158 protein-coding genes are annotated in these 230,686 nt (G+C 59.4%); 98 read left to right on the forward strand and 60 right to left on the reverse strand.

Annotated elements, in window-relative coordinates; translation table 11 throughout:
* From ETAA8_RS34245 to ETAA8_RS00020, 4 genes are all read left to right on the forward strand, one after another.
* Positions 1–1,170: a helix-turn-helix domain-containing protein gene (locus tag ETAA8_RS34245; protein WP_202921446.1), complete on the forward strand. Its 1,170-nt coding sequence runs from the start codon at positions 1–3 to the stop codon at positions 1,168–1,170.
* A 458-nt stretch (positions 1,171–1,628) separates the two neighbouring features.
* Positions 1,629–2,747, forward strand: a complete 1,119-nt coding sequence (gene dnaN, locus ETAA8_RS00010; protein WP_145083030.1) for a DNA polymerase III subunit beta — start codon at positions 1,629–1,631, stop codon at positions 2,745–2,747.
* Between the two features lie 47 nt (positions 2,748–2,794).
* The gene (locus tag ETAA8_RS00015; protein WP_145083031.1) at positions 2,795–3,169 is read left to right on the forward strand and encodes a DUF721 domain-containing protein; all 375 of its coding nucleotides are present in this window, start codon (positions 2,795–2,797) and stop codon (positions 3,167–3,169) included.
* 44 nt (positions 3,170–3,213) lie between these two features.
* Positions 3,214–5,688 carry a DNA gyrase subunit B gene (locus ETAA8_RS00020; RefSeq protein WP_145083033.1) on the forward strand — a complete coding sequence of 825 codons (2,475 nt, stop codon included), beginning with the start codon at positions 3,214–3,216 and terminating at the stop codon, positions 5,686–5,688.
* A 400-nt stretch (positions 5,689–6,088) separates the two neighbouring features.
* On the opposite strand, the gene ETAA8_RS00025 is transcribed toward ETAA8_RS00020, so the two are convergent.
* From ETAA8_RS00025 to ETAA8_RS00095, 16 genes are all read right to left on the reverse strand, one after another.
* A complete protein-coding gene (locus ETAA8_RS00025; RefSeq protein WP_145083035.1) occupies positions 6,089–7,216 on the reverse strand; it encodes a hypothetical protein in 1,128 nt (375 codons plus the stop codon).
* Positions 7,217–7,260: 44 nt separating this feature from the next.
* Positions 7,261–7,455 (reverse strand): hypothetical protein, encoded by a 195-nt coding sequence (locus ETAA8_RS00030; RefSeq protein ID WP_145083037.1) that lies wholly within the window; start codon positions 7,453–7,455, stop codon positions 7,261–7,263.
* Between the two features lie 103 nt (positions 7,456–7,558).
* Positions 7,559–7,813 (reverse strand): hypothetical protein, encoded by a 255-nt coding sequence (locus ETAA8_RS00035; protein WP_145083039.1) that lies wholly within the window; start codon positions 7,811–7,813, stop codon positions 7,559–7,561.
* The gene (locus tag ETAA8_RS00040; protein ID WP_145083040.1) at positions 7,813–8,778 is read right to left on the reverse strand and encodes a hypothetical protein; all 966 of its coding nucleotides are present in this window, start codon (positions 8,776–8,778) and stop codon (positions 7,813–7,815) included. The genes ETAA8_RS00035 and ETAA8_RS00040 overlap by 1 nt, the downstream gene beginning before the upstream one ends.
* Positions 8,711–9,016 carry a hypothetical protein gene (locus ETAA8_RS00045; protein ID WP_145083043.1) on the reverse strand — a complete coding sequence of 102 codons (306 nt, stop codon included), beginning with the start codon at positions 9,014–9,016 and terminating at the stop codon, positions 8,711–8,713. The genes ETAA8_RS00040 and ETAA8_RS00045 overlap by 68 nt, the downstream gene beginning before the upstream one ends.
* Before the next feature lie 15 nt (positions 9,017–9,031).
* Positions 9,032–10,528 carry an AAA family ATPase gene (locus ETAA8_RS00050; RefSeq protein ID WP_145083046.1) on the reverse strand — a complete coding sequence of 499 codons (1,497 nt, stop codon included), beginning with the start codon at positions 10,526–10,528 and terminating at the stop codon, positions 9,032–9,034.
* 60 nt (positions 10,529–10,588) lie between these two features.
* Complete coding sequence (locus tag ETAA8_RS00055; protein WP_145083049.1) at positions 10,589–10,852, reverse strand: hypothetical protein; 264 nt, start codon at positions 10,850–10,852, stop codon at positions 10,589–10,591.
* A 4-nt stretch (positions 10,853–10,856) separates the two neighbouring features.
* Entirely contained in the window at positions 10,857–11,069 is a 213-nt protein-coding gene (locus ETAA8_RS00060; RefSeq protein WP_145083052.1) for a DUF2997 domain-containing protein, read from the reverse strand.
* Positions 11,066–11,434: a DUF1257 domain-containing protein gene (locus ETAA8_RS00065; protein ID WP_145083055.1), complete on the reverse strand. Its 369-nt coding sequence runs from the start codon at positions 11,432–11,434 to the stop codon at positions 11,066–11,068. Before ETAA8_RS00065 ends, ETAA8_RS00060 begins: the two co-directional genes overlap by 4 nt.
* Entirely contained in the window at positions 11,419–11,970 is a 552-nt protein-coding gene (locus ETAA8_RS00070) for a hypothetical protein (protein ID WP_145083058.1), read from the reverse strand. Before ETAA8_RS00070 ends, ETAA8_RS00065 begins: the two co-directional genes overlap by 16 nt.
* Positions 11,912–12,106, reverse strand: coding sequence for a hypothetical protein (locus tag ETAA8_RS34250; RefSeq protein WP_202921447.1), 195 nt, complete (start codon positions 12,104–12,106; stop codon positions 11,912–11,914). The genes ETAA8_RS00070 and ETAA8_RS34250 overlap by 59 nt, the downstream gene beginning before the upstream one ends.
* Before the next feature lie 41 nt (positions 12,107–12,147).
* Entirely contained in the window at positions 12,148–14,067 is a 1,920-nt protein-coding gene (locus tag ETAA8_RS00075; protein ID WP_145083061.1) for a helix-turn-helix domain-containing protein, read from the reverse strand.
* Positions 14,068–15,126 (reverse strand): TniB family NTP-binding protein, encoded by a 1,059-nt coding sequence (locus ETAA8_RS00080; RefSeq protein WP_145083064.1) that lies wholly within the window; start codon positions 15,124–15,126, stop codon positions 14,068–14,070.
* A 31-nt stretch (positions 15,127–15,157) separates the two neighbouring features.
* Positions 15,158–17,167 carry a Mu transposase C-terminal domain-containing protein gene (locus ETAA8_RS00085; RefSeq protein ID WP_145083067.1) on the reverse strand — a complete coding sequence of 670 codons (2,010 nt, stop codon included), beginning with the start codon at positions 17,165–17,167 and terminating at the stop codon, positions 15,158–15,160.
* Positions 17,062–17,766: a TnsA endonuclease N-terminal domain-containing protein gene (locus ETAA8_RS00090; RefSeq protein ID WP_261343594.1), complete on the reverse strand. Its 705-nt coding sequence runs from the start codon at positions 17,764–17,766 to the stop codon at positions 17,062–17,064. Before ETAA8_RS00090 ends, ETAA8_RS00085 begins: the two co-directional genes overlap by 106 nt.
* A 136-nt stretch (positions 17,767–17,902) precedes the next feature.
* Complete coding sequence (locus ETAA8_RS00095) at positions 17,903–18,709, reverse strand: Ku protein (protein WP_145083073.1); 807 nt, start codon at positions 18,707–18,709, stop codon at positions 17,903–17,905.
* 449 nt (positions 18,710–19,158) lie between these two features.
* Between ETAA8_RS00095 and ETAA8_RS00100 the strand changes: the two genes are divergently transcribed.
* From ETAA8_RS00100 to ETAA8_RS00115, 4 genes are all read left to right on the forward strand, one after another.
* Positions 19,159–20,196, forward strand: coding sequence for a sialate O-acetylesterase (locus ETAA8_RS00100; protein ID WP_202921449.1), 1,038 nt, complete (start codon positions 19,159–19,161; stop codon positions 20,194–20,196).
* 36 nt (positions 20,197–20,232) lie between these two features.
* Positions 20,233–20,925 carry an SGNH/GDSL hydrolase family protein gene (locus ETAA8_RS00105; protein ID WP_145083079.1) on the forward strand — a complete coding sequence of 231 codons (693 nt, stop codon included), beginning with the start codon at positions 20,233–20,235 and terminating at the stop codon, positions 20,923–20,925.
* 303 nt (positions 20,926–21,228) lie between these two features.
* Positions 21,229–23,799, forward strand: coding sequence for a DUF1592 domain-containing protein (locus tag ETAA8_RS00110; RefSeq protein WP_202921450.1), 2,571 nt, complete (start codon positions 21,229–21,231; stop codon positions 23,797–23,799).
* Positions 23,800–23,849: 50 nt separating this feature from the next.
* Complete coding sequence (locus tag ETAA8_RS00115; RefSeq protein ID WP_145083085.1) at positions 23,850–25,163, forward strand: DUF1552 domain-containing protein; 1,314 nt, start codon at positions 23,850–23,852, stop codon at positions 25,161–25,163.
* Positions 25,164–25,596: 433 nt separating this feature from the next.
* Here ETAA8_RS00115 and ETAA8_RS35750 read toward each other — a convergent pair whose 3' ends face one another.
* From ETAA8_RS35750 to ETAA8_RS00245, 26 genes are all read right to left on the reverse strand, one after another.
* Positions 25,597–25,893, reverse strand: coding sequence for an integrase core domain-containing protein (locus ETAA8_RS35750; RefSeq protein WP_145083088.1), 297 nt, complete (start codon positions 25,891–25,893; stop codon positions 25,597–25,599).
* Between the two features lie 415 nt (positions 25,894–26,308).
* Complete coding sequence (locus ETAA8_RS00125; protein WP_202921451.1) at positions 26,309–27,553, reverse strand: DUF2130 domain-containing protein; 1,245 nt, start codon at positions 27,551–27,553, stop codon at positions 26,309–26,311.
* Positions 27,554–27,749: 196 nt separating this feature from the next.
* Complete coding sequence (locus tag ETAA8_RS00130) at positions 27,750–28,634, reverse strand: hypothetical protein (RefSeq protein ID WP_145083094.1); 885 nt, start codon at positions 28,632–28,634, stop codon at positions 27,750–27,752.
* 518 nt (positions 28,635–29,152) lie between these two features.
* Positions 29,153–29,416, reverse strand: coding sequence for a hypothetical protein (locus ETAA8_RS00135; protein WP_145083097.1), 264 nt, complete (start codon positions 29,414–29,416; stop codon positions 29,153–29,155).
* Positions 29,413–30,765, reverse strand: coding sequence for a hypothetical protein (locus tag ETAA8_RS00140; protein ID WP_145083100.1), 1,353 nt, complete (start codon positions 30,763–30,765; stop codon positions 29,413–29,415). The genes ETAA8_RS00135 and ETAA8_RS00140 overlap by 4 nt, the downstream gene beginning before the upstream one ends.
* A gap of 232 nt (positions 30,766–30,997) precedes the next feature.
* Positions 30,998–32,749 (reverse strand): DUF6807 domain-containing protein, encoded by a 1,752-nt coding sequence (locus ETAA8_RS00145; RefSeq protein ID WP_145083103.1) that lies wholly within the window; start codon positions 32,747–32,749, stop codon positions 30,998–31,000.
* A gap of 152 nt (positions 32,750–32,901) precedes the next feature.
* Positions 32,902–33,765, reverse strand: a complete 864-nt coding sequence (locus tag ETAA8_RS00150; RefSeq protein WP_202921452.1) for a M15 family metallopeptidase — start codon at positions 33,763–33,765, stop codon at positions 32,902–32,904.
* A 49-nt stretch (positions 33,766–33,814) separates the two neighbouring features.
* Complete coding sequence (locus ETAA8_RS00155) at positions 33,815–35,005, reverse strand: hypothetical protein (protein WP_202921453.1); 1,191 nt, start codon at positions 35,003–35,005, stop codon at positions 33,815–33,817.
* A 231-nt stretch (positions 35,006–35,236) separates the two neighbouring features.
* Complete coding sequence (locus ETAA8_RS00160; RefSeq protein WP_145083113.1) at positions 35,237–37,039, reverse strand: CocE/NonD family hydrolase; 1,803 nt, start codon at positions 37,037–37,039, stop codon at positions 35,237–35,239.
* A gap of 180 nt (positions 37,040–37,219) precedes the next feature.
* Entirely contained in the window at positions 37,220–38,527 is a 1,308-nt protein-coding gene (locus ETAA8_RS00165) for a hypothetical protein (RefSeq protein WP_145083116.1), read from the reverse strand.
* A 220-nt stretch (positions 38,528–38,747) separates the two neighbouring features.
* On the reverse strand, positions 38,748–39,443 hold the full coding sequence (locus tag ETAA8_RS00170) for an SGNH/GDSL hydrolase family protein (RefSeq protein ID WP_145083119.1): 696 nt from the start codon (positions 39,441–39,443) through the stop codon (positions 38,748–38,750).
* Positions 39,444–39,471: 28 nt separating this feature from the next.
* Entirely contained in the window at positions 39,472–40,650 is a 1,179-nt protein-coding gene (locus tag ETAA8_RS00175; RefSeq protein ID WP_145083122.1) for a sialidase family protein, read from the reverse strand.
* 17 nt (positions 40,651–40,667) lie between these two features.
* Positions 40,668–41,552, reverse strand: coding sequence for a sugar phosphate isomerase/epimerase family protein (locus tag ETAA8_RS00180; RefSeq protein ID WP_202921454.1), 885 nt, complete (start codon positions 41,550–41,552; stop codon positions 40,668–40,670).
* Positions 41,553–41,559: 7 nt separating this feature from the next.
* A complete protein-coding gene (locus ETAA8_RS00185) occupies positions 41,560–45,237 on the reverse strand; it encodes a DUF4838 domain-containing protein (protein ID WP_202921455.1) in 3,678 nt (1,225 codons plus the stop codon).
* Between the two features lie 312 nt (positions 45,238–45,549).
* The gene (locus ETAA8_RS00190) at positions 45,550–46,245 is read right to left on the reverse strand and encodes a beta-propeller fold lactonase family protein (protein WP_202921456.1); all 696 of its coding nucleotides are present in this window, start codon (positions 46,243–46,245) and stop codon (positions 45,550–45,552) included.
* Between the two features lie 194 nt (positions 46,246–46,439).
* Positions 46,440–46,751, reverse strand: coding sequence for a putative quinol monooxygenase (locus ETAA8_RS00195; protein WP_145083134.1), 312 nt, complete (start codon positions 46,749–46,751; stop codon positions 46,440–46,442).
* A gap of 61 nt (positions 46,752–46,812) precedes the next feature.
* Positions 46,813–48,039: a 3-keto-disaccharide hydrolase gene (locus tag ETAA8_RS00200; protein WP_202921457.1), complete on the reverse strand. Its 1,227-nt coding sequence runs from the start codon at positions 48,037–48,039 to the stop codon at positions 46,813–46,815.
* A gap of 130 nt (positions 48,040–48,169) precedes the next feature.
* On the reverse strand, positions 48,170–49,501 hold the full coding sequence (locus ETAA8_RS00205) for a DUF1552 domain-containing protein (protein WP_145083136.1): 1,332 nt from the start codon (positions 49,499–49,501) through the stop codon (positions 48,170–48,172).
* Positions 49,502–49,578: 77 nt separating this feature from the next.
* Entirely contained in the window at positions 49,579–53,721 is a 4,143-nt protein-coding gene (locus ETAA8_RS00210) for a DUF1592 domain-containing protein (RefSeq protein WP_145083139.1), read from the reverse strand.
* A gap of 35 nt (positions 53,722–53,756) precedes the next feature.
* The gene (locus ETAA8_RS00215; protein WP_238397640.1) at positions 53,757–55,058 is read right to left on the reverse strand and encodes a DUF1552 domain-containing protein; all 1,302 of its coding nucleotides are present in this window, start codon (positions 55,056–55,058) and stop codon (positions 53,757–53,759) included.
* Between the two features lie 140 nt (positions 55,059–55,198).
* Positions 55,199–59,107: a DUF1592 domain-containing protein gene (locus ETAA8_RS00220; protein WP_145083142.1), complete on the reverse strand. Its 3,909-nt coding sequence runs from the start codon at positions 59,105–59,107 to the stop codon at positions 55,199–55,201.
* Positions 59,108–59,168: 61 nt separating this feature from the next.
* A complete protein-coding gene (locus ETAA8_RS00225; protein WP_238397641.1) occupies positions 59,169–60,212 on the reverse strand; it encodes a hypothetical protein in 1,044 nt (347 codons plus the stop codon).
* Positions 60,213–60,471: 259 nt separating this feature from the next.
* A complete protein-coding gene (locus ETAA8_RS00230) occupies positions 60,472–61,827 on the reverse strand; it encodes a hypothetical protein (protein ID WP_202921460.1) in 1,356 nt (451 codons plus the stop codon).
* A complete protein-coding gene (locus tag ETAA8_RS00235) occupies positions 61,824–63,182 on the reverse strand; it encodes a DUF1552 domain-containing protein (protein WP_145083146.1) in 1,359 nt (452 codons plus the stop codon). Before ETAA8_RS00235 ends, ETAA8_RS00230 begins: the two co-directional genes overlap by 4 nt.
* A 30-nt stretch (positions 63,183–63,212) precedes the next feature.
* The gene (locus ETAA8_RS00240) at positions 63,213–65,642 is read right to left on the reverse strand and encodes a DUF1592 domain-containing protein (RefSeq protein WP_145083149.1); all 2,430 of its coding nucleotides are present in this window, start codon (positions 65,640–65,642) and stop codon (positions 63,213–63,215) included.
* Positions 65,643–65,727: 85 nt separating this feature from the next.
* On the reverse strand, positions 65,728–66,402 hold the full coding sequence (locus ETAA8_RS00245; RefSeq protein WP_145083151.1) for a FadR/GntR family transcriptional regulator: 675 nt from the start codon (positions 66,400–66,402) through the stop codon (positions 65,728–65,730).
* 112 nt (positions 66,403–66,514) lie between these two features.
* Here ETAA8_RS00245 and ETAA8_RS00250 point away from each other — a divergent pair, with 112 nt between their 5' ends.
* The 9 genes from ETAA8_RS00250 to ETAA8_RS00290 all read left to right on the forward strand — a co-directional run bounded on the left by ETAA8_RS00250 (position 66,515) and on the right by ETAA8_RS00290 (position 77,624).
* On the forward strand, positions 66,515–67,480 hold the full coding sequence (locus ETAA8_RS00250; RefSeq protein ID WP_145083154.1) for a C-terminal binding protein: 966 nt from the start codon (positions 66,515–66,517) through the stop codon (positions 67,478–67,480).
* Positions 67,477–68,400, forward strand: coding sequence for an NAD-dependent epimerase/dehydratase family protein (locus ETAA8_RS00255; RefSeq protein ID WP_202921461.1), 924 nt, complete (start codon positions 67,477–67,479; stop codon positions 68,398–68,400). The genes ETAA8_RS00250 and ETAA8_RS00255 overlap by 4 nt, the downstream gene beginning before the upstream one ends.
* Positions 68,397–69,464 carry an Ldh family oxidoreductase gene (locus tag ETAA8_RS00260; protein ID WP_145083161.1) on the forward strand — a complete coding sequence of 356 codons (1,068 nt, stop codon included), beginning with the start codon at positions 68,397–68,399 and terminating at the stop codon, positions 69,462–69,464. The genes ETAA8_RS00255 and ETAA8_RS00260 overlap by 4 nt, the downstream gene beginning before the upstream one ends.
* A 15-nt stretch (positions 69,465–69,479) precedes the next feature.
* A complete protein-coding gene (locus tag ETAA8_RS00265) occupies positions 69,480–70,292 on the forward strand; it encodes a fumarylacetoacetate hydrolase family protein (RefSeq protein ID WP_145083164.1) in 813 nt (270 codons plus the stop codon).
* Positions 70,289–72,007 carry a cyclase family protein gene (locus ETAA8_RS00270; RefSeq protein ID WP_145083167.1) on the forward strand — a complete coding sequence of 573 codons (1,719 nt, stop codon included), beginning with the start codon at positions 70,289–70,291 and terminating at the stop codon, positions 72,005–72,007. Before ETAA8_RS00265 ends, ETAA8_RS00270 begins: the two co-directional genes overlap by 4 nt.
* A gap of 70 nt (positions 72,008–72,077) precedes the next feature.
* Positions 72,078–73,370, forward strand: a complete 1,293-nt coding sequence (locus ETAA8_RS00275) for an MFS transporter (protein WP_145083169.1) — start codon at positions 72,078–72,080, stop codon at positions 73,368–73,370.
* Positions 73,360–74,193, forward strand: a complete 834-nt coding sequence (locus tag ETAA8_RS00280; RefSeq protein WP_145083172.1) for an SDR family NAD(P)-dependent oxidoreductase — start codon at positions 73,360–73,362, stop codon at positions 74,191–74,193. Before ETAA8_RS00275 ends, ETAA8_RS00280 begins: the two co-directional genes overlap by 11 nt.
* 6 nt (positions 74,194–74,199) lie before the next feature.
* Positions 74,200–76,200, forward strand: coding sequence for an alpha-ketoacid dehydrogenase subunit alpha/beta (locus ETAA8_RS00285; protein WP_145083175.1), 2,001 nt, complete (start codon positions 74,200–74,202; stop codon positions 76,198–76,200).
* Positions 76,201–76,202: 2 nt separating this feature from the next.
* A complete protein-coding gene (locus tag ETAA8_RS00290) occupies positions 76,203–77,624 on the forward strand; it encodes a dihydrolipoamide acetyltransferase family protein (protein WP_145083178.1) in 1,422 nt (473 codons plus the stop codon).
* Between the two features lie 370 nt (positions 77,625–77,994).
* On the opposite strand, the gene ETAA8_RS00295 is transcribed toward ETAA8_RS00290, so the two are convergent.
* Both ETAA8_RS00295 and ETAA8_RS00300 read right to left on the reverse strand, forming a co-directional pair.
* A complete protein-coding gene (locus ETAA8_RS00295; RefSeq protein WP_202921462.1) occupies positions 77,995–78,402 on the reverse strand; it encodes a hypothetical protein in 408 nt (135 codons plus the stop codon).
* The gene (locus ETAA8_RS00300; RefSeq protein ID WP_145083181.1) at positions 78,399–78,785 is read right to left on the reverse strand and encodes a hypothetical protein; all 387 of its coding nucleotides are present in this window, start codon (positions 78,783–78,785) and stop codon (positions 78,399–78,401) included. The genes ETAA8_RS00295 and ETAA8_RS00300 overlap by 4 nt, the downstream gene beginning before the upstream one ends.
* A 77-nt stretch (positions 78,786–78,862) precedes the next feature.
* Between ETAA8_RS00300 and ETAA8_RS00305 the strand changes: the two genes are divergently transcribed.
* From ETAA8_RS00305 to ETAA8_RS00350, 10 genes are all read left to right on the forward strand, one after another.
* Positions 78,863–79,171 carry a hypothetical protein gene (locus ETAA8_RS00305; protein ID WP_145083184.1) on the forward strand — a complete coding sequence of 103 codons (309 nt, stop codon included), beginning with the start codon at positions 78,863–78,865 and terminating at the stop codon, positions 79,169–79,171.
* Positions 79,172–79,261: 90 nt separating this feature from the next.
* Entirely contained in the window at positions 79,262–79,957 is a 696-nt protein-coding gene (locus tag ETAA8_RS00310) for a FadR/GntR family transcriptional regulator (protein WP_145083187.1), read from the forward strand.
* 16 nt (positions 79,958–79,973) lie between these two features.
* Positions 79,974–82,541, forward strand: a complete 2,568-nt coding sequence (locus tag ETAA8_RS00315; protein WP_145083190.1) for a PSD1 and planctomycete cytochrome C domain-containing protein — start codon at positions 79,974–79,976, stop codon at positions 82,539–82,541.
* A 14-nt stretch (positions 82,542–82,555) separates the two neighbouring features.
* Positions 82,556–85,141, forward strand: coding sequence for a DUF1592 domain-containing protein (locus ETAA8_RS00320; protein ID WP_145083193.1), 2,586 nt, complete (start codon positions 82,556–82,558; stop codon positions 85,139–85,141).
* A gap of 47 nt (positions 85,142–85,188) precedes the next feature.
* Complete coding sequence (locus ETAA8_RS00325) at positions 85,189–86,502, forward strand: DUF1552 domain-containing protein (protein ID WP_145083196.1); 1,314 nt, start codon at positions 85,189–85,191, stop codon at positions 86,500–86,502.
* Positions 86,503–86,568: 66 nt separating this feature from the next.
* Positions 86,569–87,966, forward strand: coding sequence for a DUF1501 domain-containing protein (locus ETAA8_RS00330; RefSeq protein WP_145083199.1), 1,398 nt, complete (start codon positions 86,569–86,571; stop codon positions 87,964–87,966).
* On the forward strand, positions 87,963–90,521 hold the full coding sequence (locus ETAA8_RS00335; RefSeq protein ID WP_145083202.1) for a DUF1592 domain-containing protein: 2,559 nt from the start codon (positions 87,963–87,965) through the stop codon (positions 90,519–90,521). The genes ETAA8_RS00330 and ETAA8_RS00335 overlap by 4 nt, the downstream gene beginning before the upstream one ends.
* Positions 90,514–91,803, forward strand: a complete 1,290-nt coding sequence (locus tag ETAA8_RS00340; protein ID WP_238397643.1) for a DUF1552 domain-containing protein — start codon at positions 90,514–90,516, stop codon at positions 91,801–91,803. Before ETAA8_RS00335 ends, ETAA8_RS00340 begins: the two co-directional genes overlap by 8 nt.
* On the forward strand, positions 91,800–93,524 hold the full coding sequence (locus tag ETAA8_RS00345) for a CocE/NonD family hydrolase (protein WP_238397644.1): 1,725 nt from the start codon (positions 91,800–91,802) through the stop codon (positions 93,522–93,524). Before ETAA8_RS00340 ends, ETAA8_RS00345 begins: the two co-directional genes overlap by 4 nt.
* Positions 93,525–93,536: 12 nt before the next feature.
* A complete protein-coding gene (locus ETAA8_RS00350; protein ID WP_145083211.1) occupies positions 93,537–94,532 on the forward strand; it encodes a C-terminal binding protein in 996 nt (331 codons plus the stop codon).
* A gap of 123 nt (positions 94,533–94,655) precedes the next feature.
* Here ETAA8_RS00350 and ETAA8_RS00355 read toward each other — a convergent pair whose 3' ends face one another.
* The gene (locus tag ETAA8_RS00355) at positions 94,656–95,432 is read right to left on the reverse strand and encodes an SDR family NAD(P)-dependent oxidoreductase (protein ID WP_145083214.1); all 777 of its coding nucleotides are present in this window, start codon (positions 95,430–95,432) and stop codon (positions 94,656–94,658) included.
* 254 nt (positions 95,433–95,686) lie between these two features.
* On the opposite strand from ETAA8_RS00355, the gene ETAA8_RS34260 reads away from it, so the two are divergent.
* From ETAA8_RS34260 to ETAA8_RS00475, 25 genes are all read left to right on the forward strand, one after another.
* Positions 95,687–95,896, forward strand: a complete 210-nt coding sequence (locus ETAA8_RS34260; RefSeq protein WP_202921464.1) for a hypothetical protein — start codon at positions 95,687–95,689, stop codon at positions 95,894–95,896.
* 228 nt (positions 95,897–96,124) lie between these two features.
* Complete coding sequence (locus ETAA8_RS00360; protein ID WP_202921465.1) at positions 96,125–96,622, forward strand: sigma-70 family RNA polymerase sigma factor; 498 nt, start codon at positions 96,125–96,127, stop codon at positions 96,620–96,622.
* Positions 96,619–98,214 carry a LamG-like jellyroll fold domain-containing protein gene (locus tag ETAA8_RS00365; protein ID WP_145083220.1) on the forward strand — a complete coding sequence of 532 codons (1,596 nt, stop codon included), beginning with the start codon at positions 96,619–96,621 and terminating at the stop codon, positions 98,212–98,214. The genes ETAA8_RS00360 and ETAA8_RS00365 overlap by 4 nt, the downstream gene beginning before the upstream one ends.
* Positions 98,215–98,266: 52 nt before the next feature.
* Complete coding sequence (locus ETAA8_RS00370; protein WP_145083223.1) at positions 98,267–99,649, forward strand: DUF1501 domain-containing protein; 1,383 nt, start codon at positions 98,267–98,269, stop codon at positions 99,647–99,649.
* Positions 99,650–99,671: 22 nt separating this feature from the next.
* On the forward strand, positions 99,672–101,951 hold the full coding sequence (locus ETAA8_RS00375; protein WP_145083226.1) for a DUF1588 domain-containing protein: 2,280 nt from the start codon (positions 99,672–99,674) through the stop codon (positions 101,949–101,951).
* Positions 101,952–101,963: 12 nt separating this feature from the next.
* Positions 101,964–103,319 (forward strand): DUF1552 domain-containing protein, encoded by a 1,356-nt coding sequence (locus ETAA8_RS00380; RefSeq protein WP_145083230.1) that lies wholly within the window; start codon positions 101,964–101,966, stop codon positions 103,317–103,319.
* A gap of 11 nt (positions 103,320–103,330) precedes the next feature.
* On the forward strand, positions 103,331–104,158 hold the full coding sequence (locus ETAA8_RS00385; RefSeq protein WP_145083233.1) for a hypothetical protein: 828 nt from the start codon (positions 103,331–103,333) through the stop codon (positions 104,156–104,158).
* Positions 104,159–104,201: 43 nt separating this feature from the next.
* On the forward strand, positions 104,202–104,765 hold the full coding sequence (locus ETAA8_RS00390) for a thermonuclease family protein (protein WP_202921466.1): 564 nt from the start codon (positions 104,202–104,204) through the stop codon (positions 104,763–104,765).
* 61 nt (positions 104,766–104,826) lie between these two features.
* Positions 104,827–106,212 carry a DUF1552 domain-containing protein gene (locus ETAA8_RS00395; protein ID WP_202921467.1) on the forward strand — a complete coding sequence of 462 codons (1,386 nt, stop codon included), beginning with the start codon at positions 104,827–104,829 and terminating at the stop codon, positions 106,210–106,212.
* Positions 106,209–107,867 (forward strand): DUF1549 and DUF1553 domain-containing protein, encoded by a 1,659-nt coding sequence (locus ETAA8_RS00400; RefSeq protein WP_145083242.1) that lies wholly within the window; start codon positions 106,209–106,211, stop codon positions 107,865–107,867. The genes ETAA8_RS00395 and ETAA8_RS00400 overlap by 4 nt, the downstream gene beginning before the upstream one ends.
* Positions 107,868–107,886: 19 nt before the next feature.
* Positions 107,887–109,176, forward strand: coding sequence for a DUF1501 domain-containing protein (locus tag ETAA8_RS00405; protein ID WP_238397646.1), 1,290 nt, complete (start codon positions 107,887–107,889; stop codon positions 109,174–109,176).
* A gap of 50 nt (positions 109,177–109,226) precedes the next feature.
* Positions 109,227–110,342: a WD40 repeat domain-containing protein gene (locus tag ETAA8_RS00410; protein WP_145083245.1), complete on the forward strand. Its 1,116-nt coding sequence runs from the start codon at positions 109,227–109,229 to the stop codon at positions 110,340–110,342.
* Positions 110,343–110,364: 22 nt separating this feature from the next.
* Positions 110,365–114,105, forward strand: coding sequence for a DUF1588 domain-containing protein (locus tag ETAA8_RS00415; RefSeq protein WP_145083248.1), 3,741 nt, complete (start codon positions 110,365–110,367; stop codon positions 114,103–114,105).
* Between the two features lie 152 nt (positions 114,106–114,257).
* Positions 114,258–115,469, forward strand: coding sequence for a DUF1501 domain-containing protein (locus tag ETAA8_RS00420; protein WP_202921468.1), 1,212 nt, complete (start codon positions 114,258–114,260; stop codon positions 115,467–115,469).
* 89 nt (positions 115,470–115,558) lie between these two features.
* On the forward strand, positions 115,559–117,010 hold the full coding sequence (locus ETAA8_RS00425) for a DUF1501 domain-containing protein (RefSeq protein ID WP_145083254.1): 1,452 nt from the start codon (positions 115,559–115,561) through the stop codon (positions 117,008–117,010).
* Between the two features lie 52 nt (positions 117,011–117,062).
* Positions 117,063–119,561 carry a DUF1588 domain-containing protein gene (locus ETAA8_RS00430; RefSeq protein WP_202921469.1) on the forward strand — a complete coding sequence of 833 codons (2,499 nt, stop codon included), beginning with the start codon at positions 117,063–117,065 and terminating at the stop codon, positions 119,559–119,561.
* 28 nt (positions 119,562–119,589) lie between these two features.
* On the forward strand, positions 119,590–120,990 hold the full coding sequence (locus tag ETAA8_RS00435; RefSeq protein ID WP_202921470.1) for a DUF1552 domain-containing protein: 1,401 nt from the start codon (positions 119,590–119,592) through the stop codon (positions 120,988–120,990).
* 119 nt (positions 120,991–121,109) lie between these two features.
* On the forward strand, positions 121,110–122,507 hold the full coding sequence (locus ETAA8_RS00440) for a DUF1552 domain-containing protein (protein ID WP_202921471.1): 1,398 nt from the start codon (positions 121,110–121,112) through the stop codon (positions 122,505–122,507).
* 41 nt (positions 122,508–122,548) lie between these two features.
* Positions 122,549–123,787 (forward strand): Gfo/Idh/MocA family oxidoreductase, encoded by a 1,239-nt coding sequence (locus ETAA8_RS00445; RefSeq protein ID WP_145083266.1) that lies wholly within the window; start codon positions 122,549–122,551, stop codon positions 123,785–123,787.
* Positions 123,788–123,893: 106 nt separating this feature from the next.
* Positions 123,894–124,697, forward strand: a complete 804-nt coding sequence (locus tag ETAA8_RS00450; RefSeq protein WP_238397647.1) for a HEAT repeat domain-containing protein — start codon at positions 123,894–123,896, stop codon at positions 124,695–124,697.
* A 199-nt stretch (positions 124,698–124,896) separates the two neighbouring features.
* A complete protein-coding gene (locus ETAA8_RS00455; RefSeq protein WP_145083272.1) occupies positions 124,897–126,714 on the forward strand; it encodes a formylglycine-generating enzyme family protein in 1,818 nt (605 codons plus the stop codon).
* Between the two features lie 27 nt (positions 126,715–126,741).
* On the forward strand, positions 126,742–128,202 hold the full coding sequence (locus tag ETAA8_RS00460) for an alpha/beta hydrolase (RefSeq protein ID WP_145083275.1): 1,461 nt from the start codon (positions 126,742–126,744) through the stop codon (positions 128,200–128,202).
* A gap of 28 nt (positions 128,203–128,230) precedes the next feature.
* Positions 128,231–129,427, forward strand: coding sequence for a hypothetical protein (locus ETAA8_RS00465; RefSeq protein ID WP_145083277.1), 1,197 nt, complete (start codon positions 128,231–128,233; stop codon positions 129,425–129,427).
* 135 nt (positions 129,428–129,562) lie between these two features.
* Entirely contained in the window at positions 129,563–130,618 is a 1,056-nt protein-coding gene (locus ETAA8_RS00470; RefSeq protein WP_202921472.1) for a formylglycine-generating enzyme family protein, read from the forward strand.
* A gap of 50 nt (positions 130,619–130,668) precedes the next feature.
* Entirely contained in the window at positions 130,669–130,857 is a 189-nt protein-coding gene (locus ETAA8_RS00475) for a hypothetical protein (RefSeq protein WP_145083283.1), read from the forward strand.
* 107 nt (positions 130,858–130,964) lie between these two features.
* Here ETAA8_RS00475 and ETAA8_RS00480 read toward each other — a convergent pair whose 3' ends face one another.
* Complete coding sequence (locus ETAA8_RS00480; protein ID WP_145083286.1) at positions 130,965–131,729, reverse strand: GntR family transcriptional regulator; 765 nt, start codon at positions 131,727–131,729, stop codon at positions 130,965–130,967.
* 188 nt (positions 131,730–131,917) lie between these two features.
* Here ETAA8_RS00480 and ETAA8_RS00485 point away from each other — a divergent pair, with 188 nt between their 5' ends.
* From ETAA8_RS00485 to ETAA8_RS00615, 27 genes are all read left to right on the forward strand, one after another.
* Positions 131,918–132,886: a hypothetical protein gene (locus tag ETAA8_RS00485; protein WP_145083289.1), complete on the forward strand. Its 969-nt coding sequence runs from the start codon at positions 131,918–131,920 to the stop codon at positions 132,884–132,886.
* Between the two features lie 15 nt (positions 132,887–132,901).
* Positions 132,902–135,562, forward strand: a complete 2,661-nt coding sequence (locus tag ETAA8_RS00490; protein ID WP_145083293.1) for a DUF1592 domain-containing protein — start codon at positions 132,902–132,904, stop codon at positions 135,560–135,562.
* A 5-nt stretch (positions 135,563–135,567) separates the two neighbouring features.
* Complete coding sequence (locus ETAA8_RS00495) at positions 135,568–136,932, forward strand: DUF1552 domain-containing protein (protein ID WP_145083296.1); 1,365 nt, start codon at positions 135,568–135,570, stop codon at positions 136,930–136,932.
* Positions 136,929–139,436 carry a DUF1592 domain-containing protein gene (locus ETAA8_RS00500; protein ID WP_145083299.1) on the forward strand — a complete coding sequence of 836 codons (2,508 nt, stop codon included), beginning with the start codon at positions 136,929–136,931 and terminating at the stop codon, positions 139,434–139,436. Before ETAA8_RS00495 ends, ETAA8_RS00500 begins: the two co-directional genes overlap by 4 nt.
* 19 nt (positions 139,437–139,455) lie before the next feature.
* A complete protein-coding gene (locus ETAA8_RS00505) occupies positions 139,456–140,709 on the forward strand; it encodes a DUF1552 domain-containing protein (RefSeq protein ID WP_145083302.1) in 1,254 nt (417 codons plus the stop codon).
* Positions 140,710–140,757: 48 nt separating this feature from the next.
* Positions 140,758–141,888, forward strand: coding sequence for a beta propeller repeat protein (locus ETAA8_RS00510; protein WP_145083305.1), 1,131 nt, complete (start codon positions 140,758–140,760; stop codon positions 141,886–141,888).
* An 81-nt stretch (positions 141,889–141,969) separates the two neighbouring features.
* Entirely contained in the window at positions 141,970–143,580 is a 1,611-nt protein-coding gene (locus tag ETAA8_RS00515) for an arylsulfatase (protein ID WP_145083308.1), read from the forward strand.
* Between the two features lie 809 nt (positions 143,581–144,389).
* The gene (locus ETAA8_RS00520; RefSeq protein ID WP_238397648.1) at positions 144,390–145,472 is read left to right on the forward strand and encodes a sugar phosphate isomerase/epimerase family protein; all 1,083 of its coding nucleotides are present in this window, start codon (positions 144,390–144,392) and stop codon (positions 145,470–145,472) included.
* A complete protein-coding gene (locus ETAA8_RS00525; RefSeq protein WP_145083311.1) occupies positions 145,469–146,884 on the forward strand; it encodes a Gfo/Idh/MocA family protein in 1,416 nt (471 codons plus the stop codon). Before ETAA8_RS00520 ends, ETAA8_RS00525 begins: the two co-directional genes overlap by 4 nt.
* 344 nt (positions 146,885–147,228) lie before the next feature.
* Complete coding sequence (locus ETAA8_RS35755) at positions 147,229–147,762, forward strand: sigma-70 family RNA polymerase sigma factor (protein ID WP_145083314.1); 534 nt, start codon at positions 147,229–147,231, stop codon at positions 147,760–147,762.
* Positions 147,759–149,564, forward strand: a complete 1,806-nt coding sequence (locus ETAA8_RS00535) for a FecR domain-containing protein (RefSeq protein WP_145083317.1) — start codon at positions 147,759–147,761, stop codon at positions 149,562–149,564. Before ETAA8_RS35755 ends, ETAA8_RS00535 begins: the two co-directional genes overlap by 4 nt.
* The gene (locus ETAA8_RS00540) at positions 149,561–150,880 is read left to right on the forward strand and encodes a DUF1501 domain-containing protein (RefSeq protein ID WP_145083320.1); all 1,320 of its coding nucleotides are present in this window, start codon (positions 149,561–149,563) and stop codon (positions 150,878–150,880) included. Before ETAA8_RS00535 ends, ETAA8_RS00540 begins: the two co-directional genes overlap by 4 nt.
* A 16-nt stretch (positions 150,881–150,896) precedes the next feature.
* Complete coding sequence (locus tag ETAA8_RS00545) at positions 150,897–151,943, forward strand: WD40 repeat domain-containing protein (RefSeq protein WP_145083323.1); 1,047 nt, start codon at positions 150,897–150,899, stop codon at positions 151,941–151,943.
* A 53-nt stretch (positions 151,944–151,996) separates the two neighbouring features.
* Positions 151,997–153,661 (forward strand): DUF1549 domain-containing protein, encoded by a 1,665-nt coding sequence (locus ETAA8_RS00550; protein ID WP_145083326.1) that lies wholly within the window; start codon positions 151,997–151,999, stop codon positions 153,659–153,661.
* A gap of 14 nt (positions 153,662–153,675) precedes the next feature.
* Positions 153,676–155,292 (forward strand): SUMF1/EgtB/PvdO family nonheme iron enzyme, encoded by a 1,617-nt coding sequence (locus ETAA8_RS00555; RefSeq protein ID WP_145083329.1) that lies wholly within the window; start codon positions 153,676–153,678, stop codon positions 155,290–155,292.
* Positions 155,293–155,295: 3 nt separating this feature from the next.
* On the forward strand, positions 155,296–157,413 hold the full coding sequence (locus tag ETAA8_RS00560) for a DUF1588 domain-containing protein (RefSeq protein WP_145083332.1): 2,118 nt from the start codon (positions 155,296–155,298) through the stop codon (positions 157,411–157,413).
* Positions 157,414–157,637: 224 nt separating this feature from the next.
* A complete protein-coding gene (locus ETAA8_RS00565) occupies positions 157,638–158,900 on the forward strand; it encodes a DUF1552 domain-containing protein (protein WP_238397650.1) in 1,263 nt (420 codons plus the stop codon).
* Positions 158,901–158,999: 99 nt separating this feature from the next.
* The gene (locus ETAA8_RS00570) at positions 159,000–160,472 is read left to right on the forward strand and encodes a DUF1501 domain-containing protein (RefSeq protein ID WP_202921473.1); all 1,473 of its coding nucleotides are present in this window, start codon (positions 159,000–159,002) and stop codon (positions 160,470–160,472) included.
* 102 nt (positions 160,473–160,574) lie between these two features.
* Positions 160,575–162,422, forward strand: coding sequence for a PQQ-binding-like beta-propeller repeat protein (locus ETAA8_RS00575; protein ID WP_202921474.1), 1,848 nt, complete (start codon positions 160,575–160,577; stop codon positions 162,420–162,422).
* A gap of 12 nt (positions 162,423–162,434) precedes the next feature.
* Positions 162,435–165,011 (forward strand): DUF1592 domain-containing protein, encoded by a 2,577-nt coding sequence (locus ETAA8_RS00580; RefSeq protein WP_145083344.1) that lies wholly within the window; start codon positions 162,435–162,437, stop codon positions 165,009–165,011.
* Between the two features lie 14 nt (positions 165,012–165,025).
* A complete protein-coding gene (locus tag ETAA8_RS00585; RefSeq protein WP_145083347.1) occupies positions 165,026–166,345 on the forward strand; it encodes a DUF1552 domain-containing protein in 1,320 nt (439 codons plus the stop codon).
* A gap of 108 nt (positions 166,346–166,453) precedes the next feature.
* Complete coding sequence (locus tag ETAA8_RS00590) at positions 166,454–167,395, forward strand: hypothetical protein (RefSeq protein ID WP_145083350.1); 942 nt, start codon at positions 166,454–166,456, stop codon at positions 167,393–167,395.
* Positions 167,396–167,467: 72 nt separating this feature from the next.
* Positions 167,468–170,191 (forward strand): PSD1 and planctomycete cytochrome C domain-containing protein, encoded by a 2,724-nt coding sequence (locus ETAA8_RS00595; protein WP_145083353.1) that lies wholly within the window; start codon positions 167,468–167,470, stop codon positions 170,189–170,191.
* A 64-nt stretch (positions 170,192–170,255) separates the two neighbouring features.
* The gene (locus ETAA8_RS00600) at positions 170,256–171,647 is read left to right on the forward strand and encodes a DUF1501 domain-containing protein (protein WP_145083356.1); all 1,392 of its coding nucleotides are present in this window, start codon (positions 170,256–170,258) and stop codon (positions 171,645–171,647) included.
* Positions 171,648–172,000: 353 nt separating this feature from the next.
* Positions 172,001–174,448 (forward strand): DUF1592 domain-containing protein, encoded by a 2,448-nt coding sequence (locus tag ETAA8_RS00605; RefSeq protein ID WP_202921475.1) that lies wholly within the window; start codon positions 172,001–172,003, stop codon positions 174,446–174,448.
* Positions 174,445–175,779 (forward strand): DUF1552 domain-containing protein, encoded by a 1,335-nt coding sequence (locus ETAA8_RS00610; protein WP_145083362.1) that lies wholly within the window; start codon positions 174,445–174,447, stop codon positions 175,777–175,779. The genes ETAA8_RS00605 and ETAA8_RS00610 overlap by 4 nt, the downstream gene beginning before the upstream one ends.
* 95 nt (positions 175,780–175,874) lie before the next feature.
* On the forward strand, positions 175,875–176,810 hold the full coding sequence (locus ETAA8_RS00615) for a WD40 repeat domain-containing protein (RefSeq protein ID WP_202921476.1): 936 nt from the start codon (positions 175,875–175,877) through the stop codon (positions 176,808–176,810).
* Between the two features lie 321 nt (positions 176,811–177,131).
* Here ETAA8_RS00615 and ETAA8_RS35760 read toward each other — a convergent pair whose 3' ends face one another.
* Complete coding sequence (locus ETAA8_RS35760) at positions 177,132–177,482, reverse strand: hypothetical protein (protein ID WP_145083368.1); 351 nt, start codon at positions 177,480–177,482, stop codon at positions 177,132–177,134.
* A gap of 74 nt (positions 177,483–177,556) precedes the next feature.
* On the reverse strand, positions 177,557–177,772 hold the full coding sequence (locus ETAA8_RS00625; protein ID WP_145083371.1) for a hypothetical protein: 216 nt from the start codon (positions 177,770–177,772) through the stop codon (positions 177,557–177,559).
* Positions 177,773–178,086: 314 nt separating this feature from the next.
* Between ETAA8_RS00625 and ETAA8_RS00630 the strand changes: the two genes are divergently transcribed.
* The 9 genes from ETAA8_RS00630 to ETAA8_RS00665 all read left to right on the forward strand — a co-directional run bounded on the left by ETAA8_RS00630 (position 178,087) and on the right by ETAA8_RS00665 (position 185,988).
* The gene (locus ETAA8_RS00630; RefSeq protein WP_145083374.1) at positions 178,087–179,145 is read left to right on the forward strand and encodes a hypothetical protein; all 1,059 of its coding nucleotides are present in this window, start codon (positions 178,087–178,089) and stop codon (positions 179,143–179,145) included.
* A gap of 82 nt (positions 179,146–179,227) precedes the next feature.
* A complete protein-coding gene (locus ETAA8_RS00635) occupies positions 179,228–179,995 on the forward strand; it encodes a hypothetical protein (protein WP_145083377.1) in 768 nt (255 codons plus the stop codon).
* 234 nt (positions 179,996–180,229) lie between these two features.
* Entirely contained in the window at positions 180,230–181,522 is a 1,293-nt protein-coding gene (locus ETAA8_RS00640) for a hypothetical protein (protein ID WP_145083380.1), read from the forward strand.
* Positions 181,523–181,886: 364 nt separating this feature from the next.
* Positions 181,887–182,294, forward strand: a complete 408-nt coding sequence (locus ETAA8_RS00645) for a hypothetical protein (RefSeq protein WP_145083383.1) — start codon at positions 181,887–181,889, stop codon at positions 182,292–182,294.
* Between the two features lie 166 nt (positions 182,295–182,460).
* The gene (locus tag ETAA8_RS34265) at positions 182,461–182,622 is read left to right on the forward strand and encodes an AbrB/MazE/SpoVT family DNA-binding domain-containing protein (protein WP_202921477.1); all 162 of its coding nucleotides are present in this window, start codon (positions 182,461–182,463) and stop codon (positions 182,620–182,622) included.
* Positions 182,623–182,794: 172 nt separating this feature from the next.
* Positions 182,795–183,097, forward strand: coding sequence for a hypothetical protein (locus ETAA8_RS00650; protein ID WP_145083386.1), 303 nt, complete (start codon positions 182,795–182,797; stop codon positions 183,095–183,097).
* Between the two features lie 83 nt (positions 183,098–183,180).
* Positions 183,181–183,459: a type II toxin-antitoxin system death-on-curing family toxin gene (locus ETAA8_RS00655; protein WP_261343655.1), complete on the forward strand. Its 279-nt coding sequence runs from the start codon at positions 183,181–183,183 to the stop codon at positions 183,457–183,459.
* Positions 183,460–183,598: 139 nt separating this feature from the next.
* The gene (locus tag ETAA8_RS00660; RefSeq protein WP_145083389.1) at positions 183,599–184,486 is read left to right on the forward strand and encodes a 3-keto-disaccharide hydrolase; all 888 of its coding nucleotides are present in this window, start codon (positions 183,599–183,601) and stop codon (positions 184,484–184,486) included.
* A 65-nt stretch (positions 184,487–184,551) separates the two neighbouring features.
* The gene (locus tag ETAA8_RS00665) at positions 184,552–185,988 is read left to right on the forward strand and encodes a Gfo/Idh/MocA family protein (RefSeq protein ID WP_145083392.1); all 1,437 of its coding nucleotides are present in this window, start codon (positions 184,552–184,554) and stop codon (positions 185,986–185,988) included.
* A 69-nt stretch (positions 185,989–186,057) separates the two neighbouring features.
* On the opposite strand, the gene ETAA8_RS00670 is transcribed toward ETAA8_RS00665, so the two are convergent.
* Positions 186,058–187,035, reverse strand: a complete 978-nt coding sequence (locus ETAA8_RS00670; protein ID WP_145083395.1) for a 3-keto-disaccharide hydrolase — start codon at positions 187,033–187,035, stop codon at positions 186,058–186,060.
* A gap of 249 nt (positions 187,036–187,284) precedes the next feature.
* On the opposite strand from ETAA8_RS00670, the gene ETAA8_RS00675 reads away from it, so the two are divergent.
* A complete protein-coding gene (locus ETAA8_RS00675; protein WP_145083399.1) occupies positions 187,285–191,607 on the forward strand; it encodes a PA14 domain-containing protein in 4,323 nt (1,440 codons plus the stop codon).
* A gap of 52 nt (positions 191,608–191,659) precedes the next feature.
* Here the strand turns inward: ETAA8_RS00675 and ETAA8_RS00680 are convergent, their stop codons facing one another.
* The 3 genes from ETAA8_RS00680 to ETAA8_RS34270 all read right to left on the reverse strand — a co-directional run bounded on the left by ETAA8_RS00680 (position 191,660) and on the right by ETAA8_RS34270 (position 195,938).
* On the reverse strand, positions 191,660–192,748 hold the full coding sequence (locus tag ETAA8_RS00680; protein WP_145083402.1) for a hypothetical protein: 1,089 nt from the start codon (positions 192,746–192,748) through the stop codon (positions 191,660–191,662).
* A 683-nt stretch (positions 192,749–193,431) separates the two neighbouring features.
* The gene (locus ETAA8_RS35145; RefSeq protein ID WP_238397651.1) at positions 193,432–194,652 is read right to left on the reverse strand and encodes a peptidylprolyl isomerase; all 1,221 of its coding nucleotides are present in this window, start codon (positions 194,650–194,652) and stop codon (positions 193,432–193,434) included.
* A gap of 98 nt (positions 194,653–194,750) precedes the next feature.
* On the reverse strand, positions 194,751–195,938 hold the full coding sequence (locus ETAA8_RS34270; protein WP_238397652.1) for a peptidylprolyl isomerase: 1,188 nt from the start codon (positions 195,936–195,938) through the stop codon (positions 194,751–194,753).
* A gap of 408 nt (positions 195,939–196,346) precedes the next feature.
* On the opposite strand from ETAA8_RS34270, the gene nagB reads away from it, so the two are divergent.
* Complete coding sequence (gene nagB / locus ETAA8_RS00695; protein ID WP_145083405.1) at positions 196,347–198,242, forward strand: glucosamine-6-phosphate deaminase; 1,896 nt, start codon at positions 196,347–196,349, stop codon at positions 198,240–198,242.
* Positions 198,243–198,258: 16 nt separating this feature from the next.
* Here the strand turns inward: nagB and ETAA8_RS00700 are convergent, their stop codons facing one another.
* Complete coding sequence (locus ETAA8_RS00700; RefSeq protein WP_145083408.1) at positions 198,259–199,047, reverse strand: DUF2306 domain-containing protein; 789 nt, start codon at positions 199,045–199,047, stop codon at positions 198,259–198,261.
* Between the two features lie 74 nt (positions 199,048–199,121).
* Between ETAA8_RS00700 and ETAA8_RS00705 the strand changes: the two genes are divergently transcribed.
* Positions 199,122–200,471 (forward strand): MFS transporter, encoded by a 1,350-nt coding sequence (locus ETAA8_RS00705; RefSeq protein ID WP_145083411.1) that lies wholly within the window; start codon positions 199,122–199,124, stop codon positions 200,469–200,471.
* A 143-nt stretch (positions 200,472–200,614) separates the two neighbouring features.
* Here the strand turns inward: ETAA8_RS00705 and ETAA8_RS00710 are convergent, their stop codons facing one another.
* From ETAA8_RS00710 to ETAA8_RS00720, 3 genes are all read right to left on the reverse strand, one after another.
* Complete coding sequence (locus ETAA8_RS00710) at positions 200,615–200,986, reverse strand: response regulator (RefSeq protein ID WP_145083414.1); 372 nt, start codon at positions 200,984–200,986, stop codon at positions 200,615–200,617.
* A gap of 275 nt (positions 200,987–201,261) precedes the next feature.
* Positions 201,262–203,631, reverse strand: a complete 2,370-nt coding sequence (locus ETAA8_RS00715; RefSeq protein WP_145083417.1) for an outer membrane protein assembly factor BamB family protein — start codon at positions 203,629–203,631, stop codon at positions 201,262–201,264.
* 216 nt (positions 203,632–203,847) lie between these two features.
* The gene (locus ETAA8_RS00720; protein WP_145083421.1) at positions 203,848–206,112 is read right to left on the reverse strand and encodes a PQQ-binding-like beta-propeller repeat protein; all 2,265 of its coding nucleotides are present in this window, start codon (positions 206,110–206,112) and stop codon (positions 203,848–203,850) included.
* 633 nt (positions 206,113–206,745) lie between these two features.
* Between ETAA8_RS00720 and ETAA8_RS00725 the strand changes: the two genes are divergently transcribed.
* Both ETAA8_RS00725 and lysA read left to right on the forward strand, forming a co-directional pair.
* Positions 206,746–206,970 (forward strand): hypothetical protein, encoded by a 225-nt coding sequence (locus ETAA8_RS00725; RefSeq protein WP_145083424.1) that lies wholly within the window; start codon positions 206,746–206,748, stop codon positions 206,968–206,970.
* A 562-nt stretch (positions 206,971–207,532) separates the two neighbouring features.
* The gene (gene lysA / locus ETAA8_RS00730) at positions 207,533–208,804 is read left to right on the forward strand and encodes a diaminopimelate decarboxylase (protein WP_145083427.1); all 1,272 of its coding nucleotides are present in this window, start codon (positions 207,533–207,535) and stop codon (positions 208,802–208,804) included.
* 55 nt (positions 208,805–208,859) lie between these two features.
* On the opposite strand, the gene ETAA8_RS00735 is transcribed toward lysA, so the two are convergent.
* Positions 208,860–214,211, reverse strand: a complete 5,352-nt coding sequence (locus tag ETAA8_RS00735) for an SUMF1/EgtB/PvdO family nonheme iron enzyme (RefSeq protein ID WP_145083430.1) — start codon at positions 214,209–214,211, stop codon at positions 208,860–208,862.
* A gap of 53 nt (positions 214,212–214,264) precedes the next feature.
* Complete coding sequence (locus tag ETAA8_RS00740; RefSeq protein WP_145083433.1) at positions 214,265–214,906, reverse strand: ECF-type sigma factor; 642 nt, start codon at positions 214,904–214,906, stop codon at positions 214,265–214,267.
* A gap of 255 nt (positions 214,907–215,161) precedes the next feature.
* Between ETAA8_RS00740 and ETAA8_RS00745 the strand changes: the two genes are divergently transcribed.
* Both ETAA8_RS00745 and ETAA8_RS00750 read left to right on the forward strand, forming a co-directional pair.
* Complete coding sequence (locus tag ETAA8_RS00745) at positions 215,162–219,145, forward strand: hypothetical protein (RefSeq protein ID WP_145083438.1); 3,984 nt, start codon at positions 215,162–215,164, stop codon at positions 219,143–219,145.
* Positions 219,146–219,666: 521 nt separating this feature from the next.
* On the forward strand, positions 219,667–220,455 hold the full coding sequence (locus tag ETAA8_RS00750; protein ID WP_145083441.1) for an RNA polymerase sigma factor: 789 nt from the start codon (positions 219,667–219,669) through the stop codon (positions 220,453–220,455).
* A gap of 16 nt (positions 220,456–220,471) precedes the next feature.
* On the opposite strand, the gene ETAA8_RS00755 is transcribed toward ETAA8_RS00750, so the two are convergent.
* Both ETAA8_RS00755 and ETAA8_RS00760 read right to left on the reverse strand, forming a co-directional pair.
* On the reverse strand, positions 220,472–223,405 hold the full coding sequence (locus ETAA8_RS00755; protein WP_202921479.1) for a serine/threonine-protein kinase: 2,934 nt from the start codon (positions 223,403–223,405) through the stop codon (positions 220,472–220,474).
* Positions 223,406–223,442: 37 nt separating this feature from the next.
* Positions 223,443–225,488, reverse strand: coding sequence for a caspase family protein (locus ETAA8_RS00760; RefSeq protein WP_145083447.1), 2,046 nt, complete (start codon positions 225,486–225,488; stop codon positions 223,443–223,445).
* Positions 225,489–225,784: 296 nt separating this feature from the next.
* Between ETAA8_RS00760 and ETAA8_RS00765 the strand changes: the two genes are divergently transcribed.
* The 3 genes from ETAA8_RS00765 (at position 225,785) to ETAA8_RS00775 (ending at position 230,663) form a co-directional block, all read left to right on the forward strand.
* On the forward strand, positions 225,785–227,335 hold the full coding sequence (locus ETAA8_RS00765; RefSeq protein ID WP_145083450.1) for a DUF4384 domain-containing protein: 1,551 nt from the start codon (positions 225,785–225,787) through the stop codon (positions 227,333–227,335).
* 45 nt (positions 227,336–227,380) lie between these two features.
* The gene (locus tag ETAA8_RS00770; RefSeq protein ID WP_145083453.1) at positions 227,381–228,778 is read left to right on the forward strand and encodes a DUF4384 domain-containing protein; all 1,398 of its coding nucleotides are present in this window, start codon (positions 227,381–227,383) and stop codon (positions 228,776–228,778) included.
* A 502-nt stretch (positions 228,779–229,280) separates the two neighbouring features.
* Positions 229,281–230,663 carry a calcium-binding protein gene (locus ETAA8_RS00775; protein ID WP_145083456.1) on the forward strand — a complete coding sequence of 461 codons (1,383 nt, stop codon included), beginning with the start codon at positions 229,281–229,283 and terminating at the stop codon, positions 230,661–230,663.
* Positions 230,664–230,686: the final 23 nt, after the last annotated feature.

Here is a 230,686-nt window from a genome sequence, read left to right on the forward strand (position 1 = left end):
TTGAGCCCCTCTGCGGCTGCTTTTTTCGGGCCGTTTTTGGCCTGCACGGACGGTTTGGTGATCAGCGGCACTTTCACTCTCGCCTCGCAATCGGCTACTGGAACAGCATCTTCAGCTGCTGGTACCGCCTCGCGCGCTCGTGCGAGTGGGACGGCTGCCGAACCGCTGTTATTTGGTCCCGAGAACGGGATTGTTCGCCGGCTAGAAACGCTCGTTCACGAACCGCAGCCCGCGTTCAATCCGCTGGTGTTTTGCGGCAGCAGTGGCACCGGCAAGACGAGCCTGGCAATGCTGCTCGTCGACCTGCGGGCTCAGCATCTGCAAACGACGAACGTTTTTCGCACGACAGGTGCCGACTTTGCCCGGGCTGCCAGTCATGCGCTCGAAACCGATTCAGTGGCCGAATATCGCAGTCGGATGGGCCGGGCCGATATTGTGCTGATTGACGAACTGCAACGCCTGGCCAATCGGGCTGCACCATTGGAAGAATTGCAGAATCGGCTGGACGGATGGTTGCGGCGTGGTTCGCTCGTGGTGGTCACGATGAAGACCTTGCCCGTCGAAACAGCTGGTCTTTCGCCCGGCGTGATCAGTCGCCTCTCGGCCGGCTTGTGTGTGCCACTGTTGCCTCCCGAACAGGCCACCCGCGCCGCACTGCTCGCTCATTATGCAGAACGTGAACAGCTGACGTTATCGACCGATGCCCGCGAACGTTTGGTGCAACGGACCAACTCCACGCCCGCGTTTTTGACTGCGGCTTCGCTCCGGCATGCACTCTTGCAGCTGGCTCATCTCTCGTCGACGAACAAGCGACCGATTGATGAAGCGCTGGTCGACGAACTGCTGGCCGATCATCTGCCTGACGAGAAAGCTACCTTGCGTCAGATTGTGACGACCGTGGCCAAGCACTTTGAGATCTCGCTCAGTGCCCTCAAGGGCGATTGCCGTCAGCGGAACCTGGTGATGGCTCGCGGCGTAGTGGTGCACCTGGCTCGGCAACTTACTTCGGCCAGCTTCGCCACAATTGGCGAACTGCTCGGCAAACGCGATCACACGACCATCCTCCATTCAGCCCGCAAAATCGTCGAACTCATCGACCTCGATCCTGAACTTCGTCAGCACGTCGAACATCTGCGGCAGCAATTGACCGCGACCGAGGTGCATCGATGAACTTCGTAGTTCAAGCTAGCTGCACGATTTTTCCTCCTGAGCCGGAAACGTTAGCGCCCAGAGTTCGTTCTGTTCTCGCTGGGCGAAATCTCCGGGCGCTGACGTTTCTGGCTCATGCATTGCAAAACCTGTCGATGGTTGTCGACAGCTGTGGTCGCGCTTGTTGCGCTGGGATAACACAATTTTTGTCATCGGCAACTCATCGACAGGCTCGAGCAGCTACCCACAATTGGCCGACAGTCGAGCGACGGGTTTTCAACGGCATGCTTTGGTTGCCTTTAGCGGCTCAAGTCGCGGCTGAGTCTGTTGTTACACATGTAGGCAGTCAAGTTATCGACTGCCGCGCGGCTCGCTTTTCTACTACTACCAGATACTTAAATCTTTAAATACAAGAACCAAGAAACCAGACATGGTCAGCAGTGAAGCTGCTTCGACCGGAGACGTTGAAAGGACAGCCAGTGAAGATTCGTTGTAACCGCGAGAAGTTACTCAGCTCGTTTCAAACCGCAGCTTTGTTTGCTCCTGCTCGCAGCCCGAAGGAAATTCTGCAGAACGTCAAGCTCGATGTGGATGCCGCGGGAGTGACCTTCTCGGCGACCGACATGGAAGTAGGCGTGCGGGTGGCAGTCGAAGGTGTGGAAGTGGAAACTCCTGGGAGCATCGTGTTGCCGGTCGGTCACGTCGGCGCGCTCTTGCGAGAGAATAGCGACGAGTTTCTGGCGATAGAATCGACCTCGCGCGGGACGATCGTCCGCGGTGAACGGAGCGAGTTCAAACTTCCGAGCAACGATCCGGAAGAGTTTCCGGAAGTTGCTAAGTTTACGGAAGAGAAATATCACGTCATCGCGGCACCATTGTTCCGCCAGATCATCTCGCGCACTGAGTTCGCAACCGATCTGGAAAGCAGCCGGTATGCGTTGGGCGGCGTGCTGGTCGAACTCGACGAGAATAAAATCATCGCCGTGGGGACTGACGGTCGCCGGTTGTCGCGCATGGAAGGCCCAGCGTCTTCGGTCGGTGGTCATAAGACCGGTGATACGATGACGATCATCCGGACGCAGTCGATGCGGCTCTTCAATCGCTCGGTGCAAGACTCCGATGGCGAAGTCCACCTGGCAGCCCGTGGCAACGATGTGCTGCTGCGTACACCGCGCGCGACGTTCTATTCGCGGCTGGTTGAAGGGCGCTTTCCACGCTGGCGCGATGTGTTTCCTAATCGTCGCGACATGCAGCGGATTCCGCTCACGGTCGGTCCGTTGCACGCCTGCTTGCGTCAGGCCGCGGTGGTGACCAACAACGATAGCCGCGGCATCGACTTCAGCTTTCAGCCCGGCACGCTCACGCTGTTATCGTCAACGGCGGATATCGGCCAGGCTCAAGTCGAACTGCCGATCGCTTACGACGGACCGCCAATCGTCGTCACGCTCGATCACCGTTTTGTCTCCGACTTTTTGAAGGTTTTGAGTCCCGAAACGAACATCACGCTCGAGATCGAAAACAGCGAGACCGCTGCGGTCTTCCTGGCTGACGACGACCGTTACGGGTATGTCGTGATGCCCCTCTCGCGCGATCGCTAAAGAATCAATCTGTGCCCGTTCTGACACGCGCATTCATGGATGAATGAATGAAAAAACCAACCGAAGAAGAACGTTATCTGCAGGACGACTACAAGCGGCGGCGGGTCCCTGTTGCCGCTGCGAAAAAGATGGGGGATGTCGTCGGGCAACTCCTCGTCAAGCGCGGCTATGCCAACGTGCAGCAAGCTGCTTCGCTCGATGCCGTTTGGAATCAAGCTGTCGGTGAGCGATTCAGTTCGCAAACCAAAGCAGGGCAGGTGAAGCGGGGTGTCCTGGAGGTGTTCGTCGGCAACTCGGCGATTCTGCAAGAGTTGACGTTCGTCAAAGCCAAGCTGGTGAAGTCGCTCGCTCAAGCCGCCGCGACCAGCCAGATGCAAGAGAAGATTCGTGATATCAAGTTCCGTGTAGGTCCAGTGAAGTAGTCAGTAATCACCGCTTCGGCGGTTTGGGAAGTGCAACAAATACCATGTCTGAAGCCAATCAAGATCCGAATCCCGCTGGAAAAGACGATTACGATTCCGAGTCGATTCAGCACTTGTCCGACGTCGATCACGTGCGCCTACGGCCCGGAATGTACGTCGGCAATATCGATGAGCAAGGGCTGCATCATCTGGTTTATGAGCTCGTCGATAATTCCATCGACGAAGTAATGGCCGGTCATGCCAAGAACGTCCTCGTCACGATTCGCAACGACGGTTCTTGCAGCGTCGAGGATGACGGCCGCGGTATTCCCGTCGATCGTCATGAAGAAGAATCGGTCAAGCAGGGCCGGGAAGTCACCGCGCTCGAAGTGGTAATGACGAACCTGAAGGCGGGCGGCAAGTTCGATAAAAAGAGCTATAAGACTTCGGGTGGGTTGCACGGCATCGGCATCAAGGCGGTGAACTTTCTCTCGCAATGGTGCGAGGTGCAGGTCTTTCGCAACGGCCACATGTATCAGCAGGAGTTTGAGCGAGGCGTGCCGCAGGGCGAAGCTCGCCGCATGGGTGCGACCAGCAAGCGTGGCACCAAGGTGAGCTTCAAGCCGGACGGTACGATCTTCACCACCACCAAGTTCCAGTTCGACAAGTTGCAGAAGCGCCTGCGAGATTTGGCGTTCCTCAACAACGGCGTGCGCATCAAGTTTCATGACGAGCGGAATGGTCAGACCGAAGAGTTCCATTACGAGCGGGGCATTGTCGAATACGTCGAGTACTTGAATCGCGCCACCGAGGCCATTCACAACGAACCGGTGTATGTCAGCGGCGAAAGCGAAGGCGTGCAGTTCGAAATTGCCCTGCAGTACGTCAACGAGTACACCGAAAACCTGCATGCTTACGTCAACAACATTCACACTCCGGACGGTGGCACGCACGTGGTCGGTTTCCGGACAGCACTCACCAGGACGTTGAATGCGTACGGCAAAAAAGAAGACATGTTCAAGGATGTCACCGTCAGCGGCGAAGATTTTCGCGAAGGGTTGACGGTCGTGATTGCGGTGCGCGTGCCGCATCCGCAGTTTCAATCGCAAACCAAGAACCGCCTGCTCAATGCCGAAGTCGAAGGGATCATCAATGCGTCGTTCGGCGAGTATTTCAGCAAGTTTCTAGAAGAGAACCCGAAGGTCGCCAAAACGATTCTGAAGAAGGCGACCCTCGCTGCGGAAGCGCGCGAAGCAGCTCGTAAGGCGAAAGAAGCGATCCGCGTCCGCAAGAATGCGCTCTCGGGCGGCGGCTTGCCGGGCAAGTTGCGCGACTGCCTCAGTAAGAAGATGGAAGAGTGCGAGTTGTACTTGGTCGAAGGTGATTCGGCCGGTGGCTCGGCCGAAGGTGGCCGCCTGCGAGATTTCCAGGCGATCTTGCCGCTGCGAGGTAAGATCATCAACGCATACAAATCGCGTGAAGACAAAGTGCTTGCCAACGAAGAAGTGCAGAGCATGATTCAGGCCATCGGGGCTGGCATCGGCATGGAGCAGGATCTGTCTCGCCGGCGGTACAACAAGGTCATCATCATGACCGATGCCGACGTCGATGGCTCGCACATTCGCACGTTGCTCCTCTGCTTCTTCTACCGCCAGATGTATCAACTCATTACCGGCGGCCACGTCTACGTTGCCCAGCCTCCGCTCTTCCGCGTGAAGAGCAAGAAGGACACGTACTACGTTCAGACCGAAGAAGAGATGAAGTCCCAACTGCTCAACAAGGGGCTCTCGGACTGCGAACTCGACCTTCGCGATGGCAAGATCATCAGCGGGGCCGACATGACCAAGCTCTGCACCACGCTGGCCGACATGGACGAAGCCATCATCGCGCTCGAACGTCGCGGCATCAGCTTGCGGGCGCATGCCCAGCGGAAAGACTCCGAAGGGCGGTTACCCTACTATCACGTTTTTCTTGGCGTCCACGACAAGTGGTTCGTCAGCGCGAGTGAACTCGATCAGTTCAAATCGGAACAAGAGAAAGTCGCCGGCAAGGAACTGGCTGTCGATGAATCGGCTGTTGTCGAAGCTGGCAACGGCAAACCCAGTTCGCAGTTGCACATCACCGAGTTGCACGAAGTGCGCACGATCAACTCGGGGCTCGCAGAACTCAAACGGGCTTTTGGCTTCGAGATCGACGTGCTTATTCCGCAAGAGCGAACAGGCAGCGACGAAGCCCGCTACGTACTCAGGCGAGGCGATCATGAGACGGACCTGCAAGACTTACGCACGCTAGTTGGTGCGGTGCGAGACCTGGGCCAAAAGGGGCTCACGGTCACGCGGTTTAAGGGTCTGGGCGAAATGAACGCGGAAGAACTCCGCGAGACCACGCTTGATCCTGCCAACCGCACGCTGCTCAAAGTCAGCATGCGTGACGCTGGTTCGGCCGACGACATGTTCCGCGTCCTCATGGGCGAGAAGGTCGAACCCCGCCGTGAGTTCATCGAACGCCACGCGCTGGAAGTGCGAAACCTGGACGTGTAAGATTACAGAATGGTGTCGGACATAAAGTTTGTCAAAACGGACACAAAGTTTGTCACGTTGAGACATAAAGTTTGTCAAGGAAATCATCTGGCGCTCGGCTCGCGCCGTTGATTCACGCCAATTTCCCGACCTCACTCGCCGTAAGTCTCTGATAGCTAAAGAAAAATCAACCCTCCCCGCGCCCGGGACACCGGGCGCGGGGAGGAGTTTCTTATCTTGCTTCGGCGGTTCGAATGATCAGCGGCGGCGTCGCGAGCGACCGACGTGGTAGCCTTTGACGCTCCCGATGTGCTTGCCTTTGGTGTAACACCAGACGCCGAGCCAGCCGAGAATACCCAGTACGATCAGAGTATCCATGGGAAATGTGGTCTCCTGTAAGTGAAAGTTGGGGATCCCGCGTTCAGGCGGCTGCGCGGGTCAGCGCCGGATCGGCTGGAACGGGCGGGACGATGGCGCTCGCCGCCAGCGGCATCCAGATATAGGAACGCTGTTCGTCACGGGCATGGAGAACCGCATTACGCCCGAACAGGTGGAGTTCACCGAGCCCGAGTTTACCGACCCGCTCCAGATAACGACGATTCACGGCCACGCGGAGCGGTTCGCCCTGAGGCTGATGCCCGGTGAGCGTCACTTCGACCGGTGTTGCGAAGCGAGGCGATCGGGCCCGAACGGCAAAATGCCCGTTGAGATCGATGGTCACCGGCGAATCTTGCTCGTCGTCGCTCGGCAACAACGTTAACGAACGCACCAAGCGCCGGCCGTCGGCGGGCGAGATCCGGCAACTGGCGACCGATCGTAGGACGGGCGGAATAATGTCGTCGACGCGCGGGAAGCGCCCTTCGGACTCGACCTTGATCTGCACCGTCCAATTCCCGGCTCTCAGCGTGAACCAGCCGTCGTGCAATCCCACGGCGACGTGGTCGGCGGCGAGTAACTCGCTCGCCTGAAAGACGTGGTGGCGGCCGATCAAGAGGTCGTCTTCGAACGGGAACTCAAATCCGCGCTGCAGCAGCAACTGCCGCCCGTCGGTTGCGGCAATCTCACCTCGCTTGCCGCGGATCTGTATACAGCCCAGCGCGTAGCGCAAGGACGTCGCATCCGTGGTCTCCGCGGCATCTCGCAAGGCGGTCATCAGGCGCGGCGGATTTTTTGTCAGTTGCTCGGGCAGTGACGGGAAATCCGTCGACTTCGGCAAAGGCCGTTGTTCGACGACGAGCAATTGCTGAACGCCGTCGTCGTCCCATCGCGCGATGAGCGCATTGGATTCGGCGGGGGTAAGTTGGACGAGGTCGGTGCGACTCCCGGCGCAATCGTCGAAGAAGCTCAGCGGCACGGCCAGTTCGGCCGGCGCAAAGCGTCCGGCTTCTTCGTAAGCCACGGCGATGCGGGCGTTGCGGGCGGTGAAGCGAAAGGTGCGGGGCGTGGCGACGATCGCCACCGAGGGAGAAGTCTCCCTCGGCGACGGTCGCAACGCGCGGCGAAACACGGCTCGTACGCGACGAGCCAAGCGGCGCGAGAAGGTAATCAAGCAGACTCTCCTGGGGTAATTGAGGATCGGTCACCTGCGGCCGTTCAGGCTGCCCGTTCGGCCGGGCGTTGCTCGAAGAACGAGGTGCAACGCTCGGCGTCGAGCCGATCCCAGTCGACGACGAGCGGTTCTCGTTCGACCGGGACGGGGGTCAGCAGTACGAAACCGCGACGAGCGATCTCGCGAATCGATTCGCCGGTCGCACGGGCGACGGCTCGGTTCAGTTCAGCCTGGGTCATGGCATTTCTTTCCGTTGGGGAAGACAAAGCGCAACAAAAAAGGCCCCCGCACCGCGCGGAGGCCTGACAACAGACATTCAAAAGTTCGTTCAGCGTTCGATCGTTACTTCGACGGCTCCGACCGAATCAACCAGTACTCCTGCAACCAGGCAACTTCGGCTTCGAGGGCCTCACTCCGTTTGACGAACGGTCCGAGTCGGGGACCGTCGACCGGCCCGAGATCGACGAGCCAATTGCCCGCTGTATCCGGTTCAACGTACGATCCGCGGCGGATCACGGTCGGTCCCAGACTGCGGAGGTCGACCGTTTCGGCATAGATGAAGCGGAGGTCGCCGTCGGCGGTCACGACAAGTTGCATCAGGCGGCCTCCTGCAAAGCCGGGGCGCGACGCACGATATTGCGCCGCGGCCGATCGACGAGCAGCGTATCGAGCGAGGTTCGTAAGTCGGCCAACTCGCCGGCGACCGTTTGCCGGAGGATGCGATTCTCGCGCAAGGCTTGCGGCTGGAGTCCTTGGACGATTTGCTGGGCCTGCGAGACCAGTTCATCCAACTGCTCGTTGGAACGGACGTTGAGATTGCGAAACCGGGCAAAGAACTCGACCAGGTTGGTCACGGCCGAATCGCGAAAGACTTTCGGCTTGCCGTCCGTCACGCCGCTGAGACGGTCGTTTAAGTGGACGATGAGCTGGCTCAATTCGTCGCAAAACGCCTGCTCGGTCAATTGCAGTGCTTCATCGAATCGTGCGGCCACCCGACGGCATTCTTGCTCGTAGAGTTCCGGATTGACTTGCTGCAAGTAACTCGGCGGCTCGACCGAGGGATAATCCCAGTCGACGGCGAACAGGTTTCGTAGCGACGGCGGATAGTCTTGGGCGTTGAATAAGCGACCGAGTCGAGTGCGGGCGGCGGACTGCAGTTCGGCGTAATGCCGATCGAGTTGTTCGACCGCTTCCTCCAGTTCGTCGCGCAGTTCACTCAGACGCCGGTTGAAGGCGTCGATCTGATCGAGGCGGATCAAGCGCACGCCCGGTTCGGGATAAGGGAGCGTCATTCCCTTCCAATACTGAATGATCCGGCCCCGGACGCCGGTCACGGCGCGAAAGGCCGGATGCTTGGTATCGAGCAGTTTCTTGCTGGCGGCCAGGAACTGACCGCTGGCGTCAAAGGGATCGGCGGCCTCGGACTTTTGTTCCGGGGTCAGCGTCTTGTGGGTTCCCAAACCGCTGAGGCTAACGCGGACCGCAGCCATCGAGTTACGCAGGCGGGCGGCGGGATCGACGGTGCGCCGCGCGGCGGGACGATCCTGAGTCGTCGAGATCATGAGGTTTCTCCGGAGAATGAGGAGGAGGGTCGGGTGGAATGACCGTGACCGATTGCGGCACCAGGCCGTGGTCGGCCAGCAGTAAACTCAATTGGTCACAGACGTCGGCGCCGTCCCACGACTTGTCGGGATTCCAGACTTTTTGGTTCCGGTCAGCGAAGTCGAGATACAGCGCCTGCTGCAGCGAGTTAACGATCGCCGCGAGTTCGGCCGGCGACAGTTCGGTAGCGAGTCGCATCGAGCTACTCCATAACTAGTTGCGGGACGGATCGCGTGTGACGCGGCGCGCGGTCTTGCCGACTTTCGGCGTGGCCCGTTGGTAGACTCCGCTGTGCGTCGCATCAAGACAGCGTCCGGCAGCCCAGTTGCGCAAACGCTCAACCGATTCGGCGGCCGTTACGGCCACGGGGACGATGTTCTTGGCCGATTCGACGAGCGGCAGATCCAACAGCGCGGCCAAACGGCAACAGGCGCGAATCTCCGCGCCGGTCCAGGATTCGTCAGTCGGCAGTCGCTGCTCGGGATCGAGCGCAAAGAGTTGCCGATAGAGGTTCCAGATCGCTTGCTTCTCGACGGCGCTCGGCAGGTCCAGGAAGTACACCGCGTCGAACCGTTCACTTCGTGAGAACTCCGGCGGCAGTTTCGAGATGTCGTTGCAGGTGGCGATCACGAACACGTCGCTGGTGTGGTCGTTGAGCCAGGTTAAGAAGGTCGAGAAGAGTCGGGCCGATACGCCGCTGTCGGTTTGGCCCGAACTCGCGACTCCGCTCAGGCCTTTTTCCACTTCATCCAGAAAGAGAACGCAGGGAGCCATGGCATCGGCGATTTGCAGCGCCTGGCGAATGTTGCTCTCGGTCTGTCCGACGATGCCACCCATGAGCGTGCCGACGTCGAGCGTCAGCGTGGGACGGCCGGTTTCATTGCCGAGCGCTTTGGCCAACGCCGATTTACCGGTACCGGGAATGCCCAAGAGCAGAATCCCGCGCGGCCGGACGTTGGCCGGACGCATGCCGGGGCGCAACGCCCGCCGGCAGAAGGCTTTGATCGCCTCCAGTCCGCCGAGTTGCTCGAACGTTTCGCCGCCCCGATGGAGTTGCAGCAGGCCGCTCTGCTTGAGCAGGCTGCTCTTGATCTGCCACAACGCATCGGGCAGCAATCGACCGTGCCGCACGAGCGAAAGACTATAGGCCGCTTCCGCCTCATAACGGGTCAAGCCGCCTGCCGCATCGAGGAGCGCATCGAGTTGGGGACCGGTGGGCATTTCGCTTGGTTCGGTTGCCACGCCACGGGCCAGTTCGTGAAGTTGCTCACGACTCGGCAACTCGTGTTCCACCACGAGGATGAGTTTTTCCAGTTCCACCGGGATCTGTACGACCGGCGACAAGATGATCACGAACGTCCGGGACTGTTTACCGGCGATCAACTGCTGAACGAGCGTTTGCACGATCTCGGCACTGTTGAGAAACCGGTGAAAGTTCTTCAGCACGAGCACCGCCGTCGTTTCGGGTGCGGCCAGCGCAGGTAACGCCCGGAGGGCCGCCAAGGGATCTTGCCCGGCGGAAGTGCCGGTCGTCGCTTCGGTGCCAGTGAGCTGGAGGCCGCTACTGACATCCCACTGGGCGAGTCGCCAGCCTTGCTCGCGACAGAGACGGGCGATCTCGGCCAGGGCATCTTCATGTTCGTGCGACTGCAACCAGAGGCCGGTGAAGCAGGCGTCGATCAGTTCGCGCAGACGTTGAGTTAAGGTCATGCCAAAAGTTCCTGAGGGTTGTATGGATCGTTTGAAAAGTTGAAGTCACCACGCAGTCGCTCACCACGCAGCCTGTTCAGCCGTATTGATGGCCGCGGCGACTTGTGTTCCCTGCAGCGCGTCGAGCGCTTGCACGGCGAGCGGTGCGACATAAGCGAGTTGTGGGCGACGATCGTCCGCGGGGACGTGCACGATGGATGGATGCTCGGCATCCGCCGGCTCGACGTCCCAGTCGACGAGCAGGACTTCGATCTCGGGGTCCGAACAAAAGACTTCCTGCACGAGGCCGCCGTAAACGTTGATCACCAGTTGCAACGAGGGCATTGGCTCACACTCCTTCCTGCCGTTCGAGGACGGCGGTCGTTGGTGTAGCTTCGTAGAAGGCCGAAGTGCGCTGTTCGCTGAGCCGCGCCCCGAGCGCCTGCTCGAGAAAGCGACTCGCTTCCTGACAGGCGGCACCGGTAAAACCGTGCGTCACGACGGTCGTGGCCCCGGTCGGGCTGACGATGATTTCAATCGTCTTAAATCCGGGTGACGTCATGCGGCACCTCCGACTTGCAGCGTGAGCTTGACGGCGCCGTCTGGGAGCGGCTGCTCGATGACGTGGTGGCCCTGCTTTCTCGCTTCGAGCCGGGTTTTTTCAATTGAGTAGGCTTGGAGGAAACGGTCGAGTTCGACCGGTTCGCCCCAAGCCCCTTGGTAGTTGTCGTAAGCGAGTTGCCCGGTTTCGGTCTGACAGACGAGCGGATAGCGCCAACGGCGTAGCGGCACGAGCCAGCCGGTGGCTTCGCTCGAAAACAAGCGGGCCGTCCCATGCACGGGATCCGCCAAATTCAAACGACCGCAGGCCAACCGGATCGCCGCCGGATCACGGACTTCGGTTTTGATCGTCACGATGTGCGACACTGAACGTCTCCTGAGGGGTTGGTGGTGAGAGAAGCGGAGGACGCGACGTCGTCCGTAGCCGTGAGTGCCGCTACGGGGCCGGATACAGCCGATGGCAGTGGGGGAAACAACATCGACTCGCTGCAAAGCTCCATGAGTAACGTCTCTTCCAGTTCGACGGCCCCGTCGTCGCTCTGCGCCCGCGTAAGCAGATAACCGGTCACGCCGAGCGCGAGGATTCCCAGCAGTACGGCACTGGTTCCCTGGAGTGCAACGGCGAGCAGCGGTACCCGTTCCCGGGCCGTGGCTACCGCCTGCCGATCTTGCTCCAACACGTTGCGTTGGTTCTGAAGATCTTGTTCCAGCTCGAGAAACTGCTTTCGGCTTTCGGCGTCCGCGGCAACCAGGGCATTCGTCGTGGCGGCATTTTCTTGGGCGTGTCGTTGGATCTGCGTTACCTGTTCTTGTTGCCAAATGCGCAGTTGTTGCTCCCGGTCGTCACAGCCGACCGACAGGGTCAGGAGCAGTAGCAGAGGGAACCGGACGATGGGCGGCATAACGGGTTCTCCAAAGGTTGAGTAAGCGCGCTAGTAAACGACGCAAGGCGCGTTGCAGACGGATCTGCCGCACGAGCACCAACAGCGTCGTCACGAGCGCGATGAGTAACAGCGCAATCACGATCCAGAGTTCCATGCGAACTCCTTGTCAGAAGAGGCAAAGAAAACGACCGCAGGCTACGCAGCCGTGCGGTCGAGCAGCCGCGATAAATCGGCGCGGCGAAAGAGAGAAGCTCCGGCCGCACGGTGCGTCCGTTTACCGTAGACGGGAGCAATTCGCCCGTCGCGCTCCCAGCGAGCGAGTGTGGAGCGACTGATGCCGAGGATCCGGCAAGCTTCTTGGGCCAGGCAGTACGTCGTTCGGAAGCGGGCGACCTCCTCGTCTACGATACACCACTGCTTGGCCTGCCGCTTACCGCGGAGCAACCCGGCCCCCATCCATTTTCGTAAGACGACGTCCTTGAGGGGCTGCTCCGGAAAGAGCAACTTGGCTAGGCGGTTTAGCGTCCAGCCGGCGGTTACCGAGTGCTGAGCAGTTGCTTCTTCAGTGCATGAACGCAGGTCGGACAATTGCAGGTACACGCCCCGGAGGCTGGTCTCATTCGGCTCGCGCCGTGCCGATAACCGGCCCGCGCAAAGCAGACGAACGATACGCGCCAGATTGAGATGGCCGGCGCCGAACCGCCGCGTGGCCTCTCGCAGCGAAAGCCATTCGGAAGTGCGATCCAGTAACGGCGGCAGCTGAGCCACGGTCGCCGACAGATGTTCGACCGCTGCCGCCGGAATCCGCCAACGGCGGGCGATGCGCACGACGCCCGCCAAGACTTCCTCCTGAATCAACTCCAGCACTCGGTGTCGATCGACGCCCAAACGCTGCGCGGCCTGCGTGACCGTGAATCCCGTCGACAGCCGTCGCTGTAAATCGACGACTGCCGCGCGAGACACGAGCCCGACCGTCCGTCCTTGCTTACCCGCCGGATGCACGCGGCCCGCTAAGACCTGCTGCCGAACCAACCGGGCGAGCGTCGGCACACAGATTCCAAGTTGCCGCGCGGCGGCTGTTTGGGGGATCCACTCTCGAGCGCGAAGTTGCCGCCGCCGGCTCGCCTCGCGAAACAAGGTCGTTTTGCCGCTCAGGTGGCCGTGCGTGTAGCGCCCTAGTAAATACTGTCTCAAGGCGTCGGCTGGACCCGAGTAACCCAGGCTTTCCAGCCGTTCGGCGTCGCGCAACAGATGTCCGAACGCCCGATTGACGCCGGTCGACGTCGAACGGTGTTTGGCGATCCCTTGATAGACGTCGAGAAACTCCGCCAAGCGAGCAGGACCGACTTCCAAAAACTCCGCCGCCCCCAGCCATGCCACCGATTCGGCGGAAAGTGAACCCGGTAATTGGAACGTTTCGCGGGTCCGCTCGATCCACGACGGCGTCCGAGCGACGGCGGAGCGCAATCGATCGAGCCAAGCCAAAGCGGCCGCCGGGGATAAATCGAGCGCTGCGAACGGTTCGCCCCGCAAACAGGTTTGAATCAGCGCGGCGCTGGAGAAAGCGCCCGATCCAATCATGATCGCAGCAGTCTCGGTCAGTCGAAAACCACAACGGCAGATTTCGAGGTCAAGACGTGCCGGTCGTGCATGCCGACCACAGGCCGGACAACGGTCGAGAAGCGTCACGCCATGCTCAAGGCAGATCGGCAGCGGTCGGAATGACCAGAGCAGTCGTTCATAGGTCGTGCCTTCTCTGAGGCACTCGGGACATACCCGAGGATGAGCCGGATCAAAAAATCGCAGCAGGGTTTTTGAATCGCACAGCGTGGCCGGCGGTGCGCCCTGTGGTTGCAGGACTAAAGATTCTGCAAATCGATGCACTGTCAGATCAGCCAACAACGAAGACGGGCGACCGAGCAGGCCCGACAAAGCGCCAAGCGGTGGACCGCGGCCCAGATGGTCGAGGTGGGACGGTAGTTCGACCTCGTCGACCAGCGACAACAATCGCACCATCGATTCATAACCCATCCCCACGACATGCCGCCGCACGAAACTGGTGAGCGATTCACCCGGCAGTGGCGACTCCCGCACCGGCAGTGAACGGAGATGCATTTAGGAACCTCCCAAGAGTTGGTTCGCGGTTAGTGATCGCTGTTTGGCCCGAGTGGCCCGCGGTGTCAGGCCGATGCCCGGGCCTCGGGCGATATCGGCCGGTTGCACTCGATCGAGCGCTCCGGCATCGAGCGGGCCGATAAACGGGTTGGCTTGCTCGGCCAAGACGCGCTGCAGGGCCAGTTTTTGCGCAAAGACGCGGGCGAGATCCGCCACTTCGATTCGTTCCTGACCCCGGCCGAGCGTCTCGGCTACTCCGCTCCGCATGAGCGTCATCAAGTAATCCGAGACGCCGCGACAGGCCAGAAACAGTCGGCCCGCCATGTCCGGCTCCGCCAGTCCCGAGGATTCGGCTAACGGCAGAACGCCGTCAAGTCGCTTGAGCATCCCGCAGAACTCTTGACGTCCGGCGGGCGTGCGCCAGTTGAAGCAGCGGAGCGTCAGGCGTTCTTTGAAGCGGCGTTCGGTATGCTCGGCCCGCAAGACATGCTCGGCTTCCGGCATCCCGCAAACTACGACCGGGATCCGCGTGTTGACGATCAACACCTTGAGCCACTGGGCCGCTTTGGTCATCACCTTGGCGCGGTCGATATCGAACAGGTGATGGAATTCGTCGAAGACGATCAGTTCGACGCCGCAGCGGTGGAGCAATTTGACAGCCCGATTGGTTAGCGTCTGCACCGTGCCGCTCGACCAAGCCGGATCGCCCAATGCGAGCAACAGATCGGCGGCAATCCCCTTGGGTCGGGCTTCCGGTTGGAGCGTGACCTTCAGTACCGGCCGCCGCAGGCCCGTTTCGGTTTCACCGCCGGGATGGAGTTTCGAATAATGGTCGACGACGCTCGTCTTGCCGACGCCTGAGGTGCCGAGCAGAGCGCCGCAGGCCGGTTCGTTCGGTTGACCAAACGAGCGATGACAACGTTCCAGAAGTCCGACCGCATCGCGAAACCGTGGGTGCAGCACGATCAACTTCTGCGCCAACGTGATCCGTTCAGCAATCGGCACGGATCGCCATCGCGCGCGATCTTCATCGGACGGCGGACCTGTGGAGGAAGTCATTTAAGGATCTCCTTGGCAGTGAGGGTGAGGGTTAGCCGGCGACATCCCAGTCGTCGACGTTGAGTTCGGCCAGGTTGATCTCGATCGTTTCCTCCGCAGTGACTTGCGGTTCCTCGGGAATCGAGGACACGGTATGATCCGCAGCTGATTCAGGAGGATTGTCCGCAGGTTGCTCGGGCCCGTTTTGATAAGCACCGGCGAAACGCGCCGCGCGCGTCCGACGTCGTCGCGAAGGTTTGGTGACGGCCGCATCGACCACATCGCGAATCGCATTACGTGCGGCTGCCAGCGACAAGAGACGATCGGGATCATCAAACCGCTCGCGTACGACCCGACGTAATACGCGCCACTGGTACTCGGTCAGACCCTGCATGGCGGCGTCGACGGCCACGGCCGGGAGATAGTGGCGGTTGACGGGATTCAACACCCAGATCGCCCCGAGATCCCAAGGGTTGTAGCGCACGGTCAATTTGTCGGCCGGTAGATTGTTGGCCGCCAGTTCGGCCCGCAGCGCGAACAGTTCATCCCCGGCGTAAAACATTCCGTTGAGCTCGATGCCCCGCACCGACAACGTTCGTTCCACCGTCTTCGACAAGAGCACCACCAAATCATCCGGCGAGGACGGCAACGCCGGAGGGAATTCGGCAACGCTTTCTTGCCACATTTCCAGCCGCGTCTTAGCGGCCGTCGGATGTTTTTCTTGCGCATAGACGTCGATCAAGTGCCGATGAATGATCTCGACCAGGGCTTCGTAAGGGAGCAGCGGACCGTCGTCCGGTTGATAATCGGCTCGTTTTTCCCAACTACGAAACGTTCGTCCGGGCAAGGCCGACAGTAATTGATCGTTGAGCGTATCGAAGAACGATTCGACGGTCCCTTTCAAATGGGGCGTCCGGGGCGGCATGAAGTCGAGCTCCAGGCCGAGTTGAAACGCCGCCTGCTCCAGATCGTTACTGGTGAAATCCGACCCCCGATCGCAGATCAGTTTTTCGGGAACGCCGTAACAGGGCCAATCGTGCACGATCTGCGGATACTTGGTGCGCAGATAGGTCTTGGGCAGGATCGCTTGTCGCAGTGCTTCCATGATCACGGCGTACGACGGCGGTTCGAAGCCGATACAGAATCCGACGATCAGGCGGCTGTAGTAATCGATCAACACGGTCAGCCAGGGTTGGCCGATCGGACCGGCTTGAGTTCCCACGACGACCTTGAGCGGCGAGTGATCGATCTCTACCCGTTCGAGAACGCGCGTCGCCAACTGTTGGCGCGTCGTCGCTTGATGCCGTTGGTCGGCGATTCGATGGCCCCAACGGGCCCGGTCGATTTCATAAGGATCGAGTTGGTTCACCCGCCGAGCGATAGTCCGAGCCAGCGAACCTTGCTTCGGCACGGGGAGCGCCTGGGCGGCGCTCGTTCGGGAATTGTGCCGCTGCAGATCTTCCAAGACCCGCCGTACGACGGCCGACATCGGCCGCCGAGCGGTGGTAAGATACACTTCTCGGATCGCCCGATCGACCAGTTCGCGCAGCAATGGAAATCGTCGCAGCCATCCCTGACTGCGGGATTTTCCGCGGCCGCCGCAATTTCGAAAGCGGGCCGATAAATTCAGCCGATCATAGCCCGCCCGCTTCCAGCGGGTGAACCACCGCCGCAAAGTCCTCGCCGAGCAACACTTGCCTGCGGTCGTCAATTCGGCTTGTCGAGCTAAAAAATCACTTTCGGTTGGCGGCCGATCGAGTTTTGTGAGCGGCTCGATTGCCAGCCAGCGGTCAGCCACTTTCTTGAATTCAGCATGCGCGATCACGACCATCGTTGCCGGTCGGTCGGTTGATGCGGCGGTCTCCGACTCCGGCGTGTTGGGGACGAAACGCAACCGGCCCCGTGCGTACTGGTCCAATAATTCTTGTTCCGAGAACGAGCGTTCGAGGCGATACTTCAAGTCTTCGGCAATGAATTCGTGGGGGCCGAGTTGGCGGACGATCCGGAAGGACCGACCGTCGAGGAGCCACTCGGTACCCACACCGAGTCGAATGGATCCCATGCAATGGTTCCTCCGGGGTAAAGAAGCGTGGCGTCCGTGATCGGTGCGCCACGCGGATCGATGTCGAGTTGCCCCGTAGCCGCCAAGTGCAGGAGCCAGGTTTTTGCGATGGCGATCGGGGCATGTGCAGAGAGCTTCTGCGCCATGTCCAGCCAACGTCGGGGTTGCCCGGCGACAAGTTCTTGAATGTGGCGAGCCATTTCCACAGATACCGATACGCACCGAAACCGATTCAGTAATCGGACATTGTTCAGGAGCGGTCCCACTCTTAATTCGCGCTCGGTGACGACATGAAACGTCCAGCCTTGTCGCTCGGCAAACTGCCGGGCGACGGACAGCTTCCGCTGGACGTCGGGTCGAGCCAGCTTGGCGGAGGGTTTGACTTCGATGAGGTGTTGCGCACCGCTGTGGAACTGGACCAAGAAGTCCGGCACGATGTACGAAGCGCGCCGTGGGAGCGGAGGTTTACGGAGCGGCGGTCCGGCGAGTAGCTCGATGCCGCCGACGTCGTCCCAGGCGTACCAAATGGTCAAAGGCTGTTCTTCAAGGCTACGAACTACCGGCGAGGCGACGAGGATCTGGGCAGCGGCAGCCTCCAATTGCCCCTGACAGCGAATTGAGCGACCTTGTTTGGCAAAGGGGACGAGAACAAAGGTGCCGGGAGTCCGTTTACGAAAGCGAAACGTGGAGAGTCCGTCGCCCGAACGAGGGTTAGTGATGTGAGTTTCTCCTGGGTTAAGCGGCCCGTGCAGTCAGGGTGGGATTCGGCTTCTTGCGGGATTTCGCCGTAGTGGTCGCAGTACTCACTGCGCGGGCCGCAATCTTCGCGCGTACCAACTCGGTCAGCCGCGGCTCGTAGTCGTCTTGATACTCGTCCCAGGCAAAACTCTTACGCAGCAGCAGGGTTTCTTTCTCGAGCTGACGCAGACGCTGTGGATCTACCGGCGTTCGATCGAAGGCGGGGCAAGCGCGCCTGGCTTGCGGCCACTGCAAGACGAACGCAGTGAGCACGTCTTGCACGACATGCAACCCGATCAACTGGCTTCGATCATGGAGCACCGCTCGGCCGACGCCCCACAGATTGTGCTTCGCCAACAACGAACAGACGACGCCGTATTCGGGCGCCGCAGCCGCGTGTGCCGGAATGAGAAACAAAGTCCGGCCGCTCGTTAGTGAGAGGTCAAAGCCGGGCGACGTCAGCAGGTGTTCGATACGAAGCTGATCATCGTCTTGCGGCTTGAGCGAATCGAGGTCGGCGGGCGAGAGCACCACGTCGTCTCCCGGCGCAAACCGGAATACCTTGGCGATGTCGTCGGTGGTGACCGGGCCGTGCGTGGGGCACGTGCGCGGCTGAGCGATCGGCTGCCCGCAGTCACGGTGAATCAAATGCAAGGTGGAGTTACTCGGCGATGCAATCGCCGCATAGGCCTTGACGGGAACTGTGACCGAGCCGACGACGATCTGACCCGACCAGGAGGAGCGCGCAGAAACAGGACTGGTTGTCGAAGCACCGGGCATCGACAAACGGGGACGAGAAATCATGGGAGAACTCCATGACGAGAAGAGAGTCCGTCACGAGCGATTCGTGACGGCGCCGCAGCCATGGTCCGACTCGCGCAGAGAGGCGAGAGTTAAGCTACCGGCATCATGTATATATGACCCTTTTTTGCCGTTTATTTAGGCATTTGGTGATATCGAGCGACAGCGGATCCTGATCGACGAACCTCAGCCCGGCATCGAGCCTAGAAACGCTTTCCCGGGATGCCGGAGCGAAGAATCGAGCCCCGAGCTGATATCAAGGACGACTCTCTACTCCAGGGCAATGACCAAGCCGTTTCGCTAGGTTCGGTTCAGCATGGCAAACGTTTGCGGCGTCCGGCTGAGCATTCGCATAGAATAGTTTTTCCGATGATGCAGATTGGAAGGTTGAATTCCGTACCGATTGTTTGAGACTCTTGTCGAACGAAAGGCTGGTGATGATGCGTTGCGCAATGGTTCTTCTAATCGCGGCCACTATGGCGGCCGAGCCGCTTACCGCTGCCGACAAGCCCGTGAAGGTGTTCATTCTCGCCGGGCAATCGAACATGGAGGGGAAAGCGCCGAATACCTTGCTGGACTACCAGGCCACCGATCCAAAAACCAAGGATCAATTTGCGCATCTGAGAAAAAACGATCAGTGGATCGTGCGCGATGACGTGTTCATCAAGTTTCTCGATCGCAAAGGACCGCTGACAGTTGGTTACGGCTCTCCCGGTCGCACGGGCGCCGAGTTGGAATTCGGCACCGCAATGGGGAACCACTTCGAGGAACCGGTTCTCCTGATCAAAACCGCCTGGGGCGGACACTCGCTCTACAAACTCTTCCGCTCGCCTTCGGCCGGTTATCCCGCCGAGGAAGTGCTCCAAAAGGAACTTGACCAAGCGCAGGCAAAGATCCGGAAGAACAACGAGAAGAATAAGAAGAACGATCCGTTGCCGACGATGGAAGAAATGAAAAAGGAATATGGATCGTCGTACCGCAACATGTTGGCGGAAGTAAAAGACGTGGGGGATAGCTATGCGACGATGTTTCCCGAACTGCAGGGCAAGCCGTTGGAACTCGCGGGCTTCGTCTGGTTCCAGGGTTGGAACGACCAGTACGGGGCGGAGAACGAGTACGCCTCGAACATGAAGCATTTCATCCAAGACGTACGTATGGATCTCAACGCGCCGAAGTTGCCGTTTGTGATCGCCGCGATGGGTCAGAACGGATCGAAGCCGGCCGCCGGTGCGATGTTGACGATCCGAGATGCGCAGCTCTCCATGAACGATGTGCCGGAGTTTCGCGGTAACGTCAAAGCCTTCCGTACCGACTTGCTGGTCGATAAGGCCGCAGAGGAACTCTATCCCACGTGGCAAAAGAACTTCGAGCAGTGGAAACTGGTGGGAGGAGACCGCGCTTACCACTACCTCGGCAGCGCGATCTGGTTCAACCGGATCGGCAAAGCCATGGGTGAAGCGATGCTGGAGCTTGTCCCGCCCCGACAGTAAACAACGAATTTCCCACTGATCCCGGAATGCATACTCATGAAGCGATTCCCGTCCGTAGTTCTGCTCGCGTTATCGATCGCCTGTTCATCCGCCTTCGCGGCCAAGCCGAAAGCAAACGACGCCGTTGCGACCGATTCGACGCTTCCCAACGTACTGATCCTCGGCGATTCGATTTCGATCGGATATACGCCCGTCGTGCGCGACGCGCTGAAGAGCAAAGCGAATGTGATTCGCCCCAGCGCTAATTGTGGTGAGACGCGGATGGGGCTCGCGGGAATCGACGATTGGCTCGGCGACGGCAAGTGGGACGTCATCCACTTCAACTGGGGCCTGTGGGATTTGTGCTATCGCAATCCTGATTCGAAAACGCAGGGGAACCGCGACAAGGTAAACGGTAAGCAAGCGATTCCTCTCGCTGAGTACGAGGCGAATCTCGAACGACTCGTCGAACGCTTGAAGCAGACCGGGGCCGTGCTCGTCTGGGCCAGCACGACCGTCGTGCCCGAAGGAGAAGCGGGAAGAGTCGTCGGCGACGAGCTTAAGTACAATGCTGCGGCCGAACGAGTGATGAAAAAACACGGAGTCCGGATCGACGATCTGCACTCACTGACGAAGAGGTTCGAGCCCGAGCTATTCACGAAGCCGGGCGACGTGCACTATACGCCCGCGGGTTACGGCAAGATCGGTTCACAAGCGGCAGCGGCGATCGAGGCCGCTTTGAAGAAGTAGCTTCTGTTCGAGGCCCAACAAAGCCCTGTGTGCTAGTCCACCGATTTACGTGCAGGAAGGCCGATTTGACCTGAGTCGACCATGCCTTGGGCAGAGGAATCTGCGTAATCGTGTTCGGCCTCGGCATGAGCAATTCCCAGGAAACGCGGTTCTTCGTCTTCCTGAAAAGTTAGCCTAAACTCCCTGTTCGAGACGGGTTACGACCCAAAAGCCGACGGCACGAAGATCGGTGGACCAGCGCACCAGTCAAATGAATGGACAACGAACATGAAACTTACTCTCACACTCTTCACCGCCCTGCCGGTGGCGCTGCTGATTGGGCTGCCTGCTGCCGAATCCGCCAGCGCTGATGAGCTGCCGCTGTCTTTCATTAAGAACCATTGCTGGGAGTGCCATGACGAAACCACCAAGGAGGGCGGTTTCCGGGCGGACTTGTTGGGCAAGAATCTTGGGAACGCGGCAAGTCGCAAAGCATGGAGCCGCGTGTTGGCGCGAGTGCAAAGCGGCGAGATGCCCCCTCCCGAGGAAACTGAACGACCGGCGGAATCGGCGGTCATCGCGAGTCTCGAAGCACTGAAGGCGGCGTTTCATGAGGAAACCCAGGCTCGGCACGTTGAAGCAGGCCGCGTTCGCGTACGCCGTCTCAATCGACTCGAGTACGAAAACACCGTCCGCGATCTGCTCGGCATCGACACGTCGCTGCGGGATCTTTTGCCGGAGGACGATCTGCGAGACGGCTTCAGCAATCAAACGGCCGCATTGAGCATCTCGCCGGTTCACATCCAGCAATACATGGCGGCAGCGGATCGCGCGTTAGAGGCGGCGAGTGTCCGACAGTCCCGGCCTGAAACCAAGACACACCGTTTTGCCTTCAATCACGAGGTGGAAAAGCCCTGGTCCGCCTATCCCCACAACCGGCTTCAGTGCAATCTGCACGGAGAAGACTTGCACTTCTTTCTCGACACGCACATCGAAGTGCCGGTGGCATTGCGGCAGTTCGAAGCGGTGACCCGCGAGGCACCGGGCAGGTATCGCATCCGCATTATGACCGAATCACGCGACACGACCGACGGCGAGGATCTCATCTACAGCGTCTGGGTCGCCGCCGGCGGCAAGCGAAAGGAGCTGATCGGCCACTTCGACGCGCTCCATCGCAAAGAAAGCGTCATTGAGCTGACGCGATCCTTTGATCGCGGAGAAACGATCATCATCGCACCCTATCGCATGGCCAAAGTGCGGATCGACGCAGGTTACAGTGTCTATGCGCCCGACAAGGCAGAGAAGATTCCCAAGGGCTGGCATTTTCTCAACAATCCCAATCCACCCATCGCCACCGTGGGACCTGCCATCGTGGTGAAGCCCGTGGAGATCACCGGCCCACTCATCGAGACTTGGCCGCCATCGGGTCACCAGTTGCTTTATGGCGACGTGGCGGAGTTGGTCCCGGCTGCGGAGATCGCGAAAACAGCGCGGGTGCCGGATTCAATCCTCCGTCCGGTGCGGGCGTATCGGCCGCTAACGGACCCGCTGACCGTCCGACTGCCTGCCGACAAAACGGAAGAGGCCATGCGTGAGGCGCTCACCCAATTCATCAGCCGTGCCTTTCGCCGTCCTGCAACGGCCGAAGAAGTCGAGCTTTATCGAGCGATGGCGCGTGATCGCCTTGCGAAGGGCGAATGCCTCGAAGTCGCGCTCAATGCCGCACACCGTGCCGTGCTCTGCTCGCCGGAGTTTCTCTTCCTCGTCGAGAAGGGGCCGAAGTTGAACAGCCACGAGCTGGCGGCGCGCCTCTCCTATTTCCTGTGGCGAACCACTCCCGACGACGGACTGCGGAAGCTGGCCGACAAGGGCGAACTGACCAAGCCCGCAGTCCTGCGCCAGGAAACGGCGCGCATGATCGCCTCGCCGCGATTCAGCGTCTTCGTACGCGATTTTCTCTCGCAATGGCTGAACCTGCGCGAGATCGACGCGACCACGCCGGACCGCGATCTGTTCCCCGAGTACTTCGAGAACATCCACGACGGCCGACAGGACGTGCTGCTGCATGATTCGCTCGTCGGTGAAACGCGCGCCTTTTTCGGCGATCTGGTGGAACGCGATCTCGGGGTCACGACGCTCGTTTCCGCACCCCACGCCTATCTCAATCAACGCCTGGCCGAGCACTACGATTTGCCGCCAGTGGCGGGTGCTGGATTACGCCGGGTCGATTTGCCCGCCGATTGTGTGCGCGGCGGATTGCTCACACAAGCGAGCATCCTGAAGGTCACTGCCAATGGTGCCAATACCTCGCCTGTGCTGCGCGGCGTCTGGCTGCTGGAGCGCATCGTCGGCACGCCCGCGCCGCCTCCGCCGCCAAATGCCGGCTCGATCGAGCCCGACACGCGCGGCTCGACCACCATCCGCGAGCAGCTTGCCAAGCACCAGTCCGTCAAAACCTGTGCCGGTTGCCATCAGAAGATCGATCCGCCGGGTTTTGTGCTGGAAGCCTTTGATCCCATCGGCCGCTATCGCGATTACTACCGCACCACCGAGACTGGCCAGAAAATTGAGATCAAGGATGCCCGTGCCTTTTTCGGTGGCAACTACGGCCATGTGAAATACCTCAAAGGTGCCACGGTGGACACCAAGAGTCGCCTTCCTGGAGGCGTTGAAATCGCCGATGTCCGCGCCTACAAAGCCGCCCTTGCCGCCCGGCCCGAACTCCTCGCCCGCAGCCTTGCCCGCAAGCTCGTCACCTTCGCCACCGGTGTCAGTGTCGAGGTTGGCGACGAACTGGTCGTCGATACCATTTTGGAAAAATCCCAAGCGTCCGATTTCGGCCTGCGCACTCTGATTCATGAAGTCGTGCAGAGCGAACTGTTTATTCGGAAATAGCACGGTTACACAAACGTCTATATCTACCTTTCATCAAGCAACGCACTTATATGAAACCCATTCCTCGCCGCCTCTTCCTGAAAAACGCAGGCATCGCGATCGGCTTACCGCTACTGGACTCCATGCTGCCAACGGGATGTCTTGGTGCCGCACCGGCCGCTTCGCCACGTCGCATCGTCTGTATCGGAGTTCCGTTCGGCTTCGATCCCACCGCGTTCGTGCCGGTCGCCGCCGGTCGAGACTATGTCTTGCCGTCGCACCTTGCTCATCTGGCCGCCTATCGCGACGACTTCACGGTGATCAGCGGCTTGAGCCATCCGAACACCGGTGGGGGCGGGCACAAAGCCGAGGCCGTCATGCTCACTGGCGCGCCGTATCCCGACTACTCGCACAATCTGAAAAACACCATCTCGGTGGACCAGGCATTTGCCGCCAAGCTTCGCGGTGAGACACGCTACGAGAGCTTCGCTCTGACCACGCAGGGCCAGTCGCTTTCCGTCACCGCCAATGGCGTCTCCATTCCCGCCATTGGATCGCCCTCAGCGGTTTTCAAGAAGCTCTTCCTCGCCGCCACGCCCGCCGAGATGGACGCCGAACTGCGCCGCATCGACGAAGGCCGCAGCATGCTCGATTTCGTCAGCGACCGCGCGAAGAATCTGAATCGCCAGATCAGCGGCGCCGATCGTCAGCGGGTCGACGAATACTTTGAATCAGTTCGCGACGTGGAACGCCAACTGAAAATGACGCGCGAGTGGGTGAATCGCCCCAAGCCTCCAGCGATCGGCGGCGAGCCGAAAGACATCGGCGACAACCAGCAGCAGCAGGCGAAGTTCCGGTTGATGATCGACATGATCCATCTGGCGCTTGTCACCGATTCCACTCGAGCTATCAGCCTCATGACCTTCGGCATGCATCACGATCTGTCTCATCACGGTAAAGAGCCGAAAAAGCTCGCCGCCTGCCGCCAGGTCGAGGTTGAACTGATGCTGGCCTTCGGCGGCCTGCTCGGCAAGCTCAAGAACGCGAAGGAAGGTGGATCAACGCTGCTTGATTCCACCATGGTGATGATGACCAGCAACCTGCGAGACGGAAACACGCACTGGACTTACAACCTTCCTGTGATCCTCGCGGGCGGCGGCTTCCGACACGGCCAGCACCTCGCCTTCAACCGTTCTTATCTGGACGAGGTGAGTCAGGAACTCAAGCCAGCACCGGAAACGAAGATCAAATCCGAAAAGAAGATCCCGTTGATGGGCCAGGATCAGCAACCGCTTTGCAATCTTTACACGTCCATGTTGCAAAGAGGCGGCGTGGAGATCGAGCGTTTCAGTTCCGCCACCGGCTCCCTCAATGGGCTCGTGTGACGGACGGATTATTGATCGTCAGCAAATGAAGTGTCAGGACGACCAACGGGAGTCCGTAAATACCGGTTCCGCGTTGCTCCGCCGTGCTGACAACCCGTAAGGTCAAAATACTCGGCCGACGTGCAACGACCAAGTAGAATGGCACTTAGTTCGAGTTTCGCGGTTTTAGGCGGCGAGAGAAGCGACGCGTAGTAAGGTTTTTCTGAGTTTTCGACTACCCGGTCCGGTGCGCTGATCCACCAACTTTTCGCTTGACGCCTGTTCAACGGTTTTGCGGTGGATTCCGGGAAAACGGCGGCGTTTCCGTGGCGTTCGGCTGAGCGAACACCGTGGTTCTTTGGAAATTGAATGCCGTGTGCGGCTGGAACTGCTGCTCCGCGCGCAGTCGGAGCGTCGTCCCGCTGAGTCATCGCGTTGGCGCGGCGAACGCCGGTCACGCGGCGCGACGGAGCTTCACGATCGGCAAGTGCTTTCGTTCCGCATGAAACGCGACCTGCAAGTCGACCTTTCCGCCCGGCCGTCCCTTGACCAAGGACGACGGCTTGGCGCACGGCGCGCCTCTGGGCCAGTTCGACCGCGGCTCGAATCGGAGCCGACGGTTCTCCGGAAAACAGCGGTGGTAAACCTCGTTCGGCGTGCAGCCTTGCAAGGTCGTATGCGGCCGATGTTCGTTGTACCAATCGAAGAACGAAGTGAGTTCTCGGCGAAACTCCTGTCGTCGCCCCGGCATGATCGTCGACCAACCGAGGAGATAGGTCTTATTCGTTGCCGGCGGCGGCTTTGGCGGCGGAGTTGTTAGCGTCGGCGGCGGCTGTAGATCTGCGGAAGCTGAAGAAGCATCCGCGCGGCGTGAATAAGCCGCTGCTGATGCTTCGCACTGCTACGCTTCGGCAGCGGCGTGAATAAGCCGCTGCCGAAGCGTAGCAGTGCGAAGCATCAGCCGCACGTTTCCACGGACCGCGTGTTAGCCGACGCAAAGCGGAAAAAGCAACTTGCGGCCGGCAAGACGAAATCTCGCGCGACGTGGTGACCTACAGAGGGCTGGTGACCGTGGTGCAAATGATCTCATCGCCTGTCCGAATCCCAATCGCGAAAAAACCGCTGTAGATCGACTCGTACCTTCGCTTACGCATCCGAGCTGCGATCTAAACTTCCCGTTGATCTTCAATCAGCATCGTCTCCAGCCCTGCAATCTTGGGCAGTGAAGCGCCGATGATGCCTTGCAAATCGCCATATAAGCTGGTCGTATTCATAATCGCCCGCTCTAGCTGCTTTTCACGCTTCGACCATTGCTTCTTGAAAGCGCGTTTTTCGCTCTCCAAATCGGTTTGCATCGTGGCGAACGCTTCCGCAATTCCACCAACTCGATGTGCGAACTCGCTGCTAGCGAGATAATTGTAAACGAGCTCTTGTTTTGCGTGTTGTCCTACCAACGCGACCCGAGCCTTACCCACTTCGATCAAGCCGTGACGGAGCGCCGTGGCGAGCGACTTTGCTGCCGCCCAGCCGCAGACCCAGACGCCTTCAACGGGTGCAAACCCTTGGATGCCATCGGGCAGCGTTTCCGAAACGATCACGACAACGTCGGCTCGTGATGCGCGAGCATCATCTCGTGCCTTCGCCAGCCAATCGCCGCCCCACCTTTTTGTCCGTTTTGATTCCCACAGGATGCGGCCACATGCAGTGCCGGAACCGTTGATGGCCACTTGCATGCAGTCGCCACCCAAAACACCCTTACTGACCGGCGCAATCTCGTCTGTCGGAAATGTATCCGCCAACATTCGCTCCAGGGCAAGCTCTTGGACCTCGCCTTGCAGTTGCTGCGAGCCTTGCTCGATCTTCCGCTGCATCTCACGTAGCTTGACCGTCATGTCAGCGATCGTCTTGTCTTTCTCGGCTTGCTTGAACGCATGCTCTACATCGAACTGGGCCTTGGCTTCCGTGATCAATTGCGATCGTTGAGCGTCCAACTGACGTTGTACTTCCAATTTCAACGAATCCTTTTCGGACTGCAATTGTCGCTGCATTTTTCGCAGATCCAACTCCTGCATGCGAGCCGAGTCCAGAGACGTCGACAACTCCTTGAGTCGTTCGTCGCGGTCGGCAATTTCGACAGCAACCGCATCCTCGGCGCGCTTCTTTGCCTCAGTCAGCAATACCGTTCGTTGCTGCTCGACCTGAGTGCGAATTTGCTCTGCAACTGCTTCTCGGTCTTTATCCAATTGCAGCTTTTGGCGCGCAACTTCCTCACGTTGCTTGTCGAGCTCCCGCTGACGTGTTGCAGCATGGGCGTCGAGTTCACCACGGATCTGTGATGCGACTTGAGTCCGCATCAGTTCAGTGAGTTCAATTTCGTGATTGCAGTTGGGGCATGAGAGGGTGTTGTTCAAGCGTTGTGTTCCGTTTTGGCGAGGATTCGTGTTCATGTCTGTTGATAACGGACGCTGCATAACTCTGTCCGAGAAAAACATCCGAAATCGAAAAGCCAATTCCCAAGGAACACCCGGCGATTGAGGTAGCAACCGTCTGCCCGGCGATCGCTTCGCCAACACAGTTGTCTGGCGAGTTGACCATGCCTTCGATAAATCAGTAGGCGACGATTTTTGCAGCGTCCACTAGCTGCTGGGGCGTGGGTGTGCAGGCCAGCAGCTGCTCCCACTTGCTTGCGACTGCGGCAATCTTGGGCTGTGATGCCCCAGAGTCTCTGGCGATCTTTTTTAGCAGCTCGGTCGCCGCAGGATCATTTTTGCTTCCGCCCAGAATCCGCATCATCTGATCTCGATTGCGACGGCCAGCGAGCCCAGACGATTGCAGGACGGCCGCAACCTCGATCAATCCGAATAACGTCGTCGGATTTGCCTTGACGACAGATCGAAGTGAACGCAAAGTCTCGATCAACTTCGCGTCGTCGCCGAGTGCGGAATAGACGCACGCCATGCGACGTAGAATTCCATGCGCCGGATAGGTCAAGGCGAGCTTTTTAACGAAAGCATCAAGCCCAGTTGTTCGCCAAGCGTCGGCAAAACTCTCAAACTCAACTTGATCGGACGCAACTGCGGCCATGCCACCAATTCGAGTCCAGTGCAACAAGGGAAACGGACGGGCGCTTTCGGGCACCGAGGCAATGAAACGCCCGATCGACTGGTGATCCGTACTGTCGCAGCCAATCCCTTTTGCCAAGAACTCGCGAGCCAAATCCCAGTTGCCGTCGATCGCCTCGATCTCACTGCGGAACTGATACTGCCGCTGCCGGTCACGCTCATCGGAAAATTGCTCAATCGCCTTCTCGCTCGTTTCGCGTACCTCATCCGCTGCGCGATCACCCGCGAGCAACAGAAATATCTCCGATTGAACCTGAGTTCCCAAAGCTTCGCCACATACCTTGCTGCGTACTGCTTCGGGAAAAACGCTTCCATACACTTCGCGGAATAAACCACCGAGCGTTTGGTAGTATTCTGCAACTAAGCTCATCTTTTCGCAGACGCTTTGATGATCAAAGCAATCATTCAAGTGGACCGATTGCACTACAATCGCTCGCATCAGATCTGAAGCGTACTCCCAACGACCAGAGATGTGAGGAATAAGCGAGTCGATTGATTCGAATCGTTTTCGGCCCTCGAACAAGTCGCCGCTATGATTGCATGCGGTTAGCCGGATATTCGGAACACAACCAACAACACCCGTAGGAGCGCCGTCAGCTTCTGAATACGTCTGCGTAGCTGCAATATTTCCCGCTGCAGCTGAGACACGTCCGTGTCGACGGCATCGACGGTCACAACGGGGGCGTCCGGTTTCGTCAGCCAGCCACGGGCCGTCGAACGGGGGACGCCTCGTTGAAGGGCGCAGTGGATGTCCCGCGTGGTGCGGACCAGATTCCGGAGACGGTGATCGTAACGACGTAGCGTGCGAGTTGCGGTGGCCATCACCCGATCATGATTGCCCCCACCGGCAGAGCAACCGGGCGGATGGCAATCAACGGCCCGGATCGGCTAAAATGGCGAGAACTCGCGCACAAAAGTGCTAAAGGTCGTGACACGCAGCAGGGCGTAATGTTGCTGGTCGCCGCGCCGGCGCGAAACGTCATCGAGGGCTCGGCCGAGCGTGCCTCCGAAGATAAACATAGCAGCGTCGCGACGACCAGAAGAGAAAGTGATCGAGAGGGCATGATATTTGTCCGTGAGAAAATGGTATCGCGAGTTATAGGTCGAGGTGAGAGTGTTCACGGGCTGCCCTGCGGTTTTCGGCGCTTTCATGGTTTCTTTTCGGGCGACTCGGCTTTCGTTAGCTCCTGAATCTTCTTCGCGCTCTCGACAACGATCTTCGCACCGGCATCGGCGGCAAGGAAGCTGCACTCCGTCGCGCCGTATCCTCCTTCGCGCACTGCCTGCTCGGTCGGAATATAGACGACGAACGGCGAGCCGCGACCGGAGTATGCGACACCGAGAATGAACGTGTTCGGCAGCGGCGAGAGCTGCGTGAGATCGAGCTGATGTTGGATAAACGGCTCGCCGGGGATCGCCGTCAGCGCGAGGTTCTTGTCGACGACGACGGTCAACAGTCCGACGTCGGTCGTACCGCTGCCGTTGCGATTCGGGATCGTGAGCAGGCTCTCGGCAACGTCGATCGTCGCCCGCGCGCTCTCGGGCTTCGTCTTCAAATCAGCCGAGATATTCAGAGCCCGCTTGCCGAGCGAGATGCCGGCCTGCTTGGGAATGTTGAATCGATTCTCGCCGCGCAGATTGTGCAAGTCATACGGATCGAGGTCCCCCTGTGCTCCTTGCAGATAGAGCGCCAAGCAATCGGGCCCAAGCTGCTCTTCGACGTAGTCGACCATCCCGCCGGGAAAATCTCGCGATACGGAGCCGGCACCCATCGTCGCCACCGGATGACACGCGTACTGCACCGCCAGCGCGCGCGGCTTGCCCGAGAGGTCTTCGATCCGGACGACGCCGATCGTCGGATCAATCGGACTCGTCGGCCTGCGATCAGGGTTCTCCCAGAAAGGCGATGCGAGGCCGTTCTTTACGAGCCTGCGGTTGTGTGCCATGTACGCACTTTCGAACGTTCCTTTGCCGGAGACGATTCGCGCGAGGAACATCGACTTCGTCGCTCGGCCGATCGCTTCGACCACCTTCGCTTCCGTTGCCGCGTACCACGGATCGGCCGACAGCGCCGGCCAGTCAATCACGTCGGCCGGAGCACGCGGCAGTCGGGTCCAGTCGGGCTGCGCCGGTGGTTTGATGAGCAGGCCGCGCGGGTTCATGCCGGCGTGGGTATGCGTGGCGCTGAGGATCACTTGATCGACACCGAACTTGGCCTTCGCCTCATCCACGACCTTCCGTGACGCGAACACGATCAGATCGAGCGACACGATCGCGACCGAGGTGTCGCCGTTTCGGAGTACGAGCACGCGCGCGTAGAGCGAATCGCGCGGTTCGAGCGGAATGCCTGCGATGTTCACCGCGGTGTGGGGCTCCGGCGTAATCTCGACCTTCGCCGTGCCCGCCATGAGCCGGCCGGCCGGCGGCGTAGCGCCGCGCGAGGCGTTCGTCTCGCCGGCGAGAATCAGGATCGCGATTAGGGAAACGACGAACGTTTTCATGCGGTTATTTCTTGATTGGATCGGTACTTGCGGCGGGTAAGCGGCCGCGGATCGTTTACGCGACCTGTTGCGGCTGAAGCTTGGTGCCTTCGGCGGTGTAATGCGCCGCCGTCCCAAGACTTCGTCGGATGTTTCGCGACGCGCGCGTAAAGATCGTCCATCGGAAATGCCGGACTTCGCGATGTACGGTACGGCGACAACGAGATTCGATCTTAAGATGTTCATGGCGAGTCTATTTCGCGTTTTCGAGTTCGAGGGCTTCGCGGAACTTGGCGAGTGATTCCGCTTCGTTGCCTTGAGCGGCGTACGCGTGGCCGAACATGCGCAGGATCTTCACGCGCCAGACCGGCGCCACCGTCACTCCGTCGAATTGCTTGAGAGTCTCAAGAGCTTGCTCTGGCTTCGCGCGATCGATCGCTTCGCGGGCGATGGCGAGCGTGGCGTGCAGCGGCATCCAGCCTGCGTTCTTGCCGCTGAGTTCGATCACCTTCCGATACGTGGCGACCGCCTGCGCGCCATCGCCGACGACGTTCAAATAGTTGTCCGCCAGGCCGATCCAAGCACTCAGATCTTTCGGGTCGAGCGTGAGCGCGGCCTTGTAGTCGGCCTCGGCGTGCGTCCCCTTTTTGACGACGGAATACGCGGCCGCTCGCAACCGGAGCGCCTCGCTCTTCTCGGCCGCGAACTCCGCCGGCCACGCTCTGAAATCGACGCCCGCATATCGATCGACCAGCGAGCCAGACTTGTAGCTTTGCAGCAGCGACTTCATCACCAGAACGGCCGCCTTGGGATCGGCCGTGTACGCGAGATACTGCTCGGCGACACCGCCGGAGTTCGGGTCGCCGTGGTGAAAAAAGAAGCGATGCCGCAGCGTGAGGCTGCCGCCTGCGGAAATTTCATAGTCCCCTGAGTGCGAAGCGCAGGCCGGGCAGTTCGCCCCTTTTGACGGCGCGCAGATCAGCGTCCGATGGTCGCCGTAGTTTCCTTTGAAGTGATCGGTGCCGAACCGGTTGGCCGTCATCAACCCATAGGTTCGGGCATGCCAATGAGTAGGAAAGCGAAGATTCGTCGGATGGTCGAACATCGCAATACCGACGGTCTTCCCCGAGGCGTCGGGCCCGAAGTAATCGGTCCACTCGGCGCGCTTCCCCCAAGCGTCGGCGTTCTTGTCGCCCTGGCTGTTCACGATGGAGCCGGCGAACTTGTTCCCCTTCTCGTCTTCGGCCTTCATCGTTCCGGCGACGCGTACCAAGAGGCCGCCGTCGCGCTTGTCGCCGAACTTCAACGGGCTGTCCGAGGCATGTAGCTCGGTGTCGTAGTCGAGCAACGTCTCGCCGCGCGGGAGCGGCGTAACCGCGAGGCGGACTCGTTCGCGCAGCAATCGCTTGCCGTCGCCGAGCCACTCGTTCCAAAAAATCGCTTCGCCTGTCGCTCCGGACGTGAGCCGCTCGATCTTCTCCAGCTTGATCTCGGCCGTATGGCCGGCGAGCTTCTTGCCGGGAGCCCACCAGAAGTTGAAGCCGTTCACGTCGCTGTGCGAGAAGCGGATCGAGCGGTGCCAGGGATGATCTTGCTCTTCGCCGGGCATGCCCGCCTTCATCGGGTAGTGGCGAGTGACGCTCTCGCCGTTCGGCCCGACGATCGGATAAAGAAACGGCGCAACCCAGTCCTTGGTTCGCCACTCGGTGAAGAGCTTGCCATCGACCTCAAAGCGAATCGCTTCGGCCGACTCAGTAACTTTCACTTCGGCGCGCGCAAAGTTCGACGAGAGCACGAGCGAGCAGCACGCGGCGGTGAGCAATATGCGACGAAGCGAACGTTGGAGCGGCATAACGTGTCCGTTGAAGGTTTCTACTTGCTGTTTCTCTTGGGTGGCGACGACGGCCTTTGTCAGCGCGACGCGGTAAACGGGGATCGTCATCTTCGCTTCGTCGATCCGCTGGATCTCCGCCTGCGCCTCGGCGACCTTCCCTTGCTCCAGCAAGTTCGTGGATTGCGCGATCGCTGCCGACGACGGTTTGAATTCGTTGTTCGTATCCTACACACGGGTTCGAGGTTGATGCGTTAGCATGCGATGGGTGGTTATTACATTCGTTGGATCGTTTCTTTTTAGTCGCCCAGCTTGTTATTGAAATGCTACACGACGACCACACGATCCGTGGCTCGTTGCAGTGCCGAGGCAATTTCGCGCTCGATCACCGGCAATGGATTGAGCGGGCTCAGCGGGTCATCGACCGGGGTCACTCGATTCGTGCGAGGATCCCAATGCACCGGCCCAAATCGCGCGGGAGCCGCTCGACCGCTCAGGATATTCCCCAGCGCGTCGCCTTGATTGAAATGCCAAAACTCGAAAGGAAAATGCACAAAGCCGCGCGCTTCGAGCATGGCGGTGATTTCCAGCCGATTTCGGAGCGAGTCCTCGTCGACAAACGGCGATCGCATCGGCGTTTGCTCGCTCATCTCCAGATACGGTCTCCCGCGCCACACCTCGCTGCCTTCGTCGCGTCGAAAGACCGAAACATCAATGGCTGAGCCCGACATGTGTGTGCCAATCTTCGGGATGTTCGCAATGAGCACGATCGCTCGGCGAAAAACAAATTCGGCCGACGGGATCTCGCCACCGATTTCCCAGATGCACTTTTTTAGAATGCTGTCGAACAGTTCGGGCTTGCGCACCAACGAGCCTTGCATTTCTAACGATCGATAGCCGTCCTCGATCTTCAATATCCAGCCACGTTGGTTCATGTCGCGGCCGACGTCCATCACGGCCTGAACGAGACTCTCGCGCATGAAGAACACGCGATCGAGTTCTCCGGCGATCTTCGTGTCTGAAAAGAGCATCTCGATGCCTGCTGTTTCCGCAGCGTCGCGCAGCGATGCAAAGCCTTCGCCGCACTCCGCGACCTCGAAGGGGAGAATCTGCTGCACCAGTTCGTAACCGAGTTGCATCTGTTCGGCCCAGTACGCGCGTCGCGCCACTTCGTCAGTACAAGTCGTCATGGTGTTATTGGCTTGCATTGTGTTGGTTGCGGGAGTATTGAACCGTGTGCTATTTGGATGTGGGTTTAATCGACTCAAAGATATCGGCGAGCGCTTTGTCGGCGAGTCGTCCCAATTCTTTGAGAATCAACGGCTCGGCCTCGGGAAGTAACTTGGACGATTCCGGCTCGTAGCCGCCGTACTCATGTGACTTGGCGGTGCAGATGTAACCGAGGTTGCCATTTGCGTAGCCGATCACAATGGGGATGGCCCGATCGGCAATCGCTTTCTCAATCTGGAAACCATATTCGACCATGGGTTCGCCGGGGATGGTGAGCAGCAGGTAATCGCCGATACGCATCGCCTGCATCTCACAGGCGAGTGGCTCTTTCTTGCCAGGAAGTTCAATCACGCTGCTGGCGCACTTGAGTGGATAGATCGTCTTGCGTTTGGCGAGCTCCTCACGGACGACACTGCGGTCGGCGGCGCGCACGACAGCACAACCGAGGCTGCGGCCGGTCCATTTGATGTCCGCCTCGTCGCCGCAGCGATAAGGGACCCCGGGCAGGTTGGGCCGAATGTCTCCCGCGCAGCCTTGCAGGAACAGTGTCTGTGTCTTTGGGCCGTAAACAGTTTCGACGAACGTTTGTGCCTCGCCGGGGAAATCAGCACTGATCTTGGGAAAACCCTGTGGAAATGGCGGCGTGAGCTTGTCGCCCCAGGTGAATACGCACGGATGACAGACCGCGTGCATGAGTATGCTCATCGGTTCGAGCGTCCGCCCATCATCGAAGCGGAGCACCTTCACACGATGATCGCACGGGCCATCGGGATTAAGTCGAAAGAGAGCACGTCCATCGATCACTTTGCGGCGGTTGATGTTGAAGTCAATCCGGTCCTCCCCATAGCCGATAGTCACAGGCCGCATGGTTTTAGCTGCCTCGCCAGCGGCAGCGCCGAGTTTCGCGACCATCTCGCGGCTCCAGGCTGACTCACGTGACCAGCCAGGACCGGAGTGGTTGTGCGACGTTGCGACCATAATATTCTCGCGCGGTATTTCCGTTTTCAGAGCGATCACATCGCGCAATGCGGCCACCATCTCGCCGGACGCGCTGATCAAGTCGAGCGTGACAATCGCGGCCCGGGTCTGTTCATTCGCCAACAACAGAACTCCGGCGCGAATCGGATCGCGCACGCCATTCGTCGGACGAACATGCCCGACGACAGGTGTATCAGCCGGCGGAGTGATGTCGATTTTCACGACGCTCGCACGCAGATTCGATTCGACTCGAAAGTGAGAGCTATCCTCCGCAAGCGAGTAACTCGCGAAAACGATCAAAACGCTACAGGTCCATAAAAATGTCCAATGCCAAGCGGGTTTCATTTCGAATTGTCCTATTGTTCATCGAAAAGCTGAGGTCGAGTATTCGAGATTGTCGGCGGTAAATTAACCTCCAAACCGAAGGTGAACGAAGTGGATATGTCGGGAGGTTCAACGGCGAGGAATAACGGGTAGGACGATATGCGAGGCGTGGTCTCGATCGTGATAGACCGTTTGTTTTGCGACAACCGAGTCTGTCTCTAGTCCAACATTGTCCGCGCCGGTATTGAGGTTGCGTAAGTAATACGGAAAGAAGCTGCTGGAGATTTCGATGCGGAGGCGGTGCCCCTTCGCAAAGGCATTTCCGGTCGCCCGCCAAAACTCGATCGTATATGGGTAGATAGTGTTCGGCTCAATGGTGCTAAGTCGGCTGGGGTTGTAAGCACCTTCGTTCTCGGGGTCGCGATGACGAGCACGCATCACACCTTCACAAAGGAACGCTGCTGTACCGTCTGGGTGAACGTCGATCAGGCGAATCATCCAGTCGGTATCGCGGGCACTGGTGGCCGCGAATAACTTCGCGGTGATCGGGCCAACGAGTTCCACTTCTTCTTCCAAGACGGGAGTCGTGTAAATCAGCACGTCAGATCGCGTCTCGGCCCGTCGCACGTCGCGCGGGCCGGCGATATGCCCATTGACGAAGTGCGGCGACGGCATCGGGTCGGTCGGATCATAGGTGTAACCATCCGGTGGTTCGTCGGCCGGTGCGTTGATGCTCAGAGTCCCATCGCCGCCAGAGCCATTCGCCTTGCCGGCGCTGTGCAAAAAGTACTTCGTCCACTGCGTTTCGGGGAGCGGCCAATCGCTCGCGGTGCGCCATTCGTTTCGCCCCATAATGAAGACGTGGACCGGCGGATCTTTAAGCACACCGTTGTCAATCTGCTTCAGATGATAGTCAAACCAGCGACACACATAGCCATCCCAGTCGATGACCGAACTGGCTCCGAAGTCGGCATAATCCACTTTGGGACTGAGATTGATCTGGTGATTCCAGGGACCGATGACCATGCGTGCCTGCCGTGCTTCGGGCGTGCCCCCGTGCTGTTTCATCGCCAGGTAGTTAGAGGGCGTGCCGGAGAAGTTGGCATCAAACCATCCCGAAATGCCCAGTGATGGGACTTGGACGCGGGCTGATTGCTCAGGGGTCTGATAGGCGATCGCCCGCCAGTAGTCGCCATCAGCCGTGTTCTGTCTGATCCAGGTTTCAAACCACTTTGCGTGACCAACTCCCCGATGCTTTGCCAGGTCGATGTATGGTAGGCGGCGGTAATCGACGTCGCGAGTTTCGGCAAAGCCACCATAGGCACCTTTGCCAACAACGTTCATCGTGCGATTCGCCATCAGAGCCGCCCAATCCATGGCCCAGCCCACGAGAACACCATTTTGATACGGGCCATTGAAAAACTGATCCGGAGGCGCGACTTCGGGAACAATACACTTCAACGACGGCGGTGCCTGCGTGGCTGTCCACCATTGCGTCCAGCCCAAATAGGACTGCCCGTAAGTCCCCACTCGGCCATTGCACCAAGGTTGTTTCGCGACCCATTCAACCAAGTCGTAGCCGTCGGATTTGTGCAGCGGCGAAAAGGGATCCCACTCGCCTTCGGAACCAAAGCGACCACGCACGTCCGAGTTGATTACCACATAACCGCGTTGAGCGAACCATCGTGCTCGCACCGCCATCGTCCCTTTGCCGTAAGGCGTCTGGCAAAGGATCGCAGGAAAACGCCCGTCGCCTGCGGGCCTATAGATGTCGAGCGCAATCGACATACCATCGCGCATCGAGACCTTCTGGTTGTGTAACTCCACGACCTTGTGATCCGCGGCAGAGATCCGCCCGGGATTAGGTGCCTGAGCCAACAAGCTCGCGGGCGAGAAGGTGATGAGGGTCAGCACGAACAAGAAATACTTCATCACGTTGGACCCGACTGATTGGCTTGGACTGCTGGATGGCACGAAGTTGACGATCACAAAGTTGACGATTGTTGCTGGGGATTTGCTAATGCGCTCGCCACGCTGTTGACGAGTGCAACTGCCGCTTCTCTTTCACCAGACGGGCTGTGAGGGGGCTGGACTCAATGGCCGTTTTCAGATTCACGGCTTCTCCGTTCCCGTTGGTGTGCCGTCCAGTGCCAACAATTGCTTGATTGCCGTCACCCCCGTATTCACCATCCGTTCGCCTGCGTCACCGGAGACGAAGCTGCACCGGTTCACGTCCGCCCCATAGCCGCCCTCTTTGACGGCTTGGACCGTCGGCACATAAATAAGAAAAGGCGAGCCAGCACCACAATAGGCATAACCAAGGAGAAACGTGCTGGCGAGTGGAGATTTTGCAGTCAGATCGAGTTGGTGCTGAATGAAGGGTTCCCCGGGAATGGTCACCAGCGCCAGATCGTCGTTGATCACCGCGGTCATGACACACGCCTCCGTAACCTTGTCACCGTTCCGGTGTGGCAGCTTCACCAGGTTCTCTTTCACCTTGATAGACGAACTCCTCGCGTCTTGCCGTGATTTCATGGTTCTTGCGACTCGCAGGGCACCCTTCCCGAGGGAGATTCCGGCTTGCCGCATCAAATTGAAACCATGTTCGCCATGCAGACGCATGTCGTAAGGATCCAGATCGCCTGCCGCCCCCTGAAGAAACATGGCCATGCAATCGCTGCCCAGTTTCTGCTCCACATAGTCAACCATGGCGCCGGGAAAATCCCGAGAAAGAACCCCTGACCCCATCAGCCCAACGGGATGACAGGCGTAGTGGACCAGGAACGCCCGTGGGTTGCCCGAGCGATCGTTGACCTGCATGACCCCCACCGTCGGGTCAATTGGTTTGGTCGGTAGTCGCTTCGGGTTATCCCACATATCGGTGACTTTTCCATCCGCGCCGACAAGTCGCCGGTTGTGCGCCATATACGCGCTCTCAAAAGGCCCGCGCCCGGCCACAACCTGCGCCGGAAAGAGATTTGTGCTGGCCTCACCGATCGCGGCGACGATCTTCGCCTCTGTCGCGGCATACCATGGATCCTCCGACAAACCTGGCCAATCCACGGTCACTCCGGGGTCGTCCTGGACATAGTCCCAACCCCAAGATCGTACGGCGCCGGTCGGGCACAGTCCCCTGGGTATCATCGACGTGTGTGTATGCGAGGAGCTGAGGATCACATGGTCAACCTTCCACTTTGCCTTGGCCTCTGTAATCACTTTCTTTGAAGAAAAGAGAATCAGATCCAGGGAGACGATCGCCAAGGAAGTCTCGGCGTTCTTGAGCACCAGCACCCGCGCGAAGATGGGATCATGGATGTTGGCGGGGGGCGTCTTCTTTCCACCGGCAACCGCCGGTGGATCCGGCAAGCGCCAAGACTCACCTTTAGCAGATATGAACGCCTCGTCCGGAGTAATATCCACTTTGGCAATGCCTGCCGAAAGCGAACCTGCATGATCTGCGCTGCAAACACTGCCTCCCATTCCAACAGTCATAAAAATGACAGAAATGACTGCGAGGAAATTGTTGTCGCGACCGCCGCAACGGAAAGTGTTGGAACGCGGACGGGCGTCGGGGAGTGAGGGAGTCTGGGGGGAGCATGTCATATATATGTGGAATCTTATTCAGATAGGAAGTTCGCATTTACTTCGCTGCGGGCGCAACAGGCAACAAGGGCGTGATGGCTTGCGCGACCTGTTTGGACTGAATCGCGGTTCCTTCCGCCGTGTAATGCACGCCGCCACCGTCCCATAGCTTCGTCGGATGCTTGGCTACTAGCGTGTAAAGGTCATCCACGACGATGCCTGCTTCGGCGATGGGCTCGGCGGCGACTCGGTTCTTTTCGATGACATCCGTGTCTGGTGCGTCGTCCTTTTTCTGGCAGGGCGTGGTCGTGGCCCAGATGAGTTTGGCGTTGGGTGCATGACGCTTAAGCGTGGCGATCACCACGGGCAAGCCGGTTCGCAAATCTCCGGCGCTTCCGTGCAGTCCGAAATTGAAGTGGATGACGGAGTAAGCATTCTGCCGCAGCACGAGTTTTATCTCGTCGAGCAAAGCAGGATCGTCCGCGGCCTTGGAGGAGCCGAGGACGGAGACGTATGCCTTGTCCTTGAGTGCCGTGCCGACTTCGGCCGCGTAACGAACGGTAATCGAATCGCCGATGAGCAGCACCAGCGGCAGGTCGGGGCCGTTGGCCGTCTTGGTCTTGAGCGAGATCGTCGTCCAGTTCTGCGACTCGCGCGGCTTCTTATAGTTGTACGGATCTTCGGCCCAAGCATGGGTCATGGCCGTGGCGGTAAACAACAGGGTTGCAGTGATGTTGAGCGATTTGTGGTTCATTGGTTGAGTTGCCTTGGAGTGACGTAAGTTATCGTTGGCCGGTGGCCTTGTTGATCAGTTGGCGTAGCTTCGTGGCAGGTCCTGGTTTGCCAGCAATGATGTCGGCTTCGTTGGTGGTAGCCAACAGGATTTCTCGATCTGATGAGCGGCCTCGATCATAGATAAAGTAAAGCTTGCCTTCAGAAGTCTCGACGGCGTCGGGATACGACACCTGGCTGCGATCGTCGAGCAGCATGCGGTGCGGCCAGGTTTTGCCTTCGTCGTCCGAGAGCATGGCCGTCAAATGACTGCGTTGGGCGAGCAACGATCCTTCTCGCAAGAAACCAACGTGGTTGATCATGAGGATGCGCCCGGAGCGCAGACGGCGGATGTGAAAGCGCGAGCCAGGTCCGTTGATAGCGGAGCGAACAGGCGGACTCCAGGTGCCTCCGCCGTCCTTCGAGGTAGTCTCCGCAATGCCGTCCTTGATGCGCATCGGCATCCACAGGGTGCTATCGTTGCGCTCGATGATCATGTGTTCCATGCCGCCGCCACTGGCATTGCCAATCCACTCGGCATTGCGGCCTGGAGCACCACCGATCCATGTGAAGCTCTTGCCTTCGTCGCGCGACCGCACGATTCCAGCACCGTGGGCTCGATCGTTCCAGTGAGCCACGGGCAGCAACCATGTGCCATCTCGCAGCACGGTCGGCTTGTTCAGCATGATGCCGTCAGCGATTCGCACCGGTGTTGTCCATGACGAATCGGCACGCCCAGGATGTTCGCAGATCGTGAACCACACACCCCAGCGACCATCGTGCAACTGCTTTGGCGCGTTGTTCTGACAGTAAAACAGCATCAAACGCCCATCTGGCGTGGTCCAGAAACAGGGATCAAAGGTACGCACGGTGTTGGGAGGATCGATCGCCAACACCGGCTCAGTCCATGTGGCACCGTCATCACCACTCGTGACCACGACGACGTAGTTCTCTTTCGACTCCTCGCGTCCACCCGAATACCAAGCCGCCCACAGCCGACCTGACTTGGCATCACGCTCAATGGTCGGCACACCTTGGTAAAGCCGAGCCGCCGATTGATACTCGGGACCTGGTTGGGTGTTGAGCGCTGTTACGGCGAGAGCTTCGTCTTTGATGGCTTCGTCAGCTTTTGCCGTGATCGATATCAGAAGCAACAGGGTGGCAGTGAGCGTTCGGCTGGGTGCAGTCATGTCTGGGCTTCTCAGTTTTAGGATCGCAAGTAGTTCAAGCTTCGGCGAATGCTCGCCAGGGGATCGCGCGAGAGGTCCTGCTCGACGTGGCAATACTGAACACCCGCCTCCTTCGCCGCCTCGATGATCGGGTTCACGGGAATGATGCCATCACCCAACGATGCGAACGCCTCGACGGGCAGGCTCCACCAGCCATCGATTTTCTCAGGCAACTTTACACCGCCCGTGAGATCTTTGAGATGCACCTGCGTCACGCGACCTTTCAGTGAGCGGATCAGTTTTGCCGGATCGCGTTTGCCGAGCTGAACCCAGAACGCATCGACCTCGAACAGCATGTCGGCGCTGAACTCTTCCATCAAAACGTCGTAGCCCGCCTTTCCCCCTTCCATGGGATCGAACTCGAAGGTGTGATTGTGATACGCAAGCTGGATGCCCGCCGCCTTTGCTTGAGCGGCAGCGCGGTTGCACTTTTCGGCAGCGCGCTTGTAGCCATCCAGGTTCGGCCGGTCCCTGAGTTCGATCGTGGGGATCACCAAATGCTTAATCTTCGCCGCCTGCGCTTCTTCGAGCACTTCGGCAAAGGGAGGCACGGTCTTGTCTTCGGGATGAAAGACCGAGTTCCAAGTGATATGCGTGGAATGCACATCAAGACCAATGTCCCTCGCGACCTCAATGGGCTTTCTGAAGTTGGGGAACTCATAGGACTCGACCTGCTTGTAGCCCATTTCCTTCACGGCCTTGATCGTGCCAACCACGTCGTCTTTCAACTGATGACGCAAGGTGTAAAGCTGCAAGCCGATCGTGTCGAGATACGCATTGTTGATCTGTTGCGCAAGTAGGAACTGAAATGGCGCGGCGAACAAAGACGCAGCGATGGTTTGGATGAAATTGCGCCGGTTCATGGTAGGGTTACTTTGATCCATTGGAGGAAAGTGTTTCAATCACATGCACCGGACGCCAGATGCCACCAGCTCCGGCCCGATTGTGCACGCGCACATGCAGCACGTTGGGCGATTTGGCCTGCAGTTGATTGGCCGGTACCTCGACGATGAACGGCTCATCATACAAGGCGGTGTAGGCTTTCTTCTCCGACTTCTCGGAGTGCTCGCCGATGAGCTTGCCATTGAGATAGACCCAGGCCTGCTCATCGACACCCGCGAACATGAGCTGCAACGTTTTACCTTGCGAAGCGGCGGGCATGTTGAAGGTGACTCGATACCAGCCGTCGCCCAGGAGTTTGCCAATCGCCTCCGTCTCCTCCCAGAAGGTGGGCACCTGGATGGGAAGCCAATCGGACTCCAAATTGTTCGCTGGCTTGAACCATTCGTCCTTCGTTCCCACTTCTGTCGGATCGGCGCGAAACTTCCAACCGTTCAAGGCAAGCGTCGGGCCCTTGGCGATCTGTTCTTTCCATTCGGCGGGCGTTTCAAATGTCTCCCGGTAGATCTTCTCGCGTTCGGCCTTAAGCGGATGGTTGGCTGTCGCTGTACCGTCGCTGTTGAAGGAAAGCTCGCCATTGCTGCGAGGATCTTCGATGCCAGCCGCTCCTGGAATCAACGACCAAGCACTGGTTCCAGCTGGACTGACGCGCTGGAAGTTGACGAACCAGTTCTGGTCCGACTTCACGGCTGCCGGCGGTATAGAACGCAGGGGGATGGTCATCATCACCGTCAGCCGATTGGCTTTAGCATCATGCATGGCAGCATGAGTCCATTCCGCTTTCCACAAAGGATCGAACTTGTCGTAGCCGAGGTTCATCAAGTCCTCGATCAATCCGCGGGCTGCCTGAGTGCGCGAGGCCTGTTTGAGTCCAGCACTGAACTTGAAGGTTACTCGCGAGCCTGATGCTGGCATCAGATAAGCTTCGACACGTTCTTTCTCGATCGCTTCTGCCGTTGCATCCGGTGGCACTTCGCAGTCAAAGCGGAGATAGAGACGAGTGTCGTCATACATCGCGCGGACATTTGTGGTTGTCGAGGATGAAGCGAGTAACTGAGGCGGGATCTTGTCCCACTGAGGAGCGTCCAACGTCAAGGTGTCTTTCGTTAGGCCCGCAATCATGCGCTTCGCATTGGGCAGAGGAGCGTTGCGTTTGGCGGCGGTGTCCCAGTTGAGAAACGAGCTCTTGTAAGGCTCCTGGTAGCCGTCGTGCTTAAGCTTCAGCGTATCAGCGCTATGACCGGAAGGCGGGAAAAGCGTGAAGGGCCAGCCCTTGAGCCCATTCCCCTTGGCAAAGAGTTGATCGACAGCGCTGCGTCGGGCATCGATCGCGCTCAGCAGTCGATCGAGCGAGGCGGCGTCGGGCGAGATTTGGTAGGCATTGTAAAGATGCACCGCGTTGACCACGCCTTTAAGGTACTCGAACTCAGCACGCACAAGCGCGAGGCGGGTCTGCGCCTTGGGACTAAGCTCGGCCTTCTCTGCCAGAGCCAATTGCTTTTCCATTCCTTGAATGAGCTCTACGGGATATAGGAAGGCGATGATCGACTCCGGACTGGAAAGGTGCTTATGTCCGCGACCATACATGTCTTTAAAGGCCCAACCATCCTCGCGCGTGGCCATGTAGCGGGCGTAGATTTCCAGGGAGTTGTAGAGCTGATCGTAGAACCCCATTATCGCAGGAGCCGCCTTGCCGAAGGCAGCGCTGACATACTCGATGACGAGGTCCTTCGCCGTGTGTGTGCCGGGGCCATCGAACATTCGGCCCATCGTGTAATAGGTCGGGCCCTCCAGCCCATAGGCGATGCCGCCGTTGCCGTCGCGCGCGATGGAATGGACCTGGGCCGCCATGAGTCGCTTCGCGGCGTTCTCCACATACAGAGGCGTGCGCATCGGGAAGTACCGGGGCATCATGTTCGGGCACCAGTAGTAGAGATAAGTCGAGAATCCCTGGGGCGCACCAAAGTTCCGCCAAGTGGCCAGTTCGTGATCGCGTGTGCCACTCATCGCTAGCCGCACGTTGGGAGGGAATTGGTTGAAGGTCTTGGGCAACTTCTCAGTGATCGCATAAACGACCAGGGCAACGGTGCGGTCAGGGAATGCTTTGTGAGCGCGTTCGGCGAGGTTGCGATGGAGAATCCAGACCTTCTCGCTCCAGTCGGAACCGGTGCCGTAAAGCTTGGTGCAGGCTTCGCACTCACAGCCACGAAAGCCGTCAGGCTGTCCAAGGTCCACGATTTGGAAGCCTTGCTTGAAGTGCTTTTCGAGATCTTGGTAGAGCAGTTCCTGCACTTCGGGATTGGAAATGCAGAACTGAATCTGGGCTTCACTGCCGGTCATGGTTCTCTTGCCACCGAGCAGTGCGAAACGCTCGGGATGGGCGGCGAAGTCGGCTTCGGTCGAAGGGACCGCACGGTGCCAAGTGTGCCCTCCGAAGGTGGCGTCGATCGTCGGAAAACGATTCTGCGCGAGATGATAGAAGCTGACCGTCGGGGGCCACGTGATATCGAAGTCCAGCGAGGGTGTTTTCTTCACGTCGAGATCCGGAGGCACCGCGATCCTCGATGTGGGCAGATACTCAATCGTGGGCGTGGTGAGCAGATTCACTTTGGAGACGTTGCTCAACGGGAGAAAGCCACCTTGCTCCGGGAAGAGGAAACGCGTGCCCACGTACTTCTGCAAGAAGTCCGTCACGGCCTTGGCGGAGCCGATTCGGTTAAAGCCAGGCCCCTTGGAGGTGTTCGGACCTCTACCGGGCGCGGGCTCATCGCAGCCGGCGATGATGAGGTCGCGTCCAACGGTCTTGTGGACAAAGCTCCAACCTTTGCACTCAACGCCATGACTGCGCGCGAAAGCGGTGGCGCCCAGATAGATGGCCGGTTTGGTCTTGTCACGGGCGGCTTCGGCCACAACGGTTAACTCCGCTCCATTGGCTTTGAAAGCGGTTTGGAGCAAGCGCGCCACTTGCTGCATGTCGGCTGCGATGGCGGGCGTAGGATAGCTGTCAGGCTGCACGATTTGGTAATCGCTCCGGCCCTTGTCGGCGATCACCAGCCGCGATGAGCCGAGTTTCTCCTCGATCGCCTCATTCAACGTCCGCATCTTGTCGCCCCACACGGGAGCTATTTGCACCAGATCGGAGCTGTCGTAGCGCTCCATGATCTTCCGTGCTTCCTGCGGCTTGCCTTGCTTGAGGAGAACCGAGGCTTGATTGATCGTGGCACTGATCGGCAGCCAACCTAAAGACTTGCCTGAATACGCAAAGGCTTTGTCATAAGCTGCGAGAGCGAGCGCCTCATTTGCCAAGAGACCGCGATAGAGATCGCCCAACTCGTGCCAGCGTTCACCACTTTTCGGAGTGCGCTCGACGGCAAGCTTGAGATCCTTCTCAGCACTCACTCCGTCCTTGATCGCGATGTAGGCTTTCCCACGCAGAGCAGCTGCCTCGGCGGATCTATCCGGCACATCTTTCCACGCCGCGATGTCCTCGTTCTTGAACTGCGCAATTAGTTCGCTCCACTTGCGATCCTTGGTCAGCCCACGCATCGTGGCGAGCTTAGGTTCTACCCTCGCCTCAGCATCGGGATTGCCGGCATCAGCCGTGGCAAGCATGAGCGCGGCGAGGAAAATCGTGAGCAATGGTTTCATGTAGTTGTGCATTGGATTGGAGAAGTCCGCGGTTGCGATTCAAGCCGCAAAGCAGATCATAAAAGTCGTTCAAGGCATGGCTTGCCAACGGCGGGGCGAATTCGCTAAAGGGCGAACATTGCGCATGGGCTGGATGATCAGGCGATCACAGGCTTGGTTCGTGACCGTGCTGTGTGTCATGACCTTCTGGACTTTTCTGCGCGAGTTCTCGCCATTCTAGCTCATCCGGGTGGGCGATTGCCATCTGCCAGTTTGCCATCCCGCACGGCCCAGCCGACTCCTCGCGGAGAGCCGGTTGAGGGTCCCACGCCCTCACCGCCAGGACTTGGCGTCGAGCGGTTCGAGCGGCGTGACGGCCCCTGTGGTTGCATTGAAGCCGTATTGCAGCAGCGCGAGGTTGCCCTTCACGTAGGGAACGTAGAGGAACTTGTTGTCGGGCGATGTCAGTATGCAATGGGCCTCTTTTTTCCCCTCGTCCACGGTTGCCACGGCCTTCCCCGGCACTCCGTTTTCATCCAGCCGATAGACATTGAGCCGACCGTTTCCGTAGCTCACACCCATGAGAAAAGTATGGCTACGATCGAGGCTGAGGTAGGCCGCATCGTCATTGAATGCAATCGTTTGATGTTTCACGTAGCTGCCGTTTTCCGACAAAGTGACAACAGCTCCCGGCACCTTACCCCGCTCGCCGCCGAAACTCGATATGTAGAGAAGCGGCTTTTTCGGATGTGCGGCAATGACGCCGCCGTTAATGCCCAGTTCCGGCTTTTCGGCCAGTTTCAAGTCCAGACCACGGTCGGCCTTGGGTACGGCGTCGACTACCCAAAGCGTCTGCGTCCTGCTCCCGGGCGCGTAAACACGAAAAGCTTCTTCAGCTTGAGACGAGCCAACCATCGTCACGCCAAGAAGGCAACAGATCGCAGTCGCGACGGCGAGAGAAATGTATGGCGCATTTGGCCGAGTATGGCTGTCGAAAGAAAATGACCGGAAGTAGCTTCGGGACTTCATGTTTTTTCTCATCACTGGCATTTGCGTTTGAAATTCTAGGTGGATTCCACGGTTCTCGCTTGCCGCTGTGTCTATTCAAGGCTCCACGGCGAGGTCGTCCAGACCGTGCCGATGACTTTTTTGCCATCTGCTTCGAGACCGAGTCTGCGCAGTGGGCTAAGGCGATATAAGTTTTCGGTCTTTCCGGTCCGAATTCACTCAGCCGGATCGAGCACGAGCAAATGCACGCCGCGCACGTAGTCCTTGACGTTGACACGATACGCTTGCATGTGCGGCGCGACTGAGTGCGCCTTGAGCGCGGCGACATCGGCCCACTTCTCGATGACTATAACCTTGTCGGGACCGACTTTGGCTTGATTGGATAAGTCGGTCGATGCGTCGATGGCGGGGCCATATTCGATGCAGCCTTGCTCTGCGCGAACGTCGTCGATGATTTTGCGGAACTCTGTCAGGTAAACTTCACGCGAGTTCGGCGCGAGTTCGATGGTGGCTATGACGTGGATCATTCGTCCTATTCTCGAAGGGCTGATTTATGAAATCTGGTCCATTGGGTTAATCGCGCCGACCCTATCGACGTTCCACAACCCAGATGTTGCGGTACAGCACGCGGCGTCCGAAGGCTTCGAACCAGATGGGGCCATCGGGCGTCTCTGGACCTTTGAAACCGTGTGGCGTGGGGCCGTTTACTTCCAACTTGTCCACGGTCTGGTGCCCATTCAGCTTCACCGAGATCACCGCTTTCGATGTCTTCTTCCCGTTGTCATCGAAACGGGGCGCCGTGAATTCGATGTCTAGGGTCTGCCACACCAGCGGAGGCAGACACGAGTTCGGCACCTTACTTTGATAGGTGAAAACACTGCCGCAAACACGCGGCGCACTACTTTGCTTCGCCTCTGGAAACTTTGACGACGTTTTCTTGTCGCTGACCAACTGGGGTCGATTTGGACTTGTAGCGCCCGACAGATCGAAATCGAATCCAAAACTATCGCCGATCGCCACCTCATAACGGGCGAGCATGTATATGCCCGCATCAGCTCGGCGCCACGGAATGTTTTGCGGCTCCCAGCCCGTCATGAATTCCACGTGCAACATGTAGTCTCGGAAACGACGTTTCGTCACCGCCCCCGCCATCATGTTTCCCTCGAACATCAAAGGCGAGGTCTGCCCCTCGATGTCTTTGCGTTCCTCGAACGCGTCCACGTTCGGTTTCATACCGCCGAAGAGAACGATCGCACCCGCAGGAGGCTGCAGCCCCAAGGTTTCGCTCTTACGATCCACACGTTTCAATAGCGCCTTCCGGTCACCGCGTTTCAGCGTTAGACCGTTCTCGTCAAGAACGGCGCCCCAGCCTTCGTCGTTCGGCGAACGGAACTCTGCTCGCCCTTCCGATATCGGGCCGCTTTCCAAGAGACCGTAACGGCCGCCATCCCAACCGTCTCCCGGCAATCCTCCTTCCAGGACTAGCGCATGAAACGCCTTGTCGCCCCGTGCTACCACCTGAACACCGACCGGCTTGTCTCCGTCCTGGCCGACGTATTCCCCCTGCATCTTCAGTTCGATTCCGATCGACTGCCTATCGAACAGCTTTTTCGCGGCTGCCTCGGCGGCTTTGTCTAGCGTCTGAGCCAAAGATTCTCCGGGCATTACTACGAGCAAGCACAGCATCAAACCGGTGAACAAGCTTCTCATCTTTTTCCTCGCTACATGTAACGTGCAATTGGTCTTTGAGAATCTCTTTTGCTTGTGGATTCGTGACCGAGTTGCCTCGTAACTCAGCTCGGCGTCGCGGATCATGGAAGTTTCCTGAGTTGGGTTCGCATCGGATAGTTGTGTTGGTCGGGCACGGCGAAAGTCGGCACGGGTATCCGCTTAGAATACAGCTGCGATAAGAAAGTCGTCGATTTCAGGAGGCTCTCGGCGTCAATCAGACTTCTTCCAGCCGAGTCCTAGCGTCGCCGAAGGTCTTCAGGCGGACGTTGAATTGGTCCATCATCGAGAGGAACAAGCGGCTGAGTTGGCGGTCGGATTTGCCGGTGTAGTCGAGGACTCGGCCGCCTTTCAATTGGCCCCCGGCGCCGCCTAGTAGGATGACAGGCAGTTGGTCGTTGTTGTGCAACGCTCCGGCCATCATGCTCGAACAGTGCATCAGCATCGTGTTGTCCAGGAGCGTGCGTGGGCCTTCTTGGATGGCGTCTAGCTTCCACGCCATGTAGGCGAGTTGCTCCATGAAGAACTGATTCACCTTCAACCAGTCCGTCTTGTCAGAATGCGAGAGCAGATGGTGAATCATGTAGTCGATGCCGTGGCCCGGTTGTTCGACGCTGGCCAAGTTGGGAAATCGCAACGCACTGTGATCGTTGTTGAGCTTGAGCGTCGCAACGCGCGTGGTATCGGTTTGAAAGCCCAGCACCAGGATGTCGATCATCAACCGCATGTGTTCGGCGATGTCCTGAGGAATTCCGTCGGCGGGCCGCGCCATGTTGGGTTTGTCAAGCGTCGGCCGCCAGCCTTGTAGCTCGCCGCGCTTACCGGCGTTGGCGATACGGGTCTCGATCTCACGCACGCTGTCGAGATACTCATCCAGCTTCTGCTTGTCCCCCGTGCTGATTTTTCGCCGCAGATCTTGGGCATCCGCCAGCACCGCATCGAGCACGCTCTTGTCTTCCGGTGACGATGCGTCCTTGAAGAGTCGGTCGAATGCCAGCGCGGGATAGAGTTCCAGAGGTGTGGGAGTCGTCGGGGAACTCCACGAGATGTGCGAGCTGTAAAGCATGCTGTAGTTCTTGTGAACCGACGGGTTCGATGTCTCGCAGGCCAGGACCATACTCGGGACTTTGGTGCTGCGGCCATAGGTCTGAGCGATGACCTGATCGAAGCTGGTCCCTGAGCGAATCTCGCCGCCGCTGGCGATCGGAGCGCCCGAGAGCATGTTGCCGGTCTGCGAACTGTGAATGTTCCCTTTGCGTGCTTCTTCGTGGTACAAGCCGCGCACAAAGACCAACTTCTCTCGGAAATCGGCCAGCGGCTGAAGGACCTGCCCGAGTTCCATATTGCGGCCTTCCCCTTTGGCCCACCATTCCTTCGAATGAAAGCCATTGCCGGAGAAGGTCACGCACAACCGGATCGGTGCTTGGCTGGCGACCTTGGATGAGTTAGTCTCGTCTCCCCAGACACGCAGCGACTCCATCCAGGGGAGCGCCATCGAAACGCCAAGTCCGTGCAGGAATGTTCGCCGTGAGAAGTGATGCTGGTTCATGTTTGCTCCGATGAAGGGGGATTCGTTTAACGGCTAGCCGCAGGCGACTGCGCACTGTGTGTCGTATTCACCGACGCCTACGGCTTGCCGCTAAACGAAGGTGGGTTGCTGGAAATAGAGTCTCGCCCGCGAATCTCGCGGAACTGAGGACTGCGAACAATCTGCTCGATCATCTTGCCGACATGGCCTCCCTCCGTTTTGGAGAGGTTGTCGATCAGCGGTTGGTCGGACAGTTGCGCGCTTCGCCCCAGTGAGTAGCCGAGCAGTTTGCGACTGAACTGCCGGAGGAAATCGGCTCGACGCTGGTTGGCCAGATAATCCCGCAAACCGGCCAAGCCTTCCACAGCCGTGCCGTCGAAGGTCACGGACTTCGTGTCGGCCGCCCGCGTTCGACCGATCGCATCGAAGCCTTCGAGCGCGAAACCGAAGGGGTCGATTCGTTTGTGGCAGCCTGCGCAGCGCACGTCGCTGCTGTGGCGTTCGATCAACTGGCGTTCGCTGAGTCCTTCCGGGGCCTCTTCCGGCAACGTCGGAACTCCTTTGGGCGGATTGGGAATCTTGTCGCCGAGCAGCACTTCGCTGACCCACATGCCACGCAGGATGGCACTCGTCCTTGATGCTCCGGAATGCTTCGCGAGCGTGGCCGAGAAGCCCAGTGCGCCCCCGCGGCCATACTTCTTGATACCTTCTACTCGCTGCCAATCGCTTCCTTCGAACGGGATGCCATAGTGATCAGCCAGCGGCTTGTTGAGGAACGTGTAATCCGCATCCAGCAGCAAGAGCGAGCTGCGATCATTCTGGAAGAGGTCGATATAGAAGCGAGTCACTTCTTCCTGCATCGCTTCACGGAGCGGCTTGAAGGCAGGGAAGTGGCGTTCGCTCTTCTCATCGAGCGTGGCCACATCGCGAACATGCAGGTGCTGGCACCCAAACTCCGTGGCCAGGCGGCGAATGCGATCGTCCTTCAACATGCGGCGAGCTTGGGCCGCCAGGACATCAGGATCGCGCAGCCGTCCCGCAGCGGCGACACCGCGCAACTCGTCATCGGGAACTGAAGACCACAGGAAGTAACTCAGCCGCGTCGCGAGTTCCCAGTCATTCACCGGGCCGGTTTGAGTCGCGGGCGTTTCGCTGCGATACAGGTACGCCGGAGATGTGAGGATTCGCACGAGCATCAAGCGGGGCTCGAACTTCCTCAAACCGGTGGTCTCCGACTCGGTGAGTGGCCGTCGCCAGGCTTTCTCGGCCAAGGCGAGCACGGCGGCCTTTTGAGGTTCGATGGCCGCTTTCTTCTGTTCTTTGAACTTTGCCGCAGCAGCCATGATCGGCTCGCGCAGGGGTTCCAATCGTTTATCTCCGTTGGGAGCGTTGGGGCCGTCCTGCGTCGAAAACTGCCAGATTTGCTCGTAAGCATCCACCAACGTGAGAGCGTCTTCGCTGACGAAATGCAGTTCGTCCCACAAGCGGTCCAACTCGGCGATTTGATCATCGTTGAGCATCAGTCGCCGTAGTGGTTCGTCTTCGCGATGGAACAGCGTCAGTGTCACGACCTCATCCACGGGCACGATCTTCGTGTAGCACAGCGCTGCGGGGAACAGGGCGCGGAAGTCATCAAAGGCCGTCTCGAACCGGCGACGCGCGTCGCTGCCTTCCGCCACCAAGATCGGCGCGTCAAACATCATCGGCGGTTTGCTGCTGTTCCACGCGCCGGCTTCTTTGGTTAAGGTCGCGCTCGTGGCTCGCAGGCCGGAAGCAGCAGCGAGTTTGGTGGTGTGAATCTGCATTTGCACGCTGGCTTCGCTGCCGCTGGCGGGATGCAGGCGGCCTGTGGCGACCAATTCAACGCCAGTGAGCAGCGATGCGGGGAGTCGCACTTCGATGATCGATGGGGCCTGCACGCAGAGGCTCGTTGCGGCGACCTCGCCGCCCCTGGGATGCTTGCCGAACACCGCAGGGTCGAGTCCGTAAGGCGACGCAGAGGCATCTCCGGCCTGCGCTTTCACCGAGCGCCATGCGTCGGCGAGGAGAGGACCATCGAGAGAGAGGAGTTGCTGCCTCAGAGCACGATCTGCCGGACTCGCCTTCGCTGCTGCATCGTCCTGCTGGAGCAACTGTTGCACTTGCGCGGCGACTTGCGCTCGCTCGGCTGTGTCCTTTACCTTCCTCCATTTCAAGAGCAGTGAAGCCGAGTCGACCGCAGCGGTGGGCGATGCGGCGCCACTGGCCGGCTGGCTGAGGAAGTGCCACACAGCGCTGTTGCCGTGTCGGTCAGCGTGTGGATTGCTGGCGAGAATGTCGGGGGAAACATCCTTGACGAGGTCCCACTCCAACTTGCCATCGCTGAGAGTCAGATTCACCGGCGTGTGATCGCAGGCGTGTTCGCCATTTCGCGGATCAATCACAAGTGCGACCACATCGCCCTGCATCACACTCACGCCTTGAAGCGGCCCCAGCGAAATCACGGACGAGCCCTTGCTCTCGCCGGTCGCCAGTACTTCGCGTGTCTGCCCGCGTCGCAGCTCCAATGAGTATAGGATGCCATTACCGCAGGCTGTGTCTCCGTCCTGCACGCTACCGCTGATACGCAAGGTGCCGCCGACCGGACTGCGCCATGCGATGACCGAAGCGAGTTTCGGCGAAGGATGCGTGGCGATGCTGTGCGGCTTCATCTCGCCTGGGATGCGCGCCGTGGCGTCAGATGAGTTCGCCATCACACTCAACGCGTTGTCTCCGGCCCAGCCTTTGATAAAATCGTAGTTTGCCACGCTCTGCGTCTTCTTCACGAGCAGCGGCTCCAGCTTCAATCCACCTGCGCCGCCAATGCCGAGATGAGTCAGCCAGCCGGCGAGCACCTTGGCATCTACGTTGTGCTTCTGCGCCAATGCGGCGAGATCGGGCTTGCCCTCAGCGCTCTCGGCTTCATGGGCAGCGGCGAGGCAACGCACAGCGCTCTCGCCGACGGCAGCACGATGCCGCTCCATCTGCAACAACACCGAGCGCACATCGCGCAAGAGCAGTTCGCCACGTCCGGGCGTGATGAGGCGGGCATTGTCCCAGAGGGCGACATCGGTGACATCGCCATCACCGGCATCGCTGGTAGAGAAGTATAGCGTGAGATCGCTTCCGTCCGGTGGGGGCTGCAATTTCATCCGCAACTCATGCTGGGTCGCGAGCGGTGTCACCGGTTCCAGCCAGGACTTCGGGCCACCGACCTTTCCGAGATGTCCCACATTGGAGAATCGCCACAGCGCCTTCTGCCACGGCTCAATGTCGGCTGCCGCAAGATTTCCTTCACGCCACTTCACACGCAGCGAATCGAGAACGAGCGAGGGTTTCTGCTCCTGCTTCTGCTCTTGCAGCATGGTCCACAGCAGTCCGAGGTATTTGGCGCTCAGGCCGCGCTCGCGAGCCACATCGGCGATCTTCTTCGAACCATTGGCCAGGGCGACACGCTCCTGGGTAGCGGCGGCTAGGTACTTATTGAGGGGCAGCATCCCGCCTTTGGAACTGACTTTCCCCGTGCCGCCGACTTCGACTGACTGCTCCCCAGTGTCACTGGACCGCGCGTAAAAATCGCGAATTCTCGCCAGGGTCTCGTTCGTCGCGTCGCGTGACGATGTCCCGGCAGAGAAGCGAATGCCTGTGGGGGTCAGCACCATGTGACTCGCCACATCCTTTGCGGCTTCGAGGTACTTCGACAGCAGCGCCGGCGACATGACCAGCGCCGAGCCGACGTTCGTGAAGCCTTCGCCCGCCGCGCCGTCAACCGGGAACTCGCGGGCCGGATCGAGTGACGGCACTCCGGTCAAATCGCGGAGCGAGTAGGTGTATTCGTAATTGGACAACCGGCGGAGAACGACCGGACCCGGATCGCCCGAATTGGCCAGCGCGATCTCGTTGAGCGTACTACGAACCCATCCGGCCAGGAGCCGCCTCTGTTCCGCCGAAAGCTGTTTGGCATCCTTCGGCGGCATTTCGCCCATAGCCATTTGTTCCTGAACCCGCTCCCAAACTTCAGCGTGCCGCTTGACCTGCTCCAATGATATGAATCGCTCCAGGTCAAGCTCGCCTTCCTGCTTCTCGGTGGAATGGCAAGTGACGCAATAGTCGCGCAACAGCGGCCGAATCGACTGGTCGAAAGAATCCGCAGCGAAGCCGTTCGAAGACGAAGAGGACGCTGCCAGCACCGCAATCACACACACAGCAGAAAACATTTTCATGACAGAATCTCGTTCACAAGTCATAGAGAGCCCGATCAAATGCCCGTCAACCGCTCTGTCGAATCGCCAAAGCGGTCGAGTTCCAAGCCGCCCCACTCCATCAGGCTGAGGAACAGGCTGCACATGCGCCGGTTGGGCGAATTGAGGTAGTCGAGTACGCGGCCGCCGCGGAGTTTGCCGCCTGCGCCGCCGAGCAGGACGATCGGCAACTGCTTCGCGTCATGGTTGCCGTGCAACATGCTCGAACAGTGCGCGATTGCAGTATTGTCGAGTAATGTGCGGTCCCCTTCCTTGACCTCCGACATTCGCTCGCAGAGGTAGGCCAACTGGGACATGAAGAACTGGTTGAGTGGGATGAGTTCCGGCGGCTGGGTGTGGGCCATCTGGTGATGCTGATCTTTTGCGCCGCAGTGAGTGTGGGTTTCGGCGGAGCCATCGTTGCAATACTTGAGGGTCGCGATCCGGGTGGTGTCGGTGCGAAAGGCGAGCAGCACGATGTCGTTCATCAGCTTCCAATACTCCGGAATGTCGGCGGGAATCCCGTCGGCGGGTCGCGGGCGATCGGGGGCGGCCAAAGTTGGCTTCCAGCCGTTGGCATCGCGTTGCTTGTCGGCTCGTTTGATACGACCTTCGATCTCGTGAACGCTGCCCAGGTACTCCTCAAACCTCTGACGGTCCGAGAGGGAGAGCCGCTGACGAAGCGACCGGGCGTCTTCGAGCACGGCATCAACGACGCGGCGGTCGCCACGATTGCGGTCGGTGCGGAAGAGTTGGTCGAACGCCAGCGCGGGCCGCGTCTCGGTCCAGGTTGGCGACACCGCCGTGCTCCAGGAAATGTGCGAGCTGTAGAGCAAGGGAAGCCCGTCCTGGAGTCCCGGGATCGGTCCTTCACAGCCTAGCACCAGCGAAGGGATTCGCGTGCGGTCGCCAATCCGCTGAGCCATCACTTGATCAAAACTGACGCCCGTGCGGACTTCGGCCCCCGACAACGGCGCGCCGCTGAGCATGTTCCCTGTCTGCATGCAGTGGATGGCGCCCTTGTTGGCCTGCTCGTTCCACAGGCCGCGAAGGAAGACCAGCCGCTCCTTCCACGGCTCGAGCGGTTTCAGACACGGCCCGAGTTCCATGCCCGCTCCCTCGCCCTTGGCCCACCAGTGCTGCGAGTGAAAGCCCATGCCCGTAAATGTGACCAGCGTGCGAATGGGCGGCTGATCGGCGGAGTTGGTTTTTTCGCCCGCTGCGAACGAGAGCGATTCGAGCCACGGCAGAGCCATAGATACACCGATCCCGCGCAAAAGTGTCCGTCGCGAGATGGTCGAAGCGGATGTGATGGACATGGGAGGTATCCTTTTGGTAGCGTGTTGTTTCAGTCGGAGCCAAGGGGTGTATGTTGAACGATGGGCAGATCTTTGTACGACTGACTTCCAGTCCGTCGATCGGCGCAACGGACTAGAAGTCCGTCGTACCTGTTGCCGCTTTAGGGGGGCGTGGCGGCATCGGCACTTGTCGGTCGAATGCAGCGAAACTGCTCGCTGCGAACAATGACGAGCAGGGCATCCGACCAGCGGCCGCCGCTGGTCATGGTCTTGGTCACTTCGTCTACGAGCTTGCGGTCCGACGTCATCACGGCTCGGCCCAGCGCGTAGCCCGTCAGCTTGCGGGCGAGTGTCCGCAACAGGTCCTCGCGGCGCGGTCCGGCGAAGTAGTTCCGCAGACCGACGATGTCCTCGATCTCGGTGCCGTCGCGGAGCGTTCCTTTGGTGTCGCCCGGCTTCAGCTCGCTGGCGGGCCGCAGTCGGCCGATGGCGTCGAAACGCTCCAGCGTCATGCCGTAGGGATCGATGCGGACGTGGCAACCGGCACATTTCGGGTCCGCACGATGACGCTCGGTGATCTCGCGCACGCTAAGGCCAGCGGGGGGCGTCTCTGGCAGTGGCGGCACGTCGGGCGGGACTTTGGGCAGCCGCTCGCCGAGCACTTGCACCAGCCACGCCCCACGCTTGATCGGGCTCGTACGCGCGGCCGCCGATTGCTTGGCGATCACCGCGCCGAAACCGAGAAATCCACCACGCCCGTAGGCGGAAACTTTCTCGACACGCCTCCACTCCGAACCAGTCACACCGGGAATGCCATAGTGCCTAGCAAGGACATCGTTGATAACCACCGCGTCGGCGGCGATCACGTCGGCGACCGGGCGGTCGTTCACCAACAGATCCTCGAAGAACCGCACCGGCTCCTCGGCCAACGCGTCTCGCAACATCGGAGTGAACTCGGGGAAATGCTTCAGGCTTCGGCCGTGATTGGTGACGAAGTCCCGCACACCCAGCCAACGGGCACCGAACTCTTCGGCCATGCCGCGCACGCGAACGTTCTTCAACATGCGGCGGAGTTGCTCCTCCATGACCGCAGGCTCGTGGAGTTTCGCGGCCTTCGCCCTCAGCTCGTCGTCGGGGATCGAATCCCAGAGGAGGAAGCTCAGCCGCGTCGCCAGTTCATCGCCCGAGACCGGCTGCCAGTGCGACCCCGGCGCAGGCTGTTCCACCCGATACAGAAACCACGGCGACGAGAGGACCCGGGCCAGAGCGGCACGGAACGCTGGATCATGTTTGGCACCCTGGGCACGGTCGGCGCGGTAGGACGCGAGAATCGCCTCGCGTTCGTCGTCGGCTAGCGGCCGGCGCCAGGCGCGCGCGGCGAAGGCGAGCAGTGCCTCAAGGTGCCTCGATTCCGCGGCGACCTGAGTCGCGAGAAAGGCTTTCTCCTCCCGTTTGATCTGTTCCTCGAACAGCTGGATGTAGAAGAACATGATCCGCGCGCCGTCGTTCGGCTTGCGGTAGTACTGCACGAGTCCCGCATATGCGATCGGAGTGGCGAGCGCTTGCTCGCTCACAAACTCCAGTTCGCTCCACAGTCGGTCGAGCTCAGCCCGGCCCGCCTCGTCGAGCAGGAGCCGACGCAACGGCTCGTCTTCGCGGCGGTACAAGAACACGCTCCCCTGGGCGTCTCGCGGGATAATCGGTTGAAACAGGACCGCCCGCGGAAAGAGGGCGCGAAACTCCGCAGCCGGTCGAGCCCGTTCGGCGGCCACACGCGGATGCACGATCTGCGCGGCATGCGGGTCGCCCACTTCAGCTTTGGCGACCGGCTCAGCCAATCTTCCGCCACCGCCCGTAGCAGCGATCAGGAATGCCTGAACGGCCGACGTCTCCGGGCTGGCTTCATCTAAGCTCACATCGGCGCGGAGAAACCGAGGCAGCGTCAGTGCCTTCTGCAACTCGTCTGGCAATTTTTTCAGATCGATGACGACCTCGGCGCCGGCAGCCGTGACCAGAGCGGACTTTGGCACCGGTCGCCCCTGCGGGTGCTGACCGAATTTGAGTCCGGAGGCCTGCTCAATGGCCGCGCCCAATTCGGGATGCTCCGCAAACACCAGCGGCGGACCGTCACCACCTTCCAGTCGCAGCCGGTCCCAGATCACGAAGGTGTCGGGTTGAGCTGGCAATGCGACCATGCGAAAGAGCGGCTCACGGGCGGCGCCTTGGACCCGCTCGCGAGCGACCACGCGACGCAGATCCTCCCAGGCGGGAAAGCCATTGCCGACCGCGAGGGCCGCATTCTTCCCGTAGTTGCCTTGAAACAACTGGTCCTGCATGGCCTTGATCGCCGCCAAGACCGGTGCTGGATCGGTGGTAGCCTCTCGCCACTTTTCCCGGACAAGGGCGAGCATGTCGGGAGGCAGACCGGCGTCCGGCTGACTCGTGGGCACGCTGCCCAGATCAGCCAGTGCCTGCCCCAAGTCCGGAGCCGCGACATGCGACAGCTCGAACGAGACCCCATCACCACCGCTCGGGTGAGCATCGGCGACGCGACCCGCGACCGACAACTCACCAGCAATCGGACTCGTCCAGGCGATCGCCACGGGTCGTTTCTGTCCGGGATGCACGAAGACCGATCGTGCGGGCAATGTCGTCCATACTTTAATTGGTTCCGCAGCCGAGTTCACGAAGACCGAGGGTTCGGAACCGATGCTCCACGATTTCAGTTCGGGCCGTCCCGCGCTGCTGTCGCGCCGTTCGGTGAGGAACACCGGAGTGGACGTCGTTTCCAGAAAGCTCCAACGGGCCTCGTGCTTGTCCGACCACGGGTTCCCCTTCAGTAGATTGGGCACCAGATCGGCAATGCTCCAGGTTCGCTGATCGCCAGTGGTTTCGCGGATCGTCCATTCGACGAGCGTGCTGTCGGCCCCGTGATTTTCGTTCGGAAGCACGGTAAGGAGCAGCAGTTCGCCGCGTTGAACCGAGACCTTGCGCTCGAGAAGAACTGAGCCCGCTTCCGCGACTTTCGACTCCGCGAGGACACGTTTCGACGAGGCCCAGCGAGCCTCGATTGCCTTCTTGGCCGATTGGAAAGCCATCTGCCGCCGTTGCTTCTCGGCTTCCGCCTGGGCCGTTTTCTCGTACCACTGCTTCGACTGGGCAATGACTTCCGCAGGCGAGGCCGACTTGCCGTTGAGTCCCGCCCAAAGTGCCGCCAGATATGTGGCGTTGAGCTTTTCCTCGGCGGCCACCGCAGCGATGTCGGCGGCCCCCCCACGGGTGAGCCTATCGCGGTGCTTCAAGGTCGCCGCGAGATGCGCCGGTAGCGGCGGCTCTCCATTGGGTCCGGCATAGCGAGCGTGGAAACTGCGGAGCGGCTTGAGAGCCTCCTCAGTCCAATCCGGGCGTTCGGTGGAAGGGGAAAAGCGAAAACCGCCGGGCAGTAGCACTACTCGCGCGGCAACGTCACGAGCGGTCTGGTGATAGCGTTCTACCAGCTCGGGAGTGACCGGCATCGCGTCGCCGACGTTCGCAAACCCCTCTCCGCCAACACTGTCGGTGGGGAACTCACGAGCCCGCGTTGGCCATATGTCGACGCTGGTGAGATCGCGGATCGCATTGTCGTACTCGGAGTTGCTCAGCCGTCGCAGCGTCACCGGTCCAGGATCACCAGCCCGCGCGGCCGCTTCCGCATCGAGCGCCGCCGTGATCCAGCCCAGCAGTTGGTTCCGCTCGGCCGGGGTCGGCTGCGGCGCGTCCTTCGGCGGCATGTCGCCCAGACGCAAACGCTCGGCGACATCGCTCAGCACCTTGGGCTTGGCGACGATCGCCTGAGCCGAACCGAAGCTCGTGAGATCAAGGTCGTTGTCCGTGGGCATTTTCCCATGACACTTCTCGCAGGTCTTCACGAGCAGTGGCTGAATCTGCTTGGCAAACGATTGCGCAAGGTCGTCCGCACCGTGGGCCGATGCCGCGAAGAGCGTGAGACCCGCAAAGAGCGACATGACAGAAGGGTATTTACCGAGCCGTCGTACTCGAAAATCTCCACTGGCGGTTCGCGTGAGAAACATCAGACGTGCTCCAGATCGTGCTCGATGACTTCACATTCCCAATGGAATCTTGGCGGGTGGGTTAGTACTTCGGGAAGATGTCAGGGCTGGGGAATCGCTCCTCGAGGCTTTCTCTGAGGTATTCTTCACGAGACAGGTTGACCAGGGGCCAGCTCGTGGGTCGGACACGGACGACGCGCCCGGGGCGGATGCCTTCGATGATCTGGTCTGTCTCGAAACGAATCTGAATGCCGCTGCTGCCTAAGGGGGCGTCTCCAGGAAGCCGGGTGACATCCAGGATCGCTCCGCCAGAGGCCATGTGTGCGGGGCTGTAGTCGCCGTGGGTGTGCTTCAAGGTGTTCTCGACCGAGTTCATCTGCGCGGAGCTGCCAGCCTTGAAGTCTGCGTAGAGCGAGTTGTCCATGCCGCCAAACAATGTCGCGGTCACCTTCGCTCGGCCGAACTTGCCGTACTCGACGGCATCCACCCAGGCAGGCATCCAGCGGCTGCGGATCAGCGCTTTGTGTGCCTCGGTTTGATTCTTGGTGGCTCGTTGCAGAGCGGCATCGTCCAGCCAGATGTCCGAAACGTGATACCGCAGGAACACTCCGTTGGGCGTCGGCTCCCAAGTCAGCCCGAGCAGAACCGCCTGACCGTCCAGTGACTTCTTTCCGTTTGCAGGCCAGACGCCTTCTGTGATCAGGTCGTCGAGACTGAGACATTCGCGGCCGCGCCAGAATCGCGTTGCGGCGTTGAAGGTCAGCTTTTCCACGTTGGCTTTGCCGTCGCCACCGGCTTTGGGCTCACGAGTGGCCGCGATCAGCCCTTGATTCGCTTGAACCTCAACCTCCTTCAGCTTCCAAACCATGCCTTCTCGCAGGCAGAAACTGGGCTCGTCTTCGAGGAGCATGACGTGATTCTCCGCGGGCCGGTCGGGGTTCCCTTTCTGGAGAACCGGCACGGAAGAAACCTTCGGATCGGGGGGGAGGAATGCTCGCACATGCATGACGGTGCTGAGCGGGATGTCTCGAAGATCCGCCGGCGCTCCGTGATATCGCACGATGCCGTAAGGAAGCATCGCGAACGGATGCGGAGCATTGCGGAAGAACTCGCCGGGCGTTTCCACGCGAAGACTGCCACGCCGATTCGCATGGTCCACGAACGCCAGCACGCCTCGGTAAGAGAGTGCCTTTTCTAGCGCGGGAAATTTTCCAGGCTCGGGGCGGTATGGTTGTTCTTGGTTCTTGGTTCCTGATTCTTCGCTTCGAGCGATCGCCTGAAGCATCAACGAACCGACCAGCACCATCAACGAGCAACAAATCAAGAACCTCAAACGAGGAACCAAGAACCAAGAACCAGAAGCGAAGAGTTGTCTCATGTGTGGATCAGTATTTCGGGAAGATAGCTGGAGTGGGAAAACGCTCGTCGATGCTGGCGCCGTCGAACAGGTACTCCTCTCGGGGGACTTGCATCTTGGGCCAGCTTTCGGGGCGGACACGCACGACTCGTCCGGGGCGGATTCCCTCGATGATCAACTCCGTCTCGAACTGGATTTGGATGCCGCTGCTGCCGACGGGGGCTTCTCCGCTTGCCTGAGTGACATCGACGATCTTGCCATTGGCAGCGATGTGAGAGGGACCGTAGTGGCCGGCCGTGTGCTTCAACGTGTTCTCGGCTCCGTTCATTTGGGCTCCGGCGCCTTTCTGGAAGTCGGTATAGAGGGAAGGATCCATGCCTCCGAAAAGCGTCGCGGTGACAGTGGCGCGGCCGAACTTGCCATACTCAACCGCATCCACCCAGGCCGGCATCCAGCGACTGCGGATGAAGACTTTGTGCGTCTCGGTCTGGAATAGCGCTGCGTTTTGAATGGCAGCGTCGTCCAGCCAAATATCCGAGATGTGAAATTGGGTGAAAGCACCACTCAAACCATCCCCCGGCGCGGGCTTCCAGGTGATTCCGAGTTGGACTGCCTGCCCATCAAGGGATTTCTTACCACTGACGGGCCATGCTTTTTCTGCAACCAAATCCGCGACTCGAATTCGCTCGCGTCCACGCCAAATGCGAGTGGCGGCATCGAACGTCAATTCTTCTTCTTTAGAGTCGCCCGCTTCGGCAGACCTTTGCTTGCGACTCGCGATGATCTTTCCCGCGTTGTTCTTAAGAGTCACCTCGTTGAGCTTCCAAACCTTGCCCTCGCGCAGGCAGTGACTGGGCTCGTCCTCAAGGAGTAGCACATGGTTTTCGGCGGGGGCGGTGCCGGTGCCACGATAATGCCCCACATCTTTCTCCTTGTTGTTCACCGGCAGCACCGGCACAGCGGAGGTCTTTGGGTCCGGTGGAAGGAAATCGCGGACGTGCATCACAGTGCCGAGCGGAATGTCTCGCAGATCCGCCGGCGCTCCCTGATAACGCACGACGCCATAGGGCAGCATGGCAAAAGGTTGCGGATCGTTGCGGTAGAACTTCCCTGTCCCTTCGACACGAATACTGCCACGGCGGTTGGCATGGTCCACGAAGACGAGTTCGCCCCGATAGGCGTGCGATTTTTCGAATGGGGGAAACTTCCCCGCTTCGGGGCGGAGCGGCTGGGTTTCTGGCTCTTTGTTCTTGGTTCCTCGTTCCTGGCTAAAGGCGGGCGTCGTAACGAAGGACCAACACGCAAGCACCAAGAGCGAGGAGCGAACGAAGAACGACGAGCGAGAAACGAAGTCCCAAGAACTAAGAACTAAGAATTCGCTCATAATTCGATGACCTTGTTGCTATCGCCAAAGTTGTCGGTCTCGACTCCCATGCACTGAGCCATCAAGAGCAGCAAGTTGCTCATATGAGCATTCGGATTCGCGGGGCGGCTGCAGAGCGAGTAGTGCTCGCCGGGCTTGTCGAGCTGATAGCCCTTGAAATGACCTTGATTGAGGTCGAGATGGCTGCCGTGCTTCAGGCCGAGGTCGGAACCGCCGGCGAGGACCAACGGAAGATTGGCGTTGCCGTGGCTGTGGCCGTAGGACATGCCGCTGCCGAAGAGCGCCATCGTTGTCCCCAAGAGTGGCTTACCGTTGAGGTCTTTCGTCTCGGCGAGTCGCGTGAGGAAGTAGCTGTATTGCTCGATGGCGAACGTGTCGTAGTTCGTGAGCTTCTCCATATAGCCCGCATCGCCGCCGTGATGGCTGAGTTGATGGCGCGACTCGGTGATGCCGATCTCGGGAATCGCAAACGCATCCCCTTCGCCGCCGAGACTGAACGTGGCGACGCGCGTCAGGTCGGTCTGAAACGCGAGCACAATCAAGTCATAGACGGTGCGGAAGTAGTCGCCCGCTTGCGTGTGGGGGATGTCGCGATTGGTCCGTTTGCGATCGTCGTCGGCGATGGTCGGCAGCGGAGTATCAAGCCACGCATCGGCTCGTCGCGTGCGAACTTCGGCTTCTCGAACGGAAGTCAGATATTGATCGAGCCGACCTTTATCCGCCGCTCCCATCGTTTGTTCGAGCTTCCGCACTTCCGCGAGGTTGGCATCGAGCACGCTCCCTTTGCGGCGCAGTGTTCGTCGCTGGGCCGTCTTGCCGCCTTTCGGTTCTTCAAACAGCGACGCGAAGATCTCGCTGCAGCGACGCATCGAAGGCAACCGGACGCCATCCGCCGTCCAGCCAAGCGAATCTCCCGTGAGGGCGATCTCCATCGAGGAATAGCGAGTGTGCTTCGCGGTGATCTCGGCCATCTTCTGATCGACCGAGATCGTGTTCTTATCCGAAGGCCCGAGCTTCCCGCCGGTCAGCCACACCGAAATGCAATTGTGGTGGTGACTGAGAGCACCGGGATGATGCAGCCCGCTGATCGGCGTGATCACTTCCCGGTGCTTTTCCAACGGCTTAAGCGACCGCGAAAACTGGTAATCGCGTCCCGGTGTGGTGATCTGGTAGTTGAGCGAATGCACGCCGTTCGCCAGGTAGATGAAGGCACTGCGCTTCGGCGTTGCCACCTGTTGTTCCGCCGCTCGCAATGGAACCATGCACTCCAGGAACGGGAGCGAGATGCAGGTCCCCATCGCACGCAGCGCGTGCCGGCGGTCGATCAACCAGGACTGTGAAAGAAAGTGACTCATAAGTTTTTCCTTGAAAGGGATTGGTGTGATTCAGCGTTTGCGGAGTAAGTCGGACATCGCGACGGCGCGGATGATGTCTTTGACTCGGTACTGATTTTTCTTGGCTTCGGCTTCGATCAGCTTCAGGTCGTCTTGATCGTCGACGGTCAGCACTCGGCGCAGAGCGTAGGTGCAGAGGTGCTCGATGAAGGCTCGGGCGATTTGGGCTCGGTCTTGGATTAAGAGTTGTTTGAACTGCACGGAGTCTTTGAACGAGCGGCCGTCAGGCATCACACCGGAGGCATCCACGACGGGATTTTCACCGACGCCTGTGGGAACCAACTCGCGGGTTCGCCATTGGCCAACGGCGTCGTACTGGTCGAACGCCAGTCCCAGCGGGTCGATGTTGCGATGGCACGCAGCACAACTCGCGTTCTTGGCATGTGTTTCAATTCTCTGGCGGATGGTGATCTTGGTTCCCGTGGGCGGGATCGGTTCGATCGGATCGACGTTGGCTGGCGGCGGCGGCGGGGTCTTGTTGAAGATCGCTTCGCTGAGCCACACGCCGCGATGCACCGGTCGATGGCGTGTGCCATCCGACGTCAGGCCGAGCACCGCGCCCATCGTCAGCAGTCCGCCGCGATGATCTTCGGGCTTCAGCGCGACTCGTTGAAAGCCGCCGGTCTTCGGTTCGAGCAGTCCGTAGAAATCACAGAGCCGCGCGTTCGCCATCGTCCAGTCAGAATCAATGAAGCTGTCGACGGGCATGTTCTTGGCGAACATCTCGCGGAAGAACTCGACAGGCTCAACTCGCAGGCTGGTTTCGAGCCATGCGTCGTAAGTCGGATACAGCTTCTTGTCCGGCGGGAACATCCCGAGCCGATGCAGTTGCAGCCACTGCCGCACGAAGTCATTGATGAAGCGATTCGTCTTACCGTCGGCGAGCAACCGGTCGACTTCTTTCTTCAGCCCCTCGCCTTGCAGCGCTCCACTTCGCGCTGCCGCGAACAGCCCATCGTCGGGCATCGAACTCCAGAGGAAGTACGACAGCCGCGAGGCGAGTTCCGCATCGTTGAGCCGTTCGCGCGCGACCGGGTCGCCTTCCACGAGATAGATGAAGTGCCGCGATGTCAGCACGCCCTGCATCGCGACTCGATAAGCATCGGCAGGCTTCTCACCCGCGTCGCGCTCCGAACGATAAGCCTGTAAGTAATCTGACAGCTCATCCTTCTTGACTGGTCGCCGCCAAGCTCGTTCGGCAAAGCGATGCAGGTGCTCGGCGACGACTTCGATCGTCGGGTCATCGGGCGGCAGCAGACCGTTGCGTCGCGACTTCTCGGCGTCGGTTTCGAGCGGTCCTGCCCACTCGATCCAATCGAGCAGCACGGTCGAGAAGAGTCCGTTCCCCTTGCCATCGAACATCTGCGGAGCGTTCGGGGTCAGCAGTCTCGTCTCGCTGCTGTGCGTGAAGATGTAGCTGTTGCCGTTGAGTGCGTTGCGGAAGGCGGCACCGGCGCGGCGATCGACCACATCCGTCGAGACGACGCAGAAGTCGAGCGACATTGGCATCTCCAGAAACACTTCGAACTCATGCACCTGCGGGCTGTCTTCGGGAGCCGTGATGTCAAACTCGATGAGGCCATCGACGGTCTCTTCACCAGTTCGCTTGCCGATGCTGAGGTGCGCCGTCTGGCCGCCGATCGGACGAATCCCGCTCGCCTGAATGCGGACCTTGTAAAGCCCGCTGTGCTCCGGCCCGACCTTGCCAAACCAGTTCGCCGAGAGTGCGTTGTGAACGCTGCCGGGATAGAGCAGATAACGCAGCGGTCGCTTGATGCCGAATCGGTCCAGCGTTTCTTGCTGATTCTTGCCGCCGTTGTAACGCAGCTCTGCAGCCGTCTTGCGAATCTTGCGGGCATCGCCCGAAGTCACCGGAAAGGCACGGTCCAGCACGAGCCCCGCCGCTCGGTAGTAGCGATCGACATGCGACGGCGAGAGCGACAACTCCGAGCCAATCCGCTCGAACCCGTGCCACAGCGTGTCTTCATTCAACTCGCCGGGCTTCGTCGGGTCGTACCGCACGCCGAGCAGGTCGTAGACGGTGTTCTGATACTCCTTCCGACTCAGCCGGTAATGGGCCACAGCTGGGCGTGCCGCCATCCGCGCCGCTCGCCCTTCCTTCAGCCGCGCGTCGAGACTCGTCACGAACTCGGAGATCTCCGCCTGTGTCGGCTGCGGCTCTTTCTTCGGAGGCATCTCGCCGCTATTGATCTTGTCGAGGGCCTCCGCCCAGTGATGCGTATGCGCGCCCGACTTGAAATCGCGCGACAACCGATCGAGTCGGATGTCACCCTCTTCCTTCTGTGGTCCATGACATCGAAGGCAGTGCTTCTCCAGAAAGGCTTCAAACGGCTCGGCCGCGCTGACGGCGCTGCCGAACCCAAGGCAGGCGGCAAAAATCATCAATGTTCGGACAAGCATCAGATTTGGTTCCTTGCAGCTTTAGGTGAGGCCCAGCTTCAGGGCTGTTCGGGCACTCGATATTCGATGGTGGCAATCACGTGAATCATGGCAATCGCTCCTTGTGACTCTCGATGTGCTTCCGCAACTCGGCCGTCGCAGCAGCGACATGGCCTTTCGCCAGCTCATCCACAATGCGTTGGTGACTTTCGACGCCCCTCTGCCACTCGGCCTTCTTCACGCTCTCGCGGAAGCGTTGAAAGAAAACATGCAGTAGGTCGCCGAACGCGACGAGCGGTTGCAGTCCGCTTGCGTTCAGCAACGAACGATGAAAAAGGATATCCAACTCGATCCAAGTCTTCAGATCGCGCGCCGACCGAAACTGCTCGACGAGCTCCCGCAGTCGCGCCTCAATCGCCGGGTCATCCTTCATCCGTCGCGCGACATGCGGCAGCACTCCGGTTTCCAGAATCACGCGGCTGTCAATGAGCTGCTGCGGATCGGCCTCCAGCAAGCCGGCATGAAAGCTCAAATGCTCCGTGAGCCGTTCCATGTCGATGCGTCCGACCGTCAGCCCGACGCCGGTTTTCGATTCCACGATCCCGAGAAACTCGAGCGACTTGGTGGCTTCACGCAGGCTCAGCCGACTGATGCCAAACGTCTCCGCAAGCTGAGTCTCCGTCGGCAGTCGATCACCCGGCCCAAGCTTCTGGTCGACGATGTATTGCTGAATTTGACCAGCAACCTGATCGCGGACTTTGGGGCGACGAAGCGTTTGCATGAATTTCCTCCGGTACGATTGCGAGCCGCGAGCCTGGACGATAGATTATCAGACAATCAGATGCCGTGCAAGCCTCCCCCAGACCATTTCAGCCCCGAGGAGCAAGTTCGCCATGCCGACGGTCGCCATCACCGATTACTCGTTCCCCGATCTTGAACTCGAGCGGGCGATCCTGTCCGCCGCCGGATTCGAGTTACAAAGCGGAAACGACAAGCAGACTTCCGCCCTGAAATCGATCGTCGCTGAGGCCGATGCGGTCATCACGCAGTTCGCCCCGATCAACTCGGACGTCATCGGAGCCATGCAGCGGGCGAAGGTCATCGTTCGCTACGGCATCGGTTACGACAGTGTCGATGTGCAGGCGGCGCGCGAGCGCGGCATTCCCGTCTGCAACATTCCCGACTACTGCATCGATGAAGTTGCCGACCACACGCTGGCGTTCATTCTTGGCGTCACACGGCAGGTCGTTCCCAACACGTTGCACGTGCGCGACGGCAAGTGGGGACTGGCAACGCCGCTTGATCAACTGCGAACTCTGCGCGATCAAACCGTGGGGATCGTCGGCTTCGGTCGCATCGGGCGTGAAGTCGCAGCGCGACTTGCTCCGTTCAAGAGTCGCCGGCTGGTGTTCGACGCCTTCGTTCCGACCGAAGTCGTGCGAAACGCCGGTTGCGAACCGGTGTCGCTGGATGACCTGCTCGGTCAGTCCGACATCGTGACGCTGCACTGTCCTTCGACTCCCCAGACGAAAAAGCTGCTCAACGCGACTTCCATCGCGAGGATGAAGCCCGGATCTGTGGTCATCAATTTGGCTCGGGGCGATCTCGTCGACACGGCGGCCCTCGTCGCTGCGCTGCAATCCGGACATCTGGCCGGGGCGGCGATTGATGTCTGCGACCCGGAGCCGATTCCGACCGACGGTCCCCTACGTTCGCTTCCCAATGTCATCGTCGCTTCGCACATTGCGTCCGCGAGTCCAAAGGCCGTGCGGACGTTGCGCGAAACAGCGGCCCACATCGCGGTCATGGCATTGCGAGGCGAACCGCTGCCGAACGTGGTCAATGGAGTCAAACCGTGAGTCATTCGGTTCTTGTGACGGGCGGGAGCGGCTTTATCGGCACGTGGGTGCTGCGCGAGCTGCTGGAATCGGGAGCGCGCGCCGTCGCACTCGACGTTCGCCCGGCGACGGAGCGTTGGAATCGCGTGCTTGGCGACCGGGCAAAGGACGTCATCTTTTCCGACGTGTCGCTCACCGATCGCGACGGGCTGGCCGCACTGATGAAACAACACGACGTGTCGCATGTGATTCACCTGGCGGCGCTGCTCACCCCCGATTGTCAGCAAGATCCCTTTTGCGGCTGCCAAGTGAACGTGCTCGGCAGCACGGCCGTCTTTGATGCGGCCCGTCGCGTTGGTTCTGTTCAGGCGATTGCGTTGGCCAGTTCGTACGCGGTCTACGGCGATGGCGGGGCAGACGCATCTCAGCCGCCGATGTTTTACGGCGCGTTCAAGCAGTCGGTCGATCTGATTGCGGCTCAGTATTGGAGGCATTTCGGCCTGCGTTCGCTAGCCATTCGCCCACACGTTGTCTACGGGCCCGAGCGTGAAGCGGGGCTGACCGCGGGGCCTTCGCTGGCCTGTCGCGCCGCCGTGCGGGGAGCGCAATACGAGATTGGCTACAGTGGAACGGCCGGATACGACTACGTTGAAGATGTTGCCCGGGCCTTTGTGCGCGGCGCACTGGAATGCCCTCCGGGCGCCACGATCGCGGACCTGCCGAGCGAACCGGCAACCACCCAAGAGGTCGTGCAATGGATCGAGCGTTCGGCCCCAGAGTCGCGCGGCCGGATCACTGTTTTCGGCCCCCCTATTCCTTCGAACGTCCCATCGGAACCGCGAGACATACGTCAGGTTCTGCCTGGCTGGCAGCCGACTCGGCTCGCGGAAGGCATCGCGAAGACGATTGCTTTCTATCGAAACGCAGGGGGGACGGCATGACAAATCCAGTCGAGATTGGAAAGCTCGTTCATTTCGCCCGCTCGTGTTTCCAATTCGTTGGAATGAACGAATTGAATGCGAGCGAAGCCGCCGAGGCGCTGGTCGTCACCGACGCGATGGGTGTCTTCACGCACGGAACGAAGCTGTTGGCGGGATACCTCAAAAAACTTCAAGGGGGGGGCTACAACCCGACTGCTAAACCACGCATCGAGCGCGAAGGTCCGGGCTGGGCGATCATCGACGGGCAATCGGCGCTCGGCCAGGTTGGCAGCCTGTTTGCCCTGCGCACGGCTATTCAAAAAGCGCGACAGGTCGGAATCGCCTATGTCGGCCTGAGAAACACCGGACATATCGGAGCCGCAGGATACTACGCGGCACTCGCAGCGCGCGAGGGGATGATCGCGATGGCGACAGGAAACGACATTCCGAGCGTCGCGGCTCCCGGATCTCGCACCGCGGTCCTTGGCAGCAATCCGTTAGCGTATGCGATTCCCGTGGGCGACGGCGATCCGATTCTGCTCGACATCGCGACCGCAGCCGTCGCCGGGGGGAAAGTCTACGCGGCGATTCAACGCGGCGAGCCGATTCCAAACACCTGGCTCATCGGTCCCGAGGGACAGCCCACGACCGACGGCTCGCTTTATCCGAAAGACGCCGCGCTTGCGCCAATGGCCGGGCATAAGGGGTATGGTTTAGGGCTGTGGTGCGAAATCCTCTCGGCGATTCTCCCTGGCGGAAACATCACCTGGCAGGTTGGCAGTTGGATCTTCGACGAGCCTGGACGTCCCTCCTGGCACAACGCCTCGTTCACGGTGATCGACGTGGCCGCGATGTCGCCCATGGGCGAGTTTCAACAGCGAATGCGGCGTTTGATCGATGAGTTGCACGGCGCGCCCACGGCGAACGGCGTCGAGCGCGTGTTGCTGCCAGGCGAACGGGAGTGGAATAGCTATCGTCTCGCGCAAACGCAGGGCATCACCTTGCCGCCCGACGTTCAAGAAAAACTGAAGCAGGCGTCCGAGATGACCGGCGTTGCGCTTGGAGATTTCGTCATCACTCGATAGCCGTGGATCCTCACTATGAAAATCGTTCGATACCAAACCTCGACCGGCCAGATCGCAGACGGGCGACTTCACGCCGACGGACGCACCACGCGACTTGCCGGGGAGATTCTCGGCGAGCTGACCGACACGGGCGAACCGGCAGCCGTCGCGAAGATGCTGGCTCCGCTGGAGCCGCGAGACATCATCTGCATCGGCTTGAACTATCGAAAACACGCTGCTGAGGGTAACCAGCCGATTCCGGAATGGCCCGTTGTTTTCATGAAGAACAGCGGCACGCTCCAGCATCCGGGCGACCCGATCATCCTGCCGCGACGGCTCAAGAGCGACGCCGTCGACTACGAATGCGAACTGGCCGTGGTGATCGGCAAGGAGTGTCACAACGTTTCTAAGGCTGACGCCCTGCAGTATGTGCTCGGCTACACTTGTGCCAACGACGTCAGCGCTCGCGACTGGCAGATGAAGTACGGCGGCAGCCAATGGTGCCGCGGCAAAACGTTCGCCACGTTTTGCCCCCTTGGCCCGTGCCTCGTCACCCGCGACGAGATCCCGAATCCGAACGCACTCGGGATTCGGACGATCCTGAACGGCCAGACGATGCAGGACTGGAACACCAACGACATGATCTTCGATGTGCCGACTCTCATCGAATTCCTCAGCGGCAGTACGCGACTGGCTGCGGGGACCGTGATCTTGACGGGAACGCCGCACGGAGTCGGCGGCGCTAGAAAACCTCCCGTGTTCCTGCAACCCGGAGACAGCGTGACCATCGAGATCGAAGGCATCGGCTCATTGACGAATCCGGTTATCGCAGAAGGAGAATCAGCATGAGTTCAACGTTACCCCGGCTGTCCGCATCTCACTGGAACTGGTCCGTGCTGGTCGCCGTCGTCTTCGTGTTGAGTCACGGTGTCAACGCGTGGAGTGAGGAGCCGCGATTCATTGACCATTCGCTGCTGATCGCTCCGGAGTATCCCTGTACATGGCCGAGTCACCCATTTCCTCGCTTTGCCTTGATCCATCAGCGAACGATCGGACCCGAGTCGGCCTATAACATCGATACGCTGCTGATCGACGGCAACACGGGAACGCAGCTCGATGTGCCGCCGCACTCGGTCGCCCGGCCGGACCTGAAGCGAGAGAAGTCGGGGCCGCTCGGGCTGGCTTACACGGACAAGATCGAACCGTGGCAATTCGGCGGCGAAGCCTGTGTGGTCGATGTGCGCGATCTCCTGGATCAGGCGCCTAAGGGTGTCAGCCCGTTGGTCAAGCCGGCGCACATCGAGCGGTTCGAGAAACAGCATCGACAAGTTCGCTTCGGCGACGTCGTCTTGTTTCGCAGCGGCTATTCGGACAAGTACTACCGACCGCTGCCCGAAGGTCGCCGCTTCATCGCTGAAATTCTCGATCGCAAGGCACCCGGCTATCCCGATCCCGATCCGGAATGCATGGAGCTGCTTGGGAAACGAGGTGTGCTCACGCTCGGAACCGACAGCGCCAGTATGGGACCGCTGCCGGATCTTGCTGAACCCACACACTACGCGGGGCTCAAGTACGGAATGATCTGGACGGAGGGGGCGTCGAATCTGGGAGCGTTGCCCGCAACTGGCGCGTTCTATTGTCTGCTCGGTCCGAAACATAAAGATGGCCCTTATAGCGAAGGCCGTGCCTTTTCGATTGTCGGAGGCGACCTGCCGATGCGGCTCATCAACTCGTGTCGCAACAAGCGAGCCGTCGATCTGTCGCCGACACTCGCGCCCCAACGGCCACTCACGCATCCGGGCATCGGCACCGGCGATCATCGTCAGGTCTACTTGAAGATCGACTTCCTGTACTCCGAGTATCTCGACATGTGGCATCACGGCCATCTCATGGATGCCATGACCGGAACCCATCTGGTACCTCCCAGTTTCGCCCTGCCTGCTGCGGAGCTGCCGATTCCCTACGCCCCTGAGATTCGTGGTTGGCTGCAAGAGTACGAAAAGAAATACGGCCGACGCGGGACCAGTTCGCTGACAACCGAGCAGGTACCTCTCGACTGGACTTGTGGCGAGACACGAGTCATTGACGTCCGGTCGCTAGTGGGTTCGACCCAATCGACGAACTGGCCCGCATCGCCCGAGATTACCGTTGCACACGTAGAGGCTTACGAACGAACGACAAACCCATTGCGGCCCGGTGACGTCGTCATTTTTCGTACGGGACATAATGACCGAAATCTTCTGCCGCCGATGGACAATTCCGGAATGTGGATTGATCCGCTCCGCGGCAAAACCGAAGGCTGGCCCGCTCCAGGTCCCGACGTGATCGTTTACCTCAAGGAAAAGGGCATTCGCTGCGTAGCGAGCGATGCGCCCGACCTCGGTGGCGTCGACCCACGGCGGGCGCTGATGACGTATTGGGCACTGGGCAGCCGTGAGATGGTCGGCGTCGAGTTCCTGGTGAATGTCGACAAGATTCCCGCGAAGGGCGCCTACTTTCTATTTGTCGCAGTCAAGGTCCGCGATTGTCATGGCGGCCCGGGCCGCGCCATCGTGTTGTATTAGGTCTGCCTGTGGTCGAGTCGCCGAGCGACTCAGCCACATCGGTTGGTGACGCCCGAGATCAGAGAACCTCATGAACCAAGACCTCGAACAATCGACATTGCGGAGAGTGGCCTGGAGGATAGTGCCCTTCATCTGCCTGTTGTATGTGCTGAACATACTGGATCGCGCCAACGTCGGCTTTGCGCGGCTGGCCATGCAGGATGATCTGGGACTGACGAAGGCCATGTTCGATCTTGGCTATGGAATGTTCTACGTAGGCTACATTCTGTTCGAAGTGCCCAGCAATCTGCTGATGCGCCGCTTCGGTGCGCGCAAATGGATTGCTCGGATCATGATCACCTGGGGGCTCGTCTCAGCGGCCACCATGTTCGCCCAGGACGTTTGGACTTTCTACGGGCTGCGCATCCTGCTGGGCGTCGCCGAAGCGGGCTTTTTCCCGGGAATCATTCTGTACCTCAGCGATTGGTTTCCGGATCGTCAACGAGCTCGGATGACCGCCTTCTTCATGCTGGCGATTGGTCTGTCCAACGTGCTCGGCAATCCGCTGTCGGGCTGGATCATGGACCACTTCGACGGCATGAGCGGCTTGCATGGCTGGCAATGGTTGTTCCTTCTCGAAGGACTGCCGACGGCCGTCGTGGGCATTGCCGTGCTGTTCTACCTGGACGACTCGCCGCGCAGCGCTCGTTGGCTTTCCGACACACAGCGCGACTGGCTGATGAAACATATGGCCGAGGAAGACCGAGTCCGCCGACAGCAGCATGGCCCTGACAAATGGCATGCGATGTTGCAGCCACGCGTTTGGCTCTTGATCGCCATCTATTTCACCGTCGCGGTCGGTTCCAATGCAGGCGGCGCTTATTTTCCGACGATCATTAAGGAGCAATACACGCAGACGTCGAACTTTCAGATCGGATTGCTCACCGCACTGCCGCACCTGTGTGCGATCGTCGCCATGTCACTGGTCGGCATCAGTTCGGACCGGACAGGCGAGCGCCGATGGCACCTGGCCGGCTCGGCACTGATGGCGGCGATTGGTTGGAGCCTGGTGGCGTGGGGGCCGACGCCGTTAATCGCACTGGCCGGTTTGTGCGTGGCTCAGGCCGGCATGATGAGCATGCTGCCGGTGTTTTGGACGATTCCCAGCACGTTTCTTTCTGGAACCGCAGCCGCAGGAGGAATCGCACTGATTAACTCCGTTGCTAACATCGGTGGCTTTTTCGGAGCCACCATTTTGGGACAACTGGGTCTCTGGTCGATGGCAGGTATTCTGCTGGCTGGCGGCCTGATGACGGCAGCGACGATCCGTAATCCCATGCGTGTACGAGTGCCAATTCAAGGAGAAGCTTTCAATGAACGATGACCTCTTTTCACTCGCCGGCCGAGTTGCAGTCGTCTCCGGCGCAGCACAGGGACTAGGGCAAGCCACCGCGCTCGCGCTGGCTCAGCATGGCGCCGACCTAGTACTCTTGGATCGCAATCTTGCCGGAGCGGAGGCGACGGGCGAGAGAATTCGCGCGATCGGTCGGAGAACGCTCGTCGCTGGCACGGATGTCTCCGACCCGCTCGCCATTGCAGAACTGTTTCGGCAAGTCGACACTGCATTCGGACGTATCGATTTCCTGGGAAACATCGCCGGCGACGGGCATCTTTCCAAACCCGAAGACCTGACGATCGCCGACCTTCACCGCGTCTTACAAAACCTCGTCGTCGGACGGTTCGCGATGTGCCAGGAGGCGGGAAAGAGAATGCTGGCTCAGGGGCGCGGCTCGATCATGAATATCGGCTCGCTCGCCAGCTCGACGGCGCTGGGACGCGGACATATCGCCTACAGCATGGCGATGGGCGCGGTCCTTCAGATGACCCGCGAACTCAGCACGGAATGGAGCTACCGAGGCGTTCGCGTGAACTGTGTCACTCCGGCGCAAGTGGTCAACCCGAGCCTCGAAGCCCGCATGGCCACCGATCCGACTCTAGAAGGCCGGTTCCTGAAAGGGATCCCCGCCGGACGACTCGGCCAGCCGAAAGACATCATGGGCCTCGCGGTGTTCCTGGCTTCTGACAGTTCGGAATGGATCACCGGAGCCATCATCCCCATGGACGGCGGCAACATGGCCATGAACGCGGGTGGGACACCAGGTCATGAACAGCGTACCGTCCAGTCGTTTCGCGCGGAGAGCAAGTAGGAAACTATGAACCAGAACCAGCCCCTGTCTGACGAGCAGATCCTCGCCCTCTATCGGACGATGCAGACTATCCGTCTGACCGAAGAAGAACTCGCACGCTGTCACCAGCGCGGGCTTATCCACGGTGCCTGCCATACCTATGTCGGTCAGGAAGCGATTGCGACGGGCGTTTGTGCACATCTTACCAGCAACGATTGCGTCTTCAGTACGCATCGCGGTCATGGCCATGCCTTGGCGAAAGGGATGCCGCCTCGCGAACTCATCGCCGAGTTGTTCGGCCGCGCGACCGGTTGTTCGCGCGGACGCGGCGGCAGCATGCATCTCTTCTCACCAGAGATCGGCATGATGGGAACCAGCGGCATCGTAGGCCCCTGCATTCTACAAGCCTGTGGCGGCGGATACAGTTCGAAGATCCTTAAGAACGGAACGGTTGGAGTTGCCTTCTTTGGAGATGGTGCTGTCAATAACGGTGCGTTCCATGAGGGGATCAACATGGCCAGCATCTGGAAACTGCCGGTGCTGTTCATCTGCGAGAACAATCAATACGCGACGGAAGTCCCGTTCTCCTATTCCAGCGGGATCCCCGATGTCGGACGGCGGGCAGCGAACTACGGAATCCCCGGTTTCGAGGTGGACGGCAACGATGTCGTCGAAGTGCATCGAGTGCTCGGTGAAGCGATCGACCGCGCTCGCCAGGGCGGCGGTCCGACACTGATCGAATGCAAGACCTATCGCACGCGTGCCCATGCCGAGGGAATGGGCGACTTTACTTATCGCACGCGTGAAGAGGTTGCCGACTGGAAAGAGAAATGCCCCATCGCGCGGCTGCGGACCGCGTTTCCTGATCTGGTCACCGAATTCGATCGGATCGATCAAGAGGTCGCCACGCTCGTGCAAGAGTCTCGCGACTTCGCAGAAGCAAGCCCCGCCCCCGATTCATCGACCGCGACCGACTACGTCTATTCCATTCCCCCTTTTTCTCCCCCGCCCCCGCCCCCGCCTCCGCCTGCCGATTGCCCACTGCCCTCTTCTCGCACCATTTCCTTCGTCGCCGCCACGCGTGAAGCGCTCGACCAGGCAATGGCCGCCAACCCAACCATCTTCGTGATGGGGCAAGGGATCGGCGTCCGCGGCGGCAATTTCACCACCACGCTCGGCCTGCACGCCAAGTATGGAGCGGAGCGGCTGTGCGATGTGCCGATCTGTGAACGCGGGTTCGTCGGTCTTGCGTGCGGGGCGGCCATGTCCGGGACTCGGCCCGTCGTCGACTTCATGTTCATCGACTTCATCAATGATTCGTTCGGCGAACTCGTCAACCAGATCACTAAGATGCAGTTCATGAGCAGCGGACGGCTCAAGATGCCAGTGCTGCTGCGAGGCTGCGGAGGCGTCGGTCACTCGGCGGCCACTCACCATTCGGGCATGTATCATTCGATCTATTCGCATATTCCGGGATTGCGAGTCGTGATTCCGTCGAATCCGTTTGATGCCAAGGGGCTAATGGCCCACGCATTGCGTAGCGACGATCCTGTTTTGTTTCTTGAACATCGCGAGCTGATGCAGAGTAAGGGGCCCGTCCCCGAAAACCATTATGAGATTCCGTTCGGCCAGGCTCGCGTCGCCCGTGCTGGTAGCGATGTCACGATTGTCGCGCTATCATTCATGGTGACACACGCCCTCTCCGCCGCTGAGCAACTTGCATCCGAGGGCATCTCGGTGGAAATTATCGATCCTCGCACCGTGTCGCCGTTGGACTTGGACAGCATCCTGAGGTCGGTTGCCAAGACGGGACGGCTATTGGTTGTGGACGAAGCGTTTGGTCCCTGCGGTATCGCTTCCGAGATCGCAGCACAGGTGGCCGACGCCGGCTTTAATGACCTGGACGCGCCTATTAAGCGATTACACGGAGCATTCGCGCCGACACCTTATGCCCCGTCGCTCGAAGAAGTGGTCGTGCCGAACGTCGCTCGGATAGTCCAGGCCATTCGTGATTTGTTGGAGGAATAGAGATGGCCCAGGAAATCACCATTCCGCGCCTTGGCTGGTCTATGGAGGAAGGAATCTTCGTCAAGTGGCTAAAGGCGCCCGGCGAATTCATCCGCACCGGCGAGATGGTCTTCTTGCTCGAAGGAGAAAAGGCGGCCCACGAGATTGAGTCTTTGGATTCGGGTTACCTGAGTGTGCCCGATGATGCGCCGCGCCCCGGCGCCACCGTCAAAGTCGGACAAGTGATCGGCTTTCTCCTGGCCGAAGGCGAAGCCCCGCCAGCGTCCGTGGGGAAACCGCCGGCCAGCACTTCCCCGGCCAGCAGCTTTCCCGCGTTCGCGAGGGCCACGTCTTTGTCGCTGCCCGCAGTGGCGCCGCCTTCCGTGAAGATGCCGCTCGCGCCTGCAGTGCTGGCTGCCACTGGAACAATGCCACGCGCCGCCGGTCCGGCCGCTCGAAGACTCGCCCGGCAATTGGGGATCGACCTCAACGCGGTCTTCACACCCGACCCGACAGACCGGGTCCTCTGCGAGGATATTCAACGAGCTGCCAAGACCCAGTGGCACTCCGACCAGCCCGCGGGGCCGGCACAAATCGCTACGCCGCGCGCCCGTCGTCGGGCGAGAGAACTCGGCGTGGACTGGACGCAGCTCCCTGGAACCGGACGCAACGGGCGCATTCGCGAGCGCGATGTCATTTCGCAATCGATGGCGACAGCAGGAAGCCAGACCCACTCGCCCGAACCCGCGCCGGTAACTCTTGGCAAACACACTCCTGCTTCCAAACTGCGCCGCATCCTGGCACAGCGCATACTCGCCGGAGTGACACAAGCCGCGCCGGTCACCTTGACCACCAAAGTCGATGCCGCCCCGCTCGTGGCCTATCGTGCCAACCTCAAGAACCTCGCTCCGCAAGGCCAGGCGCCCAGTTTCAACGACATCCTGATCGGGCTGGCCGCACAAACCCTGCGAGCCCTGCCGGAACTCAACGCCTGTTGGCATCGGGACGGAATCCACGCCTACGAGGCCATTCACATCGCCACCGCAGTCGACACCCCTGCGGGTTTGTTGGCCCCGGTCATTCGTCATGCGGACCAATTGAGCGTCGCGCAAATCGCCGAACAGACTCGTCAACTGATCGCGCAGGCGCGGGCCGGTCGGCTGAATCAAACGTATCTCGAAGGTGGAACGTTCACGGTGACCAACCTGGGAATGTTCGGCATCGACACGTTCACGCCGATCCTCAACCTGCCTCAAGCCGGGATTCTCGGAATCGGTCGGATTGTGGAAGAACCGGTCGTGAGAGCCGGCCGCCTGGAGATCGGACACACCCTCTCCCTCAGTCTCACATTCGATCATCGCGTCGTCGACGGCGCCCCTGCCGCCCGCTGGTTACAGCGCCTTTGCGAACACATACAAACACCCGAGAACCAACCCGGCTCTTGACCAGATGATCGGATTCATTGACACCTCCACGATGAGAGTCACGCACTCGGAAAACATCGAGCCAACAGAGAGTCGTTCCGAAGAGCGTTTGGTCCGGTGTACTATTTCACTTTCTCGAACGCCGAGTGACACGGCAGTTAGCTCTGAGGGTGAAATCCTTGGTTTTCACGGGCCGCCACTTATCCGCAAGTGGCAAAAGAGTTTGCGAAGATTGCCGTCATGGCGATGCGCTCTCGGTTTTTCCGTGTAGAGCGCTGCGGGCGAGGGTTGCTTCCGTCCCGCCGAGATTTGGCCCGCGAACTCTCGCGCTCTCGATTGAGAAACCCCTTGCTTCTTAGCAACCTGGTTGCGTTCGAGGGGCGAAGCCAACTTACCGCCAACTGGTTTCAACCTCGCCGAGTCTCTGCCGCAATGCCGCCGCTGCTTGCGCCAATCGAGTGTTCTGGCGATCGGCCGGATGTCGGCTTCCTTTTCGGCCACGCTCGTTACGCGGAAGAAACAGAATCTGTTCCTGCAGGTCGGGGGCCAAGTTGAGCAGCGACATAATTTGCGTCATGCGGGACGTGGTGATCTGGCGGAAGCGGGCCAGTTCGGATTGATCGGTCATAACGCCGTCGCGAATCAGTCGCTCGCAACGAAGCGCCAAGGCCATGAGCCGAGCGATTCGGGGAACGCGACCGACCGGTACATCGGGAGCCATACCGTCACGGAACTGTTTGCGGCCATGGTGCCTGCGGTTAATGTGAAATTCACGCGTAATGGTGAGCTGTTGGTTCATGCGATGTGCTCCTGGTGATGGGCGATTTCCTGAGTAAGCGATTGAATGCCGGTCGGCTGAAGCGTGAGTGACACCTTGCCGCGCTGACCGTCGTGGTCGACGCGAGCCACCAGCAATTCCAACACGCGGGCTTGCTCACGAGGCGCGAGGGCTTCCCAAAGTTGGTCGAACTCCGCCAGTGCGGCGGCGACCACGCTTTCATCGAGGGTTTGGTCGCGCAACGCGATCAGTTCGTTGTCGATCTCCGTCAGGCGGCGTTCGGCGGTGCGAATGTGATCCTGAAGATCGGCCAAACCGGAGACGCGATCCAGGTGATTCGTCGCTTGCAGGCGGGCGTAGTCATCGCACAGTTGCTGCTGCAAGGCGGTACGTTCGTGGTTCAATTGCTCGGTGCCACATCCGATCGGTCACAGATGCGAGTATCCACCACGATGAGCATGATCCTCGGATTGCGTGGTGTGTGGGCAAACGGATCTACCTGGGCGACGACAGCCAGATCAGCCGCTTGTTTTGGCTGCTGGCTTCACCCATTGGTCGAGCCTGCAAGCTGGCCGAGGTGCAACGAGCGGTGGATGGGTTAGAAACAACCCGCGACATGGACCCGACTGGGGAAGAATACAAGAAGGCCAGTCAACGGGTCCGCAAGGCGATTTCCAAGTTGCGGGCAGCGATCGAGGAAGGAGGGGCTGCGGACCATTTGCTCATCGTCCGCGGCGGCAATGCTAAGTACCCCGAATACACAATGGTGTTGCGGCTTGGTCGTTCCTAACGAAACTTGGAACAGCCCGAGGTTTGTTTTACGCATTGCTCCCTGCTAAGATGTCTGACATCAGGACATTCGGTAAATGGGGAAACATAGATGCAACTTGAAGCCATTGATCGGCATACCACGGCGGATTTGATCGTCGAGCGAATCGCCGGTGTGATTAAAGATCGCAAACTGGCGGCGGGAGAGCGTTTGCCGGGCGAGCATGAACTCGTGGCACAACTCAAGGTGAGTCGGCCGATTTTGCGAGAAGCGCTCGCGCGGCTGCAAAGCATGGGGCTGGTAGATATCCAGCGTGGTCGCGGAACGTTCGTCGGTAATGCGACGAGTCTCGCGAACTGCGTGCGGCTGCTGCGATCGGCAGTCACGATATCGCCTCAGGAATTGATTTCGTATGCCGAGTTGCGATCGGCGATCGAAGTCCAAGCGGCGCGTCAGGCGGCGGAGAATGCCACGGATGAAGATGTCGCCGCATTGACGGCCATTCTGAAAAAGCTCGACGACGATGACCTGCCTTACCCGGAAGCCCTGGAACTCGATTTCCAGTTTCATCGCAAATTGCTCGACATCGCCGGCAATCCGTTGATGCGGAATCTGATGGAAGTGATTTATGAATTCGTGCTAACACAGATGGCACGCACCACTCCCTCGCAGCGAGACAATCAAGTAGGACGACGACTTCACAAGGCGATTCTACGGGCGGTTCGGGAACGAAACCCCGATGCGGCCGCCGAGGCTATGCAACGGCACATGCAAGCGGTACGTGATCGCTTGTGCATGGTCATGTGATTAAGGAGAACTTGGCATGAGTATGCGAATGCTCCCGCTCATCTGCATTGGTATTTTCACTTTGATCGCCACGGTGGCTGCGGAGGATCGAGCCGTACCGACACCAGAGCAACTCACGTTCTTTGAAACGAAGATTCGTCCGGTGTTGGTAACGCATTGCTATGAATGCCATGCGGCAGGTGCGAAGATTATTCAAGGTGGATTGCGGCTCGATCATCGCGCCGGATTGCTTAAAGGAGGCGACACCGGCGCAGCGATTGTGACGGGCAAAGCAGAGCAGAGCCTGCTCATCAAGGCGATGAAATATGACGGCCTCGAAATGCCGCCGAAGAAAAAGCTGCCGGACGCGGTGATCAAAGATTTCGAAGCCTGGATTGCCATGGGAGCAGCCGATCCCCGCGAAAGCGACGATCTTCCGGCCGCCATACGCACCATTGATCTCGAAGCCGGACGAAAGTTCTGGGCGTTTCAATCGGTCACCGATCCTGTCGTGCCGAAGGTGAAGGACGAGTCCTGGCCGATCGATGCCCTCGATCGTTTTATCTTGGCTCGATTGGAGCCGGCAAACCTAGGTCCGGCCGTTGATGCCGATCGATACACATGGCTGCGGCGAGTGAGTCTCGATCTGACCGGTCTGCCACCGACGCCCGGCGAGATTGACGCCTTCATCCGCGACAATTCACCGCGTGCTTGCGAGACGGTCGTCGACCGCCTGCTGAGTTCTCGCGCCTATGGCGAGCGCTGGGCCAGGCATTGGCTCGATCTCACCGGCTATGCCGACATGATGGGAACTTCGAATAACGTCTTTGCCGAGCATGCGTGGCGCTATCGTGACTATTTGATCGAAGCGTTTCATAAGGACAAGCCATTCGATCGCTTCGTGCGCGAACAGATCGCAGGTGACTTGCTTCCCGCCGCATCACCGCCGGAACGAGCGGAGAACATTACGGCCACCGGTTTTCTCATGGTCGGCGATGTCGAGATCGTCGAGCCCGACAAAGCGAAAATGGAAGCCGATCACATCGACACACAGGTGGCCAAGATCGGCACGGCATTTCTCAGCATGACGCTCGGCTGTGTGCGTTGCCACGATCACAAGTTCGATCCCATTGCACTGCCTGATTATTACGGCATCGCGGGAATCTTACGCAGTTCGCCTTCCACGCACAAAATTCCTTTTGGTGTGTGGAGTTTGCTCAACTCAACCGACTTACCCGAGACACCTGATCAACTCGCCGCGCGGCAACAACTCGAAGCAGAACACGCGGAGAAAATCGCGGCGATGAAGGCCGAACGCGACCGACTGGAAGCTGAAAAGAAAACGATCATGGAAGAACTCGCGCTATTGGAGAAAGCCGAGAAAGAGATCAAGAAAGAAGGCGAAACGCCGCCGCCAGCGGAGCAAGTTGCAGCGCATGAAGACAAAAAGCAAACGCTCACGAAGCGGCGCGATGAACTCAATGAGCAAACACGAAAACTCGGACCGGCCGTCCAACACGCGGAGTTCTTCTCATCGAAGACGCCCCAAGCGTTCGCCATGCACGACGGCGATCAACCTGCCGACATGCCGATTTATATTCGCGGGAATCCTTATTCTCCAGGTGCTGTTGTTCCGCGTGGCGTGATACAGGTTGCTTCCTGGGATAAACTTCCCGCGATTCCATCCGGTCAAAGCGGTCGTTTGCAACTCGCCGACTGGCTCGCCGACAAACGCAATCCACTCACGCCGCGCGTCACGGTCAATCGCATCTGGCAGAAGCTGTTCGGGGAAGGACTGGTCCGTAGCGTCGATTATTTCGGCACACGCGGAGAATTGCCTTCGCACCCGGAATTGCTCGATCATCTCGCGACCCGATTCATGCAACACGGCTGGTCGCAGAAGCGTTTGATTCGTTCGATCGTGCTCAGCCGGACTTATCGCATGAGCAGTACGAACGATGCGGCGGCCATGAAAGTCGATCCCGACAATCGTTTGTTGTGGCGGATGAATCGTCAACGACTCGATGCCGAAGCGTTGCGTGATCAACTGCTGGCGGTGAGTGGTGAACTCAAGCCGAGCGCAGGCGGACCAGCCTTGGTTCTGGAAGAACCTGAGAATTGTGGTGAACTGCGGAAGTCGGGAGTGAATCCACCCAACTACTCGCATCGCAAACCGCGTGCGGGTGAAGAGTACATCCGCACGATTTACCTTCCCGTGATGCGCACCAACACCGCGACGCATGATCGCCTGCGATCGTTCTTCGACTTCGTGAATCCCGCGCAGATCGCAGGACAACGGAGTCAAACCGTCGTGCCGACCCAATCGCTGTTCCTGTTGAACAACGACCTATTCCGCAAACGCGCGAAGTCATTAGCCGATCAACTCATCGCCGAATTACCACAGCCTGAAATGCGACTGAATCAACTCTGGCTACGAGTCTTCAATCGCCCCATCACCTCCGCCGAGCGCGACGATGCCCTGGCCTTCCTCACGCAACTCGAAACAACTCTTGAAACCAAGGACGCCGCTGCGCGCGAGTCGCTCCGCTGGCAAGAACTTTGTCACACGCTGTTGGCATCGAATGAATTCCTGTTTCGAATTTAGCACGACTTATACTCATGAAACCCACCCTCACTCTGCTCACTGCCCTGCTGCTCGCAATGCGTGCCGTAGAACCCGCCGGCGCTGGTGAATTGCCGCTCGTGTTTATCAAAAAGCATTGTGTGGAGTGTCACGACAACTCGACCACCGAGGGCGGCTTCCGGGCCGATCTTCTCGGAAAGGAACTTGCCGACTCGGCGAATCACAAGGCTTGGAGTCGCGTGCTGGCGCGGGTGCAAAGCGGCGAGATGCCTCCCAAGGACGCGGCACGCCTTCCGGAAACGGAGATCGGCGCGGCGCTCACGGCGTTGAAGACTGCGTTTCATGAGGACGCGCAGATTCGTCACCGCGTAGCCGGACGTGTGCGGGTGCGTCGGCTGACACGGCTCGAGTACGAGAACACGGTTCGCGATCTGCTCGACATCGACACGCCGCTGCGCGATCTGTTGCCTGAGGATGATCTGCGCGATGGGTTCGGCAATCAGACGGAAGCGTTGAGCATCTCACCCGTTCACATTCAGCAGTACATGGCGGCGGCGGATCGAGCGATCGAAGCGGCGAGCGCGCGGCAGGCGCGGCCGGAAACGAAAACGCATCGCTTCGCTTTCAATCACGAGGCGGAAAAGCCGTGGTCCGCCTACGCCCACAATCGTCTGCAATGCAACCTACACGGCGAGGACTTGCACTTCTTCCTCGACACGCACATCGAAGTGCCCGTTGCTCTGCGACAGTTTGAAGCGGTAACACGCGAGACACCGGGGCGATATCGTATTCGCGTCGCGACGGAATCGCGCGACACGACCGACGGCGAGGATCTCATTTTCAGCGTTTGGGTCGCTGCCGGCGGAAAGCGGAAGGAACTGCTCGGGCACTTCGACGCGAAGCATCGCCAAGAGAGCGTTGTTGAGCTGACTCGTCCGTTTGAGCGCGGCGAGACGATCATCATCGCGCCTTATCGAATGGCGAAAGTGCGGATCGACTCGGGCTACAGCGTGTATTTGCCCGACAAGCCGGAGAAGATTCCGAAAGGTTGGCACTTTATCAACAACCCCAATCCGCCCATTGCCACGGTTGGTCCTGCAATCGTGGTGAAGCCCATTGAGATCACCGGACCGCTGCTGGAGAGCTGGCCGCCGGCGGGGCATCGGCTGCTTTACGGGAATGAAGCCGAGTCGGCTCCGGCTGTCGAGATCGCGAAAGCCGCGCGAGTGCCCGATGTGATTCTGCGTCCGGTGCGAGCGGGCCGAGCGCTTAAAGATCCGCTCACCGTGCGATTGCCGACAGAGAAGGCCGAAGCCGCCTTGAGCGAGGCGCTCACGCGTTTCATGAGCCGCGCCTTTCGTCGGCCCGCGACCGTCGACGAGGTCGAGTTCTATCACGCGATGGCTCGCGCGCGACTGGCGAAAGGCGAGTGTCTCGAAGTCGCGATGAATGCCGCGCATCGAGCCGTGCTCTGTTCGCCCGACTTTCTGTTTCTGGTCGAGCGCGAGCCGAAGTTAAAGAGCCATGAGTTAGCCTCGCGACTCTCATACTTTCTGTGGCGTACGGCTCCCGATGACCGGTTGCGCGTCCTCGCAGACAAGGGCGAACTCTCCAAACCCGATGTGTTGCGTAACGAAGTCGCTCGCATGCTCGCCTCGCCGCGCTTTGAGAATTTCGTTCGTGACTTTCCGGCTCATTGGCTCAACCTGCGCGAGATCGACGCAACGACGCCGGACCGCGATCTCTTTCCCGAATACTTCGAGGCCATTCACGACGGACGGCAAGACGTGCTACTACACGATTCGATCGTGGGCGAAACGCGCGCTTTCTTCCGGGATCTCGTGGAGCGTGATCTCGGAGCGGCAACGCTCGTCTCGGCGCGGCATGCGTTTCTCAATCAACGCTTGGCCGAACACTACGACCTACCGGGAGTGAAAGGTGCCGGCCTGCGTCGAGTGGACTTGCCTGAAGAGAGCGTTCGCGGCGGATTGCTCACGCAGGCGAGTATTCTCAAAGTGACCGCCAATGGAGCGAACACATCGCCGGTCCTGCGCGGCGTGTGGCTCTTGGAGCGAATCGTCGGCACGCCCGCTCCGCCTCCGCCGCCGAATGCCGGAGGCATCGAACCCGATACGCGCGGATCAACCACCATCCGCGAGCAACTCGCCAAGCACCAATCGGTGAAGAGCTGCGCCGGCTGTCATCAGAAGATCGATCCGCCCGGCTTCGTGCTTGAGGCATTCGATCCGATCGGGCGTTACCGCGACTACTACCGCACGACGGAAACCGGCCAAAAATTGCCGAACGAGCGAGTCTTCTTCGGCGGTCATTACGGCGGCGTGAAATATCTTAAAGGCCATTCGGTTGACACGCGGAGCCGGCTTCCCGACGGCACGGAGGTCGTCGATGTACGAGCCTACAAAGCCGCCCTCGCTGCGCGACCCGATATGCTCGCTCGCAACCTCGTCCGCAAGCTCGCAACCTTCGCCACCGGAGCGAGTGTGGAGGTCGGCGACGAACTAATCGTCGATACCATTCTGAAGAAAGCCGAATCGTCGCAATTCGGCCTTCGCACTCTCATTCATGAAGTCGTGCAGAGCGAACTCGTCACTCGGAAATAGCTCACGAACTCTCCCGCCAAACAGACCCGAACTCCAGGAAATCAATCGTGATATCACTTCCACGCCGTCACTTTCTGAAGAACGCAGGCATTGCCATAGGCTTGCCGTTGCTTGATTCCATGCTCCCCTCGAAAAGCTTCGGCGATGCGCCGACCTCTCCGCTGCGACGCATGGTCTGCATTGGCGTCCCCTTCGGCTTTGATCCGACGGCGTTCGTGCCTGTTGCGACAGGCAGCGATTACGTCTTGCCCTCGCACCTTACTCATCTCGAAGACTATCGCAACGACTTCACGGTGATCAGCGGTTTGAGTCATCCCAACACCGGCGGCGGCGGACACAAGGCCGAGGCCGTCATGCTCACCGGTGCGCCTTATCCCGACTATTCTTACAATCTCAAAAACACGATCTCGGTCGACCAAGCATTCGCCGCGCGATTTCGTGGTGAGACTCGCTACGAGAGCTTCGTGCTCACTACGCAAGGCCAATCGCTTTCGGTGACCTCCAACGGCGTGGCGATTCCCGCGATGGACCGCCCCTCGGCGGTATTCAAGAAACTGTTCCTCGCCGCCACTCCCGCGGAGATGGAAGCCGAACTGCACCGCATCGATGAAGGGCGCAGCATGCTCGACTTAGTCGGCGACCGGGCGAAGAACCTCAATCGTCAGCTCGGCACCGCCGACCGACAACGCGTCGAAGAGTACTTCGAATCGGTTCGCGATGTGGAACGCCAGCTCAAGATGACGCGTGAATGGGTGAATCGCCCCAAGCCCCAGGCCGTCGGCGGCGAACCGAAAGACATTAGCGACAATCAACTGCAGAAGGCGAAGTTCCAATTGATGATCGACATGATCCATCTCGCGCTGGTCACGGACTCCACCCGTGCAGTCAGCCTGATGACCTTCGGCATGCATCACGATCTGTCTCATCACGGCAAGGAGCCGAAGAAGCTCGCCGCCTGCCGGCAGGTTGAAGTGGAATTAATTCAGGCGTTCGGCGGTCTACTCGCCAAGCTTAAAAACTCCAAAGAGGGAGGCTCCACGTTGCTCGATTCCACCATGGTGTTGATGACCAGCAATCTGCGCGACGGCAATACCCATTGGACCTACAATCTGCCCGCCATTCTCGCCGGCGGCGGTTTCAAACACGGCCGGCATCTTGCCTTCAACCAGCCTTATCTCCAAGAAGTCAAGCAGGAACTCAACGCCGCGCCGGACTCGAAGTTCAACCCCGAGAAAAAGATTCCGCTCATGGGCCAGGATCAACAGCCGCTCTGTAATCTCTACACTTCGATGCTGCGAAATGGAGGCGTCGAGGTCGAGCGTTTCGGCTCCGCCACCGGTCCGCTCGAAGGGCTTGTGTAAGCGATGGCCCATCTGTTGAAACGAATGATGCGACTTCCAGAAAGCACGACAGGAACAGGTAACCACATGTCACATGCACTCCACCTCTCACGTCGACGAATGCTACAAAGTTCCGCCTGCGGGTTCGGCTCGTTGGCTCTGGCCGATATTCTTCATGCCGCTGCAATCACCAATGCGCGCATTCCGGGAATGACACCCAAAGCGAAACGCGTCATCTTTCTGTTCATGGCGGGCGGGCCTTCACAGATGGATCTGTTCGACCCCAAGGATTTCATCCGCGAGCGACATGGTCAAAAGATCGATTCGCCGTTGCGGAAGGAAGTGATTCAAGTTGGCACGGAGAAGTATCTGGCCCTCGGAGCAATGGCACCCGTCAAGCCGCGAGGTGAGTCGGGAATGATGATCTCCGATCTCATGCCGCAGCTGTCGAGTGTCGCCGATGACATCTGCCTGCTGCGCGGCATGAACGCCGACAACCCGCAACATGCCAGTGCGACGAACCAGTTTCACACCGGTGTCTTCACCGAAGTGCGGCCTTCGATGGGCGCGTGGATTAGTTATGGACTCGGAACCGAAAATCAAAACCTGCCGAGCTTCGTCAGCATTCACGCACCCGGCTTGCGAACATACACATCTGGGTTTCTCCCCGCGGAACATCAAGGCACACCGCTGACAGTGCCGCTCAACGACAAGACATTGCCGATCGAGAACCTGCGGAATGCATCGAGTAGCGAGGCCGTTCAGCGGCAACGCATCGATTTGACAAAGCGTCTGAATCAGAGGCTGATCGACGATTTGCACGGCGACGCCAACATGGAAGGGATGATCCAAAACATGGAACTCGCCTTCCGTATGCAGACCACCACGCCGCAGCTGGTCGACCTCTCGAAAGAATCGAAAGAAACACTCGAACGGTACGGAATCGGCGGCAAGGATTCCGACAAGCACGGCCGTGCTTGCCTGTTAGCTCGCAAGCTGAGCGAGTCGGGCGTCCGCTTCGTCCAGGTAACGATGGATGGCTGGGACCATCACGGCGACATTCGCGGAAACCTGCCGAGACTCTGCAATCAGACGGATCAACCGGTTGCCGGGCTGCTGAAGGACTTGAAGCAGCGAGGCTTGCTCAACGACACGCTGGTCCTCTGGAGCGGCGAATTCGGCCGCACGCCGTGGAGCCAGGATCTCAGTGGCACCGCTCCGATCGACAAGCACGGACGTGAACATCAGCCCGAGAGTTTCTGTGCCTGGATGGCCGGCGGCGGCGTGAAAGGGGGCTTCACATTCGGCGAGACCGACGAGATGGGCTATCGCGTCATCAACGGCAAGATCCACATCCACGACCTGCACGCGACGATGCTGCACCTGCTCGGCATCGACCACACTCGCCTCACCTGGAACCACGTCGGCCGTGACTTCCGCCTGACCGACGTGCATGGCTCGGTGGTGAAGGAGATCCTGGCGTGAATCGACTGGTCCTTGGCGGCGTGTTCTTCATTCCGCTTTTTGCCTGCGCTAGTGAGCCCCCTCCATCAGCTTCGTTGTTGCTCAAGCATTCGTGCTTTGGATGTCACGATAAAGAGACAACCGAAGGCGGGCTGGATCTCACGGTGTTGTCGTTTGAGCTGAGTAATCGAGCGGTGCGCGATCGTTGGGTGCGCATTCACGATCGCATTGGGAAAGGCGAGATGCCTCCCAACGCTGATGACCTGCCAAAGGACTCGCGGGCGGTGTTGGTGAAGTCGCTCAAGGTAGCGATTCATGATGCAGACCTAGCCGACATCAAGGCGCACGGTCGCGGGCCAATGCGGCGGCTGAATCGGGATGAGTACGAGCAGAACCTGCGCGATGTTCTCAAGCTGCCGCAGTTGGATATTCGGGACATGCTTCCCGAAGACCGCGAAGGGCATCGTTTCAACAAGACTTCGGAAACGCTCGACATGTCGCGCGTGCAGTTGGCCGCCTATCTCGATGCCGCCGATGCCGCGTTGCGACAAGCGATGGCCAACGGTCCCAAGCCGCCGCCGGTAACGAAGTTTCGCGCGGTCGCGACGGGCCTCTTTCCAGAACGATCCACCTTCGGCGAACGCGAGGCGATGTTCTTCACCAAGGACTACAAGGCCGTCGACGGCAAGCAACTGGATGAGTTGAAGGACGATCCGGCGGTGGAACTCGCGCTGTTTCGGTCGGCGCACTGGCCGTACTACGGCTACCCGCGCGGCTTTATCGTCAAGCTACCGGGCGAGTACCGCGTTCGCTTTTCGGCTCGTGCGGTGTTGCAGGTGAAGGGTTACGAACTCAAGCCCGCATCGCAGCCCGTGCCGATGACCTTTCGAGCCCGCAAGCCATCCGGTCCTGATGTCTCCGGCGACGTCCGCGCGACAGGTGGCATCATCGATATTCAGCCAACGGTCGCGACCTACGAGACCACGATCCGGCTGCGCGAACGCGAGACCTTCGAATACAGCCTGCTGGGGCTGCCCGTGCCTCTAGCCCGCAACGTCGACGGCGGCCCGCCGACCTATCGCTATCCGCCGTTCCCCGCAGAAGGTCAGCCGGGTGTCGCGTTTCAGTGGCTGGAAGTGGAAGGCCCGATCTCCTCCGACGAATGGCCGCCCGCGTCTCATCGCGTGCTGCTTGATGAACAGAGCGGGATAGGCTTGCCTCTTGTCAACAAACCAGGGGCAGAAGTGCCAACGGCAGACAGTCTGAACGCGGATCGTGTCGCAGCCAGTCGCCTGCTCCGACGCTTTGTGAACTTTGCGGCGCGCGAACCCGTGCCGGAAGACGCGATTCAGAAATTCGAGAGGCTGATCCAAGCACGACTCGAGTCGCGGGAGCCTTTCACCGACGCCGTGCTGGCGGGCTACAAGGCCTTCTTGTGCTCGAGCCACTTTTTATACCTGCGCGAACCCGAGCGGTCCGACGATCACTACGCCATCGCTTCGCGGTTGTCGCACTTCCTCATCAACTCGCGCCCCGATACCGAGTTGCTGGAGCTGGCTCGAACGCAGCGACTTCGCAACGCGGAAATCCTTTGCGGCGAGGCCGACCGCTTGATCGCCAGCGCCGGCTTCGAGCGGTTCATCCGCAGTTTCACCGACTACTGGCTGAGTCTCCGGCATATCCGACGCGATGAGCCCGACATCCGGCTCTATCCCGAGTACCGCTTCGACGATTATCTCGTCGAGTCGATGGAAATGGAGACGCGAGCCTTTGTCACGGCCATGATCCGCGAGAATCTGCCTTCGCGAGTGCTCGTCGATGCCGACTTCGCGTTCGTCAACGATCGACTCGCCCGGCACTACGGACTGCCGGACGCAACGAACATCACCGGCTCAGCGATGCGCAAGATCGCGCTCCCCCCGGACAGTCCGTTCGGCGGCCTGTTGACTCAGGCGGCCATCCTGAAAGTCACGGCGAACGGGACATCCACTTCACCCGTCGTTCGCGGCGCCTGGATCATGGAACGCCTGATCGGCGAGCCGCCGCCACCGCCGCCGCCCAGTGTGCCAGCCGTCGAACCCGACATCCGCGGCGCGAAGACGATTCGCGATCTACTGGCTCTGCATACGAAATCCGAGAGCTGCGCGGGATGTCACGCCAGGTTCGATCCGGTCGGTCTTGCCTTGGAGAATTTCGACATCTTCGGAGGTTGGCGGACGCGGTATCGGGGTGTCGAGCAGGGTGAACGCATTACGGGCATCGACCGCGCGGGACACGACTTCGTCTACACGCTCGCCGAACCCGTTGATGCGGCAGGGCAACTGCGGGATGGCCGCCGTTTTCAGAACATCCGCGAACTGAAAGCCATCCTCGCCTCCAACCCGCGACACCTTGCTCGCAATCTGTTGCATCAGTTCACGCTGTACGCAACCGGCACCCCCGTGCGATTCGCCGACCGCGTCGAAATCGATGCGATGCTCGATGGTTGTGCCGCCGACGGCTACCGCGTGCGCGATCTGTTGCATGCATTTGTGCAGAGCAGGATTTTCCTCGGATCGGAGCGGCCTCGTGACTGACCAGCGCCTCCATCGTCGCCGCTTTCTGCGCAGTGCGGGTGTGATGCTCGCCCTGCCGTTACTCGATTCATTGTCGCCGAAATCACTTCGAGCTGCGGAGTCGGCAAGTCCCCGACGCATGTTGCTCATCTCGAACAATCTCGGCGTGCTGCCGAAACCATTCTTTCCGCAAACAAATGGGCGCGACTACGAGGTTTCTCCATACCTCGTGCCACTGGCTGAGTTCCGCAACGACTTCACGATTTTCAGCGGCCTCTCGCATCCCGGTGTCGTTGGCGGGCACAGCACCGAGAACTGTTTCCTCACAGCGGCGCGTGGACCGACCAAGAGCGGCTTTCGCAATCAGATTTCGCTCGATCAGTTCGCCGCCGAAAAGCTCGGTCCGGTCACGCGTTTTCCCACACTTAATCTTGGTGTGAACATCGACAAGGCGAATCGCAGCCTGGCCTGGACACGCGACGGAGTGCTACTGCCAGCGGAAGACAAAGCCTCCGCTCTGTTCCAGAAGATGTTTGTGCAAGGGGATGCCGCCGCGGTTCAGACGCAACTCAAGAAGCTGGAAGAGCGCGGCAGCATCCTCGACACGTTGCTCGATGACACGAAGCAGGTCCGCGAAAGACTTGGCCGCGACGATCAATCACGGCTCGATCAGTACCTGACCTCCGTCCGCGAGATCGAACAGCGACTTTACACGGCACGCGAGTGGGAACTGCGGCCCAAGCCGACTACGACGCAATTGCCCCCAGCGGACATTCAGGATCAGAAGCTGTTCTTCGAGAAGTTCGACCTGATGCTTACAATGGCCCGGCTCGCGCTGGAGTCGGATTCCACTCGCATTGTGACGCTGATGGTCGATGCCTTCGCGACGCCATCCTTCAAACTGGGCGATAAAGAGCATTCGACGACCGGTTACCACGATCTGAGCCATCACGGACAGGCCGCAGACAAGGTGAGGCAGCTTGAAGAGGCTGACCGCCGACAGATGACGCTGTTGAAGAAGCTACTGCAAAGCCTCGCCGACAAGCGAGACGGTGACGCACGACTGCTCGACCGCACGATGGTTCTGTTCGGCAGCAACATGGGCGACTCCAACACGCACGACAACACAAACCTGCCGATCCTGCTCGCGGGCGGCGGCTTCCGGAACGGTCAGCATCTGGCCTTCAAGCGCGACAACAACACGCCCCTGTGCAACCTGTTTGTGACCATGCTGCAACGTCTGGGGGTCGAAACCGATGCCTTTGGTTCGAGCACCGGCACCCTAAACGAAATCAACACATGAGATCCTCGATGAAAGCCAACCTCGCCATTCTTATGACTCTGGTGCTCTGCAGTTCGGTGCAGGCAGAGGTCAAAACGGAAACGCTCAACGTGGTGATGCGCGACGGCGTCAAGCTCGCCACCGATGTTTATCGCGACGACGCTGTGAAGCAGGCTCCCGTCGTGCTCATTCGCACTCCTTATGATCGTACGAAACAGAAGGGAATCGCCGAGCGTTGGGTGAAGGCGGGCTATGTGTTCGTGGCTCAAGACTGTCGTGGCACGCGGGCATCAGAAGGGGTGCTGGCTCCGTACAACAACGAAGGACAGGATGGTTACGACTCGATCGAATGGCTAACACGTCAGCCGTGGTGTAATGGGCGTGTCGGTATGGTGGGCGGTTCGTATGTCGGCGCGGTACAATGGCAGGCGGCTGTCGAGAATCCACCAGGGCTGGCGGTTATCGCTCCACAAGCAACGTGGAGCAGTTTTTACAAGAACCTCTATCTGGGCGGCGCGGTGCGGTTGTCGCTCATCTCAAACTGGATTGCAGGCAACACGCCGAAGCCCGAGGGACTGAAGCCACGCGATATGAACGACGCCTTGATGCGTCTGCCTCTTAGCGATGTCGACGAGGCAATCGGCTGGCCGATGCCTTGGCTCGATGCATATCTCACCCACCCCGAGCCGAATGGTTTTTGGACGCGGCTCGATCTGACGTCACGGTTGCCCGAACTGCAACTCCCGGCGTTGCATGTCGTGGGCTACTACGACTTTTTCTCGCGCGAGTCCGTCGACAATTTCGTGATCATGCAGACTCAGGCACGAGATCCGACGACGCGGCAAAACCAGCGACTCGTGCTCGGTCCGTGGGATCATGGCACGATCGGGAAGTCACAGGTGGCGGAAGTCGACTTTGGCCCCGAGGCGGCGCTCGACATCTCCGCGATTCAGTTCGATTGGTTTGATCGTCATCTGAAGCAAGATCCTGCTGCACAGGCGAAGTCGTTCCCACCAGTGCGTTATTTCTCGATGGGAGACAATGTGTGGCGCGATGCGCAGCAGTGGCCGCCGGAAGGTGTCACCCCGACATCGTTCTTCCTACACTCCGATGGCAAAGCCAACACTCGCAAAGGAACCGGTCGGATTTCGCGGGAAGCTCCGACGAAGGAGCAACCCGCCGATACCTTCCGCGCCGATCCCGCAATTCCAGTGCCTGCTTGCCCGGTCACGGCGACGCGACCGATCAAAGCCGCCGTGTGGGGACCGGTCGATCAGTCGGCGTTGGAAGACCGCGATGACATGCTCGTCTACAGTACGACTCCTCTTACAGAGCCGCTGACGTTCGCTGGCAATCTCGAAGCGAAACTCTTCGTCAGCACCGACACGCCGGACGCCGACTGGGTCGTGAAGATCGTCGATGTTCGGCCCGACGGCGCGGCGATCAATCTCGCGACCGGCATTTTGCGCGGCCGCTATCGAAAGTCGTTGCTCAAGCCCGAACTGATGAAGCCGGGCGAGGTTTACGAAATCAGGGTCGACCTCGGACCTTGCGCCGCGACAATCGCTCAAGGCCATCAACTTCGTGTCGATGTTTGTGGCTCGCTGTTTCCGCTGTTCGATCGGAATCCGAACACAGCCGAGGGGATCTTCAGCGACAAGACAGCCATGGCCACGGAGCAATTGCATCATCGCCCCGCCGCACTATCGCGAATTATCCTTCCCATTTCTTCGACCAAGTAAGAAAGGCCGAATGTGAGCAAGCTGCCCCGAGTCGTCGTGACCGATTTGATCCCCGAACCTCTGGAGTGCGAGCGTCGCGTGCTGAATGGCCACGCGGACGTGATCGCTCTGGACATCAAACATCAAGCGGAGCTCGACGGTCAACTTGACAATGCCGACGCGGTGATGATTTATCACTATCTGCGTTTGGGCCGCGAGCAGATCGAGCGGCTCCGCCAGTGCAAGGTGATCGTGCGGCCTGGAGTCGGCTACGACAACATCGATATCGTCGCCGCTCGGGAACGCGGCATTCCCGTTTGCAACGTGCCCGATTACGGCACCGAGGAAGTCGCCGATTCAGCTTTGGGAATGGCGCTCACCTTGGCGCGCGGCACGCATTTTCTCAATAGTCGACTGCGGCGCGGCGTCGGTGCGTGGAACGTGGATCAGGCCACACCGATTCAGCGGCTGCGGGGCCGAGTGTTCGGCCTCGTCGGTTGCGGACGAATTGGAGCGGCTGCGGCATTGCGGGCTAAAGCGTTCGGGTTTGACGTGGTGATCTACGATCCGCCGCTGCGTGACGGTGTGGAAAAGACGCTCGGCGTGCGCCGCGTCGATTCACTCGAAGCACTCCTGCGTCAGAGTCACATTCTCAGCCTGCATTGTCCGCTCACGCCCCAAACGCGTAACATGATCGGCGCCGCGGAACTCGCCCTGTTGCCCGCCGGTGCGATCATCGTCAACACGGCGCGCGGAGGCGTTGTCGACACGGACGCCGTGGTCGCGTCATTAGCTAATGGGCATCTGACCGGAGCCGGAATCGACGTGCTCGAACAAGAACCGCCGCCGGAAGATTCGCCTGTGCTCCGCGCCTGGCGCGATCCGGCCCACCCGGCCCACGACCGCCTGCTGCTCAATCCGCACACCGCGTTCTATTGCGAGCAAGGTTGCGACGAATTCCGCACCAAAGGTGCGCTGGAGGTGTTGCGCGCGTTGCAAGGCCGGCCGCTGCGGAACCAGGTGAGCTAAGCGATGCCCACCTACGAGTATCACCGGGCCGAGGATTACGGGCAGAACACTTTGGCTAGGCAATAAGGCAGCCAAAGTGCCATCAGCGACGGGAGGTGTCGTCGGTTTGAACGTGCTCCCGGTTCATCGCGCCGTCCATCCCCCGTCGACGGCCAGCATACATCCCGTGGTGTAGCTCGAAGCGTTTGAGGCCAGGTACAGCGCCGCACCTTGAATCTCGTGCAACTCGCCCCAACGTCCGAGAGATGTCGAACCAAGGATAAATTGCTTGAATTGTGGATCGTCTTTCACCGGCACGTTCATCTCAGTGAGAAACGGCCCGGGCAGAATCGCATTCACCGTAATGTTGAACGGTGCCAACTCGGCAGCCAGTGCTCGAGTCATCTGTACGACCGCCCCTTTGCTCGTGCAGTACGGTGTGCGATCGGGCATGCCCACCGCTCCAAGGGCACTGGCAAGATTGATAATTCGTCCCGATTTGTTCGACTTCATGTGAGGAATGACCGCCTTGCACGTAAGCCACACGCCTTCGACGTTTACCTGCTGAACTTGGCGGAACTGATCGAGCGTTAAGGAGTCGATCGAACCGCGGATGTTGATGCCCGCATTGTTAATCAGAATGTCGATGCGGCCGAACTCTTGCGTCACTCGGTCAGCCAAAGCTTTGGTATCTGCTTCGACCGCAACGTCTGCCTGTACGCCGATCGCACGATGACCGAACTGTGTCGCCAGTTGCTCGGCAACCGCTTTTGCTTCAGCCTCGTGACGGCTGACGATCACGATCTCGGCGCCGGCCGACGCTAAGCCGGTGGCCATCGACAATCCCAATCCCTTCGAGCCGCCCGCAACGCGCCCCGACAAGTCAAATTGCTTCAAACCTATCATAATCGCAGACCCCATAAAATGTTGTAATCGAATCGCCCCAAAAAAGCCAATCGACCGTCGTATCTACTTCACAAAGCGACTGTGAGCGAGAGTCGTTACGAAGAGAGTTGCTTTCGGTGTACTATTTCACTTTCGCTAACGCAGCGTGAGACGGCAGTCAGCTCTGAGGGTGTGTTTGGTCCGAATTTCGGCGACGATGAAATCTGCCAATGTGTTACATATGCTCGCCGTGACCTCGGTGTCCGCCATAATTGGAAGGCTTGGCCGAAGTGCAACGAGCGGTTGATGGGTTAGAAACAACCCGCGACATGGACCCGACTGGGGAAGAATATGCGAAAGCGGGCCATCGTCTCCGCAAAGCCATCTCGAAATTACGGGCGGCGTTTCTGGAAGCCAAGGTCGATGATCACCTCCTCATCGTCCGTGGCGGGAATGCCAAATTCCCCGAGTACACGATGATGCTGCGGTTTCCTGGATGATGCTGCGGTTGCGGGCGGGCGATGCTGAACAACCTCGTCGCTATGCACCGAGCGGGGAGAAATCCGAAAATTTCAACGCGGGATTTGAGGAGTTTCGGCTAAATGAGGATGGGGAGTGGCCCGACTGGTTTTGAACCTGCTGCGTCTCCGTGTGCAGGGATCTGCAGAAACTCCCTACTGCGAAACGCTTTGCGACATTGAAGACTCATGACAGCATCCGCTGAATTTGTGACACAGATCACCCGCGTCCAGCGGCAGTTGCACGCGTTCATCCTGTCGATGGTCTGGAATGCGACGGAAGCGGATGACGTTTTACAGCAGACCAACTTGGTGCTGTGGGAGAAATCGGCAGAGTTTGATGCAAGTCGCCCGTTTCTTCCGTGGGCGATGCAGTTCGCTCAATGGCAGGCGCTGGCGTGGCTCAAGCAGCGCCAACGACAGCGGCTCGTGTTTGATGACGATCTTGCCAAGTTGCTTGCGGACGAGGCGGTGGCCGATGAACGGGCGTTTGAGGCTCGGCGGAACGCGCTGGCGTCATGTCTGCAGAAGCTAGGACCCGAGCAACGCGAACTGATCGCTCGGCGCTACGAACCGGAGGCATCGGTAAATGCTCTAGCCGCGGCCGGCGGAGTGACTGCCAAGGCGCTTTCGGACCGACTCAGGCGCATCCGCCACGCGTTGTTGGAGTGCATTCAGAGGACAATCGCCGAGGAGGCATTCTCATGAATTCGATCGACGCGGACCTCGAATCCCTGTTCAATCGCCTCGTGGATGGCATCGCTTCGGAAGCGGACGAGCAACAACTGAGCGAGCTGTTACGTTCCGGTCCCCAAGCGCGGCGGGCGTATCGGGAATTTATGAGTTTACATTCGGCGCTGCATTGGGATTTCGTGGCCGCGTTATCGCCGGAAGTGGCAGGCGACAATTCGCCGAAGTCGCCGCCTTCCGTTTCGCTTCCAGCGTCACGGTTTGGCTGGATGCTGGCCTTCGCGGCGGGAACGATTGTCGCCAGCGTGGTTGCTTTTTTCTGGCCGAGTACGAATGTTGATCGTGCTCCGAATGAAATCGTTGCGACACACCAACCGCGAGAAACTACGAATGCCGCCCCCGCGACCGACTCCATTGCAGCACTCATGGTAGATCAAGCGGGAGCGGAATTCGCCGCGGGGCGAGCGCCCGATGGGGTTCGCATTGGTCCGGGCGAGTACGAGTTGCTCAAGGGAATTGTACATTTGCGATTTGCGCAGGGAGCCGACGTTGTCATCGCCAGTCCGGCGCGGCTGGATGTCCGCGACGCGCAACATACTCGGCTCGTATACGGCAACGTGCGCGTCACTGCGCCGCCAACCGCGCGGGGATTCACGATTGCCACCGACGCGGCGGACTACGTGGATCTGGGAACGGAGTTTGGTCTGCGCGTCGATCCGCGTAGCGGCGCGAGCGATCTGTACGTGTTCGACGGGCAGGTGAACGTCGCGGATCCTCGGACGGGAAAGGTGTTATCTGAAGTCGTGGAGGGTGAGTCGTCGCGCTATGTGGACGGCACCGTCGGGGCGGTACCAGAAATTAACAAGGATGCGTTCCCAACTCCCGGAGCGATTGGATTTCAGCGTTGGCAGCAATACGAACGCGAGATGCGCGGGAATGATCGGCTGTTGGCGTTTTATCCGTTTCTCCGCACGGCCGATGAGAACGTGCTGGTCAATGCGCTCCACGACGATGGAAAGGCCGACGGTCAGATCGAGGGAGCTCGCTGGACGACCGGACGTTGGCCCGGCAAAGAGGCGCTACTTTTTGATCGGGACACGGACTTCGTGCAGCTCGACATTCCCGGCGAACATCAGGAGTTGACGATCGCCGCGTGGCTGAAGCTGGATCGGTTGGACTTCGTGTTCAACGCGATTCTGAACTCCGATGGATACGACCTGGGCCACGTCCACTTACAGTTGACGAGGCAGGGGCATCCGCGCGGTGGTGTGGCGGTCGCGGGTCAGTACGAGGACCGGATCGCGGGGAATCCGGTTCCTCTGGGGCTCTGGACTCATGTCGCCTCCGTTCTGTCGATGCGAACTCATTCGCATCGTGTATACGTGAATGGCGTCCTGGCTCTCGAGCGTCACTGGCAGAGCGAACAAGTCCTACGTCCCGGATCGTGCCGGCTCGGGAATTGGTTGTCGGTCGCGAATGTGGGTCCCGAGCATCGCGCGTTGCGTGGTCGGGTGGACGAGCTTGCGATCTGGAGCCGCGTCTTGTCGGTAGATGAGATCAAGAACCTCGTGGAAGTGGGACGCCCGGGAATGCTGGGGAGTGCCGAGTAACCGGACGAAGAGCTTGAATAATTGAGGAAGTGAAGTCTTAGGAGCACAGCGAATGAACTTGACACCTTGTAACGGACCATTCTCACGGCGGTCGTTTTTGCAAATGGGCGCCCTGGGGGTCGGCGGACTGGGCCTCAGCGACGTGATGCGGGCACGGGCAGCGGCGGGACAAGTGACGGCGGCTCCGGATACGTCGGTGATCTTCATCTGGCTGGCCGGTGGGCCTTCGCACCTGGAGACCTACGACATGAAGCCGGACGCCCCGGAAGAATACCGGGGGCAGTTCTCGCCGATTTCAACCAACGTGCCGGGAATGGACGTGTGCGAATTGCTACCGCTGCATGCCAAGTGCGCAGACAAGTACACGCTGATTCGCAGTATCTGCCACACGTTCAACGATCACGGCGGCGGGAGTAAGCGTGTGATGACCGGACGCATTCCCGCCACGCCCACGGAAACAGTGAACGACGCGCCGTCCGTCACGTCCATCGTCGCGAAGATGCGGGAGAAGATCGAAATCGGCTTGCCCAACTGCATTGCTGGCGCGGATGGCGGGCGAGACAGAGTGGATACCTACGCGATGGGCTCGGCGTATCTGGGACCCAAGTACGTACCGTTCATTTTTGGTGGCGACCCCAGCAGTGCGAAGTTCGAGGTCAAGAACCTGTCCATCAACGCCGAAGTCGCGGAACGGCTCGATGATCGCATGCAATTGCTCCAAGGGTTTGACCGCCTGCGTCGCGATGTCGATTCCAACAAAGTGTTCTCCTCGATGGACAGCTTTAACCAACAGGCGATCAGCCTCATGACCAGCCCGAAGGCTCGCGAGGCGTTCGACCTGTCGCGAGAACCGCAGGCGCTGCGCGATCGGTACGGCAAGCACGCGTGGGGCCAGCGGGCGTTGCTCGCGCGGCGGCTGGTCGAGGCCGGGTGCAGCTTCGTGACGATGGTCTTCGAGAACCCGAACATCAACGGTTGCTTCTACAACTGGGATACGCACGCCGTGAACCACGACCACTTCAAGGACGCGGTCAAACGCAGCCCGGTGTACGACCAGGCTGTGACGGCGCTGATCGAGGACCTGCACGAGCGGTCGCTGACAAAGAAGGTGTTGCTTGTCGTCACCGGCGAGTTCGGCCGTTCGCCACGGATCAGCAAGTCGAGCGATGGGCCGAAGGGGATGCGGTACGGCCGCGAACACTGGCCCCAAGCGATGTCGGTGCTCGTCTGCGGTGGCGGCATGCGGCACGGCCAAGTGGTCGGCGCGACGAACGACAAAGGCGAACATCCCGTCGACCGCCCGCTGACGCCGAACGATCTCTGGGCAACCGTGTACCGCCACCTCGGCATCAACCAGCACGACGCCATTCTCGACTACACCGGCCGCCCGCAGCACATCTTGCCGTTTGGAGAGCCTATTCGTGAATTGCTGTGACGCCCATGCTGCAACGCATTCGATGAAAGTCATCATCACTATCACCGTCGCTTTCGTGCTCGCGTTGCTTGTTCCTGTCTGCGCAGACGCCCAGGAGCCAACCGACGCGAAGTTCGTCGAAGTCTTTCTGCAGACTCACTGCGTCCGTTGCCACAACGCAGACAAGAACAAAGGCGAGTTGAATCTTGACGATCTTGGAACGAATCTGGCTGCGGGGCGTGCCAGTTTCGCGGCTGCGTTGGAGCGGTTGGAAGCGGGAGATATGCCGCCCAAGGACGAACCCCGGCCCGACCCGACCGCTGTCCGTCGCGTGACAAAGTGGTTGCAACAAGGACTTGACGCATTGCCGGCCGCGCCGGTTGATAAGGATAAGGCAGCAGTCCGGCCTGACGAAGGAAACCATCTTCCGCACGCCCAGTTGTTCGGCGGCAAGCCCGGCCCGAGCGTGCCGCCGCCGCCGCGACTGTGGCGGCTTTCGCCCACAGGTTATTCGGCGGGATTCCTCCGGTCCCTGCGGGTTAAAGCTGGCAACATCTCCCAACCGTTTGCGCTGCGTTCCGACCCCGGCATCAAAGACTATTCGGCTTTGTATTGGCTCGACGAGGGTAGCACCGACTTGCTTATCCGGAACGCCGAGAAAATCGTGGGCGCGATCACCAGCCACAAATTGTCTACAAACGGAGGCTCGGTTCGGGCTTCGATGGCCAGATCTGGAGGCCAGGCCCAGGCCTTCGAGGAGTTCGCTCCACTGCTGCATCCGACGGTCGCTCCGAAGAGGGAACAACTCGAAACCGCCATCCGCGTGCTCTATCGGAATGCCCTGGTGCGTGAGCCATCGGCCGATGAAACCGAGTCGCTGATTCAGCTTTACCACGAGGCTTCCAAGTCGCCCGGGGACCCGGTCTCCGCCAGCAAAACGATGCTCATGGCACCGCTCCTCTCGCCAGAGGTACTGCACCGCTTCGAGATCGGTCGCGGAGCCGAGGTGCGGCCGGGCGTTCGCATGCTTTCGCCGGACGAACTTGCCTTCGCGCTCAGTCTGGCTTTCTCGGGCGAGCGCGAGCCGAGGCTTTTCGCGGCCGCCGCGTCTGGCGGACTCAAGACGCGCGAAGACGTCGAGAAACATGTTCGACGCATCCTCGATGACCCTGAAGTTTACAAGCCGCGCATTCTCGGGTTCTTCCAGGAATACTTCGGCTACGACCGAGCCCCCGAGGTCTGCAAGGACGCCCAGCCCGACTACGTCCACAACGCCGATCAGTTGGTCCTCGATACGAACATGCTTGTGTTGAGCATCCTGGAGAAAGACCAGAACGTGCTCAAGGAACTGCTTACCACGCCCAAGTCGTTTGTGAATGGTGTCAAGATGACAAGAGATGGCGCAAGCGTGGGACTTGGGGGTGACACGAGCTTAACTAAAGTACTATCCCAGAGTATGGCCTCGAAGATTGGGTACTCCGCAACGGACAAACTGGCAACGTCCAAACGCCCGAAAGACAAGAGCAAAGATGGCGTCGAGGCCGCCTACGGGCTGAAGGAATGGCCGGCCAGTCAGCCGGTCGACCTGCCAGGCGACCGCATCGGCATCCTGATGCAACCGAGTTGGCAGGTCGCCTGGTCGTCGAACTTCTTCAATGACCCCGTGCGCCGCGGACTCTGGATTCGGGAACATCTGCTGGGCCACTCCGTGCCGCAAGTTCCGGTCGGCGTCGTCATTGTGCTGCCCGACGATCCAACACAGACTCTGCGTCAGCGAATGCAGATCACCAAAGATCAGAAGTGCTGGAGTTGTCATCAGAAGATTGATGACTTGGGATTCCCATTCGAGGCTTTCGACCACTTCGGCCGCCCTCGTGACGTCGAGAAGCTGGCCGACGACGCGGCGATTGCCAAGAACAAAGCCAACGCCAGCCGGCAGTATGTCAAAGGCGAGAAGAGGCCCGAGAAGATTCCCGAGTATCGCGAGTTGCCGTTCGACAGCACGGGAATAATCTACGCCAGCGGCGATCCGAAGCTCGATGGCCCCGTTAAGAACGCCCAGGAATTGATCCGCCGACTGGCTGAGTCAGACCGTGCGCGGCAGGTCTTCATCCGCTACGTCTTCCGCTATTTCATGGGCCGCAACGAGACGGTCGGCGACGGTGCCACACTGCAAGAGGCTGACAAGGCCTACGTCGAAAGCGGCGGCAGCTTCAAGGGACTGGTCGTGTCGCTGTTGACTTCAGAAGCATTCCTCTATCGAACCTTACCTGTCCAACCAAACAAGCAAGCCGCCAACTCCCCAGCAAAACCCGCACGCTAACAGGAGCATTCCATGAACATCATCGACCGCAGATCATTGCTCAAAGGCGTCACCCTCGGCGCCGGAGCTTTTGTCCTGCAGCCTGTGCTTCGAAGCCTTGCGGCCGAGGCCGCCGGCAAAGCAGCGCCACGGCGAATCGTCTTCTTCATTGAAGGCAACGGCATGAACCCCGACCACATCCAGCCGCTGGGACTGGAACGCCCAGAGAAGGGGAGCGACAAGCTGATCGACGATTCCCTGGCGAAGTACAAATTGCCCGATCCGATCATTGCCCTGTCTCCCTTCAAGGACCGCATGACGATCATTCAGGGACTTTCGCACAAGATCGCTTCGGGGCGCGGTCACTCGCCGGAGTATGGATCTCTGGGTTGCTACAGCGGCGCGGCCGGTCCGATCGAGCAGACGATCGACGCGGCGCTGGCAGCCAAATTGCCGAGCGTTGTGCCGCATCTTGGTTTGGCTCTGACTCCCGGTGCCGACCAGATTGTCGATTATTCCTGTTCGGTCACGTCCAAAGGAAAGCCGCTTCCGTTCCATTGCCAGCCGGAACTCGCCTTCCAGTCGCTGTTCGGCAGCGCAGCCGGCGGAGAGGCTGCCAAGATTCCGTTCCTGCGGAAGAAGCTGATGGATTACATGAGCGGGGATATTAAGCGAGTCCAGTCGCGGTTGGCTGGACCGGAGCGTGAGAGCCTCGATCGGTATCTCGAAGCCTACGAGTCCATGCTGGACCGTCAGCAAGGCATCGCCGGCATGAAGGACGCTCTGAGGGCGAACATGCCGAATACCGACAAGTTCAAAAGCACGGCCGAGACCGACCGTCTCGAAGCGCAGTGCGACATGGCCGTCAGTTCGCTGCTGTCGGGCCTGACCAATGTGGTCACGATCGCTGCCTGTACGGGGAACAAGTACATGCAGTGGAACAGCCTAGGCATGGCGCTGCGCACCAACGCCATCGGTCACGGTGGGGGCGAGAATGGAAAGACATCAGATGAACTGCTGAGAATCATTCGATCGTTCCATGCCGAGCGGATCGCCGCCTTGGCGAAGAAACTGGACGCCGTCAAAGAAGGCGACGGCACGGTGCTCGACAACACGCTGATCGTCTACATGAGCGATTACGGCGACCGGCATCACCCGTCGTACACGCAATGGCCGGTCGTTCTTATCGGCAACCTGGGGGGCCAGCTGAAAGCCAACGGACGCTACCTGGAGTATCCTCGCTATGGTGTCACAGGGCATCGAACCCTGGGCACGTTGTATCAAGGGCTGCTCCACGCGGTGGGAGACAAGCGCGAGCAGTTCAACAACGTCGATCTGGCGCTCGACAAGAACGCCACGCAGGGACCTTTGTCTGACATTTTGGCATAGAAGGATAAGTCATGATCTCCCGACAAGATCTACATCGCGCCGCCGCCCTGGCGGCCTTCGTGCTGCTTGGCGGGCACCACTCGGCTCACGCGCAGGAACCGAAGCCGATGTCGCTCACGGTCGAGCAGGCGAAGGAAATCGTTGCCGGCAAAAACGTCGAATTGCTCCAAAGCGTTACCGAACTGAGCGTGGACGTGGCGCAGGTCCTCAGTCAGTACGGCAAGGGTGATCTCCGTCTCCATCGCGTGCAGACGATCACACCGGAGGTTGCCAGGGTGTTAGCTCCCGAGAAAAAAGGAGTTACGCTCTGGCTCGGTCTGACGACCGTCACGCCGGAAGTTGCCACAGCGCTGGCCGCGCACTCCCGCGGGATGCTCGCCCTTAACGCCTTGGACAAGATATCCGTGGAAGTGGCCAGGGAACTCTCCCAGTTCCGAGGCAAGCTCACGCTCAATGGGCTTCGCACCCTTTCGCGAGAAGTCGCCATCGAACTGGCGAAGCACCGCAGTAAATTCACGCTCTTTGGCCTGACGGAGATTTCCGACGAAGCCGCCGAAGCGCTATCCCACCACCGCTCGACGATGCTTCTCAACGGACTGACGAAATTGACCTCCGTACCGTTGACTACCACGATGCTGAAATCGAACGATGGCTTTCTCAACCTGTCCAAAGTCCAGACCCTCGGCGACGAAGTGATGCAGGTATTCGCGGAATACCGCGGAACGAAACCGATTCGACTTACCGGATTAACCGAGCTTTCCGCGGCGAATGCAGTTGGCCTCCGGGCGAATGACAAAATCGTCCTCCCATCGATATTTCAACAGGCTGAACAACAGTGATCGCTCCGGAGTTTCATTCCAAACTACATAAATGAGTCAAGAAATGAATGGCCTTATCCGCCTCACCGGGAGTGTCAGTTTCCTCACGTTGGTCATCTGGGTGAATACTCTCCACGCCGCACCGTCGACGAATGTGGTCGTCGAAGTGATCGACGGGGACACAATAAAGATAAGGCATAAGGACGACGGTGGCGGTAAGGCCGGTAAGGAGGCGATTCACTGCCTCCGCGGAGCGGCGGCCCCCCGCCTCGAACAACCGTTTGGAAAGCAGGCGCGGGATCGACTCAAGGAACTCGCCGTTGCGGGAAAAGAAATTACCCATAGCGGTCCAGTAGGGCGGCCATACAAGAAGCATAGCGCGGTTCGCTTCAAAAACGAGAAGGGAAACCTCGCGGTCACGATGGTCTCGGAAGGACTCGCCTGGGTTATCGAGAGCGAACTCGAGGATAAGCATGCCAAGCCCGGCAGTTCGAAAAAGTTGATTGATGAAGCCGACGCGATGCTCAAGGCCCAGGAGGAAGCACGCAAGGCAAAGCGTGGCCTGTGGTCAGATGAGAAACCCATCGCTCCTTGGGAATGGCGAGGGCGGGAAAAGGCCGGGAAATGAATCTAACCGTCATGTCGGCGCTCGTGCTTTGGCGTCCTTCAAACGTAAAGGTAAATTGAACATGCACAATCCACTGAAAATGATCACGCCCACCCAACTTGAACGGCGGTCCGTTCTCAAGGGCATCACACTCGGGGCCGGGGCCGTCGTGTTGGAGCCGTTCCTGCAACGGCTCGCGGCCGAGCAAGCCGGGCAGGCACCGCCGAAGCGGGTCGTGTTCTTCCTGGAAAGCAACGGCCTATATCCTCGCCACGTTCAGCCCAATGGAGTGGACCCGAAATCGTCCGGGAAGCTCGTCGACCTGCCGCTCGCCGATCTGGAATTGAATGAGGCGATCGAGCCGCTGACGCCGTTCAAGAATCGCCTGGGGCTGATCCAAAAGCTCTCGCACAAGATTTCCGGCGGCGGCGATCACGGCAAAGGCTACGGCGGGCTGGGCTGCTTCCACTGGCGACGAGGGATCGCCGGCCAAACCATCGACCACGCGCTCGCCTCGGCCCAACCGAACATCATTCCGGTGCTCGGGCTGGGCGTGCCACCTTCCGCAGACGCAGCGTTCGTCAACTCGGTCTCGGCCAGTGGTCCCCGCCGGCCGACCCCCATGATCTGTCAACCGGATCTCGCCTTCCGGATGCTGTTCGGCAGCGTCGCGGAAGGGGACGCGAGGCGTCAGTTTCAGGCGCGGAACAAGCTGCTGGACTGGTGCCGTTCCGACATCAAGCGCGTCCAGAACGAGTTGCCCGCGATGGACCGCGAGAAGCTCGATGTCTACCTGGACACCTTCGAGCAGATGCGTACCCGCCAAGACCGCATCAATGACAACCGCGATCTGCTCCAGGCCAATCTGCCGGCGATCAACAAGTTCGAGACCCAACGGACGACGCAGCGGTTCGAGGCACAATGTGCGATCGCCACGGCTTCTCTCGCGTCGGGGCTCACGAATGTGGTGACGATCGATGCGGCGGGCGGCATCGGCCAGTATCACACCTGGAAGGAACTCGGCGTCACCAAGGACGGCCATGCGATCGGCCACTCGGCCGATGCACCCGACAGCGTGAAGTTCGCCATTGCGATTCGCCGCTTCCATGCAGAGCGTGTCGCCGACCTGGCCCGCCGCCTGGATGCGGTGAAAGAAGGCAACGGAACGATGCTCGACAACACGCTGATTGTCTGGATGAGCGACTCGGGCGAGGGACATCACGGCTTCTGTGGCGAATGGCCGTTGATCTTGGTCGGCGGTCTGGGAGATCGGCTGAAGACGTCCGGCCGGTTCCTGCAATTCCCCGGATATCAGGAGGACGCGAAGGAAACGGCAAACCGGACCATTCGCAACTTTTACCTCTCTCTGCTCCACGCCGTGGGTGACAAGCGCGAGCAGTTCGGCGAACTGGATTCGAAAATGCCCGCCGCCGCTCAAGCCGGCCCGCTGGCGGAGATCTTGGCATGATCCATTACACGGGCGAACAATATATGCTTCTAAAGCGAATCTTGGTCGGGTTATTCGTCGCGTTGGCAGGGCTGACCCCCGAGTCGGTGCGAGCCGAAAATATCAGTCTGCGCGACGTGATCGATCGCGAAGTCAAAGCAAGCTGGGAAAAGGAAAAACTCGCGCCGCCCGCGCGTTCGTCCGATGTCGTGTTCCTGCGGCGCATCTACCTCGATCTCATCGGCATGATCCCGAGCTACGAGGAAACGACGACGTTTCTCAACGACAGCGATCCGCAGAAACGCGAAAAACTGATCGACTTGTTGTTGGCCGATGCGCGTTACGCTCGCCAGCAGGCCCAGGTGTGGGACCTCGCCATGCTGACCCGCAATCAAAAAGTGGTCGAAGGGCAGGTTGGTTATCGCAATCGCGGCAGGTTCCGCCAGTGGCTGGCCCAGCAGTTCGAGACCAACGAACCCTACGACCGCATCGCCGCCAAAATTCTCCAGGCAGAGGAAGAAGGTTCGCAGCTCTATTTCGCCGTGTACAACGGCACGGACGAGATGGTCAACGCGGTCTCGCGATTCTTCCTCGCCACGCAAATTCAGTGTGCCAAGTGCCACAACCATCCGTACGAGTCCTGGACGCAGAAGGACTACCACGGCTTGGCCGGCTTCTTCGTCCGCACCATGTCCGTGGAAGTTCCGGGGAAGCCTGAGATCACCAATCAAAAGGGCAAACAGTACCTGGTTGGCGAGAAGACGGTCGGCGAAGCACTGTTTTCGCTCGAAGAAATCGACCCCAAAACCAAGAAGAAGCAAACGATCCCCATCAAGCCGAAGTTTCTCACCGGCGATGAGCTGACGGAACCAGAACCGCCCAAGGATTACGTCGAACCGAAACTGAAGCCGGGTGAACTGCCGCCGAAGCCGTCGTTTTCGCGGCGCGAGAAGTTCATTGAATGGATGACGGCAAAGGACAATCCATTCTTCGCGAAGGCACTGGCGAATCGCGTGTGGGCTCAGTTCATGGGACGCGGCTTCGTGCATCCGGTCGACGATTTCAACTCGTCCAACACGCCGAGCCATCCCGAGTTGCTCAGGGCGGTCGAGACCGAGTTGGTGGCCCACAAGTTCGACTTGAAGTGGCTGATTCGCGAAATCGTCAACAGCGAGTCCTATCAGGCGGCTGACGTCGGCGAGGTGACCGATGCGATGCCGAAGTTCTACGAGCGCGCCAGGATTCGTCCGCTGACCGTCGAAGAGCTGACGTCGTCGCTGCACATTGCCATGGGGCTTGGAGTCGAATCCGCCCTCAAGACCGAACCGAGCAAGGATCTGTTGCAATACCTAGGCGAACCAACCGATGGCCAGGGGAGATTCCAAGGGAGCCTGTCGGAGCATTTGTTCCTGCACAACGGCGACGTTTTCCGCGGCCTGTGCCGGCCCAACAAAGGGAACTTGTCCGAGAAGCTGGTCACAGGCACCGAGGATTGGAATGAAAAGGTCGAGCGCATGTTCCTATCCGTCCTAAGCCGGCCAGCCACAAGCGAGGAGCGCGAGCGATTCGTCCAGTACCTGAGCGTGGAGGAGAAGGACCCGAAGCTGAAGGGGCAACGCATGGAAGACGCGCTGTGGGTGTTGGTTTCAGGTTCTGAGTTTCGGTTTAATCGATAGCATCACCAAGGGGAAGTCGATGATTACAAACTTTCAAGCGGGCATGTGTAACACGGGCCACCACCTGAACCGTCGTTCGCTGATGAAGGGGCTGCTCACCACGGCTGGTGGAATGGCCGTCGCGAACTGGGGCGCGCTGACCCATTCACAATCGATCGCCGCGGAGGCGAAGCGCTCCGGCAAACGCTGCATCATGCTCTACATGGGTGGCGGCGTGAGCCAAATCGATACCTTCGACATGAAGCCGGGGCGGCCGACCGGCGGTGAGTTCCGCCCAGTCCAGACCAAGGTGCCCGGCATTCACGTCTGCGAATTCCTGCCGAACATCGCCCGCCACGCCGACAAGCTCGGCATCATTCGCAGCATGCGGACGAAAACGCCCGATCACGGCCCCGGCGGCTATTACATGCACACGGGCTATCATCCGAACGAAAAATTTCCGCATCCTGAAGTCGGCGCGATGGTCGCCAAGTACTGCGAAAACCCGGAGAGTGATCTGCCAAGCTTCGTCAAGATCGGTAGCGGTAGCGGCGTGTACGGCGCCGGGTATCTTGGTCCGCAGTACGAACCGTTCGTGGTGGCGGAAGATGGCAAGGTTCCCTCCTTCGTCAACCCGAGCTTGTCGCCAGAGATTCAGGGCCGGCGCGGTGAGTTGCTGAGCTTTATGGAACAGCGCTTTGCCGAGCAGCGTCCCGGCGAACCGTTCGCCGCTCATCGCTCGGCGGAGCTACGCACGATTCGCCTGATGCGAGCCCGCCAGACGTTCGACGTCGGCGCCGAATGGGAGAAAGCCAAGGACCGCTACGGCGACAGCAAGTTCGGTCGCGGTTGTTTCACGGCGATGAAGCTCGTCGAGGCCGGCGTATCGTTCGTGGAGGTTGGGCATGATGGGCACGACACCCACATGGACAACTTTCCAATCTCCAAGGCGCTTTATTCGACCTTGGATCCTGCCTGGGGTTCGCTGCTGGAAGATCTGACGCAGCGTGGCCTGCTACAAGACACGTTGGTCGTGTGGACAAGTGAGTTCGGCCGCACGCCGGCGATCAACGTCCGAGCCGGCCGCGATCACTTTGGCCGAGCGTGGACGGTCGTTTTGGCTGGCGGCGGCATCAAAGGGGGCCAGCACTACGGTTCCAGCGACCGCGATGGTTTCGAGGTCGCGGAGAATCCGGTCAGCGAAGCGGACTACTTGGCGACCATCTACAAGACTATGGGTGTTGACCATCGCGCCCAGCACTTCCTTGGCGCCCGCCCGATCTGGGCCACACCGGAAGGCTCCAAGCCAATTATGGAATTGATTGGGTAGTTGGAAGGCGCCACTTTCGTTGAACGCCGAGGTTCGAGAGGAGAACGATCATGAATGACTTCGCGACTTCCAAACTCCTGTTCACGCTGTCCTGGAACAGCGACGTGGTTTTCGCCGTCACGTTCATCGGCAGCGACAAAGTCGCGGCCGCCAACCGACGCGGCGACATCCTGATCTGGGACCTCCCAGCGTCCGGCGACAAGAGCCCCGATCCGGTTCGACGGCTGGTCGGACACACCAGCGCGGTCAATCGCCTTCGGCTAAGTCCCGACGGCAAGACGCTGATTTCCGCGAGCACCGATCGCACCGTGAAATTCTGGGACGCACTCCAGAGCGACGGCGAACCCGGCACGATCGTGATGAACGACGGCTACTCGTTCGTGGGCGTCACGGAGAAGGTCGACAAGCTTCCGGCTCCGCCGCCACCGATTACCGTGAAGGTCGTCGAGCAGAAGCCGATCCGTGAATTTACGGGCCATAAGGATTGGATCTGGGGGCTAGGCATTTCCGCAGACGGCAAATCGTTGGCCACCGGCGACGACTCGAAATGGGTCGTACTCTCGGACCCACAGACGGGCACCGAACAGCGCCGTTGGCAGGTGAACCAATGGATTCGCTCGCTCGACATCTCGCCCGACGGCCAGGTCGTGGTAACGGCGGAGCACTTCCCGCATACGAACAACAACTTTGTCGAGGCCGGCCTGCGCGGCTGGGACGCCCAGACGGGCAAGATGAAGTTTGATGCCAGCAAATTGCTGAAGAGTGGTGTGAACTCAGTTCGGTTCTCCGAGGACGGAAAACATCTGGCAGTCGGTGTAGGCCACATTGACCGCGACGGAGACAACGGCAAGGTGTTTCTGCTCAACCCCACGACCGGCGAGAAAGTTCGCGAACTGACTCCGTCGCATCTACGAGGGGCCACCGATTTGGCCTTCCACCCGGACGGCGAGCACCTCTTCACTTGCGGCCGCGATCGAATGGTAAAGATCTGGCGCCTCAGCGATGGCGGGCAGGTACATGAAATCAACCAATCGCTCCAGGACAAGGCTAAACAGGGCCCATTCACTCCCACGCTCCACGCGATTTCGATCTCTCCTGACGGGAAACTGTTGGCCGTTGCCGATGCCGAAAGAAAAGTTGTGATCTATTCGCTGACATCCACGTAATGACCTCCACAGAGAGTGACTCATGATCCTGCGGGCCTGTGTTTTCAGTTGGTTCTGTTTTTGTGTCTTCTGTGTTGGCTCGCTCGATGCGAATGACACGCAGCAGCTTCAACAACTCACGGTCGAAGAGTCCCAAAGGCTGACGCAAGACAAGTCGGGGCGGCTGTTGCTCGACGGACTGAAGACGCTGTCGCCCAAGGTGGCGAACGAACTGGCGAAGCACGAAGGTTGGCTGTCGCTCAACGGGCTGACGGAAATTTCGAACGAGGCCGCCGCGGCGCTCGGACAGCACAAGGGTTGTCTGCATTTGAATGGGTTGACCAAGGTTTCCGATGAGGCGTCCAAGTCGATCGCTGGCCATCGGGGCGAGTTGTCGCTCAACGGGCTGACTTCGATCTCGGACGAAGCGGCAAAGGCACTCGCCAAACACTCCGGCGGGCGGTTGATGTTGAAAGGGCTGACGACGCTTACGGGCGAAGCGGGCAAGGCGTTCGCACAGCGCAAAGGGGGCGGGCCGATGAATCAGATCACCCTCGATGGCCTGACCTCCATGACGCCCGAGGCGGCTGCGGCGCTGGCGGAAACCCATGGTCACAACTGGCGGGGAGAACTGCCCGCATTCAAATCGATTTCGGTCGAAGTGGCCCAGGCGTTGGCGAAGCGGCAAGGAGGGCTGTCGATGCCGGAGCTGACCACGCTCTCGGACGACGCAGCCAAGGCACTGCAAGGAAAACTGGGAGGCAATCTGCCGCGATTGACGTCACTCACCGTCGAGAGTGCGAAGGCGATCGCTGGACCCATCCCAGGACAATTCCATCGCACGCTCAATCTTGATGGCCTCACGTCGCTGCCCGACGAGATTGCCCTGGCCATCGGTGGCAAAGACAGCCGCGGCAACCTGTACCTTAATGGCCTTAAGTCCCTCACTCCGCTCGCGGCGAAAGCGATCTGCCAGCGCGAAGGCGATCTGTATCTCAACGGGCTGACCACGATCTCCGATGAAACGCTCAAGGCGCTGGCCGAGCATAAGGCTCCAGGCTATGCCCGGCCCATCGTTCATCTCCACGGTTTGACCAGTCTCTCCGACGACAGCGCCATGATCTTGGCGGCGTGGCCCAAGTGGAGCGGCGAACTTCCTAAGCTGCCGACGCTCTCGGAGAAGACCGCCGTGGCACTGGCAGCCTCGCGGAAATGGGATGGAAAACTGCCGGCGGTGAAGTCGATCTCGGGCGAATCGGCCCAGGCGATCGCGCAGCGAAACGGCAACCTCGCGCTCGATGGGCTGACGACGCTCACCGAAGACGTTGCGGCGGCGCTGGCGAAACACCAGGGCGGCACGCTGTCGCTCAACGGACTGAAGGAACTGTCGGACAAAGCCGCGGCAGCGTTGGCTGAGCATGAGGGGAGACTCTCGCTCCGTGGACTGACAACGCTTTCCAGCGGCGCGGCCCAGGCACTCGCCGGGTACAAGGGGGACTGGCTGATTCTGGACGGTTTGCAGACGCTCGACGACCCGGCGGCGAAGTCGCTCGCACAGCGCAAAGGAGTGGTCTCCTTGGCTGGTCTGAATACCATTTCCGCAGAGGGGACCAAGGCGCTAACCGCCAACCCCAAAGTGGTGATTCCTGCAAAGTTCCACGCGCTGGCCGTCCGCCAAGGCGTCGTCGCCGATGAAAAAGTCGTGCGGTCGTTTCTCTCGTCGCACTGTGCCGACTGCCACGATGGCGGCGAGCAGGAAGGCGAATTCGCGCTCGACAGGTTGGCGAACGACAATGTCGTTGGCCGGGTAGCATTCGCCTTGATCTTCGAGCGGCTCCGCGCAGGCGACATGCCGCCGCCGTCCGAAGCGCGACCGAAGGCCGACGATGTGGACAAGGTCGTTTCCTGGATCCAAGCAAGACTCGACTCGCCGCTCAGCACGCCGCCCGTTCCGTATGCTGTCAAGGAAAAACCGATCGACGGCAACCGGCTCCCGAACGCGATTCTCTTCGGCGGACCGCGCGGACCGAGCGTGCCGCCGCCGCCGCGACTCTGGCGGCTTTCCCCTTCGGCCTACAACAAGTGGACTGGCGAGTTCAACTCCCAGACCAACGGGCTGCAGCAGCCGTTCGGCGTGATTCAGGAGGCCGGCTTCAAGGATTTCTCCGCCCTCTACTCGCCCGATGAAGGGGCCTCCGGCCTGCTGCTCACGAATGCCGAGTTGATAGTGGCGGGCCAGACTCGCGTGCATACACTGGTGAACGTCAACGACCCGGCATTTGCGAAGGAAACCCTCTGGCCGAATGAGGCGCGGGCGAAAGCGGCCACCGCCGCCGAACAAGAGGCGCTCAAGTCGGGCGTGCGTGTGCGTCAGGGCAATGGCGTTTTCGCCCCGCTGCTGCACCCGCAGGTGAAGGCGACTCGCGAGGAATTGGAAAAGGCGATTCGGCAGCAATACCAGACCGCTGTGGCCCGCCTGCCCAGCGAGCAAGAATTGGCGAGCGTGGTCGCACTCTACGACGCCATCGCCGCCGACGGGGATTGCTCGATTGCCGGCAAGACGGCACTGATGGCCCCGCTGATGACGCCGGAGGCGATTTTGCGGTTCGAAGTCGGATTGGGGCCTGAGGTGCTTCCGGGCGTTCGCTCGCTCTCGCCGCGCGAGACGGCGATGGCGATCAGCCTGGCTTTGTCGACGAAGCGCGACCCCGGCCTGTTGTCGGCCGCCGCCGAAGGCAAGCTGACGACGCGCGAGGAGGTCGCGGCGAGCGTCCGTCGCATCCTCGACGATCCAAAACTCAGCAAGCCGCTGGTGCTTGGATTCTTCCGCGAGTACTTCGATTACTACCGTGCTCCCGAGGTCTTCAAAGACCCACTCCCCGATTACCTGGGGCGACGCGGCATCAGTCACAACCCCAAGTCCTACGTCGAAGATACCGATGTAATGGTGCTGAGCATTCTGTCTCGCGACCAAGACGTGCTGAAGGAACTTCTCACCACGCCCGAGTCGTATCGCACGCACGAGCTGTTTGGCGTGAACGGTACGCTCGACGGACTCCGCAACGGCGAGTCCCTGTTTCGCGCGTTCGGCCCGGTGGCGGTGGAACACCGCCGTCCGCAAAGTGATCGCATCGGCATCCTGATGCAGCCGAGTTGGCATGTGGCCTGGTCGACCAATTTTCATAACGACATCGTCCGCCGCGGCCGCTGGGTGCGCGAGCATCTGCTGGGAGGTCGCGTTCCCGATCTGCCGATCAACGTGGCGGCGATGGTCCCCGATGATCCGCACCGCACGCTGCGCCAGCGACAGATGGTCACGCGCGCCGGTGAGTGCTGGAAGTGCCACAACAAGATGGACGAACTCGGCCTGCCGTTCGAAGACCTCGACCACTACTCCTTGCCCCGTCGTGGTGAAGAGGTGCTCGACCTCGAAGCAATGGAACAGACCAAGGACAAGAACCAGAAGATCTACCGCGAGGCGCCGCTCGATACGACCGGCACGATCGCCTACAGCGGCGACCCCGCGATTGACGGTCCGGTCCGTGACGCGCCCGAGATGCTCCGCCGCCTCGCCGAGTCCGACCGTGTGCGACAGATCTTCATCCGCCACGTCTTCCGTTTTTTCCTTGGCCGCAACGAAACGCCCGGCGACGCCGCCAGTCTGCAAGAAGCTGAAAAAGCCTATCTCGATAACGGCGGCAGCTTCAAGGCACTGCTCGTGTCGCTGTTGTCATCCGAGTCCTTTCTATACCGAACAGTCCCTACCCAAGGAAGCCAACCATGACCGCCAAGAAAGAGAGCCACTTGTGGGACGGTTTCCACCGGCGAACGATTCTCCAAATCGGCGCCGTCGGCGTTTGTGGATTGACTTTGGCGGATTTCTTGCGAGCCGACACTCGCTCGGCGCTAGATTCTTCGTATCGCAAGCGATCGATCGTGAACGTCTGGCTGGCCGGCGGCGCGTCGCACCTGGACACGTTCGATATGAAGCCGGATGCCCCGGCGGAATTTCGTGGGGAATTCGAGTCGATCGCCACCCGGATTCCGGGCGTGCGGATTTGCGAGCATCTGCCGCGCATCGCCGAGAGACTGGACCGCATGGCCCTCATTCGCTCGCTCACCGGTATGGTCGACTCGCATGACGGCGCGATGAACGCCACGGGCTGGCCGCCGGGCAACATGAAAAACCTCGGCGGACGCCCGAACATCGGCTCCGTCGTGTCCAAACTGCAGGGGCCCACGAACGGCAATGTGCCCACGGCCGTGGCCATGATCTCCGGGTACAACCCCAGCGAGCAGGCGTATTTTCGCTCGGCCGGGTTTCTGGGCCCGGCCTTCGACTGCTACACACCGGACAGCGAAGATGGGCGGGCCAACCTGACTGCGCGTCTCATCACACAGGACCGCCTGAGTCTTTTGACGAGATTGGACACATTGCGTCGAGACTTGGATGCCCGCGGCAATATTCAAGCGATGGATGCTTACACCGAGCGGGCCGTGCAGTTCGTGACTTCCCGCGAGTTCGCGGATGCGCTCGACATTACCCGCGAACCGCCGGCCGTGCGGCAACGCTATGGCATCGGCGTCGATTACCGGAGTCGCGGTGCACCATTAGCGAAATCGAATCTTGGCCAGCAAAACGCCCGGTTTCTTATGGCTCGCCGGTTGATCGAATGCGGAGCACGCTGCGTCAATGTGACTTGGGAAGAGGGCGCTGCGCGGCGGTGGGACACTCACCAAGACAACTTCAATGCCCTGCGCAATGAACTGTTGCCCCCGTTCGACATCGGCCTCAGCGCCTTTTTCGACGATCTCGAATCCCGCGGCATGTTGGAAGATGTCCTCGTGCTGGTGTGGGGCGAGTTCGGTCGTACACCGCGAATCAACAAGGATGCTGGACGCGACCACTATGCGCCCGCCGCCTCAGCGCTCCTGTTCGGCGGCGGACTCAAGGTAGGCCAGGTGATCGGTAGCACGACCCGCAACGGCGATCTGCCAGCCGATCGACCGATCCAATTCCAGCAGATGTTCGCCACGCTTTATCGACACCTCGGTATCGATCCGGTGCAAGCCACGCTGGTGGATACAAACAACCGGCCGCAGTACCTGATTACACATACCGATTCGATCCGTGAACTGACTGGGTAAGGCCCGCGCGAAGCCGCTTTGATTTCTTCCATCACTAGGTGGGATCGACTGGACCGAACAATTGGGACGGTCGCCGAAACAAGGAAACTATGATGTTTACAATCCGGCCGAGCTACTCCGCTAACTGTTCGCGGCGTGCGTTTCTGCGCGTCGGCGCGGCCGGGTTGGGCGCGGTCGGTCTAACCCGACTCCTCCGTGGCGGCGAGCCGGCGGATAAGCCGTGGTTGCGAGACAAGTCGGTCGTGTGGCTGTGGCTTGGCGGTGGTCCGCCACAGGCCGAAACGTGGGATCCGAAGCCCGACGCGCCGGAATCCGTGCGCACGATGTTCGGGGAAATTCAGACTTCGCTCCCCGGAGTCGCTTTCGGCAGCCACCTTCCGAAGCTGGCGGAGCGAGCGAACCGGCTCGCGATCATTCGCTCGTTCCAAACGCCGTGCAAGGACCATCAGGACAACTGGGTCCGGGCGATGCTCACCGGCAGCGAGGCGAAGATGTCGCCGCCCAGCGCCGGGTCAGTGTATGCGTACCTGCGAGGCACGAACAATCCGCACACGGGCGTGCCCAGCTACATCGTGCTCGACAGCGGCAACAACCAGGAGTTTCTGCAGGAGCACTTTCTCCGCGGCAATACCCACGGCGACCTTTCTGTAGCGTATGCCCCGTTCAATCCGGCCGGCGTCATCACAAGGTCGCCGGAGCCGACCGGCCCGCGGCGGAAGCCGGACGGTGACGTCACCTTCTCGCCTCTGGTCCAGAACATGGAGCTGCGGATCCCGGCCGACCGCGCCGCGAACCGCCGCGAGCTCCTCCGCGGGCTCGATGCCGCGACTCGCAGGCTGGAATCGGACCCAATGTGCGCGGCCCACGACGCTTACACCGAGCAGGCGTACAAGGTGCTCCAGGGGAGCGTCGCGGAGGCGTTCCGGCTCGACCGCGAGGACCCGCGGACGGTGGAGCGGTACGACACGAGTCACATCACGCTGACGTGCCCGAACTTTCTCAAGCTGCCCGATTTCCCGCGGCGCCCGTCGCTGCTCGGCCGGCAAATGCTGATGGCCCGGCGGCTATGTGAGGCCGGTGCTGGGCTGGTGATGGTCGAGAATTGCGGGTGGGACTTCCACGGCGGCGACGGGCTTAATCCCAATGTGAAGGACGGGCTGGAGGGTTTCGGGCCGCAGCTCGACCACGCGGTGTCGGCGTTCCTCGACGACGTCCGCGACCGCGGCCTCAAGGACCGCATCCTGCTCGTCGTATGTGGTGAGATGGGTCGCACGCCGAAGATCAACCCAAAGGGTGGTCGCGACCACTGGCCGAGCCTTGCCCCGCTCCTCCTCGCAGGCGGTGGGTTCAAAATGGGCCAGGTCATAGGCGAATCGGACTCGCAGGCCGGTCGCCCGGTGACGACGCCCGTGACCCCCGCCGACCTGATCTCGACCGTGCTACGAACCTTGCTCGATCCGACGAAGCTGCGACTGTTCCCGAATATCCGTCCCGACCTGCTCCGGCGCGTCGAGGGAGTTCCGATTCCCGGCCTGTCCTGATATGCGATTCGGAGAGCGACCAAAGCTAACCTGCAAGAATCCGAGAAATCCCATGAACAGCGACATACCGTTCACCGAGTTGACTTCCGATCAACTCGAACGACGCTCGGTGCTCAAGGGCATCACGCTCGGTGCCGGTGGACCCCTGCTCGCCCCGCTGCTGCAGAAGATCGTCGCGGCCGCCGAGGTCAACGTCACGCCGCCAGAGCCCTGCGAGTATTTGCGATTCCTGCCGAAACTGATCCTGGCGTTTGCGCTGGCGGCATGCTGCTGCTCCCAGGGGATCGTTGCCCAGGAGGCCCCGTTCGAACCGTCCAAGGCGCCGAAGGAGAATCAGAAGGAGGCGGCCGACTCCCAGCACCTGCGCTCATTCCTCGATACCTATTGTGTTCGCTGCCACAATGCGAAGAAGCAATCGGGCAAGGTAACTCTCGATCAATGGCCTGACGTCCAGCTTTGGCAGCAGGTGTTCGCGGTGGTGGACGGGGGCGAAATGCCGCCCGAAGATGCAAAGCAGCCTCCACCAGTGGAACGCGCGGTCGCCCTCCGCTGGATGCGGCAAGTACTTAAGAGCATGGGGGTCGCACTCGACGAGAGCGCAACCGTTGCGGCAAATCGCGGGAATAGTGTCGATCACGATGCCCTGTTCGGCACGGGGGTAGGTAAGGCGGGTACTCCCGCTCCTAGTACCCGGGCTCGTCTTTGGCGACTGACTCCCAAGGCCTACGAAAACTTTCTAGACGAGAAGATACAGCAGTTCCAGCTCGACTTGCCGCTCTGTTCCCAGAAACCGAAAGAATACGGGTTCGGGATGCCACACTTGCCGCAGGGTCAATTGAAGGCGCCGTGGTCCTTCACTCCACAATGGGATTTCACCAACTATGCTCAGACCTTGCGCGTCGGCGAATCGGAAATTGAGATCCAGTTGCGCAATGCCAAAGCGATGGCCGATGCCATACTCCTGAAATTCGCAGGGAAATTGCGTAATGGCAAGCCGATCAGCCCAAGCAAGATCAAGGAAGGGGACCGGATCGCGCAACTCGACGCCATGATGAAGGCTGGCAAGGCGACGACATCTGATCAGGTCAGGTCGGCCGTCTCGGAAACCTTCAGCAAGATCCTGGGGCGGGAACCCGATGCCGATGAATTGGCTCGGTACTCTGCCGTGATCCAAAAGGAGCTGGAAGCAAACGGCACCGAAGACGCGGCGCGGCAGTTGCTGATTGCAGTGCTATGTACCCCGCGATTGGTTTATCGGGTCGAGACGACCGGAGACGGCAGGAGGATACTGGCTCCGCATGACCTCGCCCGAGCAATCGCCTTCACCCTCACCGACAGCGAACCTGACGCCACGTTGCTTCAGGCGGCCAAGGAAAACAGACTCACCACCGTGGAGCAGGTTCGTGAACAGGTCGTCCGCATTCTCGACGACAAGACCATCGAGAAACCACGACTCCTGCAGTTTTTCCGTGAATACTTCGGCCACCACGCCGCCAAGGAGGTGTTCAAGGATGAGCAAACGTTGCGACGGCTGCTTCCCAATTTCGGCGGTCGGCTCGTTCTGAATAGTGACCCGACTTTCAACGCGGAGTTCTTCGTCAACGACACCGACCAATTGATTCGGTGGGTGATAAAGGAAGATAAAGATGTCCTCCACCAGCTTCTGACCACCAACAAGATCTTTGTGCTTGCGTACAATCCGGACCTCCCCAGCCGACAATCCGATCGCAGGGCGAATCTCGTGAATGTTCCTGCCGACATGCCGATGGACGTCAAGCTGGCGGCCTATGAACGACATGCGCCGAATCTCTACGAAATCGGCGATTACGATCCCAAGACATTCACGCTCACTGGTTGGACGCCGGAACGTATCTACGACATGCCGGCCGAACATCGCATGGGGATTCTTACCCATCCCAGTTGGTTAATGGCGCAGTCGAGCAATACCGACAATCATCCCATTCACCGGGGCAAATGGATTCGCGAGAAGCTGCTCGGCCAGCGCATTCCCGACGTGCCGATCACCGTCGACGCCAAGCTCCCTGACGAACCGCACAACACGTTGCGGACGCGGATGCAGGTGACCCGGGAGGAATATTGCTGGAAGTGCCACAAGCAGATGGACCCGCTAGGTCTGCCCTTCGAGCAGTTCAACCATGTTGGCCGTTTTCGGACTACTGAAGAGGTGGTCGACAACGAAAAAACCAACGACAAGAAGAACCTCGGCAAGGACGGCAAGCCCATGGGGACGAGGTACACCACGGCGCCGCTCGATACGACGGGCGTCCTGGACGGCACCGGCGATCCCAAGCTGGACGGCGAGGTGAAGGATCCCTTCGACCTAATCCGCCGATTGGCGGCTTCGCAACGAGTGGAACAGGTCTTCGTGCGGCATGTGTTCCGGTTCTTCATGGGTCGCAACGAGACAGTCGAAGACGGACCCGTGCTGGTCGCCGCTCATCAGGCCTACCGGGACAGCGGCGGCAGCTTGAACGCTCTGCTGGCATCACTATTGACATCCGATTCGTTCCTGAGCCGAACCAAGGAGTAATACCATGACGATTAATCGTCGCACACTGTTGCAGCAGTTTTCCGTTGGCGCCGGCGGCATGCTGCTCACCCCCTTTCTCCAGAAACTGGAGGCCCAGGAACGCGGAACCTACCGGACTCCCAAACGCGTCGTATTCGTGCTGTTCGGCAATGGCTTTCCCGAATTTGGCTCGGTTCCCACGGGCGTGTCGCTCGAAGTCCAGGAGACCCAGCAGATTCCGCTCGACCAGCACGAGTTGCCGTTCGACATCGAACCGTTCAAGCCCTACAAGGATCGGTTGGCCATTCTGCACGGCCTGCGCGGCGGGCGCGTGATGCCCTATCACGGCGGCGGTTTTGGCGCCCTTTCCGGCCTCTTCAACGGGGCAGGTACAGAACGCTTTACCAAGGTCGCTGGCGAATCGATCGACGCCGCCATTGCCCGGAAGCTGCCTGGAATCTTTCCGATTCTGAATCTGGGCATTGATCCGGGATCGGCTTCGACCCAGGCGCATTACTGCTCCTCAGCCTGGGGACCGGGGCGGCCCATCGCCTCGCAGTGCCGTCCGGAACTCGCTTACCAATCGCTCTTCGGAAGCATCGGCGCTACGAAGAACGATTTTGCGTCGCGTCGGAATCTGCTCGACTTGATGTCCGGTGACATCAAAAAGCTGGAAGCAAATCTGACGGGAATAGAGCGAGAACAGCTCGATCATCACATCGCCGCGCTCGAAGCGCTGTCGAAGCGTGAATCGAATCTATCTAACAAGTTCGAAGCAGGCACGCTGGCCGAGTCGGCGCCTCAGCTCCCCTCTCCTTTTCCCGTCACCTGGAAAGACACGGTCACCGCGCAGTTTGACATTGCCGCCTCTGCTTTGGCGGTGGGTCTGACCAACGTGGTGACGATCACTTCGGAACTCTGCGCAATTCGCGGCAAATACTCCGGCATCTCCGACGTCACCACGCACCAGTTGGGCCACGACGACCCGGACAAGGAATTGAACCTGCAGGGCTTCAAGGTTCTGGCGCTGACACGACGGCACATGGCCGAACGGACAGCCGCGCTGCTCGAGAAACTGAAGAGCACACCCGAGGATTCCGGCACGATGCTCGACAATACGCTCGTCGTATTCATGAGCGACAGTGCCGAGACCCAGCACAGCGCGGCGAACAACTGGCCGTTTGTGCTGCTGGGCAATCTCGGCGGCCGCATCCGCACCAACCAGCTCGTGCTTTACCCGATGCGCGAACATAGGCTAGGCGACCAGAGACCTGGTGAAGTAATGAAAGGGTTCGGCGGCAAAGGCCTTTCGTCGAATCCAACGATCAACACGCTGTACAACACGCTCTTGCACGCCGTGGGCGACCCGCGGCCGCATTTTAATCTGATCGGCGCAGACAGAGAGAATCCTGCGCTCGCCGGACCTCTCAAGGAGTTGCTGGTCGCGTGATTTCGGTAGGCTCTCCCGTTCGGAGTAAAGGCAAGCAGTTCAGATATCAGCCAACACGGTAGAACCAGCCAAACCAAAGGCTTCCAATGAACTTGAGTCTTATGCAAGGTGAATTGAACATGCACAACCCACTGAAAATGATCACCCCCGACCAACTCGACCGCCGCTGTGTACTCAAGGGCATCACGCTCGGCGCCGGGGCGGTCGTGCTTCAGCCGTTTCTCAACGCTCTGGCGGCCGAGGCCGCAGGCGAGGCGCCGCCGCCACGGATCGTGTTCGTGATCGAGAGCAACGGGCTCTGGCCGTACCATCTCCGGCCGAAGAGCTTGGATGTGAAGAAACGGGACCAATGGCTGGAAGCTTCGCTCGCCGATCATGAGCTTCCCTCGCCGATCTCACCGCTCGCTCCTTTCAAGGACCGAATGACGATCATTCAAAACCTTTCGTGCAAACATGCCTTTCCGAATCATGGGTCCGGGTACGGCGCGCTGGGCTGTTACAACGCTCGTGCGAGCCAGGCCAACGGCGGGTTCAATGATCCTTTGGCTCAGACGGTCGATCATGCTCTGGCCGGATCGCTCCCCGGCATTATTCCAGTTGTCGGCTTGGGCGTGCATATGAATCCGGAGACCGCGTTTGCCAACACCGTGTCTGTCGTCGCCCGTAAGCGGCCGCTCCCCATCATCTGCCAGCCCGACATCGCCTTTGGTTCGCTCTTCGGCAGCGTCGCCGAGGGTAATGCAGCCAAGGTCTTCAAGTCGCGAAACAAACTGCTGGACTGGATTCAGTCCGACATCAAACGGGTTCAAAACGAGTTGCCGGCAATGGATCGCGAGAAGCTCGATATCTACCTCGACACGTTCGAGCAGATGCGCTCCCGCCAGGAAAAAGTCGCGACGATCAAGGACCGCCTCAAGGCCAACCTGCCCACGATCGATAAGTTCAACAGCAAGCTCCAGACCGATCGCTTCGAGGCGCAGTGTGTCGTAGCCGTCGCGGCGCTCGCGTCGCGTTTGACGAACGTGGCGGTCATCGATGCCTCCTGCGGCCCGCACGGCTACAAAACGTGGAAGGAACTGGGCGTGAACATCGACGAGCACGGGATCGGTCACACGCACCCGGACAGTCCCGAGCGCGACAAGAACGCCGTGCCGATCCGCCAGTTCCACGCTACGCGGGTCGCCGACCTGGCGAAGCGGCTCGCGGCCATCCCGGAAGGCAATGGCACCATGCTCGACAGCACGCTCATCATCTGGATGAGCGACTCGGCCGAGGAGCATCACGGCCAGGGTGAACAGTGGCCCCTGGTTCTCGTCGGCAACTTGGGCGGAAAGCTCAAGACCGCCGGGCGATACCTGCAGTTCCCAAAGTACGGCGAAAAGGGACACCGCACGCTGGGCAACTTCTATCTCTCCCTACTGCACGCCGTCGGCGACAAGCGCGAGAAGTTCGGCGATTCCGATCTCGCGCTCAAGGACATCGACACCGCCGGTCCGCTGATGGAGATCTTGACGTAACCGAGAAGTTAAAATCCGACACAAACCAACAGGAGAACGCCATGAAAAACCGAAAGACAAAAGCTCGGCCTGCCGTTTCGCGGCGTGATTTTCTGGCCGGTTCGGCGGCTGCGGCCGCGTTCACGATCGTGCCCCGGCACGTGCTCGGTGGTGAAGGTCAGACGCCGCCCAGCGAGCAGATCCGCGCGGGGCTAATCGGCTGTGGAGGCAGAAGCTCCGGGACGTTTAGTCTGCTTGGCAAGAATGCGGTGAAGGTGGCCGAGTGTGATGTCAAGTTCAAGGACAAGGCCGACAACAAGACGGTCTACACCGATTTTCGCCGAGTGCTCGAACGAGACGACATCGATGTGATTGCGATCGCCACGCATCCCGGCTGGCACGCGTTGATCTCGATTGCCGCCATGGAGGCCGGCAAAGACGTGCTTTGCGAGAAGCCGCTCTGCCGATTCATTTCCGAGGGCCGCGCGATTGCCGACGCGGAAAAGAGGACCGGCCGTATCTTCCAGATCGAAAGCAAGGGCGCCCCAGGAAAGTCGAAGCTCCGCAAGATTCTCTACCACGGGCTTGTGGGCAACAAGTTCGACCGCACCGCGATTGTTCGCGGCGGCTTCAAGCTCGATCAGTGGTATGGGCAGTTGGAATACGGCGTGGGTGCTGGCAAAGGTCTGGATTGGGATATGTACTGCGGGCCAGCGCCGCTGCGGCCTCTCAATGGGCATCGGGTCGGGGGTTCGCATCGTGGCTACTGGGATTATGACGGCGGCGGTTTGGGGGACATGGCGACGCATCATTTGTGGGGGCCCGCCTGTGCAACGGGACGAGACCTTTCCTGCCCGGTGGAGGTCATTCCCTATGCGCCACCGCAGCATCCCGAGGCAGCAGGCATGTGGGGCTGGTGCGAGGTGAAATTTGCGGATGGCTTCAAGATGGTTCTTGAAAGCACTGAATGGGGGAAGCCTTATGTGCAGCCCGAGAAGCCTGCGGATAGCGATGAAAAGTACCTGCTGGGCCTTCTCAGTCCCGAAGATCTTAAGAAGTTGGACACCTTGCCAGACGGCCCGGGAGGCGAGCCCGGCTTTTTGGAGGCGATCCGCACACGGAAGCAGGCCGGAGGCCACGCCGAGCGGGCACACAAGGTGACCATGATCTTCCACATAGCCAACGTGGCGTTTCGCTGCGGACGAACTGTGCGCATGGACCCTGTCACCGAGCAGATCATCGGCGACGAAGAAGCCAACCGCCTGGTCAATCAGCCGATGCGAGCTCCCTGGCGGCTGTAATCAGAGATTCCGGCTTACCATCCGACAAGAACCAAAACAGGACACATTCACCATGGCTATCACCGAACAGTTGAAAACGCTCGTCGAGCAGATGCCGAATTCAGCAATGCAGAAGAAAGAAGATCGAATCGGCAAAGACGAGATCAAGGAGTCGATCGAAAAGACGGTGGCCGCGATTGCCGCCGGGGGAAGGGAAAACGTCCTCGGTCTGATCGAGATGCTCGCGGAACCCGGCAGCATGGAGGACTGTAGACCGCACTTCGCCCTGCACTGTGTGGTCAACTATCCGCTCGTGACCCGCGACGAGAAGATGCGGAGCGAGACCTGCGAGACATTGGCCTCGCAACTGGGCAATGGCAAGCTCAGCGCCTACAACCGCAGTTACCTCTGCCAGGAATTGCAGTGGGCTGGCCGCGACGAGGCCTGTACCGCGCTCGGCAAGGCGGTTCTGGACGAGGGCACATCCGACGCCGCCGCGATGGCCCTGGTGGCCATCGGCGGCGAGCGGGCGGCGGCGCCCTTGCGCGCCGCGGCGGAAACGGCCAAGGGGAAAGTGCGGCTCAATGTCATCGACGCCCTGGCAAAGCTGGCCGACTCCAAGTCGGAGGCGGCCTTTACCGCGGCTCTCAGCGACCCCGATGAAGAAGTCCGTCTCGCCGCGGCCGCCGGACTATCGAAGGCGGGTTTGCCGACGGCGGCCAAGCCGTTGCTCACTGCGGCGGAAGCAGCCAAAGGGTGGCAGCGGATCCAGCTTACGAAGTCCTGCCTAGTACTGGCCGAGAAACTAGCTGCCGCCGGAAAGAAGCCGGAGGCCAGGCAAATCTACAAACAGCTAAAAACGACTCGGACAGCCGACAACGAACGGCATGTTCGCGAGTTTGCGGAGATTGGGCTTAAGGCAATCGCTTGAGAATCCTCGCCGATTATCCGGTCAGATGACTGCACGCGGTCGGCGACCGGCGTGAGAAGTTCGGCGAACCCGACCGCGACCTCGCGGACATCGACACCGCCGGGCCGCTGACGGAGATCTTGGCGTGACGCGATCTTTCCTAATGCACCTTCAATCACTTTCCACCGGCAGGCCAAAAGGCCTAACCAAATGAGTTCCCATGCGAACCCTATCCGTCTTGTGTTGCCAGTTTACTTCGTTGATTGTCGGTGTCTACCTCATCGCGGTCACGGCCTCGGGTGCCGAACCCGGTTCAGATCGGGGGAGCGTCCAGGAAATCAAAAATAGCGTGGGGATGAAACTCCTGTTCATCCCGCCGGGAAAGTTCTTGATGGGCTCGCCGGAAAGCGAACCCGGTCGCGAGGCTCAAGAGGTCCAGCACGAGGTGGAACTGACGAAGGGGTTTTACCTGGGAACGCATGAAGTCACATTCGGCCAGTTCAAGCAATTCGTCGCCGACACGAATTACCAGACCGAAGGCGAGCGCGACGGCAAGGGGGCCTACGGCGCCAACGAGGCGGGCAAGATCGAAGAGATGCACGCCCGGTTCACCTGGAAAACCCCTGGGTTCGAGCAGACCGACGAACATCCGGTGGTCGATGTGTCGTGGCAGGATGCCAAAGCGTTTTGTAATTGGCTGAGCGAAAAGGAGAAGAAGACCTATCGCTTGGCGACCGAAGCCGAATGGGAATATGCGTGTCGCGCCGGCACGAAGACGGCGTACGTGCATGGCGACGATCCCGAAGGCTTGGCGACCGTGGGCAACGGAGCCGACGCTACGGCGCGAGCCAAGTTTCCCGGCTGGTCCATCGGCATCCAGGGGAAGGACGGGCACCTCTTCACGGCCCCGGTGGGCCAATTCAAAGCGAACGCCTTCAGCCTGTATGACATGCACGGCAATGTGTGGGAGTGGTGCGAAGACTGGTACGTGCCGAACAGCCATCCCCAAGAAAAGCAGATCGATCCGACTGGGCCAGCGACAGGCAAAGCCAAAGTGCAACGCGGCGGCGGTTGGTCGAGCGACTCAAAGCGCCTGCGATCCGCAGCTCGCGTTGGTCGCGATCAATCGGCCTATCGCGGCTGCTACCTCGGCTTTCGCGTGGTCCTGGAGCAATCGCCGGCCGAGGCTCCCAAGGAATCGGGAACTGCTGCGGAAAAACCCGCCGGAGGGCGCGTGGCCTACATGCTGCTCGTCAACGGCGCGGTGACCGATGCCGTCGTCAAGGCCGCAAATATCGAAGGACATAGGTCCGTCGTTGCTCCTTACATCGGAACCTGGCACGACATCAAGGGCATGGAACGCATTCAGTCCGGTCGCCTCGACCGCCTCGAGCGGGGAGAGATCGACACGCTGCTGATTGGAACGTTGCACTGCTACCCTCACGCGGAGACGTGGAATAATCACGTTGGCCTGGACTCCACTCCGGCGGGCCTGGCCGCGCTCGGCGTCAAAAACAACCCGACGTTTCACATCGTTTGGCAGACGTACGTTTGGCCCGTGGGTCAGATGCCAAAGGACGGCAAGAAAACGCTCGACGTGGCCGCCATGAAGAAGCGCGCCGCGTCGGAACCGCTGAAAGAGCTGGAGAAATTGGTCGACGCCATCAACGAGAAACACGGTCGGAAAGTCGTGCTCATCTCGCCGGTCGGAGTGGCCACGATCAAGCTGGTGGAAATGGTCGCCGAAGGAAAATTCCCCGGCATCACCGATCCGGCTGACCTGTGGACCGAATTCAACATGCACTCCAACCGCCACGTGCTGGCGCTGACCGCCTACTGTAACGTCGCCACGATGTACGGCGTCTCGCCGATCGGGCTGAAGCCGGACTTCTCGCAGGTCACCTATGGCGGCGGTGGCAAAGGCCCCGGCATCCAGTCGATGGAGGGCATCACCGAAGAACAGCGGGTGATCCTGCAGAACATCGCCTGGGAGGCGGTGTCGAAATATCCGCATGCGGGATTCGCGACCACCAAGTAGGACGACTACCTGATCGGACAATCAATCATGAAGCGATTATTCAAATTTTCGTTGCTGTTCCTCGGCGGCCTGCTGATGCTGCTAGGCCGTGGAATCGAGGCCCAAGGTGACGAACCGGCGAAACCCAAGAAATGGCCGAATGCCTGGGTGCCGGAAGGCAAGCCGCTCCGGGGCATCTTGCATTTCGACGGCAGGCAAGCGGGAAACCCCAAGCCTTGGCAGCCCTTCTGCGAGCGTCACGGACTGGTGTGGTTTCCCTTCGGGCGCGATGGTGACGTCGCTGTACTGGATGAGAAATTTCGCGAGGAAGTCGCCGCAGAGTTGAATCATCCGGAACTCGTCAACGCCCCGGTGATCCGAGTGGGACTCTCGTCGAACGGCGGCTTCACGATGCTGCTTGCTCAACAGCACCCGGATCGCATGTTGGCGTGTGTGGCCCATCAGCCGTTGCCTCCCTGGGCCAAGGGAAATGAGAACTTCAACTTCAACCGGATGACCGAAACCAATTCCTCGCTCGTCGGCAAGCCACACGACATTTCGCAATCGTTTCGTGTGCCGTGCATCCAGCAAACAGGCGAAAACGATCCGGTTTGCGGCACCATCATGGCGTACGGCCTCGACCGTTACGCTCGCAGCCAGCAGGCGCCGTGGACCTATTTCTGCCTGCCCCGTGGCGGACACGGCAACGTCGTGCCGAACGAGTTGTTGATGCCGTGGCTCGACGGCGTCATCGCTCAGCGATTTCCCGCCGATGTCGATCTTTCCAAGGGACTGCCCAAGCTCAACGAAATCCGGATCGAGTACGGTTGGCTGGCCAATCCGCACACGCTGGAAATCGCTGAATACGCGAAATTCGCTGGCGATAAGTCCAAAGCCACCTGGTTGCCGAATGAAGCGAGTGCCCTGGCATGGAAGAAACTGGGCGTAGCCATGCCTTTCGAACTCCCCGAGCAATCGGTGCGGATGCCTTCCGGGTTGATCGACAAATTGGTGATCCACGATCCCAAATCGAATCGGGTCGTGCCGTCGGACTCGGTCTATTGCGAGCCGTGGAAGGTCGTCGCGAATCTGAAACCGGGGGACGTGGGTTGGAAGGTGTTTCCCAGCGCTGGCCCGGTGGCCGTGATCGGCAAGGTGCCCGAACTCGTTCGCGGCTGCGACTGGATCAAGCCCGATAACGCCTCCCTGGCCTTTGCGGGCGAGGTGCTGATGGAATTCACCGTGACCGACAAGGCAACGGTCTACGTGGCCCACGACGAGAAACTCGCGAAGAAGCCGGCTTGGTTGGCGGACTGGAAGGACACGGGAGAGTCGTTGCAGGGCGGATATCTGGGGAATGAACGCAGCTTCCGGCTCTTCGCGAAGGAATTTCCCAAAGGGGCCGCAGTCAAACTAGGCCCGAACGGCACGAGTGTCGAGAAACAAGAAAAGCCACAGTTGCTATCGTGGATCTATCTGACGATCGTAAAGCACCAGAAAATACAGTAACTACAAGTATCTGACTCGAGAATTTATCATGCTGCGACTAATCACATTCCTATCGATTGGAGTCGTTTGCGGATTCTTCGCTTGGTCGTCCAACGCCAACGCCCAGGACCCGAATCAACCGGTTGCTGCGGAAAAGCCCGCTGGCCTGCGAGTGATGAGCGGCGGACACAGTTGGTCGACTGAAAACTCCGAGCCGTTGTGCCAGGCCGCTGGTATCACCGGGCACAAGAGAATCAAGATCACAGGCATCAACAGCAACCGCATCGAGGACGTGACACCGCTGCTCGAAAAAGGCGAGATCGACGTCTACGTTTGGCAGCACAACTCGGTGGGACCAGAGTTCCCCAAATTCTTGCCGACGCTTGTGGAACTCGGCCCCAAGCACAATCCAAACTTCCGTGTTTTGATGCAGATGCCTTGGCTGACGAATGACGGACGGCAAGGCGTCAAGTCGCCCGAGGAGTATGAAACTACGGACCTCGCGGAATATCAAACCAAGATGGAAGCGTTGCGCAAACGGCAGGAAACCTATGTGGACGAAGTCAACGCCAAGGCCGGCAAGCGAATTGTCTTCCTGGTACCGCTCGGCGACGGGATGCTAGAGGTGCGGAAGATGATCGTGGCCGGAAAGTTCCCCGGCATAACAAAACAGAATTACAGAGATAAGCCGGGCGATCGCGGTTCCGTGCTTGGGGGCGATCACATGCCGCACCAGGGACTTCTTGGAATGCGACTGGGATCGTATATGCACTTCGCGGCCCTTTACCGCATGACGCCGGAAGGGCTGAAATTTCCGGGCAAGGAAGGTGACGGCCTGACCGACGAGCAGCGACCAATCTTGCAGAAACTCGCCTGGGACATTGTTTCCAAATACCCCTACGCCGGTATTGCGAAGTTCGAGGCTCCCCAGCCCTTGAAGCAGGGCGAGAAAACCGCCCCGGTTTCCGCCGCGCGCGCGACCGTCGTACCCGAAGCCTTGAAGGGTTGGAAAGAGACTCAGGATCTGCCCGCGGATACGGTGGTCACCAATTACAACGCCTACATCGAGAAGTTGCCGAAAGCCGAGCGGCCCGGCGTTTCCGATGTGAAGTACTACGTCGATGACATGGGACGCAGTGCAGTGGCGGTCCTTGTCAACGTCGGCGGCACACAATCGACGCACTTGCTCATCTACGATAAACAGAACAAGCGAACTGGCTTGACAAAGTTCAGTATGGGCAATTGAACTGCGCGTATCGAATGATAACAAAGGTGTTTGGCATGTCTCGATTCACACTATGTCCTCGCGTTTGGCCCTCTTCTGCGGATTACCCGAGAGAGTCGCCGCTCAACTCGCGCCTTCGGCACAGAAATGCTATTTATGAAGACAACCATTTTTCTGACTGCGGTGGTTACGGCCGCTTTGTTTGGTATTTCCAGCGAGTCCCAGACATGTGCTGATGGGCCCAATCCACGTCTGGCAAACACAAGAGATGCCAAGCTAGACAAGGAATTTGAGTATCTCATTTTTGATCTCGGCAAGGGAATCTACCTGAAACTCGTGAAAGTGTCAGCCAAAGGGAAGTCGTTCATCATCGGTTCTTCCAAATCAGAACAGGAAGCGGTGGTGAAGAAACATTTTGACGGCAAACGGCCGGACTGGATCGATTTTGAAGCCGACCATTCGGTCACCTTGACGGACGATTACTTCATCGGCCAGCGCGAGGTCACCCGCGGTCAGTTCCGACGTTTCGTGGAAGACGCCGGCTACACGACCGATGCCGAGCAGAGCGAAGGGGGATACGGCTGGAATGAAGAGTTGAAAAAGTTCGAGGGCCGCGACAAGAAATACAGTTGGAAGAACACCGGCGCCCCCGGGCAGTCGGAAGAACACCCGGTAACGAACGTCAGCCGAGCTGATGCGAGGAAGTTTTGCGAGTGGCTGGCGAAGAAAGCCGACGGCAAGGTTAGACTGCGCGAAGTTCGATTGCCTGGCGAAGCGGAGTGGGAGTTCGCCTGCCGGGCCGGCAGCACCGGACGTTTCTGCTTCGGTGACGACGAAGAGAAACTGGCGGAGTATGCCAACGTTGCCGACGCGACGTGGAACGAGAAGTTTCCGAATCCCAAGGCGATCAAGGCGAAAGACGGCCATGTCTTCGCGGCACCTGTGGGACAGTTCAAGCCGAACGAATTCGGCCTCTACGATATGCATGGCAATGTGTGGGAATGGTGCGAGGATTTCTTCGGCAAATACTCGGCGCTGCCGAAGGATCGCAACGGTATTCAGAAGAAGAACCAAGGGCAACTGCGTCCGGTGCTGCGTGGCGGCGCGTGGTATCTCAACCCGGGTTCCTGCCGCAGCGCGAACCGTTACATCGTGGGCGTCGGTTCGAGCCGTTACGGTGCCGCCGGCTTCCGCGTCGTTGCCGTGCCATAAGCGAGGACGCGCGACCGTTAATCGCATTCGCCAGATTGTGAGCGCCCAGAATGGCGAAGGCAAGGTTGGAGGCGGGACAGGTCGATGTCTTTACCTACACGCATTCAAACTGGCAAGTGACCGACATCACCTTCAAGTTGTTGTGGCAAGCCGGCTGGAACGTGCATGACGCTAGAGATTGGGCCTCGTTGCACTCGCAGCGTCGCTCGTTGCAACCAGTTGCACTCTGGCGGCCTTAAGAATGATAAGTACACCCAAGAACGCCAGCGTGACGCCATCCATCGGCGTGCACCGGGCCAATGAATCAGTACCGATAAAGCCGCCGAGAACTTTTTGCCACGGGGACTTATCGTAGCTTGCCTCGCGCGGGAGTCGCCGACTGAATGGGGCCCAGGCGGCTGTGAAATTCGTATTGGTCGCCGCGGTAGAGCGTGCGCTCCCACCAGAGTGGTGAGTCGTCTTCAAGATAGCCGACGGAGACGACTTCCAACGCTGGAGACTTTGCGGCGGTATGAAGGTGCTTCGCTTCGCTCGCCGACAACAGCCCAGCCCGGATCACTTCATTCGCCCCGCCGATCCTTAAGCCGTGCGTCTCGGTCCAGGTGCGATACAGCGAGCCCTCGGCCTGCGACTTGGTCAGCTTTGGGCAGTGTTGATGCACAACATAGCGATGCTCCCAAATCACGGGAATGCCGTCGGCGAGCCGTAAACGTTCCATTTCCCAGAGGAGCGCGTCACCGGTCAGCGCCAAGGCGGCTGCGATCTCCGAGTTGACTTCGGCCGCTGAAAGTTTGCCGAACGTAACCAGCTCTGTGCTCGGTTTCTTCCCGGCAGCTCGGGCCTTCTCGGTAAAGCTGACCAGCGAGCGGACGTCGTAGTCGATCACATCGCGGCGCACGAACGTGCCCAAGCCCTTGCGAAATTCGAGGAAGCCCTCGGAAACGAGGCTGGCCAGCGATTTGTTGGCGGTCGCGCGGCTGACCTGAAACTTTTCGGCGACTTCGCGTTCGGTTAGGAATTGATCACCCGAGCGATACTCCGTCGCAAGCGCGCTACGCAATCGCTGATTGAGCTGCTGATAGACCGGGCTGCGAACGAGTGACGTATCCATGCTGACGAGGCTTCTAAAAAGGGTTGACGCTGTGGCTTAGCCACTGTATCATCGTTTCGTCGAAATGGCAAGACCAGCGTTTCACCTGCAGCCAAAGCGGGAACAGCATCCTGCGGGTGATCGATGTCTGTCCGTGTGAACAATTCTGACAGGCTGAAAGCCTGATTCGCATGTCTTTGGAGCGACTCATGAACACACGTCTTTGGTTTGCATTCATCGTGATCCTAGGCGTGCAGCAGACAGCGCTGGCCTTGGAGATTCCGTTACATCCCGCCGAGGCGCGGATCGTCGAGCAGATCATCGCGGTCGAGGGGCACACGGTAGAAGTGGCCGAGATTCCCGGCTGGGCAAAAGGAGGCGTCATCAACCGTCTCAAAGAATTGGGGATCGACACTGCCAACCTGACGTCCTGGGGAGTGCGCGACACGAAGAGGAATGCGATATCGCTCAGTTGCATTTACGACTCGAACGGTCGCGTGCTGGCGCTCACCGGCAACGGTCCCTGGCTTCGAGACGAAAGTCTCCGCGCTTTGAAAGGGATGTCGGAACTGAAAATCATCCGTTTCGATCACAACGGCTTTCTGAGAAATCACCCGCTGGCCCCTCTCTACAGTGGCACCGGATTTGATGCCTTGTCGGATTCCAAACTCGTGGAGATCAAGTTGACCCTGGGCATCAACGATGCAGGCATGGAGCAAGCCGCCAAGATCAAGGGGCTCAAGTTCTTCGCCGTGGTGCATTCGCAAGTGAGCGAAGCCGGCGTGAAGTTCTTTGCAGGCCACCCATCGCTGGAATCCTTCACGGTGGCCGAGATGGGAAAGGTCTCGCAGACTGCTCTGGCATCCATCGCGAAGATGCCGAAGGTGACGCATGTCGGTTTTCAGGAAGCGTTCATTACCTATGAGGACGGATTCAAGCATCTGCTGGCGATGAAAGATCGGCTGCAAGAGTTGAACCTGTCCATGAGTGTGGTCAACGATGCCGACCTGAAACGATTGCAGGCCGATCATCCCAGTGTCAAAATTACAACGATTCCACCCGCGGAGATTGTGAAACGGCACAGCGGTGTCGCGAATAATCTCGCCCGCATCGCCACGGGCGAAGCTGCCGAAGCCCTGAAGAAGGCCATCGCGGAACACCAAGCCGACAAGAAGTAGTCGTGGAACAGACTCATGCAAGATGACTCCAACAAGTCGAAGAACACCATTTCAAGGTATGCGATGAAAGATTTCGTGCGCTGGGCCTTCTGTGCTCTGGGTTGCGCGCTGTGTTCGCAAATGTACGTGCTCGCCGCTAGCCCCGATTTCGAACGCGACGTCCTGCCGTTCCTTAAGCGGCACTGCTACACCTGCCATGATGCGAAGCAGGCGAAGGCCGGCTTCCGCATCGACCAGCTCGGCACGGATTTCCTCAGTGGCACGACTGCGGATGATTGGCACGAAGTCATCAACCAGATTAACAGTGGCGAAATGCCGCCAGAGGATGAGGCTCGACCGGATGCAAAAGCGGCCTTTGCGGTTGTCGAATGGGTGGGTGCGAAACTCAAGGAAGCCGAGAAATTAGCCCGCATGAGCGGTGGACGCATCCTGATGCGGCGGCTGAACCGGCAGGAATACGCAAACACGTTGGGTGACCTGTTCCAGCTCGATCCGCATTTTGTCGAGAAGTTGAAACGCGAACTACCTGCGGATGGCAAGGCGGAAGGCTTCGACCGCATCGGGAGTGCGTTGTTTTTCGACCAGACGCAGATGCTCGGTTATCTCGACTGGGCCGATCAGATTGCCCACGAAGCGGTGCAGAGCGCGCCGCCGCAGACGGAGACCTATGTCTATGAAGCGGAAAAGCACCTGAACCGGAACGAAAGCCCGACCGTCGAAGTGGCGCAAGCTATCGACCATAAGATTCCTCTCGGCCCCACTTTTTACGCCAAGCAGGCCACCGGCATCGAGATGTGGGCCGGCCATGGTGGCAAACCCGATGAAGACAAAACGTGGGCGATGGTGCCGCATGGACCGCGTCCGGACCTGACGAAGCTGGTCAAGCGGGATGGCTATTACCGCGTGCGCGTTCATGCCGGGGCCTCGCCCGGCGCGAGGGGCACGCCAGTGGTGATGCGCCTCACCTACGCCACCGGCACGCCGCTGGAGAGCGTCCACGATATTCCCATCCAGGGAACTCTGGAGAAGCCGGGCGTGGCGGAGTCGCTGCTGTTCTTGCGGGCCGGGCAGCCGGACCAGCAGAAGGGTTTGATGCCAACTTGGAACGGTATCAACAACCTGCGCATCAACAATCCCGAATGGAACGCACTGCACCTGCGTTGGCTCCAGTCGCAGGGTAAAATTTCAAAAGCTGTGGCCGCACGGGACGATGCCGAAGTCACGCGACTAAAGGCCGAGCGCGAGCAGGTACTCAAGGATTTGAATGCCTTCACCGGGCCGCGCTGGATTCCGCACCCGACACAGGACCCGGCCACTGCCCCCCGGCTCTTCTTGGACAAAATCGAAGTGGAAGGTCCGCTGCCAAAGGAATGGCCGCCGGCGAGCCATGTCGTGCTCGGGCTCGATGAGAAGACACCGCAGGATGAGAACGGATTGCGATTGGTGTTCGCTCGGCTGCTGCCGCGAGCGTATCGTCGCCCGGTTGAATCAAAGGAGGTCGATAAGCTCGTGAGCCTCGCCGCCGGTGCCATGCAACGCGAGAAGCTGTCCTTTCCAGATGCACTGCGGCTGGGCCTGCAAACGATGCTCTGCTCGCCGGGCTTTGTTTTCATCCAGGAGCCGCAACCGCGCGCCGCTGACCCCGCCAAGGGGACGCGCCCTTTGAATGACTTCGAACTCGCGAGCCGCCTCTCCTATTTCCTCTGGAGCAGCTTGCCGGACGAGGAGCTGCTCGCGCTCGCGGCGAAAGGCGCACTCCGGCAACCCGCAATGCAACGCGCGCAGGTCACACGCATGTTGGCCGATGCGAAGAGCCGGCGTTTCGTCGAGAACTTCGCCGGTCAGTGGCTCGATGTGGAGCAATTCGGCAGCGTGGAGCCGGCAAAGGAATACAAAGACTATGACAACGCGCTGAAACTCGCCAGCCGCGAGGAGCCGCGGGCGTTTTTTCAACAGGTGCTCACGGAGAATCTGCCGGTCGCGAACTTCCTCGACTCCGAATTCCTCGTCATCAACGAACGGCTCGCACGGCATTACGGCATTGAAGGTGTGAGCGGTGAGGCGTTTCAAAAAGTCGCGCTCACGCCGGAGCATCATCGCGGCGGCGTGCTCGGCATGGCAGGACTGCTGACCTTGCTGGCCGATGGCACCCGCACCTTGCCCGTGCGTCGTGGCGCGTGGGTCTTGGAAAAGCTGCTCAACGACCCGTCACCGCCTCCGCCGCCGAACGCGGGCGACATTCAGCCAAACACCGCTGGGAAGAACCTCAGCGTGCGCGAGCGTCTCCAATTGCACCGCAGCGAGCCGAACTGCGCGAGCTGCCATGCCAAGCTTGACTCCTATGGCCTCGCACTGGAAAACTACGACGCGGTCGGTGCCTGGCGCGAGCGGCAGAATGGCGAGGGCATCCAAGGACCGAGAGCGCCCGTCATCGACGCCAGCGGCGCGCTCAAATCCGGACGCGCGTTCCAAGATCTCTCCGGCTACAAAGCCGCCTTGATGGCCGAGCAGGACAAATTCAATCGCGCCTTTACAGAAAAACTGCTCACCTACGCGCTCGGCCGCCCCGTGGGCTATGTCGACCACGCCACCATTGAAACCATCCTGAAATCCGAGCCACGCCTGCAGTCGCTCGTGCAAGCGGTCGTCGCCTCCGAACCCTTTCAAACCAAATAACTACCATGAAAATCTTCAAACACTGCCCCATTGACCGCCGCACTTTCCTACGCGGCGCCGGCGTCGCACTCGCGCTGCCTTGGCTTGAATCTATGTCTTCGCTGTCGCGGGCGGCTTCGACGGCGGGCGGCATCACGGAGAGCGAGCGGCCGAAACGCGCCCTCTTTACCATGTGGGGCCTCGGCATGAACGGCCGCGATTTCACGCCCGCGAATACGGGCCACGATTGGAGCGTCACGCCCATCCTCAAGCCCGTGGCACACCTGCGCGATGAGTTCACTCTCATCAGTGGCCTGAAGCTCACGCACTCCGGCGGCCACGGTGGTGACCGCACCTTTTTGACGGGCACCGCCACGCATAAAGCCGACGCGAAGCTCCGCATCTCCGCCGACCAGGAACTCGCCGAAGCCATCGGCAAGGCCACCCGTTTTCCCTCGCTCGTGCTCGGCGTACATCGCGGCACCGGCTTCGGCAGCGGCACCATAGACAAGACGCTCGCCTGGACCCGTGGCGGCACGCCCATCCCGGCAGAAAACCGTCCGCACATTCTCTTCGATAAGCTCTTCCGCGCGGAAAGCCCTGACGAAGTCGCTGCCCGCAAGGTCGGCGCCGACCGCACCGGCAGCGTGCTCGACGCCGTGCGTGACGAAGCCAAGCGCCTGCAAAACCGCCTCGGCAAAGAAGACCTGGCCAAGCTCGATGAATACTTCAACTCCATCCGCGACGTGGAGCAGAGCATCGCCACCGACCTCGCGTGGCTCGATAAGCCGAAGCCCGAGGTCGCTCCGATCGACTTCGGCCAAAACGTGCAGGCGCTCGATCCCGAACTGCAAGCCAAAGGGAATTTCGATTACCGCCGCTACCAGCGCCTGATGTTCGACGTCATCACGCTCGCGCTGCAGACCGATAGCACTCGCGTCATCAACTACTATGCCCGTCGCGATCTCAACGATGGCACGCACTGTTACGCCTACAAAGGCTGTCCCTACGGTTATCATGAAATGACGCACCACGGCGAAGAGCCCGACAAGCTCAAGTGGCTGACCACTGTCGACACTTGGTACATGGAGGACTGGGCCTACTTCATCGAGAAGCTCAAGAGCGTGAAGGAAGGGGACGGCAGCCTGCTCGACCACACCATGCTCGTCTGGGGTAGCAGCGGCGGCACTGTGAACGCGCACAACAACACCGAACTGCCCACCATGCTCGTCGGCGGCCACAAGCTCGGCATCAAGCACCAAGGTCACTTGCTAAAGAAGCACGTTCGCCTCGGCAACCTCTGGCAGACCATGTTCGGCGTGATGGGCGTCGCGGTACCGAAAGATTTTCAAGGTGGCGAGGCCGACGGCGTCATCAAGGAACTCATATGAATCCGACTTGTACCGCATCGTTCTATTGCCGAGGCATGAGCTTGCTCGCGTTCGCCCTGCTGAACGTGCCATCGGTCGCTGCTGCTGATGATGCCGCCGTGGCTCCGTCTGTCACTGCATTTTTTCAGACGTACTGCATCGACTGCCATGGCCCCACGAAGCCAAAGGGCGACTTTCGCGTGGATGCGTTGAAGATTGCCGTGAACGCCGCTGACGCGGAGAACTGGCAGCTTGTGCTCGATAACCTGCAACTCGGCGAGATGCCGCCGAAGGACGCCAAGCAGCCGAAGCAAGCCGAGGTGGAGAAAGTCACAACTTGGATTCAAAACGAGCTGTCGCGTGCCGCGGCGGAACTCAAGGGGACCGGCGGCGAGGTAGTGTTGCGGCGGCTCAACCGTGTGGAATATCACAACACGATCGCTGACCTCTTCGACGTGCATGGAGACTTCACGGCGGGCTTTCCCGAGGACCTGCGCGAGCACGGCTTCGACAACAACGGCGCGGCGCTCATGCTCTCGTCGGCGCAGATGCAGGAATACATGAAGGCCGCCGACTTCATCTTGGCTCGTGCCATCGCGCCTACCACTCGCCCCGAGACGAAGAGCAAGACCTTCACGCTACATGACGGTAATCGCAAAGCGATTGATGCTGCCGCGAAGAATCTCGCGATGCGACTGGCGAAGTTCGACAGCCTGACACCGCAGGAAAAGGTTAACACACGCAAAATGGAAGAGTCGGTGAAGGCGAATCCCGATTCGTACGGCTATCGCTTCCCGGTGTGGGAGAACGGCACGCTACGACCGCCCAAACCAACGGACGGACCGCATCTCGATGCCGTGATGACCGTGCAGCAGTATTTCAGCGGAGAGCCCCAACTCGGCCTTCCCGCCGGGCGCGGCTGGTATCGAGTGAAAGCGGTCGCCTATGCGCTAAAGAACGATGGTAAGCCCGCGCGGCTTAAGTTCACCGTCGAAGAGGGTTATTCAGGCAAGCTGCCGAAAGCGGTGAGCGTCTTCGCCTTCACCGACGAGCAACCGCGCGAGGTCGAGGCCCGCTATTACATGGAGCCGGGCGACCGCGTGGTGTTCACGATCATGGATGGCGCACCGCACAGTCAGGGCCGTACAATGATTGACCAGCCGGGGCCGTTCATCGCCATCCGTTCCTTCAGCATTGAGGGACCGGTGTATGAAAGCTGGCCGCCGAAGGGGCATCGCACTTTGTTTGGCGACATCGATCCGACGCAGCCCACGCCGGAGAAAGCCGCCGCCATCGCGGCGAATCTCGCGCCGAAGCTCTTTCGCCGACCCGTGGATGATGCCTCTGTGGCGAAGTACCGAGCGCTGTATGAGAAGTTCGCGAAGACAATGACGCACGACGAAGCGCTCCGTGGCATGCTGACCACGATGCTCGTCTCACCTCGATTTCTCTATCACGAAGAACCGCCAAACGGTCCCGACGCCTACGCCATTGCATCGAGGATGTCGTACTTCCTGTGGCGCTCCACGCCGGATGACGAATTGCTGAAGGCTGCGGCGGATGGCAGCTTGCTCGATGTCACGAAACGGCGCACGCAGGCCGAACGCATGTTGGCCGATGCTCGCTCTGCCCGCTTTGTGAATGACTTCACCGGCCAATGGCTGCGAGTGCGCGAAGTGGGCGTGATGAAGGCGAACGCCGACCTCTATCCCGAATACGATGCCGAACTCGAAGCCGCCATGCGCGGCGAGACAGAGCATTTCATATCGGAGATGTTTCGAAGCGATCTGCCGCTCGCCAATCTCATCGACTCCGATTGGGCCATGCTCAATCAGCGGCTCGCGAAACATTACGGCATCGAGGGCGTGGTCGGTCCTGATTTCCGTCGCGTGAGTTTGGACAAGTCAAAGACGGTGCGCGGCGGCTTGCTCACTCATGCGAGCATTCACGCGGTCACATCCAACGGCAGCACGACTTCACCGGTGATTCGCGGCACCTGGATGCTGGAAAAATTCCTCGGCACACCTGCGTCGCCACCACCACCGGATGTGCCCGCGATCGAACCGGACATTCGCGGTGCCACCACCATCAAAGAGCAACTGGCGAAACATCGCGACATCGCCAGTTGCAATTCGTGTCACCGCAAGATCGACCCGCTCGGCTTCGCGCTGGAGAGCTTCGACGTCATCGGTGGCTGGAGGAATAACTACCGCGCCCTCGTTGAGCCGAGGCCCGGTGCTCGCGCCAAACTCTCCGACGGTCCACCCGTCGATTCTGCGGATGAATGGGCGGGCGTAGGGCGTTTCAACAGCTTCCAGGAGTTCCGCGAGTTGGTAAAGAAGCGGGAAGACCTCGTTGTACAAAACCTGACGCACCAACTCGCCACGTTCGCCCTTGGCCGTGCGCCAGGGTTTCCCGACCGCCAACCGCTGAAAGTCATCGCGACTCAAGTTCGCGAGAAGAAGAGCGGCCTGAAGTCGCTCGTGCTTGAACTCGTCTCCAGCCCCGTTTTCACCAATCCATAAGGCCAACCAAGGCACACCCATGAATACTCAACCGGCCCTCGCCTCCCGCCGCAGCTTCCTTCGCGGAGCTGGCGTCGCTCTCGGTTTGCCGTGGCTCGAATCGCTCGGCGGTATCGCCCATGCCGCGGCGGCTGGAAAAGAGCCACGCCGCCTGTTGCTGATCTGTCTGCCACTTGGCATCTACCGGGATTCGCTCATTCCGAAGCAATCCGGAGCTGGGTATGAACTGCCGGAGTATCTCGCCCCGTTGGCCGATCTCCGTGATCGATTCACCATCGTCTCCGGTCTCGAACATCCGGGCGTCAGCGGTGGTCATGCCGCCCAGCCGCGCATCTTCACCGGCGTGCCTTCGGTCGAGCGGAACCGTCGCTCGCTCGATCAGCATGTCGCCACCGCGCTCGGCCAGCACACTCGCTTTGACTCTCTCGCATTGAGTGCCGGGGCCAATGACTTTGGCTGGACCGACGGCGGTAGTATGGTTCCGGCTGAGAAAAATGTCGGCGATGCTTTCGCCAGGCTGTTTGCCGAGGACGGCGCAGCCAACAAAACCAAAGTTCTCCGCGAGATCGGTCGCGGTAAGAGCATTCTCGACCACGTGCTGGATGAAGCGCGCGAACTGCAGTCACGGCTCTCCAAACGCGACCAGGAAAAACTCGCTGAGTATTTCGAGTCCGTTCGCGCCACCGAGAAACGCCTCGTCAAGTCCGAGGAATGGATGCATCAGCCTAAGCCCAGCGTGAACTCCAAACCGCCGGCGCCCTTCGCCCCGGACGAGATCATCACCAACCTGCGCGGCGTCTGCGACCTGACCCATCTCGCCTTCAAGACTGACAGCACCCGCGTCATCACCTTTGGTTACTTCCGTCAGGACACTGTTGCTGTGCCCGGAGTAAACGTCGGCTATCACAACCTTTCTCATCATGGCCAGGACGAAGGGAACATCGCCCAACTGAAACGAGTCGAACGGGCCTTCTTCGACGAGTTGAAGACACTGCTCACGAACCTGAAGAACACGAAGGAAGGCGATGCGAGTTTGCTGGACCGCACCACCATCCTCGTCACTTCCAATCTCGGTAGCGGCAACAGCCACAGCAATAAGGACTTGCCCGTGCTGCTCGCTGGAGGCCGCTTCAAACACGGACAGCATCTATCCTTCGCGCCCGGCGCGGTGCCATTGAGCAATCTGTACGTCAGCGTGCTGAACCAGCTTGGCTTTGATGACCAATCGTTCGGCACCTCGACCGGCGCACTGAAGGGGCTGACGGTCGCGTGACGTCCAATTTGAACTCCGCCACAACCACAAGCATTCCACGACATTCCCATGAAATCACATACGCTCACGCTCGCCCTGATCCTCGTTGCTGCTACCGCCTTCGCCGCGGAAGACTCTCCCGAAGGGGCAAAGATTCGTGACTCCATTCCACTCGGCGGTGACTTCCAGCCGAGCCCGAGAGTGGGTGCGTTTGTCGTGGCGGGGCACGGAGCACGCATCATTGTGTCGAAGGATGATGGCCAGACGTGGAAGCAGGCCTTCTTCGCGGCACCGGGCGCCGACCACGGCCCGTGGGCCACGAGTTCCGTCGCCTACACCAGCGGCGTCTTCGCCGTGCCGGTGGCCTGGGGCGGGCCGACGATCTATCTGGCTTCCGATGATGTTGTGAACTGGCGGCACCTCACCAGCGGGGCAACGAAGCTGCCAGAAGGCAAAGGCGACCCGCGTTTGATGACCGGCTTCACCTGGGGGCTCGCCGGCGGCAACGGCGTCTTCGTTTCCAGCGGCTACATGACCTTCAGCGCCACGGCGGACCTGGGCAAGTCATTCACCTCCTTCGCCCTATGGGGCAAGTTCAAAGACGATCCTCGCGGCAAGTTGAACACGCATCACATCGGCACGGTGTATTGCGGCGACGCCAGCGGGCGTTTTCTCGCGCTCGGCGACAATCGCGGCGACACCGGACCCAAGTTCGGTCATCTCTTCGCCAGTGACGATCAAGGCAAGACCTGGAAATGGCTCGCGCCGAAAGGTCTCGACGCTTCGATCGGTCGCGGCAAGATGAAGTCCAACGGCAAGCTGCTCGTTATGACCGACCCGATGGCTGCGAACACGTGGACAAGCGCCGATGCCGGCGAGACGTGGGACGGCCCTCACGCCACGGGCACGCAGCGAGCCACGCTCAGCGTCGTGAACGGCGAGTTTTGGCTCTGTGGCAAGAAGTCTCGCGCCAGTGCCGATGGCAAGACCTGGCGCGATCTCCCCGCCGCCGTTCCCGAAGGCCAAGTGATTGCCAGCGATAAGGGAACGCTCATCAGCATCCACCCGCAGCGATTCAACATCCTGCGCAGCACCGACGCCGGCCAGACTTGGCAAGAGGTTCACTCCTTTGTGCCCGCCGACATCAAGGGCGGCGCACAAGGCCTGCGTGATGGCGCATTCGGCCTTGTAGCGCCATGAACGAGCCCAAAAGCCGCGTTCCCAATCAAAAAGTCTACCGATCCATCAAACGTAACTTCACCAAATGATTGGCACCGAGCGATGAACCGTCTTCAACTCTCACGTCTCACCTTGCTGTGCGGAATTGGGCTGCTGCTTGCTTGCACCAGTGCGGTAGCCGACGAGCGGCCCAACATCCTGCTCGTGATGGTCGACGACATGGGCTACTCGGACCTTGGCTGTTATGGCGGCGAGGTCCGTACGCCAACACTCGATGCGCTGGCGAATGATGGCGCGCGGTTCGCACGATTCTTCAATTGTGCGCAGTGTTGTCCGACGCGAGCGTCCCTGATGACCGGGCTTTATCCGCATCAGGCCGGCGTCGGCGACATGAACGAAGAAGGGGCGAACAACGAGTTCTGGAAACGAGTCGGCTCGCCCGCATATCTGGGATTGAAGTCGCGCGGCATTGTCACCTTGCCCGAAGTGCTGCGTGCGGCTGGCTATCAGACCTTCATGGCGGGCAAGTGGCATCTTGGGAAGGCTCCCGAGTGCTGGCCTAACTCACGAGGTTTCGAACGTAGCTTCGCGCTGATCGGCGGCGCCTGCGAGCAGTTCACGGGGTATCGGTCATGGCAGCAGAAAGGGCCAATCTCGCTCTTCGTCGAGAACGGGCAGAAGGTCGAAAAGCTGCCGAGCGACTTTTACTCGACCGACACGTTCACCGATTACGCGCTGCGATTCATCGACGCCGCTGAGCCGGGGAAGCCGTGGTTCGGATACCTGGCATTCACCGCTCCACACTGGCCGATCCAGGCGCATGAAGCCGATGTCGCCAAATACGCCGAGACTTATGCGGATGGCCCTGCTGCTACTCGGCTGCGACGTTTTGAACGGCTCAAGCAGCTCGGTCTCATGCCTGAAATCGCGCGGCTGCCGCAGTTGGATGACACGGTCACGCCCGAAGCTCAACAAGCGAAGAAGGAAACTCGCGACCGTTGGATGCGGACCTATGCGGCGATGATTGATCGAGTGGATCAGAACCTCGCGCGGATCGTGAAGAGGTTGCGCGAACGCGGGCAATTCGACAACACGCTGATCCTGTTCCTCAGCGACAACGGCTCGGACACTGTACGCGGGCCGTTGTGGGGGCAGGTGAGCAACACGCCGTTTCGTCGATTCAAAGTGTCGGTCAACGACGGCGGGATCGCCTCGCCGCTCATCGCGCATTGGCCGAACGGAATCTCGCGCGAGCAACGCGGCCGGATCATCCGCGACATCGGGCACGTCATCGACATTCACGCGACATGCCTCGACGCCGCTCGCACGCAGCAACCGCAATCGTTCCGCGATCACAACGTACTACCGCCCGAAGGACTGAGCCTGCTGCCCGCGCTCAGCGGCAATGGCTCGCTGCCTTCAGACCGAGTGCTCTGCTGGGAACGCATGGGCAACGAGGCGGTGCGACAAGGCGGTTGGAAACTCGTGCGTGCTTACGGCGCGGGGACCGAAGAAGGCAACATCACATCGACCGGCCCGCGCACCGGACAGTGGGAACTCTACGACACGTCGAACGATCCCGGTGAGACAACGAACCTTGCTGCTCAGCAGCCAGAACGAGTGCAGTCGATGACTCGATTGTTCGAGTCATGGGCCACTCGCGTCGGCGTTGTCCCGCGCGAAGAGATCGTGAAACTGATGCAGGCGAAATGAGCGTGATCCAGCGAGCAAAGGAGTACGTTAAGGACGTGCTCCACGACTCTTGTCGCCAACGTCAAACATGGCAGAAAGTCAGGATGTAATGACCAGGTTCACGAGTCACGCAGTAACCGAACCGCACCTTACAACTGCTTCCGGGGGAGTCATCACAGCCGAGTACGGAAATCCCGGCGAGGCGACCTATCGCCGAGTGATCGTCAATCTGTCGGCGGGCACAGTCACATTCTTTCGATGCCACACGCCGAGTCGATTCATGGCGACCGGTCCCGACGCAGAATGCTCCTGTCGGCTTGATGAAGTCCGAGGGATCTGTTCGACTTGGGTCCGCCCTCGCGATGTCGGTCCAGTACTCGAAGTGGTCACATCGACCGGGCGAGCTCGGCTGCCTCATTCGATGAGTGGATTCAAGACCGTCTGCGAGGTCATCGAGCAATCTGTCGCAAAGTCGGGCAGCCGACTCAGGTGGTTCGAAGCTGCGGCAGCTCAAGAGGTATTAGTTCTTATCTGTGGAGCGGCATTGGCGGCAGGCGTGATTTGGGCTTTGCCTGAAATGTCCCGCGTGGCCATTGCTGCAACTGTCGGGACGATGGTGCTAGTGCTGCTCGCCGTCTGCGGCTTGTACTGGCGGAGCAAACGCACGTGGTGGTAGGGCCGTTTCGCGACTCATCACACGAAGCGTCACAAGACAACGGCAACGGAGATGAGACGTAATTGCTTACCCTGTCACAAGTTGATCAGAACGATCGGACTCGTGCGAACTCCCGCACATGCGGCCTACTCAATCGATTTAGCGAGGTGATGTCATGAAAGTTGACAGGCTGGAAGCCTATCCCACGTTGACGAGACGCTCGGCATTGGGAGCGATCGCTGCGGCAACGATGGCCTCAGTAGGTTTTGCTACAGAGAAGCCGCAACGCACGGGGTTGGGATTAGTGGCCTATAACTGCGGGATCCGTCGCAAGTGGATGCAGCAGCGAGATTCGAAGCTCGACCTGTTCGATCCACTGACGTTTCTCAAGCACTGTCACAGCGTCGGAGCGGGTGGAATGCAGACCTCGCTGGGCGTGCTCGACGCGGCGAGTGTGAAGGCACTCAGAGATTCTGCCGATGAGCACAAGCTTTTCATCGACGGCATCGTTAATCCACCCAAAGATGAAGTCGACCTTGCCCGGTTTGAGGCCGAGATTCGCACCGCTTCGGAAGTTGGAGTGCAGGCCGTTCGCACGGTCGTGATGCCGGGGCGGCGGTACGAGCAATTCAAATCTCTGGCCGAAGTTCGCGAATCCGAAGCGACGGCGTTGAGGATGCTCGAACTCGCCGCGCCCATCGTGACGAAGCACCGCGTGAGACTGGCGATCGAGAACCACAAAGATCAGCGAATTGACGAGCGACTGGCGCTCTACAAGCATCTCAGTTGCGAGTTCATCGGCGCGACGGTTGATACCGGCAACAGCTTCGCGTTGCTCGATGATCCATATGGAGCGATCGCGGCATTGGCTCCGTACGCCTTCACGGTCCACTTCAAGGATCAAGCCCTGCGCGAGTACGAACACGGCTTCTTGCTTGCCGACATTCCGTTGGGACAAGGCAGCTTCGACATGAAGCGAATCGCCGGAATCCTCAAACGAGCGAAGCCTGACATACGCATGATGCTGGAACTCATCACCCGCGACCCGCTCAAAGTGCCGTGTCTCACCGAAAAGTTCTGGTCAACGATGCCGCAGGTCTCCGGCAACGACCTCGCGCGAACGCTCCGTTTCGTGCGCGAACATCCGGCAAAGTCGGTGCAAGAAGTCGGCTCGCTTTCACTGGAGAGGCAGGTCGATCTCGAAGACGCGAACATCGCCGCCAGTCTAAAATACGCGAGTGAGGAGTTGTCACTATGAACCTGTCGCGCCGCAAGTTTCTGATTAGCGCAAGCGTCACTACACTCTGTTCCGTTACCGCAACCGCGGAGCCAGCAAGATCGGCGAACAACATCGTGCGCGTGGGAGTCATTGGCACGGGTGTGCGAGGAAAGTATTTGATCGGGAACCTGCCGACATCGGCTCAAGTCACGGCGATCTGCGATTGCTCGCAGTCTCGAATGGCCAGCACCCTGGAGCCGCAGGGAGCGTTTTCGTCGGTGCTGCAATCGTTTCGCGACAACGCCGCGGCCAAGTGCACGACGCATCAAGACTACCGCCGGATGTTCGACCGGGAGAAGCTTGACGCGGTCATCGTCGCGACCCCCGATCACCATCACACGCTGGCCGCAATGCTGGCGTTGCAAGCGGGCCTCGATGTTTATCTCGAAAAGCCGCTGACCGTCTGCGTGCGTGAAGGCCGGTTGCTGGTTGATGCAGTCAAAAAGTCGGGCAGAGTCCTGCAAGTAGGCAGCCAGCAACGAACGATGGAAGTGAATCGCTTCGCCTGCGAGTTCATCCGCAACGGTGGCTTGGGGAAAATCACGAAAGTCGAACTGCCTTGTTATCCCGGCCCCATCAGCGACTGTAGCTTTCCGGCAGAAACAACGCCCGCTGGTTTGAACTGGGATATGTTCTGCGGGCCGACACCGGTGCGGCCGCACAATCGCCAAGTTTGGATGAAGGAAGACTTCAAAGTCGGAGATTTGCTTTGGCGCGGCTGGGATCTCTTTCGAGACTACTCCGGCCACTTGATGACAAACTGGGGCGCGCACTCGGTCGATATGGTTCAGCTCGCCCTGGGACGCGACGACTCGGGACCGGTCGAGGTGCGAACCGTCAAGCCGGAGTCCGTCCAGGCGCTTGCGAAGCTGTGGAAAGACAAGACGCCGTACAAACCCACTGGAGTCTCTGAGTCGAGTTCGCAACGATCCGGCGCGGAGCGCCAACTTACGGACGAGCGGCGCTACTGGCCCGTCGTGATGAGTTATGCCGACGGCGTTGAACTGCACTTCATTCACGGCCCGGATTTCATCCGCTTCTATGGCGAACGTGGCACTTTGAAGATGCGCCGCAACTACTTCGAAACCGATCCGCCGGCGCTCATCAAGAACGGCCCGCACGCGGACGTCGACGCGAAATGGAGAGGGGCCGGGCACGTCGCTCGACCGCATCTGGAAAACTGGCTGGCCGCGATACGTACTGAAACTTCCCTCAATGCGCCTGTAGAGGTCGGCCATCGTACGGCCACGATTTGCCACCTGGCGAACCTTGCCCGTGAACTAAATCGCCCGCTGCGTTGGAATCCGGAAACGGAGCAGTTCGTCGCCGATGCAGAGGCCAACCATCTGCTCGACCGTCCGCGCCGCAAAGGCTTCGAATTGCCTATGTGATCAGAAGGTCGTTTAATGCGACGCATGTGGTGATGGCGAAACAGCGAGCGAGCCAGCGCAACGCCAATACAGCCCAATGGATAACAACTCAGTGTCAGCGTCGAGTGCTCGGTTCGTGCAGCTGCCCCCGTTTTCGGCTAACCGTTATTTCCAGTCCCACAGCAGCCCGCCAGAGTCCTTGGTCTTGTAACGCCAAGACCTCGGACGTGCGATCTTTTCGAGCTGGTCGGCCTTGACCGGCGATTCTTCAGTAAGTCATTCTCACGGAATGACTTATATCTTGCCGAATGAGGCGGCGGAATTTTCTCTGCTAAGTTTTAGCTGCCTCGAATCAATAGCTACTGATGTCACACCATTCTCCACCCAATCAGTCACTCCATACGCTGTTTCTGCAGCATGCGGCGACAGTACGAGGCTTTGTGTTTGGGCTGGTGGCCGATCGGGCGGCGGCGGATGACGTCTTTCAGGAAGTTTTTCTGACTGTTGTTCAGCGGAGCAGCGATTTCCGTCCTGATGGGAATTTCCTCGCCTGGGTTCGTGGCATCGCACGTAACAAAGTCTTGGAATATTACCGGCGGCAACGCCTCCGAGCGTTGCCGTTTGATGACGAGTTGTTGGACTTGCTCGTCGAGGCAGTGGATGAACGGGAACCGCAATCGGAACGACGGCGCGAAGCGCTGGCGCGGTGCCTGGAACGGCTGGCGCCGAGGGCCCGTGAGATCGTCGATTTGAGATATGCAGAACAGCCTTTGAGCCCACCCGAGATCGCCGAGCGACTCGCTTGGACGACCAATGCGGTTCATGTGGCCTTGGCGCGGGCCAGGGCCTTTTTGCGCGAGTGCACACAGCAAGTACTGTTGACGACTGAGGCATCATGAGCGACGAGCGGCTGCATCATTTGATCGACAGTCTGTTGGATGGCCAGTTGGCGGAGTCTGACCAGACGGAGTTCGTCGAAGAACTTCGCAGTTCGGCAGAAGCGCGGCGAGTCTATTGGGAACTGATCGAGCAAGACTCCCTTCTGCAGGAAGTAGTGCGGGAGTCGACTGGTCGCGACCTGGCTCGTTTGGCCTCCGATGATTTGTCGATCGCGAGGTTGTCACAAACGTCGCCATCCCTGAGGGAAACGCCATCTAGGTTTAAGATCCGGTACTCGCTTACTGCTGGTGCGGTTTTACTGTCGGCAGTCATCGGTGTCGTATTTGCTGGCTCTTTCTGGTGGCAGAATTCCCTGCCGACGACACCCGCTCCCTCCCAAGGATCTGTGGCGTTGCTCCACTCGCTGACGGGCGACGTGTGGCTCTCGGATCCTCAGCAGCGAGCGGAAAAGGTGACCTCCGGCCAACAGTTCTTGGCCGGGGACAAATTGCAAGTTGGCGAAGAAGGGGAGGCTGAAGTCTTGCTCGCGGATGGATCTCGCCTGATCTTGGGCGCCGACTCCGTGTTGCAGTTTCCCTCCGCCGAAGGCGACGGCGAAAGGCGGGTACACTTGGAGCGTGGCGCCGCCGAGGTGGAAGCAGCAGTTCAATTGCCGGACGATCCCTTGATCTTGAGCACGGAGCAAGCGCGGCTCGTGGTCCTTGGCACGCGCTTCCGCTTGTATGCGGGCGACGGTGACTCGCGCGTTGAGTTGGAAGAGGGAAAGGTTCAATTCGAGCGCAGCAGCGACCGCAAATCGGTGGAAGTAACAGCGGGACAGTATGCAGTTGTTGTGGCGGAGCAGGAATCTACTTCGCCACTCATCGCCCAGCCGCTCGACGCAAACTGGCGTCTGCGGCAAACATTGCTGCGCGCAGGACGTCAGATTGCTTTCTCTCATCAAGGTTCCCGCCTAGCCACCGCCGATCACGCCCGGATTAAGGTCTGGGACGTTTCCACAGGTGAACTGCAGCACATTTTGAGGACTTCCGCCTGGAGCGATCGTCTTGCGTTTACACCCTCCGACGATGCGATCGTGGCACTGAGTGAAAGTGGCCAGGCTCTGCTTTGGAGCGTCGGCGAACCAGCCGCGATATTATCGGAGTTGAAGTGCGAGCATGGGCAGTTGCGGCGCTGCGATGTGTCACGCAGCGGCAGTTGGTTGGTGCAGTCATCGAGCGTTGACTCGGGTTATTTGCCGGTCTGGAAGATCGAGCCTGCAGGCACGATTTCACTCGTGCGGTCGCTGACGATGAAGGCAGGAAGCGTGGCCCTGGCGGAAGGCGAGGCTGGGAGCGACACTCCGCTCATTGTCGTAGCCAGTCAATGGAACGGCACGACAGTCAAATGGGACGCTTCCTCTGGCAAGGAACTCGCCCGCTACCGATTTGGATCCGAATTACACCGCACAGCCCTGTCGCTCGATGGGCGGTTGTTGGCCGGGTTTGGCAATGCCGACGGCTTGCTGCTGGTCGACACCGAAACGGGCGAAACGCGCAAGCTGTGGCCTCCGGGAAGCGTGCGCGTGAATCGCCTGCGTTTTTCCGCGGATGGACGCGCGGTATTCGCGGCTATGAACGATGGCGTAGCTCGCGCTTGGTCGACGCACGATGGCCAATCGCTTTTGGTGTTGTCAACCGGCGACTCGCATCTCCTGTCGCTCGACGTTTCCACCGATGGCGTCTGGGTGGCAACTTCCGGCGATGACGGAGCTGTCAAAATCTGGCAACGCGAATCCCCAACCGCACCGGAAACCAAATGATGGACAGGCTTTCCCCAACTTGCTGCCCCCGTAGCGAACATGCACTGTCGCGGCGGGCATTGTTGCACGGTGCGCTCGCCGGAGGCGTCGCCTTTGGTGGCTTTGGTCGCTTATTTGCGGACGATCATGCTGCGGCCGCAAAGAAGAATGAAAAACGGGTGATCCTCGTTTTCATGAGTGGCGGACCGAGTCAATTTGAAACTTGGGATCCCAAACCCGGGCAGCCGACTGGCGGGCCGCACATTTCGATTCCGACGTCGATCCCCGGAGTGCATTTTGACGAGTACATGCCGAACTTGTCGCGGCTCGCAAACCGCATGGCCACCGTTCGCAGCATGACCAGCCGCAATGGCGATCACGACCAAGGCGGCTATATCGCTCAAACCGCCTACAACCCGAGTGCCGTGGTCGTGCCCGCGCCTCATTGGCTTTCGGTCTGCGCTCATGAGAAGCCCGTGAACGAACCAGGACTGCCGTCGTATGTGATGCTCGGCCGGGACAACTTCGGCACGATGCACGTGCCAGGAGCCGGCTACCTCGGCGCAAGATACCAGGCCCTGCACTGTGCCGGGGGTGGGGCCGGTCCGCAGGATCTACCGAAAGCGAGCGAAGAGGCCATTGCGGCCTTCGCGCGACGGGAGAAGCTGCGAAGTTCCTTCAGCGAGTCCTTTGCGGCGGGTCGCGACAAGCGGTTCATCGAATCGCATGAGGGCGCGTTCGCGCAGGTTGGTAACCTGCTGCGTTCCGGCGACTTGTTCGATATCCAGCAGGAACCGCAGCGCGATTTCGACCGCTACGGCAGTAGTCAACTCGGGCGGGATTGCCTGCTCGCCCGACGGTTGGTCGAGCGCGGCGTGCCGTTTGTGCGTGTCCAACACCAAAGCGGCCTCGCGTGGGACAAGCATCGCCGCGCGTTTCAAAGCCAACGGTGGATCACCAGTGAGTTTGATACGGCGGTTGGTGCCTTGATTGACGACCTCGTCGACCGAGGTCTGTGGTCGAATACGCTGCTGGTCCTGATGGGCGAATTCGGGCGCACGCCGGAAATCTCCGGCCAGGGGCAGCCAGGACGCAACCACTGGACCAAATGCTGGTCGCTGTCCTTCGGCGGTTGCGGCCTGAAGGAGGGGCTGGTCATCGGCTCGACGAACGAAAACGGCACAGACCTCAAGGACCGACCTGTGACGATTCACGATCTGTTCTGCACGTTCTACAAGACGCTCGACATCAATCCGCACAAGGAACTGCAGTTCGAAAACCGTCCCATTCCCTTTGTGGAAGACAAACTCGGCAAGCCAATCGCGGAAGTGTTTTAGACGTCAAAGCAACGACATGTCATTTATCATGCCCGGCAAGCTCACCAAAACCGAAAAGACGTACTTCGTCGATGACGGCGCTAAACGTGGTCCGCTGACGATGTTTCGCGTGCGGTTTCATCCGACGGGAGACAAACTACTGGCGCTGTGCGTGGACCGCCGCGTCGCCTGTTGGGATTTGAACGGCGAGTTACAAGCCGTCAAAAACAAAAAGGAAAAGTGCGTTGTCGGTGAGCTTCTTTGTCCGCACGAGATTGGTTGGATTCGCGGTTTCGATATTCATCCGCGCGGCGAGTTTGTGGCGACGGGCGGGTCTGACCGTACGTTGCGGCTCTGGAAGTGGACCGATGGCCGGCCTGGCGAGAAGCCTTTGCATCAGACTGCGGCCCACGATGGCTGGGTAGAAGCGGTGGCGTTCTCGCCGGATGGCAACACCCTGGCCACAGCCGGCGCGGATCGTATCGTGAAAATCTGGAGTGCCAGAGAACTCCAACCACAGCACTCGCTGACCGGGCACACCCGATATGCGGCTGACCTGGTATTCACGCCGGACGGTCGGTTCCTCATCAGCGGCGGTGAAGATGGCAAGTTGATCGTCTGGGACACGCAATCTTGGCAAATAGTGCGAACGATTGATTTCGGCGGAGCGAACGATCAATACGGACAGATTCCTCGGCACAGCGGCGTCCATCGCCTGGCCGCTAGTCACGATAGCCGTTGGCTCGCGGCAGCCGGCGGCGAAAAGCTCGATGTGTTCGATCTCGCATCTGCGGAGCTCGTGGCCAGCGAACGGGTCAGCATGGATGTTGCCTTTCAGCCGACCGGCAATGTCCTGATCGGCGGCGAAAGCGAAGTTAAGTCCTGGTCGTATCAGGCCGAGAAGTTCGCTCCGCCTGAGAAGGACAAGAACGGCAAGCCTCAAGCCGCGAAGAGTATTCCTGGTGAATCGTTGGCGGCGATCAAACGCGGTGATTGGTCGCTCGGGATGCAATTCTCCTCCGACGGAAAGCGTCTGGCGCTGGGCAAGGCGGACGGCACTGTGGACTTATACGAACTGACCTAGGGCGGAAGCATGTGTGCAGGAATGTCGCAACGAGACTGAAGACCAAGCGAACAATGCGAAGAATCTCAAAAACACTCGGCGCAGCCATCATCGGCGGAATGTGTTGGTTCGCAAGCCTGGCCGCATCCGCCGCCAATCCCGCCAGCGGCTTGATCGATACCGAAATTCAAGCAGCCCTGTCCGCAAAAGAGCTGACCCCCGCGCCGCGGGCGGAAGACTCCGAGCTGCTGCGCCGGATTTATCTCGACGTGCTGGGACGGATCCCGACCTCCTCCGAAGCCGCACAATACCTGGCCGATTCCAGCGCTGACAAACATCATCGCCTCATCGACGCACTCCTCGCCCATGACGAGATGCCCGCCTATTGGCGCACGGTTTTCGACGAGTGGTTCAATAGCGCAGTCGGGGAACGCGACTTCGGCCGCGACGGATTCTTGGTTTACCTGGAAGAGGCAATCAAGACGAACAAGCCGTGGGACCGCCTCGCCCACGAGATGCTGGTTCCGGATTTGAAAGACGAAAAACAGCGGCCTGCTGCTTACTTCTTGGCGATCCGCGTGCGCGGGGGCGATAACGACGCCAAGGTCGACGCCCTGACTAGCGGCGTGGCCAGCGTCTTCTTTGGTGTTCAGTTGCAGTGCGCGAAATGTCACGACCATCCCTTCGTCGATCAATGGAAGCAGGACCACTACTACGGTCTGGCTGCCTTTCTGGGCCGCACCCAAGAAGCCCGAATTGAGAACACGCCGATCGTCAAGGAAAGGGCAGAGGGGGAAGTCAAGTTCGTAACGACAGCCCAAGAAGAGAAGACTGCGAGGCTCATGTTCCTGGATAGTCGCATCCTTGACGAACCCCCGCCCCCAGCAGATCGTGGCCAGTGGTACTCAAAAGCGAATGGTGGCTTGCCAGATGCGCCCTACTTCAGCCGACGCGCGACTCTGGCGGAATATGCCTTGAAGGCCGACTCACCGTTTTTCAAGCGCGCCATTGTGAACCGGATGTGGAAGCAATTGATGGGGCGAGGACTGGTCGAACCGGTCGATCAAATGCACGTAGCCAATCCAGCGTCCCACCCCGTGCTGCTCGATCATTTAGCCGATGACTTCGCAACGAGTGGCTTTGACCTGCGCCGGCTCATGGCCGAAATTCTGCACAGCGAGGCATATTTCCGCAGTAGTCGCTGGACATCCACCGCAGAGCGGCCCCGGGACAGCGACTACGCAACCGCAATCCTGAAGCCGCTCACTCCCGACCAACTCGCCGTGAGTGTTGGTCTCGCCACGGGGCACTTTGAGCAATCGCGCGCCAAGTTCGAACGTGAAAAAAAGAATCGCAAGATCGAGGAGATCACACCGGCCATTTCCCGCGCCATGTACTGGCGAGAGCGTGACGTTCAGGACTTTGCTGCTCGCTTTCGTACCGGCGGCGAGAGCTTCGAGGCCAACGCGGCTCAGGCGCTATTTTTGTCGTACAACAGCCTCATCGAAAAGCAATTGCAGCCGTCCGCAGGCAATCTCATCGATCGGCTTGCCAAACAAGCGGACAACGATGCGGCGGTGAGCGAGGCGTTCCTTACTATCTTGTCACGTGCACCTCGCGACGATGAACGCAGCCGAGCAGTCGAGTTCCTGACCAGCGGCGATTCGTCTCGACCAGCCAAGTGTAGGGATCTTGTGTGGGCGGTGATCTGCAGCAGCGAATTCCGTTTTAATCATTAGATGGCGAGTTCGGCATGGATTCTCTAAGACATGGCGCGCGGTTGACAGCGATCCTGCTTACGTTAGGGATCTCGTCACTCGTGTCCGCTCAGGACCGGACAGCGCTGGTCATCGCTAATTTCGACTATGGCGAGCATCAACTAACGCAGGTCAAAACAGATGCGGCAACGGTCGCCGAGGCGTTGCGAAAGGAAGGCTTTCGCGTGACGGTGGCCGAGAACATTTCCGGCAAGGAACTGAAAAACACCGTCGAGAAGTTTGCCCGCAGCACGGTGACTCGCGGTATGGCGATACTTTATTTTGCCGGTCTTGGCGGGCAGTATCAGACAAGCAACTCGGAAGGCGCTTTACGGAACCACCTTCAAGGTGCGGGCAAGCCGCAGGACTCCCGTAACCCGGAACGGGAGTTCATTCCCCTTCCGGATATCGTCAAGTTGCTTAGTGATCACTCTGCGTGTACCTGCAACCTAGTGATCTTGGATGCGGCAGGGACGAATCCGTTTTTTGCTGGCCGAACGAATCAGCCCTCTGGTTTGGCGGCAGTCCAAGCGACTGACCTGCCCAGCGATACTGCCGTGCTGCTGGCAGCCACGCCAAACGTAACGCTGGAGCAGCCTTCCCAGCTCGGGGCAGCATTCGCCAAGCACCTGCCGCGTGGACGCGATTCAGTCGACAAGGTGCTTACCGCGATAATTGACGAAGTGAGACAGAAGAGCGGTGAGAAGCAAGTACCAACCGCTACGAAGAGCAAGCTGGTTGCAACCGCCTCGTGGGAACTCGGGGCAAATGAACTTTTTCTGGAAACCCCGTTGGCTCGCGACGGGGAGCGTCCCGGACAACATTGGATCAACTCGGCGGGGATGGTGTTCTGTTGGTGTCCGCCGGGACAATTCTTGATGGGAAAAGCGGCGCAAGATGGTCAGGCCGACTTTGAAGACGCCAAACCGGTCGAGGTCACGCTGACGAGCGGTTTTTGGATCGGCAAATACGAGATTACGCAACTGGAAGCGGAACGACTGAAGGTCGGCGCGGGACGTTATCCGTTCCCCGGCAAGCATTATCCCTTGCATATGATTCAGCAGGGTCAGGCGTCCAAATTGATATCGGCCTTGAACGACCAGGAGCGGAAGGCGGGACGATTGCCCGATGGTTGGGAATACGCGCTGCCCACGGAAGCCGAGTGGGAATACGCCTGCCGAGCCGGAACGACAACGCGTTACGCCTTCGGCGACGATGAGAGCCAGTTGTGCCGCCATGCGAACTACGCCGACAGAAGTCTGCTGGAAAGCGATGGGGCGATGCAGTTTGCAGACGCGCGGTTCGACGACGGCTTTGCCAAAGCGCTGGCTCCCATCGGCAGCTATCAGCCGAATATGTGGGGATTGCATGACATGCATGGCAACGTCGCTGAGTGGTGCTTAGACCGGTATCTGCCGCAGTTGCCCGGCGGAGAAAATCCGCGGATCGACGAGAAGAACAAAGCGGCTGCTCCAGCCGGGATCATCCGCGGCGGCAGTTGGTGCAGTACGGCCGAGTACTGCGAATCGGCGTTTCGGAACTCAGAGTTCTCCGGCGGAAACGCAAAAGGCCGGGATTACATCGGATTCCGGCTTGTACTGAGGAAGAAGTAGAACATGAAAACAGTTGCTTGCAAAACGATGTTGCTACTTGCCCTGTCGCTGAGTTCGGTGACGGCGGTCGAACTTAAGTTCGCAACCCTGGACGAAAGTCGGGCCGAGTTCGATCGTTCCGTGAAGCCCGTTCTTGCCAAGTTCTGTGCGAAGTGCCACGGATCCGATGTTGAGGAGAAAGATCTCAACCTCCAAACCCTGGCGACGGACATGAAAGGATCGACGAGCGCCGCGCGATGGGCCGTCGTGTTGTCGCAATTGTCATTGGGCAAGATGCCGCCCAAAGGGGAAGCACAGCCGACGAGCGAAAGCGTCAAGGCGATCGTCGACTGGGTTCAAGCTGAGATGAAACGATCCGGAAAGCATGTCGCAATGCGGGTGGAAGTGCAAAATGGAAACGAAGTGCCGCATGCTTTATTGTTTGGCGGAAAGCCCAAGTCAGGTATTGATGTGGTGACTCGGGTCCGGCCGCTCAGCCCAGATATTTACGAATCATTTGTCAAGGAAGTCGGCAAGGGGGCGAGCGCCGGACAGCCGTTTTCGCCCAATCCAGCGACCACGTTCAAGGATATGGGGGCATCGCGACTCGACGAGCCGACGACCAGCCAGTTGCTCGGCAACGCCTTGCTGATGGTCGAACAACTCACGCTGCATAAGCTCGAAGGGGGCGTGGCAAAGTCGGAACGCGGTGCGCCGAATCCGTTGGTGCGGCTGTTCGATGAGAAAAACCCAGCCACTGAAGCTGAGATCGAAACGGCGATCAAATTCATGTTCGACCATGCGCTACGCCGGTCGCCGACACCGGACGAACTGACAAGTTTTTCCACGCTCCTGCAACGCAATATCAAGGATGCCGGCCGCAAGTCGGGTGTACGTTATTCGTTGGCGGCGGTGCTGTTGCTTCCCGAAGCCGTACTCCGCTCGGAACGCGGCCAAGGAAAGCCCGACGATGCAGGGCGTGTGCGACTCGCGCCGCGTGAGATTGCGTTTGCGCTCGCGTATGCTCTGGGCGATCGCCGGCCGGAAACCTGGCTGCTGGCGGACGCCGACGCCGGCAAACTCGACACCGCCGAAGGTGTTCAGGCTGCCGTGCGCAAGATGCTTGATGATCCCAAGTTCGCCAAACCTCGCATCATGCGGTTCTTCCGCGAGTATTTTGGCTACGCCAAGGCAACGGAAGTCTTCAAGGGGGAAGATGCAGCGGAGCACTACCCGAGGGATTTAGTCGCCGACACCGATCGCCTGATCGAGTGGATTCTCGAGCAGGATCGCGATGTCTTCCGCGAGTTGCTTTCGACAAACAGGTCGTTTGTGAATTACCGCTGGGATGCAAACAAGCGGCAGGGAACGCGCGCCAACAACAATGCCGTGCATCTGGCTTATGGCCTGCCTCCCGATTGGAAATGGACCGACAAACAGCCGATCGAACTGCCGGCCATTCAGCGAGCCGGAATTCTCACGCAACCCGCTTGGCTCGTTGCCTTCTCGAAGAATGACGACAACGACGCCATCCATCGCGGCATCTGGGTTCGGGAGCGACTGCTCGGCGGTGTAGTTCCGAACATCCCCATCACAGTCGATGCCCAGCTTCCAATCGCGCCGGAACGCACGCTCCGCGACCGCATGCAGGTGACCCACGAGACGTATTGTTGGCAGTGCCACAAGTTGATCAATCGCACGGCGTATCCCTTAGAAATCTACGACCATTTCGGCCGTTTCCGGACGCAGGAGTTGGTCCACGATCTGGAAGCCACAGCCAAGAATGTTGACCCCAAAGGGAAGCCTTTGGGCATCGTTAAGAAGGGTGTGCCCGTGGATTCGTCGGGCAGTTTCGACCTGGTCGAAGGGGACATGCTCGCGGGCAATGCGACGAATGCGATCGATTTCGTCCGCAAGTTGGCCGAGTCCCGATTCGCCGAACAGGTTTTCGTGCGTCACGCTTTCCGCTATTGGATGGGTAGGAACGAAACCCCAGGCGATGCCGGATCGCTCCAGGCGGCCCATCAGGCGTACAAGGACAACGGTGGGAGCATGAAAGCGCTCCTTGCTGGATTGTTATCGAGCGATTCGTTCTTGTACCGAGTAAGGCCAAGTGAACCTATGTCGGTAGACCAGCCCTAAGCTACCTCAAACCAATCATCGTGTCAGAAAACGCCGAATTACTTTTTCCAACCTACACACGCCCAAAGCCTTCTACCTTAAGGACACAGAATATGACCATTCATCGACGTGACGCACTCAAAGGAATTTCGCTCGGCGCAGGTTCACTGGTGCTTTCTCAAGTCTTGTCCCGCCTTGAAGCCCACGCGGCTGGAACTTCGTCGCAGCCCAAGAGATTTGTCTTCGTGGTTGAGAGCAACGGTGTGCGGCCGGAGCAGATTTCGCCAGTGGGGCTAAAACGGGACTCGCGACAGGAGCGTCCGGGCGCGCCGGGTGACTACGTGGATGTGTCGCTCGCCGATCGCGAATTGCAATTCTCGCTCGAACCGCTCAAGCCATGGAAAGATAAGCTGACGATCGTCCAGGGGTTGTCGGGGCGCGTGTGCGGTGGTGGGCATTCGAACAATTTTCAAGCACTCGGAGCATTCGGCGGCGGTCGCGCTAATGGCGGCGAAAGCATGGCCGTGCTCGGCGAAACGATCGACGGCGCGCTGGCCAAAACTATCCCCGGCATCTTCCCGCACATCGGCCTGGGAATGTCGAAGCGAGTGGAAAACAACGTGATCTACAACATCTCGGCCCTGGAAAAGGACCGCCCGCTGCCGACGATGTGCAAGCCCGATCAGGCCTACGCGGCCCTGTTCGGCAGCGTCGCCAATGGAGCCGCCAAGGAGGAATTTGCGGCGAAGAACAACCTGCTCGACTTCCTCCGCCGCGACATCAAGAAGGTGCAGGGCGAGTTGGTCGGACAGGAACGCGAGCAATTCGACGCCTATCTCGAATCTTTCGAGACTCTCCGCAACCGTCAAAGCCGCCTCAACGAGATCGAGCACACGCTCCGTGAGAAAGGTCCGGCGCCGACCGACAAGTACACATCCGCGGTCGAAACGGACCGGCTGGATGCCCAGTTCGATATCGGCGCCGCGTCCCTTATCTGCGGCTTGACCAATGTGCTCACTCTTTCATCGGCCGCCGGCATCCGCGATTTCGACGTCACTTTCAAAGGCTTGGGCATCAACTTGGACAAGCACTCTATTGGCCACGGTGGCACCTATGAGGGCAAGAAGTGGGACGAACTATACAACATCATCCGCCGCTACCACATGGATCTGATCGCCGGCCTGGTCAAGAAGCTGGAGGCGGTTCCGGAAGGGGACGGCACGATGATGGACAACACAGTCATCCTCTACCTCAGTGACGGCGCCGAAGCCCATCACAGCCGCTGCTGGGAATGGCCGATGGTCATGATCGGCAATATGAACGGCAAGCTGAAGACAGGCCGCTACGTCGATTACCCAGGCTACGGCCACAAGGGGCACCGCACCACGGCCAACATGTACGTCACGTTGCTGCAACTCGCCGGCTCGCAGCGGACCAGCTTCGGCATGGCTGATCCCAACCTCAAGGATCTCGACCAGCACGGCCCGTTGGAAGAGCTACTGGTGTAGCTGCGCCGATCGGGCCGGCGATTGCCATGCGTCGTCCGCATGGCTGCTCGCCGTCGTTACCGTCACTTTGGAAGTGGTATCTGCGCAAAGGGAGCGGTCATGCTCAGCGTCGTCGAGCGATCACGGCGGGATTTTCTGCGAATCGGAACCCTCGGCATCGGCGGCGTGACGCTGGCCGATGTGCTCGGGCAGACAACTCGCGCCGGCGAAACGAAGTCGTCGTTCGTCCGTGACAAGTCGATCGTCCTTTTGTTCCTGGCGGGAGGACCCAGCCAGCACGAAACATTCGATCCGAAACCGGACGGTTTTGACAGTTTTACGAGTGTTGCAGGTCACATCCCGACCGCACTGCCGGGCGTGCGGTTCGCCTCGTACTTCCCGAAGCTCGCCGAACGGGCCGACCGGCTCACGATCGTGCGGTCGCTCGTCGCCAAGACGGCCAACCATGCCAAGGCTTCGAAAAACATGCTGACCGGCGGCATCGAGGACCCGATTAACAGCACGGAAGGGGGCGCGGTCATCAACCCCAGCATTGGCTCGCTCCTCGCTCAGGTTCGCGGGGCCAACGATCCGCGAAGCGGCATGCCGAGCTACGCATTCATTCCGCCGGTATTCAAGGCGGTCAATGGTCTCAAGATTTCGGGCGTTAACCCCGGCGTGGAATCGGCCGTTCTGGGCAGTGGTCCTGGACAACTCGGCGCGGCCTTCGCTCCGTTCAATCCGCTCGGTTCCAACGGCAAGAAAGGGGAGCCCGATGGCGGATGGGTCGAGTTGCTGAAGCCGCGACTACCGACAGACAGGCTTGATTCGCGGCGCGGCTTACTCAGCGAATTCGACCGCCTGCGGAGGCAACTGGACGGCAACTCATCGTTCCGCGATCTCGATTCGATGCAGCAACAGGCGTACGAGGTACTGCTGGGCGGAGCGATTCGCCAGGCCCTCGATCTGTCGCAGGAAGACCGGCGCGTCATCGCGGCCTATGACACCAGCCACTGTCCGATTTACGGCTGGGGGAAGGACAATCGCTGGGAGACGGAAGGACCTTCGACGGGCTTTCCTCTTGGTGAGCAGATGCTGCTGGCACGACGGCTGTGCGAAGCGGGGAGCAGGTTCGTGACCGTCGTGCATTCCAACTGGGACATGCATGGCGGCGAAGCGATCTGGGGTCTCAAGACGGGAATGGACATCTTGGCGCCGCCGGTGGACCACGCGGTCGCCGCCTTCTTGGACGACACCGCACAACGCGGCCAGTCGGATGAGATTCTACTGGTGGTCGTCGGCGAGTTTGGCCGCACGCCGAGCATCAACAAGAACGCCGGTCGCGATCACAACCCGAACGCGGGCGTGATCTTGTTCGCTGGTGGCGGCCTGAAACACGGCCAGGTGATCGGCGAAACCGACACTCGCGGCGGCCGCGTCGAATGCGATCCCGTTGGAGTCGACGACCTGACCGCAACTTTGATGCACTACCTATTCGATCTGGGCCAGCTCCGCATCAGTCGCGAAGTCTCACCGGCCTTGAAACGAATCGCGCTCGACCATGGTACGCCGATTCGAGCGTTGATATCGTGACCGGGGTCTTATGAAATGCGGGTCCAACATATGAGACGTCTAGGTCGGGTGTTCCTAATTTTGTGCTTGGCAGTGGGTGCCCGTTGGGCTCGGGGGCAAGAATTGCCCCCGCCGAAAGTGCTGGCGACTTCGGGTGAGTATCAGATCGCGACGCTGAAGCTCGAAGGAGGCGGCGAAGGGGGAACTGACCTGCCGCTGTTCCTGAGTTTCCGCAACGGCCAAGGAGCCGCGGTTTGGTTTGCCGCTTCGCAACGCAAGGACGCCCATCGCATCTGGATTGAAACGAATTCGCTGCAGCTAAGCGGCGACAAGTTGCAAGGCGACTTGAATGGCCGGTTGGTCAAGGTGTGGGCTCCAATCGCGGATACGGGAACGTTGAGCCTGACGCTCTCCGCCACCGTCGAACGCGGGCAGGTCGCCGGTACGTTCAACGGGAAGATCGGAGCGGCGAATGTCTTCGGGAAGCTGGCCGGCTCGGTGCTGACGGCCGCGCAACTGCGGGAACGGAATTCGGTCGCGCGGGAGGCGGGCTGGCCGACCTACTTCGCGGCTCCGGGCGGAGCGACGAACGCCGGTCCGTTGGCCGACGATCTGGCGAAGGCTCGGCCGCAGTGGAAGGCCGAGGAGTCGCTGCCGTGCATGTGGGGCAAGGGGCCGGAGGATCGCTATCCGCATCGCGCTTGCATGACCGGGTGTGCGGGTGGAGCATCCAGTCCCGTCATCGCCGACGGTCGCGTTTTCGTCTACTTCTACCGCCCCTCCGGGACGATCGGCGCGGCGCCGCTGCCATATGGCGCCGGCGCTCCGAAAGTCGCGTCGGAAGCGGACGTGCTCGAATTCGCGAAGAAGCACACGCCGAGCCCGCACGGTCACCGCGCGATGATCGACTGGTATCGCCCGTTCGCGGACGACATCGTGGTGGCGTTCGACGCCGCGACCGGTCAGACGCTGTGGCGCACCGAGTTGCCTGATCGGTCCGGCAACATGCAGGCTCACAAGTGGCGCGGCCTGAACCCGACGCCGACGGTCGCACATGGCAAAGTGTTCGCGCAGGGCTACGGAGGCTACGTCTATGCGCTGGACGCCGCGACCGGCAAGCTCGCCTGGGAATACGGTGCGGCCGCGACGAAGCTGATCGGCAAAGGGGGCGGGCCGAGCGGCACGGGTCCGCTGGTGTCGGGCAACGTCGTGGTCGTCGCGATCGGCGGTTCGACAATCGGGCTTGATGCGACCTCCGGCCGCGAGGTTTGGAAGTCCCCCGGCCAGCACGCGCTGCTGTGGCGCTCCGCTGGCGGCGAACAGTTGATCGTCTTCGCGGCCGACAAGCTGCCGTTCGAGAAAGTCGAGTGCCTCGAACCGGCCACCGGGAAACGCCTCTGGTCGCAGCCAATCCGATTCTTCTCCGGGATGGGGTATTCGCCGACGGGCGCGATGGCCCAGATCGCCGGCGACTTGCTGATCGGTTTCGCTCCGCCGTCCGACCCGCAAGCGAAGCCAAGCGGCGGCGTGCCTCAAGCGTGGAAGCTGTCGGCGATCGGCGCGGAAAAAGCGTGGCAAGGTGAGTTCCTGCCGAACGACGAAAACATGCCGGTGACGCTCGGCAAGGACCGGGCCTACGTGATGGGGCGCGAGGAGATTCGCGCGTACGAACTGTCTTCTGGCAAGCTGCTCGGCTCTCTGCAGGGAAAGGACGCGTTCCCCGGTCTGCACGGTCCCGGCAGCAATCCGTGGTTGGCGGTGGTCGGCAACCGGCTGTTGCTGAACCCCGAAGGCCAGCACGGCGGCCAAGCTTTTATGCTGCTCGATCTGGACCTAAAGCCGCTGAGCGCCTGGCACCCGCCGCATCCGTCGGACAGTGCCTACGCCTGCATGGCAGCCATCTCGCCAGTCGTCGACGGCCGCATCTTCGTGCGTGGTCACGACGGTCTGTATTGCTACGACCTGCGGTAGGAGCATGGGCCCATGACCAAGTCGAATAGTGTGGTGCCGATGCTCTCTTGGCTGTGTATCAGCCTGTGGCTTGCTTCCGTCCAGGCAGAGTCGCCGGCATTCGACCGCACTATCCAGCCGTTGCTGGCGAAGCACTGCGTCGAATGTCACGGGGCGGAAAAGCCGAAGGCCGACATCCGGCTCGACGGGCCGGTTCCGAACTTGGTCGATGCCAAGACGCGGGAGCGGTGGGAAAAGGTCTACGCGATGCTCGTCCGCGGCGAGATGCCGCCGAGCGAAAAGCCGAAACTCACCACGGACGAGTTGGAAACGCTGACAAAGTGGATTCGCCAAGAGGTCGAACGCGGCGTGCTCGCCGATCGCGGCGGCGCGGGGCGGACTACCATGCGGCGGCTGACGCGAGTCGAATACGCGCGGCTGCTCCAGGATGTGCTCGGGTTGCATTTCGCCAACGTGCCACTCCAACTGCATGAGAAGCTGCCGAACGACCCGCAGAATCCGACGCCCGTTAACGACGGCGATCTGCTCACGTTTCAAAGCCTGCATTTGAAGACGTACGTCGAACTGGCCGAGCGGGCCGTCACGGCGACGCTCGCCACGGAGGAGCGACCGCGGCCGTTTGAATATCGGATCGAGGCTCGGGGACTCACCCCGTCGACCATTTACGCGACCCACCGGGGATTCCTCAGCAAGTTCCCGCCGCTGGACAACAACAAGACGCGGCTCGCGCCAGTTACGATCGGTTCGGCCGATTGCACGCCGGACGGCGCGGTGCGGCTGCCGCCGATCTTTCGCGTCGACAACTATCTGGGGCGCGACAAGATCAACGTCGGCTCGTGGTATATCTCGCTGCCGTACTTCGAGCCGCATGGCGTGCTGCACCTCCGCATTCGGGCCGGCGCGGTGTTTCCTTCGGGCGAAGGAGCCCCGATCCTCCGCGTGTCGCTTTACAACAACGTCGACAACGAACGGTTCGGCAAGCAGGTCGCGTCGTTCCCGGTCACGAACCCGGCCGACTCGCTGCGCGATTTCGACGTGGAGATTCCGTTCGACCTGATCGACTTTCCCTACGTGTTGTTTCAGCGTTCGAAGCACGTTTCGGTGCGGATCACGAACGACTACATGCCGATCGCAGACCGCGGCCCGCCTCCGTCCGGCGAAAAGGGAAAGCCCGCGCCGCCGTGGCCGTGGGACGAGCCGCAGCTTGTCATCGACCACGTCGAAGTCACGGGGTCGGGAGCCGGCGACTGGCCTCCGCGTCGGCATCGCGAGTTGCTCGCGGCCGGCGATGGCATAGAAAACGAACGAGATCGCGCGGGGGCGATTCTGGCGAGCGTGGCGGCGAAAGCGTGGCGGCGGCGAGTGGAAAAGGACGAACTCGCGCCGTTCGTTGCGCTCTACGAGAAACGTCGTATCGCCGGCGACAATCGCGATGCGGCGCTGCAGCAACCGCTGACGGCTGTGCTCACATCGCCGTTTGCGCTCTACGCCGTCGAACGCAAGTCCGAGCAGATCACGCCGCTCAGCGGGATCGAGCTGGCGAATCGGCTGTCGTTGTTCCTCTGGGGAACCGGGCCGGATCGCGAGTTGCTGGAACTAGCTAACGACAGTCGAGGTACGCTTCGCGATAAACAAATCCTCGCCGCGCAGGTCGAACGAATGCTCAACGACCCGCGCAGCCATGTGTTCACCGAGGACTTCGTCCGACGCTTGCTCTCGCTGGATCGTGTCGAAACCGATCCAATCGAATTCAACCTCGTCCAGAAAACATTCCACAGCCACCAAGTAGCCGCACTCCGCGAAGAACGACTGAAAAACGATCTTGCGCTCGAGCCAGTTCGGTTCTTCGAGCACCTATTGAAGGAAAACCGCTCGCTCTACGAGCTGATTGGCAGCGAGCAGCTTGTCGTGAATGACCGGCTAGCCCGCTACTACGGCATCGACGAGCCGGCTGGCGCCGACTTCCGCCCGGTCGCCGCGCCGCCCGATCGCTGCGCGGGCTGGCTGACGATGGCGGGCGTACTGGCCGCCGCGTCGCGGGGAAACAAGGAGTCGACGATCCTCCGCGGCGTCTATCTGCTCGACCGCATCCTGGGCGAATCATCCGGCACGCCGCCGGGCAACGTCGAACCGCTCGAAGTTCAAGCCAAGGCCGACGCGAAGCGCCGCCAATTAACGATACGCGAACAGGTGAAGCTGCACACGTCCCTCAACACCTGTCAGCTTTGCCATCGCAAGATCGACCCGCTCGGTTTCGTCTGGACGGACTTCGATTACCTCGGCCAGAAGATCGTGCCCAAGCCCGATAAGCCCTTGGACCTGAATTGCTCCGGCACATTTCCCGACGGTCGCTCGTTCGCGAATCTCGACGAATTCGCGTCACTGCTGCGCGGCAAATCAACGACCGATCGCTACCAGTTCGGCGAAGTGCTGATCCGCAGCCTCACCCGTTACGCCCTCGGCCGGCAATTGACGTTGCATGACGACCCACTGATCGCCGACCTTGTTGCCGCCGCTCGTCGTGACGGCTGGCGGTTACGGAATGTGATTATTTCGATTGTGCTCAGTAAGTCTTTTAACCAGGGATAACAAAGGCACCACCCATGCTCAGTCGCCGTAATCTCCTCAAAGCTGCCGGAGTCTGCCTGCCGCTGCCGTGGCTCGAATCGTTCGCCGCCGAAAAGGCGGCCAATGCGCCACCCGGTCGCGCCGTGTTTTTCATGGTACCCAGCGGCGTGAATATGTGGCGCTGGCATCCGAAAGACTTCGGTCGCGATTACACGCTGAGCAGCACGCTGGACGCGCTCGGACCGTTTCGCGATGAACTGACGATCTTCTCCGGCCTGGAGCACGCCAAGGGCGCCGGCGGCGGGCACTACGAAGTCGGCGTCTGGCTGACCGGCAACGAGAAGTACAAGAGCAAAGATGGCCCGGTCGAACCGAACACGATTTCCATCGACCAACACGTCGCTCGCGCCATTGGCGGGCGGGCGCGAATTCAAAGCCTCGTGCTGAGTGCTCCCGGCGGCACGGTAACTACGTCGTTCGATGCGAAGGGAGCCCCCGTCAGCGCCGAGAATAACCTGCGGCGATTGTTTGGAGAATTGTTTGGTTCCCCCGATGTTCTCGCGCGGCTCGAACGCCGGTCGAGCGTCCTCGATCTCGTCGGCCAGCAGGCGAAGGGGCTCGCGAAGCAGCTCGGCAAGAACGATCGCGAGCGGTTCGACGACTACCTGCAAAGCGTCCGCGACGTCGAGAGCCGGCTGCAGGCCGACCGCGGCTACTTTGCGTCGCGTCCGCTGCCGATCTCCGAGAGCGAATTGAAACTCGACGTCGATCCGCAAATGCAACGGCAGGATTATTTCGATTCGATGCTCTCGCTGGTCGCGTTGGCGCTGCAGAGCGACCAGTCGCGGATCGTCTCGCTGTTGGCGTGCGGTTCCGGTCACGAATTCTTCGGCAAGTGGCCCGAGTTCGGCAACGACCTGCATCACCGCGCTTCGCACGCCACGAACTTCGACACGGAAGAGCAGAAGCCGAAGGATTACTCCTTCCTGGAAAGCGTCGACAAGTGGTTCATCGCTCGGCTCGCCCGGTTCCTGCAACGGCTGTCGGAGACTAAGGAAGGGGACTCGACGCTACTCGCCAACACGATGGTCCTCTACGGCGGCGGCATGAGTTGGACGCACAATCCGTCGAACCTGCCGATGCTGCTCGCCGGCGGCAGCCACCTGGGCATCAAGCACGGCAGCCACTTGCGGTTCAACCCGCACAAGGACGCGACGGGCAAGACGGACAAGTCGATCAAGCCGGCCGAGACGACCGTGTGCGACGTGCTGCGGACTATGTCCGAGCGTCTGGGCGTTTCGGCGGAGGGCTTCGGCGACAGCCGGCGGGTAGTGAGCGAGCTGTTGCTCGGATGACGAGCCGCCAAGCAATCCGCTCGTCGAACCGCCAGCATCGGATGCGTTACTCAAACCGAATTCCCCCTGAGAGCGGAAGATCACGGTTCAAACGAAAAAGAAAGTCACATGACAAAGACACTTTGGATAATCACTCTGTTTCTCGTCTTCGTGTTTGCCGACCTGGCCAGCGCCCAGTCCCTGCCGCCACTGAAATCGGGCGAAGAGCTGAAGCCGCTTGAAGGGAAGTGGCATGTGTTGCTTGCGCAGCGGAACCACAAAAATCTGGCTGAGCGCGAACCGACGATGCACGGCTCCAAGGTGACGATTGGCGCGAAGGAGTTGGAATGGGGACCGAATCCCGACGGCAAGCCATGGTTGGTCGCCGAGTGCAAGCTCGCGCCGCTGCCCGAGGCCGACGCGAAGAAGACGCCGCGCGATCCCAACGAACTGCTGTGCGTCACAACCGGCAGTGAAAGCCCCAATGACGGTGTCGAGCGATTCGCACGCTGGAAGCAGACCGATTACGGCGTCGTGTTTTTCTGTATCCACATCGCCGACCAGAACTGGCCCACCCCGAATCATAAGAACGGCTATCACGGCTGGGGAGCGGGGACGATGCTGCTGGTTCTCACACGCGACGCCGTCCCGCTGCATCAGCCCGCAGACCCGGCCAAGGACGCAAAGCGGATGCCCGACAAGTGGCAACTGCTGACGGAACTCGACGATTCGCAGGCGAATCGCACGGCACCGGGCGGCCTCGTGGAAATCAACGCCGACCGCGTGTTGAAGATCGACGGTCGCGGCAAGCCACAGATGTCTGGTCCGTATCAATTGCGAGCCGCTGCCGGGCAGCCCGGGCGAATGGACATCACGTTGAGCGAACACGGCATGTCGTTCGGTCGCTGCCCGAGCCTCTATAGCTTCTGCGGCGACGACTTGCTGTTCATCGTCTATCCTGAGAGCGGCTGGAAGCGGGACCTCCCCGAAGCCGATCGCCAGCCACCATCCGCGCTGCAATCGGATGGCGACCGTAACATGTGGATATTGCGAAGATCGTCAAGTAAGTAGGGATGTGTTGGACACTTGCCGTAGCAGATGTGAATTCTCATTGCCGCGTGACGAAACTTGACGGACCTACCCATGGCCATACGAATCATCCGCTCATTCTTGTTCGCGTCGATAATCTGCATCGGGCATGTGCCATTATTTGCCGCCGAACCGGCTGCGGCAGACGTCGAGTTCTTTGAGCAGCGCATTCGTCCGGTGTTGGTCGAACATTGTTACTCGTGTCATTCGACGGACGCCAAGCAGCAGAAGAAATTGAAGGGGGGGCTGTTGCTCGACACGCGCGACGGCAGCCGTACCGGGGGTGAAACGGGCCCCGCCGTGGTGCCGAACGACGTCGGTCGCAGCCTGCTGGTTGCGGCGCTGCGGCATCAAGGTGGCCTGGAAATGCCGCCTTCGGGAAAGTTGCCGGACACGGTGATCGCGGATTTTGTGAAGTGGATCGAATTGGGCGCCGCCGATCCCCGCGACAGCTCAACCGCGAAATCCGCCGCGATCAACTGGGAAGCCGCCAAACGTCACTGGGCGTTTCAACCGCCGCAGCGACATGCTGCGCCGGCTGTGAAAAATAAGGCCTGGCCGAAAACAGAGATCGACTATTTCGTGCTCGCGGCGCTCGAAGCGAAGGGGCTGCGCCCGACGCCTCCCGCCGCGAAACGAACCTGGTTGCGGCGAGTGACGTTCGACTTGATCGGCCTGCCACCTACTGCCGAGGAACGGAGCGATTTCGAGCACGACAACTCGCCACAGGCGACGGCGAAAGCGATCGATCGGCTGCTCGCATCGCCGCATTACGGCGAACGCTGGGCGCGGCACTGGCTCGACGTTGCGCGTTACGCGGACGACAAAGCGCTCGCCTTCGTGAACCCTTGGCCGCATTCGTATCGATATCGTGATTGGGTCGTCCGCGCGTTGGCGGAGGATCTGCCGTACGATGAATTCCTGCGGTTGCAATTGGCGGGCGATCTGCTCCCCGGTCCTGTGGACGATTACACGCGGCGGCTCGCCGGTCTGGGCTTCCAAGGATTGGGGGCCGTTTATCACAAAGGCAATGTGGGCGAGCAGGTGAAAGCGGACGAGATCGACGACCGAGTCGACACGCTCACTCGCGGGTTGCTCGGTCTGACCGTCGCTTGTGCTCGCTGCCACGATCACAAGTACGACCCCATCCCGACGCGCGATTACTATTCGCTTGCCTCCGCGTACAACGGCGCCGGCTGGGACGAAGTGCAACTCGCCTCGCACGACGACATCGCGCGCTATCAATCGTGGGACAAAGCGGCGAAAGAAAAGCAAGCACAACTGAACCAGTGGTTGGAAGCTCGTGGCCGCGACATTGGCCGCGTCGCATTGAAAGACGCGGAACGGCTGCTGTTGGTGGCGTGGCAAATGCGAATCCTGCAGCTCCACAAAGTTTCGTTCGACGAAACGAAACTCGCCGACCAAGAACAGTTGCCGCCGTTGTTCTTAAGCCGCTGCCGCAAGTTTGTCGAAACGATCAGTAGCGGCAAACCACCCGCGCCGTTCGCGGAATGGGCAGGCGTGATCGCCGAGGAGTCGAAGCAGCCTATGATCGAGGGAACCAACGCGTTCATCTCCGATCGTCTGCGCGAAGCCACCGCCAAACTAGTTCGCGAAATCAACGAGGCGCTGGCGGTTCGCGACAAATCAGAAAAGCTCAACACGGCTCAAGACGCACTGCTGAAAGCCAGTTGGCTCGACGGCAAGGCGCCGTTTGCGGTGAGCGCGAAGGAGGCGGCCGATTTGCTTTCGCCGGAACAGAAGCAGGACCACGTTTCCCAGCAAGCGGCGATCGCCGCCCACGCGAAGCTCGCGCCGCCGCAGCCTCCCCGAGCGCATGGCGTGACCGGCGGCGGCGGACCGATGAAAGTTTTCATTCGCGGCAATGTGCTGCGGCCCGGCGACGTGGCTCCGCCCGGCTTCTTGCAAATCCTCAGTTCCGCCTCGGACACGCCCCGTTCGCCGGAAAAATTCACGCGGCTCGATTTGGCGCACGCGATCGCTTCCCGTGACAACCCACTGACAGCACGCGTGATCGTCAACCGGGTGTGGCAGCAACATTTCGGCCGTGGGCTCGTCGCCACTCCCAGCAACTTCGGACATCTCGGCGAACGGCCAACGCACCCTGAACTGCTCGATACGCTGGCCGTGCACTTCATGGACGCGGGTTGGTCGTTGAAGTGGTTGCACCGCGAGATTCTCAATTCCTCGACATACCAACTGGCGGCCGATTACGACGGCCAATCCGCCGCCGTCGATCCGGACAACCGCTGGCTGTGGCGCTTCTCGCCGCGGCGATTGGAGATCGAAGGTTGGCGCGACGCCGTGTTGGCAACTTCCGGGCGGCTCGACCGGACGCTCGACGGGCCTTCGACGAGCCTCGCCGAACCGGCTCATGTGCGCCGCACGTTGTATGGCAAGATCAGCCGCTTGGAACCGGACAAGCTGCTAGTGGCGTTCGACTTTCCGGACGCGAATGTGTCGAGCGAACAGCGGCACACCACCATCGTTCCGCAGCAGCAGTTGTTTGTGTTGAACAGCGAGTTCATGGCGACCAGCGCCCGCGAATTCGCAGCCCGGATCGAACGCTCCAGCCCGGACGAGGCGAGTCGCATTGCGTGGAGTTACCGCGAAGCGTTTGGCCGATCCCCCACAGCGGATGAAGCTGCGGCAGCGCTGACGTTTGTCCGCTCGACCTTGGCTGATGATAAACAGAGCGCTTGGCAACAATTGGCCCACGCCTTGTTAGCGGCGAATGAGTTCACTTGGATTGAATGACTGTTTTCATGTGGTGACCTGCGCGGCGACGCTGCCGCTCGTCCAACCCTACACGGAGCTTCCAATGTTTTTCACGCGACGCGAAGCCTTGCAACGCATGGGAACGGGCCTTGGCGTCCTCGGACTCGCTGGCCTGTGCGGTGACCGTGAATCGATTGCGGCCAATCCGCTGACGCTCAAGCAGCCGCATTTTCGGCCGCGAGCGAAACACATCATTCACCTCTACATGAACGGCGGCCCGTCGCAGGTGGACACGTTCGATCCCAAGCCCGCGCTCACGACTCATGCGGGCCAGCGACCGGCGAGCACCGCCGAATTGAAAACGGAGAACGGCACCGGCGGGTTGCGACCGTCGCCCTTCAAATTTCCGAAACGTGGCCAATCCGGTTTGGAGATTAGCGAATTGTACGCCGAAACCGGCCGCTTCGCCGACGATCTCTGTGTTATCCGTTCGATGTACACTGATATTCCCAACCACGAACCGTCCATGTTCATGATGAATAGCGGCCATGTGCAGGCGATTCGCCCGTCATATGGTTCGTGGCTGCTATATGGCTTGGGCACGGAGAATGAAAGCCTCCCCGGCTACGTAGTGCTCAGCCCCGGTCTGCCGGTGAACGGCGCGGCGAATTGGAGCAATCGGTTTTTGCCCGGCGTGTATCAAGGTTGCCATCTGAATTTGCCGGTCGACTTTCGTCCGCAGCAAGTGCTGCCGCATTTGGAAAATGGCCAGCTCTCGGCCACTTCGCAACGACGTCAACTCGACTTCATCCAACAAATGAACGCCCAACATCGCACCACACGCGAGAAGGAAGACCCGCTCGACGCCCGCATCGCTTCGTTTGAACTCGCGTTTCGGATGCAGGCCGCTGCGCCGGAAGCATTCGCGTGGCGGACGGAACCCGAGTCCGTGCAAAGACTCTATCACGGTACGGACGGAAAGATGAACGGTTTCGGCGCAAGCTGCCTGCTGGCCCGGCGGCTGGTCGAACGCGGAGTACGAGTCGTGCAAATTTACTCCGGCGCGGGGCAACCGTGGGATACGCATGGCAACAACGACGGCCAGCACAAGCAGTTGGCCGCGGCGTCTGATCGTTCGATCGCTGGGCTGCTGGCCGATCTGAAACAGCGCGGCCTGCTAGAAGAAACGCTGGTTCTGTGGGGCGGCGAATTCGGCCGCACTCCGGCGTCGCAAGGCAATGACGGCCGCGATCACAACCATTGGGGTTTTTCCGTGTGGCTCGCCGGCGGGGGCGTGCGCGGCGGCTTGGCTTACGGCGCGACCGACGAGTTCGGTTTCAAGGCGGTGGAAAAACGAGTTCACCCCCACGACCTGCACGCCACCATGCTGCACCTCATGGGCCTCGATCACGAACGTCTCACCTACCGCTACGGCGGCCGCGATTTCCGTTTGACTGATGTTTCGGGGACGGTGATCCAAGAGATTTTGGCCTGAACGAAACTGCGTCCCATTCATCGAAACTATAAGGGTGAGGCGAGAATACTGACTTGAGACATGTCAAAACCCGCAGGGTCACGCACTTATTCAAGCTAGGGAGCCTGTTTCTTCATAAGCCTGAAGCGCGAGCGAAGGAACCACGTCCATTCCTTCGCTTGCGCTTCAGGCTTGTAAAAAGCCCAGACCGCAAATTGAACAATTGCGCAGCCCTGTCAAAACCCGTCCCAAAGTTGAAACACGTAACGTGTTGTACGAAAATGAATGAGATTGCATTCAATTTAGGCTCGCCCTCAAGGTGGCCCACTTTCCTAGCGTGTATTCTAATCCTGGGGTCTGCCGCGAACCAAGCCATGGCGGATCCACAAGACGTCCGGCAGCTGCTGAGCAAGAATTGTGTGGGCTGCCATGGCGACAAGGAACAAAACGCCCAGGTTCGCCTCGATCGGGTCGCAGGATTCGATGAGGAGAGCCAGCCATTGTGGACGAAGGTTTACGAAGCGCTGATCAGCGGCGAGATGCCGCCAAAAGGTGAACCGCAGCCGACCGCGGCAGAGCGGCAGCAGATCTTGAAGTGGATCAGCGACCAGACAGCACAGCAAATCGCGATTACGGGCGGAACGCAGCGGCGGCTGAATCGCCGGGAGTTTTCGGCCGCACTGCAAGACCTTACTGGACTGCCGATTGACTTTGCCGCAGGACTGCCAGAGGACGCCAAAGTTGATGGCTTCGATACCGGCGCGGTCGCGCTGCAAGATGCAGCCGATTCGGTCGCCCAGTTGCTCGAAGTAACGCAGCGGGCAGTCGAGAGCATCCGCTTTCTGGAGCCGGCCCGCGACCGCAAAATCAACCTGGATTTCCGCGAATTGGAATTCACCGATTTTTACAAGTTCATCGAATCAAACTGGAAGGACCACGGAATCTTCACCCGATCCAAAGGGTTGCCGAGCAAGAAGGGAATCGGGCTGTATCTGCCGACGCAGTGGACGGGCGATAATGGCAATTCATTTCTCGCCTTGCCGGCACCGCCGGACAAGCGCGCGGCGCTCAAGATGACGCTCCGCGTGAAAACGCGGCGGCCAATGCCTGGGCTGCCCATTCCAATCCTGTGGGTCAAGGTCGGCGGCAACTACATCGATTATCGTCCCATCGGCGAGGAGCCGCAAACGCTGACGTATGCCGTGCGCATGGAAGATTGTTTGATCGAAGGTGACGCGATCAAAATCATGCTGCAGTCTTTCGTCGAAGTTCCCTATGCAGTCGACGGGTTCCCGAATGACGACTCCAGCAAGCCGGAGGACAATATCCCAGGCGGAATCGGTGTCTACCGCCCCAAGTTTGATCGCAAGGTACTGCGCGCACCTGATGAGCAGCCCGTGCCTTCCATTGTGATCGAGTCGATCGAAGTCGATTACGATCACCTCGCCGCGTGGCCTCCCGCTGCCTGGCAGGCAGAAATCGGCGACCTCAAAGATGACGAGGCGATTGCAGGAAAGCTGCTTCGTCTCTGGATCGAGCGCGCTTGGCGCCGGCCGGCGACCGACGAGGAACAAGTGAAGTTCTTCGCGCTCTACCGGCAGATTCGCAAAGAAGAGCTTTCGTTTGACGAGGCATTGCGGGCAGCTTTCCAAGCGGTGCTGATGGGCGGGCCGTTCCGCTATCTGGCTTCCCCGTCTGACAAAGACTCGCTCGTCGCTCAGCACGCGATCGCTGCGCGGCTGAGCTTCATGCTCGTTGGCGCCCCTCCAGACCAAGAATTACGAAAACTAGCTACTGCTGGCAAACTCCGTGACCCGCAAGTGCTTGACGCGCAAGTCGACCGCCTGCTGGGCGACCCGCGCAGCGACGCCTTTTTCCGTCCGTTTGTGACGCAATGGCTCAATCTCAACCAGCCGATCACTCAGACGATGACTCATTTCAGGAAACAGGATTTCCGATTCGGACGGCACCTGAAAGATTCGATGAGAGAGGAAACCATTCAATATGTCGCGCAACTTTTCAGGGACAACCGCCCGGCGAAAGAGTTGATTTCCAGTGACTGGACGATGATGAACGATATCCTGGCGGTTCATTACGGTCACCCTGGTATCGAGGGTGGCACGTTGCGGAAGGTTGCGGTGCGACCTCGTGAGGACGATCCGCGTGGGGGCGGCGTGCTGGGCCACGCCGGAATTCAGTCGATGCTCTGTTGGATGGGAGACAACTGGGTGATATACCGGGGATCATGGACCTTGAACCACATCCTGGATGATCCACCACCTCCGCCTCCGCTGGAAGTTCCCGAACTGCTGCCGTTCGACAAGGGGAACCAGGGCAAGAGTTTTCGGGAGTTGCTCATCCAGCACCAGGCGGACAGCAAATGCTCGGTTTGCCACAAGAAGATGGACCCGCTAGGTTTCGCCTTCCAAAATTTCGACCTGAGCGGTCGTTGGCGAAATGTCGAACACGAACGCTATCACCGTGCCGAATTGGATGGCAAAATCGAATGGCGCGGTGAAGGCAAGACCCGGCCCGTCGATGCTGTGGGAACCTTGCCCCGCGGAGAAGAATTTACCAGCTTCGAGGAGTGCAAGGAATTACTCGCCAGGCACTACCGCGACGATATCGTCCGGGGATTGCTCAAGAAGCTCACGCTCTACGGAACCGGGCGCATGCCGCATGCCCTTGATCTCATCACGATTCGGGAAATCATGAACGAGCATGCAGGCACAAGCTACGCGATGCGCGACTTGCTTAAGTCCTTGATTCGCTCTCAAGTGTTTCTGGAAAGTACCTCCAACCCCACAGGTCCTTTGCAATGAACGCCAAAGCTAACTCGATTTCCCGTCGTACGATTCTGCGAGGCTTGGGCGCCAGCATTGCGATCCCTTGGCTGGAGATCATGTCTGGCAAGACGCTTGCCGCCGCTCGAGGAAAATCCGATCCTGGGCGGCTCGCCTGCTTTTATGTTCCCGGCTGCATCAACCACTACAACTGGTTCCCCGTAGATACAGGCTTCCAGTATGCCATTTCGCCGACGCATGAGCCGCTCGCTCGCCATCGCGAGCGGTTCAGCGTGCTGACCAGCCTATCTCACATCGAAGGGCGGATCAGCGGCCATCCTCACCCGTACAATTTTCTCACCGGGCACAACATCAACATCACGCCCGGCGTACTGAGCAATTCCGTGTCGATGGATCAGGTGGCGGCGAAGTACATCGGACCAACTTACCTGCCGTCGCTGGTGCTGTCGTGGACTTCAGGCGTGGGCGCGGCGACGCTCTCGCGCAATGCTTTGGGGGTCGACATTCCGGCGACGAGTGACTATCGGTCAATATTCGAGAACCTTTTTCCACCCGCCGATGCTTCCCACCTAAAGCAGGCCAAAGCCCGGCTTGTGCTCAATCGCAGTATCCTCGACACGGCTGTTGGCGACGTGAAAGACCTGCAGCGGAGGCTGGGTCGCGCGGATCAACAACGCATGGAGCAATACCTGACTTCCATCCGCGAAGTCGAGAAGCGGCTTGACGATCGCGAGGCCATTCTTAAAAAGGGGCGACCGTCGTTCGACGAAACGAGTGTACAAACCGAACCCAAGAGCAAGTCGAGCATGCGGGACCACATCGAGCTCATGATAGACCTGATCGTGCTTGCCTTTCAAACAGATATGACGCGTGTGGTGACCCAAACCCTGGGCGGCGAAGCCGGGCCCAGCTATGACGAGTACAAGGAGTGGGCGAAAACGACTGGAGCGCCCACACGCGGCGTTCACGACTATCATCACAAGGGTTCCGGAAACCGCGGCGTGGACAACTCTGATACGAAACTGATCGGACTGCGCGATCGGATGTACTGCGAATGTCTGGCACGACTGATGGACAAACTGGCGGCCATCGAAGCCAGCGACGGCACGTTGCTCGACCACACTGTCCTGCTCTTGGGTGGGTCGCAGATCAGCAGCCATTCGGGCAGCAACTTCCCTCTGCTGTTAGCTGGCGGCAATAAGCTCGGCTTCCGGCACGGCCAGCATCTGAAGTGGAAGGGGAACGAGCGTTCGGCTTCGGATCTATACCTGACGATCTTGCAGCAACTGCGTTGTCCTGTGGAATCGTTTAAGGAGAGCAAGGGCCCGATCACGGAATTACTGGTATGAGGATCGCCGACAGACGCAACCTGCGGCGGTTGAACTTGCGTTCGCGCATTGCCACCTCCGTAATGCGATTGATGCTTTGCCTGGTGACTTGGTGGTTGGGGATTGCCGCGATGAAGGTGATTGCGCACGCCGATGAGGCGGCTCCGCAATCCCGCGAGCTTACCGTGCTGCGGGGCCATGATCGCTGGGTGTTGTCGGTGGCGATCAGCCCCGACAGCGCTTGGCTTGTGTCCGGCGGCGACGATCAAACGCTCAGGCTGTGGGATCTGAAGGCCGGCGGCCCAGTCCGGATGCTACGCCGCTACGCCAGCCCTGTGACCGCTGTCGCGTTCCATAACGATGGCAAGCGAATCGCTGTGGGAACGTACGACGGCAAACTTGAAATTTGCGATGCTCAGACCGGCAAGCAGGTGAGGCAATTTGACGGGCATGAGGACTCGATCACGGTGGTCCGCTTCGATCCGTCCGGCAAATACCTAGCCTCCGGCAGCGCCGACGATTCGCTGGTTGTTTGGGACACAAGCGACGGCACAGAGCTGCTCACTTTCGAGCAAGGCAATGAATACGATGTAACCACGGCGGCGTTCAGCCCCAATGGCAAGCAGATCGTAACCGGTGACGGCGAGAACGAGCTGAAAATCTGGGACACGTTAAGCGGCGAGGAAGTCCGGACGCTCCGCGGTCACACGGAAACCGTGACGTCGGTCGCCTTCAGTCCCTCGGGCAAACATATCGTCTCTGCAAGTTGGGACGACTCGCTACGTCTATGGAACGCGGAAACCGGCGACGTGGTGCAGACCTTTCGCGGTCACACAGGCGACGTCACGTCGGTCCTGTTCTCGTCTGACGGCTTGCGCCTTGTGTCGGCAGGCGAAGACAAAACCATTCGAATCTGGGACATCCGCTCCGGCAAGCAGGTGGCAACCCTCGCGGGGCACGTCGAAACTGTAATGTGTCTCGCGATCAGCGCCGACGGCCGGAACCTTGTTTCCGGCAGCAAAGACGAAATTTGCGTCTGGAAATCAGATTGATCCGCCAACCTTGAACGTCCTTATGAATGAAGCAAAGGTCGCATGGCTGCTAGGTCGGGTCTTCTAGGTATCTGTGAGCGCACGTCGATGTTCTAGTGTTACTTACCGGCGCGGGCGATCTAATTGGCCGCCTGCGGTTTAGGGTGTCATTTGAATTTTCGGGGGGACATTGTTGCCAATCGATTGGACAGTCCAAATGAGCGATAAATCCGACCTCGTAAGTCACCCGGTGCGGACAACACGCGACTGGGGTACAGCCGTCGCTATTCGCAAGTGCTCATATGGTTGGCGGGTGCCGACGCACGAGCCGCGGGGCAGGGTTCAGTTTTGTAGGTGAAGGGTTGGTTCGCTAGCGGCCCAGTAGTGGTTCCATTGGCTGGGATGGCTGAGGAGCAGGGCGCGGAGGTGGCACATGGTGTTCGTGCCGCGTTCTTTCCAGCGCATGCCGGCGCCTTTGAGGCGTTGCGTGACGAGGCGTTTGCAGCCGGACTCGACAGGTCCCGAGCCGATCTGCCAGCCGTTGGCGATATAGCGCGGATAATCCATGCGATGCTGATGGTTGCGGAAGTATTGGGTCTGTTCGCGATAGACCTCACTCCGCCAACCGCGCCAGCGCTGAGCATCGAGTTGTTCCCACTTGGCCAAGAGTGCCGCGCCCCCTTCGTGTTTCAACTCGACTGCGGATTGTAGATGATTCCCACCGCGGCCATGCGACTCTCGGCCTTGCGCGGGATCTCCTTGATCGATTACTGGAAGTCGCGGCCGAGTTGGAACTCACCGAGATGCAAGTAGGCGTTGACGAACACCTGTTGCAGCATCTCGCGCGAACGATCGAAATCTTGCAACATGGCCGCGACGACCCACCAGACGGGCTGCTCAAAACGACGGATCACTTCGGCGATACTTTTGGTTTCACCGCCGCGGACGCGTCGGATTAGGGGATCGATTCCGCCGGCCGTCATATGAGCGCTATTCCGCAGACGGGCGGAGCTGACATGAAGAATCGTCCCCCGTAGGAAAACATCTCGATTCGTCCAGGTTGGGGGCACCCGTTCTCTGGACGTCCCAAGTGTCCCGCTCGCGACGTCGGCGCTATCGCATCGTCATAAACGCTTGATAGAAAAAAACTTATCGCGACGCGCCCACGCCGCATGCTGGTCCTGTGGTTCTTTTTGCCTTCGGACGACTGGCGACGACTATTAACTCGTTAACGCGGCGTCCGATTATCGAACGTCTGCACAGTGCTAGCTCAAAACAGGATTAGACAGAGAGTTCCATGAAGAAGAAATCGAGCCATCGTCGAGCCGCCAAGCCGCCCGTTGCAACGAATGCGTCCAATGAGTTGGCCCAACGGGTCATTCACGCGCTGACCAAGCGACTGTCGTGTGAGCCCTCGCCATCGGTATCTCGTCAAAATCGCCAAGCGACGGGTGATCGAGACCTAGTACGAGCGGCGTTGGCCGTCCTCTTGAAAATCCCCAAGTCGCAGGTGACGAATGCCCTCCTGAACAAGCATATTCGGCAAATCCAAGCCGACGCACGCAAGGATGCAGAGCTTGTCGGTGCCTATCTAGATCAGTTGATTTTGCAGCTAGAGAGGCTCGGCTGTACCAGTCAAGTAGCAATCGAACAGTATCTCGATGCCGAAGATCAAGTGCTATCCAAACTGTATGCCGAATTAGGACGCCCGCATCCGAGTCCAACCAAGCTTTTGCAACTGAGCGTTCAATACGCGCTGGATGCTCGGAAGATCGTCGACGCCCCGGCTCAACAGATTGACGTTCGTCCCGGTAAGACGGGCTATGAAGTCGCCGTTATTCCGCGCGGGCAAGTGAGGATCCGATCGCTGCCTTATCCAGGGCAAGTCGTCGGCAACCCGTTCGCAACTCAGCTGCTAGCGCTCGTGCAGCAGAAGCCGCCCGCCTACTCGGAGATCTTGGAACTGATCGAGACGTTGTTGCGACGCGTGCCGACGCATTCAAGCGGCGCTGAGCAACCGAAGACGCCGGCGCCCTTGATTGAGGTTGATCTGGAGGAGTCGATCGTGATTGTCGCAGGTCGTCCCTATCCCGTCGATTATGAAGGGGTGCGCTTGGTCAACTTGCTGATTAGCGAGCCAAACGTCTGGTTCGGACCGAGAGATTACGCGCAGGATGAAGTCCTCAAGCTTATCGACCGGGTTGATCGGGTCTACAAGAAGCTTCCGGCTCCTATCAAATCGCTCATCGAAGCCAAAACTGGCGCCGGCTATCGTCTCTCGAAGGCGCGATTGGCGGAGCTACGCCAAAAGACGTCCGTAGTTACGCCAAGCAAGGCGGCCGACAATTATCGGTGATGGCGTGTAACGGCTTCTCGAGACACGATTACGGAGATCAGCTATGGAACAGGTTGGGAATTTATGCGTCGGATGGAGGCGCGTGGAGCTGGGCGCCGATTGGCGTAAGCACTTGGCCGAAGACTATGCTGCCCGCGATAAAGTGCGGATGCCCGGCGAGTTTGACGTGGCGACGCGACAAGCGGCGGAGTTCTACCGACTGCAATCGCAGGGTGAGCCCGGGCAAGCTGCGGCCGGCAAGAAATACCCAGATATCGCGACGGCAGTTGCGGCTTGGGGCCAGCCGGAACTGCGAGTGGCCGTCCAGATACTCGTCTTGGCCAATGTTCCCGCCGCCGAGATTTGCGAACTGTTGCAGGTACAGGAGGCCATACTGCAGGTCATCGAGAACCTGTACTTCGACGTTCGTCCGATGCTGACCGCTGCGCCCTGGATCGTCGCCAAAGTAATCAATCCCGAGGCAGACGCCGGCCGCGATGACGTAGCCGCTCGGTTGCGGGCGGCCTATTCCTACGGTCCTTATGTCGCCAAGAAGTTGATCGAAGCCAAGCTTCGCTTGCCGACTGAGCCGGCTGAGCAATTCGCCGACGCCGCAATGTTGTTGCACGCCAAGATTGTGCAAGCCACCGAGATGCCCCTCACCTCGGAACAGTCGATCGAGTTCATGAAGTTAGCTGTCGAGATTCGTCGCGACGAGAAATTCCTCCAACTGGAACGTGAGAAACTCGCATTTCGCATGCAGCGGTGGGCACAACGTCTCGAACTCGCCCAGATTCAACGCTCGGCATCGCCGCAGAATAACGAACGAGCTGATGAAGATCGGACGGCCGCTTCGGCGGCAGCAAATTAACCGAATGACAACCTGCAGACGCCGTCGGCGTCTGCACCACCCAGTTTACGGAGAAACACAATGAATTCCTGCTTTGATTCCTATTTAGAACTATGCCGACCGTTTGCGTTCCCGGCTCCTTGGAATTGCTGCGAAGCGGATAAGCACTCCCTGTTAGGACCGACGGACCCGGCGGCGGCTTTGGCCTCGTTGATGGAGCGTCATTCTGAGCAGAGTTTGGTGAGAAGCGGCATAGTGAAGAAGGATGCCGACGGTCGGCTCGCCCTGCGCCCGATGCTCGCGGCTCCCGACGTCGCCTTCGTCGTGCTGATCGATACGACCACAGGCCGGGTTCGCAATCTGATGACCGAAGCCGGCTGCGTGTTGGGGGACAAAGCCCCGATTTTCGAGGTGTTGGGCGACAAACACACGTTCGACGCTCTCGATATGGACGAGCAGGCCGTGTTCCTGACGGACACGATCAACGACACCATTCTGTTGCGGTCATTCGGGCTGGTAGCCGCTCCGATCGCCGGCCTCAATCGTCTGAATCAGCAAGGGATCGATCTGTTGTGCCAGTACTACGGTGTTACGCAACGGCTGAGCGAACGGCAGCACGAGGAACAATTTGAAAGTCAAAGCCAGCAAGATGATCACGGGTTGGAATCGGCCCCCGACCCGAATGATCCACTTTATCGATCTGGCCTTCGTAGGGCGACGCCGAACGTCGGGTCGGCGGGTATGCCGGGCATGCCGCCCTACATCCTTCCTAGCTCCGGTTATGTCGGAAAGGATGAGCCCCCCATCCGGCTGACTCTTGTGCGATGGCGTCTGTGCTTGATGTCGAAAACGGACCCGGTTTCCATGCAAGCCGCCGTCGACGAACTGAAGGTGATGGCGCGTTATCGCCATATCGACATCGGCGAGCTCAGCCAGTGGACTCCGTCTGAACGCGATTTCGAGGCGATTCGCTTCGCTCTGTCCCGTGGCGAATCTGTTTGGATTAAGGACGCTTTACTCGACGGCATCTACTCGGGCGTCGGCAAGTTGGATCACCTCAAGACCAAGCCGGCTATGGTCACGCCGCCGACCGACTTGGCCGGTGCCGTTGAGCATCTTCACGAGACCATGCTCGTCACGACGGACGAAAAGAGCCGTCAGCGACGTAAGGAAGCTTTGCACAATTACCACCGCGTCGTGGCTCGCCAGGTCACCGGGCCGATGTTGCGTCAAGCCGAGGCGGCCGTCGACCCGCTTGACCGCGCCTTGCAACTTCAATTCGTACAACTGAACGCCCTCTTTCTGGAGAAGGCGCCCACGGTCCGCGAGCAAATGTTGCAGGGCCTTTCGCCGCAACGCGAAGAGTCGTTGAAGGGCACGGACAAATCGGTGTCGGAGTTGCTGGCCATCAGCGGCCAGATGGTGTCGCTTGCTAAGGAGATGACGAAATGGAAGCCACGCCCGACGTCAATGCCGTCGAGAACGCCGACGACGAAACTAAATCTTTCCCGGCGCTTCGCCGACTCGGACTTGGTCTCTCAGAATTAGAAGCTCTACGCCAAAAGGGATACCTAACTCAAGATGATCGCGGCCACGGACATGAAGGTTATTGGCGACTAAGGTTTCGGCTGGGGGGCCGCGCTCGGGCCGTTTACGTGGGGCGTGACGAAGAACTTGTTCAACGCGTACGCCAAGAACTACTTGAGCTACATCATGAACATCACCAGAACCGACAAGTCGCCAAATTGGCCGCGGAAGGCAACAAGGCCTTGCGAACGGCCAAGCGACGGCTTGAGCCCGTATTACTGCAACTCGGATTTCACTATCACGGAGACACGTTACGGAAGAGTCGCGGCGACAAGAACGTCGTCCGCTAGTAGTTCGTTTCTTTTTCACCATGGAGGACTGAAGGATGACTGACACAGAAGAAATTACCGACGAGGTCGTTGCCCAGTCGGAGGAATCCATCGAGGCGCTGAATCCCATCGACGAGTCGCCGGCGACGGTGCCGTTCGATCCGGCCTACGATAGTCGTCGGCAGCGGATTTACGATCATCGCGTCGAGGCCCAAGCGGAGCCCAACACCATGATCGCCTGCTTGGCCGGAGTGAATTCGGACTTGTTTGACACCGAGCTCATCGTGGCCGAGACGCTTCGCCAAGGTTTGGCGGCCAGCGGCGGTTCGCTCGAGACGATCGAACGATACGGCCCGCTCATCGAATTGACCTTGCGGCTTTCCAAGCAAATCACGCAGGTCACCCAGTTGGAACAACGTGCCCGCAAAGACAATGGGGAGGGCACATCGTCGAAGCCTCGCTAACGGCAAGCGAAGAAATCGCGATCTGCGCCCCAACTCGACCGGGGGGTGGCTCGGGCGGGTTGGGGCCGATTGCGGCAACATCGTGATGCACAAAGATGGTTTAACAATGTGAATACAATGTAGTACCATTGGAGTAAGTGAAGTGGACTTCGCAGGAGTGATCGAGATGATCAAGAAGCTGAGTAAACACGGCAATAGTTTGGCGCTGGTGATCGACCGTTCGATCCTCGATCTGCTCGGGATCGACGAGCAGACGGCGCTGGAGGTCTCGACCGACAGTGCAGCGTTGAATTACGGCGATCGTGGTACAAGCCTGCGCGCTCGATGATCGGTCGGCAAATCAACTGGACATCGCTTGCGCCACGTGCCAAACTTTGTGTCTTAAAGCGGTCCACAGGCCAGACTTTCTGTCTCAACTCGGACAAGGTTTGTGTCCCACGGTGACGTAAGTCCTTATTTCATGGTGCGCGGCGTGACAAGGTTTATGTCCGCCTCCAAGAATGCCGCAACCACTGGATAAACTCGAAGACGGATTGGGAGTTCGTATTGCGCCGTCGATTCTGGAGCATCTCGGAATCGATGAATCGACCAAAGTCGAAGTAGCCGAGATGGCCGGTGCCATTGTTGTCCTGCCCTGGTTGTTCGATGAGCAGAAGCGCGCCAATCTTAAAGAATTGCTAGAACTCCTGCGGCTGGCGATCGAGACACAGGAATCGAGCAGCGAACGCCGAACGCGATTCGTGAACGCGCTGGCCGCCACGAATCAGCAATACGCGAAGACGTTCCGTCGACTGGCGGAGTAACTTCGCGTGGCTGTGGAGTTTCTGACTGTTGAGGAAGTGATGGAGATTCATCACAGTCAATTGGCCCTCTTTGGTGGGATGCGATTCCACAGCAAACCTTCCTAGGTAGCTATTTACACACCGATCTTTTTGAAATGGCGGCGGCCTACTTGTTTCACCTGGTGCAAAACCATCCGTTCTTGGATGGGAACAAGAGAGTGGGTGCCGCAACTGCCACCGTCTTTTTGCGATTGAATGGCATGATGCTAACAGCGTCTGAGGACGAATTTGCAGAGCACGTCCAGGGAGTGGCCTCAGGTGCGATTGGCAAGCCTCAGGTCACGGAATTTATCCGCCGGAACACGGCCGATCTGGACGACTAGCTTCACCTGAATGCGTCGAGTCGCCGATGATCGCTCAATGTTGCATTCGAAACCGGTTCAGCTATTTTAGAGTGGAAAGAATCGTTGCCTGTGGTCGGTTCTTCCCACCAGCTTGCTTCCTCCTCTCAATGGTCATGCCATGCAACGGTATTTCTTCGCGCTCACGCTTCTCGCGTTCTCTTGCCCGACGATAACCGCTGACGATAGCTCGGCTAGACAGTCGCTCACCAAAGAGGAAGCCGCCGCAGGTTGGAAGTTGTTGTTCGACGGCGAATCGCTCAAGCACTGGCGTGGGCTGGGCATGGACGAAGTGCCCGATTGCTGGGTTGCCCAAGAGGGTTGCCTCAAGTGCGTTGCTAGTGGCAAAAAGCGCAACGATCTGACGACCGACCAGGAGTTTGAAAATTTCGAGTTCACTTTCGAATGGCGTTTTCCCAACTCCAAAGGGAACAGCGGCGTGAAGTATCGCGTGCAAGAGACCAAAGGAAATGGCTACGCGTTTGGCCCCGAGTATCAATGCCTGACAGACTCCAAGGGGAACGATAAGTTCTCAACCGCGTCGCTCTATGGACTGTTTGCGCCGGAAGGAAAGGAACTCGCGCCCGCGGGTGAATTCAATCAATCCAAAATCGTCGTCGACGGCAATCATTGGGAGCATTGGCTGAATGGCCGCAAGGTGGTCGAAGTCGAATTCGGCAGCGAAGCCATGAACGCAGCAGTGGAGAAGAGTAAGTTCCGCGGGAAGGGTTGGGCTGAACATCCCCGCGGACGCCTCGTGCTGCAAAACCACAACACCGGCGTCGACTTCCGCAATCTCAAGATTCGCGAGCTTCCCGCCACCAAGCCGGCGGTGAAGGAAGCCAAAGCCGACGAAGAGAAGCCCCCAAAAGCAGAGCCAAAAAAGGCAGGGCCAAAAAAACCGAAGAGCAAGCCAAAATCAAAAAAGCCCGAGCCCCAGCAGCCAACTCCAGCAGACGAAAAGGCAACGCCATCGCCGACCGACGATTCTGTAAAGAAGTCTGAGTAAGCCTCTCGATATGCCATCGCAAATTCTCTCACCACAAAAACTCCTCCCCTGCCGAGACCACTCCCATGACAGATAACATCTCACGATCCCAGAGTCGTCGTACGTTTCTGCAGAACTCCGCCCGGGCTGCCGGTGGACTTTCCGCCGCGGCGTTGCTGGCCGGGCCGACTTCGGTTTATGCGGCGGAAGCGAAGGAGAAGGTCAATTGCGTGGTGATTGGCTGTGGCGGGCGCGGTCAGTCGCACATCGGCACTTCGCTCAGCCAGAATCTGGTCGCCATCGTCGATGCGGACGAGAAGCAACTCGATTCGACGCGCAACTCGATCAAGAACAAGAACGCCGCTCTGGCCGACAAGGTGCAAACCTTCACCGACTATCGGACGATGTTCGATAAGCTCGGCAAGCAGATTGATGCGGTCTTCATCGCCACACCGAATCACCAGCACGCATTGCCGTCGTTGATGGCCATGCAACTTGGCATTGGCGTCTACTGCGAAAAGCCCCTCTGTCACACGGTGGACGAAGCGCGACAGATGTCCGCGTTTGCTGCCAAATACAAAGTGCCAACGCAGATGGGCAACCAAGGGCACTGCGACGAAGGCTATCGCCGATTGTGCGAATATGTCTGGGCCGGCGCGATCGGCAAGATCACTGAAACCCATAGCTGGTCCAATCGGGCGAACGGTGGCATCGGCGCACGACCGCCAGCGCTGACGGTGCCGACTGGCCTCAACTGGGACAGTTGGATTGGCCCTGCTCCGTTTCGCGACTACCACGTCGATCTGCACAAGCACGAGTGGCACGGCTGGTACGACTTCGGCAACGGTTCGCTCGGCAATATGGGTTGCCATGTGCTCGACGGCGTCTATTGGGCACTCAAGTTGGAACATCCCACGACGGTCGAAGTGGAGCAGATGTCGGGAGGTACCAAAGAACGGCTGCCTACTGGCACGCGCATTCGCTGGGATTTTCCTGCCCGTGGCGACATGCCAGCGCTCAAAGCCTATTGGTATGACGGCCGCATCGGCGTTGGCGATACCGGCGACGCGAATACGGCAGCGCCCAAGGGTACGCGTGGCAAATCCAATGTTCCGCCACTGTTGACCGAACTGGTAGCCAAGTATCCGGAGCAGAAATTCGATTCGAACGGCACCATCTATGTCGGCGAGAAGGGCATGCTCTACACGGGTACATACGGCGGCAGCATGCGAATCGTTTCGCCCGAACAGATGAAAGCAACACCAGCTCCCGCTAAGACGCTGCCGCGCCCCTCCAGCGTGGGGAGCGATTTCCTTCGCGCTGTGCGCGAAGGCAAAAACGACACTGCCTCGCACTTCGACTATTCAGCTAAGCTTACCGAATTCACACTGCTCGGCAATCTTGCCCAGCGCGCGGGGGTTGGCAATCCCGTTCAATGGGATGGCCCCAACATGCGAGTCACGAACCTCACCGACCTCAACCAATGGGTGAAGATCGAGAACCGCGAAGGTTGGCGCGTGTGACGTAACGAAAATGGCCGGCGTGATTGACATCGCACCGGCCATTTCAATTTCGTTTACATCGAGAGAAAGTTACTTCTTCTCAACGATCCAGATATTGCGGAAGACCACGGGGTTGCCGTGGTCTTGCAGGAAGATGCCGAGTGGTTCGGGGCCCTCTTTGGCTTTGCCCGGAGTGCCGTTCTTGAGGTCGAGGTTTTCGTGAATCACGACGCCGTTGTGCTTGATCGTGGCGCGGGCGTTCTCGATCTTCTTGCCGTTGTCGTATTTGGCGGCGGTGAAGTCGATGTCGTAGGTTTGCCAGGCCAGGGGGGGCAGGCACATGTTGACGATCGGCTCGGCGACAGTGTAGATGCCGCCGCATTCGTTGTTCTTGCCGTCGAGGCCGAACGAATCGAGCACTTGCAGCTCATAGCGGCTCTGCATATAGACGCCGCTGTTACCGCGACCTTGGCCCCGTGATGCGGGCATGAACGGGGTGCGGAACTCGATGTGCAGCGTATGGTCGCCAAATTTGGCGTTCGTTTCGCAGTTGGTCGCGCCGAGCAGGTTCCCTTCGACCAGCTTGCCGTTCTTAAAGTTGTCGGCCGTGGTGCCATCGAACAGGACCGTCGCGCCAGTCGGTGCCTTCGCGCCCAGCGTCGGGCTCTTTCGTTCGGTCTTCTTGATCTCGGCGACTTGCTTGCCATCGTGCGAGACGGTCATCGTGCCAGCCTTGATAGTGGCAGTCCAATCGTCGCCTTTCACGTTGACGGTGCCGTCGGTGGTTTCGCCTTTGCCGCGCTTGGTTGCGTCGCCGCGCTTCCAGCCATCGCCAGGCAATCCGCCGGGATAGCCGACCACATCGAACTTGCCGTCACCGAGGGCGATCACCTGCACGCCCCACTTATGCCCTTCAACGTCGGTCCCGGCATACTCGCCTTGCACGGCGAAGTCCGGTCCAGCCTCTTTTTCGTTGGTGTAAGCCGCTTTGCCATCTGCCGCCTGAGCCAGGCCGGCCACCGCCAGCAGCAGACCAAACGACCAAGCCATCAATCGCCCGTTACGCATGTACGTCACTCCCCAAGGATTTGAATTCGCGAGAAAGTTCGCTAGAAGTCGTCCGCTATTTTGCAGCGTGACGGAATCGCAATCAAGCTGAGGGGAGCGACCGCGGCCGCTGCAGTCCAACGGTTCTTAAGTGGAGGATCGCAGAAGGACGCCGGTAGCAATCTGCAGGGTCTGCAGGCACAATCAACAAGTAACGCTTGGAATTGCAGACAGACCGCGGATGGTTTGACACGCTCTCGGGGAACGCGCATGCGGTGGAAGAATTTTTTGCAATGCTTAGCCTGCTGGTTCGCCGCTCTCTGCGCGCTGCCGGTCTTCGCCCAGGAAGAAGAAGGTGAAGAAGAGCCCTATTTGCCCGGGCTGATCGCCGAACATGGTGACAACCAAGTGAAGTTCAGGAAGCTGGAACCCACCGTCAACCGCGGCGCAAGGGTAGCCGATGAGCGACTGGATTCCGCTGGCCACACGCAGCACAACAGCGTGTGGCGCGGTGTGCTGCTAGTACCTGAAGATGGCCAGTACACCTTTTACTTACACACGGCGGGACGCGGCACTCATCTGGTGCTGGACGGCAAGCCGATTATCGACACTGGCAAAAATCTTGTTTCGCAAGGTTGGCTGGAATCCCCCCCGCAAAAGCTTTCGTATGGCGCAGTGCCGATCGAGATTTACTTCGCTCCGCACAACTCGGGCGAGAGCATTTCGCTCCACTGGTCCAGCGAGCGCTTTGCGCTCGAACCCATTCCAGCCCGCAATCTAGCTCATGATCGCAGGCTGACGTTGCGGGTCGATTTCGAACGGGGCGCTGTCCTCACGCGGGCGCTCCGCTGCGAAGCGTGCCATTCCGGCGAGGCAGCTGCGAAGACTTCACCGGTTCCCGCCCCAGCCCTCGATCAATTGGCTGGCAACTTGCAGCGACCTTGGCTGGTGAACTGGTTGATGGCGAAACACGCGGTGCCTGCTTCGGAAAAGGAAGAGCCCCGAATTGAACGGCGGATGCCCTATCTGGGAATGGACCCATCCGAGGCGGAAGTCCTCGCCGATTGGCTCCTCACCAGCCACAGCCCGCAGCAACCCAAGCAAAAACCAGCGTCCCAGCCGAAAGAGGCTCCGCCGAAAGAGAGCAACTCCAAACAGAAGAAAGAAAAGCGTGCGCCGCCTTCTGCTGCCGAGGGTGAGCGGTTGTTCTTCACGCAGGGGTGTCTTGCCTGTCATCAACGGGGCGAGTTTGGCGAGAGTGGTCTCTTCGGCGGCGGCGATCTGACTCACGTCGCAGCCAAGCGTCCCGCCGAGTACTTTGCTCGCTGGCTCGAACAGCCCGAGTCGCTCAATCGCGATCATCGGATGCCCGTGTTCGCGCTCACAGCCGATCAGCGGCAGTCGCTGGCGCTTTATCTGGGCAAGGAGACGGGGGACGAGGGACGAGAGTCGGGAACCAAGGCGAACGGAGCCAAGGCCCGCGAGATCGCGCGAAAGTACCGCTGCGATCAATGCCATCGCCTGCCGGAGGCCACTGAAGTAACCAAGCTAAGTGCGCCTGCCGTGGTGCCGTTGTTGCGTCGCGAGAGCAAGTGGGACCAGAGTTGTGCGTCAGCTGGTCAGGTGATTGGCAGGTCGCAGCCCAAGTTTGCGGTGGCCAAGAGCGATGCAGCCGCGCTCCAAAAGTACTTCACCGAGCGCCGCAGCTCGCTGGTGCGATCGTCAGTTGTGGATGGTGCTCAATTGCTGATCGAAAACAACTGCCTGGCCTGTCATGCCCGCGAGCCTGCGCCGGCCGGTGTCGTGCCTCGGCGCCTGGCCGAGAAACTCGCCAAGCTGGTCGAAGCCCACGAAGAACTCGCGCCGCAAATTCCGGCGATGACGCCGCCGTCGCTCAACAGCGTGGGGGATAAGCTCACCGATGCCGCGCTGGTCCAGTCGATCACGCGCGCCGGTCCCGCGCATCGCCCTTACCTGCTGGTGCAGATGCCCAAGTTCCGCTTGGACGACGAGCAAACACGACGACTGACGGAGTACTTCGTCGAGGCCGATCGAATTCCGGTAGACCGTCTCGCTGGCAGAGAAATCTTTACTCCCGCACAGCTTGAAGCGCGCGCGCTGGCGGGTCGTCGACTCGTCGGCACCGATGGCTTTGGATGCACCAGCTGTCATCAAGTGGGGAGCGTGCAGCCGGTCAAAGCTCCACCTGCCGCGCGCGGGCCCACGCTATCGATGCCGCAAGAGCGGCTGCGTAAAGAGTGGTTCGACCGCTGGGTGCGCAATCCGGCCCGCATCGTTCCCCGCATGGAAATGCCTTCGGTCCAAATCCCCGTGCGCGGCGTGCTGCAAGACAACCTCAAGGAGCAATTAGCTGCCGTGTGGGATGTTCTCAGTCAGCCCGGCTTCGAACCGCCCCTGCCCGAGCCCGTTCGCGTTGCTCGGTTCTACTCCAGCGAGAACAATGAAGACCAACAGCCCCTCGTCATCAGCGACCTGATCGAACACGAGGGCCAAACGCTGGAACGCGCCCTGCTCATCGGCCTGCCGAACCGGCACAATCTGCTGTTTGATCTGGCCACCCATCGACTGCTGAATTGGTCGCAAGGCGATCTCGCGCGGCAACGAACCAAAGGGAAGAATTGGTATTGGGAACCGGCGGGCGCGACGCTGCTTGATCCGCAGTTGGCAGAGTCAGAACTCTCACTTCAGTGGCGTGGCAAGACTTATCAGCCCACCACTACCGGTCAGTGGTTAGCCGATCCAGTAAGCACTTTGTTGGCGAAGGAGCGAATCAGTTTTGATTACAAGTTGCAGTTCGATGTCGACGGAGAAGACCAGCCACTGAAGTTGCTCGTCCAACAGATCGTCCGGCCTGTTCCTACGAAAGAGGGCGTGTCTGGTCTGGATCGTACCTATCACGTGACGGGCCTGCCGGCAGACGCCAAACTCGTCTGGCAATTGCTTTCACCCGCGAAGAACGCAGCCGCGAAATGGGATGCCGAGGCTGGCGAGTGGCAACTCGGCACGCGTGGCCGCATCCAGCCTCTTGCTCATGAAGCGAAGCTCGTTCGCGATGAGAGTGGCGTCATCAAGATTGAAGCACTGAAACGCGATGCGACGCTCATTTCCTTCGGCGCGAGATATACGTCACAGTTGCCCCCTGACGAATATCACGCTCCACGTTTTCCTCCGTTCCCGATTGAACAACCGCCGGTCGTGATTGCTCCTGGGTTCACCGGCCAGCGATTGACTCTACCGCCAGAGATCATGCCCACGGCTTTGGCCTGGAGACCAAATGGCGATCTTGTCGTCGCGTCGCTGAAGGGACAAGTGTTGGCATTTGCGAAGGAGTCGCTTTCTCAGCCCATGCCGCAAGGTGAGCTGCTGGTCGATGGTTTGGCCGCGCCTTATGGCATCAATGCGGGGGCTGACTATGTCGATGTCGCTGTGAAGTATGGATTGCTGCGTGTGAGTCGGTCGAGCGCACGGAGCGGGACCGAGATTCGTACACTCGCTTCCGGCTGGGGTTACACCAGTGACTATCACGATTGGGCCGTTGGTTTGCCGCAGGATACCGCGGGAAACTACTACCTGGCACTCCCCTGCTTTCAGGACAATCGCCCTGCTGTGGCCGGCAAGTTGAAAGGCTCGGTCCTCAAACTTACGCCGCGCCAACCCACTCCCACGGATCCGCAATGGTTTGCCAAGGAGGTCCTCACCCACGGTCATCGCTTTCCCATGGGGATGGCACTGAATGCGAACGACGAGCTGTTCGTCACCGACAACCAAGGGAACTACAACCCGTACAACGAATTGAATTTTGTGCAGCCCGGCAAGCACTTTGGCTTTGTAAACAAGGGAGCCGAAAAGCCGAGCAAGCTCACGCCTCCTGCGATCGATATTCCGCATCCGTGGACTCGCAGCGTGAATGGCATCTGCTTCCTGACCACACCCAAGCAGTTACAAGCGGCCGGCAAGGCCAACCACTTCGGCCCGCTCGAAGGGCACCTAGTGGGCTGCGAATACGACACCCGCCGCTTGATTCGGATGAGCTTGCAGAAAGTCAACGGCGACTATCAGGGCTGCTGCTATCCGCTCACCGTCGCCACGACGGCAGAGGAATCACCACTCGGGCCCATCTGCTGTGAGGTTTCACCGACTGGCGAACTCGTCGTCGGTAGCATTCGCGATAGTGGTTGGGGCGCTGGCAACAACATCGGCGAAGTCATTCGGATCAAACTCGATCCAGCCGGCCTCGGTCACGGCCTGGCTGAAATGCGGGCGACCAGCGGCGGCTTCGAGCTCGACTTTCTTCAGCCCGTCGACGAGAAGTTGGCCACCGATGTGAGCAACTACTCCCTCAGCAGTTGCCGCCGCGAATCGACACCCGCTTACGGCGGCAACGACATCGACCGGCGAACCGAAAAAGTCGCGAAGGCTGAACTGAGCAAGGACAAGAAGCGCGTCACCCTCTCACTTCCGGAACTGCGTGCCGGGCACCTCTACGAACTGCGACTTAAGTCGCTGGCTGCTGACGGCGCTCCATTTCATCCGGCCGAAGCCTATTACACGCTGCGCACGCTGGTGAAGTAGCGAATTCGGCAGGCAATGTTACGCGTTTTTTGAGAGCGAGCGACTAACGCGCTCAATCAGCTGCAGCAGTTTCTGGCAGTGCGTGGAGCATGTGATCGCTCAGGGCATCGTACTTAGGCGGGAACAGCAACTCTCGCAGTGAAGCAAGCAGGTTGGCGCATTCGGCCGGCGCGTAGACTTCGTCGAGCCAGGCAGCGAAATCATCGAGTTGGCGACGCCCTTCGGGCCAGCGCACGACCATCACGCGGTTGCACTCTTCGAGCAGTTGATAAACCCGGGCGCGAGTCACCCCCAGTTTGCGAGCTTGCACGCGAACGCTGACTCCTTCGTTGCCGATCCCAAGACGATCGCGAGCAATCGCCGCGACGGTATCGCCACAGTCGAGTTCCAATTGAGCCAGGAGCGGCTCGATCAAATTCTTCTCGAGCTGAATTCGAGTTGGAGGTGTGCCATGAGAGCGGATTGCGGCCAACCGGTTTTCGAGGTCGATCACGAACTTGGGCTGCAATCGCACGGCCAGGCCCCCCAGCGAATGCGTGGTGGTGAGCATGTTGTGTACGGCATGAAACACTTCGAGCACCACGCGGACCCGCTTTTCGCCGTGAGTCTTCAGGGCGCGAATATCGGCAAGCGTGTAATTCAAGTAAAAGCCGAGCTGCGTGTTCCAAATGACCGTAGGGACATCGCGCAGCGCGGGGCACAGCCGGCCAACTTTTTCATAAGCGAGGCCGTGAACTTGCACCTGCTCGCGCCACTGAGCCCAGACCAGTTCCGACACCAGGTCGGGGTTGAATTGTCCGTTATCGGCCGCGCCAGCGGCAGGACGGCTCTTCCGTTCGCCGGGAAAGGCCGAGAGAGCGTTGGGGTCGGTCTTGAGAGCGCGGCCTAGCAGCTTGACCAGCGATAGCATCTTCTTCTTGCCGATGCCCGACGCGGCCGCCAGTTCGTCGAACGACGACTGCAGCAGCTCGTTCAATGGACGCGGCAAAAAGGCGAGGGGCAAGCGGCGATCGGCCGGCAATACCCAGAAGGCGAGCGGCTTTTCCAAGCGATCTTGAAAATCACCTTCAAGCAGTACGGCCCGCACGTTGTCGTAGGCTGCGCGGAGCTTGACTTCGTCGGCGGTGGGAGTTTTGGACATCGAAATTCATCTCCTCGATGGGCGGCAGGATGCTGCTTTGACCGGTGCAGCGAACAGACGATTGCCCAGCGACGCTGCGGGCAAACGTTGGGTTCGACTGGCTAGGCGTGAACGCTAGGGCGTCCAGCTTGGCTGGCGGTGGAACAGCAATCGTCACGTTTGCCCCTGAACGACGTCACTAGAAAATGGGTTTTCTGGCAAGCAGCGTTACGGGAAAACGATCCGACTCTGACATGTACATTCGCAGGTAGGACGCCTGAGCTTTCCCTGTCTACGATTTTTTTACGAAATCGTTACCAGAATTCAGCCAAGACTGGCGGAAGTTGGCTTCGGTCTCATTCGTAAGACGACTGAGGCGTGGATGGTGGGGCGCGAAGGGTGAAAAAACTTTCACTTTCCGCTAACTTGAAATTCTCAACCCTCACAGCCGTTTCGTCAAGCGACAAACAGTGGCGACTTCTTAAGAATTTAATCACCAGCGCCGCTAATGCGGTGAAATCTAGATTAAGGGAAGATTAACTTCCGTCTGACTCGGCTGCGGAGAGCCGCAACGGCAACTTAAGTTACGCTATCATTGCTGGTTATCGAGGTCGCTGCGGCTGACGCATAAATGCCAATGGTAAGCCATTTTGAGCCTGGATGACTGCGGTTTCCCGCAGCGTAAGTCGATAAGCTGCCGGAAGTTACTCGACCTTATTCGGCTTATAATCGTGGTTCCGTTTTCGCAAAACTTCCGCCTTGACAATCTTGTCCGGCTGAGGGGGAGTTGGTGCTTGCGGATCACGCCGCTGCAGCTTTGCCAGCACGTCGAATCCTTCCACAACACGCCCAAAGGCTGTGTGTCGCTTGTTGAGGTGAGTTGTGGGGCGGAAGGTCAAGAAGAATTGCGAACCGCCGGTGTCTTTTCCCGCGTGGGCCATGCTCATTGTGCCGCGAAAGTGCATCCGGGCATCTGGCCTTTCGCACTCGCAATAGATCTCGTAACCGGGGCCGCCACTGCCATCGCCTGTTGGGTCGCCACCCTGGGCCATGAAGTTGGGGAGTACTCGGTGGAACGTCAGGCCATCGTAGAACTTCTTCTCGACCAGGTTAATGAAGTTCCCCACGGCACCGGGCGCTTCGTTTTCGAATAGTTCGATGACGACCGGACCCTTAGAGGTTTCCAACTTCACGCGCGGCAGGTCGTCGGCCTTGGCCTCTTTTTCGCGAATCAGTTTCTCCGCTTCCCAGGCCTTCTTTTGAGTCGGCAGTTCGGCCAGGTATTCGCGCCCATCGGCATCGATCCGACCGGCATCGCTGGCCAGCTTCAAGTACTTTTCAGCTGTGTCGTAGTCATCCAGACGATAGGCGGCGACACCTGCAAACGAATAGAGAGCCGGTTCTTCGCATTTCTTGTCGATCATCAACTTGGCCAACTTCAGGGCATTCTCGTTTTCATCGCGACGCACATCGAAGGCCACCATGCCGATTAAGGTGCGAGTGACATCGGCAATCTTATTGGGTTCGGCTGCGAAAGCTGCCTCAGCGGCGGCGCGAAGTTCTGGCAGGATTGTTTCGCTCTCGGCCACCAGCTTGATGTACTCCGCCTTCATTTCCGCCTTCTTCGCGGGGTCGGTCTGTTGGCCATAAGCGGCAGCTAATTCGCCCAGTTGTTTATCGACGGCATTCCAGCGGGCTTGCGATGCTTTAAACTTGCCGGCCGGGGAATTGTCCGCTGGTGCTTCGGCCGGTTTTTCCGGCTTTGTTCCCGCTGGTTTATCTTCCGTCTTCTTATCTTCGACCTTGGCGGCCTCACCTTTAGGCTCCGCAGCAGGTTGGCCAAAAAGTGCGCAACCGGTGCTCAGGACGATGAAGAGAGACAGGAAAGGAATCGAACGGGCAGCAGCGGAGAGGTAGTACTTCATGTCAATTCAACCTGGTTCTAGCGTGGGGCAGGCATCTTGCCTGTCATGAATAAGAGGAACCATCGGCGGGAATGCACGGGCGAGCAACGAGGCCGAATTTACTCGACCTTCTTAGGAACATAAGCGTGGTCGCGCTTCCGTTCGACCGTGGCAGTCACAATCTTATCTGGTTCGACTTTCGTCGGGGCTGATGGATCGCGGCGCTGCAGATTCTCCAGCACGTCCATGCCCGAGATGACGCGGCCAAAGCAGGTGTGCCGGCCGTTCAGGTGCGGAGTCGCGCGGAAAGTGAGAAAGAACTGCGAGCCACCGGTATCTTTGCCCGCATGGGCCATGCTCAAACTGCCGGCAAAGTGTTTGCGGAAGTTGGGCTTATCGAGTTCGCAATAGATCTGATAACCCGGTCCGCCTGTGCCGTCACCCTTGGGATCGCCACCCTGGGCCATAAAGCCCTTGAGCACGCGATGGAAGGGAGTACCGTCGTAGGCCTTCTTTTCGACCAGGCTGATGAAGTTGCCAACCGTGTCGGGAGCTTCGTTTTCGAACAATTCGAGGACAATCTCACCCTTGGTCGTTTGGATCTTCACGCGCGGCAGGTCGTTGGCCGCAGCTTCGGCTTCACGCAGCTTTTGTTCTTGCTCCCAAAAGCCTTTGTAGGCAGCCGTTTCGCCGGAGTACTCGTCGCCGGGAGGCGAAAGAGCACCACCCTCCTGGGCCACTTTGAAGTATTCTTCGGCCTTGGTGAAATCGTTCAGGCAGAACGCGGCAATCGCAGCCGTGTTATAGATTTGCTTCTCACCACAGTCGTTCTTAATGAGGACTTCGGCCAGGTCGAAAGCTGACTTGTAGTGATCGTTGGCGGCATCATCGGCGGCCATTTTCACCAGAAAACGGGTCAGCTGCGGGTCTTGATTGGGGGCCGCTTCGTAGGCCTTCTTGCCGGCAGCTTGCAGCTCGGGGACCAGTTTATTTCCCTCGGCAATCAGTTCTTCCCACTGCTTGTCGAGCGCTTCCCGCTCACCTGCCTGAGCCACGGCATACTTGAGCTTGAGTTTACGCAGATCGTCGATCACCGTCTTCCAGCGATTCAACAGGGCGTTGTAATCCCCTTCCCCAGCGGCAGGCTTCGCTTCGGCCTCCTTGGTCTCGGCAGCGGGCTGTTTTGTTTCAGCCTTCTTCGGTGATTCTGTGCCGGGCTGAGCAACGGCCATGTTCCCCAGCAACAGCGACAAGGTGGATAACGTCAGGCAAAAGGACCAGGGAGCCAATCGGAACTTGGTGAGCATTATGGTTTTCCCTCGGGCATGCAGGAGATTTGTGTGCGGAGATATTCTGTCAATACGTGCCGTGCCAGTAGACGGATCGCAACGACTGGGCAACTTTGTCCATTTTTACTCTGCCGCACGGCCACTTGGCAGCCGTCGGCGGGCCGGGGTAAAGCTTGTACCATACACGATTTCCGCCAAGTTGATAATCCGGCGAAGGTGCGACGCAAGACGCTCGGCTCCAGCCAACCAGCAGGGAGGTGCAACTGGCGGACGAAAGCCCGTTGTGACATACTGGACGAGCAACGTGGGAATGGATCGCTGGTGGATGGATTGCCGGGGAATGCGGTCCGGGTCTCGCCCTCTAACCAGGCGCTGTTTTGAAGAACACAGTTCTCCCAAAATCTGCCGCCCCAATTCATCTGCATTATGGCTATCGGCACTGTTGCTGCACCCAAAGCTCGCCGCGCGGCGGGCACCAATCTTCCCGCCTACGTGTTTGAATCGGGCAGCGATCTTGCCCGGCATGTAGCACACATCGTCGCGGGAATCATCCGCGAACGAAACGCCCTCGGGCAAAATGCGGTCCTCGGTCTGCCGACTGGCAGCACACCGGTGGGCGTCTATCGCGAACTGGCCCGCATGCACCAGGAAGAAGGGCTCGACCTGTCGGGAGTCATCACCTTCAACCTCGACGAGTACTACGGCCTCACGCCCGATCAGCTGCAGAGCTATCACCGCTGGATGCACGAGCAGTTCTTCTCGAAGGTAAATGTGCGCAAAGAGAATATTTACATTCCCCGCGGCGATGTTCCGCTCTCCAGAATTGATGCGTATTGCCGTGAGTACGAAGGTGAGATTGAGCGGGCCGGTGGCATCGACCTGATGATTCTCGGCATCGGCGGCAATGGTCACATCGGCTTCAACGAACCCTTTAGCGTGCGCAATAGTCGCACGCGTTTGTGTACGCTCGACCCTGTCACTCGCCGCGCCGCGGCCAGCGATTTCTTTGGCGAATGGAACGTACCGACGCAAGCCATCACGCTGGGGCTGGGTACCATCTTCGATGCGCGCAAGATCCTCCTGCTCGCGCTGGGCGAACACAAAGCGGGCATTATCAAGGAATTGACCGAAGGAGCCATCACGCCCCGCGTCCCTGCTTCTTACTTGCAGGAACATGGCGATGCAGCAGTGCTTGTTGACGCTGCCGCGGCCAGCAAACTGACGAGTAGCGAAACACCCTGGGCTCTCGGCAACGTCGAATTCACCGACGCGCTCATCAAGCGGGCGATGATTTGGCTCTGCGACAAAACGGGCAAGAGCCTGCTCAAGCTGACCGACGATGATCTGCGCCAGCATGGCCTGCATCAACTGCTGCGGCATCACGGTCCCGCACCCAAGATCGCGCACAACGTCTTCTCGCATTTGATGCAGACCATCGAATATCACCCGGCGGGCAAGGATGAAAAGAAGCGGGTCATCTGCTTCAGCCCGCATCCCGATGACGACGTCATTAGTATGGGTGGCACGCTCATTCGGCTGGTCGAAGATGGCCACGAAGTCCACATTGCCTACATGACGAGCGGCAACATCGCGGTGTTCGATCACGATGCCCAACGCATCGCCGATCTGGTGACTGAATACAACCGCATGTTCGGCATCGATACCGAGCGTAGCCAACTGGTCGAGAGCACCGTGCACGAGGCGCTCGACCGTAAAGCACCAGGGACTTGCGACATCGACGCCGTGCAGAAGATCAAGGGACTCATTCGCTGGGGTGAAGCGAAGGCTGGCGCGTTCAAAGTGGGCGCTAAAGAAGAGCACCTGCACAATCTCGACTTGCCCTTCTACCGCACCGGCACGATCGCCAAGAAACCGATCAGCGACGAGGACGTCCAGATCATCAAGCGACTGATTGAAGAGGTGAAGCCGCATCAGGTCTACGTGGCCGGCGACCTTTCCGATCCGCACGGCACGCACCGCGTTTGTGCGCAAGCCATCTTTCGCGCGCTGCTGCAGATCGAGCAGGAGCAAGGCTCGCGGCCCGAAGCGTTGCTTTATCGCGGCGCGTGGCAGGAATACGAACTGCACGAAATCGAGATCACGGTGCCACTAAGCCCGGGCGATATCCTGCAAAAGCGCAAGGCGATCTTCATGCACCAAAGCCAGAAGGACGAAGCACTCTTCCCTGGCAGCGACCCACGGGAATTCTGGCAGCGGGCAGAAGACCGCAACACCGGCACCGCCGCCCGCTACAACCAGGTCGGCTTGCCCGAGTACTTCGCCATGGAAGCCTTTGTGCGTTGGAATGGAGTGCCGATCTAGGGGCTGGGCATTTGTATTACTCCCTCGCCTCGGTACTCCGGGGAGAGGGTTGGGGTGAGGCGCCGACGCGAATTCTAACGTTGTGCTCTGCAGCAATGTCACTCGTTCGAAATCGCCAAATCTCATACATGGCCAACGGCACCAGCCAGCTAAGCCACGCATTCAGCACATAGGTAGTTTCGGATTCTGTACCGGTCACAATCAGTGCGCCGGAGACGACGCGCAAGATCAACGGCGAGATGAGCAGCACGTAGCAACGACTGGCCCACACTTGATGCAGCAGAATTCTCTTGGTGCAGGCGTAGTACACAGCCAGCGCCGCACAGAATGCAGTGGCGAGCGTTAGTGCGGCAAAGCCCCAGCCGGCCATTGGTCCGGTGAACGCTTGTGTCGCCATCATCAGGCCACTGGGCAAGAGTGCGGCGAAGATCAGCACCATTTGGACGCGTCCCGCCCAGCGATGCCACAGGCGAAACCGACCAGCACCCTGGCTCCAGACCAAAAACGTGCCGAGCACAATGGTCGGCGGGCCGCTGATGATATGCGTATAAAACGCGATGGCATACGCGCGGGTAAAGGTCTCTTCGCGACCCGTGAGAAATGCCGACTCGACAAAGTTGGCGGGAAAGTACCAGCGATACTCGAGCAGGATTCCGACCAGCACTCTCAATCCCAGCACTGCGGACAGCAGCGTGAGGAGAGGCTTGTAGCGGCCGAAGCCGTGCAAACTAAGAAAGCCATTCCCCATAGCGCTCCCAGCCCCAGTGAAACCGGCGAAGAGAAGAATCAGCAGCGGGTGGCACACTTATTCTAACTGCCAGCTGGGGCTGCGGCCCAACTCACGTCGAACGAAACCCCAATCTCTAGTACGATTGCGGCATGAACGAAACGAAACCGACGCCGCGCAAGTCCTTCCCCAACGAAGATCGCCCTGTGACTCGCCGCGAGCTCACGGCCTGGGCCCTGTGCGATTGGGCGAACAGTGCCTACTCGACGCTGTCGATTACCCTCCTTGTCGCCTACATCACCAAGATCGCTTTTCCGGCTCCGTTCGAGCTGGGGGGAATCGAGATCACTGGCCAGCGCGTCTGGGGCTGGGGACTCGGCATCTCGATGTTCTGTGCCGCCTGGCTTTCGCCGGTGCTGGGCGCAATGGCCGATGCCCGGGGCGCGAAATGGAAATGGCTGATCGGCACTTCTTTGCTCGGAGCAACACTAGCCACTTCGATCCCGTTTGCGCCCCTCTCTCAGCCGCTGCTCATCATCGCCCTGTTCTTTTTCACCAGCCTCTGTTTTGAACTGTCGTTCGGTTTCTACAACGGCTTCTTACCCGAATTGGCCGACGACGAATCGATGAATCGGATCTCGGGGCTGGGCTTCGCAGCCGGTTATCTCGGTGGCGGACTGGCGCTCGTGGTTGTGCTCGTGCTGTTTGCCGTGGGGCCTTCGATTGGCTTGCCCGACAAAATTACGCAAGCCCGCGCGGGCCTGGTGGTCATGGGTCTGTGGTGGGGCCTTTTCATGATTCCTGCCGCCCTTTGGCTGCGCGATCGCGCCGCACCGCGCAACGTCGATCGCGGGCTGGGGAGCACGGCCGTGGCTGCCATTCAATCGGTGTTTCATACCTTGCAAAACGTCCGCGCGTTCAGCGTGTTGTCGCTCTTCTTGCTGGGCTATTTGATTTACAACGAAGGCATTCAGACGGTCATGAGCCAGGCGGGCGTATTCGGCGAAAGCGTCCTCTCGATGGAAGCGTCGGAACTCATGCTGCTGGTGCTGATGATTCAGCTCGTCGCCGCACCGGCTGCTTTGGCCGTCGGTTGGATTTCCGATCGCATTGGTGCCAAGACCACGCTGCTTGTTTGCCTATCCATTTGGTGCGGTCTGCTCGTCGCCGCTTACTTCGTGAACACCAAGCCGCAGTTCTGGGTGATGGGCGCTGTCGTCGCGCTCGTGATGGGTGGCACGCAGGCCGTTGGCCGGTCGATCATGGGATCGATGACACCCGAATCGAAGACCGCCGAGTTCATGGGCTTCTTCAATCTCTCGGCCCGCGCCACCAGCATGGTTGGACCGATCTTGTTCACCGAAGTGATGAAGCACACGGGGAGCGCCAACGCGGCGATCCTGAGCTTGCTCGTCTTCATCGTGATCGGTGCGGTAATCGTCTCGTTCGTGAACCTGCAGCGCGGCATCGCCCAAGCCAAGGCCGAAGACGCGAAAGCGTAGCCTCCGGCGGATCCTATTCGTTGAAAAATCCCCTGGGATTTTTCAACACTACCTAGTGCCAAACACGTGCGCCAGGCGAATAGGTGTTGCTAAACTCCCGCCATTTATCAACACCCCATTTCGCGGTTTAGCCGTTTGAGGCATTACTTCAGCAGCTTGCTGAGACTCGCTTGCGTCGAGTCGAGATAGAGCTCTTTTTTGCCGAAGCCGAGAAGGGCACCGGCGGCGACAGCCTGCTCTTGATACTGCGCATAGTTGGTGATGAGCATCACCGGGACAGCGGCCAGTTGGGGGTCGGCTTTCATGGCCTGAATGATTTCGAGGCCGTCGCTGTAATCTTGATCGAGCTTGCGATTGACGAGTACCAGGTCGAATGAAGACTGCTTGAGCAGGGCGAGTGAGTCATCGGGCCCATGCGTTTGCTCGACCTCGGCATTGAACTGCTTCACGAGCATGCCGCGGATCGCGCCATGATCCACCGAGCAGTTACCGATATCCAGCACGCGTTTGGGCATTTTTCGTGTCTTCACGCCCCTGGGGCTGCCCCGGGGGTTTAACGGCTTCTGCACTAGTAGCTGAATTATCGATGGATGTCGGGTTGCCAAGCTTGGTTAACCGGGCCGCTTGCCGCCGTTGAACTGGTGGTTCGCTTGTCTTGAGGTTCACCCGCGCAAGCGCGTGGGTTAACCAGATGACATTGATCGCTAGTCGGACTACTAGAGTGTGCAGTGCGATTGAACCCCCGCCGCAGGGGCGGGGGCAATTGAACAACAGAACAACAAGACGGACCTTACTTCTCTTCGCCGCCAGCTGATTCTTGGATCGCGAAGACGTGATCCTTGTTGGCGATGTACATCACACCGTTGGCAATGATGGGCGTGCTGTAGACCGAGTTCAGCATGTTGATTTCGGCAATGGGATTGTCGGGAACTTCCTTGCTTAGATTGAAGACGATGATATCGCCGTCTTCGTCACCAACCATCACCTTGTCGCCGGCGATCATGGCCGAGCCCCAAGCAGCGGCCAGCATGTCGTAGGTCCAATAGACCTTGCCCGTCTTGGCGTCGATGCAGTGAAACAGTCCGCTGAAGTCCGGCAGGAACACCAGGTCGTTCTTAATCACCGGCGTGCTGATGCTGCGATGGAATTTCTCCATGAAGTCGTCGATCTCGCCGTTGCCGTCCCAGTCGTACTCGGTGTACTTCCAAACGACGCCCGAGTTCGGATTGTCTTCGATGACATCCCCTTCTTCTTCGACTGCTGCCTGAATGCGTTTGCGCGGCATGGGGTTCTTCTTTTCGTCGCGATTCTTCACCAGCTTCTCGCTGATGTCGCCGCGCTTGGTCGGGTCGATGCACCAGAAGATGCCCGAGCCTTCGCCGTGTTCCGGATCTTGTCCGGTCGCGAAGTAGACCTTGTTGTCGTACACCACGGGCGTGCTGATGATGTCGTTCCGCGTGCCGCGGCCCCCCAGTTCCAGAATGCTATCTTTCGGATTGCAGTCGAACTTCCAGAGCAATTCCGGCTGGCCGTCTTTACCCTTGTTGGCCTTGAAGCTGTACAGCCAGGCATCGCCGCCACCGAACAGCACCTGAGCTTCGCCGCCCAGAATCGCGACCGTGGGTGACGACCATTGGCCGTGCAGAATCAAATCTTTCGGGCTGTTGTCGGTCCAGTAAACTTCGCCCGTGTTCTTGTCCATGCAAATGAAGCTGGGAGCATCGGGAGCGGGCACGACCAGGTGCGATTCATCGACACCGTTGCTGGTGTTGACGAATAACAGGTCGCCCCAGGCGGTGACCGAGCAACTGCACATGTTGTGCTGCGAAGTGCCCAGTTGCTTCATCATGTCATACGACCAGATGACGTCGGCCTCTTCTTTGTCATCGGGAGTGGTGATGCGGAAGATGCTCAAACGCGGACCCGCGAGCGTAGCGTAGAAGTCACGCTTCACACCATTCGACATGGCCGAGAAGTTCCACTTTTTGACCGGGCCCTTCACTTTTTCATCGGCCTTCAGTTCGATGTCGCCAGCAGCAAGCGGAGCACCAGCAGCTTCGAAGCGCGACTTCAGTTCGTCGCTGAGCTTGCCTTTTTCGAGGTCGGCCACGATCGCGCCCAGCTTGTCGTTGGCAGCGTCATCGGCGCGAACCACATCGAACAAGCGAGCCGGTTCCTTGGTTACAGCGCCATCGTCTTTGCCGTCGTAATAGCCCTCGGTATCGAGGCACTTCACTTCACCTCGGCTGGTGACGAACCACAGCCGGTTCCCTTCGATCAGCGGCGAGCAGCAGACGCCTTGCAGCGGCCAATCGTGTACGCGACCGGTGTGCAGCTTTTCGCTGCTGTGTTGCCAAAGGAACTTGCCATCTTTTTCGTCGAAGCAGACCAGGCAACCCAGGTCGGTATCGCCGGGATAGCGCTTGATGTAGCCGTTGCTGTTGTTGGTGCCGAGGAGGACTTTGCCCGAACCGACCACGGTATTGCCGTACGTCTGGCTGCCGAGCGTGGCGACCCATTTGATGTTCTTGGCCTTCGCCTTGAGCCATTCGCCGGTCTTGCGATCGAATTGACCGGGAGCAAATTCCAGCGGAACTTCGCCCTCGATCACGGGGACGTTATTGCGCATCGAAGTACCGCCCCATTGGCCCCAGTCACCTTTCTTGACGACGGGGTTCTCGGTCACACTCTTGGTGCCCGGCTTCTCGGGCGCGAGAGCAACCTGGTCTGGAGCCTTCTCGGTTGGCTTGGCTTCGGCATCGCCGCGAGCCTTCAGGTCAGCTGCTTTCAGTTCGGCCGCTTTATCTGCCGCAGCTTTCACTTCGTCGGCTTTGACGCCCGCTTGGGGCGGCATCGGCTCGCCCAGTGTGGGCTTCGGCGGAGGAGCATCCGCAGGGGCTTCGGGCTTGGGTTCGCCGGGAGTGGGAACTTCAACAGGGGCCGGTGCAGGAGGAGTGGCAGCAGGTGTCTCCTCCGGCTTGACTGGATCGGTTTCGGCCGGCATGTCGATGCTCGGCGGATCGGTGGGCTTGGCGTCACCGTCGCTCGTCAGGGACGAACCCGTGGGATTGTTCGGCTGACAGCCCGGCAAAAACGTCGAAACCGTCATGCCCAGCATAAGGCTGGAAAAGATCGCCAAGTAAGTCTTGGTCCGTTGCATAAAAACCGCTCTCCCTACAAAGTTCATTCGCCCGCTAACGACTGGTATTACGAGCGGGACGAAGAAATAGTTGTTTCAACAAGTATCTGCCGGTTCACCCGGCAGAGTCAAGGGTAAAAACTGCGAGTCACGCGCTGAAATAGCGTGGGCTTTAGCCCCGCCACACTTCAAAGTCACGTGGGCTAAAGCCCACGCTACAGGACTACAACAACAGGACTACGAATTGGGCGTTACGGTCAAGTTGTCGATATGAACTTCCGCATTGGTAGCATTACCGAACAAGCCCGGAGCCCCTTCCTTATTGGGCTGCGGGTCGACTAGCTCAAGCGTCCAATCCGCAGGCTCTTTGTCTTCCTTCTTCCAAACCTTGGCCTTCACCACTGCCGTGCCATCGACGTTGGCGGCCTGCAATTTAAGCGTGTACCACTTGCCCCCTTCGATCTTGAAGGGCTTGGTGGCGAAGTACCGTTTGTCGTGCGAAATCCAACTCCCGATTTGCACCAGGTTCCGCTCGCCGGACACTTCAAACGTATAGCCTTGAGCGATCACACCCATGTCGGGCTGCTTGCCATCGGCTTCGAACGGCAGCATATCGGCCTGAATGGTGTAGTCGTGCAGATCGGACTGACCGAGCGATGCGCGGCTTCGCGTTCCCTTAGGAATCGTAGTAATTTTCGCAAGGAGACTGTTGCCGTCAACCTTGCGAAGTTGATGCCGGTAGCGAGCACCAATCCAAGTGATGGGCGCGTCGGTGAGTCCTTCAAAGTCGAACTTCCACGGTAGCGGCGGCACAATGCGAATGCGAGCGCGGGCCTTGAGGTCGCCGACGGTGGCCGTCACAAACGCGGCCACATGCGCGCCGTCGGCTGCCGCGGTGAATTCACCTTTCTCGGTGATCTGGCCGTTGGCATCGACTTCGAACTTCGCGTCGCTGGTCTTCAGGAACTGACCGCGCGAGTTGTAAAGCTTGACCGTGAACGATTGCTTCTCACCGGGCCGCATCAAAACTTCGGCAGGAACAATCAAAGCCTGCGCTGGAGTTTGATCTTCCGCGACGGGAGTTTCTTCCGGCTGCTTGGGCTGCGGAGTCGAGCCTTTCGTCTTGGCTTTATCTTCGAAGCAGTAGAGCGCGCCAGTGGTCAAAATGTAGAGCCGACCGTGACTGACGACCGGCGAAGCCCAGCATTCATCGCCGGTGGGAAAATTGCCCAGCGTCTTGCCGCGCGCGGGGCGTTCGACACCTTCGTCAGAAGGCTTGAGGATGTACCAACGGCCGTTCTTTTCGCAGTGATAGATCTTCCCATCGGCATAAACCGGAGCACCGAAGTTGATCGTACCGAGGCTGACCTTCTTGCAAACTTCCTGGCCGGTCTTGGCATCCAGGATGAACAACTTGCCCGCATCGTCGGGGCAATACAACCGATCGCCAACTTTCAAAATCGAGCTCTTGCCGTCGGCGATTTCCACCGACTTCCAGATCTCCGCTTTCTCGGTAACGTTACCTTCCTGCGTGCCATCCAGGGCGACCACAGCGCCGACCATGCGACCGAGCGCCGGATCTTTTTCGCTCTTGCGATTCTCTTCGCTGTGACCCATATAGATCACGTCGCCATCGACGGTCGGAGTGAGATTCAAACCGCGGCGCGAGAATTCATATTCCCACACCTTCTTGCCTGTGCGGGGCTGAAAGGCATATACGTAGCCATCGCCCGAGCCAGTGATGAGAAGCTTTTGACCTTTGATGGTCGCGATGGTGGGGTTGTTGTAAATGGTGTCTTCGGGGCGAAGACGCGTGCTGATGAACCACACGACCTGGCCATTGCTCTTATCGAAGGCCAGGATGCGGTGCGCGGGGACCGCCATCTCGCCCCAGCCAATGATGACCGAACCGAGAATGACGAGGTCCTCGAAGATCACCGGGCTGTTCGTACGACCGCCGTAGGTTGTCAGCACGCCGAATTGCTCGTGCAGCGGAATTTGCCAGATGGTCTTCCCGGTCTCACCATCGAGACATTGAAACAGGCCGTTGGCCCCCATCGAGAACACATTGCCAGTGGCCGGATCGCCGACGACGCTCGACCAGCCCACGCGGGTATCGGGAACATCGCTCGACCAGACGTTGTGAATGCTTTCCCAAATGGTCGCGCCGGTCTCGGCATTCAAGCAGACGACCTTTTCGCATTCCTTGGGAGTGGCCGGGTTGTGTCGTGCCAGGTAGTAGATCTTGCCGCGCAGGACAATCGGCGTGCTGCGCGCACCCAGGTCATCGCGCTTCCAGGCCAGGTTGCTTCCTTCGCCGCCGCCAGGATTAATCGTATCGGGGAGGCCTGTCTCGCGCGAGATGCTGTTCCCTTCGGGGCCGCGCCAGTAGGGCCAATCGAGCGGATCGACCTTTGCGCCTTGGGCGGCAACTGCACTAACAAGACCCAGGCTGGCCAATAGCCAACCAGCAAACATCCAAACGAAACCAGCACGTTTCATGATTGACTCACGTTGAGTGGAGAGGCGGGAAGGGAACCTGGTGGGCTGTTCACTTTTTTAACAAGCTCATTTCAGGATAGCGCAGCCCGCAGCCTGCCGCAACCGCCTGAGTTCCGAACCGAGATTACGAAACGTTGGGTGCGACAGAATGACTCGCGCGAGGTCTTCGCTTCAGGGAGTTACGTACTGGGTTGTTGCCAGCCGGCAACGTGCAGTTGGCGTGGCAGCAAAATGATGCTTTGGCCGATGTCAAACTTTGCTGCCGCAATTCCCGACGACAATCGCACAAAAATCAAGCAGCCAGGTGGCAAACTTCGCAGGATTGAGCGCGCAGGATAGGAGTCGTCTTGACGCAGGTTCAAGAATCTGGCGAAATGCGCGCAGAAAGTGGTTAACCAAGACCGCCGGCGTGCCGTTCTAAAAAGAGACGGCAGTTGTCGCAAGTTGGGAACACTGGGCATCACCGTCAAGTCGGTCCTGGCGGCCGCAAACATGCTCCAACATGGCTGTGGTGATCGGCTTACAGCAATTTTTACGGAATATGGAATTTTTTGGCACCGCAATTGCATTAAGGGGAGAGCAGATTCGGCTGCTGCCGAAAATAACTCTCCTGCTGCTCGAAGGAGCATCGCCATGTTCAAGCCCACTTCGAAGACCAACGCTGCTCCTCAAAAAGCTGCTGACCGCGCCGCGATCGCCGTCCAGGTGACGGAAGTCGAATATGATACGACCAACCCGGCCTGGGTGACCTTCGATCAACAGATGTCGGCCCAGTTGTTCGACATGGAAGTTCGCCATGCCGGTCTGGCCACGCCCCTGTCGCTGGCCAAGAAGCTTGCCGATAAAAGCAGCCGGTAACGACGGCTCAAGTTCATCGACTCGCGATTGAATTTTGGTTGCGAGCAACGGGGGACAGCATTTGCTGTCCCTTTTTTGTTTCTTGTTCCCGGGCGCGATTTTGCTTCTCCTCGCTGCGAAGGATAAAATTCCAGCATGATTCACGACCCCCGAAATATTCAATTGACGCCGGAACAGCAGCAACAAATAGCTGACCTTGCCGAGCGCACTGGGCAATCCTGGCAGGACTACCTCGCCACCGCACTCGACAGGCAGGCAGCGCTAACTCGCGTAAAAACTTCGACTCACCAGCCACGACCGGGCGAGAGTTTCTTGCAAGTTGCCACGAGGCTCGGACTCGTTGGCTGTCTCGATAGTGAGATTGGCGACCTAAGCACAAACCCGAAGCATATGGAAGGCTTCGGAGAATAGACCAAGCGGCTACATCTTGCTGAGCAACTGAATAGTTGCACCAATTTCGCTCCCCGCCCTGCCCCTTCCCCTCGTTTCCGCCGCACGGGATAATTCCTGCTCTTCACTTCTGCATTCTCCCTTCTTACTTCTGCATTCAAGAGTTTTCGCCATGCCTGTTGTTGGCACCTTCCCCACCATCCGTTCCGAAATCGCCGGCGTTTCTGTGCTCGAACTGGCCAAGCAGTTTGGCACCCCCAGCTACATTTATGACGCGGCATCGATCGTCGAACGCATCAACGACCTGAAGCAGTTCGACGTCATTCGCTTCGCCCAGAAGGCCTGCTCGAACATTGCGATCCTCGACCTCTGCCGCCAGAACGGCGTAGTGGTCGACGCCGTCAGCGGCGGCGAAATTCACCGGGCTATGAAGGCGGGCTTCAAGCCCGGCAATGTCGAACACCCCGAAATCGTTTACACCGCCGACATCTTCGACCGCGAAGCGCTCGAGATGGTCGTCAAGCTTGGCATTCCGGTGAACTGTGGTTCGCCCGATATGATCGACCAACTGGGCGAGAAGGCTCCGGGCAGCAACATCACCCTGCGCATCAATCCGGGCTTCGGTCACGGCCACAGTCAGAAGACGAACACCGGCGGCGAGCAATCGAAGCACGGCATCTGGCACGAGCAGCTCGACGACTGTTTGCAGCGGGCCGATCGGGGCAACATCGCGGTCACTGGCATTCACATGCACATTGGCAGCGGTACCGACTTGCATCACCTGTCGCAAGTTTGCGGGGCCATGGAGAAGGTCGTCGAAACCGTCGGCCGCAGCGTGAAGACGATCAGTGCTGGTGGCGGCTTGCCGATTCCGTATAACACCAAGCAGTCGTACGTCGATCTCGACCAGTACTATCAGTTGTGGGATGCCTCGCGCAAAAAGCTGGAAGCGAAACTCGGCCACAAGCTGACGCTCGAAATCGAACCCGGCCGCTACCTGGTCGCCGAGAGCGGTTATCTCCTCAGCGAAATCCGCGCGGTCAAGCAGATGGGCAACAACACGTTCTATCTGCTCGACGCCGGCTTCAACAATCTCGCGCGGCCCATTCTCTACGGCTCGTATCATCCCATGTCGATCGCGCCGGCCAATGGCTCCACCAGCCGGCCCGAAGTCGACGTCGTCGTCGGTGGTCCACTCTGCGAATCGGGCGACATCTTCACACAGGAAGAAGGTGGATTCGTCTGCACTCGCAAACTGCCCCAAGCCAACATTGGCGACTATCTGATTCTGGAACGTGCCGGTGCCTACGGCTTCGTCATGGCCTCGAACTACAACAGCAAGCCGCTCGCTGCGGAAGTGCTGATTAAGAACGGCAAGCCCCACCTGGTTCGTGCCCGTCAATCGCACGAAGACATTACCCGCGGTGAAGTGATCCCGGCGTAATTGCTGCAGGCAGCGAGCAGCCACTGACCTGGCAGTTGGCATCCTTGCGGCTTTCTTAGCGACCTCTTTGACCTGCTGACGGAGCGGTAGGGTTGAGATCTCGCGCCACGCGGAAGCCCGTTGCGTAAGAGCGGCTGATAGGGCCGGAGCCGTAACGGTTGGTGCTGTAGTTTTGGTAGGGGACTTGCATCCAGCTACCGCCGCGTTGGGCGTAAGCACTGCCGGATTCCGGACCCTTGGGATCCGTGGCCGGGTAGCTTCGTTCGGCATAGGTGGTCAGTCGGAAGAAGTCGCTGCATAACTCCGCTAAGTTCCCGTGCATATCGAACAGCCCAAACGGGTTTGGCAACTTCGTCCCCACCGGCCGGGGACCGCTCCCGGCAATCGCGTGATACCAGCCGTATTTGGAATGCTGAGTTAAGTCGTCGCCGAAGGAAAAGACCGTAGTCGTTCCCGCGCGACAGGCGAACTCCCATTCCGATTCGGTTGGCAGCCGGTAAGTCGCCTGCTCCTGCTGAGACAGCCACTTACAAAATGCAACGGCGTCGTTCCATGAGACCTGCGACACTGGCTGGTCCTCGTGGATTGCATAACCGGGGTCGAGCCACGATTTGCCCTTGTTCGACGCTGGATCTTGGGGCTGCGGCTCCTTGTACCCCGAGTTGCCGAATCCGTAAACTTCGGCATCTGTGCGATGGCCCGTCGCTTCGACGAATCGGCGGAATTGGGCGACCGTAACTTCCGTGGCACCGATGGCGAAGGGCTTTGTCAAAATGACGGGATGATCCGGGTGCATTGATTTTCGCGCGAATTCGGGAAGGTATTGCCTGTTTTTGTCGCCGCTCTCAGCGACGATCTTGGTCAGCGTGGTTAGTTGTTCTTCCGTCAGACCCATCATGAACTCACCCGGCGGAATGAGCACCATCTTCGCGCCCAGGGTGTTGGTCGTTTCAACTTCGGTACCCAGATAACTGGCCCAGGCCGCTTGGTGAGCTTTCGCTTCGGCCGCGGTGAAGGGAGCTTTGGCTGGTGAAGGCTGTGATTCCGCTCGTTGAACTTGGGGAATGTCTGCATGGGCCGACGAACCGTCCAGGCTCCGCACCACGCGGAAGCCGATGCCGTGATAACGATTCCTTGCGCCCGAACCATATCGCATTGAACTGCTGGGTTCGAAAGGGGCATGCAGCCAGGAGCCGCCACGTTCGACGTAAGAACCGCCTGAAGTCGGGCCTTGCGGATCGATCGCCGGATAGCCTCGCTCGGCATAAGCGGTCGATGAATAGAAGTCGCTACAAAGTTCCTCCAGGTTCCCGTGCATATCGAACAGCCCGAACGCGTTGGGCAACTTCGTCGCCACCGCTTTCGGCCCGCCACCGGCAATCGCGTGATACCAACCATACTTGGCCAGCTCCGCTTCGTCGTCGCCGAAGGAGAACACCGTCGTCGTTCCCGCGCGACAGGCGAACTCCCATTCCGACTCGGTTGGCAACCGGTAGGTTGCCTTTTCTTGCTGCGAAAGCCACTTACAAAAGGCGACTGCGTCATTCCAAGACACTTGGGACACCGGCTGTTCGTCTTTGAGCGGATAACCGGGATTGAGCCACGATTTGCCCTTGTTATCTGGAGTTTCCCGATCGCTGAAGGTCGTGTACCCGGAGTTGCCAAAGCCATATTGCTCGGCCTCGGTGCGATAGCTGCTTGCTTTGACGAATTCGCGGAATTGCGCGACGGTGACTTCCGTGGCCCCCATAGCGAAGGGCTTGGTCAAAATCACTCGATGTTGTGGGCTTCGAGTCTTGCGCGAGTGTTCGACAAGCCATTGTTTGTTGCCGCCGCCCCGCTCAACAACAATCTTGGCCAGCGCGGTCAGTTGCTCTTCTGTCATGCCCATCATGAACTCACCCGGTGGAATGAGCACCATCTTTGCGCCGACACTGTTGATCGTTTCAACCTTCGTTCCCAGATACTCGGCCCAGGCCGCTTGGTGAGCCTTCGCTTCGGCCGCGGTGAAGGGAGCTTTGGCTGGGGGCGGAGCGGTGCCGCTCGACGTCGGTGGTTCTTGCCAAGGCACGCCCAATTTTCGTTTTGGAAGATTGATAGCAACGAACAAGTCGCTATCCTTGACGGCGGGATTCGTATCTCGCGAGAGCACCAGCGTCCCACGCTGAGGGTTGTAGCGGGGGCTGCGACCGCGCAACTGCGCGCCGTCGATGGTCAGCGTTCGATAGGCACCGAAAGGTTCCTCGAGCGTTTTACGTTCGGCAATATACACCTCGGGATTGCGGTCCCCGCCGTGGCAGAAACTGAGCGACAGTCCGTCCTCGCTGAGGAATGGCCACGTCAAAGCTTCCGTTAGAGTTGCCTCAGCTTTCAGGGGAACAAGTTGAGGTTCCGACCAGGGCTTGTCGCGCGCGGTACGGCGGCAGATGACGAACTCCGTATCTTTCCCTGGGTAGCTTTCTGCAGTCCTCGCCCGCTGGAAGACCAGCGATAAACCATCGCCGCTTAGTGCCGGACTCTTCATTCCCTTTTGGGTTGCTAAAACGTCGATGAGGCGCGGTTTGCTCCAGGCGTCACTGCTGGTGGGGCGCGACATCTCGTATAGTTGCGAGGCTGGATCGTACTTTCCTGGGAGTAGTACGGCATAGGTATCGTCGAAGGTCGGCATAAAGTGCCGCCCGGCAATGACCGGCTGTTCCGAGTAGAGATAATCGAGGCCCGGCTTGGTTGCTCGAATGGTCTGCGCGTTCTCCCCTGGCACTTCGCGGGTGAAGTAGAGTGTCAAGCCGTCCGGGCTTTCCCAAGGCGCAGCTTCGTCCGAGCCGGCAGTGCTCACGCTTCGGAGCAGCTGCAGTTCTGGTTTTTGTACCCAAGGAAGGGGAACATAACGTTGTGGCGGTGGGATAGGAGTGGGGATATTGCCCAGCGTCCTGACCACGCGCAAGCCAATCATGTTTGTCGCTTGTATTGGATTGCCCTGAACCCGAGCCGCCGATCGCGCAGCCAATTCATGGTAGTACCAGCAGCCGCCACGCATAGCAGGCACGGGACCAGCGTCGACGTTTAGCGGGTTCTGCGTCGGCGCAGTGCGATACCAGTCATAACTGCACAAGTCGGCGCACCACTCGAACAGATTGCCGTGCATGTCGAACAGTCCGAACGGATTGGCGAGCTTGCTGGCCACCGGCAACACCTGCGCTTTGTTGCCAGCGACGCTACCATGCTGATCTATGTCGCGCGAATTATCACCAAAGGAAAAGAGCGTGGTGGTTCCGGCTCGGCAAGCATATTCCCATTCCGCTTCCGTCGGCAGCCGATAGCCATTTGCGGCAGGCTGAATCGACCAAGACGCGACATCACGTATCATGCCTCCGCTGGACTTTTCATACGCGGGCGTCAGTCCTTCTTGTGTACTCAGCCAATTGCAGAACGCCATAGCGTCGAACCAATCGACGCTCGACACCGGGTAGTCTGGTCCGGAGGGGCTTTCTTCCCGCCAGGTTTGGTTCGTGGTCCAATTCCGCTTCTCCTTGGCCGCTGGATCCTTCGCAAACAACTTCTCATCAGCAGTTTGATATTTGGCTGCATCGGCAAACTGGCGGAACTGCTCGTAGGTAACCTCCGTGGCACCGATGGCGAAGGGCCGCGAGATGCTGACCCGACGTTGCGGCAGCTCATTCAAATAATCGTTTGACAAGTCTCGCTGCTGGCGAAGTCCTGCTTGCACCGCCGCTTCCACTTGCTCGGGCGTACTCCCCATCAGGAACTCGCCCGGCGGAATGAGCACCATCTTTGCGCCCAAGGTGTTGGTCGTTTCAACTTTCGTTCCCAGATACTCGGCCCACGCAGCTTGATGAGCTTTGGCTTCCGATACGTTGAAAGGAGCCTTGGCGGGGGGCGGTGCCAACTTGCTTGTTTTTTGAATTGACGGAGCGGGCGAAATATCAGGCGGCTTGGTATCTGCCAAATTCTTTAAGGCTACCGAGCCGTTGTCTGGAACCTTTGTCCGGAGAATTTCTTCTCCTTTTTCGTTGTAGATAATCACCCACACGCCAAGAGCTGCGAGGAGAACTGCACCGAAGCCAGCGGCGATCAGGGCGACGTGCAGGGGAATGCGCGGTGGCTTTTGGTTCTTCTCGGGGTTGCTCGTCGCGGGTGTCGAGGTTGCACCGCCTGGCGCGGTGCGGAGTTGAATCGTCACCTCGCCTAGCAGACTGTCGGTATCGTGGGTGAGCGCGTCCCGCGTCGCTTCGCCGGAGTTGATGGTGCGGAGTGTCGACTTATCGCCGCCGAGCCCCAACTTCGCGAGCGCAGTTTCCACCTCCTTCATGGACTGGAAACGATCCTCCGGTTTCTTCGCGACCATCCGCTCGAAGATGTTCACCAGCGCGGGTGGCGCATCCGGGCGGCGCGATGAAAGTGAAGGAATCGGCTTTTGTTGGTGCGCCATGAGCTTTTGCACCAGCGTCTCCCCTTCGTACATATTTTCCGCAGTCAGCAGGCGATAAAGCGTGCAGCCCAAACTGTAGATATCGGCCCGGGGATCCGCGTTGCGCGTATCGAGCGCCTGCTCGGGGGCCATGAAGTCGACCGTTCCCATCACTTCGCCCGATTGAGTCACTGCTGCGCGGGTGGGATCTTCGATGCGGGCCAGCCCCATATCGAGAATCTTGACGGTCCCCTCTTTATTGAGCAGCAGGTTCGCCGGCTTGATATCGCGATGGACGATCCCCTTCGAATGTGCGTAAGCGAGGCCATTCGCCGTCTGGCGCACGCAGTCCACAGCATGCGCCAGCGTAAGACAACCTTCTTGCGCGACAAATGTCGCCAGGTCGCGGCCTTCGACATACTCCATCACCAGAAACAATGTTTGCCCAGAGACATCGGCGTCGTAAGCGTGGGCAATGTTGGGATGCGTGAGCTTGGCTGCAGCTTTCACTTCCTGCTGAAAGCGCCGCACCACTTCCGGAGTTTTGGTGATTGCTGGCGAGAGTACCTTGAGCGCTACGATCCGCTCCATGCTGCGGTGCTCGGCTTTGTAAACAGCACCCATGCCCCCTTGGCCCAACTTTTCGAGCACCGTGTAGTTCCCTAGCACGAACAACTCGGCGGGTCGTTCGTTGCTGGCTCGACTGGCGATGACAGAGGAAATGACTGCGGCGAACTCGGGTGCCACAGACAGATAGTCGCTTGCCGCGGGCGATTCGCCCCGCTCGCTGCGATAGTCGCAGTCGAGGGCCACAAGTTCGCTCAGGAGCGCACTCTGTTCGGCCGCAGCAACCCGGGCCAGGTAGGCCCTGAGGTCGGGGCGCGAATCCGCTCGCCACTGCTGTTCGAATTCGTCGCAAAGCGAGTCAATTCGTTGCTGCGTGGCCAGGGCGATTTTATCTTGCTGCTGTTCGGGCATGACTGGGTCTCTTTGCTCAACCTCAACAACCGCGGCACTTACCCGACAGCTAATTAGGAAAGAATCGATTTAGCGTCGGGTTTTTCGAATTGCCCCCACAGATCGCGGATCAAGCTCAACTTGCGCTCGATCGTCCGCGTGCGGACGCCGAGCTGGGCGGCAATTTCGTCGTTCGTATAGCCCTCCAGTTTTGCCAGCGCTATTCGCCGCAGCGTTTCGTCGTTCAAGCTGGCCAGCAATTGGTCGAATTCTTCCCCGACCTGCTGGGCGAATTCGGGGGTCGGTTCACCTCCCACCACTTGATCGATACCGGCGACCGGTTCGTCGCTCGTGCCGCTGAACACCGACTCGCCCCGCGTAAGTCCTCCGCCCCGTTTTTGCCGCTGATCGTGCTTGGCCTGATTGATCGCTTTGCGGGCAGTGAGCATGACCAGCACCTGCCATAAATCGTCACGGTCGTCGAGTCGCGGGAAGCGACCCCCATTCACGCCGCGGCAAAAGCTGTCGAAGGCATTGAGAACCACATCTTCTTCGTCGGCCACGCGCCGCGGTGCCGTGCGCAGCTTGTGAGCCGCCAGGCGAACCAGTCGTTCGTAATACCGCTGCCAGATGCGCCCCGCAGCGACAGCTTCGCCTGCCTGCAGGTCTTGCAACCACATGGTCACGCTATTGTTGTTCGGCTCACCGCTAGTCATCGTGAGAAGTTGGCCCCCTGGGCAAGACGCTGTCCGGCCGTAGTACAGGTCGAATACTCCCGCGAATTGTAGTCTGAGTGAGGGGGTAGCTCCAACAATGAAACGGTTGTTCGAAGATGCTGACCAGCGGGCCAACCATCGATCAATTTCGATCTAAAGTCCGTTCGTCCTTAGTAGATTGTTCGCGGGTATACTGGTGAATCCTTCAATGAATAAGTCGTTAGTACTTCAATTCCTACTCGATTTGCCATCCACATGCTCAAACTTTTTTGCCACGCTTCGATCTTGTTCGTATTGGTAGTTGCCAGCGGGGTTCGCGCAGATGAACCGGAGCCGCAAACACAACGCGGGGTGCCGGTCAGTTATCAACTCCCCGCAGATGGTCCGCTGCCGAAGACTTGGCGCGTGACGCTGGCGATTGTGGAAGCCAAGAATCCAGGTTGGATCATCAGTCAGTTTGCTGCTGGCGTGGTTCGAACGGTGACTGCTGACAACGGTGGCAAATTCACTGAAACCTGGAACGGCCTCGACGATAACTACATGCCCGTGCCGCCTGGCGAGTATGGCGTGAAGGGGATCTACATGCCGGCTGCGGAGTGGCACGTTGATGGTGAGTGGCACTCGATGACACCGAAGTTCGTCGGCGGAGCTTCCTCGTGGATGCCGCCGGCCAAGGATTGGCAGACTCCGATGCCGTTCAACGGGGATCCGGTCGATTCGCCGATGGGGGATGTGGCGGTCGGTCCGAATGGCGTTGCCGTTTTTTACTATCGATATCTGGAGAACGGCAAGAACAACCCGATGTTCGATCTGCATCGGCCCGTTGGCTACAACCAGTTTCTGCGGGCCTTTATTTCCGGCGGTGCAGGAGGTGGCAACGCCACGGCAACCGATGGGGAAACCGTTTGGAGTTACTCCGATGAAGGTGGCCCGAAGTATGTGTATCGCGCCGACCAAAAGCCGTTCGGCAGCAGCTATGGAGCACATCGGACGAACTGCTACTTGCCCGCCGGCAAAGTCACCTCGCTGGCTGCGTGGACCCACGCCGGCAAACCCTATCTGGCGGTCGCTCAGCGGGGAAAGATGGTGCCCCGGCAAGACGCTCGGCATGTCAGTTATCAAGAAGATCCCAACGAACCGGTCAACAAGATCACGCTCCACGACGGCGAGAACGGCAAGATCCTGGGCGAGTTGCCATCAACGGCTCCGCAAAGTCTGACCGTGAAGAACGGCGTGCTCTATGCGCTGCACAAGCAAGGAATGGGCTGGGGGGTGAGTGCGGTTCGCGTGGAGGCCGGCACCGCGAGTGGCGAGTGGAAACAAGTTTGCCTGGTGCCAAGCGAGATCACTCCGGCCGATATGGAAGTCGATAGCCGGGGGCGAATCTATCTGAGTGACGAGCAGGCCAATCACGTCTTTCAACTTGATGCCGCCGGTAAGGTGCTGCTCAAGTTCGGACGACTCGCGGCGCAGCAGCCTGGAACGTACGATCCCCACACCTTCATGGCTCCCGGCAAGCTTGCCACTTGGGTCGATGCCGATGGCAAGGATCGTCTCCTCGTTGTGGAGAATGCGGGACCAAACCGGGTGAGCGAGTGGAGTGCCGATGGCAAACTGCTTCGCGAATTTCAGTCGCTGCAAACCAAGGCCAACAACGGCTGGGCCATCGATCCCCAGCGCTCCGAGCACGCTTATGTGCCGGGGCATCAAGGCTGGCTGACGCGATTTCTCGTCGACTACGAATCAGGGAAATGGACCGTCGATGCCGTGTGGCCCCTGCGTGATGATCCGCGCGCTCGCGATCTGCGTAAGCCCCGCGTCATTCATGCGCAGGGCCGAGTCTATCTGGTGGGAACTGCTGGTTCGCGTCAGAACGCGTTCACCGTTTACCGCTTGGACAAAGCCGGTTGGAAGCTATCGGCGGCCATTCTACGAATCGAAAAGGACGCCAAGACTCGCACCATGGATCACTTCCTCTGGCACGATGCGAACGATAACGGCCGCGTCGACGACGAGGAGTTGACGGCCACTCAGCCTCCGGTGGGCACGTTCACTTATCACGGGCAGAACTGGAGCGCGGACTTTGCTTTTTTAGCGGTCTCGATGGGAACTCCCGATGTCTGGCGCCTCGCACCGAGCGGCTTCGATGCTCACGGCAACCCCATTTTCAAAGAGTGGACCAAGCTGCTCACCGATCCGATCTTCACTGCCCGAGCGAATAAGACAGCGGATGCTGTTCATGGTGGCAACGAGCTCGACGAAAAATTCTCCAGCGATTGGTGTCAGGCCGATGGCTCGCTGAGTGAAGGCTACTACGTGCAAGCTCGTGGCGGCAAAAGCTTCAGCGCGAACGAAGGCCCCCAGCACAAGATTTCCCGCTACGTGCCCGATGGAGCAGGTGGCTTCCGATTGATGTGGCGTACCGGTCGCACAACTCTCAAGGGTGTTGCCAAGCCTGAGGAAGTCTATGGCGCGATGCGCGTTCACAAGGCTGTGAACGGCCTGCTGAGTGTGGTCGATCAGTCGCGCTGTGGGATTCTGCTCTACACGGAAGATGGGTTATACGTCGACACATTGTTTCCCGATGGTCGCGTCTCCAAGCAGCCAATGGGCATGTACCCGCAGCCCGGTGAGTTCTTCGCCGGCTCGATTTATCCCAACCAAACCAACGGCAAGATCTATCTCGGCATGGGCAAGTACACGCCTGTTCTGTTCGAAGTCGAAGGCTGGTCACTGCGCGAGAATCCCGTTCGTCCGCTGACGACCGTTCAGCGCACGGTGAACATTTCCGCAGCGCAAATTGCTTCGCCACCCGAGATCGCGCTCACGCTCCGTGGCGGCGCTGGCTCGGCGAAGTTTGCCCGCTTCTCGCCAGCTATCGGCGGGGCCGTGCTGGATGGCTCGCTCAGCGGTTGGGAATCGTGTGAGCCGGTGAAGTTCAGCGCAACGAAGGAGCAGGCGGTCGAAGTCCGCTGCCTGTACGATCCCGAACATCTTTATCTCCGCTGGCACACGCGGCTGGCAGCCAAATTCGAAGCGAAACCCCTACCGCCACTCGAACGAATCTTTACGCACGACCAAGGTGCCGACACGCTCAGCTTTTATGTGCAGAGCGATGTGAATGCCAAGCCTGCCAGTAAACCCGAAGGGCGGCCAGGCGATGTGCGCGTCGTGTTTGGTGTCTTCCAAAAAGGTGACAAGGTTGAGCCGGTCGCAGTCGGTATGTATCCGCATTGGGAGAAAGCCGGTGCATCGCCGCAAGTCTATCGCACTCCCGTCGGCAGTGCCTCGTTTGCGCACGTTGGGCCGATTGAGGGCGCGAAGCTATTTCAGCGATTGGATGAGGACGGCAAGGGATTTGTCGTCGTCTCTGCTTTGCCCCGCGCGGCGTTTCCGCAAATGAAAGAACCCTTTGCCGGCGGCTTGCGCACGCTCGCGAACTTCGAAGCGACCTTGGGTGGGCATAACAAGTTCTGGTGGGCTGATAGCGATGGCTCTGCCAGTCGCGAAACCTACGACGAACCGACCGAAGCTCGGCTTTATCCCGGTTCTTGGGCACCGATCGAATTCACGGGACTTGGCGAGGGCGTGATCGTTCGCAATTGGCTTGTCTGCGGCCCATTTGGCGGTCCCGGAGCGGAACAATTCAACTGGGATCCCAACGGCAAGATGCCCAACTCGACGAAAGACAAAAAGGTTGCCGTGCGTGAACTGCTGGAGGCGGCCAAGTATCCGCCTGAAGATGGACGGGTTGACCTCACCGCTCGTTACACGGGCGAGATCATCAAGGGCTGGTGGAACGATCCGCGCGTCGTCACTTGGAAGCCAGCCAAGGTTGCCGACCTCGATACGCGACTTGCTGTCGGTCAAGCTGCAGCCGTTTGGTTTGGTTCAACGTGGGTGCATGTGCCCGAGGCTACGGAACTCAAATTTCAGTTTCAAACCCATCCGCAAACTTACTTGCGGTGGTCACTCAACAACGAATTGGTTCCCATTAAAGACACTGCGTACAAAGATGCAGCTTTTCCAGGAGGACCGCTGCGTCTTCGCACCCATGAACAGACATTGACCTTGAAGCAGGGCTGGAACCAAGTTGGCTTTCGTGGTTACTGCACGGGCTATTCGCACGTGTATGCGGGACTCACCTTCCAAGGGGACGCCGACAAACTGTGGACTCTCAAGCTCGCAGCACTTCCTCCGGAAGCGTCCTCCACGAGCGGGCCGCTTCCAGCCAAATAGTTGCCAGTGAATGATCGAGTGCAATTGGCCGCCACATGGTCGGTACCTGGGGGGAGCGTATTTCAGCTTGACGATTCGCCGGGATTGCCCGGAGCAGAATAGCAGCGAAAAATACGCGACAGTTGCTTGACAGTGTTTCATTAAGTCGTCATAACATAAGCGACTGTTTTGGCAGCCGGGTGGAAGGCGCTGCGCTGCGGGAGCAGTTCGCCTCGTTGTGCTGAGAACTGGCGCGGCACTGAGTCCTTGGCATTTTGGAGAATGCGAAGCAGCGGCGAGGTAAGTCGCAGAGGCTTATCAGGCGGGTTCACCAGCAGGGTTTATCAACAAACAGGATGATTTTGGAGTTTGCAAATTGGGCGCAATTCGTTGGTGCGAAACGGCTTGATTGCGATGCTCGCAAAAGGGGGGTGTTGATAAACCTCATCACAAGGCGACGCCATTTGGAAGCTGGCAACCAGCGATTGGCAACCGCTGAACGTTTAGGTCGTAATCGCTGAAGCAAAAGTCGGAGCTTGACGATGGACGGCAAGAATGCTGCCAAAGGTGAAATGGAGCAAACAGAGTCGCTCGCTCAAATTGCCACCCAGTGGAGTCTGCTGCGACTGGCACACGAAGATGCTGTGGCCGGTAGCCAGGCAGCGCGGCAAGCGCTCTTGCTGCGCTATAGCCGTGCGGTTCGCCGGTTTGTGGGCCTGCTGATTAAGGATTCGACTGCGGCCGACGATGTGGCCCAGGATGCGATGGTGCGCCTGATGCGCGGCGATTTCGCCAAGGCCGATGCCGAGCGAGGACGTTTTCGAGATCTGCTGCGGCATGCCATTCGGAATATGGTTCGCAATTATTGGTCCCGCGAAAATCGACGGGCCGGTGTCGATCTCGACGAGCAGCAATTGGCTGCCGAAGAGGCCACGCAGAACGAACTGTGGGAACAACAGTGGACGAGCGTCTTGCTCGACTCCGCCTGGCGGGGACTCGAAGATTATCAACGACGGAACTCCACGAGCATGGCCTATACCGTGTTGCGCTTGCGGGCAGACCATCCGGACGATGATTCCGAGCAACTTTCCGGAAAGCTTTCTTGCCAGCTGGGTCGGCCGGTGAACGCGGCGGCAACTCGCCAGCAACTGCGCCGCGCGCGACTGAGGTTTGCGCAGTTGCTCGTTGAGGAAACGGCCCGCGGACTCGCGCTGCCAACGCCAGCTGCCGTCGAAGAAGAACTAATGAGCTTGGGGTTGATGGAGTATGTACGTGACTTTCTGCCAGCCGATTGGCAGACGCAGGGACAACTGCGGGCTGACGAAGAGTAGTTGCCAGCGTCAAGCTCTATTTGCTCTGGGTCTTTGCTGCCTCGGCACCGAGTAGCTTTTGGAATTGTGGGTCATTACGCAGCGGTTTGAAGTCGGGAAGTTTCGCGATGGTTTGCGGCGAATGTTGGCCGTGGTCCAGCGCCTGGCCGAGGAGCTGCAAGCAGCGCTGGCGGCAGAAGTCCTCGGCCGTTTGGCCGTCGATTTTCGCCTGTCCTTTGATCACAGCTGCGAGGGGGAGGCATTGTGCGAAAAGTTGGGCGGCTAGTAACTCGCTGTCGGCCTGCTGCGGAAATAGCGTAGCCATTTGCTCAATGGCGAGCGCGGCTGCCGTCGGCTCGCCCTGCTCGATGAGGAGTCTGGACAGAGACTGCAAGTGGTCGCGCAAGCGCAGTCGATAGGCCAAGGCCTCGGCATTGGGCGCGAGTGCCCGCTGCTGGGACTTAACCGCCTGCTCGAAATACTTGCGAGCATCGGCGTCCGCGCCGCGTGCGGCCAAGAGCTTTCCGGCAGCATGTTCAATCAAACCAAGTTGGCTAAAGACATCTGGCCGTTCCGGAAACAGCTGAGTGAGCGCAAGCTGAAGTTGCAGAGCTTGCTTCAAGGTCAGCTCGGCCGCGGTCTGCTCGCCGTGCTCGGACTGATGGGAAGCCAACTGCAGCAAGGCCTTGGTTGTGCCGTGACGAAAGTGCGGCGTCTCGGGTTGTTCACTGGCCAGGTTTCGAAACGCAGCCGTCGCTTGTTCCAGCAGCGACTGCGCTTCCGTCTCGTTGGAATTGCCGACGCAGAGTGCGAGATTCAACTGCGTGGTGGCGAGTTGCTCGCGATAGGCTGGTACCGTGGGATAATCGCGGACGAGCACTTGAAAAATTGCGATCGCGCGATTGTAAGCCTCGGTTGCAAGCAGGCTCTCGTTGCGAGCGGAGGATGCGGTCGCCAGGTTGTTTTCGACCGCCGCGAGCGTGGCCAAGGTCTCAGCGTTCTCGGGATCAAGTTCGCGAAGTTTGGTTAGCTCCGCTCGAGAATCGTGAAGCAGCTGCAGCGCCAACTCAAGTCGTCCCTCACCGAGTTCTAGACTTGCGAGGTTGCTTGTGCTCACGGCCAAGGCCTGACGGAGTTGTGCATCAGTTGGCCGCTGGGGGAGCAGAGCACGTTGCAGCTCGACCGCTTGCCGCAGGTCTTGCTGGGCTTGCTGCGATTGACCTAGCTGGGCGAGCAGCAGGCCACGATTCGACAAGGTCGCTGCCTGGAGTTGTTGAAACTCGGTTCGTTGCGGAAACTGCTTCGCGGCGCGCTCCCCAAGATCGAGCGCGTGGCGATAGTCTTGTTCTGCTGCGGCAGTGCGACCTTGTTGTTCGCGCAGCAATCCAGAATTGTTATGAGCGGCTGCCAGTTCGCGCAGTCCCAGCGCATCTTCTGGTTGGGCAACCACGAAGCGATCTAGTTCACGAATGGCTCGCTGGTAACCTTGGTCCGCTTCGGCCAGTCGACCAAGCAATCGCTGGATATCAGCCGCCTGGCGTTCGGCTCGCGCGGACTGAAGTTCAAGACTGGGATTATCAGGGTTCTGCACTCGCAACTCCTGACACAAGTTCATTGCCCATTCCAGTAATTGGCGACGGACAGGAGACGAACGCGGCAGGGAGGCTAAGCGGCCCGCGGTTAAGTCAGTAAGCAAGTTGTCGACTGCCGCCTGTGTCTCCTGCAAATTGGCTTCGGCCCGATCGCGTTGCTGCGCCGTCTTGGCAAGCTCTTGCGAGATTCGCCAGTTATGGCCGATGAGGCCAGCAACGGTGAGCAATGGTAAGAGCAGTGCAATTGCCAGTGCGAGCGCTGCTGCTGGATGTCGCCGCGTCCATTTATAGGTTTGCTCGATGGGCCCAGCAGGGCGCGTGTGAATGGTCTCGCCATTCAGGTATCGCTGAAGTTCGTCAGCGAGCGTTGCGGCCGACAGATAGCGCTGGCGGGGAGATTTCTCCAAACACTTGAGGCAGATCGTTTCCAGATCGCGCGGAATGCGAGCGTCGAGGCGGCGCAATGGGACTGGATCGCTGCTGGCAACCAGTCGCATCGTCTCCATGACATCGGCCCCGCGAAACGGCTGCCGCCCGGTAAGCATTTCGTAGAGGATGACACCCAGCGCGTGGATATCGGCGGCGGGACCGATATTGCGAGTAACTCCCGTTGCTTGCTCTGGTGCCATGTAGGTTGGTGTACCGAGAATATCCCCCGTTCGCGTTTGTTGGCCGTCGTCGTCCAGACGCTTGGCCAGCCCGAAATCGGTGATGCGAGGTTGCACGTCCGCAAGTTGGATCGTGCCATCCTCCGCGCGAAATCCATCGGCTACCTGCAGCAAGATGTTGGCTGGTTTCAGGTCGCGGTGGACGATGCCTCGTTGATGGGCAAAGTGAATTGCTCGCGCGATTGTGGCGACCAGCTCCGCACTCGATCGTGCCGGCTGCGGTTGCCCCTGCAAACGCATGGCGAGATTGCCCCCGTCGACAAATTCCAGTGCTAGGTAGCTTAACCTACCGACTTCACCCACTTCGTACATTCGCACGATGTGCGGATGTTCGAGTTGGGCCACCGCCTCTGCCTCGCTGCGAAAGCGCGAGATCCAAGCCGTATCGCCATTGTGGGGATGATGCAGAATCTTCAGCGCAACCACTCGTTGAGGCTTCAGCTGTTTGGCCTTGTAAACCACCGCCATACCGCCCCGACCGAGTTCATCGAGCAGTTCGTAACCCGGAACTTCCGGTGGCGCCGCGGGAGTGCCGGATATGGAGATCGAAACGGCCTCACCAGGACCAGACGAACAGGCTGCCCCGCAAGTTGGACAGCTGGGGGCTGGCAACGAGGTGCGCGTATTGTCGGTCGAGCTATCCGCCTGCTGTTGCCAGCGGTGACCTTGCGGGCACGTTAGGAGCAAAGCGGTTTCGTGATGAGCAACCATATACGACCGAACGTGGGGCGGATGGGTGTACTCGGGCCTACTTGCCCGCATGGAATTTGTCCGCGTCCAGGTAGCGAATGTGAACAACGCTGATCAGGTCTCCCGCCCTAGTGTCGCGCCGTTCGGTGAGAACTTCGGGAGTTTCCCAGGGTTGTACGGTGGTTCCGCCGCGTACCGCGGTTGGCGTGTAGAAGGCAGCAGTGATCATTCCCATGCTCTCGGTAAAGTTCTTTTGAGCGGCCAGCGACTGAGCGGGATCGGTGACGACAAAGCGGCGTAACTTGCCAGCAGCTCCGGTTTCTGTCACAAACCCCCGGATTGCCCAGACCCGTTGTGGATTCTGGGTAACATCCATCATCCACTCGCGGGCTTCATCTAGTTTTGCGATCGGCGCGACTTCGACGGTGCTAATACCTTTCTCAGCGCGCAACTTTTGCGGCAGGGTGTTCAGGCCATCGACCAGTACCTTCACGCAGCAACTTTCGTTGTTCAGGATTCGGACCCAGATCTCGTAGACCTCGCCGTTCCGCAGCGGGATGACATACTCGTTGCCTCGAAATTCGCCGACCCGTTCTTTACCGTTCACCATGATCGCAACTCGATAGGGGAACTTCGGATCGCGCATGGGATGGGGGGCAGTCGCCTTTTCGTCAAGCTTCTGAATTAGCTCGCCGGAGTTATCGGAGTTGCCGGGTACCGGTGGCGGCCGATCTTCCGGCTTGATTGCCACGCTGTGGCCGAGCATTGCCCACTCGTTTTCGTTGAGCAGGGCCGATCCCCCCGCTGCGCCCACGAGCGATTCGGTCTCAATGTTTTGCAGTTTGCACTGCAGGGTGATGGTCTTGTTCTGGCGATGTCGCAGAGTGCCCATGACAATCGCGGGCATTCCGCCTAGTTCTTTGGAAAGCTGCTGGAGCGCTTCGGGCGAACCCAACTGATCGACGGTGAACTTCTGCTTCTTCAGAGCGGCGATCAGTCGCGTACTGTCGATTACTTCGCAAGTGCCCGACTGCAGGAGCGTTTTTTCGAGTTCAGCGGTGCACCAGCGCCCGAGCGAGCCGAACCCGCCGCCCAGAGCTTCACCCAGCGGAGTGTCGGTAGTGAATTGCAATACTCCGACCTTCTTGAGTCCCCGCTCCTGCATCGACCAGGCCATTTGCTGCGCCATGTCGTTGATCAAATACTTGAGCTTGGTCGGCACAAGTTCGAGCACTACCGGGGTTCCGCTGCCGCCGCGAATGATGCGAACTGGCGTTTGGGGCCGGTGCAGCTGACTCTTAGCCGTGTGTGTCACATTCTTGTGGACGTACTTGTTCAGCTCGTCGATGTCGACTTCGGCATCACCATTTTCATCTGCATGGCCGGCGAGGCCTTGATTGAGCCAGTAGGTAAAAAGTGACTGCCGCTTCTCGACCCAGATTTGACTTTTCTCATCACCGGTCGAACTGGCCAAAGTCACAACGCCTTCCAGATCGCGGAACGGCTCTCCCAAGTCCTTGGCGCTGGCTCCTTTAATCAGCTCCTCACCTTTTTCGGTCCCTGCATGACACGAGTCGAGCACTAGCAATTTGAATTGGGCCGGACACGCGGCAATTTGATCTTTCAGCCAAGAGACCGAGATGCCCGTGGCAGCGGGATTCGTTGGATCGCAATCGATCGGCGCGAGAAACAAGTTGCCGTCCTGCGAACGAAAGCCGTGACCACTGAAATAGACAATTAGCCGATCCTTGGCCTTCGGCTTGCGCAGGTAACGTGGGAGTTGTTCGATCAAGCTGGCTTTGAGTGGTTGAAAGCGCGAATCGGGTGCAGTCTCGACAAATTTAATCACCCGTTCACTCGGCACGCCACCACGATCTCGCAACGTGGCGGCCAGCTGATCGACGTCGTTCATTGTATAGGTCAGCGGCGTCGCTTTTTGATAGTTCTCAACGCCAATTAAAATCGCCCATTGCTGGCCGGCGGTTTCGTCGCCATCACCAAAGGCCAAGTCCTGGGCTACTAACGAGGGCAGTTGGCATGGCAAAGCCAATAACGCCAGCGCGAGGATACCGAAACTGGCATGCACAAAAGCGGGGGCGTGCATCGAACGAACTCCTGTATATCTCAGTGCAAGGGGCGACGAGTTTTGGCAAACAGCCCGAATAGTCTGATTGCAACTGCTTTCGCCTTCGCAGTTGGTCAATATACAGACGAGTTTGCCAGGTGTGACACTCAAAAATCATGGTGGCTGACCATTTATAGAACGCTCACATTTATTTTCTGACGCGACTGTCACAAGCTCGTTTCTGGCTGGTACGGATCATAGACTAGGAACTAATTCGCTCACGCCCGGCGTTCAACCGGCTGAGTGCTGGTTCGACATTTTGCTGGAACTTGCCCATGAGCCGTCTATCTATTTGCCGTTGCTCCTTGGTGTTACTGGCCGCGGTAATGGCCGCTTCACTGCAGCTGTTGGCCGCCGATCCGGTGCCTCCCAAGCCCACCGGGATCAACGATCAGATCTTCAATGACAGGCCGTCTTTCTTGGTCGGCGCTCAGGTCAATCGAGCGAATCGCGAGTATCGCGAAGGAGACTCGCTGACCGTGAATGTAACCTCGGAGGAAGACGCTTATCTCTACGTGCTCTACCAACAGGCTGACGGCCAGGTGTTTCAGGTCTTTCCCAACCAGATCCAAACCGATAACCGCGTTAAAGCCCGGCAAGCCGTGCGAGTGCCTGCCGAGACCGACCTTTTCCGTTGGGTTGTTGGCAAGCCGTTTGGCAAAGAGATCATCAAAGTCCTGGCAACCAAAGAACCTGTCGATGTCCTTTCGCAACCCGAGCTGCTGAAAGGCCGCTTCAACCCGGTCAGCAAGCAGGCCTTGAAAGGTGTGGAACTCGAACTGGGCGCGGATAAGCCCATTCGCTGGGGCGAGACCGATGTCGAGATTCACACCTACGCCAACACCCAGCCCCCCGAAGCTGCCGTGGCGCGGCGCTACGGCGTCTTCTTCGGCGTCTCGCAACATCGCTACAACAAGTATGTCGTTGCCGCCAAAGGAAAAGATGCCTCGAACGATTTATTCGCAGCCCATCGCGATGCCCAAGAGCTGGCCGAGACCATGCGGACTGCTGGCCGGCTGGATGGAATCAAGCTCTACACGAACGACCAGGCCACCAAGGCGAATATGCAAACGGCCATCACGCAGTGGCTGCCATCGGTCTCGAAGCCGGGCGATACCGTCGTCATCTATTTTTCGGGACACACCGGACAAATGCCCGATACCAGCGGCGACGAAAGCGATGGCAAAGACGAGTACCTGGTGCCGCACGACATGCTGGGCCCAAGGGAATTCATCGCCATGGCCGAACTGCACAAAGCGAACAAGCTTTCGGCGGAAGACGCTCGGGAATTCGAACAACTCCGTACCGAAGTTCAGAACTTGGGACCAGAACCGGAAGTGAAGCTGATCGCAGCAACCGGAGTCACCGACGACCAAATGGCTCGTTGGGTTCAGCGGCTCGACGGGCGACAAGTGATTTTCATTAGCGATTCCTGTCATAGCGGCGGGTTTGCCCAAGACGAGACCAACTTCAAAGGTTTGCCCGAGGAAACTAAATTCGACTTCCTGCAAGGCGAAGCTGGTCGACTCAAAAACCTGGGGCAAAGCGATCATGCGGTGTTGTGCGCTGCCCACGCTAACGAACTCGCACTGGAACGTCCCACGAAAGACATGAGTGTGTTGACCTACTGCCTGGTGGATTTTTTGAATCGACCCACGGGCGCTCAACGACTCGAAGACTGCTTCAAATTCTGCGATGGCGAAATGCAGCAGTACTTTGCGGACTGGAACAAAGCCCTCGAGGCAGCGGGTCGAACCGAACGAGTAACCGCCAGTCATCCATTCCTGCTGAATCACTGCACCAAGCCGGTGTTCATTAAACCCTAGGGTGCAAGTCCTCACTTCCAAGTTTCGTCGCCGGAGAACTCAGTCATGATTTCCCGAAAAAATAGGCTCGTTTTCGCTTGTAGCTTGCTATTTACCTTGGGCCTGCCGTTGCTTATCGCTGTGGCCCAGCAGCCCGCGCCACCGATGCCACCAACCGAACAGCCAGCAGCGGTACCGCCGTCGCCCGGCGATTCTCTGGTGCCCACGCGACCTGCCTTCCTGATGAACGTTGCCGTCAATCGGGCCGATCCCCGCTACAGCCACGGCGAGCGGCTGGCAGTTCGCTTCAAAGCAGAAACCGATTGCCACGTCTATTTGCTCTACCATCAGGCCGACGGCAGCACCGTAATGCTCTTCCCCAACAAAGCTCAGCCAGATACCGCGGTCAAAGCCAATGTCGAAGTCTCAATTCCCAAGGCCGGTGACGACTTCCGCTTTCGGATCGCTGCCCCGTATGGCAAAGAAGCGATGCAAGTTATCGCCAGCAAGAAACGGATAGAGTTGCTCGACAAACTCGATGCCAGCGCCGGCCGTGCCGTGGCAGTTTCGCAAGCAACTCAGGACGAACTAGCGAAATTGATCAAGGCTTCGGCCGACCAGTTTGCCGAACATCGCGTGGTCCTGCAGACGCAGGCCGCCGGTGGTGCCTTGCCAGCTTCTCGTCCGCCACTGCGGGCGGGGCTGTTTGTGGGCGTGAACAAATTGAAAGCGACAAAACATGGCGACGAAGCACCTCAGGCCCGAGGCTCTGCCGAATTGATGCATAAGTCGATGACGACGCTCGGTGGTGTCGCTCCCGAACATGCGCGAGTGCTGACCGATACCGGAGCCACGACAGCCTCCTTCGAAGAGGCGATGACAAAATGGCTCCCGTCGATCACACAGCCAGGCGATACCGTGTTTTTGTTCTACTGCGGTCATGGTGGTCCGGAGCCAACCGACGATCCAGCCGAAATTGACGGCATGGACGAGGTCATTACCACTTACGACAAGTTTGTCGTCGACGATCAACTGGGGCGCTGGTTGCAGGAACTTCCCGGCCGTCAAATTGTCATGTTAATGGAAACTTGCCACGGTGGTGGCCTGGTCGATGCCCGCAGTCTGACCGGCTCGATTCACGACGTTGCTCGGCGCGTTCACGACATTTCGCAGCTGAACACCATCGTCGTCACAGCCTGCCTGCCGGACGAATTCTCCTCGTTTTCGAAGGATCTTCCGGCAGCCTTCATGCCCATCTATTTTGACGAAGCGATGCGGACCCTACCGCGCCCCGTCTCCGTTCAAGCCGCATTTCAACACTACCGACGTAAACTGCGTGCCACCATCGGTGCTGATCAGGAACCTGTTCTGCTCGATAACATCCTGCTCCCCGTTCCCTTGGTCCTGGCCGGTGCCGCTGCGAAACCCGCTCCCCAGAACACAGCTCCCCAACCGCAGCGGTAACTTTTGGTTCAACCAGTTTGCGTCCAAAAACGTGTGAGGTTTATCAACACCCCCCTTTTGCGTGCATCACAATCAAGTCGTTCTGCGGCAACGAATTGCGCCGAATTTGCCAATTCCGAAATCATCCTATTTGTTGATAAACCTCGGTCTCGCGTCTCTCGCTGCCGCGGGTAAATCTCCCGGAATGCCACGAAACTTTCCCGCGCAACGCGCAACCGGTTCCTGCCGTGCAGGCGCGCTCTTTCCACCAGGTTGCCAAACAGCCGCTCCAATTATCACAATGTAGTTTCTAGTTGTCAATAATGTATCAATGAGTTTTTCGTAACTGTTTGGTCCGGCCGCTCCTGCCCTATCGCTACGTGGCAAATGACGCACGGTGCGCCCCAGGGAATTTTTTTAGAAGCGGCTGTCACAGCAGGGAATCTCGCTGTTACTGCTCCTGAACCCGGAGTTCGCCAGGCGAAACCGGACGCTCTTAATCAGCCCTTCAGGAGACTCGCCGATGACTGTTTGCCACCGAAACTCGCTCCGTCCTCTTGCTCCCAAACGCCTGCAATTCGAACGACTGCAAAGTCGCGACCTGATGGCCGCCGACGTCATTTGGGAGAACAACGCCCCGCCGCCGGGCTTCTCGGCAAAAATCGAAAACGGGAGCCTCGTCTTTAGCGGCAGCGAAAGCAACGACGGCGTCCTGGTCAGCGACATCGTGGCCCGGAAGAACCAGAAGCAACTGGTAACTGGTGCCAAGTACATCGAAATTTCGCACTCCGACGCCAAGAACCGGTTGCGCAAAGGTTGGGTCAAGCAGGACGACTCGCTCGACTTTGTGTTCTACGGCAAAGCTGGCAACGACAAGTTTCAGTACATCGACACTTCGGCCGATCCGGGTCCCCGTCGCGATCGAATGATTACCGCTTATGGCGGCGCAGGCGACGATCAAATCCATGGCCACACGCAGAACGACATTCTGTTCGGCGATGACGGAGTCGACTATCTCTGGGGTGAACTGGGCAACGATCTGGTTGTCGGTGGTGCCGGCAACGATCGCTTGTGGGGCGACGGCGTGACGAACGTCAACCGTAGCCAGACGGCTGATGCGGACTATCTGGAAGGAGGTCTCGGTGTCGACCAGCTCTACGGTTGGCAGGGTGGCGACATTCTGAATGGCGGCAACTATTGGCAAGTGAATGACGGCTCGGTCGATGAACTATCGGGCGGATCGGAAGCGGACTGCTTCTACATCGAAAAATTTAGCGACGCCCGCAAGAAGGAAGCCAAGGATCTATCGGTCGCGCAAGGGGATCGACCGGATGCCTTTACGGAACCTGTCCAACCCCCCACGTATGACAATTGGCTGGGGCAATATTATTTCGGCGGACCAGCCCGGCCGCTGAACACCACGGCGTTTCAGAATGAGCGGAGCATTCTGGCCAGCTCGCCTGGTAGCTTTCCGAATCTGGGTGTGAATTACGAAGTGCTGGGCCCTTCGACACCCACTTACAATTGCATCGCGGCCTCGGTGGGTGTGTATACGCACGATGTCTGGAATACCACGCCGACTTTGGAGTGGGCCAATAGCGTGTATCAATCACGGGGCTTTAGTGGGCCGATTGCCTTCAATAGTGCGGCCGGTTCTGCCTTGCTTGCGAATCCGAATGTGGAAGTAGTAGTGGTCTATGGCTTCTCGGGTGGAACGGGGCCCTATCTGCCCAGTGGCTCGATCATCACCCATGCGGCCGCGCGGTCGGCAGACGGCACTTGGGTCAGCAAAATGGGCGACCTGGCCCTCATTCGGCATCAAACGCCGCAATCGATCGCCGGCGGCATGTATGGCCAGCCGTTGTATCTCTACTCGCGGCCCCGCCTGGCTTGTGGTTGCAACTAAGTCGTTAGCGACTCAAATTTGAC

It is taken from the genome of Anatilimnocola aggregata (assembly GCF_007747655.1).
Classification (GTDB): Bacteria; Planctomycetota; Planctomycetia; order Pirellulales; family Pirellulaceae; genus Anatilimnocola; species Anatilimnocola aggregata.

Excerpts from the sequence above, each read along its gene's own strand:
- ETAA8_RS00015 (WP_145083031.1), top strand. The coding sequence starts at position 2,795 with ATGAAAAAACCAACCGAAGAAGAACGTTATCTGCAGGACGACTACAAG.
- ETAA8_RS00020 (WP_145083033.1), top strand. The coding sequence starts at position 3,214 with ATGTCTGAAGCCAATCAAGATCCGAATCCCGCTGGAAAAGACGATTAC.
- ETAA8_RS00030 (WP_145083037.1), bottom strand. The coding sequence starts at position 7,455 with ATGACCCAGGCTGAACTGAACCGAGCCGTCGCCCGTGCGACCGGCGAA.
- ETAA8_RS00035 (WP_145083039.1), bottom strand. The coding sequence starts at position 7,813 with ATGCAACTTGTCGTGACCGCCGACGGCGACCTCCGCTTCATCTATGCC.
- ETAA8_RS00040 (WP_145083040.1), bottom strand. The coding sequence starts at position 8,778 with ATGATCTCGACGACTCAGGATCGTCCCGCCGCGCGGCGCACCGTCGAT.
- ETAA8_RS00045 (WP_145083043.1), bottom strand. The coding sequence starts at position 9,016 with ATGCGACTCGCTACCGAACTGTCGCCGGCCGAACTCGCGGCGATCGTT.
- ETAA8_RS00050 (WP_145083046.1), bottom strand. The coding sequence starts at position 10,528 with ATGACCTTAACTCAACGTCTGCGCGAACTGATCGACGCCTGCTTCACC.
- ETAA8_RS00055 (WP_145083049.1), bottom strand. The coding sequence starts at position 10,852 with ATGCCCTCGTTGCAACTGGTGATCAACGTTTACGGCGGCCTCGTGCAG.
- ETAA8_RS00060 (WP_145083052.1), bottom strand. The coding sequence starts at position 11,069 with ATGACGTCACCCGGATTTAAGACGATTGAAATCATCGTCAGCCCGACC.
- ETAA8_RS00070 (WP_145083058.1), bottom strand. The coding sequence starts at position 11,970 with ATGCCGCCCATCGTCCGGTTCCCTCTGCTACTGCTCCTGACCCTGTCG.
- ETAA8_RS34250 (WP_202921447.1), bottom strand. The coding sequence starts at position 12,106 with ATGGAACTCTGGATCGTGATTGCGCTGTTACTCATCGCGCTCGTGACG.
- ETAA8_RS00075 (WP_145083061.1), bottom strand. The coding sequence starts at position 14,067 with ATGCATCTCCGTTCACTGCCGGTGCGGGAGTCGCCACTGCCGGGTGAA.
- ETAA8_RS00080 (WP_145083064.1), bottom strand. The coding sequence starts at position 15,126 with ATGACTTCCTCCACAGGTCCGCCGTCCGATGAAGATCGCGCGCGATGG.
- ETAA8_RS00085 (WP_145083067.1), bottom strand. The coding sequence starts at position 17,167 with ATGGGATCCATTCGACTCGGTGTGGGTACCGAGTGGCTCCTCGACGGT.
- ETAA8_RS00095 (WP_145083073.1), bottom strand. The coding sequence starts at position 18,709 with ATGATTTCTCGTCCCCGTTTGTCGATGCCCGGTGCTTCGACAACCAGT.
- ETAA8_RS00100 (WP_202921449.1), top strand. The coding sequence starts at position 19,159 with ATGGTTCTTCTAATCGCGGCCACTATGGCGGCCGAGCCGCTTACCGCT.
- ETAA8_RS00105 (WP_145083079.1), top strand. The coding sequence starts at position 20,233 with ATGAAGCGATTCCCGTCCGTAGTTCTGCTCGCGTTATCGATCGCCTGT.
- ETAA8_RS00115 (WP_145083085.1), top strand. The coding sequence starts at position 23,850 with ATGAAACCCATTCCTCGCCGCCTCTTCCTGAAAAACGCAGGCATCGCG.
- ETAA8_RS35750 (WP_145083088.1), bottom strand. The coding sequence starts at position 25,893 with ATGCCGGGGCGACGACAGGAGTTTCGCCGAGAACTCACTTCGTTCTTC.
- ETAA8_RS00130 (WP_145083094.1), bottom strand. The coding sequence starts at position 28,634 with ATGAGCTTAGTTGCAGAATACTACCAAACGCTCGGTGGTTTATTCCGC.
- ETAA8_RS00135 (WP_145083097.1), bottom strand. The coding sequence starts at position 29,416 with ATGAAAGCGCCGAAAACCGCAGGGCAGCCCGTGAACACTCTCACCTCG.
- ETAA8_RS00140 (WP_145083100.1), bottom strand. The coding sequence starts at position 30,765 with ATGAAAACGTTCGTCGTTTCCCTAATCGCGATCCTGATTCTCGCCGGC.
- ETAA8_RS00150 (WP_202921452.1), bottom strand. The coding sequence starts at position 33,765 with ATGACGACTTGTACTGACGAAGTGGCGCGACGCGCGTACTGGGCCGAA.
- ETAA8_RS00160 (WP_145083113.1), bottom strand. The coding sequence starts at position 37,039 with ATGAAGTATTTCTTGTTCGTGCTGACCCTCATCACCTTCTCGCCCGCG.
- ETAA8_RS00170 (WP_145083119.1), bottom strand. The coding sequence starts at position 39,443 with ATGAACCACAAATCGCTCAACATCACTGCAACCCTGTTGTTTACCGCC.
- ETAA8_RS00175 (WP_145083122.1), bottom strand. The coding sequence starts at position 40,650 with ATGACTGCACCCAGCCGAACGCTCACTGCCACCCTGTTGCTTCTGATA.
- ETAA8_RS00180 (WP_202921454.1), bottom strand. The coding sequence starts at position 41,552 with ATGAACCGGCGCAATTTCATCCAAACCATCGCTGCGTCTTTGTTCGCC.
- ETAA8_RS00185 (WP_202921455.1), bottom strand. The coding sequence starts at position 45,237 with ATGAAACCATTGCTCACGATTTTCCTCGCCGCGCTCATGCTTGCCACG.
- ETAA8_RS00190 (WP_202921456.1), bottom strand. The coding sequence starts at position 46,245 with ATGAAGTCCCGAAGCTACTTCCGGTCATTTTCTTTCGACAGCCATACT.
- ETAA8_RS00195 (WP_145083134.1), bottom strand. The coding sequence starts at position 46,751 with ATGATCCACGTCATAGCCACCATCGAACTCGCGCCGAACTCGCGTGAA.
- ETAA8_RS00200 (WP_202921457.1), bottom strand. The coding sequence starts at position 48,039 with ATGATCCGCGACGCCGAGCTGAGTTACGAGGCAACTCGGTCACGAATC.
- ETAA8_RS00205 (WP_145083136.1), bottom strand. The coding sequence starts at position 49,501 with ATGAACCAGCATCACTTCTCACGGCGAACATTCCTGCACGGACTTGGC.
- ETAA8_RS00210 (WP_145083139.1), bottom strand. The coding sequence starts at position 53,721 with ATGAAAATGTTTTCTGCTGTGTGTGTGATTGCGGTGCTGGCAGCGTCC.
- ETAA8_RS00215 (WP_238397640.1), bottom strand. The coding sequence starts at position 55,058 with ATGTCCATCACATCCGCTTCGACCATCTCGCGACGGACACTTTTGCGC.
- ETAA8_RS00220 (WP_145083142.1), bottom strand. The coding sequence starts at position 59,107 with ATGTTTCTCACGCGAACCGCCAGTGGAGATTTTCGAGTACGACGGCTC.
- ETAA8_RS00230 (WP_202921460.1), bottom strand. The coding sequence starts at position 61,827 with ATGAGCGAATTCTTAGTTCTTAGTTCTTGGGACTTCGTTTCTCGCTCG.
- ETAA8_RS00235 (WP_145083146.1), bottom strand. The coding sequence starts at position 63,182 with ATGAGTCACTTTCTTTCACAGTCCTGGTTGATCGACCGCCGGCACGCG.
- ETAA8_RS00240 (WP_145083149.1), bottom strand. The coding sequence starts at position 65,642 with ATGCTTGTCCGAACATTGATGATTTTTGCCGCCTGCCTTGGGTTCGGC.
- ETAA8_RS00245 (WP_145083151.1), bottom strand. The coding sequence starts at position 66,402 with ATGCAAACGCTTCGTCGCCCCAAAGTCCGCGATCAGGTTGCTGGTCAA.
- ETAA8_RS00250 (WP_145083154.1), top strand. The coding sequence starts at position 66,515 with ATGCCGACGGTCGCCATCACCGATTACTCGTTCCCCGATCTTGAACTC.
- ETAA8_RS00260 (WP_145083161.1), top strand. The coding sequence starts at position 68,397 with ATGACAAATCCAGTCGAGATTGGAAAGCTCGTTCATTTCGCCCGCTCG.
- ETAA8_RS00265 (WP_145083164.1), top strand. The coding sequence starts at position 69,480 with ATGAAAATCGTTCGATACCAAACCTCGACCGGCCAGATCGCAGACGGG.
- ETAA8_RS00270 (WP_145083167.1), top strand. The coding sequence starts at position 70,289 with ATGAGTTCAACGTTACCCCGGCTGTCCGCATCTCACTGGAACTGGTCC.
- ETAA8_RS00275 (WP_145083169.1), top strand. The coding sequence starts at position 72,078 with ATGAACCAAGACCTCGAACAATCGACATTGCGGAGAGTGGCCTGGAGG.
- ETAA8_RS00280 (WP_145083172.1), top strand. The coding sequence starts at position 73,360 with ATGAACGATGACCTCTTTTCACTCGCCGGCCGAGTTGCAGTCGTCTCC.
- ETAA8_RS00285 (WP_145083175.1), top strand. The coding sequence starts at position 74,200 with ATGAACCAGAACCAGCCCCTGTCTGACGAGCAGATCCTCGCCCTCTAT.
- ETAA8_RS00290 (WP_145083178.1), top strand. The coding sequence starts at position 76,203 with ATGGCCCAGGAAATCACCATTCCGCGCCTTGGCTGGTCTATGGAGGAA.
- ETAA8_RS00295 (WP_202921462.1), bottom strand. The coding sequence starts at position 78,402 with ATGAACCAACAGCTCACCATTACGCGTGAATTTCACATTAACCGCAGG.
- ETAA8_RS00310 (WP_145083187.1), top strand. The coding sequence starts at position 79,262 with ATGCAACTTGAAGCCATTGATCGGCATACCACGGCGGATTTGATCGTC.
- ETAA8_RS00315 (WP_145083190.1), top strand. The coding sequence starts at position 79,974 with ATGAGTATGCGAATGCTCCCGCTCATCTGCATTGGTATTTTCACTTTG.
- ETAA8_RS00320 (WP_145083193.1), top strand. The coding sequence starts at position 82,556 with ATGAAACCCACCCTCACTCTGCTCACTGCCCTGCTGCTCGCAATGCGT.
- ETAA8_RS00330 (WP_145083199.1), top strand. The coding sequence starts at position 86,569 with ATGTCACATGCACTCCACCTCTCACGTCGACGAATGCTACAAAGTTCC.
- ETAA8_RS00345 (WP_238397644.1), top strand. The coding sequence starts at position 91,800 with ATGAGATCCTCGATGAAAGCCAACCTCGCCATTCTTATGACTCTGGTG.
- ETAA8_RS00355 (WP_145083214.1), bottom strand. The coding sequence starts at position 95,432 with ATGGGGTCTGCGATTATGATAGGTTTGAAGCAATTTGACTTGTCGGGG.
- ETAA8_RS00365 (WP_145083220.1), top strand. The coding sequence starts at position 96,619 with ATGAATTCGATCGACGCGGACCTCGAATCCCTGTTCAATCGCCTCGTG.
- ETAA8_RS00370 (WP_145083223.1), top strand. The coding sequence starts at position 98,267 with ATGAACTTGACACCTTGTAACGGACCATTCTCACGGCGGTCGTTTTTG.
- ETAA8_RS00375 (WP_145083226.1), top strand. The coding sequence starts at position 99,672 with ATGAAAGTCATCATCACTATCACCGTCGCTTTCGTGCTCGCGTTGCTT.
- ETAA8_RS00380 (WP_145083230.1), top strand. The coding sequence starts at position 101,964 with ATGAACATCATCGACCGCAGATCATTGCTCAAAGGCGTCACCCTCGGC.
- ETAA8_RS00385 (WP_145083233.1), top strand. The coding sequence starts at position 103,331 with ATGATCTCCCGACAAGATCTACATCGCGCCGCCGCCCTGGCGGCCTTC.
- ETAA8_RS00390 (WP_202921466.1), top strand. The coding sequence starts at position 104,202 with ATGAATGGCCTTATCCGCCTCACCGGGAGTGTCAGTTTCCTCACGTTG.
- ETAA8_RS00395 (WP_202921467.1), top strand. The coding sequence starts at position 104,827 with ATGCACAATCCACTGAAAATGATCACGCCCACCCAACTTGAACGGCGG.
- ETAA8_RS00400 (WP_145083242.1), top strand. The coding sequence starts at position 106,209 with ATGATCCATTACACGGGCGAACAATATATGCTTCTAAAGCGAATCTTG.
- ETAA8_RS00405 (WP_238397646.1), top strand. The coding sequence starts at position 107,887 with ATGATTACAAACTTTCAAGCGGGCATGTGTAACACGGGCCACCACCTG.
- ETAA8_RS00410 (WP_145083245.1), top strand. The coding sequence starts at position 109,227 with ATGAATGACTTCGCGACTTCCAAACTCCTGTTCACGCTGTCCTGGAAC.
- ETAA8_RS00415 (WP_145083248.1), top strand. The coding sequence starts at position 110,365 with ATGATCCTGCGGGCCTGTGTTTTCAGTTGGTTCTGTTTTTGTGTCTTC.
- ETAA8_RS00425 (WP_145083254.1), top strand. The coding sequence starts at position 115,559 with ATGATGTTTACAATCCGGCCGAGCTACTCCGCTAACTGTTCGCGGCGT.
- ETAA8_RS00430 (WP_202921469.1), top strand. The coding sequence starts at position 117,063 with ATGAACAGCGACATACCGTTCACCGAGTTGACTTCCGATCAACTCGAA.
- ETAA8_RS00440 (WP_202921471.1), top strand. The coding sequence starts at position 121,110 with ATGCACAACCCACTGAAAATGATCACCCCCGACCAACTCGACCGCCGC.
- ETAA8_RS00445 (WP_145083266.1), top strand. The coding sequence starts at position 122,549 with ATGAAAAACCGAAAGACAAAAGCTCGGCCTGCCGTTTCGCGGCGTGAT.
- ETAA8_RS00450 (WP_238397647.1), top strand. The coding sequence starts at position 123,894 with ATGCAGAAGAAAGAAGATCGAATCGGCAAAGACGAGATCAAGGAGTCG.
- ETAA8_RS00455 (WP_145083272.1), top strand. The coding sequence starts at position 124,897 with ATGCGAACCCTATCCGTCTTGTGTTGCCAGTTTACTTCGTTGATTGTC.
- ETAA8_RS00460 (WP_145083275.1), top strand. The coding sequence starts at position 126,742 with ATGAAGCGATTATTCAAATTTTCGTTGCTGTTCCTCGGCGGCCTGCTG.
- ETAA8_RS00465 (WP_145083277.1), top strand. The coding sequence starts at position 128,231 with ATGCTGCGACTAATCACATTCCTATCGATTGGAGTCGTTTGCGGATTC.
- ETAA8_RS00470 (WP_202921472.1), top strand. The coding sequence starts at position 129,563 with ATGAAGACAACCATTTTTCTGACTGCGGTGGTTACGGCCGCTTTGTTT.
- ETAA8_RS00475 (WP_145083283.1), top strand. The coding sequence starts at position 130,669 with ATGGCGAAGGCAAGGTTGGAGGCGGGACAGGTCGATGTCTTTACCTAC.
- ETAA8_RS00480 (WP_145083286.1), bottom strand. The coding sequence starts at position 131,729 with ATGGATACGTCACTCGTTCGCAGCCCGGTCTATCAGCAGCTCAATCAG.
- ETAA8_RS00485 (WP_145083289.1), top strand. The coding sequence starts at position 131,918 with ATGAACACACGTCTTTGGTTTGCATTCATCGTGATCCTAGGCGTGCAG.
- ETAA8_RS00490 (WP_145083293.1), top strand. The coding sequence starts at position 132,902 with ATGCAAGATGACTCCAACAAGTCGAAGAACACCATTTCAAGGTATGCG.
- ETAA8_RS00495 (WP_145083296.1), top strand. The coding sequence starts at position 135,568 with ATGAAAATCTTCAAACACTGCCCCATTGACCGCCGCACTTTCCTACGC.
- ETAA8_RS00500 (WP_145083299.1), top strand. The coding sequence starts at position 136,929 with ATGAATCCGACTTGTACCGCATCGTTCTATTGCCGAGGCATGAGCTTG.
- ETAA8_RS00505 (WP_145083302.1), top strand. The coding sequence starts at position 139,456 with ATGAATACTCAACCGGCCCTCGCCTCCCGCCGCAGCTTCCTTCGCGGA.
- ETAA8_RS00510 (WP_145083305.1), top strand. The coding sequence starts at position 140,758 with ATGAAATCACATACGCTCACGCTCGCCCTGATCCTCGTTGCTGCTACC.
- ETAA8_RS00515 (WP_145083308.1), top strand. The coding sequence starts at position 141,970 with ATGAACCGTCTTCAACTCTCACGTCTCACCTTGCTGTGCGGAATTGGG.
- ETAA8_RS00520 (WP_238397648.1), top strand. The coding sequence starts at position 144,390 with ATGAAAGTTGACAGGCTGGAAGCCTATCCCACGTTGACGAGACGCTCG.
- ETAA8_RS00525 (WP_145083311.1), top strand. The coding sequence starts at position 145,469 with ATGAACCTGTCGCGCCGCAAGTTTCTGATTAGCGCAAGCGTCACTACA.
- ETAA8_RS35755 (WP_145083314.1), top strand. The coding sequence starts at position 147,229 with ATGTCACACCATTCTCCACCCAATCAGTCACTCCATACGCTGTTTCTG.
- ETAA8_RS00535 (WP_145083317.1), top strand. The coding sequence starts at position 147,759 with ATGAGCGACGAGCGGCTGCATCATTTGATCGACAGTCTGTTGGATGGC.
- ETAA8_RS00540 (WP_145083320.1), top strand. The coding sequence starts at position 149,561 with ATGATGGACAGGCTTTCCCCAACTTGCTGCCCCCGTAGCGAACATGCA.
- ETAA8_RS00545 (WP_145083323.1), top strand. The coding sequence starts at position 150,897 with ATGTCATTTATCATGCCCGGCAAGCTCACCAAAACCGAAAAGACGTAC.
- ETAA8_RS00550 (WP_145083326.1), top strand. The coding sequence starts at position 151,997 with ATGCGAAGAATCTCAAAAACACTCGGCGCAGCCATCATCGGCGGAATG.
- ETAA8_RS00555 (WP_145083329.1), top strand. The coding sequence starts at position 153,676 with ATGGATTCTCTAAGACATGGCGCGCGGTTGACAGCGATCCTGCTTACG.
- ETAA8_RS00560 (WP_145083332.1), top strand. The coding sequence starts at position 155,296 with ATGAAAACAGTTGCTTGCAAAACGATGTTGCTACTTGCCCTGTCGCTG.
- ETAA8_RS00570 (WP_202921473.1), top strand. The coding sequence starts at position 159,000 with ATGCTCAGCGTCGTCGAGCGATCACGGCGGGATTTTCTGCGAATCGGA.
- ETAA8_RS00580 (WP_145083344.1), top strand. The coding sequence starts at position 162,435 with ATGACCAAGTCGAATAGTGTGGTGCCGATGCTCTCTTGGCTGTGTATC.
- ETAA8_RS00585 (WP_145083347.1), top strand. The coding sequence starts at position 165,026 with ATGCTCAGTCGCCGTAATCTCCTCAAAGCTGCCGGAGTCTGCCTGCCG.
- ETAA8_RS00590 (WP_145083350.1), top strand. The coding sequence starts at position 166,454 with ATGACAAAGACACTTTGGATAATCACTCTGTTTCTCGTCTTCGTGTTT.
- ETAA8_RS00595 (WP_145083353.1), top strand. The coding sequence starts at position 167,468 with ATGGCCATACGAATCATCCGCTCATTCTTGTTCGCGTCGATAATCTGC.
- ETAA8_RS00600 (WP_145083356.1), top strand. The coding sequence starts at position 170,256 with ATGTTTTTCACGCGACGCGAAGCCTTGCAACGCATGGGAACGGGCCTT.
- ETAA8_RS00605 (WP_202921475.1), top strand. The coding sequence starts at position 172,001 with ATGGCGGATCCACAAGACGTCCGGCAGCTGCTGAGCAAGAATTGTGTG.
- ETAA8_RS00610 (WP_145083362.1), top strand. The coding sequence starts at position 174,445 with ATGAACGCCAAAGCTAACTCGATTTCCCGTCGTACGATTCTGCGAGGC.
- ETAA8_RS00625 (WP_145083371.1), bottom strand. The coding sequence starts at position 177,772 with ATGACGGCCGGCGGAATCGATCCCCTAATCCGACGCGTCCGCGGCGGT.
- ETAA8_RS00630 (WP_145083374.1), top strand. The coding sequence starts at position 178,087 with ATGAAGAAGAAATCGAGCCATCGTCGAGCCGCCAAGCCGCCCGTTGCA.
- ETAA8_RS00645 (WP_145083383.1), top strand. The coding sequence starts at position 181,887 with ATGACTGACACAGAAGAAATTACCGACGAGGTCGTTGCCCAGTCGGAG.
- ETAA8_RS34265 (WP_202921477.1), top strand. The coding sequence starts at position 182,461 with ATGATCAAGAAGCTGAGTAAACACGGCAATAGTTTGGCGCTGGTGATC.
- ETAA8_RS00650 (WP_145083386.1), top strand. The coding sequence starts at position 182,795 with ATGCCGCAACCACTGGATAAACTCGAAGACGGATTGGGAGTTCGTATT.
- ETAA8_RS00660 (WP_145083389.1), top strand. The coding sequence starts at position 183,599 with ATGCAACGGTATTTCTTCGCGCTCACGCTTCTCGCGTTCTCTTGCCCG.
- ETAA8_RS00665 (WP_145083392.1), top strand. The coding sequence starts at position 184,552 with ATGACAGATAACATCTCACGATCCCAGAGTCGTCGTACGTTTCTGCAG.
- ETAA8_RS00670 (WP_145083395.1), bottom strand. The coding sequence starts at position 187,035 with ATGCGTAACGGGCGATTGATGGCTTGGTCGTTTGGTCTGCTGCTGGCG.
- ETAA8_RS00675 (WP_145083399.1), top strand. The coding sequence starts at position 187,285 with ATGCGGTGGAAGAATTTTTTGCAATGCTTAGCCTGCTGGTTCGCCGCT.
- ETAA8_RS00680 (WP_145083402.1), bottom strand. The coding sequence starts at position 192,748 with ATGTCCAAAACTCCCACCGCCGACGAAGTCAAGCTCCGCGCAGCCTAC.
- ETAA8_RS35145 (WP_238397651.1), bottom strand. The coding sequence starts at position 194,652 with ATGAAGTACTACCTCTCCGCTGCTGCCCGTTCGATTCCTTTCCTGTCT.
- ETAA8_RS34270 (WP_238397652.1), bottom strand. The coding sequence starts at position 195,938 with ATGCTCACCAAGTTCCGATTGGCTCCCTGGTCCTTTTGCCTGACGTTA.
- nagB (WP_145083405.1), top strand. The coding sequence starts at position 196,347 with ATGGCTATCGGCACTGTTGCTGCACCCAAAGCTCGCCGCGCGGCGGGC.
- ETAA8_RS00705 (WP_145083411.1), top strand. The coding sequence starts at position 199,122 with ATGAACGAAACGAAACCGACGCCGCGCAAGTCCTTCCCCAACGAAGAT.
- ETAA8_RS00710 (WP_145083414.1), bottom strand. The coding sequence starts at position 200,986 with ATGCCCAAACGCGTGCTGGATATCGGTAACTGCTCGGTGGATCATGGC.
- ETAA8_RS00715 (WP_145083417.1), bottom strand. The coding sequence starts at position 203,631 with ATGCAACGGACCAAGACTTACTTGGCGATCTTTTCCAGCCTTATGCTG.
- ETAA8_RS00720 (WP_145083421.1), bottom strand. The coding sequence starts at position 206,112 with ATGAAACGTGCTGGTTTCGTTTGGATGTTTGCTGGTTGGCTATTGGCC.
- ETAA8_RS00725 (WP_145083424.1), top strand. The coding sequence starts at position 206,746 with ATGTTCAAGCCCACTTCGAAGACCAACGCTGCTCCTCAAAAAGCTGCT.
- lysA (WP_145083427.1), top strand. The coding sequence starts at position 207,533 with ATGCCTGTTGTTGGCACCTTCCCCACCATCCGTTCCGAAATCGCCGGC.
- ETAA8_RS00735 (WP_145083430.1), bottom strand. The coding sequence starts at position 214,211 with ATGCCCGAACAGCAGCAAGATAAAATCGCCCTGGCCACGCAGCAACGA.
- ETAA8_RS00740 (WP_145083433.1), bottom strand. The coding sequence starts at position 214,906 with ATGACTAGCGGTGAGCCGAACAACAATAGCGTGACCATGTGGTTGCAA.
- ETAA8_RS00745 (WP_145083438.1), top strand. The coding sequence starts at position 215,162 with ATGCTCAAACTTTTTTGCCACGCTTCGATCTTGTTCGTATTGGTAGTT.
- ETAA8_RS00750 (WP_145083441.1), top strand. The coding sequence starts at position 219,667 with ATGGACGGCAAGAATGCTGCCAAAGGTGAAATGGAGCAAACAGAGTCG.
- ETAA8_RS00755 (WP_202921479.1), bottom strand. The coding sequence starts at position 223,405 with ATGGTTGCTCATCACGAAACCGCTTTGCTCCTAACGTGCCCGCAAGGT.
- ETAA8_RS00760 (WP_145083447.1), bottom strand. The coding sequence starts at position 225,488 with ATGCACGCCCCCGCTTTTGTGCATGCCAGTTTCGGTATCCTCGCGCTG.
- ETAA8_RS00765 (WP_145083450.1), top strand. The coding sequence starts at position 225,785 with ATGAGCCGTCTATCTATTTGCCGTTGCTCCTTGGTGTTACTGGCCGCG.
- ETAA8_RS00770 (WP_145083453.1), top strand. The coding sequence starts at position 227,381 with ATGATTTCCCGAAAAAATAGGCTCGTTTTCGCTTGTAGCTTGCTATTT.
- ETAA8_RS00775 (WP_145083456.1), top strand. The coding sequence starts at position 229,281 with ATGACTGTTTGCCACCGAAACTCGCTCCGTCCTCTTGCTCCCAAACGC.